This window comes from Duganella sp. sic0402, assembly GCF_019219065.1.
Lineage (GTDB): Bacteria > Pseudomonadota > Gammaproteobacteria > Burkholderiales > Burkholderiaceae_D > Rugamonas.
In genome coordinates, this window is the sequence record NZ_JAHUWK010000002.1 from 113487 (window position 1) to 343064 (window position 229578).

Genomic DNA, 229578 nt, shown 5'->3' on the forward strand with positions numbered 1-229578 from the left:
GTCACCTTCGCTTGCCCCCGCCGTTGCCGACCCGCGCAACCGCCGAAACACGCCAATTCAACCCACCAGGTTAAAGGCGATCTCCAATGAATTCCGGAAGTCTGAGTTACGCCACGCGGCGCGATGCCGCCATCTTGATCGTTGACGACGCACCCGAGAATCTCGGCGCCTTGCGCAAGCTGATGGTCGAACAGGGTTATCAGACCTTTGTCGCCACCAGCGGCGAACGGGCACTGAAAATCGCCCGCCGCGTGCACCCCGACCTGATCCTGCTCGACATCATGATGCCTGGCATGGACGGCTATGAAACCTGCCGCCAGCTCAAGAGCCACGCCGCGACACAGCGCATTCCCGTGATCTTCATGAGCGCGCGCACCGGCACCGATGACGTGGTGGCCGGCTTCGACCTGGGCGCGGTCGACTACATCAGCAAGCCCTTGCGCATGCCCGAAGTCTGCGCGCGCGTGCGCACCCAGCTGCAAATCCGCAGCAAGAGCGAAACGCATGAGGAACAGGCGGAGCGGCTGCGCACCATCGTCAACAATATGGCCGAAGGACTGATGATCATCGAAGCCGATGGCCGCATCCAGTTCACCAATCCGGCCTGCGACAAATATCTGGGCTACCAGCCGGAGGAACTGGCCGGCAAAACCATTGCCGGGCTGCTTAACCCGCTGGTGGCGCAGGAATACCTGGATTACTTCGAGCGCTACGCCGCCGCGCCCAAGACCGCGCACAACCACGGCACGCGCGAAGTCATCATCCGCCACCGCAACGGCAGCTCGGTGTGCATGGACCTGACGCTGACGCCGATGTATCTGCGCCAGCCGCTGTTCATCGGCCTGCTGCACGACATCACCCACCACAAGCAATCCGAGGACACGCTGCTGCGCGCCGCCATGGTTGATCCGCTGACCAAGATCGCCAACCGCCGCCACTTCGACAGCTTCCTGGAAAAAGAATGGCAGCGCGCCATGCGCAGCGGCCAGCCGCTGTCGCTGGTGGTGCTGGACGTGGACCACTTCAAGCTATACAACGACACGCTCGGCCACCCGGCCGGCGACGCCTGCCTGCAGCAAGTGGCGCAGGCGATTGCCGCCCACGCACTGCGGCCGACCGACCTGGCGGCGCGCTACGGCGGCGAGGAATTCGTGCTGCTGTTTGCCGAAACCGACGGCGACGCGGCCTACCAGCTGGCGGAATCGATACGCGCGCGCATCGAGGCGCTGCAGATTCCGCATCCGCGCTCGACCACCTCGGCGTGGCTGACGGTCAGCATCGGCGTAGCAACCATCCATCCGCACCAGCTGGACAACACCGAATCGCTGTTTGTCGCCGCCGACCGCGCCATGTACGTGGCCAAGGAAGGCGGCCGCAATCAGGTGCAGGCCACCCGGACCGGCGGCGCCTCGCTGGCCGCCGTCAAAGCGCTGGTGATGCGCTGACGCTGGCTTTCAGGGCTTTCAGTCCGAGCGGCACGCTGGCGGCCAGCGCCAGCAGCGCGAAAGCGATCACGCCAGCGCCGCCGGCGTCCTGGAATAATTCCCCCGCCCCCACCGTGCCCAGCGCCACGGCGGCAAACGTCACCACCACGGAGCGCGACAGCAGCGAGCCGTCGCGGTCCTGCGCCGAGATGAAGCTGTTCAGTACCGCCATGATGGTGTAGAAGGCGGCGTTCAGCATCAGCTGCCCGACGAAGTATAGCAGCGCATCCTGCGCCAGGAAGAAGCAGGCGACCGAAGCGCACATCACGGCCAGCGCAGCGGTCACGGTCAAGCCGCGCCGCGCCGCCAGCGCCGGTATCGCCGGCACCACTGCGCCAAAGAATCCCAGCAGCGACGACACCGACAGCAGCACGCCGATCTGCGGCAGCGTCAGGCCGATACGCTCGCCCTGCAACGCCGACACCGCCCACACGCCCGCCTGTACGCTGTACACCCCGACAAACACGCCCCACGCCAGCCAGATTCCGGCCCGGCCGCTGGCCCGCCCCGCCAGCACCAGCGGCGCGCGTTGCGGCGCCAGCGACGGCACGCGCACCGCCACCACACCCAGCACCGCCGCCATCAGTGCCAGCCCTTGCCACACCGCCGCGCCGCTGGCCGCATCGGGAAACAGCGTCAGCACCGTGAACACGCCCGCCACCGCCAGCCCGGACAGCAGCAGCACCAGTCCCCACAGGCGCTCCGCGTCGGGGTGGCAGGCCAGGCAGATGCCGACCATGACGATCATCTGCGCCTCGCAGACACCGGCCGCCAGCCGCAATATGCTGAACAACGGCACCGGCAGCACCAGCGCGCAGGCGGCCTGGCATACCGCCAGCAGCACCAGCGCGGCCACCGTCAGCGGCGCCGGCAAGCGCCGCGCCAGCGGCGGCAGCACGATGCAGCCGATCAGCATGCCGATCATCTCGGCGCCAACCAGCATGGTGGCCTGGCCTTCGTCCAGCTGCAGCCGCGCCATCGCATTGGTCACCAGCAGCGGCATCAAGGTAGTGCCGCCTATGCCCAGCGCCCAGGCGCAGGAAAGGATGAAGGTCCGCATGGTTAGTCCCCGTGTTGTATTTTTCACAGCTTACGACGGCGCTGTAGTGCAAGGGGTCTAAAATGGCCAAACACGGCGACAAGGCGGCCATTTCGCCACAGCGTGCTCCAGCCGCCACAAACCGTACTATGCTAGCCCCACCATCCACCCGAGGAGCGCCCATGCCGGTCAAGCCGCATCATCCCGACGCCGAAGCCGCAGCCGATGTGCCGCCGCATGTGATACGCCAGGTGCTGCAACTGGTGGCCAGCCGTGGACATTCACCGGAGCGGCTGTGCAAGGGGCTGGGCTTCACGCCGGAGAATCTGTGCGACGCCAACTTCCGCGTCTCCTACCGCCAGACCAGCCTGCTGATACGGCGCGCCATGCAGCGCTGGGGCGACCCGGCCATCGGCCTGGCCACCGGCGCGCGCCAGACGGTCGTGTGCTTCGGCCTGCCGGGACTGGGCATGCTGACCTGCGCCACGCTGGGTGAAGCCTTCCAGTACCTGATCAAATACCAGCGCGCGGCCGGTGCGCTGACCACCAACGAGATGAGCATCCTCGACGAGCACCACTTCGTCACCGAGGTGGCGACCCGCTTTCACGATCCCGAACTGGAGCCGTTCTTCATCGAAGAGATCTTCGTCAGCGGCGTGGAAGTGTCGCGCGCCATGGTCGGATCGCACTTCCGCCCGGCGCGGCTGGAGCTGCGCTATCCGCGCCCGGAATACGCGGCCGCCTACAGCGAGTACTTCCGCTGCCCGGTGGTGTTCAACGCGCCGCTGAATCGCCTGATCTGCGACATGGCCTGGTATCACTGCCCGCTGCCTACGCACGACCGCTATATGCAGGGCGGTCTGCAGGCGCAGATCGACCAGTTGCTGGAAACCGAAACGCCGCGAAATGATCTGGTGGAATCCATCATGAACGAGTTGCGCGGCTCGGTGGACGAGGTGCCCGGCCTGGCGAAAGTCGGCGCCACGCTCAATCTCAGCGAGCGCACGCTGCGCCGCCGGCTGGCGGAGCTGGACACCTCCTACCAGCGGCTGGTGGACCAGGTACGCTACGAAGCGGCGCTCGACCTGCTGAAGCGCAGCGAGATGCCGCTGGTCGATATCGCCATGGCGACCGGCTTTACCGACGCGCGCAACTTCCGCCGCGCCTTCAAGCGCTGGTCCGGCATGCTGCCGAACCAGATCCGCCACGGCGCGGCGGCACCGCGCCTAATATAGCTCCCACTGGCCGTCGCGCATCTGCACCAGGCCGCGCCGCCTTAGCGACTCCAGGTAGCGTGCGTGTCCGCGCAAGCCCTTCTTGCGGAACAGCGGAATCAAGCGGGGCAGCAGGTTCGGCACCAGCATCGCCAGCCGCACCGTCCACGATTCGCTGACGCGCGGATAGCGCTCCAGGCAGGGATGATCGAGCATGCGCAGCACCTGCCTGGCCACGTCCTCCGGCTGCTGCGGCGGGTCCATGAACTGCAGCGTGTTGCCGCCTTCAATGGCCTCGCGCATCAGCATCGGCGTCTCGGTGGCTGACGGCATCACGCTGCCGATTTTCACGCCATGCCGTTGCGCATCCATGCCCAGGCACAGCATGGCGCCGCGCAGGCCGAACTTGGTGGCCGAGTAGATGCCCGTCTCAGGCAAGGGGAAGATCCCGCCCAGCGACACGGTGTTGATTACCCGCCCATCGCCGGCACGCTGCAAGGCCGGAAAGGCCAGCCGCGTCAGCACAATCGGCGACAGCAGATTGATATTCAGCTCGCCGAGGATATTCTCGACCGAGCGTTCCTCAAAATGCCCGGTGCCGGTGATGGCCGCGTTGTTGACCAGAATATCCAGCCTGCCAAAGCGCTCCTGCACAAAGGCCAGCAGTTCCGGCAGTTTGCTGAAGTCGCGCAGATCGATCTCGACGCCGGTGGCGGCCGGCCCCAGTTCGGCCACCGCGACATCCAGCGAAGCCTGGTTGTAATCCGCCAGCACGCACTGGATGCCGCGCGCGATAAAGCCACGGCAGATGGCCCGGCCGATGCCGCCGGCGCCGCCGGTAATCAGGGCCACGCGGCCCGTTACAGTGGTCGTCATGCGCCGCCCCTCCCCAGTTGCATCCAGATGGTTTTGGTTTCGGTGTACTGGTCGTGCGCCAGCAGCGACTTCTCGCGTCCGCCGAAGCCGGATTCCTTGTAGCCGCCAAACGGCACGCCGGTGTCGCCTTCCGAGAAGCAGTTGACCGACACCGTACCGGCGCGGATCTGCTTCGCTACGCCATGCGCCGCATCCAGGCTACTGGTGTAGACCGACGACGCCAGGCCATAGCTGGTGTCGTTGGCAATCGCCACGCCTTCGGCCAGGCCGTCAAACGTCAACACCGACAGCACCGGGCCGAAAATCTCTTCGCGTGCAATCGTCATCGACGGCCGCACGCCGTCAAAGATGGTCGGCTCGACAAAGCTGCCGCCGCTGTCCTGCCGTACCTGCCGGCCGCCGTAGGCCAGCTGTGCGCCTTGCTGCTTGCCGCTGTCAATATAGCCCAGCACGCGTTGCATATGCTGCGGCTCGATCAGTGCGCCGAGGCGCGTGGCAGGATCGAGCGGATCGCCGACGCGCCAGTCGTCGAAAGCGCGTTTCACTTCCGCCAGCAGCTCCTCCTTGCGCGAGCGATGCACGATCAACCGCGAGCCGGCACTGCAATTCTCACCCTGGCAGAACAAGGCGCCCAGCGCCACTTGCTGCGCCACGCCGGCCAGGTCGTGCGCGTCCGCCAGCACCAGCGCCGGGCTCTTGCCGCCGCATTCCAGCACCACCCTTTTCATATTCGACTCGGCCGAGTATTTGAGGAACAGCCGCCCCACTTCGCCGGAGCCGGTAAAACTGACGCAATCGATATCGCGATGCCGGCCTATCGCCTGCCCCACCGTCTCGCCATAACCCGGCACGATATTCAGCACGCCTTCCGGCACGCCTGCCTCCAGCGCGAGACGGCCCAGCACCAGCGCCGTCAGCGTGGTCTGCTCGGCAGGCTTGATGACGATGGAATTGCCGCTGGCGAGCGCCGGGCCGATCTTCCAGCCAGCCAGGTAAATCGGAAAATTCCACGGCAGGACCGCGCCCACAACGCCGATGGGTTCACGCACGATCATGGCCACGATATCGGGCGCGGTTGGCGCCACCTGGTCATACAGCTTGTCGGCGGCTTCCGCGTGCCAGCGCAGGCTTTCGATCATGTCCGGCAAATCGGCCGACAGCGCATCGCGTATCGGCTTGCCGGAGTCCAGGCTCTCCATCAGCGCCAGCGTCTCCAGATTGGACTCCACCAGGTCGGCGAAGCGCAGCAACACCTTCTTGCGATGCTTGGGCGTGGCGCGCGACCAGTCGCCACGCTCGAATACGCGGCGCGCGGCGCTCACCGCCTCATCCACGTCCAGTGCGCCGCAACGGGCGATGCCGGCCAGCCGGCGGCCAGTGGCGGGATTGATGGTGTCGAATTCCTCGGCCGAGATGGCGTTAACGAAACGGCCATCGATCAGCGCACGCGTCTCGAAATCCAGGCTGGCGGCCTGGCGCTGATAGAACTCAAAGGTTTTCTCCATGCTGCGCCCCCTTACGCCGCCGCACGCAAAGCCGCAGGCCGCGCAGCGGCCGTATCGACGCGCAGCCGGTCGTAGTAATGTTCGGTCAGCTCCGGCCAGCCCATCTTGCGGCGCAAGCGCTTGAGGTAGGACTTGAGCGCGTGCGCTTCCAGATACACCTCATGCCGCTGCGACTGCACAAATTTCAGGCCGCCCGACAAATCCGGATTGTCATGCGCGATCAATGCGTCGAAGCGGCTGGCGCCTGCCGGATTATCCAGTTGATCGCGCAGGTAGGCGGCAATCATGAAGGCTTCTGTATCAAACAGCTTGTAGGCGCTGGAGTTGGTTTCCACGTAGCCGATGCCGAACAGGTTGCGGTGATCGCGGCTGAACATCGACAGATATAGCTGCGGCCTTCCGCCGCGCCATTCAAAGTACTCGGCCGCGTACTTGCAGCTCCACTTGTAGCCGGTGGCGTAGATCACCAGGTCCAGCTCCTCGCGGCTGCCATCCTTGAACACCACATCGTCGCCATCGTAGTGCGACACATCCGGCCTGACCGCGATATTCCCGTGCTGAAGATTGTGCAGCAGCTGCGAATTCAACAACGGATGGCTTTCAAACAGCTTGTGGTCCGGCTTCGGCAAACCAAAGCGCGTCAGGTCGCCGGTGAACATCTTCAGCAGCAGTCCCATGACCGGGCGCGCCATCCAGATCGGCAGCGGCGGGCCGCTCTCGCCCACCTGGTCGGCCGGGATGCCGAACAAATGCTTGGGAATGAAGTGGTAGCCGCGCCGCATGCTGATGAAGGCGCGCTGCGCGCGGCTCGCCGCATCGCAGGCGATGTCCGCGCCCGAGTTGCCGGCGCCGACGATCATTACCCGCTTGCCGGCGAATTCGTCGCTGCTTTTATACGTGACGGAATGGCGCACCTCGCCATTGAACTGTCCTTTTACTTCGGGCATATTCGGGTCCCAGTTGCAGCCGGTGGCGCAGATCACGGCCAGGTAACGACGGCGCGTGCCATCGCCCAGCGTCACCAGCCATTTGCCATCGGCTTCCTTGTGCACATGCTGCACCGGCATGTTGAAGCGGATCGCCGGCCGCAGGCCGTACGCGTCCGCATAGCTGCGCACATAGCTGAGGATCTGCTGGTTGGTCGGATAGTCGGGATAGGACTTCGGCATCGGAAAACCGATAAAGCCCGACAGGTCGCGGGATGAAATAAAATGGGCCGACTCATAAATCGGACTGCCCGGATTCTGCATGTCCCAGATGCCGCCAACGTCAGCGTGGCGCTCGAACTGTTCGTACGCCAGGTTCATCGCCTTCAGCGCGCGCGCCGCCGACAGGCCGCCCGGCCCGGCGCCCACCACGCAGACCGCGTTGCCGCAGTCGGTAATCTCATTTGTGATCATTATGTGCTCCCCCATGGTTGTAAGTCCTGGCTGCATTGTGCAAACAAAGCCACGCCGGGACGGGGGCAAAAAGGACAGGCGGGGAGCCGAAGCGGCCACGCAACATCTGGGCGCTTTGGCCGGGATGGCATCCTTGTCTGTCCGGTCCGGCCCCCGGTGCGGTGATGCGCGCGTCTACATTGAAAAAAACCAAACAACAAAGGAGAGACCGTGAAGCCACATGCATTGCAGCCGCCATCCCAATCATCCTGCCTTATGCGCGTGCTGGCGCACAGCATCGCCCTCGCCTTCGCCGGCACGCTCAGCGCGCACGCCGACGACGATATCCAGAAAGTCATCGTCACCGCGCAATCGCGTGCGCAGTCGGCGCAGGAAGTACCTATCTCCATGGAAGTGATTACCGCGCGCGATATACAGAATCTGGGTGCACGCAATCTCGGCGATGTCACCGGCTACCTGCCCGGCTTCCAGGTCGACGCCACCCAGCCCACGCAGCCGATCTTCGGCATACGCGGCGTGCAGGCGGGCGACTTCGGCATCGGCACCGACACGCCAGTCGGCATTTATGTGGACGGCGTCTACACCGGCAAGACCGGTGGCGCGCTGATGAACTTCATCGATATCCAGCGCGTGGAGGTGCTGAAAGGCCCGCAAGGCACGCTGTTCGGCCGCAATAGCGCGGCAGGCGCCATCGCGGTGGTCACCAATGAGCCGGAAGCAGAGTTTGATGCGGCCGGCCATGTGCGCGTCGGCGATTATGGGCGGGCCGATCTCGATGCCATGCTCAATGTGCCGTTGGGGGCCAGCACCGCCGCGCGTCTGGTCTTCGTCCGCGCCCGCAGCGATGGCTGGGTGCGCAACACCAGCACCGGCAACCGCACCACCGGCGATAATAGCTGGGCCACAAGGCTGTCGCTCAAGCAGAAGATCAGTGATGCCACGCTGCTGCTGTCTTGGGAGCACGAGCAGTTGCGCCAGAAAGGCTGGCCGGCGTTTGGTGTGGTCAAGGATCCAACGCTGCCGTTTGCAGGCTACACCGGCGTCTACGATGCCGCCTACGTCGCCCATTTCAGCGATCCACGCAAGGCGCGACTGGAGAACGATACCGACGGCCGCGAAACGCGCAACTTCGACGGCGTCACGCTGCGTGCCGAGATCCCGCTGGGCGGCGCCACGTTGCGCTCCACCACTGCTTTCCGTACATTCTCCTCATACAACCTGACCGACAACGACGGCACAGCACGGGTCGACTTCCGGCTCGCCACGCAGGATCAGAAGAAAGCCTACAACTGGCAACAGGAATTCAAGCTCTCCGGCACCACCGACATGCTGGACTGGATCGCCGGTGCCAGCTTCTACGACAACCGCGAGCGGCAGCGCAGTTCCGCCATTCTCAACACCGCCACGCTGGATAGTCTCAGCCTGATGCAAGGCGGCGGCGCTGATTTCGCCACGCTGTTCGGTGGACTGGGCATGGCCGGCGTGCCTGGGGTGGATGACAGCTCGGTATTCGGCTGGCAGGAAGATAACAACGCCAAGCTGCGCACACGCGCCTTCTCGGTCTACGGGGACTTGATCTGGCGACTGGCCCCTGGCACGCGCCTCACCACCGGCCTGCGCTGGAGCCGCGATCGCAAGGAGATGCAATGGCATGTACCGGGCCGCGTGTCGACAGCGCTGGATGGGCTGCTCAACACCTATGGCCCTGCGGCGGGACTGGATGCGTCGGCGCTACCATCCAACATCATCTTCGCGGCGGCCGGCCCGCTGGCCGCCACGCCGGTCAACGCCAAGCGCAGTTGGACCGACTGGAGTCCGCGCCTGGTACTCGACCATAAGCTGAACGATGACCTGCTGCTGTTTGCCTCGCTGTCGCGCGGCTACCAGGCTGGCGGCTTCAATGTCTTCACGCCGCCAAATGCCGCATCGGCCAATCCGCGCGAGCGCGACCCCAGCTTTAATCCGGAGAAGATGACCAATCTGGAACTAGGCTTCAAGCTGACCGCGCCGTCGCTGCGCGCCACCATCAATGGCGCGCTGTTCGCCTATCGTTTCAAGAATCTGCAGGATGTGAAGCTGGGCGGCACCAGCGCCATCCCGACCTATAACATCATCAACAGCGACCAGGAAGCGAAGGGCCTGGACCTGGACGCCCGCATCCGCGTCTCTCCGCGCCTGACCGCTTTTGCTGGCATCGAAGTGATCGACCAGACTTACCAACGCTATCAGACCACCGACAGCAGCGGCGCCACGCTGGACCTGTCCGGCCAGACGGTCGGCACACCGCGCTTCACTGGCATGGCCGGCGTCAGCACCAACTGGGAAGCACTGAACGGTCGTATGAGCGCCACGCTGCAAGGCAACTACCACGGCAAATCGCGCTGCAACGACGACACGCGCGCGCTGCAATGCCTGAACGCGCCCGCCTTTCGCACCGGGACGTCCGGCGGCAAGGCGGACCTGCGCGTCGGCTGGGATGCGGCCAACGGCAAGTTCGGCATCGGCCTTCTGGTGAATAACCTGTTCGACAAGCGCTACGTCTACAATCTGGATGGCCAGACCAAGGCCTTCGGCCTGCCTTACGCCAGCGTCACCGCGCCACGCACGATTGCTCTCGAACTGCGCGGCAGCCTATAGCCGTTCCGGGTAGCCGGTGATGTCGGCGATTTGCTGGTACAACGGCTGCAACTGCTTGTACATATTGAGGTAGACGCACCGGTAAAGCTGATCGTAGATTTTCTGGTTGGCGGGAATGGGGTAAAACACCCGGCCAGGCCGGGTCATGGCGCGGGTGGCGGTGTCGAAGTCTTTGTGCAGGCCGAGGCCGGCGGCGATGGCAATCGCCGCACCCAGGCCGGAGGTTTCATAGACGTGCGCGCGGGCGGCAGGCAAGCCGAAAATGTCTGCCGTGAGTTGCATCGCCGCGTCGCTTTGCGAGCCGCCCCCGGCAATGCGCAGTTGCGTCACGGCGACGCCGCTGCGTTTTTCGATACGCTCCTTGCCTTCCCTGAGCGCGTAAGCCAGTCCTTCGAGAATGGAGCGATACATATGGGCGCGCGTGTGAACATCGCCGAAGCCGATCATCGCGCCCTTGGCCTCAGGGCCGGGGATACGGATACCAGGGCTCCAGTAGGGTTGCAGCATCAGCCCCATGGAGCCCGGCGGCACCTCGTTGACCAGTTGGTCGAACATGGCTTCCGGCGCCATGCCCTGCTCCGCACCCGCCATCTTTTCCAGATGTCCGAACTGCTCCTTGAACCAGTTGACCATCCAGTAGCCACGGAAGATTTGCACTTCGGTGCTGTACGCGCCTGGCACGGCCGCCGGATATGGCGGAATGAAGGGCGTAACTTCGACATACTTTTTGCTGGTGGTGTTGATGGTGGCGGTGGTGCCGTAACTGAGGCAGGCGATGTGCGGCTCCAGACTGCCGGCGCCGATCACTTCACACGCTTTATCGGCGGCAGCGGCCACCAGTGGCGTCCCTTCCGGTATGCCGGTTGCCGCTGCGGCGCTGGCGGTGATGGCGCCGATTACCGTGCCGGGCTCCGCCAGCTCGGGCAGCATGTCCGGCCGCACCTGCAAGGCTTGCCATTTCCAGTCGCGCCGTCCAGCCCACTGGTGGCGCTTGTAGTCGAATGGCAGGTAGGCGACTTGCGAGCCGGTGGAGTCGACGTGCAATCCGCACAGCCGATAGTTGAGGAAACCGGACAGCAGCACGTATTTATAAGTCTTGGCCCAGATATCCGGTTGCTGCTCGGCGATCCAGTTAATCTCCGCCTCACGCCGGAAGTATTCGATGGTGCCTTCCACCCGTGCGGCTTTGAAGGCAGCGCGCCACCACCAGCTGAGCGGCCTTTGCTTGCCCACGCGGCGCTGGTCCAGCCACGTGATGGCAGGCCTGAGCGGATTGCCATCGCGGTCCAGGTTGATCACCGTGCCGCGCTGGGTGGTGACAGCGACGCCCTTGATGGCGCTGCGCGGGATGTCGGTGCTGCGCCACAGTTGCTGGCAGGCGGCTTTGACGGCGTCCCAGTAGCCATCGGCGTCATGCTCGGCCCAGCCTGGATGCTCGGAGAAGTAGGCTTGCAGGTGGATTTGCGATTTCGCGGCCAGATTGCCATTCAGGTCGAATAGCAGCGCGCGAACGCTTTGCGTGCCGTTGTCGATGGAAAGCAGGTATTGGTCTGCCATGGTGTCTCGTCATGTGATTTATTTTGGCACACTGTAATGCGCTTGCCAGAGTGCGAGGTAGGCGGCTTGCTGCTGTTCCCAGTGCTGATCGTCCCAGCCAAGTTCCGGCTGGCAGATGGCGCGGATGCGTGGCAGGATGGCGATGCCGCCGCCGCGCAGCTGGATGCCTATGCGCGTGCGCCGCAACAGCAGGTCTTCCAGCTTGCAGATGTCTTCATGACGCGCGGCCCAGCGCAGTTGGCCCCAGATGGTTTCTGTGCCAGGGATGATGGCCAGTTCGCCGGGCCGCGCTGCATCGACCAGTTTCTGTGCCTGTGCACCGTAGCGGCCTTGCAGGCGTTGTGCCTGGCCGGGCGGCAGGTCTGGCGTGTAGCATAGCGCTGGCGTTGCTGCGAATACTGGCTGTGGCGCCAGCTTGCCTTGCAACTCCGGCAGGCGCTTGGCGGCCAGCTTGAGTGCGTCCAGCGCGATGACGCGGAAGGTAGTCAGCTTGCCGCCTGTAACGGTCAGCAGGCCGTTTTCCAGCCACAGCGCGTGGTCGCGTGTTTCCTTGGATGGGTCGGGGTTGCCGCTGTCGATCACCGGGCGCACACCGGCGTAGGTGGCGATGATGTCGTCGTCGTTGAGGTGCAGTTGCGGGAATTGCGCTTGCAGGGCGGCCAGCAGGTAATCGCACTCGGAGCGGGTGATGGATGCTTCTCGCGACAGGTCGTCGCTGTGATCCACGTCCGTGGTGCCAACCAGCGTGACGCCCTCCCACGGATAGGCAAAGACCGGGCGGCCATCAGCCGGATGCATCAAACTGATCGCCTGCGCCAACGGCAGCCGCCACGCCGCCAATACCAGATGACTGCCACGCAAAGGCCGCAAGCGATGCCCATCCGTGCGACCATCCGCCTCGGCGGCAGGCGTTGCGCGCAGCTGGTCGGCCCAGGCCCCGGCTGCATTAATGACCATCCGTGCACGGACCTCGTGCTGCATCCCGCTCACACCGTCGCGCAGCCGCACCCCACGCACACCGTCGGCCGCTGCAGGACGATCACCCGCGTAGGCGCTGGCGTCGACGTCGGAGGCAGAGTCACCGCTGGCAGCGGTGTGCAGCAGCGCTACGACGGCCATGTAGTTCAGCGCGACGGCGCCATGTGTGCGGGCTTCCTGCAACACGCGCAGCACCAGCCGCGCATCGTCCGTCTTGGCGTCCGTATAGACCATGCCGCCCTGAAGACCGTCGGTGGCGACATTCGGCGCTAGTGCCGCAAACTCGTCGCGGCTGTAATAGTGCCGCCCGCGCTGCCCCGCCATGCGGTCGTAAATCGCCAGCCCTGCCAGAAACGCCCGCTTGCCCGGCTTGCGTCCCACATAATCGCCAAACGCAAAACTCTGCGGCTCCACCAGTCCCGCCGCCTGCCGCAGCAAATGCTCGCGCTCATGCACCGACTCGCGCGTCAGGCCAAACTGCCCCTGCTTCAAATAGCGCAAACCACCATGCACAAGTTTTGAAGACCGGCTCGACGTACCCCATGCGAAATCACGCTGCTCGACCAGCAGCACTTTCAAACCGCGCCGCGCCGCCTCCAGCAATATCCCCGCGCCAGTGATGCCGCCGCCAATCACTATCAGATCCCAATCGCGCGCGAAATCGGAGCGGTTCATGGCGCCAGTTTCCCCGGATTCATGATCTGCTGCGGATCAACATGTTCAAACATCGTACGCAGCAGCGACATGCCCAACCGCCCCTTTTCCGCCGGCAGATACGACGCATGATCAGTACCGACGCCATGCTGATGGCTGATCGTCCCGCCATGCTCCACAATCGCCAGCGAAGCGGCCTTCTTGAGGGACTTCCAGCGCGCCAGGTCCGACTCGTAATCACCCGCCAGCCGATACACAAAAGTGGTGTAGACGCTCGCCCCTTGCGCATACAGATGCGACAAATGCGTATAAACATGCGCCTGCTCGCCATACTGGCCCAGCGCCACCGCTGCCGCCTTCTCCATGGCCTGCATCATGATCTCCACGCGCGGCCAGTCCACCGCCGTCTCGACCGTATCGATGGCATAGCCATGCGACCACGCCGCATTGCGCAGATAGACATTACGAAACCGGTTCTGCTTCCACTTGTCGCCCATGAAGCGCCCCACATGCACGCCACCATGCGGCAAGGTCAGCGCCAGCGACTCACGCAAGGCCACGCGCGTCTGCGACTTGCGCCCGCTGACACCAACCATCAGCATGCACTTGCCCTCACCGCAGCCACGCAGCGACAGATACCGTTCCAGCACGCCGATCAAGCGCCGATGGCTGGCCAGCGCCAGCATGGTGCTGGTCTCCACCGCGTTCGACAGCCGCAACATGGACAGCGCCAGTCCTGCTTGCGCGATATGCCGCACCGCCGTCTCGGCCGCGCGCCAGTCGGGAAAGAACACCGCATGAAACGCCTCATACGCCGGCGCCGGCGTCACCCGCACCGTGGCCTCGGTCAGAATACCCAGCCGTCCCTCGGAGCCCAGCACCAGCTCGCGCAGATCCGGCCCGGCCGCCGACGCCGGAAAAGTCGGCAAATGCAGCGTGCCCGCCGGCGTCTCCAGTGATCCGCCACGGAACATCTGCTCGATCCGCCCATAGCGCAGCGACTGCTGCCCGGACGAACGGGTCGCCACCCAGCCGCCCAATGTCGAATACTCAAACGACTGCGGGAAGTGCCCCAGCGTGTAGCCACGCGCGCGCAGCTGCGCTTCCAGATCCGGCCCGAACACGCCCGCGCCGAAAGTCGCCAGCTGCGATTCGGTGTCCAGATACAGCAGCTGCCGCATGCGCGTCATATTGACCACCAGCGAAGGCAAGCCGGCCGGCGCGCTCAAATGCCCGGCAACGCTGGTGCCGCCGCCATGCGGGATCAGCGCCACGCCGTACTGCTGCGCGTACGCCAGCAAGTCACGCACGTCCTGCGCGCTTTCCGGATAGGCCACACCATGCGGCACATTGCCGATTACCCCATAGCGCAGCCGCAGCCAATCCGGCAGGCTCTGCCCCAGCGCATTGCGCAAGCGGACTGCCGGCGCGCTGTCGATCAGACGGTGCGGCGGCAAGCGCGGCGCGCCGATCTGCGCGCAAGCCTGCTCAAAGCCGGCGTCCGCCACCGGCTTGCCGGCGCCGATGCGCTGCGCCAGAAACGCCAGCGCATGCTCGCTCAACGCAAATTCAACCTCCTCATCGCCCCAACCATTCCAGCGTCGCATCGTTTTTTCATCTCCCTGGCGGAGCGCTTGCTATACTGGAGCGCTCCGATTATTCACCAGTTAAGATTAAGATAATGCCGTTCGCCGGTATTGCGCATTCATGACAGCCACCTTGTTCGATCATGCCAAACGCGTCGCGGGGTCCTACCTGCAACCGCTGCTGGAGGCCGCCGCCCAGCGCGGCGTGACCGCGCAAGCACTGGAGCAAGCCGCCGGCCTGGCGCCGGGAGCGCTGGAGCCGTTGCCCGAATCGCTGCCGGCCGACGACTACGTACGCCTGCTCGATGTCGGCGCCGATCTGGCGAACGATCCACATTTCGGCCTGCACGTCGGCCAATGCGTCAAGCTGGGCACCTACACTGTATATGGCCTGATCCTGCTGAGCTGCCGCGATTTCGGCCACGTATTCGAGCAGACCATGCGCTACGAGCAGTTGGCGCATGACCTGGGCCGCTCCAGCATCGACATCGAAGACGACATCGCCTACTACACCTGGCATAGCAACTACGGCAGCGCGCATCGCCACCTGGCCGACAGCGTGTTCGCCGGCATACGCGTGTTCAGCAACTGGCTGGCCGGCATCACCCTGCCGGCCAACAGCCTGAAACTGACGCACGACGGCGGCCCGCCCGAGCTGCGCGAGGAATACCAGCGGGTGCTGGGCGAGGTGCCGGTGTTTAACGCCGGCGCCAATGTGGCCAGCTTCAACGCGCTGATGTTGTCCTGGCCGGTGCCGAATGCAGACGTGAGTCTCTACCCGGTGCTGCAACAGCACGCCGAACAGCTGCTGCAACAGCGCGCCACCAGCCAGCCGGCGATCACGCACCAGGTGCATGCGGCCATCGTCGCCAGCCTGGCGCGCGGCCAGGTCAGGCTGGCCAGCATTGCGGATGAATTGAACCTGTCGCCGCGCACCTTGCAGCGCAAGCTGAGCGAAGCCGGGGCCACCTTCCAGCAGGTGCTGGACCAGGCCCGCTTCGCGCTGGCGAAGGAGTATTTAAAACGGCAGGAATTGAGCCTGGTGGATATCGCTTTCCTGCTGGGATATCAGGAGCAGAGCGCATTCAACCACGCCTTCAAGGAATGGGCCGGAATGAATCCCGGCGCCTGGCGCACCGCCTGAAGCGGCGGCGCGTATCACTTCTCGGCGGCCACCTTCATTTTGGCCAGGCCGCTTTCAAAGGCCGGGCCGAGCGCCCGGTCCATGCTGATGATCATATTCATGATCTTGCCGGTGAAGTCGGTTTCGCCGCTCATGCTCCAGCGCACCGCAGCGCCGTCGGCCTGCGGCTCAACCCAGAACTCCATCAGCGACGGCTTGGCCTGCTCGCCAGGGAAATCCAGCTTGACCTTGATGCGCGTCGCCGTCTGGCTCAGCACTTCCATGCGGCCGGCTTCGATATTCTTCCATGGCGACCATTGCGGCCACTGGCGGAAATCGCTGATCAGCGGGATGATCTTTTCCGGCGGCGCCTTGATGCTGGCCGCGCGCTCCACGGTGTAGCTGGACGGCTGGAACGCCGCGACCACGAACAGGATCAGGACCAGCGCCGAGATCCCGACGATTACTTTTTTGAACATTGCTTATCCAGTCAGGCCAGCGCTTCCCTGGCCGCTTCCTCCGGCGTCAGGCCGTCGTAGAACTGGTCGGTGAACCATTCCACCTGCTCTTCAATATGGTCCTGCGCCTCCTGCTGCGTGGCGCCGCCCTTGACCAGGAAGCCCTCCACTTCGATGCACCAGTTGATCAGTTCCAGCGTTTCCGGGTCCAGCTCTTCTTTTTTCTTTGCCATGATGATGCTCCTTACTTCTCGGGGTACAGCACTACTTGCAGATAATTGTTGGTATCGAAGTAGCGTTGCGCGGCCTGCTGCAGGTCCGCGACCGTCAGCGCGTTCACGCGCGACTCATAAGTAAGTATATCCTCTGGATTGTTATTATTGAAGAAGGCATTTTGTAACGACGCCATCCAGTAGCCATTTTCACGCATGCCTTTGCGATAACCCTTGATCCACGACGCCTTGACCTTGTTCAGGTCCGCCTCGTCCACGCCAGCCTGTTTGATCTTGTCGATTTCGGCAAAAGTGGCGGCCAGCACCTTATCAACGTTCTCCGGCGCGCACGGCAGCGTCGCGTTGATCGCGTAGTTCCCGTAAGGGATGCGGCTCATGGTGCCGCTCATGCCGCCGCTGTACATCGCGCCCATCTTCTCGCGCAGCGTTTCGATCAGCTTGATGTTCATCACCTCCACCAGCGCCTGCAAGCGCATGCGCGCGGCGCGCGAGTATTCGACCTCGCCGGTAAAGGACAGCGAAATGGTGCTTTTTGGCTCCGAGCCGGCATGCACTTCCTTCTTGACCACGCCCTTGATCGGCCGCACGCCTTCATCCTTGAAGGCGACCGGAATCTCGCCGGCCGGCAGACTGGCGATGTAAGTGGCAATCAGCGGCTTGATCTTCTCGACATCAAAACTGCCGATGATGAAGAAGTTGAAGTCGCGCGCGCTGGACATGCGGCTGTTATAAATATCCAGCACGCGGTCCAGCGCCAGCTGGTCGAAGTCGGCCGGCTTGGCGGCGCGCAGCACGCGCGGGCTATTGTTGTACAGCGTGGCGGTCACGGTGTCGTAGAACACCGACTCCGGCCGCGCCAGATTGTTCTGCGCCAGTTCGCGCTGGCGGTCAACGTAGGCGCTGTAAATGGCGGCGTCCTTGCGCGGCTGCGTCATCTGAAGGTACACCAGTTGCAGCATGGCTTCCACATCCGAGCTGCCGGAACTGCCGCCGACCGACTCGTTGAGCGAGCTGACATTGGCGCTGGAACTCACGCTTTTCCCAGCCAGTACTTTCACCAGATCGTTCGGAGTATATGTCAGCACGCCCATCTGGCCGACGATGCTGCTGGCGTAATGGGCGGCGAAAACATCGCTGTCCGGCAGCAGCGACCAGCCGCCGTAGCGCAGGCCGCCCAGTATCACCTGGTCGTTATTGAAGTCGGTCGGCTTCAGCACCACCTTGACGCCGTTGCTCAGCGTGAGTTCGGTGGTGCCGATCTTCGCGTTGATCTTTTCGCTGACAATGCTGCCAGCCTTCGGCAAGGACGGCATCAGCTGGCTGGCGTAGACCTTGTCTTCAATCGGCTTGACCGCGATCTTCTCGGCCGCCGTGGCGATGGCGACAAGTTGGTCCGCCTGCGGCGCTGCAACGCCCGGCTTGTCAACGCCGGTGTAGATCACCAGCTTGCTCTGGTTATGCGGGATCACCGCACGCACGGCGGCATTCACTTCCTGCGCGCTGATGCCCGGTATCAGCTCGGTGGCGTAGCGGTATTCGGCGGCCGTGCCAGGAATGCTCTCCTGCTCCAGGAAATTGCGGATGTATTCCGCCGCGTAGCCGGCCGAATCGGATTTTTCGCGCTCGTTATAGATGCGCTCATAATTGCGCAGCATGCCTTTCTTGGCGCGCTCCACTTCGGATTCGCTGAAACCATACTGGCGCGCGCGCTGGTCTTCCTCCACCAGCGCATTGATAGCCGGCGTGGCGCCGCCCTTGCCCAGCACAGCACCGGCACCGAAGGAACGGTAGCCGCGCACGATCTTGTTCATGCCGCTGCCGCCTTGCAGGAATGGCGGATCGGCCTGCTGCGTCAGCTCATACATGCGCTGGCTGAGAATAAAGCTGTACATGCCCTCGATCAGCTTCTGTCGATAGTCGGCGATGGTCTCGCCGGCCGGCCAGGACTGGATCGGATAGCGGATATACACGGTATTGGCGCTAACTTCCCTGTCGGTGAAGACAATGCCTTCCGAATCCTGCCGCTCGGGGATTTGCGCGTACTCGCGCGGGCGTGGATTGGCCGGATTTTTCAGCTTGGTGAAATGCTGCTCGATCAGCCGCTGCGCTTCTTGCGGCTCGATGTCGCCCACCACCACCACCGCCATCAGGTCGGGCCGATACCAATCGCGGTAAAAGCGTTTGATCGCGTCGTACTTGAAATTGCGGATGATCTCTTCTTTACCGATCGGCATGCGCTGCGCGTAGCGCGAACCGTTCAGCACTTTGGGCAGCACCACCTTGTTCATGCGGTCGTCCACGCCTTTACCCAGGCGCAGTTCCTCCAGCACGATGCCACGCTCGCTGTCGATGTCCGCATCGTTGAACGACAGGCCATGCGCCCAATCCTCCAGCACCTGGAAACCCTGTTCGACGATTTCCTTTTTATCGGTGGGGATAGGCAGAATATAAACAGTCTCATCGAAACTGGTGTAGGCGTTCAGGTCGGCGCCGAACTTGACGCCGATCGACTGCAAATAAGACACCAGCTGGTTGCGCTTGAAGTGCGTCGAACCGTTGAACGCCATGTGTTCGGTGAAGTGGGCCAGGCCTTGCTGGTCCTCGTCTTCCAGAATGGAGCCCGCTTTGACCACCAGCCGCAGTTCCAGCTTGTTTTCCGGGCGGCCGTTCTTCTGAATGTAGTAGGTCAGGCCATTGGCCAGTTTGCCAACTTTCACCTGCGGTCCAACCGGGATCTGGTCGCTCAGCTTCAGTGGCGGGAGAGTATCGGCTTGCGCCAGAAAAGACCATGCCAGAAGTGCAGCGCCGGACACGATACGCAGGGTAATCAGCTTCATTCCGAATGCAAAATATGTAAGAGAACAGCTACCTTACACTGAAATCCGCGATTTAGGCTAGAATCCTCTTGCCTGCCGTCCGGTAGGCAACAACAACGTCTTCGGGGCGGGGTGTAATTCCCCACCGGCGGTAAAGCCCGCGAGCGCGGAAACGCGCAGATCTGGTGTAACTCCAGGGCCGACGGTTAAAGTCCGGATGAAAGAAGATGTGCGCTTTACGCATCCTGCTGCCCGAGCTATCGGCGTGGTTGGCTGCGCGTATTCGCTTGCCCTGTCGCGTTCCTATCTTATCAAGGAGCGTATCACCATGCTGGACCACACCGCAGTATCCCCCTATTCCCTGGTATCCGACGATCTGGAAAGCCGCATCCACGCCGCGCTGGAAGCCATGCGCGCCGGCGTGCCGGTCATTCTGCTCGATGATTTCGACCGCGAGAACGAAGCGGACCTGATCGTCGCCGCCGAAAAAATGACCGTGCAGACCATGGCCATGATGATCCGCGAGTGCAGCGGCATTGTCTGCCTGTGCCTGAGCGCCGACCAGGTGCGCGCGCTGGAACTGCCGATGATGGCGGCCAACAACGGCAGCCGCTATGGCACGCCGTTCACGGTATCGATCGAGGCGCGCGAAGGCGTGACCACCGGCGTGTCGGCGGCCGACCGGGTCACCACCATCCGTGCTGCGACGGCGGCCAATGCCAAGCCGTCGGACCTGGTGCATCCGGGCCATGTGTTCCCCCTGCGCGCCACGCCGGGCGGCGTGCTGTCCCGCAAAGGCCACACCGAGGGTTCGGTCGATCTGGCGACCATGGCCGGCCTGAATCCATCGGCGGTGCTGTGCGAATTGATGAACCCCGACGGCACCATGATGCGCGGCGCCGACATCGAGCGCTTCGCCGAACTGCACCAGATGCCGATCCTGACCATCGCCGAGATGATCGAGTGGCGTACCCGCAACGGCATTTAAAACCAGCTTTAAACCGGTTTTGCCAGCCTGACGTAGCGATATACCAAGCATAGCGCGCCTACGTATGCCGCTGCGATCAGGCCAAACGCCAGCGGCATGCGCAGCGCCCATTCGGGCGTCAAATGCAGCACGCTGCCCATCATCGCCACGCCCACCAGCGCCCCAATCTGCCGATTCGCATTCAAGGCCGCAGCCGCACTGTTCGCGTGCGCCTTGCCCGCCACCAGCATCACCGTCGCTGTCATCCCCGGAATCGCGATCCCGATAGCCACGTTCATCAGCACCGCCGCAGTCACCAGCAACCAGTAAGGCGTATCCGGACGCAAGCCAAGCAGCATCGCCAGCGCCATCACCAGCCCAACCAGCAAGCCATACAGCATCGGCGGCCGCGTCCCCACCCGCGCGGTAATCCGCCCCGAAGTCAGGTTGCCGACAGCGAAAGCAGCCATCATCGGGATCAGCTTCAAGCCGGTTTGCAGCGCATCCGCCCCGCCCTGCTGGATGAACAGGCTAAGCAAAAACAACTGCCCAAACACCGCGAAATTAATCAAAAAGCCCACCCCATTCGCCGCTGCAAACGCCGGCGTCTCAAACAGCGCCTTCGGCAGCAGGGGATGTGCACCGGAGCGCTCACGCCACACCAGCAGCCAGGCTGTCGCCACCGCTGCAAACCCTGCCGCCAGCACCCCAGCCGAGGTCCAGCCCAGTACCGGCCCTTCAATCAGCACAAAGCTCAACGCTGCCAACGCTACGACACCCAGCAAGTGGCTCAGCATCGACAGATCACGCGCATGGCGCGGCGTAGCCGGCGCCAGCACCTGCGTCAGCACGATGCCCAGCAGTCCGATCGGCACATTCACCCAGAACACGCTGCGCCAGCCAAATTCGTGCACCAGCAGGCCGCCCACCAGCGGTCCGGCCGCCGACGAGCAGCCGACGATGGCCGACCAAGTGCCCAGCATGCGCGCCCGCGTGGCCTGATCTTCGTAAGCGTGCGTCAGCAAACTCAGTGAACTGGGCATGAACAGCGCCGCGCCCAAGCCTTGCAGCAGCCGCGCAGCGATCAGTGCATTGCCGCTCGGCGCCAGCGCACACAGCACCGAACCAAGGATAAACACACCCAAGCCGCCCTGGTAGACAGTCTTGGGACCGAAACGGTCGGCCAGTGCGCCGCCCGCCATCAGCAGCGCGGCGAAAGTCAGCGTATAGCCGTCCACCACCCACACCAGGCCGGTGAGCGGAACCGCAAGGCTGGCCGAAATATCGCTCAGCGCGGTGTTGACGGCAGTGACGTCGATCATCGCCATGACAAAGCCGGTGGCCAGCGTCATCAGCATCAACAGGGGCGGCACCTGCCGGGCCGTCTTGGTAGTAGTGGTAGTCGAAGTATGCATGCGCGCATGGTAGGCCGCTTGCGTGATGCAGTAAATACGCATAACATCGGCGCTAAGATGCAAAAATGCATCACGGAGCTCGCCATGGATTGGGACAACGCCCGCATTTTTCTCGCCATCTACCGCAAAGGCACGCTGCGCGCAGCCGCAGCGCTGCTGGATATCGATCAGGCCACCGTCGGCCGCCGCCTCAACGCGCTGGAAAAGTCGCTGGGCGCGCGCCTGTTCCTGCGCACGCCATCCGGCTACCTGGCCACGCCGGCAGGCGAACTGGCGGTCACCGCCGCGGAAAAGATGGAACAGGCGGCGCTGCAGTTCCAGCGCGAGATGCAGGGCATCGACAACCGCCTGTCCGGCAGCGTGCGCGTGACCACTTCCGACACCATGGCAGCGCACTTCGTCATCGCCGCCATGCAGCGGCTGCACGTCATGCACCCGGAAATCCGCATTGTGCTCAGCACCAGTACCAGCATCACCAGCCTGACGCGGCGCGAGGCCGATCTGGCGGTGCGCACACTCAAGCCCACCGATCCGGACCTGATTTCGCGCCACCTGACCCGCCGCAACATGGGCCTGTACGCCACTCCGGCCTATCTGGAAGCGCGCGGCATGCCGATTCCCGGCAACGGGCTGGCGGGGCACGACATCGTTATCTACCAAGCCAGCGTGGCGCCGCGCCATCAGGAGAAAATCTGCCTGGAGCCGGTGCACAATGCGCGCGTGGCGATGGAGGTCAACAGCGGACTGGCACTGATCGAGGCGGCGCGGCTGGGCATGGGCGTGACCGAACTGCCCTGCCACATGGCCGACGCCGATCCACGCCTGGTGCGCATCTGGCCGGAGCGGCTCGACCATTACGATGTCTGGCTGGCGATGCACACCGATTTGGGCCGCAGCGCCCGCGTGCGTGCGGCGGCCGACGCCATCATCGACAGCTTCCCGGAAAAGTAGCGGACACCGCCCGCCGCCGCTCCGGTGCTAATATGCCAATATGAGTACGCAAGCATCCCTTCCCAATCTCCTGCAACGGCTGCACCGTGGCGCGGTCGGCTGGCTGCAAAGCTGGTGGCGCTTGACGCAATTCGCGGTGCTGATGGTTACCGTGGCGCTGTCGCCGTCCAGCTATGGCCGTTCGCGGCGCTCGCTGCTGGCGCGGCACCTGGTGGCCGACACCGTACCCAACCTGGCCTGGTACGGCGTGCTATCGGCGCTGGTCAGCCTGGTGCTGATCCGCATCGTGGTGGTGACTTCGCAGAGTTACGGCCTGACGCGCTATGCGCTGGAAATGGTGGTGCGGGTGCTGGTGCTGGAGCTGATCCCGCTGACCGCTGCCGCTTTTGTGGCCTTGCGCACCACCCTGCCCGCCGGACTGGAATTCGCGCAGGGCCGCACTGCCGGCCATCACGTCACCGAGGCGGAACTGCACCGCGAATTCTTTCCGCGCGTGGCGGCGGGCATTTTCGCCGTGTGGATGCTGGCCGCCGTCAGCTGCGTGCTGACACTCATCCTGACCTATCTGTCGCTGTACGGCTTTACGCCGTGGGCGCTGGCCGGTTATACGCGTGTGGTCGGGCAGGTCTTCAATCCGGCCGTGACCATGATTTTGGTGCTGAAGATCGTGTTCTTCAGCTTTGCCGTCGGGCTGATACCGATGGCGTCCTCCTTCTTTTTTGGCGAAAGCTACCGCAACAAGGTATCGCACGGCCTGTCGGACATGGTGCGGCTGTTTGCTGTGATGCTGCTGATCGAAGTTGCCTCGCTCATGGGGAATTACTACTGATATGACAGAACAACATAACGAAGCCGCGCCGGTGCGCAACGCAGAATTCAAGGCTGCCCTGCTGCTGGTGCTGATGGTGGTGCTGGTGGCCGGATCGGCGCTTTACCTTTTGTATGCGCGCGGCGCGTTCGAATCCACGCAAACGCTGATACTGCAAGCCGACGATTCGGAAGGCGTGGTGGTCGGCATGGATGTGACCTTCGCCGGCTTCCCCATCGGCCGGGTACGCCGGATTGAATTGAGCAACGAGGGCAAGGCGCGGTTGGTGGTGGACGTGCAGAGCAAGGATGCGCACTGGCTGCGCAGTTCCAGCATCTTCACGCTGGAGCGTGGCCTGGTCGGTGGCGCCAAGTTGCGCGCTTTCAGCGGCATACCGACCGATCCGCCGCTGGAGGACGGCGCGGCGCGCGCACTGCTGGTCGGCGATCCGGGCGCCGAAATTCCGCGCCTGCTGGCGGCAGCGCGCGACCTGCTGCAAAACCTGAATGATCTGACGGCGGAGAATTCCGCCCTGGCAGCCAGCCTGGCCAACGTCGCGGGCGTGACCGGCAAGCTGAACGGTCCGCAAGGCGCGATGGGCCTGATCGCTGGCGACGACAAGAACGCACAGCAGTTGATGGAGCGCGCCAACAAGCTGCTGCTGACGGTGAACGCGCTGGCGGTCAAGGCGGATAGCCTGATCGGCCATGCGGATGAACAGGTGTTTGGCCAGAAAGGCGTGATGACGGATGCCCAGGCCACGGTGCAGCAGCTGAACGGGCTGCTGGCGGATGCGCGCAACTCGCTGAAGAAAATGGACGCGGTGCTGGTCGAGGCGCAAGCCGTCGCTTCCAATACCAAGGAAGCCACCGCCGACCTGGGCGCGCTGCGCGGCGAAGTGGAAAGCAGCTTGCGCCGCGTTGAGCAGTTGGTCAATGAAATCAACCGTAAATGGCCGTTCAAGCGCGACACGGAGATCAAGCTGCCATGAAGAACACCATCACCATCGCTGCCGCTGCTGCGCTGCTGGCCGGCTGCAGCAACAACCCGCCGGTGCCGGATTGGCAGATGAACGCACACAACGGCATCGACCGCGCTACCGCCGCCTACATGGAAGGCAACACGCGCATCGAAGCCGCCGAATTCAAGCGCGCCCGCAGCGCGCTGGCCAGCACCGGCAAGGTCGATCTGATCATCCGCGCAGAACTGATCCAATGCGCCGCGCGCGTCGCCGCGCTGGTGTTCGAAGACTGCGCCGGCTACACCAAGCTGGCGCAAGACGCCAGCCCCGCCGACCGCGCCTACGCCGCCTACCTCGCAGGCCGCCTTTCCGGCGCCGGCGCCCCGCTCTCCCCGTCCGACATCGCCCTGCTGCCTGCGCAGCACCAGGCGGTGGCTGCGGCGACGAGCGACGCGGCGGCGGCCGGCGCGGTGCAAGCGATCACCGATCCGCTCTCGAAACTGGTCGCCAGCGGCGTGCTGCTGCGCGCCGGCAAAGCCAGTCCACAGCTACTGGCGGACGCAGCCGAAACCGCCTCCGCCCAAGGCTGGCGCCGTCCGCTACTCGCCTGGCTGGGCGTACTAGCCATGCGCGCCGAACAAGCCGGCGACACCGCCGAAGCCCAGCGCATCAAGCGCCGCATCGACCTGGCCACCGAAAAATGAACATCACTACCACCGCGATTCCGCCGCACACACAGATCGCCGACAAACTTCGCGGCGCCGATTTCCACGACTGCTACGAAACCGACCTGCAACCGACGCCGCTCACCGCACTGGAACTTTACCTGCGCGTGGTGGCCACCACGCCCGGCTGGGTCAACGCCGCCATGGCGCTGCGCAACCGCATCGTGCAACTGGCCGGCCTGAAAAATCTCGGCCTGCTCAGCGATATCGATCAGAACAAGCCAGCCAGCGCATACAAAGTCGGCGACCGCGTCGGCATCTTCACCATCATCTACCTCAGCGAGCAGGAAGTCATCCTCGGCGACGCCGACAAACACCTCAACGTCAACCTCTCGGTCTGCAAACTGCCGGGGAAAGTCGCCATCAGCACCGTGGTGCACACCAAGAATGCGCTGGGCCGGCTGTACATGCTGTTTGTCGCCCCGGCCCACCGCCGCATCGTCCCGGCCACGCTAAGGAAAGCCAGCTTCCTGTAAAATTCCCGCTTCACCGCATCAAGGATTGTCATGGCCTACTCTCTCGCCCGCCCAGTGCGCGGGCTGCTCACCGCATTCGCGCTGTCGTGCGCCGTCGCCGCGCACGCCGCGCCACAGAAAGTCATCGTCGACATGGACATCGGCGACGATATCGACGACGCCTTTGCCCTCGGCCTGCTGCTGCAAAGCCCGGAAATCGAGATCGTCGGCATCACCACCGCCTGGGGCGACACCGCGCTGCGCGCGCAACTACTGGAGCGCATGCTGCGCGAGACAGGCCACAGCCAGATCCCGATCGCGCAAGGCCTGGTAACGAAAGACAATCCGCAGCCATTCACGCAGGCCCGCTACGCCCAGCGCGGCAAACTGCCGGCCAGGATCGAGGCGGTCAACTTCATGCTGGAGCAGGTCAAGCGCCAGCCCGGTCAAATCACCCTGCTGGCACTCGGCCCGCTGACCAACGTCGGCGCCGCCATCCAGCGTGACGCCGCCGCCTTCCGCCAGTTCAAGCAAGTCGTCATGATGGGCGGCTCGGTGCGCAGCGGTTACCGCAAGTCGCAATACGTGCCGGCGCGCCCGGCCGACAAGGAATACAACATTGTTTCCGATATCGCCAGCGCGCAAAAGCTGTTCACCTCCAGCGTGCCGATCGTGATGATGCCGACCGACTCGACGCAAATCCGCCTGGACGAAGTGGAGCGCAACGCCCTGCTAGGCCATGGTTCGCAGGTCACCGACGCGCTGGCCCTGCTCTATCACCAGTGGATTAATGCCTACCAGCCCTGGTCCAGCAATATGCCATCGCTGTTTGACGTGGTGCCGGTCACCTGGCTGCTTGATCCGGCCGTCTGCCCCGCCACACCGCTGCGCATTGTGGTCGATAACGAAGGCTACACCCGCGAACAACCGGGCAAGCCGAACGCACAAGTGTGCCTGGTCTCAGACCAAAAGCGCTTCTTCGAGCTGGTGATGCCGCGTTTGCTGAAGGACTAAGCCATGGCCCTGGTCTACTCTACTGAAACCGGCCGCATCTGCCCGGACTGCCGCAAGCCGCTGAACGACTGCGCCTGCAAAGCCGCCGCCAGGGCCAAACCAGCCGGCGACGGCAATGTGCGCGTGGCGCGCGAATCAAAAGGACGCGGCGGCAAGACAGTCACCCTGGTGCGCGGCCTGCCACTGGACGCCGAGGCACTGGCGGCGCTGGGCAAGCAGCTGCGCAGCGCCTGCGGCTCGGGCGGCACGGTCAAGGACGGCGTGCTGGAAATCCAGGGCGACCATTGCGAACGCGTGATGGCCGAGCTGACGAAACTTGGCCACAAGCCCAAACGCGTCGGCGGATAATCACACCGAAGCACCCTTGCGCGTACGCTGGACCGACAGGTAAATATTGTCGCGCTCCAGCGCCTTGCCTTCGCGTGCCGCCGCAATCCACTGCTCGGTGCTGGCCACCGCTGCAAACCCGGAATGGAACACCGTGCTGAATACCCGGTGGATCTCTTCCGCGCTGGCCTTGCCGGCCGCATTCTCATAGGACGGCGAGCCGCTGGCGTCCGACAAAAACTCCACCGCCAGCCCTTTGTGAGCGGCCTCGTAGATGGTCGACGCCTCGCAGTTATGCGTCATGTAGCCGGCGATGGTCAACGTATCGATGCCGTTATCGGCGATCCACTGTCCCAGGTCGGTGCCGGTGAACACGCTGGCATAGGTCTTGTTGATATGGTGGCTGGAGGGACGGCTGGCAATTTCATCGTGCAGCTGCCAGGCTGGTGAACCCTTGGCAAAGATCGGCGACTGCTCCGGCGCATCATGCTGCACCACCACCACCGGGATATCCGCGGCGCGCGCAGCATCCATGGCGCGGGTGATGTTGGGCAGCGTGACATCCACCGGTGGGTACTCGATCTGCATATTTCCGCTGAAGTATTCGTTTTGCACGTCGATGACGATCAGGGCGCGGCGCATGGTGATTCTCCTGTATGGGTTTGCAATGACAGCCATTCTGCGCGCCGGAGCGATCCGGCAACAGCGGCCCGAAGGCATACATACGATATAATCGGGCCATGAACGCGCCCACCGCCCAAAGCTATCGGATTGCCGTCATCGCCTTCGACGGCATCACCCCTTTTCACCTGTCGGTGCCCGGCATGGTATTCCGTGATGCCGCCTTTGACATCCGCATCTGTTCGCCGGACGCCTCGCCGCTGCACACCACCGGCGGCTTCGATATCACCATCCGCCATGGCCTGTCGGCGCTGGCGCGCGCCGACATCGTCATCCTGCCGACCTGGCACGATGACTGCCGCGACGCGCCGCCGGCGCTGCTGGAGGCGCTGAAGCGTGCCCACCGGCGTGGCGCCCGCATCGTCGGACTGTGCCTGGGCGCCTTCCCGCTGGCGCAAGCAGGCCTGCTGGCGGGCCGCCGCGCCACCACCCACTGGGCCTTTGCCGATACGCTGGCCGAGCGCTATCCCGCTGTAGAAGTCGATCGTGAAGTGCTGTATGTCGATGATGATGTGCTGACCTCGGCCGGCGTGGCAGCGGGTCTGGACTGCTGCCTGCATCTGCTGCGCCAGCTACGCGGCGCCGAAGCGGCCAACCACGTGGCGCGGCAACTGGTGGTGGCGCCGCACCGGCAAGGCGGCCAGGCGCAGTTTATCGAGCGCCCGGTGCCGGTCAGCGGCAGCGACGACCGCTTTGCGCAGGTGCTGGCCTGGGTCAACCAGCATCTCGCCGACCATCACAGCATCGATGCGCTGGCCGCACGCGCGGCCATGAGCCGCCGCAATTTCACGCGCCACTTCCGCGACGCCACCGGCACCTCGTTCAAGCAATGGCTGCTCAACCAGCGCGTGGCGCATGCGCAGCGGCTGCTGGAAAGCAGCGAGCTATCGATTGAGATAGTAGCGCAGGAAGCCGGTTTCGGCTCGGCCTTGTCGCTACGCCAGCATTTTCGCGCCGCGCTGCGCACCTCGCCGTCCGTCTACCGGCGCCATTTTCACGCCAGCGGCGGCTGACTATTCGTCGGACGCCGCGCCCGATGCGCCCAGCGCAGCCGCTTCGCGCAACTTGTCCTTCTTGCTCTTGCGCTTGCCCTTGATGCCGCCATTCACGAAGTCCGTGACGGAGCTGACCGCTTGCGCGATGTCAGTCGGTTCGAAACCGGCGATCACCTCGCGCGGCACGCGCATATTCTGGCGCTGCTCGATCAGGCGGAAATGCTGTTCGGCGTCGGCAATGACGAAACTGATCGCCGTACCGCTTTCGCCGGCGCGGCCGGTGCGGCCGATGCGGTGCGTGTAGTCGACCGCAGAACGCGGCAAATCGTAATTGACCACCGCAGGCAGACGCGCGATGTCGATGCCGCGCGCCGCCATATCGGTCGCCACCAGCACTTGCAGATGGCCGGAACGGAAATCGGTCAACGTTTGCGTGCGGGCGCCCTGACTCAGTTCGCCATGAAAGGATTCGGCATGGATGCCATTGCGGCGCAATTTATCCGCCACATGGTCGGAAGCATATTTGGTGGCGACAAACACCATCACGCCACGCCATTTGTGCTCCAGGATCAGGTGCTTGAGCAGCATGGTGCGGCGTGGCACGTCTACGCTGATGGCGCGCTGGGTGATGGCTGGCTGGCTGGCCGCCTCGGACAGCACTTCGATGCGCGCAGGCGATTTCAGCATGCTGTCGGCCAGCTTTTGCACTGCCGGCGGGAAGGTCGCGGAGAACAACAGGTTCTGGCGCTGCTGGGGCAGCAGTTCAAGAATGCGGTTCAGCTCTTCGCTGAAGCCCAGGTCCAGCAGGCGATCCGCCTCGTCCAGCACCAGCATCGAGGTCTGCTCTATCCGTACCGCGTTGTGGTCGATCAGGTCCAGCAGGCGGCCGGGCGTAGCGACCAGGATGTCGGCGCCGCCGCGCAAGGCCAGCATCTGCGGATTGATCGACACGCCGCCAAACACCACTTGCACCTTGTAAGTGGTCGGCAGCATCGACACCAGCTTGCGCACCGCCTCCCCCACCTGTGCCGCCAGCTCGCGCGTCGGCACCAGGATCAGGCCATGCAGCCGGCGCGGGCCACCGCGTTTGGCCAGCAGCGTTTGCAGCATCGGCAGCGCGAACGCGGCAGTTTTGCCGGAACCAGTTTGCGCCGCGCCCTGCACGTCGTCGCCGCGCAGGATGGCGGGGATGGCGGCACGCTGGATGGCGGTCGGCTCCTGATAACCGATTTCGGTGATCGCGTTGAGCAGGGAGGGTGCTAGGCCCAGGGTGGAGAAAGACATATCGGCCTGAATTCAATTAAACAGGCGCCAGTATAAAGCATGCTAGTTGCACACCCCTCGCAGATAGGCAATCGGGACGAACGGAAGCTTCAGGATACCCTTCAGGAAAAACGTCGGCTGACGCTTCAGTCCTTCCGAATGCAGGCAATCCGGGACCTTGGCTTCGTCAAAGGCAGCGCTCATCACATCCTGCTTGATCGGGTTGAGCGCCACCACGCCCGCCTGCACCGGAGTGGGCTCCGGCGCCGGTTCGGCAACCACTATCTCAGCCACCGCTTTTTGCACGACAGGGTCGCTGCGGCCTTGCAGCGCCTTGATATCAGCCTCCGAGACTTGCTTGTCGAGGTAGGGATCTCTTGGTGATTCTTTCGCCTGCGCGGCAGCGGCCAGCAGCGCCGAGAGCAGCAAACAGGATAAACGCATCAGAATTTCCCCGGTGGTGAATACACGCAATGCATTATCATGCAGAATAGCCGTTTTGATAAAGAAAAATACCATGATCCACTGGGACGCTCACGCCTGTCTTCCGCAACATCCGCTGGCTGATTTCACGCCGGTGCGCCGGCTGCACGCGGCCGGGGTCAATTACGTTTCGCTCAATGTCGGCGCGGACATGAATCCGCTCACGCAAGTGATGTCGGTGATCGCCGGCTACCGCGCTACCATCGCCGCCGATCCGGAACGCTACGTCCTGGTGTCCAGCGTGGACGACATCATCCAGGCCGCCGCCGACGGCCGCATGGCCATCTCCTTCGATCTGGAAGGTGCGCTGCCGCTGCTGGAGCAGCCTGAAATGGTGGAACTCTATGCGCAGCTGGGCGTGCGGCAGATGCACTTCGCCTACAACCGCAACAACAGCGTAGCGGGCGGCTGCCACGATACGCCACAGGGTTTGACGCCGCTGGGCCACCGCATGCTGCAAGCGGTCAATGACAACAGCATCCTGATGGACTGCTCGCATACCGGCCAGCTGTGCAGCCTGGAGATCATGGAAGCATCGACGCAGCCGGTGATTTTCAGCCACGCCAATCCCTACACGCTGGTGCAGCACGGCCGCAATGTCACCGATGAGCAGATACGCGCGTGCGCCGCTACTGGCGGCGTGGTGTGCGTGTCGGGCCTGTCGTTCTTCCTCGGCAGCGAGCAGCCGGATGCGCACGATGTGGCGCGCCATGTGGCCTATATCGCCGATCTGGTGGGCGTGCGCCATGCCGGCATCGGGCTGGATATCTGCTTCCAGCAGCCGGGCCTGGACGACACGCCGCCCGGCGGCTTCGACCCCGTGCACTGGTGGCCAGCTTCGGCCGGCTACAGCATGGACCGGCCGCCCAGCTTCACCCAACCGGAGGTCTGGCGCGCGCTGCCAGCCGCATTGCGCCGCGCCGGCATGAGCGAGATGGAAACGGAGCTGGTCCTGGGCCGCAATATGATGCGCGTGGCGCAGCAGGTCTGGGGCGCTCCGGCCAAACTGGCGCAAGCGGCCTAAGCAGGTGGCCGCCGGCTTGCAGCGACCGGCAGCCACTGAGCAATCCCCCAGGCCAGCTCCGGCACGATGAACAGCCATAGCAGCGGTGCGCCGGTGGCGTGCAGCGCCCAGATCATCCAGGTGGTGAACAGCAGCCGCGCGACGCCGTCATAGCGGCCATACAGGGGCTGCGGATCGCGGATGCGCAACACCGACCACACCAGCACCACGCTGCCCAGCAGGCAGGCGAATAGCACATGGAAGGGCGTGAAGGGCGGCAGCGGTGCACCGCCCAGCGTTTGATTGAGCTGGTCTAGCCGGGCGTGGACGAAGGCGAAACTCCACGGCGTGGCAAACGGCGCGGTGACCAGCAGGTCATAGATGGCGCTAGCGCTGACGATGCGGCGATAAGTGGCGATATTCAGCATGGGCTCTCCCGTTGAGTAATGGGGCCATGCTAAAGCCTGGAGTACACTCCAGGGTCAAGCGATATTCAGAGACTGAACATGCAAATTGGAGAAATCGCCAGCGCTACCGGCATCAGCCGCGACACGCTGCGCTTTTACGAGAAACGCGGCCTGCTGCGCGCGCGCCGCAGCGCCAACGGCTACCGCGACTATCCGCCGGAAGCGGTGGAATGGCTGCGCTACATCCGCCTGGCGCAGACGCTCGGATTTACACTGGCAGAAATCGAAGCCGACCTGCCGCTGCTGGCCGAGCCGGACGCCGCCGCGCCTCAGCTGCGCGCTGCGCTGCAACGCAAGCTGGCCGATATCGACCAGCGCATTAGCGGCTTGCACCTGCTGCGCGGCGAGCTGGCGCGCCGCCTCGGCGAGGATATGCAGGCCTGCCCCCTGCAAGGCGCTACTTGAGTTTGTCGCACGTCTCGCCTGCTGCCGGCTCCTGGAGAAACTCCACGCGCCTGCCACCGATTTCCAGCTCCTTGAAGCGTGGCGCGGCCAGCGTAAATTCGCCCTTGCGCAGTTTCTCGACCAGTGGCTTGCAGGCGACATCGCTATAACGCAGGCTGCCGGCCGCGCTCCATTTGCCGTCGCCGCCCTCGGCGTACAACTGGCTACGGCCGCCCTTCTTCTCCAGCAGCAGGACTTCAGGCTTGCCATCGCCGTCTGCGTCCAGCACGAAGGCGTCGCACTTGCCTTCTTTGGTGCTAAGGCAGGATGGCTTGCTATCGTCCTGCACCTCGCCCCATGGCTGCGCCAGGAAACTGGCCGGCAGTTGCGCGCCGGCTGGCCAGACGGTCAGGTTGTCCGCCACCACGGCCGGCGAGGTCGCGCGCCGCTGCGGCTTCCAGCGATCCCTGTCTTCCAGCGCCAGCATGGCAGTGGCCTGCGCTTGCAGCAGTGCCGCATCCGGGCCGCTGGCGTTCTTCAGCTGCTCCAGTGCGGCCCGCCCATAGCGGCCGCCCTCAAAACGCAGATAGTGAAAATCGAACTTGGCGGCGCTGGTCTTGCCGTTCGCCAGCCGCGCCATCTGGCTTTGCACGCCAATGCGCGCCGGATCGGCGATCGGCGTGAACAGCGCCAGCAGCACCGCCAGGATCAGCAGGGATGTGTAGACATTCACCATGGTCAGCGGCTGCAGCCAGGTGTCGTACTGATAGGCCGCCCACAGATAGCCGATGGCGTAGCACGACGCCACCAGCAAGCAGGCGGCGGCGCAGACGCGGTCCGAGGTCCAGCCGTACTGCGCCACCCGCAGTCCCAGCGCATATATGCCGACCATGACCACCGGCAGGATCAGGATCGCGGCGGTACGCGCACCCACCCGCAGCGGCAGCGCGACTATCGCTTCGCCATTCTGGAATGCGGCGTTGACCAGCACCAGCAGCAGCGCGGCGGTGCCCAGCAGCACGGCGGTGGCGTGCCGGGTTTCCCACAGTGCCGTCAGGCCGGTGAACGGCAGCGTGCACAGGAAGCCGGTCACCAGCACCACGGCCACCGGCAAAATCCACGACAGCAGCACCAGCAGCAGCGTGCGGATGCCGCGCACTATCGACGGCCGCACGTCGGTGACATGCATGGCGCACGAAAACGCCGTGCAGATGACCGGCACGTTGAACCACGACTCACGCATCAGTTCCCGCAGAAAGCGCAGCTTGACCAGCATGAACAGCTCCGCCCCCATGTACAGCACAAAGAACAGCGCGCCAACAAAGAAGGTGGAAAACAACAGTTGTATAGCCAGCTTCCAGGCCGCCTCGAAATAGCCGTTATAGCTGGCGATGCGCCGGCCCTCATGCGCGCCGGCCATCACCAGCGTGTGCGCGATAAAGAACAGCACAGCACTGAAGAACACCAGCTGGGTCGACGGCGACGCCACCGGCTTGTACTCCCAATTGCTCAGGAGGGGCATGAATTTCATGCCGCGCCACACATCATGCGTGGCCAGCGCCAGCAGGACGATCAGCGCGACCAGCAGCCAGGCGGCGGCCTTGCGCGGCGCCAGATGGCCCAGACTGGACACCAGCAGCACCGGCCAGACCAGCAGTGTCAGCATCAGCGGCACCATTAAATACGCTGCGGTGGCGGGCCAGGCCACATCGCGCGAGGCGGCGTACAGCCAATACAGCAGCAATCCCTGCACCAGCCCCACCGCCAGCCGCGCCGCCATGACCCGGCGGCTGACCTGCGCTTCCAGCACGATCTCGTTTTCCGTCATTATCTGAACCTGTGATGAACCTGCGATGGTGAATTCGTATATTTTAACAATTTAGCATGGATGACCGGCGGCGCGCTGAGGCGCTATAATCAAGGACTATGAACCCACTTCTCCACAAGCTCCACCCCTATCCGTTTGAAAAACTGCGTCTGCTGTTTGAGCAGGTGACGCCCAACCCGCAATACAAGGCCATCAGCCTGGGCATGGGCGAACCCAAGCATCCGACGCCAGCCTTCATCCAGCAGGCGCTGGTCGACAATCTCGGCGGCCTGGCCGTGTATCCGACCACCATCGGCACGCCCGAGATGCGCGCCGCCATCGCCGGCTGGCTGGAGCGCCGCTACAGCCTGCCCAAGCTGAACGCCGCCACGCAAGTGCTGCCGGTGAACGGCTCGCGCGAGGCGCTGTTTGCGCTGGCCCAGGCGGTGATCGACAAGGATGCCGGCTCGGTGGTGGTCAGCCCGAATCCGTTCTATCAGATTTATGAAGGCGCAGCCTACCTGGCCGGCGCCGAACCCTACTTCGTCAACTCCGACCCGGCGCGCAACTTCGGCTGCGACTACGACAGCATTCCGGAAGACGTGTGGAAGCGCGTGGCGCTGCTGTTCGTCTGCTCACCCGGCAACCCGACCGGCGCGGTGCTGTCGCTGACCGACTGGGAACACCTGTTCGCGCTGTCGGAACGCTACAACTTCATCATCGCCGCCGACGAGTGCTACTCGGAGATTTACCACGGCGAGCAGCCGCCGCTGGGCGCGATGGAGGCCGCTCATCAGCTGGGCCTGGCCACTATCGAGCGCCCTTACGCACGGCTGGTGGTGTTCAGCAGCCTGTCGAAGCGCTCCAACGTGCCGGGCATGCGCTCCGGTTTCGTCGCCGGCGACGCCGAAGTGCTGAAAAAATTCCTGTTGTACCGCACCTATCACGGCGGCGCCATGAGCACCGCCGTGCAGGCTGCGTCGATCGCGGCCTGGAACGACGAGACCCATGTCGAGCAAAACCGCGAACAATACCGCGCCAAGTTCAACGCCATCACGCCTTTGCTGAAGGAAGTGCTGGACGTGGAACTGCCGGACGCCAGTTTCTACCTGTGGGCGGACGTCAGCCGTACCGGCCTGTCCGACACCGAATTCGCTCAGCGCCTGTACGCCGAATATAATGTCACGGTACTGCCGGGTAGCTACCTGGCGCGCGAGGCGCATGGCGTCAATCCTGGCCACAACCGCATCCGCATGGCGCTGGTCGCCGAAACGGCGGAAGGCCTGGAAGCGGCGCAGCGCATCGTCCAATTCTGCAAGTCCCTTTAATATTATTGAGTCCATCATGAGCCAACAACTCCAGAACATCATCGAAACCGCCTGGGAAGACCGCGCGAACATCAACCCAGCCAACGGCACTGCCGAACTGCGCGACGCCGTCAACCACGTGCTCGCCGGCCTGGACGCGGGCACCATCCGCGTGGCTGACAAAGCCACCGGCAGCTGGGTGGTCAACCAGTGGGTCAAGAAAGCCGTGCTGCTGTCGTTCCGCCTGGAGAACAACGTGGTCCTGCCATCGGACGGCACCATGCAGTTCTACGACAAGGTCCCGACCAAATTCGCCAACTACACCGCCGACGATTTCGCCAAGGGCGGCTTCCGCGTGGTGCCGCCAGCTGTGGCGCGCCGTGGCTCCTTCATCGCCAAGAACGTGGTGCTGATGCCCTCCTACGTCAACATCGGCGCTTATGTCGATGAAGGCGCGATGGTTGACACCTGGGCCACCGTCGGTTCGTGCGCGCAGATCGGCAAGAACGTCCACCTGTCGGGCGGTGTGGGCATCGGCGGCGTGCTGGAGCCAATGCAGGCTAATCCGACCATCATCGAAGACAACTGCTTCATCGGTGCGCGCTCGGAAATCGTTGAAGGCGTGATCGTTGAAGAGAACTCGGTGATCTCGATGGGCGTGTACATCGGCCAGTCGACCAAGATCTACGACCGTGCTACTGGTGAAGTGACTTACGGCCGCGTGCCTTCGGGTTCGGTGGTGGTATCGGGTTCGCTGCCTTCGGATGATGGCAAGTACTCGCTGTACTGCGCGGTGATCGTCAAACGTGTGGATGCGCAGACGCGTTCCAAGACCAGCATCAATGAGCTGCTGCGCGGCGTTTAAGCTGCTGTTTTAAAAACCGGAGAGTCACATCATGGCCATGGACCGCCTGTTCCAGCTGATGAAGGAAAAAAATGCGTCGGACATGTTCTTCGCGGTGAACTCTCCGGTGCATATCAAGATCAACGGGAACCTCATCCCGATCAACCAGCAAAAGCTGGAGCCGGACAACATCCATGCCCTGCTGGCGGAAATCGCCACGCCAGCGCAGATGGATGAACTGACCACTACCAACGAATTGAATATGGGCGTGTCGGTCCCCAATCTGGGCCGCTTCCGCCTGTCCGCATTCAAGCAGCGCGGCTCGATCTCGGCCGTGTTCCGCTTTGTACCGGCCAGCATTCCCGTGCTGGCGGATTTGCAGCTACCGCCGGTCCTGTCGGAACTGATCATGGAAAAGCGCGGCTTGCTGCTGCTGGTCGGTTCGACCGGTTCCGGCAAGTCGACCACCATCGCGTCGATGCTGGATCACCGCAACGAACTGCGTTCCGGCCATATCCTGACGCTGGAAGACCCAATCGAATACCTGTTCCAGAACAAAAAATCCATCGTCAACCAGCGCGAGATCGGCAGCGATGCGACCGACTTTGCCACCGCGCTGCGCAACTCCATGCGCCAGGCGCCGGATTGCATCCTGATCGGCGAGATCCGCGACAAAGAGACGATGGCGGCGGCGCTGGCCTATGCGCAGTCGGGCCATCTGGTGCTGGCGACGCTGCACGCCAATAACAGTTACAACGCCTTAAACCGCATCATCAGTTTTTATCCGATCGAGAACCGCCCTGCCCTGCTGCAGGATTTGTCGAGCACCGTCAAGGCGATTGTGTCGCAGCGGCTGGTGCGCTCGGCCAGCGGCGGCGCGCGCTCGGCGGCGGTAGAGGTCATGGTCAACACGCGCTATATCTCGGACCTGATCGAGAAAGGCGAAATCGGCCAGATCAAGGAGGCGATAGAGAAAAGCATGTCGCCCGGCTCGCAATCGTTCGAGCAGGCCTTGCTGAAACTGGTGCAGGACGGCCAGGTCAGCCAGGACGAGGCGCTGGCCAACGCCGATTCCGCCACCAATCTGCTGTGGCTGCTCAACAATGGGCCGGACAGCAAAGCCCAGGCCGAGCCGGAAGCCAAGCCGCCCAGCAGCGAAGCCTCGTTCACCGAGTTCACTCTCAACACCTAAGCTCAGGCGATCGCCGCACCGCCGTCCACCAGCACGGTGGAGCCGCTGGCGTAAGGCGTGGTCACCAGATAGACGATGGCGTTGGCCACATCTTCCGGCTGGCCCATGCGCTGCACCGGCAGCCGCGCAGCAACGGCGTCGAACCTGGCCTTGCGCGCCTCGTCACTCACACCTGACCACAATGGCGTGGCAATCATCCCTGGCGATACGGTATTCACGCGAACAGGCGACAGCTCCAGCGCCAGGCCACGCGCCAGTGATTCCAGCGCAGCGTTGATCGCGCCTTGCAGCACCGAGGTCTTGCCGGGACGGGTGCTGAGGAAGCCAGACACCAGCGTCAGCGAGCCGCCTTCGGCAATCCGGGCCGAGCGCGCCACGCGGTAAGCGCCCCAGAACTTGCTATTCATCGCCGCGTAGGCATCCACCAGCGGCAACTGTCGCACCGGTCCGGATGAGGTTTGCGCGGCAGAGACGACAACGTGGTCGAATTCGCCCTGCGCCGCGAAGAACGCTTCCACGCCTGCATCACTGGCCGTATCGAGAACGGCGGTGCGTACACCATCGCCGAGCCGCGTTGCCGCAGCCTGTAGCTTGGCCGGATCGCGCGAGGCGATCACCACCTGCGCGCCCAGCTCCGCCAGCGCCCGCGCTGCCGCTTCGCCAATGCCAGAACTGCCACCGACCACCAGTACTTTTTTTCCTTCGAGTTTGCTCATCATGTCCTCGTACTATCAAATGGTTTCAGTTTCGCGCAGCGTGTCCGCCCTGCCTGCCGCAAAGCGCGCTATCTCATCCTTGCGCATGAAGATCACGCCTGGATGCGACTTGGCGTAGCGCAGGAACTCGTCCAGCATCCGCACCATTTGCGGCGAGCCGCTGATGCGGTCATGCGTGCTGAGCGACATCATGCGGCGGCGTGTGGCGCCTTCTTCGTACAGTTGGTCGAACTCCAGCTTGACCTGTTCAAGGAACTGGCCCGGTGAATAGTTGCGGCCTTCGATCAGCATGATGTCGTTGTTGCGCAAGGTGTATGGCACGACCATGAAATCCTTGCCGTTGACCTGTTCGATGAAGGGCTCGTCGCGGCTGAGGTCATCGATGTGGTAGGTGTAGCCCAGCTCCTGCAGCAGCGACAGCGTATTCGGGCCGCGACGCAGCCAGTTGGCGTTGTAGCCGGTCGGGCGCTGGCCGGTCACTTCTTCCACCATGCGCGTGCCGTCGATCAGAAACTGGCGCTCCTGTGCACGGCTCATCGCATATTGCGAACTCCAGCGTGGCCCGTGCGCCGCCGCCTCGTGGCCGCGCCGCACGATGTCGCGCGCCAGCTCAGGATTGCGGCGTGCCGCTTCGCCGATCATGTGCGAGGTCACTTTGACGCCGTGCTTGTCCCACAGGTCCAGCATGCGCGGGATGCCTTCGCGGTAGCCGTAGGCAAACCAGGTGTTGGCGACCAGGTCGGCCGGCACGCTGGCGGGGAAGTCCACTTTCGGAAACGGGCTGTCGGTGCCTTTCAGTGGCTGGCCGCCGGCTTCAAACTGCATCGAGATAGAAATCACCAGGCGCGCGTTGTTCGGCCAGAAGCCGCCGTTGTTGTTGGCGGCCAGCGCTGGCGCGGCTTGCGAGGTTTGCGCGCTTGCCGTATGCGCCAGCAGGCCGGCGGCCGCCAGCGTGCCGGCTTGCCCCAGGAAGTTGCGGCGCCCAGGATCAGCCGCATCAGTGTCGGTGAATAGCTTCATCATCTCTCCTTCAGCAATAGTTGGGTGGTGAATGTGTCTATAATAGAGACAGAAATCCCACGAAAATAGCCCACATCGAGGGATAGATATTCTCCATTTCGCGAAGAATCAATATGATCGACGACCTGCCCGCCCTTGCCGCCTTTGCCCGGATTGTCAGCGCAGGCAGCATGTCCGCCGCCGCGCGCGAGCTGGATCTGCCGCTGTCGGTCATCAGCAAGCGTCTGGCGCAGCTGGAGAAAAGCGTGGGCGTGCGGCTGCTGCAGCGGACCACGCGCCGCCAGGCGCTGACTGAGGAAGGTGTGCTGCTGCATGCGCGCGTGTTGCGCATTCTGGATGAGATCGAGCAGGCGGAATCGCTGCTGTCACATAGCCGCCGTGAAGTCAGCGGCTTGCTGCGCGTGACCGCGCCCGGTGAATTCGGCCGCCAGCACATCGTGCCCATCGCCGCGGACTTTCAGCGCCAGCATCCGCAGTTGGCGATACAGCTGGATCTGAGCGATGCCGTGTTGAATCTGCTGGAAAGCGGGCATGATCTGGCGATCCGTTTCGGCAGCCTGGAAGATTCAAGCCTGGTCGCGCGCAGGCTGGCGCCCAACTACCGCGTCGCTTGTGCCGCTCCGGCTTATCTGGCGCAGTACGGCACGCCCAGCCATCCGGCCGAACTGGCCCAGCATCGCTGTATTCTGATCGGCGACCAGCGGCGGGCGGAATGGCGCTTTCATGGCGAAGAGCAGGTAGCGGTGCGGGTGAGCGGCACATTCATTACCAGCGACGGTCAGGCGGCGCATGCACTGGCGCTGGAGGCGGCTGGCATCGTGATCAAATCGATCTGGGACGTGGGCGACGACATCCTCGCCGGACGCCTGCAGCGCGTGCTGCCGTCGCATTCCATGCCAACCGCGCCGCTACACGCGATCTTCCCCAACAGCCAGAACCTCGCACCGCGCGTGCGCGCCTTTATCGACTATCTTCAAGCGCGCTTGCAACAGGCGTGGCGCTGGGATGCCTGAATGGTGCAGCCAGCAAGCGCTATACGGGCGGCGTTAAGTAGATTGCAACTATCGGCCGGGGCGTCGGCCATGGTATCCTACCGGGTCCAACTTCCCCGACGAATCATGACCATTACTCTCTACGGCATCCCGAACTGCGATACCGTCAAAAAAGCGCGTACCTGGCTGGCCGACCAGCAGCAGGAGTTCACCTTCCACGATTTTAAAAAGCAGGGCCTGACGCGCGAGATCGTCGCTGGCTGGCTGAAGCACCTGTCGCGCGATGTGCTGGTGAACCGCAAGGGCACCACCTGGCGTGCGCTGTCCGATGAGCGCAAGGCATCCATCGTAGACGACGAAGCGGCCATCGCGCTGATGCTGGAGAACCCATCCGTGATCAAGCGTCCGGTGATGGACAAAGACGGCGCCTTCTCGGTCGGTTTCTCCGACGCGCAGTACCAACAAATCCTTAATAGCTGATAAATAGCTGATAAATAGCTGACATGACTCCTTCCAAGACCCTGGCGCTGACCGAAAAGCTGATCTCCCTGTCCTCCGTCACCCCGGACGACAAAGGCTGCCAGCAGCATCTGATCGACCTGCTGACGCCTCTCGGCTTCAAGTGCGAAACCATCGTCTCGAACGGTGTGACCAATCTGTGGGCCCGCCGTGGCACGCAATCGCCGCTGATGGTATTCGCCGGCCATACCGACGTGGTGCCAACCGGCCCGGTCGAGCAATGGCGCTCGCAGCCCTTCACGCCAACCCATCGCGACGGCAAGCTGTATGGACGCGGCGCGGCCGACATGAAGACCTCGATCGCCGCCTTCGTGGTGGCCTGCGAAGAATTCATTGCCAAACATGACGACCATAAAGGCTCGATCGCCTTCCTGATCACCAGCGACGAAGAAGGCCCGGCCACCGATGGCACGGTCATCGTCTGCAATATGCTGAAAGAGCGCGGCGAAACCCTGGATTACTGCATCGTCGGCGAGCCGACCTCGGACGAAACGCTGGGCGACATGATCAAGAACGGCCGCCGTGGCTCGCTGTCCGGCAAGCTGACCATCAAAGGCGTGCAAGGCCATATCGCTTATCCGCAGCTGGCCAGGAATCCGATCCACCTGGGCGCACCGGCGCTGGCCGAACTGGCGGCCGAAGTCTGGGACAACGGTAACGAATACTATCTGCCGACCTCCTGGCAGATGTCCAATATCCACGCCGGCACCGGCGCCAATAACGTGATTCCCGGCGAGATGGTGATCGACTTCAACTTCCGCTTCTCGACCGCCAGCACGCACGAAGAACTGAAGCGCCGCGTGCACGCCATCCTCGACAAGCACCATCTGCACTACGATATCAAGTGGGCGCTGAGCGGCCTGCCCTTCCTGACCCCGCGCGGTACGCTGAGCGATGCGCTGTCGTCGGCGATCAAGTCGGAAACCGGCGTTGACACCGAGCTGTCGACCACCGGCGGCACCTCGGACGGCCGTTTTATCGCGCAGATCTGCCCTCAGGTGATAGAATTCGGCCCCCCGAACGCCAGCATTCACAAGATCGACGAGCATATCGAACTGCGCTTCGTCGATCCGCTGAAGAATATCTACCGCCGCACGCTGGAAAACCTGCTTACTTAAACCGCCATGACCACGACACTTTTCACCACGCCGCGCGACCTGCTGCGCTACGCCGTCACCCGCTTCAATACCGCCCAGCTGTTCTTCGGCCATGGCAGCATGGAAGCGTTTGACGAAGCAGCCTACCTGATCCTGCACACGCTGAAGCTGCCGCTGGACCGCCTCGATCCCTTCCTGGACGCAAGGCTGCTGCCGGAAGAAGTGGCGTCGGTGCTGGCGGTGATCGACCGCCGCGTCATCGAACGCATTCCGGCGGCCTACATCACCAACGAGGCGTGGCTGGGCACCTACAAGTTCTACGTGGACGAACGCACCATCGTGCCGCGCTCCTTCATCGCCGAGCTGATCCCCGAATACTTCGCACCGTGGGTCAACGAGCCTGAGAATGTCAGCAACATCCTGGAACTGTGCACTGGCTCCGGCTGCCTGGCGATCATGATGGCGGACGCCTTCCCTGATGCTGCGGTGGACGCGGTCGACATTTCGGCCGACGCGCTGGAAGTCGCCAAGCGCAACGTCGCCACCTACGAGCTGGAAGACCGCCTGACGCTGATTCAATCCGACCTGTACGCCAATGTGCCGGCCAAGAAGTACGACCTGATCATCACCAATCCGCCGTACGTCAACTCGTCCTCTATGAGCAAGCTGCCGATGGAATATCGCGCCGAGCCTGAACTGGCGCTGGATGGCGGCAAGGATGGCATGGACCTGGTGCGCCGCATCGTGGCCGGTGCCGCCGAACGCCTGACCGACGATGGCCTGCTGATCGTCGAGATCGGCAATGAAAAAGAATTTGCCGAAGCCGCATTTGGTGAACTGGGCCTGACCTGGCTCACCACCAGCAACGGCGACGACATGGTCTTCCTGCTGACGGCCGACCAACTGAAAATTTAATGTCATTCCCGCGCAAGCGGGAATCCATGCTGAGTATGGGCTCCCGCCTGCGCGGGAGCGAAGGCGCGAGAATAAACAATGATCCGTTTTAATCAAGTTAGTTTAATGCGCGGCGTGAAGCCGCTGCTGGAACAAGTCGATGTCACCCTCAATCCCGGCGACAAGATCGGCCTGATCGGCGCCAACGGCGCCGGCAAATCCAGCCTGTTCGCAATGATGCGCGGTGAGCTGCATCCCGACCAGGGCGACATCGATTTCCCGGCCAAATGGCGCGTTGCCTACGTAGCGCAGGAAACCCCGCCGCTGGAGCGCGCCGCCCTCGATTACGCCATCGACGGCGACGTCGGCCTGCGCAAGCTGGAAGCCGAACTGGCGCGCCTGGAGTCCGAACCGGAATCCACCGAGAACGGCATCGCCATGGGCGACATCTACGGCGCGCTGGCCGACGCCGACGCCTACACCGTGCAGTCGCGCGGCGAACAGCTGCTGCTGGGCCTTGGCTTCTCGCTCGACCAGATGCAGCAACCGGTGGCCAGCTTCTCCGGCGGCTGGCGCATGCGCCTCAATCTGGCGCAAGCGCTGATGTGCCCTTCCGACCTGCTGCTGCTTGATGAACCGACCAATCACCTGGATTTGGACGCCATCATCTGGCTGGAAGACTGGCTTAAACGCTACACCGGCACGCTGCTGATCATCTCCCACGACCGCGACTTCCTCGACGAAATCGTCAACGTGGTGGTGCACATCGACGAGCGCAAGCTGAAACGCTACTCGGGCAACTACTCGGCCTTCGAACGCCAGCGCGCGGCGCAGATGATACTGGCCGCTGGCGCACTGGAAAAGCAGCAACGCAAACGCGCCCACCTGGAATCGTTCGTCAACCGCTTCAAGGCGCAAGCCTCCAAGGCCCGCCAGGCACAGAGCCGGATGAAGGCGCTGGCCAAGATGGAAGAACTGGCGCCGCTGCGCGCTGCCGCCGAATTCTCCTTCGAATTCCGCGAGCCGCTGAACGCGCCGAACCCGCTGCTGGTGATGGAAGACGTCAACGCCGGCTACCGCAGCGAAAACGAACAGACCGGCGACATTAGCGAGAAAACCATCGTTCGCGATATCAATTTCTCGCTGCAGATCGGCCAGCGTATCGGCCTGCTGGGTATCAACGGCGCCGGCAAGTCGACGCTGATCAAGACCATCGCCGGCGAGCTGGCGCCGCTGACCGGCGAATCCACCACCGGCAAAGGCCTGAACATCGGCTACTTCGCCCAGCACCAGGTGGAGATGCTGCGCCACGACGAATCGCCGCTGTGGCACCTGGCGAAGATCGCGCCGACCACGCGCGAACAGGAACTGCGCAACTTCCTGGGCGGTTTCAACTTCCCAGGCACCATGGTGACCAGCTCGATCGCGCCGTTCTCCGGCGGCGAGAAAGCCCGCCTGGCGCTGGCCTTGATCGTCTGGCAGCGCCCCAACCTGCTGCTGCTGGATGAACCAACCAATCACCTGGACCTGGAAACCCGCGAAGCGCTGACCGAAGCGCTGGCGCAGTTCGAAGGCACGCTGGTGGTGGTATCGCACGATCGCCACCTGCTGCGCGCCACCACCGACCAGTTCATCATTGTCGCCGACGGCAAGCTGCAACCGTTCGACGGCGATCTGGACGACTACAAGGACTGGCTGTTCCAGACCAAGCTGGGGAAAGGCACCGATGTGCTGCCGGCCGCCGGCAAGGACAACAAGACCGCCTTCCCGGTGCAGTCGCCAGTGGCACCGCCTAAAGCCGCCGCCGCGCCAGCCGCCGGCAAGGAACAGAAGCGCCAGAGTGCGGAAGAGCGCCAGCGCCTGTCAGGGCTGCGCAAGCCGATCGAGCAAAAGATCAAGCGCCTGGACGAGCAGATCGCCAAGCTGACCGCAAAGAAAGCTGAAGTGGACGCCCAACTGGCCGAAGAGTCGATCTACGACGCGGCCAACAAGGCCAGGCTGAAGGAGCTGCTGGCCGACCAGGCTTACTGCACCAAGGAACTGGGCGAGCTGGAAGAACAGTGGCTGGCCTTGAGCGAAGAACTGGAAGCGCTCAGCTAAAACGGCTATGCCGCCTGGCGGGCGCCGTACTGGATTTTGCGGACCGACATCAGCTTGTCGATGTCCACCACGATCAGGCGGCGCCCTTCCACCTCCCCCACCCCGGTCAGGTAATCGACCTCGGTCGCACTGGCCACCGGCTGGATCTGTTCCTGCTTCAGCGCGACGATATCCGTCACGCCATCCACCACCATCCCCATCACGCAGCTGGACAGCTTGAGTACGATCACGTCGGTACGCGGATCGTGCTGCGGCGGGCGCGGGCCGAAGGCGATGCGCATATCGACGATCGGCATGATGACGCCGCGCGACACCACCAGGCCGCTGATCACGCCACCATCGTCGCCAGCCAGGCGCTCCAGCGCCTGCAAGGGCCGCAGCTCCTGCACACGCTCAAAATCCAGCGCGTAATCGCGCCCGCCCAGCCGGAACACCAGGTACTGACGCGCCTCGGCCTGCGGCGTGTTGGAGGAAGCCATGATGATCCTTTCGTTCGGGAAGACAGCTGTAGCCATGCTAACCGCGCCCGAACCGTTCGACGTTGACAGGCGTCAACTTTACCCGACGCGCAAGCGGGTTTGCTACAATCGGCCGATGAACACCCAGATCAATCCTGACGAAGTAGAATTCACCGCCATCCGCGCCCAGGGGCCGGGCGGACAGAATGTCAACAAAGTGTCGAACGCCGTGCATGTACGCTACGACATCGCCGCCTCGTCGCTGCCCGAACACATCAAGCTGCGCCTGCAGGCCTTGCGCGACAGCCGCATCACGCGCGAGGGGGTGATCGTGATGAAGGCGCAGCAGTCGCGCAGCCTCGGCGCCAACAAGCAGGACGCCTTGCGCCGCCTGCAGGAGATGGTCGACAGCGTGGCGGTGCTGCCCACCGTGCGCCGCGCCACCAAGCCCACCTTCAGCTCGCAGCGCCGCCGCCTCGACGGCAAGGCCAGGGACGGCGAACGCAAACAGCTGCGCGGCAAGGTCGCGTTTTAGCTTCTTCTCTATTATCGCAACAGCTGATGCGCGCCCAGCGCCAGCAGCGCGAGGAAGAAGCAGCGGCGGAACAGCGCCGGCTGCATGCGGCCGCGCAGCCACTGGCCCAGCTGCATGCCGGCGATGGCCGGCAGCAGCGCCAGCACCGAATTGCCGGCGGCCGACGCGTGCCACTCGCCGTGGATCGCCAGCAGCGCCGCCAGCGCCACCGTGCCAACCGTGAACGCCATGCCCAGCGCCTGCACCAGATCGTCCTTGTCCAGATTCAGCGCCTGGAAGTATGGCGCCACCGGCATCACGAACACGCCGGTCACGCCAGCCATCATGCCGGTGGTGGCGCCTGCCAGCGGCCCGGCCCAGCGTTCATGGCGCGGTGCCACGTGCAGCCGCCAGCCGGTCAGACCGAGCAGCCCGTAAGCGAGTAGCGCGACGCCCAGCACCGCCCCGCTCCAGCCGGCCGCGCCCAGCATACCGGCGGCAGCGACGCCAGCACAGATAGCCAGCATCACCCAGCGAAAGCGCTGCCACAGCGGATACAGCGCCGGGCCGGCGGCCAACTGCCATACATTCGTCACAGCCGAAGGCACGATCAGCAGCGCGGCAGCCTCCAGCGGCGCCATGCGCAGCGACAGCAGCGCGATCGCCACCGTCGGCAGGCCCATGCCGGTGACGCCTTTCACCAGCCCAGCCACAATGAAAACCACAGCGATAAATAAGATGTCCATGCAGCGTATTGTGCCCGCCCGCAGCGCAGCTGAAAATGTGGAATATACTGAGTCAGACTTCGGATAATACTTAGGCTATGCGCTTCGACCTGACTGACTTGCAGCTCTTCATCCACATCGCCGAAAGCGGCAGCATCACCGCCGGCGCACAGCTGGCGCACCTGGCGCTGGCTTCGGCCAGCGCGCGCATCCGGGGCATGGAGGAAGCGCTCAATGTGCCGCTGCTGCAACGCGGCCGGCGCGGCACCGAGCCGACCGAGGCTGGCCGCACGCTGTTGCAGCACGCGCGCACCATCATCCGCCAGACCGAGAATATGCACGCCGACCTGGCGCAATTTGCCACCGGACTGAAAGGCCAGGTGCGGCTGCTGTGCAACACCTCGGCCATCACCGAATTCCTGCCGGAAGCGCTGGCGGCCTTCCTCAAAAGCCATCCGCAACTGAGCATCAACCTGGAAGAGCGCATGAGCCGCGAGATCGTGCAGGCGGTGGCCGACGGCGCCGCCGACATCGGCGTCATCTCGGACGCGGTGGACCACGCCGGCTTGCAGACCTTTCCCTTCCGCGACGATGCGCTGGTGCTGGCGATGGCGCGTGGCCATCCGCTGGCGCAGCAATTGAAAGGCCGGCGCCGGATCGCCTTCGCGCAGGCGCTGGATCACGATTTCATCGGTCTGGCCGGCGACAGCGCCTTCCAGCAGAACGCCACCGAACAGGCGGCTCGGCTGGGCCGCCGCTTCCGCTGCAAGATCAGGCTATTGAGTTTTGAAGCGGTCGCCCGCATGGCGGCCAGCGGCGCCGGACTGGCCATCCTGCCGGCCACCGCCGCGCGGCGCAGCCCGGAGCCATTGCGGCTGGTGGCGCTCAGCGATGCCTGGGCCGACCGCAAGCTGCTGGTCTGCGTGCGCGACGCCGAAGCCCTGCCCGGCTATGCGCGCGAATTGCTGGCGGCGCTAATCGTCGACCGGCGGCGCCCAGTTGATCGGCCCTAGCGGGCCGCTGTGCAGCAACGTCATGCCGGGAGCCGCGCCGCGCACCTTCGCCTTGACCTCCTTGGCCGGACGGTCATAAGGCGGCGGCTCGCCGGGCATGAAACTCATGGTGCGCAACAGCACCTCGCCGGTCAGCAGCTCCACCACGCAGCGAGAGCCGCGCTGCAAGGCCGACTTCTGCCGCCGCACATTGCCAACCTCCTCCTGCGCCTGCTCATGCCGCACCTGGGCCGCCTTCATTGCCAGCGAAATCTTGGCCACCTGGCGCAGCGACGGGCCGACCGCCTCCGCCATCTTCTGGAACAGCGGCAGCTGTTCCGGCGTCAGCGTCAGCTCGCGCTTGCGCACGCGGGTGGCCAGCGTCAGGTAGTTGCGCACCTCGGTCTGATTGGTGATGCTGTCCATCTCCGCCTGATGCGCCTCGGCCTCGCGCGCCGCCGACGTCACGCGCGGCAGCAGCTCGGCGATCTTCTTGTCGAATTTGCTGGTATCCGGCACCAGCGCGTACAACAGCATCTCGCTCTGCTTGCGCGGCCCGGCGTGCACGATCTCGATCTTGCGGGCGGCGATGGCGCAGCCTTCAGCCACCTTGATCACCACTTCTTCGGCAATGATCTCGCAATTGCTGGCTTCGCCAATCACCACCCGTGTGCCGGAAATGATGCAGCTCTCCGCGCGCGTCAACGCGATCTCGCCATGCCGCGTCTGCAACACCGCGCCGGACGCCACGCCGCGCACGCGGATCGCCCCGTCGGCATTGGTGATCGTGCCGCCCATCAGATTCTTGTTCAGCGAGATATCGCCACCGCGCGACGCGATATTGCCGAACACGTCGCCGTGGATGGTGATATTGCCGCCTTCGACCACGCGCTGTTCCTGCACGTCGCCGAACTCCTCATACTCGCCGGTCAGCTGCAGGTTGCCGGTGGTGCGCGCGCTGACGCCTTCGCGGCTGATGATCTTGGGCCCGATCGACAGCCGCTTGCTGGCCGGGTCGACGCTCAGAAAGCCTTCGACAGCGGACACCAGGAACTCGCCGCCGCGCAGGTTCTCGACCACCGTCCCCTCGCCGGCCACGCTGGCCAGCTCAATATCCTTGGGCACCGGCGGCTCCAGCACCAGGCCGGATAGCTCGTAGCCACGCACGCCCGCCGTGCGCGGCACCTTGCGCAGCAGCTTGACGTTGGGTTTCACCTGCGGGAAGCGATTCTGGAAAGTTTGCAGATCCAGCCGGCCATCGCCCATATCCTTGGGTGCGTTGCTGCGGTGGATGTCCTGCGACACTTCCTCGATGGCAGCATCCTTGCCCGGCACCGCATTCAGGCGCCGCGCAACGGTGATGCGCGCCAGCCGCCCGCTGCCGATCACCTCGCGCACGGCCGGCGCATCGATGCCGAACCGTATGCCCTTGATCCACATGTCGGCGACAAATTCGTCAAAGTTGAGGCGCGCCGGCTGCGGCGGCAGATCCGGCACTTCAAAGTAGACCGGCTCGAAATAGTATTCCGCTTCGCCGTTGATCACTTTGACAGTTTTGTACAAAGCGCGGCGCGCCGCGTGGAATGGCTGGATGCTGTCGGCGAAACGCAGCAAGGGCTGGCTACGGAGCGATTCCGGCAGGTCCGGGCCGACGTTGTACAGCATCTTGCTGAACACCGCGTAATCCAGCCCGGCGAAATAGGCGCTGCTCATGAACATCTGGCTGACGGCGGTCAGGCAGGCCACGGCGGCGGCATCAGCCTGAAAATAAACACCGTCCGCGCGCCGGACGATGGCTGCAGGGAGCTCGCCTTCCGCAGTTTGTTCCAGCGCCGTAGCGTCGTCTGACACAGTCTAATCCCCAGGATGATGTACGTCGGGCCGCCATGCCATGGCATGGCCCCTTCACTTTTTAATCTTAGCGCAAGGTTAGCATGTTAGCGACGGCTTGCGCCAGCCGCATCAGGGGAAAGTCACACGCAAGCGCGGATTCAAATGCCAATCCAGCGTGCCGCTGCTGTCCGCGAACAGCAGTTCACCACCACTCGGCGTGCCTCGCAGGCGCTGCTTCAAGTCCTTTGCCTGCAACTGGCGCAAGGCGGCCGTGTCGGCCGCAAACGGCATGGTGCGCACCATGGTCTCGCCGTTGGCCATATGCAGGCCGCAACGGGCGATGCCAGCCGCCGCCACTTTCTGTTCGATCACGCGCTCCAGGCGGTCGCTCAGCAGCTTGTGCTGCGTCTGGCCGACCTGCACATCCAGCTTCAGCTTCTGGATCGCTTTCATCTCTTCGGCTACGGCGCTGGCGATCTTGCGCAGGTGCTGGCCCTGCTCCGGCGTCAGCACCAGTTCCTGGGTGCGCAGCTTGGCGGCCAGCGCCAGATAGCGGCGCACATCCGGCAGCGCGGCGATGCGCTCCATCTCCAGCTGGCTGTCCTGATTGGCCTGTGCGAAGGTGGCCACGCGCAGCTCCAGATCGGCGATCTCGCGGTCGAACTGGGTCACGTCCTTGACCAGCACATAGATCACCATCTCGGTGCGGCGGCGCGGGCCGGCGCTTTCCACTTCGACGTTGCGGCCGGCGATGACGCAGCCTTCGGCCACCGACACCAGCACTTCCTCGCCGATGATTTCGCAGTTGGACGCTTCCTCGATCTTGACGCGGGTGGCGGAGATGACGCAGTTCTCGGCACGCTGCACCACGACCGCGCCATTGCTGGCGTAGATTACCGAATTCGACGCCACGCCGGCGATGCGGATATCGCCGGCGGCGTTGTGCACGCTGCCGCTGACCAGGTTCTTGTCCAGCACCACCGTGCCGCCGCGCGAATGGATATTGCCGTAGACGTTGCCGTGCACCGTGATATCGCTGCCGGTGACGTCGCGCTGTTCCTGCACATCGCCATATTCCTCATAGGCGCCAGCCAGTTGCAGATTGCCGGTGGTGCGGCCGCTGACGCCTTCCAGGCTGATGATTTTGTCGGTGATGGAAATGCGGTTGGATTTGGAGTCCACGCTGAGGAAACCCTCGCGGGTCGACACCAGGTACTCACCATCCTCGGCCATCCGCGCCTCCGTCCCCTCGCCGGCCAGGAAGCGCAGCGTCAGGTCCTTGGGCGCTTCCGGCTCGGTCTTGCGGCCGGCCAGATCGAAGCCCGGCAGGCCGGGCACCGCCTCCAGCTTTTTCAGCAGGCGCACTTGCGCCTTGATCTGCGGGAAGCGGTTCTGGAAGCTTTGCAGGTCGATGCGGCCGTCGGCGCGCGCCTTGGGCGCGTCGCTGCGATGCAGGTCGGCCGAGACTTCAACCACGCTGGCGTGCTGGCCCGGCGCCGGCTCCAGGTCGGTGGCAAAGGTGATGCGGTCGGCCTTGGGCGAAGCCATCGCCGCGCGCACTGCCGCCACGTCGATGCCGAAGCGTATGCCCTGCTGCCACATGAAGGCGATGAATTCGTCGATGTCGAGCTGCACCGGGCGCTCCGGCAGCACGCTGCCGTCAGCCAGTGTTTCCTCTTCCAGATACAGCTGCTGGAAATAATATTCGGCGTAGGACAGGCTGAGTTTGGGCGGCTTGTACAGCGACAGCCGGGCCGGATCGAAGGGCTGCAGCGCGTCGGCCAGGCGCAGGGCCTGCAGCTGGCCCATGTCTGGCCCGACGCCGTACAAGGCATTGATCAGCGCGGCGTAATCCAGGCCGGCGAAATACCAGTCCGACTGAAACACGTGCGCCACCGCCGCCGTCAGCGCCGGTTTGCTCATGCCGACATCGATATAAATTCCGTCCGCGCGCTTGACTAAACCTATCGGCAAGCCGGGTCCGGGAGCTTGTGGCTCCTGACCTGCGGCTGGCGCTGCGGATGCAACGTCTTGAACCACGATATCCTCCCAACGGCACGCATGCAGCCGAAGGGCGTTGCGTGTAATAAATTAATATTACACTTAGACAAAGCAAAAAATAGGGAAAACAATACGCGGCGAGCGCTATGTGTCAGGATATTGATACAGATCAATAATACTCAAATAACAACTATAGCGATTTTATACGTTTAATTGCTGAAAATTAACGCTTGGGCGGCACTGAATACAGGTCCTGCCCCACTTCATTGATCTGGCGACGCAGATCGCGCCGTTCGTCCGGCGTCATGCGGCCGACGCGGCGATTCATCTCGGCGTTGCGGCTGGCTTCCTGCATGGCGCGGCGCTGTTCCTCAGCACGCTCTTCGTAGCGGCGGGCATCCAGCTGGCGCGCGTCGCCGGAACGCGGCTGCTCGCCGCGCTGGCCACCCTGCTGTTGCGGTTGCGCCTCGCGGCGCTGGCCATCCTGCGCCTGCGCCTGCGCCAAGCCTGCCCCCCCCGCGCCCAGCAGGCCGCAGCATAGCAGCGCGCCAGCCAAGGAGGATCGAACGCAAAAAGATGCGCTTGCTGCCGCGGATTTTTTTTTGTGATCGATGAACATGGCGTTCCCTGGAAAGCTGAATCTATGCCCGCAGTGTATGATGCTTTGACCGAGGGGGTAAGGCGAATTGGGTAAAGTTTGTAATAATTTGTAATGGGTCGTCCCGCACGCGTTTTCGCAGGACGAATATGACGTTACCATAGCAACATGAATAAGACAAATCTGGCAGCCAAATGACTAGTACAACGACTGATTCCGGCAACACCGCAGCCGCCAACGCACAGGGCCACGCCGCCAAGATCATGGTGGTGGACGACGACGTCCGCCTGCGCGACCTGCTGCGCCGCTACCTGACCGAGCAGGGTTTCAATGTGTTCACCGCAGAAAGCGCCACCGCCATGAACAAGCTGTGGCTGCGCGAGCGCTACGACCTGCTGGTGCTGGACCTGATGCTGCCTGGCGAGGACGGCCTGTCGATCTGCCGCCGCCTGCGTGGTGCCGGCGACCAGACGCCGATCATCATGCTGACCGCCAAGGGCGAGGACGTGGACCGCATCGTCGGCCTGGAAATGGGCGCCGACGACTACCTGCCCAAGCCCTTCAATCCGCGCGAGCTGGTGGCCCGCATCGGCGCGGTGCTGCGCCGCCGCGGCCCGGACGAAATTCCCGGCGCGCCGTCGGAAACCCCGCAGACCTTCGAGTTCGGCCAGTTCGTGCTGGACCTGGGCACGCGCACGCTGAAGAAAAACGGCGAGACGGTGCCGCTGACCACCGGCGAGTTCTCGGTGCTGAAAGTGTTTGCCCGCCACGCACGCCAGCCGCTGTCGCGCGAAAAGCTGATGGAGCTGGCGCGCGGCCGCGAGTACGAAGTCTTCGACCGCAGCCTGGACGTGCAGATCTCGCGCCTGCGCAAGCTGATCGAGCCCGATCCTTCCAGCCCGCTGTACATCCAGACCGTATGGGGCCTGGGCTATGTGTTCATCCCGGAGGGACAACCGCGCTAAGGCGTGGGCGCGCGCATGAAGTTGCTATTGAGCCTGCCATTGAAGTTACCGTTTGGCCTGCGTCTCGCCAGCCTGAAAAGCGGCCTGTTCTGGCGCACCTTCTTCCTGCTTGGGGCGCTGACCACCACCAGCATGACCGCCTGGGTCGGCATGATCAGCGTGGTGCAGCACGAGCCGCAGGTGCAGCAGATTTCCTCGCAGGTGATCTCGGTGGTGACCATCACCCATGCGGCGCTGACCCACTCGGCGCCCGAGCTGCGCCGCGAGCTGCTGTTCGAGCTGGTGTCGAATGAAGGCATCCGCGTATTCCCGCTGGAAGAAGACGACAAGGTCGAGCCGCCGGCCAGCAACGCGCTGATGCCCGACATCGAAAAGCTGGTCAAGGCCAAGCTGGGCGCGGCCACCCGCTTCTCGTCCAAGGTGAATGGCGTGGCCGGTTTCTGGGTCAGCTTCAATATCGACGACGACCAGTACTGGCTGATGCTGGAGCGCGAGCGCATTCGCGGCCTGACAGGCATTCAGTGGCTGGGCTGGGCCAGCGTGGTGTCGGTGGTGTCGCTGCTGGGCGCGGCGCTGATTTCCAGCCTGGTCAACCTGCCGCTGCGCCGCCTGACCCAGGCCACGCGCGATTTCGCGCAGGGCAAGCGCCCTGCGCCACTGCCGGAAAAAGGCCCGATGGAGATTATGGAGGCCAACCGCAGCTTCAATCAGATGGTCGACGACTTGCAGCAGGTGGAGTCCGACCGCGCGGTGATCCTGGCCGGCATTTCGCACGACCTGCGCACGCCGCTGGCGCGCATGCAGCTGGAAGTGGAGATGGCCCACCTGTCCGACGAGGCGCGCGAAGGCATGCAGTCGGATATCGGCCAGATGGACGCCATCATCGGCCAGTTCCTCGACTACGCCAAGCCGACCGAGGCCTCCAGCTTCCTCGATATCGACATCAGCGAGCTGCTGCGCGACACCGCACACGAGGCGTCGCGCCTGCCCGACCTGCGCATCAGCACCGACATCGCACCCGGCGCGCACGCCATGGGCAACGCCACCGACATCAAGCGGGTGATCAACAATCTGATCGAAAACGCGCGCCGCTACGGCAAGACGCCGGGCGAGGAGTACACCGACATCGACATCAGCTGCCGCATCAAGGGTGCGCACGGGTCGAAGCGCATCGTCATCGAAGTGCAGGATCACGGCGTCGGCGTGCCGGCCGCGCAGATCGAGCAGTTGCTCAAGCCCTTCACCCGGCTCGACGAGGCGCGCGGCCAGGCCAACGGCGCCGGCCTAGGACTGGCGATCGTCGAACGCGTGATCACCCGCCACAACGCCGAACTCCAGGTACGCAACCGCGATGGCGGCGGCCTGCTGATCCAGATCGTCATGAAAGGCTTGTAATGCGCCGTCTCCTGAACTACGCGGTGCTTGCGCTGCTGGGCGCAGCCTGCGCCGCGCATGCGGCCAAACCGCAGGCGCCGCAGACCCGCGAACCGACCGAAGAAGAACGCAGCTCCTTCGACGAATACTACCGGCTGCAAGTGCCGCCGCGCGTCAGCGGCGGACCATCGCTGTTCGCGCCGGCGTTTGACATACAGCGCCGCCGTGGCGAGCCGTGGCAGGTAATCGCCCGCGTCGACTCGTCGCCGCGCCGCCACACGCCGGACCTGTGCCGGCAAATCCGCACCAGCTACATCTACAACCCCAAGGCGCCCAAGGGCGAGCGCTGGATGCCGTCGGCGGCCGCGCCGGAATGGTATGTGTGGCTGGCCACGCCGAACGTGATTTGCAGCGCCATCCAGTACACCACCCGCATGGACCCGCAGGTCAATCCCGAAGATGTCAAGGCGCTGATCTGGCAGCACCGCACGCTGCTGGCGCGGGCGCGCCTGCTGTTTGCCGGTAACTCATCCTGCGCCCGCCAGCGCTCGCTGACCTTCCGCCTGGCCGCGATCGAGCCGGCGCCGCCGTCGAACGGCGCGGCGTCGATGGTCGGCATGGTGTTTGAGAGCGACCGCGATACGCTGGTGCGGGTAGCGGTGCGCAAGAGCCGTGGCGAATACACGGCCTGGAATGTCAGCTGTGCGAATTCTGCCGGTTAATCGGGTGATCGGGCGCTTCCAGCAATTTGGTCAGCAGCAGTTCCGCCGAACCATAGCCGTATAGCGAGTCCGCCTCCAATCCTTGTGTTTCATAAGGCACGGACTCCTCGCGCTCGGAACGGCCCGGATCGGTGTCGGCGTAGGTGACGCGCCAGGCGCGCTTGAGCGCATCGGCGCGGCGCAGGAATTGCGGTACCGGCCAGCGCGCCGGCTGCCAGTCCGCAGCGTCGCCCAGCACGCGCCAGTGGCCGCTGGCCAGCGCCATATCGCCAACGCGCAGCACCTTGACCGCGTCCTGCGGCTGCAAAGTGTTCAACTCTTCCAGCGACGGGAAACGCGGCAGTTTGGGGCCAAACAGATAGACCAGCATGATCTTGCTGCCGGGCGTCAGGCGCGCCACCAGACCCCAGCCGTAGCCGCCGTCCAGCAACGGCACGGCAAACCAGCTCCCCTCTTGATACGACTGCTTCATTCAAATCCTTTCAGTGGCCGCCCTGTGGCGGCGCGATGCCGCAGTGTAGCGGCGCGGCGCAAAACATGGCGCACGCCACCGCGCTGGCTGGCGCGACATGACAACTGTGTTACACTGGCGCCTCGCTAGGGGTCCTGGAACATCGTTTCCGGGTGAGAGATACCCTTCGTACCTGATCTGGATAATGCCAGCGAAGGAAAGCGCAAAAGTCGGTCCCTCCCCTCCTTTGATGGCTCTCTTCGCCGGCATCCAGCCGAACACGTAGAGAGCAGATATGTCCACACCAAACTTTGCAGTATCCGCCATCGCCCTGGCGGTGTTACAGATGACTTCCGCCTGCGCGCACGCCGCCGAGGAAGCCGATCAGACCATGCCCGAAGTGGTCGTCAGCGGCGTCAAGCTGCGCGCTGGCTCGGCTTCGATCGCCGGCTTCTCCAATGCCCCGCTGCTGGAAACTCCGGCATCGGTCAGTGTGCTGAGCGCGCGGCAGATGCAGGATCTGCAAATCCGTTCCACCACCGACGCGGCGCGCTACGACGCCAGCCTGAGTGATGCCTACAACGCAGTCGGCTACGCCGAGCAGTTCTCGATCCGCGGCTTCAAGCTGGATAACGCGTCCAGCTACCGCAAGGACGGCATGGCCATCGCCGGCGACACCCAGATCGCGCTGGAAAACAAGGAGCAGCTGGAAGTGCTGAAAGGCCTGTCCGGCCTGCAGGCTGGCGTGGCCGCGCCGGGCGGCATCATCAACTTCGTCACCAAGCGCCCTACCGACACGCCGCTGCGCACCGTGGTGCTGGAAGCACGCGAGCGCGGCACGCTGTACGGCGCGCTGGATCTGGGCGGTCGTTTTGAGAATACCGATTTCGGCTACCGCTTCAACGTCGCCGGCGAGCGCCTGCGCTCCTACATCAAGGGCGCGGACGGCAACCGCAAATTTGTCTCGGCCGCCTTCGATTGGCGCATCTCGCCTCAGGCGCTGCTGCAAATCGACGCCGACTACCAGCGCAAATCGCAGATCACCGCGCCCGGCTACCAGCTGCTGAACAACGCCACGCTGCCCAACGTGCCGGCCGACCAGTTGCTGAACGACCAGCCATGGAGCCGCCCGGTGGAAACCACCAGCAGCAATGTGGGCGCGCGCTTCACCTACCAATTCTCGCCGGAGTGGAACGCCACCATCAGCGCCAACCAGCACCATTTCAAGCGCGACGATTACACCGCCTTCCCTTACGGCTGCGCCGCGCAGGAACTCTATCCGGGCTTCTGCGGCAATGGCGATTACGATGTCTACAACTACATCAGCCTGGGCGAAAAGAAATCGCCGCTGACGGCGCAGGCGCTGCTGCAAGGCCGCTTCGCCACCGGCGTAATCCGGCACGAGTTCACCGGCGGCGCGTCGTTCTTCAAGAACAGCGAAAAATGGGGCGACTACCTGTACGACTGGTCGGGCACCAGCAATATCTACCACCCGGTGGTGGTCGCGCCAGCGCCCGGCAGCAGCGGTCCGGTATCCGAGCGCCGCCGCGACAACGAGCGCGCGCTGTTCGCACAGGACATCGTCAGCCTGAATGAGCAACTGAAGCTGCACGCCGGCGCACGCTATGTACAGGTCAAGCGCGACGAGCTGACCGACGGCGGCGACTTTGCGCATACCGACATCGGCTTCTGGCTGCCGAACGTGGCGCTGGTGTATGCCGTGCGTCCTAACGTCTCGACCTATGTGTCGTACGCGCAGGGTCTGGAGCATGGCGGCGTGGCGCCAATGGGAACCGTCAACGAGCACCGCGCGCTGGAGCCGGGCAAATCGAAACAGGTGGAAGTGGGCATCAAGACCGATATCCGTCCGGACCTGAGCGCCAGCGTGGCGCTGTTCCAGATCCGCAAAGGCCTGGAATACACCGATGCCGCCAACTACTTCGTGCGCAACGGCGAAGCGCAGAACCGTGGCCTGGAACTGGCGCTGGCCGGCCGCGCCACGCGTGAGCTGATGGTGGGCTTCTCGGCCACCGCGCTGGATACGCGTCAAAGCGGCACCGGTTCGGCAGAGCTGGACGGCAAGCGCGTGACCGATGTGGCGGCGTTCAAGTCGTCGGTGTATGCGGACTATGCCGTGCCGGCGGTGCAAGGCTTGAAGGTCGGCGCCAACTGGCTTTACTCCGGCAAGAAAGCCTTTGATGCGGCCAACAGCGTGTTCGTGCCGAAGTACCATGTGACCAATCTGAGCGCTTCGTACGCAACCCGCATCGGCGATATCGGCACGACTTTCCGCGCCAGCGTGGACAATGTGTTCGACAAGTTCTACTGGCGCGATGTCACGCCGGACCTGGGCGGCTACCTGATGCCAGGCGCCTCGCGCACGGTGCGCGTGTCGGCGCAGTTCGACCTGTAATTACGGCAGCGCGGCCAGCGCCTCGTCCGCCTGGGCGATGCGCTGCGCCATGCTGCCGCTGATCGGCACATAGGCAATGCCGCGTGCCGCCAGTTCTGCATGCAGCATGCGGTTGATGGTGATGCTGACCGCTTCGTTTTCACGCATCAGCCCATCCGCCTGCCAGGGAATGTCGGCGGCGGTCACCAGCGTCAGGTCATAGTCGCGCGCATGCGCATCGGCCAGCGGCGCCAGTTGCGCATCGATGCCGCCAAAGTAATGGCGGCTGTACACCGCCGTCATCAGCGGCGAGGTATCACAGAACAGGTAACGCGTCGCGCCCGGTGCTGCGGCGTCTTCGTGCGCACGCTGGGTGCGGGCGATGTGGATCTGATCGCCCTCCACCGGCACCCGGCCGGCGGTATCGACGAACTCACGTAAATATTCAGGCACCCAGATAGTGCCGTGACGCGCCGCCAGCGCGGCGGCCAGCGTCGACTTGCCGGATGACGCTGTGCCCAGAATGGCAATGCGCAGCGCCGCAGTGCTCATTCCAGCGCCAGGCGACCGCCGCCGGTGTGGGTATCGCCGCGCCAGGCGCGCAGCCCGATCACCGCCATGCCGACAAACACCGCATACAGCAGCGCGGTCAGTATCAAATTCTTATGCAGGTACAGGCCGACGTACAGCACATCGACAATGATCCAGACATGCCAGTTCTCGATCTTCTTGCGCGACAGCAGCAGCTGGCCGACCAGCGAGCCGGCCGTCAGGAAACCATCCGACTTCGGCACGTCGGTATCGGTATAGGTCTTGAGGAACCAGGCCAGCAGCACAAAGCCGGCCAGCCAGGCCACACCCGCCAGCACGCGGCCGCGCGGCGACAGCGCCGTCACCGGCAGCTTGTCATGGCTATCGTCGCCATGCAGCCACTGATACCAGCCGAAGATCGACACTGTGATGAACACCAGTTGCAAGCCCATGTCGCCATACAGCCGCGAACCATAAAACACCAGGCCGTAGGTGGCCGACGAAATGATGGCGAACAGCCAGGCCCAATGGCTCTGGCGGATGTTCAGCCACACCGTCGCCACCGACAGCAGGAACGACAGCAGCTCCAGCGGGGTCGTGGCAAATACCGCCAGATGCAATGGCATATTGGCGTAACTCAGAAGGAGCTGCAGCGTCGTCATTTTTTCGGATACTTGATGGTCATTTCTTTGAGCAGATTGTCGGCATGGTCGACTTCCGCCATGACCCACAGCATATACCGGATATCCAGATGGATGGCGCGGGTAATGTCGCGGTCGAAGTACCAGTCCTTGGTGATCGACTCATAGGTCGAGTCGAAGTTCAGGCCGATCAGCTCACCGTTCTTGTTCATCACCGCCGAGCCGGAGTTGCCGCCGGTGGTGTCGGCGCTGGTCAGGAAATCAACCGGCACAGTGCCCAGCACCGGGTCCTTGAACTTGCCATAGCGCTTGGCCTTGATCGCATCCAGCAGATTTTGCGGCGCGTCGAATGGCGCTTTGCCGGTGTTCTTCTCGACGATGCCTTCAATGGTAGTGAACGGGCCCTTGGTAATGCCATCCTTCGGCGAGTACGCCGATACGGTGCCGTAGGTCACGCGCAGCGTCGAATTCGCGTCCGGGTACACCGGCTTGCCCTGCGACTTCTTCCACGCGATCACGGCCGCCATGTATTGCGGGATCACGCGTTCCAGATTGCCGTCCAGTTCCTTGCGGCGTTCGATCAGCGACTTGCTGACGCCATCGATCTTTACCGCCAGCTTGACGAAGGCGTCGTCCGAGGCAGCCACCGCAGCCGCGTCTTTGCCTACCCACGACAAACGGGTGGCGGTGTCGCCCAGCTTCGACTGCGCGTACAGCGCAGGCACCGCGTCCACCGACGGCAGCAGCGCATCCAGGCCGCTCACATGCATGGCCTTCGGCAGCTTGGCGTAGCGTTGCAGCGCGGCGATGAAGCGCGCCTGGTCGACACCGCCGACATACGACTGCTCCAGGCGGTTCAGGCGCGCCTTGATGAAGGTCAGGTCGCGCTGCTGATAGCCCAGTTCACGCTCGGCGTCCGGTTTGGCGCTTTCCTGCGCCAGCCGGTACAGCGACGACGCGGACTTCAGCAGGTCGCCGGTAGTGGCCACGCTATAGCCGAATTCCTCGCTGCTCAGGGCGATGTCGGCGGCGATCAGCGCGTCCAGTTCCGCCAGCAGCTGCTTGCTGCCCGGCTGCCTGGCGTACCAGGCGCGGAATTCGGCGTCCTGCACGTCCTTGATGGCGGCGATATCCTTGCGCGCGAAGCCGTCCATCAGGCCACGGGTTTTCTTCATCACGTTGTTGAGGCTCTTGACCACGCTGGCGTAGCGCACGGCCGAAGCCTCGCTGTCCTTGGTGGCGGCAGCAATCACGTCCAGGTCGGACTGGATCTCGCCAGCCTTGGCCGGATAGGCGTCGTCGCGCGCATAGCGGATTTCCGACGGCAGCTTGTAGCGGCTGGTGCGGCCTGGGTAGCCGGCCAGCAGCACCGGATCGCCGTTCTTCAAGCCTTCGGCCGACACCACCAGGAAGTCCCTGGACTTGTACGGCACGTTGTCCGGCGATGGATCGGCCGGCCGGCCGTCCTTGCCGACATAGGCGCGCAGGAAGGAATAGTCGCCCACATGGCGCGGCCATTCGTAGTTATCGATGTCGCCGCCAAAGTCGCCCAGCGAATTGGCTGGCGCGTACACCAGGCGCACGTCGCGTATCATCATCTGGCGGATGCGATAGTATTCCAGGCCGCGATGGAAGGCAGGTACCGAGCAGCGGTAGCTCTTGTCGCTTTCGCATTCGGCGATCAGCGACTTGATGGCCTTATCCACCGCGTCGCTGCGCTGCTTGCCGTTCATCGCGGGGGTGATGTCTTTCAGCACGCGGCTGGTGACGTTTTCCACCTTGTCGGTCACATACACCAGCGTGTTCGGGCCGCCAGGCAGTTCGGCGTCGCGGGTCTTGGCCAGGAAGCCGTTGGCGATGTAATTATGTTCAGGCGTCGAATTGCGCTGGATGGCGCCATAGGCGCAGTGGTGATTGGTGACCACCAGGCCGGCGTCCGAGACGAACGACGCCGAGCAGCCGCCCAGCGATACGATGGCGCTCATCGGGTGCTTGGACAAGTCGGCCAGCTTTTCCGCCGGGATGGCGATGCCGATGCGTTTCAGTTCAGATTTCAGTTGCGGCAGCTGGTATGGCTGCCATTGGCCTTCGTCTGCATATGCGCTTGTGGCGCACAGCACTGCGGCTGGAATGACTAAATATTTTAACAAGATATGGCCCCTGATTGTATGACGGCGCCGGTATTATAGATCGAAGCTCAGCGTCAGCCTACAGCCGCAGCCGGCCGGCGGACTGTCAATCAGCAGGCTGCCGCCCTGCGCCGCGACCCGCTGCGCCATGCTGATCAGCCCAAACGCATCGCCGCCGCGCTGGCCCTGGTCCGCCGCCATGCCGACGCCATCGTCGGCCACGCTCAGCGCCAACCGCCCCGGCGTGCGTGCCAGCACGATCTCGACCCGGCTGGCGCCAGCATGACGGCGCACATTGCTGAGAGCTTCCTGCAAGCCTCGGAACAACACGATCGCCGTCTCCGGCGCCAGGTTGGCGCAGTCCGACTCGTCCGGCAGCGTCAACGCGCACGCCAGGCCGCTGCGCTTGCGGAATTCCGCAGCCTGCCATTCCAGCGCAGCCGGCAGGCCCAGGTCCAGCACCGGCGGCCGCAATTCATTCATGATGCCGCGCACGCTGCGGATGGTCGCGTCGACATTGTCCAGCGCGGCGTTGACACGCTGGTGCAGGCGCGGATGGCGCGCGCCGGTACGCTGGCTCAGCAGCGACATATCGATGCGCAGTGCCAGCAGATTCTGCCCCAGCTCATCGTGGATATCGCGGGCGATGCGCTTGCGTTCTTCTTCCTTGATGGTTTCCAGGTGCTCGGCCAGCTTGCGCAGCTGCTCGCGCGACTCCGACAACTCGGCGGTGCGCTCGGCCACCCGCGCATCCAGCTCGCGCGACCAGCGCAGCAGCGCGGCGTCGACCGCGCGCTGCGCCGTCACGTCGGAGAACACGCCGATGAAATGGCTGATCGCGCCGTCCTCGCCGCGCATCACCGTCAGCGACATCTTGGCGGTGTAAGGCGAGCCGTCGCGCCGACGGTTGAACACATCGCCGGACCACTGACCCTGCTCACGCAGCTGGCGCATGGCCTCGGCGTGATAGCCCGCGTCATGCGCGCCCGGCCGCCCCAGGAAACGCGGATTGCGGCCCAGCGCCTCTTCGACTGGATAGCCGGTCAGCGTCACGAAGGCATGGTTGACCGAAACGATATTGCGCTCGGCGTCGCACACCAGCACCGCCTCGCCTATGCTGTCCAGCACCTGCATGGCGCGCAGCCGCGCCGCGTCGCGCAGGCCGGGGGTGCCCATATCGGTCAGGATCATGCGGCAGCGCGCCGCTTCTGCGTCCAGGTTGGCCTCGATGCGCACATGCCGCAGCGGCGACGCACCATCGCTGGCGTGGCGGTCGAACAGCGGTGCCTCCATCACATCGCGCACGCCACTGGCAAACAGCCGCGCCAGGAAGCGGCGCAAGCCCGCCTGCGCCTGCGGCGCCAGGAACTGCTCGAAGCGCTTGCCGAACAACTGGTCGCGCTGGCATTGCAGCAGCTCGGCCGCCGCCAGATTGGCGCGCGCGATGGCGCCATCCTCGTCCAGCGACAGATAGCCGGCCGGCGCCTGGTCGTACAGCGCCGCGTAGCGCAGGCGCATGCTGTCGGCTTCATCGCGCTCGCTTTGCAGCTCGGCCAGCGCCTGCTGCTGCATATCGAGTTCCAGCTGGCTGACCTGCAGCTCGTGCCAGCGCCGCAGCTCGTCGCTGTCGGCGCTGGCCGGCGGCTGTGGCAGCGCGGCCGCCCCCCGCTCCGCCAGCGCGCGCAACTGGCCGGGATCCAGCTCGGGGCGGGCGCGCTTGCTCATACGCGGCCAGCGTCCTTGGGTTGCGACAGCAGCCGTGCCTCCAGTTGCTTCAGCTCGGTGATATTGATGAAGGTGACCACCACGCCGTCGATAACATTATCCACGGTACGGTAGGGACGGATGCGCATGGTGTACCAGCCGCCGCTGTGCGTCTCGATCTGCTTTTCGCAGAACACCAGCGTGCGCAACACGTTCTGCGCGTCGGCCTCCAGGTCGGCGTATAGCAGGTCGTTGACAATGTCGCTCAGCGGGCGGTTAACGTCGCTGGGTATCAGCTTGTAAATCTGCGTGGTCTGGTCGGTGAAGCGGCGTATCCGCAGCGCGCTGTCGAGGAAGATAGTGGCCACGTCGGTGCTGTTGAGCAGATTCTTCATGTCGCCGTTGACCAGCGACAGGTCGTCCACCTTGGATTGCAGCTCGGCGTTGACGGTGTACAGCTCCTCGTTCAGCGACTGCATCTCTTCCTTGGAGGTGGTCAGTTCCTCATTGGTAGATTGCAGCTCCTCGTTGGTCGATTGCAGTTCTTCGTTGGCCGACTTGAGCTCTTCACGCGACGCCTGCATCTCGTCGCGAACCGCCTGGATCTCCAGCCGCGCCTGCGCCAGCTGCTGTTCCAGCTCCAGCACATGCGGATTGCTGGAACGGCTGCGGCGCTTCTTCGGCGGCAGCGACGCAGTGGCAAAGGTCAGCAGCACCGTGCCGGGCAGCGGGCCGGTGTCAGGCATCGCTTCCGCCGTCAGGTCCAGCGCCTGCGCCGGCTTGCCGGTTTCGTCGCGCTGGATCAGGCCCTGCACCAAGATCACGCCGGATTCCTGGGTGGCGCGCTTGAGCAGCTCCGCCATCTCGTGGCGCAAGCCATCGCGCGCCATCGCATGGATATTCCAGTTGGCCTTGCCGGCCGCCGGCTCCAGGAAAGCGCCGGTGCGGCCGTGGATGTACAGGATGTCGCCATGGGCGTTAAGCAGCACGGCGGCCGGCGCGTGCTTCTTGAGCAGCTGCTGCTCGACCTGGTTTTGGAGATTACCGTTCATGGTGGAATTGTTCGGTTCAATGAGAATGGGCGCCGAAACGCTGCTGACCCGGGTGGGGAAATAATTGGCGACGCGGTTGATCGATGCGTCCAGCCGCCGGTAGACACGGCCCGCGCCGGCCATCGGTGCAAACAGCTGGCTGAAATGGCCGGGCGTATCGGCGCTGCCCAGCATCAGCAGGCCGCCAGTGCGCAAGGCGTAATGGAACAGCGGTATTAATTGCTCCTGCAGCTTGGCGGTGAAATAAATCAGCAGGTTGCGGCAGCACAGGAGGTCCAGCTTGGTGAACGGCGGATCGGAAATCACATTCTGGCGCGCGAAGATGATGGTGTTGCGCACATCCTTGCGGATGCGGTAGCCACCCTTCTCCGCCGGCATGAAATAGCGCTGCAGCAGCCCCTCCGACACATCCGCCTCGATGTCAGCGCCAAACACGCCCTGGCGCGCCTGGTCGACCGCGTCATCATCCAGGTCGGTGGCGAAAATCTGCAAGGCGTAACGCGCCTTGGGACGCAGCTTTTCCAGCACTTCGTTGAACGCGATCGCCAGCGAGTACGCTTCCTCGCCGGTGGAACAGGCGGCCACCCAGGCCTTGAAGGTGGCGCCCTCCGGATGGGCGGCGATCAGTTGCGGCAGCGCGCTGCCCATCAGGTATTCCCACACCTTGGGATCGCGGAAGAAGTTGGTGACGCCGATCAGCAGTTCCTTGAACAGCAGCTCCACCTCGGCCGGGTGGCTGCGCATGAAACAGACATAGTCGGCCAGCGAGGCGCACTGGCGCAACTTCATGCGGCGGTCGATGCGGCGCAATACCGTGCTGAGTTTATAGTCGGAGAAGTTGGCGCCGGTCTGCTTGAGCAGCAACTGGAACAGCTGCTGCAAGCCGTCGCGCTGAAGCACCGCCTGTTCCGGCACGCCGGATTGCTGGGTGCTCCACCACGCGACGATGCGTGCCGCCATTTGCCCCGGCAGCTCGACAATATCCACCGCGCGCGCGGCGATGGCGGCGGCAGGCATCGGATCGAAGCGCGCCGTGGATGGCAATTGCGCCAGCGTCAGGCCGCCATTGTCGCGGATCGCCTTCAGGCCCAGCGCACCATCCGCTCCCATGCCCGAGAATACGACGCCGACCGCCACATCGCGGCTGTGCGCGGCCAGCGAGCGAAAAAAAATATCGATGGGAAGATGGCGTCCGCGCCGTTCGTCGGCCGGGCGCACGCTGAAATGATCGTGCTCGATGCGCATGTCGTTATGCGGCTGCACCACGTAGACCTGGTTGGCGCGCAGCGGCATGCCGTCTTCCACTTCCAGCACGTTCATGCCAGTCACCCGTTTCAGCAGCTCGGGCAGCATGCATTTGTGTACCGGGTCCAGATGCTGCACCACCACGTAGGCGAAGCCGCCGTCGGGCGGTACGCTGGCCAGGAATTCACAGATCGGGTCCAGCCCGCCCGCAGAAGCGCCGATGCCCACGATGGGCATCGGCGTTGCGGCTGCAACAGTGGCGGTGGCGCTAGTTTTGATCATCGAGGCATTTTATCAACCTTGCCAGATGATTATACAACAGAGCTATTCGGCGGCTGCGTGCCAGCCGCCGCCCAGCGACTGAATCAGGGCAATGGCGGTGGTCTGGCGGTCGGCCTGTGCCTGCACCAACGAACGGCGCGCGTTGAGCGCGGTCTGCTGCGCGGTCACCACGTCGCTGTAGCTGACCTGGCCGGCGCGGTAGCGGTTCAGCATCTGCACCTCGACCTGGTCGGCCGCTTCCGACGCCGCCTTGCGCAGATCCTGCTGCTGCGCCAGCGTACGGGTGGCGGCCAGCTGGTTCTCGACATCGGCAAACGCAGTCAGCACGGTCTGCCGATAGTTGGCGATGGCCTGGTCGCGCGCCGCCTCGGCGCCGCTGACGCGGGCCTTGATGGCACCGGCGTCAAACAGCGTCTGCGCCGCCGTCAGGCCCAGCGACCACAGATTGTTGGAGGCGTTGAACAAGCCGCCGGTGGACGAAGAGCCGTAACCATAGGAACCGGTCAGGTTCAGGCTCGGGAAGTAGGCGCTGCGCGCGATGCCGATGTTCTGGTTGGCGGCGGCGACGCGGCGCTCGGCGGCAGCGATATCCGGGCGGCGTTGCAGCAGCGTCGATGGGACGCCGGCCGGAATATCCGGCACCGTCACTTTCCAGCCGGCCGGCGCCAGCGTGAAGTCGCCGGCCGGCTTGCCCAGCAGGACCGCGATCGCGTGTTCATAGTTGGCGCGCTGGCGCACCAGCGTGATCTGGTCGATGCGCGCGCTGGCCAGCTGCGTCTGCGCTTGCAGCAGGTCTGACTTGGCAGTGATGCCGGCGTCGAAGCGGTTCTGGGTAATTTGCAGCACCCGCTCATAGCCTTCCACCGTGGCGTCCAGCAGCGCTTTCTCGGCATCGGTCTGGCGCAGCGAGAAGTAGTTGGTGGCCAGCTCGCCTTGCGCCGACAGGCGTGCGGCGGCCAGGTCGGCGGCGCTGGCCTGCAGGCTGGCATTGGCGTTGCCGACACCGGCGCGCAGCTTGCCCCACACATCCGGCTCCCAGCTGGCGCCGATATTGGTGCGGTACTGGTTGGCGGTCTGGGTGTTATCGCCGCCACCGGAGCGGGTGGCACTGCCGTTCAGCGCCACCGACGGGAACAGCGACGCGCGCTGTTCGGCCACCAGCGCCCTCGCCTGCGCATAGGATGCGACTGCGGCGGCGACGTTCTGGTTATTCACCTCGATGCTGTCGGCCATCTGGTTCAGCAGCGGATCGCCGAACAGCTGCCACCAAGGGCCGCGTTCCAGCGTGTCGGCCGGCGCGGCGGCAGTCCAGCCGGCGGCCACCTTGTCAGCGTCGCTCGGGGTTTCCTTGTAGGCCGATGGCGCCGCCGTTTCCGGCACTTTGTAGGCAGGCGCGACCGAGCAGCCGGCCAGCAGCGCCGACGCCACGGCCAGCGCGATCAGGGAGTAACGGGGAGAGAATGCGTGTTTGCTCATGATGTAATGGGCGATTCGTCGCCATGGATGCGGCTTAGTTGTTGTTCGGACGGGCCGCGGCGGCGCAGCTTGTCCATCAGGATGTAGACCACCGGCGTGGTTAACAGCGTCAGCATCTGGCTGGCGATCAGCCCGCCGATGATGGCCACGCCCAGCGGCTGGCGCAGCTCCGAGCCTTCGCCGAAACCGATCGCCAGCGGCAGCGCGCCCAGCGCCGCAGCCAGGGTGGTCATCAAAATCGGGCGGAAGCGCAGCAGACAGGCTTCGCGCACCGCTTCCAGCGGCGACAGGCCGCGCGAGCGCTCGGCTTCCAGCGCGAAGTCGATGATCATGATGGCGTTTTTCTTGACGATGCCGATCAGCAGGAAGATGCCGATCAGCGCAATGGTCGAGAACTCCATCTTGAACACCAGCAGCGCCAGCACCGCGCCGACGCCGGCCGACGGCAGCGTGGTCAGTACCGTCACCGGGTGCACCAGGCTTTCGTACAGGATGCCGAGCACGATGTAGATCACCACAATCGCGGCCAGGATCAGCAGCGGCAAGGACTTGTTGCTGTCCTGCGCCTGCTTGGCCGAACCGGCGAAACTGCCGCGCACATTGTTCGGCATGGCGATTTCCGCCTCGGCCTCGGCGATGGCCGCCGCCGCGTCGGAAAGGCTGTGGCCTTCCGCCAGATTGAAGGCGATGGTGGTGGCCAGCTCGCCATCCTGGTGGTTGATCGAGGTCGCCGCCGAGCTTTCGGCAAAGCGCGCCACTGTCGACAAGGGCACCATGGTGGTGGTGCTGGTGCTCAGCGCCGAACCGGACGACGCATCCTTGACCGCCGGCGCGGCCACATTGGCCGCCGTGGCGGTGGTCGTGGTCGCGCCGCTGGACGAGGTGGTCGTGGTGGTAACCGTCGGCGCACCGCTTGGATTGGCGGCGCTAGGCGACGGCAAGCCCTTGGACGGCACGTACACGTCGTTCAGCGCGTTCGGGCTGCGGGCATATTCGCGTGGCACTTCCATGATGACGTGATACTGGTTCAGCTCATCGTAAATGGTCGCCACCTGGCGCTGGCCAAAGCTGTTGTACAAGGCGCTATCGATGTCCTTGGTCGAGATGCCGAGGCGCGAGGCGCTGTCCTTATCGATGGTGACAAAGGTTTCGACGCCATTGTCGGCCTGGTCGGAATCCACGTCGATCAGCGCTTTCTGCGTTTTCATCGCGTCAGCCAGCCGCGCCGCCCACTTCTTCAGGTCCGCCTGGCTGTCGGACTTCAGCGTGTACTGATAGTTGGCGTTGGCCGAACGGCCGCCCGAACGCAAGTCCTGCACCGGGTTGAGGAACAGGCTGACGCCCGTCACCTTGGCCAGCTTGGGCCGCAGCCGCGCGATCACCGCCTGGCCAGCCACGTCGCGCTGGCCGGCCGGCTTCAGGTTGATGAACATGAAGCCGCCGCCGGCGCGACGGCCGCCGGTAAAGCCAACCACCGTGTCCACCGCCGGATCGTCCTTGATGATGTTCACCAGCTGGCGCAGCTTGCCCTGCATGGCCTGGAAGGAGATGCTCTGATCGGCGCGGATACCGCCGCTGATCTGGCCCGTGTCCTGCTGCGGGAAGCCGCCTTTGGGAATGGCCGCGAACAGGTAGAAATTCAGGCCGATGACAAACACCAGGCTGACCATCACCAGCCACACGCTGTGCAGCGCCCAGTCCAGCGCATGCTCGTAACCCTTGAGAATGGCGTCGAAGCCACGCTCGAAGAAACGCGCCACGCGGCCCGGCGGCTTGGCCTGGTGGCCGCCCGGCGTCAGCAGCCAGGCGCACATCATCGGCGTCGTGGTCAGCGAGATCACCAGCGAAATCATCACCGCCGCCGACAGCGTAATTGCAAACTCTTTGAACAGCGCGCCGAACTGGCCGCCCATGAACAGCAGCGGAATGAACACCGCGATCAGCGACAAGCTGATCGACAGCACGGTGAAGCCAACTTCGCGCGCGCCCAGCAGCGCCGCCTCGAAGCGGTCCATGCCGGCCTCGATGTGGCGGGTGGTGTTTTCCAGCACCACGATGGCGTCATCGACCACGAAGCCGGTGGCCACGGTCAGCGCCATCAGCGACAGGTTGTTCAGGCTGAAGCCCAGCAAATACATGACGCCGAAGGTGCCCAGCAGCGATACCACCGTTGCCACGGTTGGCACGATGGTGGCGCGCACGTTGCGCAGGAAGACGCTGACCACCAGCACCACCAGCAGGATGGAGATAATCAGTGTGACTTCGATTTCATGCAGCGACGAGCGGATCGAGTTGGTGCTGTCGCTGGCCACCTGGATTTTCACGTCCGGCGGCAGCTGCGCCTGCAGCATCGGCAATTGCGCGCGCACGCTGTCCACCGTCTCGATGACATTGGCGCCGGCCTGGGAGCGCAGCAGCACAATAATCGCCGGCTCGCCGTTGAACAGGCCCAGATTGTTCTGGTCCTCGACGCCATCCACCACCTCGGCCACGTCCTTCAGCCGGATCGGCGTGTCGTTGCGCACACCGACAATCAGGTTTTGATAGTCAGCGGCGCTGCGGCCGCCCACGGCGTTGGCCGATTCGGTATAAATCTGCAAGCGGCGGCCATTGCCCTGAATCGCGCCGCGCGGCCGGTTGGCGTTGGCAGCCTGGATGGCGGCGCGCACGTCCTCCATCGACAGGCCCTGCTGGTTCAGTGCATACGGATTCAATTCCACCCGCACCGCCGGCAGCGAACTGCCGCCCAGCTCCACGTCGCCGACGCCGGTCACCTGTGACAGGCGTTGCAGCACGATGTTGGACACCGAATCATAGATCTGGCCCGGCGTGCGGGTCTTGGACGTCAGCGCCAGAATGATGGCCGGCGAGCCGGAGGTATTGGCCTTGCGGTAGGTCGGATTGCTGCGCAGCGTGGCCGGCAAGTCGACGCGGCTGGCGTTGATCGCCGCCTGCACTTCGCGCGCCACCGAATCCACATTGCGGTTCAGGTCAAACTGCAGCGTGACGTTGGCGGTGCTGGTGCTCGACTGCGAGGTCATCTCGTTGACACCTGCGATGGTGCCCAGGTGGCGCTCCAGCGGCGTGGCCACGCTGGTGGCCATGGTAGATGGGCTGGCGCCCGGCACGGTGGCGTTCACCGAAATGATCGGGAAATCTACCTGCGGCAGCGGCGCCACCGGCAGCACGAAGAACGCGCCGATGCCGGCCAGCGCCACGCCCACCGTCAGCAGGACGGTGGCAATCGGGCGCTTGACGAATGGCGAAGACAGGTTCACGCGACACCGCCTTCAGCTTGCGGCCGGCGCTCGCCGCGCAGGCGGCGCGCCAGACTGTCGAAGCCCAGATAAATCACCGGCGTGGTGTACAGCGTCAGCAACTGGCTGACAATCAGGCCGCCAAAGATGGCCAGGCCCAATGGGCGGCGCAGCTCCGAACCCTCGCCCCAGCCGAGCATCAGCGGCACGGCGGCAAACAGCGCCGCCAGCGTCGTCATCAGGATCGGGCGGAAACGCAGCAGCGCCGCCTGGTGGATCGCCTCGCGCGGCGGCTTGCCCTCGTCGCGCTCCGCCTCGATGGCGAAATCGATCATCATGATGGCGTTCTTCTTGACGATGCCGATCAGCAGAATGATGCCGATAATGCCGATTACGCCCAGGTCCTGGCCGGAGATCCACAGCGCCAGCAAGGCGCCGACGCCGGCCGAAGGCAGCGTCGACAAAATGGTCAGCGGGTGGATATAGCTTTCATACAGCACGCCCAGCACGATGTAGACGCAGACCACGGCGGCCAGGATCAGCCACAGCTGGTTGTCCAGCGACTTCTGGTAAGCGCCGGAGGCGCCGAGGAAGGTCAGCGTGACTGCGGCCGGCACATGGATCTCGGCGGCGGCCTGCTTGATGCTGTCCACAGCGGTGCCGAGCGAGACGCCAGGCGCAGTGTCGAAGCCCAGCGTGGTGGCCGGATACTGCGCGACGTGGGTGATCTGCAATGGCGCCTGGCGTTCGGTCACGCTGGCCACCGCCGACAGCGGCGTGGCCTTGCCGGAGCCGGTCTTCAGTTGCAGGTTGCCCAGGTCGGCAGGCGTGGTAATGTCGTCGCGGCGCGCTTCCAGGATCACGCGGTACTGGTTGGTTTCGGTGAAGATGGTCGACACGATGCGCTGACCGAAGGCGCTGTACAGCGCATCGTCAATCGAGGCGGCGGTGACCGACAGGCGCGAGGCAGTGTCGCGGTCAACGCTGACATAGGCCGCAGCGGCGCTGGCGCCCACGTCCGACACCACGTTGCGCAGCTGGTTCTTGGTACGCATCTGGGTGGCCAGCTTGGACGCCCATTCGTTGACGGTGGCGTTGTCTGCTCCCTCCACCGATACGCGGAACTGGGTCGGGCCGGTTTCCGCGTCGATGGTCAAGTCCTGGGTCGGTTGCAAATACAGCGTCAGACCGGCGATATCGGCCACACGGCTGCGCAGGCGGTCCATGGTTTCCTGCTGGTTGCTGCGCCCTTCCTGCTTCAGGTTAATCAGCATGCTACCGGTATGCAGCATGGTGTTGTTGGCCGCGTCCACGCCCACCACGGAGCTGAGGTTTTCCACGCCAGGATCATCCAGAATGACCTTGGCCGCCTGCTGCTGCAACTCCGCCATCTTCTGATAGGAGACGGCCTTGCCGGTTTCCAGGCGCGCTTGCAGCTGCCCAGTGTTCTGGGTCGGGAACAGGCCTTTCGGTATCACCACATACAGCAGCGCCGTCAACAGCAAGGTGCCCAGCGCCACCAGCAGCGTCAGGCCGCTATGCCGGATTACCCAGGTCAGCGACTTGTCGTAATGGCTGATAACCCAGTCAAAAAACTGCTGGAAGCGCAGAGCGAAGCGGCTAGGCTGTTCCTCGCCGTGCGGCTTCAGCCAGCGCGCCGACATCATCGGCACCAGCGTCAGCGACACCACGGCGGAGATCAGGATGGTGATCGCCAGCGAGATCGCGAATTCGCGAAACAAGCGCCCCACAACGTCGCCCATGAACAGCAGCGGTATCAGCACTGCGATCAGCGACACGGTCAGCGAGATGATGGTGAAGCCGATCTGCTTGGCGCCCTTCAGCGCCGCGGCCATTGGCGTTTCGCCCTCTTCGATGTAGCGCGCGATATTTTCGATCATGACGATGGCGTCATCGACCACAAAACCGGTGGCGATGGTCAGCGCCATCAGCGATAGATTGTTCAGGCTATAGCCGAGCAAATACATCACGCCGCAAGTACCGATCAGCGAAATCGGCACCGACAGGCTGGCAATCACGGTCGCGCGCAGGCTGTGCAGGAAGGCGAAAATCACCAGCACCACCAGCACCACCGCCAGCACCAGTTCCATCTCGACGTGTTCCACCGAGGCGCGGATGCCCTTGGTGCGGTCGCTCAGCACTTCGACATGCATGGCGCCCGGCAGGCCGGCTTGCAGCTCCGGCAGGCGCGCCTTGATCGCATCTACCGTGGCGATGACGTTGGCGCCCGGCTGGCGCTGCACATTGAGGATGATCGCCTGCTTGGTATTGGCCCAGGCGCCCAGCTCCACGTTCTCGGCGCTGTCCACCACCTGCGCCACGTCGTTCAGGCGTACCGGCGCACCGTTCTTGTAGGTCAGGATCAGTTCCTTGTAATCCTTGGCGGTCACCAGCTGGTCATTGGCGTTGATGGTGTAGGCACGGCTCGGACCGTCGAAACTGCCCTTGGCGCCGTTGGAATTGGCGGCGGTGATCGCAGTGCGCAGCGTGTCCAGCCCCAGGCCATACGATGCCAGCGCGTTGGTGTCGGCCTGTATCCGCACCGCCGGCCGCTGGCCACCGCTGAGCGTGACCAGGCCGACGCCGGACACCTGGCTGATCTTCAAGGCCAGGCGGGTGTTGACGATGTTCTGCACTTCGGTCAGCGGCATGGTGTCGGAGGTGATCGCCAGCGTCAGCACCGGCGCGTCGGCCGGATTGACCTTGGCGTACACCGGCGGTGCCGGCAGGTCGGTCGGCAACAGCGAGGAGCCGGCGTTGATCGCGGCCTGCACTTCCTGCTCGGCCACGTCCAGCGACTGGCCCAGGCCGAATTGCAGCGTGATGATGGAGACGCCGGACGCGCTGGTGGAGCTCATGCGCGACAGGCCGGCCATCGCGCCGAACTGGCGCTCCAGCGGCGCGGTCACGGTCTGCGCCATCACTTCAGGACTACCGCCCGGGTACAGCGTCTGCACCTGGATGGTCGGGAAGTCCACCTGCGGCAGCGCCGACAGCGGCAGGAACCGGAAACCTACGATACCCGCCAGGACGATCGCCAGCATCAGCAGCGAAGTCGCTACCGGACGCTGGATGAAGGGTGCGGATGGACTCATTGTTTTGCGGCGCCTTCCTTGTTACGGCGATGGTGTTCGCCGTTTGGCGATGCAGCGCCTGCACCAGCGCCGGCCGGCTTGGCGCCAGGCAGCGTGACTTTGGCGCCTTCCTTCAGGCGGTCCGCGCCTTCGGTGATGACTTGCTCGCCCAGTTTCAGGCCTTCGGTGATCTGCACCTTGTCGACAGTCGCGGCGCCGCGCTTGATCTGGCGCACGGTAACGGTCTTGTCTTCCTTCAGCACGTAGACGAAGTCGCCCTTGGTGCCATGGCGAACGGCGGTCACCGGCACCATGATGGCGTCCTTGATGGTGTTCAGCTCAAGGCGCACATTGACGAACTGGCTCGGGAACAGCGCCGACTTGGTGTTGGCAAAGCGCGCCTTGGCCTTGACCGTGCCGGTCGAGGTATCGATCTGATTGTCCATCGCGTAGAACTTGCCGTTATCCAGCGGATTGGTGCGGGTGCGGTCCAGCGCCAGCGCCGGCAGCGCCGCGCCTTCGTTGACGCGCTGCGCCACGGACGGCACGCTGTCCTGCGGAATCGAGAACTCGACATCAATCGGCGACAGCTGGGTGATCACGGCGATGCCGCTGGTGTCGCTGGAACCGACCAGGTTGCCGATATCGACCGTGCGCAAGCCCACGCGGCCGGAGATCGGCGCCACCACCTTGGTGTAGCCCAGGTTCAGCTTGGCCGTGCCTTCGGCCGCCTTGTCGGTCATGACCGTGCCTTCCAGCTGCTTGACCAGCGCCGCCTGCGTGTCCACGTCCTGACGCGCGATCGAATCCTGGGTCAGCAGCGTGCGGTAGCGGTTCAGCGTCAGCCTGGCGTTTTCCAGCTGGGCTTCGTCGCGCTGGCGCGTGCCGGTGGCCTGCATCAGCGCCATTTCAAACTGGCGCGGGTCGATCTGCGCCAGCACCTGGCCTGCCTTGACCATCTGCCCTTCCTTGTACAACACGCTTTGCAGGATGCCGGATACTTGCGGACGCACCGTGGTGGTGGCTGCCGCCGTCACGGTGCCCAGCGCTTCCAGCGTGACCGGGATGTCAGCCTTTTCCGCAGTCGCCACGCCTACCGTGGTGGCCGGCGAACGGCGTCCGCCACCGCCAGGGCCACCGGGACCGCCTGGGCCAGGACCGCCGGGACCTTGGGCGCTCGGCCCACCGGCGGGCGTGGCCGGCTGGTGGGTCAAGTACCACGCCAGGCCGCCCAGGCCGGCCATGGCGGCGACGGCGATCACGCTGCCGAGAAGCTTGCGGCTGCGTTTGGGCGGGTTGGCATTCAAAGTCGGCTTGGCTTGCGAATCCATCGTTATCCTTTTTGTAGGCGTGCGTGTCCATGGCAAACGCGCCATGGCCTCAATGCCGGGACTCTAGCACAAGGCATACGCGGTGTCTGTGGGTGAAACACCGACGATACAATCTCGCTACAAATCAAGGACTTTGCGTGGATATCATTCATCTAGCTTTACATTTCTTTACCGAGGTGACATCGGCCCGCCAAACCGCTGTCGTAGAATGGCTGACATGAACCCTGTAGACCGCATATTGTTAGTTGAAGACGATCCCCGCCTGGCCGAGATGCTGACCGAATACCTGGGCCAATCGGGCTTTCGCGTGACCCACGCGCCCACTGGCCGCGCCGCGATGGACCACATCGCCGGCGCCGGCATCGACGCCGTTATCCTGGACCTGATGCTGCCCGATATGGACGGGCTGGATGTCTGCCGCCAGCTGCGCGCCACTTCCGATGTGCCGGTGCTGATGCTGACCGCGCGCGGCGACGCCATCGACCGCATCGTCGGGCTGGAAATCGGCGCCGACGATTACCTGCCCAAGCCCTTCGAGCCGCGCGAGCTGCTGGCGCGGCTGCGTGCCATCCTGCGCCGCCGCGTCGATCTGCGCCACCTGGAGACGCCGCGTTCTGGCGCCGCCAGCGAGGAATTCCTGCGCTTCGGCCGGCTGGAAATCGACCCGGCCGCACATTCAGCCAAACTGGATAACCAGCCGTGCGAGCTGACCGCCTACCAATTCGACCTGCTGCTGGTGCTGGCCAAACACGCCGGCCGCGTGCTGTCGCGCGACGCGCTGATGGATCTGCTGAAAGGCGAGCCGCTGGAAGCCTTCGACCGCTCGATCGACGTGCACATGTCGCGCATCCGCGCGGCGGTCGAGGATGATCCGAAAAAGCCCCGCCGCATCATCACCGTGCGCGGCGCCGGCTACCTCTTCGCCAAGGTACAGGACTGATGAAACGCTTCAGCATGGGCCTGCCGCGCCTGTACTTCCGCTTTTACGTGGCGCTGCTGTTCATCCTGGCGCTGTTCGCGGTCGCCACCACGATGATCTGGAGCCGCACCGGCGGCCCGCTGGAACGCTCCAACGTCACGCTGTCAAAGCTGATGCAGAATATGCTGGCGCCGGCGGACGCACCACCCGAAGCACAGCAGGCCGCGCTGGCCCGCCTGGCGCAAGGCATGAACGCCCATATGACGCTGTACACGCGCGACTGGCGCCCGCTGGCGGTGGTCGGCGAGATGATCCCTGCCCGCCACTGGCGCAAGCAAGGCGTGACCGGTCCGCCGCCGGAATCCTTTGTGCGTCTGCCCGACGGCCGCAAGCTGCTGTCCAGCGAACCGCTGGGCTTCAACCGGCCCAAGGCCATGCTGCACAATGCGATGCTGCTGCTGGCGCTCGGCATTGGCATCGCCGCCTTCCCGCTGGTGCGGCACCTGACCAAGCGACTGGAGCGGCTGCAGGCCGGTGTGGAAAAACTGGGCGCCGGCGACCTGACCACGCGCGTGCCGGTCGAAGGCAAGGACGAGGTGGCGCGGCTGGCGCAAAGCTTCAACCGCGCCGCCGACCAGATCGAACAGCTGGTGGGCGCGCACAAGACGCTGCTGGCCAATGCCTCGCACGAATTGCGCACTCCGCTGGCGCGCATCCGCCTGGCGCTGGAACTGATCCCGGAAGGCATCGACGCCAGGCGCCGCAAGGGACTGGAGCAGGACATCGCCGAGCTGAATCATCTGCTGGATGAGATCCTGCTGGCCAGCCGGCTGGGCGCGATCCAGGAAAACACCGATACGGAAGAACTGGACCTGCTGGCCCTGGCGGCCGAGGAATGCGCGCGCTACGACGAGGCCACGCTGGATGGCGAGTCAGCCGTCATGCATGGCGATCCGCGCCTGCTGCGCCGCTTGCTGCGCAATCTGCTGGAGAATGCGCACCGGCACGGCGTGCCGCCGGCCAGCGTGCAGATTAGCTGTGCCAACGGGATGGCGACTTTGCGTGTGTGGGATAAGGGGCCGGGCGTGCCCGATCCGGAATTTGAGCGCGTGTTCGAGCCCTTCTTCCGCCGTCGCGGCACGCTGGATAATACTGGCGCCGGTCTGGGCCTGGCGCTGGTGCGGCAGATCGCCCGCCGCCATGGTGGCGAAGCGCGCTGCGTCCTGATGAAAGATGGACGCAGCTGCTTCGAGGTTGAACTGCCGCTGGCTTAAGCGTCACTCCCGCCTTCGCGGGAACGGCGGTTAAGGTGATTCACACAGGCAGTGGGTGATCGCGGTGAACGGCTTGTGCTGCGTGCTCAGATCTGACAGCCAGCCGAAATCGCTGGCGATACCACTGGCCGCAGTCGGCGGCAGACCGGTAGTCGCCGCAGCGCCCAGCTTCAGCTCCGCCGCAACCGCCTGCGCCACCGCTTTCGCCGTGCCACCGCCAATCATTTCCACGAAACGGTCAAACTTGCTGATATCGCGCTCGACATATACCACGCGGTAATCCGCCGCCAGCTTGGCCCGGCCAGCAGCCGATTTCAGCGCATCGCCATAGCTGCCCAGGCGATCCACCAGACCGCGCTCCTTGGCCTGCACGCCAGTCCACACGCGGCCCTGCGCCACTTCATCAATCTTGGCTGGCGTGGTCTTGCGCGCCTTGGCCGCCTTGGTGGTGAACTCTTCGTAGATGTGGTTGATGCTGCCCTGGATGACCTGGCCGAAGCGCGGGTCCAGTGGGCGCAGCGGATTGCCTGCATCGCCCAGCCAGGTGGTCGGCTGGCCGGCGGTGTGGATGCCCAGCTTGTCGACTACCTTGTCGGCGCGCGGCAGGATTGCGAACACGCCGATCGAACCGGTGATGGTGTTCGGTTCGGCGATCACTTCATCGGCCGACATGGAAATCCAGTAGCCGCCCGACGCCGCCAGATTGCTCATCGAAACCACCACCGGCTTGCCGGCAGCGCGCGTCAATTCCAGCTCGCGGCGAATCAGCTCCGAAGCGAACGCACTGCCGCCAGGCGAATCAACGCGCAGCACCAGCGCCTTGATGCTGGCGTCTTCACGCGCCATGCGGATCAATTTGGAAGTCGAGTCACCACCAATCGAGCCAGGACCAGCCGAACCATCGGCAATCTCGCCCTGCGCCACGATCACGCCGACGGCGTCGCCGGTCAGCTTGCGCGGCACCCGCGCCAGGTACTCATCGAAGCTGACCTGGCGGAAGCTCTTGCCTTCCGCATCCGGCGCGCCGCGCTTGACCATCAGCTCGCGCACTTCGTCGCGGGTTTTCAGGCCATCGACAAACTTGGCCGACAGCGACAGCTTGGCCAGGTCGCCGTTGACCGCAGCCACCTGCGCCGGTAGTTCATTGATGGTCTTCATGATCTGACCTTGCGGCAGCTTGCGCGCCTTCTCGACGTTGTCGGTGTACGAAGCCCACAGCGCGTTGTACAGATAGGCGTCCGCCTCGGCCGCAGCCTGCGACGGTCCATTGGCCACATACGGCTCGCCGGCGGCCTTGTAGGTGCCGACGCGCAGCAGGTTGACCGTCACGCCGAGCTTGTCCAGCGCATCGCGGTAGTAATTGCGATAGCGGCCAAAGCCTTCCAGCATCACCATGCCCATCGGGTGCATATACACCTCGCTGGCGTGCGCGGCCAGCAGGTACTGGCGCTGGTCATAGCTGGCGCCCCAGGCCACCACCGGCTTGCCGGCAGCCTTGAAGCGGTCGATGGCGCTGGCGACTTCGCGCAGCGTGGCCTGGCCAGCGCTTTGCAGGTCGTCGACCAGCAGCACCGCGCCGCCGATATCAGGGTCCTTGGCGGCGTTGTCCAGCACCGCCAGCACATCGCGCAGCTGTATCATCTTGTGCACTTCGGCGCCGCGCGCGTTGGCCAGCACGGCCTCGGTGGTGCTGACGCTGGATTGTTCAACCAGCTGGCCCTTCAGGTCCAGCACCAGCGTGGTCTTCGGCTGCAATGGCTTGGCGCCGCCGCCAAAGATGGCATACAGCAGGATCAGCACAATGGCCAGGAAAATCAGGTTAAGCACCGTGCGGCGGCTGGCGTCCAGCGCCCGCCAGAAAAAGGCGAAGCCACGGCGAATATAGGATAACGGGGATTGACTCATCAACACTCCAATGGTTGCGGAATTTGCAATGATGATACTGCTACGCGTGCTTTTTGGAAATAAGCATCAGACCAGTAAACACCAGCAAGCCATTCAGGATCAGCAATTCCAGCCCGATGCGATAGCTGCCGAATAGCACATCCTGATTCAAATCAATAACATAGCACAGCAGCGGCCCGGCCAGCGCCACAGCAGGCACCCAGCGGTCGCGCAAGGCGCGGCGGGTCAGGATGCCGAAAGCGAACAGGCCCAGCAGCGGGCCATAGGTATAGCCGGTCAGCTTCAGCACCAGCCCGACCATGCTGGCGTTGTCCACCCATTTGAACACCAGCACCAGCAGCAGGAAAATCCCGCAGAAGGCGAGGTGCACGCGGTGGCGCAAGCGTACTTTGGCCGCTTCCGTCATGTCGGTGCGGCGCTGCACGCCAAGGATGTCGATGCTGAACGACGAAGTCAGCGCGGTCATGGCGCCGTCCGCGCTGGGGAACAGCGCCGAAATCAGGCCGATGAAGAAGATCAGTTGCAGCGCTGCCGGCATCTGCCCCATCACCACCGCCGGGAAGATTTTATCGCCGCTGGCAGTGATGCCGGCGCTTGGCGCATACAGGTACAGCAAGCCACCCAGGTACATGAACAATACCAGTACGGCGGTCAATACAATCGTCATCAGCGCCATATTCTTCTGCGAATCGCGCAGCGTTTTGACGGAGATATTCTTCTGCATGGTTTCCTGGTCCATGCCGGTCATCGCCAGCACAATGAAGAAACCGGCGCCGACCTGCTTCCAGAAATTGGCCGGGCTGTCGATCGAGGTGGTGACCACGCGCGTCAGTCCCTGCTCATGCATCCGCGCCAGGCTGTCCAGCGGTCCGAGGTCCAGCGCGTGCAGCAGCCAGCCGGCGCAGATCAGCAGGCCCAGCACCATGCCGGCGGTTTGCAGCATATCGGTCCAGACGATGGTCTTGACCCCGCCCTCGTAGGTGTACAGCAGGATCATGCCGAGGATGACCACGGTGGTCAGCCAGAACGGCACGCCCATGCTGTCGAGGATGGTGATTTGCAGGATGTTCACCACCAGGTATAGCCGCGCCGACGCGCTCATGGTGCGCGACAGGATGAAGAAGGCCGCGCCGCTCTGGTAGGAACGCGGGCCGAGGCGCTGTTCCAGGTAGGTGTAGATGGAGGTGAGCTTGAGGCGGTAGTACAGCGGCAGCAGGATGGCGATGACGGCGATGTAGCCCAGCACATAGCCGATGATGACTTGCAGGTAGCCGAAACCGTCCCGGCCAACCGCGCCCGGCACGCTGATGAAGGTGACACCGCTCATGGTGGTGCCGACCATGCCAAACGCCACCAGCAGCCAGTTGCTGCTCTTGTTACCGATGAAGAAGCTGTCGTTGTTGGCGTTGCGCGAGGTGCGCCAGGCGACGATCAACAACAGCGCGAAATACGCAGAGATAAGGCTGAACAGGGAGACTGCGGACATGGTGTGGCGGTGAAGTTCGAATCGCCGCCACTATACACCGGCCGCGCCTAGTGGGCTGCGGCGCGGATAGATTGACCACCGCCGGCGCTGGCCGGGCGTGGATTCAGCCGATCCAGCCGGCCGCTCAGCGCAGTCAGGCCGAACGCGCCCAGCACCACCAGCCCGCCGATCCAGCCAGTGTGCACCAGCCCCACATGCTCGACGATCAAACCACCACCCCACGCACCACCAGCAATGCCAAGGTTGAAGGCGGCGATGTTGAGGCCCGACGCCACATCCACAGCGCGCGGGGTGTAGTGTTCCGCCTGCTGTACAACATACACTTGCAGACCCGCCACATTACCAAACGCCACCGCGCCCCATACCAGTACAGTAGCAATCACCAGCCATTTATACGGCGCAGCGAAGGTCAACACCACCAGTACAGCCGCCAGGCCGAGGAAGATGATCTTCAGCGCGCTAACCGGGCCGCGCCGGTCGGCCAGCTTGCCGCCCCAGATATTCCCGACCGCCACCGATACGCCATACACCAGCATCACCAGCCCGACCGCATTGGCGCTGAAGCCGGTGATTTCAGTCAGGATCGGCGCCAGGAAGGTGAAGGCGATAAACGAGCCGCCGTAGCCAACCGCCGTCATGGCGTACACCAGCAGCAAACGCGGTTCGGCCAGCACCTTCATCTGCTCCAGCAGCGAGGCCGGTTGCTTGTGCTCGATCGACGACGGCACATACACCGCACTGCCGATGATGGCAATCACGCCCAGCGCCGCCACGGCCAGGAAAGTCTCGCGCCAGCCGAAGTGCTGGCCGATGAACGTTCCCAGCGGCACGCCGGTCACCAGCGCCACCGTCAGGCCGGTGAACATGATGGCGATCGCGCTGGCCGCCTTCTGCTTCGGCACCAGCGAGGTGGCGATGGTCGAGCCGATCGAGAAGAACACACCGTGCGCCAGCCCGGTCAGGATGCGGGCGATCACCAGCGATTCATAGCTGGGCGCTTTCCATGCCAGCAGGTTGCCGAGCGTGAACAGCACCATCAGCGACACCAGCAGCAGCTTGCGCGGCACTTTGCCGCTCAGCGCGGTCAGCACCGGCGCGCCGACCGCAACGCCCATGGCATACAGGCTGACCAGCAGCCCGGCCGAAGGCAGATTCACGCCCAGGTCGGCGGCGATAGTCGGCAACAAGCCGACGATGACGAACTCCGTGGTTCCGATGGCGAACGCGCTGATGGTCAGCGCCAGTAGTGCAATAGGCATGGCAAAACTCCTTGAAAGATGATGCCATGCAGTATCGGGACTTTCATTCACGAGAAAAAGTCACCAAAATCCAAAACATATTTGCACCCAACGCAATAATTGACACAACGACTATTTCTTCCGGATATAGTCATACGACATCATATGAGTATAATGAGAATGATTCTCACTTAATAATTATATTCATGACCACGACACATCAATTATTTTTGGCGATAAGCGCGCTTTCCTCGCTCTCCCTGGCCCACGCGGACGATGCCGCCACCACTGATCCCGCACCGCAAGTGGTGGAAATCGCCGGCCAGCGCGCCGACGGCGCCGGCTATGCCGCCCGCAACACGGCCAGCACCAAGTCCGAGCTGTCTTTGCTGGAAACCCCGCAATCGATCAGCGTGCTGACCCGCGACCTGCTGGACGCACGCGCCGTCACCACGCTCAACGAAGCGCTGCAAACCAGTGCCGGCGTCACCTCCGGCAACTGGGGGCGCCGTGGCTGGGACGATTTCATCATCCGCGGCCAGCGCGCTTCGGAATCGCTGTACATCGACAGCCTGAAGCGCGGCCAGAATCAGTGGGTAGGCCAGGACGTATTCGGTGCCGAGCGCATCGAAATCCTCAAAGGCCCTGCTTCGATCAACTTCGGCATGGTACAGCCGGGTGGTCTGGTGAATATGGTCAGCAAGCGCCCGCGCGCCGACGCCTTCGCCGAAATCGGCGCTACTTACGGCAGCAAGGACTTCAAGCAGCTGGACTTCGATCTCGGCCGCCCATTGTCGGATAACGGCAAGACCGCAGTGCGCATCAACGGCATGTGGTCGGACCAGGACGATCCGCTGGATTACGTCTACTTCAAGAAGCGCTACATCGCGCCATCGCTATCGCTCGACCTGGGGCCGGATACCGACTTCACCCTCCTGTCCTCCTACGCCGAACGCGAATACCTGCGCAGCCAGGGCGCTCCGCTGAAAGGCACACTGCTGCCCAACAAGAATGGCGCCTTCAACCGCGGCCAATTCACCGGCGAACCAGGCTTCGGTCCGTACAACTCGCGCCAGGCCGCCATTGGCTACAGCCTGACACACCGCTTCGGCAACGGCTGGAAATTGGCGCAGAACTTCCGCTTCCAGCAATTCGACATGGACGGCCGCTTCGTCTCGCTGGGCGCATTGGCGGCGGATGAAGCCACGCAGGCGCGCAGCGGTTCGATCCAGGACGTGCAAGGCGTCAACCGTGCCCTGGATACGTACGTGGAACGCGCCTTCGACCTGGGCGGCCAACGCCACACCGTCATGGCTGGTCTCGACCTGAACGGCGACCAGGTACGCAACGGCGCAACCAGTTGCCGCATCCCGTCGCTGAACCTGTACGCGCCGGTGTACTACCAGCCTTACACCTGCAACACCACGCGTAACAGCCAGAACACCACCACGGTCAGCTATGCCGCTCTCTACCTGCGCGACCAGATCGCACTCAATGAGCAGCTCAACCTGAGCCTGTCGGCACGCCACGACCGCAGCAAGAACAAGCTGTACAACGAGCTGACCAACCGTACCACCGAGCAGCGCAACAACGCCACCACCGGCAGCGCCGCGCTGCTGTATCGCCTGACGCCGCATGTCTCACCCTACATCAGCTACGCCAGTTCCTTCCTGCCGGTCAGCGGCGCCGATTTCTTCGGCGCGCAGTTCAAGCCGGAAGAAGGCAAGCAGGCCGAAATCGGCGCCAAGTTCGAATACGACAACGGCCGCATCACCGGCGCCGTCGCCCTGTATGACCTGAAGCGCAAAAACGTCACCACCGCCGATCCGGACCCGGCCCACATCGCCATCCTGCCCAGTGCGCAAGTGCAAACCGGCGAGGAGCGTACCAAGGGCTTCGAGGCCGAGCTGAACGCTGACCTGCGCAACGGCTGGGACCTGCAGGCCGCCCTGTCGCTGATCAATGGCCGGGTCACCGAAGACAACGCGGGCAACCTCGGCAAGCGCCTGCTGAACGTGCCGCGCCAGAGCGCCAGCCTGTCAAGCCGCTATCGCTTCCGTGGCGGCGCCCTGCATGGCCTGAGCGCCGGCGCCGGCGTCCGCTACGAAGCGCAAAAGACCGGGCCGGCCGTGTCGTACACGGTGCCGGGCTATACCGCTGTTGATGCCAACCTCGGCTACGACGCCGGCCGCTACCGCGTCACGCTGACCGTCAAGAACCTGTTCGACCGCGACTACTACGCAGGCGTGCTCAGTAACAACGTGCTGCCGCTCGGCGATCCACGCACGGTGATGCTGCGCGTCGTCACCAGTTTCTAAGGTGCAGGGATCGCGTTAGAATCAGGGCATGAATGCTGAAAAACTCACCCTGCTGCTCACGCGTGAAATGCCCTATGGTAAGTACAAAGGCCGTAAAATCGCCGACCTGCCCGGCCATTATCTGGGCTGGTTCGCGCGTGAAGGTTTTCCGTCCGGCGAACTGGGCGGGCTGATCGCGCTGATGTACGAACTCGACCACAACAACCTGCGCATGCTGCTCGATCCGCTACGGCAGAGCATGCGTCAAGCGTGACATCCCGGCCATGCAAATCCGTGTATAAATACGTTATTGCATTGTTTAGGAGAACGTAATGGCTGAGCATCCGCATGGCTGTACTTGCTTCATTATTCCGCCCAAGATGTTGCGCAAGCTGGCGGAGCAAACATCCGACGCCAGCGAGCGCCATTGCCTGCTGGATGCGGCGGAAATGTCCGCCCACCTGCGCGGCCAGCGTTCGATCGCGCCGGTGGTGATGGGCATCGCCGCCAGCGCCACCGGAGAAAAACGCCGCACCGTCTACGATGCCCAGACCAAGTCCACGCTGCCCGGCAAGCTGGTGCGCGGCGAGGACAGCAAGCCTTCCACCGATATCGCCGTCAACCAGGCTTACGACGGCGCCGGCGCGACCTACGATTTCTTCCGCGAAATCCTGAAACGCAATTCCATCGATGGCAAAGGCATGCGCCTCGATTCCACCGTCCACTACCAGAAAAAATTCAACAACGCCTTCTGGAACGGCCAGCAAATGGTCTACGGCGATGGCGACGGCAAGCTATTCCTCGGCTTCACTGGCGCGCTGGATGTGATCGCCCACGAGCTGACCCACGGCGTCACGCAATTCGCCGTGCCGGGCGGACTGGTGTATGAGGACCAGAGCGGCGCATTGAACGAATCGCTGTCCGATGTGTTCGGCAGCGTGGTCAAGCAATGGACGCTGAAGCAGAACGTCGAACAGGCCGACTGGCTGATCGGCGCAGGTATCATGGCGCCCAGCGTCGGCAAGGCGCTGCGCTCGATGGCCGATCCGGGCAACCAGGCGCTGACCTGGTCCGGCGACGACCAGCCCAAGCATATGTCCGGCTATATCGAGGACGGCGACGTGCACACCAACTCCGGCATCCCGAATCACGCTTTCTACGCGGCCGCCCTGGCGCTCAAGGGCAACTCCTGGGAAAAGGCCGCGCCGATCTGGTACAAGGCGATGGCGCTGCTGACACCCAACGCCAGCTTCGCCGACATGGCCAAGGCGACTACCGAGTCAGCCACACTGCTGTATGGCGCAGACTCGGCCGAACAGCACGCCGTGCAAGCGGCGTGGAAAGTGGTCGGCGTGGCCTGAGGAAAGCATATGCGCTTGATCTTAAAATGCACCGGCGGCTTTGCCGGACCCGCAGGTGCGCAAACCCGCACCGTCGACCTGGCGCAGCTGCCGCAGGAACAGGCCAGCCAGCTGCGCCAGCTGCTCAGCGCCAGCGACTTCTTCGCGCTGCCGCCCAAGCTGGTCAAGAGCGCGCCGCAGTCATGGGACTTCCGCTACGACCTGGAGGTGGACGATGGCGGCCAGGCGCATTGCGTCAGCTATCACCTGGAACAGGCCTCGCCCCCGCTGAAGGAGCTGACCGAAAAACTCAATGACGAAGTCGACCCGGACTAGCCCAGCATGCGCGCCAGCTCGCCGCCGGCGATCAGCTTTTGCAGATCATTGGCGCCGCCGATCAGCGTGCCCTTGACGAATACCAGCGGGAACGTCGACCAGCCGCTCCATAGCTTCAGCGCCAGCCGTGGCCGCCATTGCGAGAAATAATTACCGTAGCTGAGATAGAGATATGGCGTGCCATTGCGGTCCAGCAGCTTGCGCGCCTTGGCCGGGAAAGGATTCAGGCCCATGCCGACCACCACCACAGGATGAGCGGCAATCGCCGCCTCCACCTCCGCCACCAGGTCGCGGTGGTAATTGCTGATCTGCGCCAGGGCGGCGGGATGGATGCGGGACTGGTCCAGGATGTTACGGCTCATTATTGCCTTATAAATTGAGTTTGGAAATCTTCGTGCCTTCCAGATTCAGGTTGGCCATCAGGCCGGCATTGGTCAGCACGAAGCCCTGAATCGGATTGTTGGCGGTGGCGGTGTCGATTTCGCCGTTGGCGCCGACCTTGATCAGCGCCACCGAACCATCGACGCCGGCGGTCCAGCCTTTGCCGTTGCGGAATTTGTCCAGCGCCTCGCGGCTCATGAACAGCAGCACCACCGCCTTCGACTGCGCGCCGGCCTGGAAGCCGACCGACAGCGAAGCGACGCTGTAGTAATCCGCCACCTGGCCGCCGGTGCGCAACACGCCCTTGCCGTACTCGCCGCCGACCACCAGGCCAGCCGCGACCACATTCGGGAACACCAGCACGCCGTTGGCCTTGCGCACCAGCTCGCGCGAGCCCGGTACTTCTTTATACAGGCGCTCCAGCGTGCTGTAGGCGCCCTGTTCGATTTCCGTCTTGACGGCGGCCGCGCTTGGTTTGGCTTCGCCGGTGGTGGTGGTGCAGCCGCTCAGCGCCAGGCCGGCGCACGCCAGTGTCATTGCTGCAAAAATACGTTTTAGCATGGAAGTCTCCGTAGGTGGTTGAAAACAGACCATTCTGTTCACCTGTAACATAGCACGCCATGCTCTTGCGTAGCACACTGCTCAGCGGTTGGGAAAGGCCAGCCGTTTGCCTTCGCGCAACATACCTGCAAATTCTTCCGCCGGCACCGGTTGGCTGAACAGATAGCCCTGCAACTGGTCGCAGCCCAGCTCGCGCAGGAAGCTCATCTGCTCGGCGGTTTCCACGCCTTCGGCCACGATTTCCTGGCGCAGCTGCTGCGCCATGGTGACGATGGCGCGCGCGATGGCGCAGTCGTTCTCCTCGTAAGGCAGGCCGATGACAAAGGAGCGGTCGATCTTCAGCGTGCTGATCGGGAACTTCTTCAGGTAAGCCAGGCTGGAATAGCCGGTGCCGAAGTCATCCAGCGCCAGCGCCATGCCCATCGCCACCAGCTCGTTCATGATGGCGATGATTTTATCGGTGCCGCGCACCAGCAGGCTTTCGGTAATTTCCAGGTTGATCTGCTCCGGCTGCACCTGGTGCTTCTGCAATACCGCCGCGATGCGCTTCGGCAGCTCGCTGTCGAACTGGCGCGCCGACAGGTTGACGGCGATCGGCGGCATGCTTAGATTGGCCCCACGCCATTCGCTGACCTGGCGGCACGCTTCCTCCAGCACCCAGGCGCCAAGGTCGTGGATCAGGCCCGTCTCCTCCGCTACCGGGATGAACACACCGGGCGACACCATGCCGCGCAGCGGATGCCGCCAGCGCAGCAGCGCTTCCGCGCCGACAATGCGGCCGCTGCGCAAGCTGACCTTGGGCTGGTAGTACAGTTGCAGCTCGTGGTTTTGCAGCGCCTGGCGCAATTCGCTTTCGATGCGCAAATGCTCCTTGGCGCGCTGGTTCATCTCTTCGCTGTAGAACAGGAAGTTGGATTCAAGGCTTTGCGCTGCACGCGCCACCGCCACGTCGGCATAGCGTATCAGGGTCGGCACATCGGCGCCATCCTCGTTGTAGACCGTGATGCCGACATGCGCGCCCACCTGCAGACTGTGTGCGGCGATCATGATCGGCGAGGTGAGCGCGGCCAGCAGCTTCTCGGCGACGATGCCGGCATGCTCGCGCTTTTCCACATGCAGCAGCGCGACGGCGAAACGGTAGCCATCCAGCCGCGCCAGCACATCGCCCTCGCGCAGCGTGGCGCGGAACAAACGGCCGATCTCGCACAGCAGTTCGTTGCCGATCTCGTGGCCCAGCGTGTCGCTGATCGCGCCGATGCGGCTGATCTCCACCACCAGCAAGGCGCCATGCTCGCCAGAGCGTTTGGTTTCGGTCAGCGCCTGTCCCACCAGCGTGGTCAGCAGGCACAGATTCGGCAGGCCGGTCAGCGGATCGTAATTGGCCATGCGCTGCATGCGCGCCTCGGCGTCCTTGTGCACGCTGATGTCGGAGAACAGCGAGAAAGTATGGCTGATCTTGCCGCTCTGGTCGCGCACCGCGCTGATGGTCACCGACTGCGGGAACAGCTCGCCATTCTTGCGCTTGCCGACAATCTCGCCGCGCCACGGCCCGCCGCCCTGCATGGCGGTGCGCACCTTGGCGCGGAACTCGGCGTCATGCACGCCGGAGCGCAGCAGGTCGGGCGTCTTGCCGATCGATTCGGCCGGGGTGTAGCCGGTGATGCGGGTGAACGAGGAATTGATCGAGACGATGCGTTCATGCGCATCGGTGACCAGCACGCCCTGCTCGCTGTCCTCGATGATGCGCGCGTGCAGATTGATCTTATCCTGGTCCGACAAGGCCTGCTGCGCCTCCGACACGCGCACCAGCATGCCGGACGGATCGCCGCCCTCGTCGAGACGCAGATTGATGTCCAGGTGCACCCAGATGATGTCGCCACTCTTCTTGCGGCGCCGCACCTCGGTGCGCGCGGCCGCTTCACCGGGGCTGTGGTCGAAGAACAGCTCGGCGATATTGCCATCGTCATCGTCTTCGGCATACAGGAACAGCACATGCTGGCCGATCACCTCGGCGGCGGCGTAGCCGAACATGGCTTGCGCGCCAGCGCTCCAGCCAGTGACATAGCCGGTCAGGTCGAGTTCAAGGGTGGCGCCGGGATCCGGCATGGCCGGCATGTCGGCCGGCTTGATCGCCGAGCGCGCCAGTTGCAGCACCGCGTCGAGCTCCGCCAGTGTTTGCGCCAGCGCCTCGCCCTGCTGGCCGCGCGCCTGCCGGCTCAGCTCAAGGCAACGCTCGATCGCGTTAACCATGGGCGCTGCCGGCCTTGCCGGCGCTGACATCCTGCATCCACAGGTAAGCGTCGGCGATGATGCGGTTGAAGCTGGCGCTATCGATTTGCAGCGCCGCCAGGCAGCCGCTCAGCGCGGCATAATCCTCGCGCTCGGCCGATTCCACCACGCACAGCAGCTGGCCCAGCTCGCCCTCATGCGACAGCAAGGCTTGCTGCACTGATTCGCTGATGGTCAGTGGCTTCAGCACCTCCTCCAGCGACATGCCGAACAACACGCCCAGCAGCGAGAACATGCCGGCCATAAAGGCCTGCTCCTGATGCGGCTTGTCGGCGCCAATGGCCTTGGCCAGCAATTCCATCGAACGCGCCCGCACCGCCACGCGCGACAGCAGCATGGCGGAACGCTGGTCGCCTTCGCGCGACGAGAACAGCATCAGGTTCAGCCAGCGGCGCAGTTGCGAACGGCCAAGTATCAGAATGGCTTGCGAAAAACTGGTGACGCGGCGGCCGCTGCCCATGCCCAGCGAATTCACCAGCCGCAGCAGATGATAAGACAGCGTCGGGTCCTTGCGCAGCAGCGCTTCGATGGCGTGGGTGTCGGCATCAGCAGACACCAGCTGCACCAGTTGCAGCGCCAGTGTACGCGACGCGGCTTGCGCGCCGACCGGCTTGGGCGGCGCGGCCAGGAACCAGTCGCCTTCGATCCAGCTGACGCCGGATGGCAGCTCTTTCGGCAGCACATCGTCTGCGCGTTGCAGCTTATCGGCCGGCAGCGGCTTCCAGCCGGCTTGCTGCAAAGCTTTGTTGAGGCTCTCGTCGGCGCCGCCGCGATAAAAGCAGTGCATGCTGCCGCTGGCCAGTTCTTCAAGTACTTTCATTGGCGCCTCGCCTGCGTCGGCCAGCAGGTGCGCGGCGTCCAGCAACAGCGCTGCCGGACTACCGTTACGGTCAGCCAGAGGATGCAAAAACACAGGCGGCGTGGCAGTCAATGCGGTCATGGAAATGTTCCAGCACAAGGCGTTCAATGATCCTGCTATGTTGCACGAAACTATTGGCCTTGGTCAACATTATGATGGGGCAGTTGACTGATCAGCCGCTCAAAAAGCCCCGGTTGTCGCATGCGGTCTATCCACCAGTTCAGCGCCGCGCCGTTTTCGCCGCTGCGCCAGGCCAGGTAAAAAGTCTCGGCAGGCTTGGGTTCGTCCACTTCCTTTTCCACCAGCAAACCGGCTGCAATCGCCGCGCGGGCGCAGGGTTCAGGCAAAAAGCCAAAGCCCATGCCGGCCACCTGGTACTGGAATTTGGTCTTCATATCGGGCACGGTCAGCGTGTCCTGTCCCAGCAGCAGCCCTACCGTGCGCGGCGCCATCTGGCGCGCCGAATCGGCCACGCTGACGGCACGGTAATGTTGCAAATGCGTGCGGCTAAGCTTGTCCTGGACAGCTGCCAGCGGATGCGATGGCGCCACTGCGAACACAAAGTTCAGCTTGCCCAGTGGCTCGGACACATAGCCGCCGCCCGCCGGGCCGTCGCCAGCGGCGCCAACCAGGATATCGGCACGGCGCTGCAACAGCGCTTCCCAGGTGCCGGACAAGGCTTCCTGCACGATGCGCAGCCGGGTCTGCTTGGCCACCTCGTAGAACGCCGGCACGTCGTCATGGAACAAACAGGCCGAAAACATCGAATCCATGCCGACCGCCAGCTCCGTCTCCCAGCCGGACGCCACACGGCGCACGCGGTGCTCCAGGTCCTGCGCCGCCTTCAGCAGGTAGCGCCCCTCTTTCAGCAGTTCGGCGCCGGCGGCGGTCAGCTCGACGCGCGGGCCGTTGCGTTCGAACACCTGCACGCCGAGGTCATCCTCCAGCTTGCTGACGGTGTAGGAAATTGTCGATGGCACGCGGTGCAATTCCTTGCCGGCGGCAGAGAAGGAACCGCGCCGGTCGATGGCGTCCACGATTTGCAGGGCTTCCAGGCTTAATCTGAGCATTCGATTTTTTCGATAGTACGACGGTAATTTTTCCGTTTTTTTATTTGGAATCAGGGGTCTACAATGTGATTCATGGATGCAGCGATACGAAAGCAATCACCAGGAAACACTTTCAAAATTATCGCACATTAACCCCAACAAGAAACGGAGCACATCATGTTACAAGTACGTCATTCTGATTCCCGCGGTAAAGCTAACCACGGCTGGCTGGATTCCAAACACAGCTTCTCGTTCGGTCACTACCACGATCCTGAGCATGTCGGTTTCGGTCCGCTGCTGGTGATCAACGAAGACAAAGTGCAAGGCAGCCAGGGATTCGGCACCCACGGACACCGCGACATGGAAATCATCTCGTATGTGCTGAGCGGCGCGCTGGAACACAAGGACAGCATGGGCACCGGTTCGGTACTGCACTACGGCGATGTGCAGCGCATGAGCGCCGGCACCGGTGTGCGTCACAGCGAGTTCAATCATAACCGTGATGAGGTCGTGCACTTCCTGCAAATCTGGATACAGCCTAACCAGATCGGCATTCCTCCAAGCTACGAGGAAAAGAACTTTGCGCCAGAGAGCAAACAAGGCAAGCTGGCCCTGATTGCCTCGAACGATGGCCGCAAAGGTTCGGTGCTGATCCACCAGAATGCAGAGATCTACGCCTCCATCATGGCCGAGGGCGACAGCCTGAAGCATGAGTTGAAAGAAGGCCGGATCGGTTATGTGCACCTGATCCGTGGCGCGGTGACCGTCAACGGCGTGCACCTGAAAGCCGGCGATGCGCTGAAACTGAGCGACGAGCCACTGGTCACGCTGGATCAGGCGGAAGATGCGGAACTGCTGTTGTTCGACCTGCCTAAACAATAAGCAGGCTTGAGGGCCCGATGGGCCTTCAAAACATTTCCGCCAGTTTTGGTATCATGAAGGGCGCGCCGGGTCTGTTGGAACAGCCCGGCGCGCCTTTTTTACCTGTCTATGAACCGAATAAAGAGCAAAACCATGTCGCAGAGCGCAGAAATCCCGTCCCAAGACGAACTGAACTACGTCACGTCCTGCGCCCTGCCCACTCCCTGGGCCCAGTTCACCCTGCACGCCTTCGTCGAAAAAGCCACCGGCAAGGAGCACCTGGCCATGGTGCTGGGCGATATCGGCAACGGCGAACCGGTACTGGCGCGCGTGCACTCGGAATGCCTGACCGGCGACGTGCTGTTCTCGCAACGTTGCGACTGCGGCGCCCAGCTGGAAGGCGCGCTGAAGAAAATTGCCGATGAAGGCCGCGGCGTGCTGCTGTACCTGCGCCAGGAAGGCCGCGGTATCGGCCTGGTCAACAAGATCCGCGCCTACCGCCTGCAAGAGGCTGGCGCCGACACGGTGCAGGCCAACGAGCAGCTGGGCTTCAAGCCGGACCAGCGCACCTATGGCCTGGTCAAGCCGATGCTGGAACAGTTCAACGTGAAAAGCCTGCGCCTGATGACCAATAATCCGCGTAAGATCAATGCCATGACCAATCTGGGCGTGGAAGTGGCAGAGCGCGTACCGCTGCTGGTCAACCGCAACGCTTTTAACCAGTATTATCTGGATACCAAGGCCGCCAAGCTGGGCCACATGATGACGCCGCTGACGCCGGCGCCGGTGGAGGATGGCGCGCTGTAACGTTGTCGCTGTAATGTTGTTTTAAGGACTGCATGAAAGTCACCAAGCTCGCTAGCACTCTTGTTCTGACCTGGGCCTGCGCCGGCGCTAGCATCGCACAGGCCGCGCCCGAATCCGCCACCGCCCAGCAGTCCGCCAATCCGGCAACGCGCGGGGCGGCAACCGCAACGCGGCCGGCATCACCGGCGCCGAGCCACGCCCAAAGCGCCGAAGGCGCGAACGGCCAAGCCGGCGCAGAAGCTGGCGACGCCGACAGCGCCGCACTGCCGCCGCCTTCCAGCGCGGCGCAACACCTGTACGCCTCCGCCAAGAACGACATCCTGCAAGTGCGCTCGCTGCTGAAAAGCGGCCGCACCCAGTCCTCGGTCGGTTCCGGCTTCCTGATCGGCACCAGCAACCTGGTGCTGACCAACTACCACGTCGTCTCCCAGTTCGCGCTCGATCCCGACACGTATGTCGGCGAATGGGTGGACACCAGCGGCCAGCGCGGCAATGTCGAACTGCTGGCAGTCGACGTGCTGCATGACCTGGCCGTATTGCGCGTCAACCGCAACGGCACCGGCTTCTTCAAGATGCCGGAAAAACTCGCGCGCCTGACCCAAGGCCAGTACCTGTACTCGATGGGCAATCCGCTCGACCTCGGCTTTGCCATTTCCGAGGGCGCCTACAACGGCGTCATCACGCGCAGCTTCTACGACCAGCTGATGTTTACAGGCCCGATCAACTCCGGCATGAGCGGCGGCCCCAGCGTGACCGTCGACGGCTCGGTGGCAGGTGTCAATGTCTCCAAGCGCCTGGACGGCGAGCTGGTCAGCTTCCTGGTCCCAGCCCGCTACGCGCAAGACCTGTTGAAAAAAGTCGAAGCCCAGCAAAAAACACCGACCGACTTCACCGCCATAGTGGCCAGCCAGTTGCTGGCGCACCAGACCGCGATGGTCAACCAGCTGCTATCCAGCCCGCTGAGCCTGAAGCCGATGGGCCCCTATCAGGTGCCGGTGCGCGAGTCGGAACAAATGCGCTGCTGGGGCCGCTCCAACGTCAAGGCCGACAAGCCATTTTCGGTCGATGACGCCAGCTGCGCGATGGAGTCGGCGATCTTCGTCAGCGGCTCGCTGCAGACCGGACAGATCGCCATCCGCCACCAATTCCTGCGTAGCACCGGCCTCGACAAGCTGCGCTTCGCGCAACTGTCCAGCGCCTCGTTCAAGAACGAACATTTCGGCAGCAACAAGGACGCGCGCCTGACCGGCCCCAATTGCACCGAAAGCTTCGTCAAGAACAAGACCCTGCCGCTACGCGCCGTGCTGTGCGTGCGCGCCTACCGCAAGTTCACCGGCTTGTACGACTTTGCACTGCTGACCGCCAGCACCGATCAAGGCCTGATGAGCCTGCAAAGCCGGCTCGACGCGCGCGGCGTTTCGTATGACAACGGCATGCGCCTGTCGCGCGTGTTCCTCGATTCGCTGTCGCTCGCGCCCAAAGCCGCGCCGGCCAAGAAAGGGGCGGCGAAATGAAGGCGCCCTACTTCGTCGAAATCCTCGCCCGTAACGGCGACGTGCTGCACCGTCACAAGGTAGCAGGCCTGCCGATCCGCATCGGCCGCAGCTACGACAACGACATCATCCTCGACGACGCGCACAGCGCAGCCAGCCACGCCATCATCGAAACGGACGACCACAATCAGGTGGTACTACGCGACCTCGGCAGCAAGAACGGCACGGTCTACAAGGGCCGCCGCCAGACCAGCCTGACGCTGGACGGCGATGCCGTGGTACGCCTCGGCCACACCCGGCTGCGCGTGCGCGGCGCCGACTTCCCGGTCGCGCCGGAAATTGCCGACACCACCATGCATGGCTGGGAAGGCACGACGCCGGCCACCATCGGCCTGCTGCTGATTGCCCTGTTCAGCTGCTTTGAGACCTGGCTGTCGGATGTGGAACCGTTCGCGCTGATCCGCTACCTGCTGGTACTGGCCTCCAGCCTGGCCGCTGGCCTGTTGTGGGCGGGTGTGTGGGCGCTGGCCAACCGCCTGTTCGGCAGCCATGCGCGCATGGGGCGGCATCTGTTCATCCTCGGCGGCGCACTGGCGGTGGTCGGCCTGTGGCGCGCCGGCAGCGCGGTGCTGGCCTACGCCTGGTCGGCGGAATCGCTGACGCGCTATGGCAACCTGGTCACACTGGGCATCGCCTGCGCGATGATCTTCTTCCACCTGCTGACCATCAAGCCGCACCACCCGCGCCGCTTCCTGATCAGCGCGACGGTGATGCTGCTGGCGGGTTCGGGACTGATGGTGATGACCAACCTGCAAAGCACCGGCCGCGCGGCGGACGAGCTGTACATGTCGGTGCTGCTGCCGCCGCAAGTACGCCAGAGCGAAGACCGCAGCCTCGATCAGTTCCTGGCCAACGCCGCTAAACTGAAAACCGGTGCCGACGCGGCCCGCGCGCACGAAGTCAAGGATGGCGCGGTCGAGAGTGATGAGGACGACGCCAGCGGCGATTAAGCTGTCACTTCTTCGGCCAGCCGTACAGTACCTGGTCCACCACCTGCTGCAAGTGCTCGCGGGTGGCGCCGGCTGCCGATTGCACCGCCATGCCGTTGGACACGGTCATCACGTATCGCGCCATCTGGCCGGCGCAGAAATTCGGCGGTAAATCACCTTCCTGGCTGGCACGGATGAAACGCTGCTTGAGCCTGTCCTCGGCCGCAGCGCGGCGTTCGATCAGGGTATTGCGGATCGGCAGCGCGTCGTCGCTGCACGCCAGCGCGCCGTTGATGACCAGGCAGCCGTGCGGGTTCTCTTCCTCGGTCTGTGCATCAGCGTTACCGCGCAGGAAATGCTCGACCACTTCGCGCGCGGTTGGCTGTTGCAAGGCCGCCTCGAACAAAGGATCGTGGCTGGCGCCATAGCGCTCCAGCGCCAGCTTGAACAGGTTCTCCTTGTTGCCGAACACGGCGTACATGCTGGGTCGATTCATGCCCATGGCCTCGGTCAACTCGGGCAGCGAACTGCCTTCATAGCCCTTCTCCCAGAACACCTTCATGGCTTTTTCCAGCGCCGTATCTGCGTCGAAGGTACGCGGACGGCCTAATTTTCGCTCTTTCATACCGATCGGTTAAAAATTCATTGACAAAGTGCTTTGCTGCGCACATTATGAACCGACCAGTAAAAAACTCAAGCACTTTTCAGGAATTCCCATGCAAAATCCCCAAACCCAGGCTGCCGTCGCCGACGAGCAGCTGTCGCCCCGCCCTCACCACTCGCCGTGGCCGGGCGTAGTTTCCATCGCCATCGGCGCGTTTGCGCTGGTGACTACCGAATTCCTGCCGGTTGGCCTGTTGCCAGCGATTGCCGCCGAACTGGGCGTGACTGAGGGCGTGGCCGGCATGATGGTCACCGTGCCGGGCTTGGTTGCCGCCGTGGCAGCGATCCTGGTCACGGTGGGCATCGGCAAGACTGACCGGCGTTTTGTGCTGTGGGGCCTGACCAGCACCATGCTGCTATCGAATCTGATCGTCGCCTTCTCGCATTCCTTCCCGCTGATACTGATTGGCCGCGCGCTGCTGGGTGTCGGTGTGGGCGGCTTCTGGGCGCTGGGTCCGGCACTCAGCACACGGCTGGTGCCGCCCGGCATGGAGCCGAAAGCGCTGTCGATGATTTTCGCCGGCGTCTCGATCGGCACCGTGGCCGGCGTGCCGGCCGGTGCGCTGATTGGTGAACTGTTCGGCTGGCGTACCGCCTTTCACGCCGGCAGCGTGGTCGCCGTGCTGGTGTTGCTGACGCAGATGCGCCTGCTGCCCCCGCTGCCGGCCAAGACCTCGGTCAGTTTCAGCCAGTTGCCGGAACTGCTGCGCGTGCCGAAGGCGCGGCTCGGCATCTTCATCACCATGCTGATTTTCATCGGCCAGTTTGCGGCGTACACCTACATCACGCCTTTCCTCAGCCAGGCGACCAGGCTGGACGCCAAGACCATCAGCATCCTGTTGCTGGTCTACGGCGCGGCTGGCCTGGCGGGCAATGTCATTGGCGGCAAGATCCTGGCGCGCAGCGTGCGTGCCGGCCTGATTACCACTGGTGTGGTGCTCGGCTTGTCGACGGTGGCGCTGCCGCTGCTGGGCACCAGCCTGATTGGCGCCGGCGTGCTGGTGGTGATCTGGGGGATTGCGTTCGGCATGATGCCGATGTCGGTACAGACCTGGATCTTCCAGGCGGCGCCGCATGCGATGGAAAGCGGCGGCGCGGTATTCGTCACCACCGCGCAGATTGCGCTATCCAGCGGTGCGCTGGTGGGTGGTCTGGCGGTCGATCATCTGGGCGTGTCCAGCGCGATGGTGGTTGGCGGCGTGCTGGCGCTGGCCATGGCAGCGATTGCGCTGTTGTGGGCGCGCGATGGCGAGAAGCCCGCCACCAAGCTGCACGCGGTGCATTAAAGTCGATTAAAACCGATTACAGCCGGACACGGCGATAGGCGCCGAGGAACACTTCGGCCTCCTTGTCTGACAGTACCTTGATCGCATCGCCATGCCAGACATACAGGTACTGCGGACCGCCCATGCGGTCGGTCAGCTTGGCGTCCACCAGGAAGCAGGTGCCGACCGGATAGACGCTGGTGTCGCTCAGGCGGCGCGAACACTGCACAGGAAGGTCAGTGGAATACGCCTGTCCCGGCAGAGGGTAAATCGCCACCTGCCCGTTCCACTCCACCGATTGCACCGCCATCTGGCGGTACGCAGTCATATCCCGCGCCATCTTCACTTCCTCCAAAAGCCGCCATGGTAGCAGAGCGGACGTCCGCACGGACAGCTTTGCAGCGCGCGGACAGGCCTGTATGCTGCATATTCAACCGATTTGCTTTGGCATGCATATTGCAATGTACATGGCATGAAAAAACTTCTGCTATCCCTGCTTCTCATTCTGCCTTGCGCCCCGATGGCGCAGCCGATTCCCGCGCCGCGCGACTTGCCCTTCCAAGGCCAGATCCAGCTAAAGGTCGACGCCACCGACACCGCGCACAAGATTTTCCGCGTGCGCCAAACCATCCCGGTACAGAAGTCGGGCGCCATGGTGCTGCTGTATCCCGAATGGGAAACCGGCAGCCATTCAGCCACCCAGCAAGTAGCGCCGCTGGCCGGCCTGATCATCCACGCGGATGGACGCCGGCTGGATTGGCGCCGCGACGAAGTTCAACCGCACGCCTTCCACATCACCGTGCCGGCCGGGGCACGCGAGCTTGCGCTGGAGTTCCAGCACTTGCCCGCCGCGACCGGCCCGAAGCTGATGTCGCGAGATATGCTGATCCTGCCCTGGCAAAAGGTGGTGCTCTATCCTGCCGGCTGGTTCATCCACAACATCGGCGTGCAGGCGGAGCTGGCCATGCCCGAAGGCTTCCAGTTTGCGACCTCGCTGGAAACAGCGCAGGCCAGCGCCAACCATGTCAGCTTCAAGCCAGCCAACCTGGAGGAATTGGTCGATGCGCCAGTCTACGCGGGCCGCTATTACAAGCGCATCGAACTGGATGCCACACCGGTAAGGCTGAATATATTCGGCGATAACGCGGCGGCACTGGAGCTGCCGCTGGAGTTGATCGCGAAGTTCAAGACCTTGGCCACCGCTGTGCCGCAGCTATTCCGCTCGCGGCACTACCGCCATTTCGATTTCCTGATGTCGCTGTCGGATGTGCTGCCTTCCGGCGGTGGCGTTGAACATCAGGAGTCGACCGAGATCAATGTCTCCGCCAACTACGCGCATGACGTAGGCGAACAGGTGCTAATGGCCAACCTGCTGGCGCATGAATTCATCCACTCCTGGAACGGCCGTACGCGCCAGCCGGCGGACCTGTGGACGCCGAACCTGAACCTGCCGATGCGCGGCAGCCTGTTGTGGGTGTATGAAGGCCAGACCGAATTCTGGGCGCATGTCATCAGCACACGCCAGGGCCTGCGTAGCTTGCAGCAAAGCCTGGACGCCCTGGCGGTGGATGCGTCGCTGATGTCCAATCGCCCCGGCCGTGCTTGGAAGTCGCTACAGGACAGCACCATCGACGCAGTCTACATGCCGGCCAAACCAGTCAACTGGCGCGACTGGCAGCGCCGTGAAGATTACTATGCTGAAGGTGTGCTGCTTTGGCTGGATGTCGATATGCTGTTGCGCGAATTGAGCAGCGGCCGCAAGAGCATGCTGGATTTTGCCGCCGTCTTCTTCGGTGCGGAACAGAATACGCGTACTATCAGCACCTACACGTTTGATGATGTTTGCAAAACGCTGAACCGCATCGCGCCGTACGACTGGGCCACGTATTTCAAGCAACGCTTGCAGGCGCATGACGACCGATATCTGCTGGATGGACTAAAACGCGGCGGGTATCGCCTGATCTACACCGATGCGCCGAGCGCCTACTTTACGCTGCATGAGGCCGACCTGGGTGGCATGGACCTTTCGACCTCCCTCGGTCTGGTCGTGGGCAAAAAAGGTGCGATCAAAAGCGTGGCGTGGGAAAGCCCGGCGTTTAAAGCCGGCATCAGCCTGGGCGCGCGGCTGGTGGCTGTCGCCGGCCAGCCCTATACCGATGATCTGCTCAAGCAGGCGCTGCGCGAGGCGGCAGTCAGCAAGCAGCCAATCGCGCTATCCTTCGAGGCAGATGGCGACACGCACGAAGCCAGCATCCCCTACTTCGGCTCACTGCGCTATCCGCGCCTGGAACGCATCCCCGGCACACACGACCGTCTGCGCGATCTGCTGCTGCCTGCCAGCAGCACGCAGTAATGCCATCTTTGGATAGAATAGGATATCTCCAAGGCGAAAGAGCAGCCCATGCATGACATTGCGTCGCAGTATCCCAAATCCAGTTCCACGGTGATCAATCTTGAGCATGGCTATTTCGGCGCCATGGCGTTGCCGGTGCAGGCGGCGTTTGAGGACGCTGTACGCTATGCGAACGCGCATCTGAGTCCATTTGTGCGCGGCGATTTCACCGCGCGGCATGTCGATATTCTGCGCGGCCGGCTGGCGGCGCTGATCAACGCCGAGCAGCACGAGATACTGCTCACGCGCAGCGCCAGCGAGTCGATGCAGGTGCTGATTGGGCAGTATCACCAGCTTCAGCCGGGTGATGTGGTCTTGTGGAGCAATCTCGATTATCCGGCCATGCGCAACAGCATGGCGTGGCTGGAACAGCGGCGCGGCGTGACGCCATTGACGCTGCAATTTGAGTTACCGATCAGCCAGGCGGCGCTGCTGGAAAAGTACCAGGACGCCATCCGCAATACGCCTGGGTTGAAGCTGATGCTGCTGTCGCAGGTCTATCCCTGCAACGGTCAGCAAGTGCCGGTGCGCGAGATCGTCGCGTTTGCACGTGAGCATGGCGTCGATGTGCTGGTCGATAGCGCACATGCGCTGGGCCAGTTGCCGGTAGATGTACAGGAGATGAATCTGGACTTTGCTGGCTTCAACCTGCACAAGTGGATGGGTGCGCCGCCGGGACTGGGCTTTGTGTTTATCCGCGCTTCGCAACTCCACAAAATTGAGCCGCACATGGGCGACAAGGATTATCCGATTACTGACATCCGCTGCCGCCTTCACGTCGGCATGCCTGCGTTGGGCGCCATCCTTGCCACGCCGGCCGCGCTCGACTTTCACGCCAGCCTGGGCGGCACCACCGCCAAAACCGCACGCATTGCCGAACTGCGCGATTACTGGGTCAGCCGTGTCGCCCGCCTGCCCGGCCTGCGGCTACTGTCGCCCCGCGAAGCGGAACACGGCACGGCGCTGGTGGCCTTCGCCATTGACGGCATGCATGCGCGCGAACTACAGCAGGCACTGCTGAACCGCTTCAACATCTTCACCGTCGAGCGCAATATCGGCTACACCGACATTGTTCGTGCCACTGTCGCACTCACCACGACGACTGAGGAACTGGATCAACTGGTAGCGGCGCTCACCGTATTGACGCAGGGATCTCATGTTCTCTGAACAGTTTGTCTCGCAAGTACGATTGAAGACGGATGCCATCCCCGACTTTGAGCGCTATCCGTTTTGCTTGCCCGCAGTGCGTTTTATCTGAACGTGCTGAATCTGCATGAGTATGAGCATCCAACCAGCCACCGTTTAGCATGCCATAGCAACCACCGATTAGCCTCCGCCCCCCCCAGCGATTCGCATGCGAATCCACCACTTGATGGCCCGGTGAATAGCGTGTGCTGTACTACCACTGTGGGACGCGCGGTGACCGGCGGCTTACGCCCCAAAGCAGAAGTTCAGCTTGGCGGCGGAAGTCTCCCAAAACGCCCCCCCACTACACCATATTCATTTTAGAAATCTTGATTGAAAATACGTAGGTTAGCGATTCTCGCAAGAGCTTGTATGCCAGGATGAGGAATTCTATGCAATACCCAGAGATCGGGAGAAGGCAGCGTAGGCAACGGGAGCGATTCGCAAAACTTATATGCGGTTTACTTGCGCACAGCACACAGATATAGTCTAGGCAATAAATTAGTGCAACCTGATTGGAGCGTTTAGGCATGAACCCATCTTCTACCCGTCCCATCAGGCCTGTAATCCTTGTCGTGGACGACACGCCAGATAATCTTCTGTTGATGGCCAACTTGCTCAAGGATAGCTATACGGTCAAAGCAGCAAATAACGGCGAGAAGGCGCTGCGCATCGCGCGGGATGCACCGCCTCCTGACCTCATCCTGCTTGACATCATGATGCCTGTGATGACCGGCCACGAAGTGGCGCAGGTACTGCAGAGCGACCCGGCCACACGCGACATCCCCATCATCTTCTTGACCGCTATGGCCTCCAGCGCGGACGAGACGCACGGTCTGGAGTTGGGGGCGGCCGACTACATCACCAAGCCGATCAGCCCGCCAGTGGTGCTGGCGCGCGTACGCACCCAGCTCAAGGTCAAAGATGCGGCCGACTTCCTGCGCGACAAGAACGACTACCTCGAACAAGAGGTGCAGCGCCGCACGCGCGAACTGAGCGCGATCCAGGATGTCACGATCCACGCCATGGCCTCGCTGGCCGAGACGCGCGACAACGAGACCGGCAACCACATCCGCCGCACCCAGCACTACGTCAAGGTGCTGGCCGAACACCTGCGCGAGCATCCGCGCTTCCGCGCTTTCCTCGACCCCGACACCATCAAGCTGTTGTTCAAGTCGGCGCCATTGCACGACATTGGCAAGATCGGCATCCCCGACCGCATCTTGCTCAAGCCTGGCCGCTTCGAGCCTGAGGAATTCGAAATCATGAAAACCCACACCACGCTCGGGCGCGACGCCATCGCCCACGCCGAGCAACAACTGGGCATGGACGTCGACTTCCTTCGCTTGGCCAAGGAGATCGCTTACTCACACCAGGAAAAATGGGACGGCAGCGGCTATCCTGAAGGCCTGGCCGGCGACGCCATCCCAATCTCGGCTCGCCTGATGGCAGTGGCCGACGTCTACGATGCCCTGATCAGCCGCCGCGTCTACAAGGAAGGCATGCCGCATGAAAAGGCGGTGCAGATCATCGCGGAAGGACGCGGCTCGCACTTCGATCCTGACGTCTGCGACGCCTTCCTGGCCAACTTGCCCGCCTTCCAGCAGGTCGCCGCACGCTACGCCGACAGCGATCACGACATGGCTAAGCAGGCCGCCGCCATCGCGCATACCCTGCCTGTACAGTGAGCGCCCGCATGCGTTCGCCACTGGCCTATCTCGAACGGCTGCGCCTGCGCCAGAAGCTGGCGGCCGGTTTCTGCGCGGTGCTGCTGCTGGCCCTTGCGCTGGGCGTGCAAAGCCTGCGCACCCAGGATCAGCTAAGCGGCGACATGCAGCGCCTGCTCAGCGAGGGCATGATCGGCATCGTGCAGGTCAAGGAGGCCCGCATCCAACTCACCCGCTTCGAGCTGATGCTGCACAAGCTGACCAACGCCCCGGACCCGGTAGCCGCCGACGAGGCGCTGGAACAGCTCGACAAGGCGCGCGAGCAGTTGCACTTCGCCGTCGACGAGGCGCGCGCCACGTTGCTGCGCACCGACAACCAGCAACGCCATGCGGTCTTCGAAACCATGCTGGCGCGCGCCGAGCGTATCGCCGACGAGACCGTGGAGCTCACGCGCCTGAACCGCAACGGCGAGGCCAACGCCTTGCTCAACAGCGAACGCTTCCAGCAGGCCTTGCGCACGGCCGACCTGCAGATGGCCGAGATCGCCGCCGTCAAGGACTCCAACGCTCGCAGCACCATCTACAACATTCGCCAGTTCGCGCTCACCAGCAGCACCCTAACATACGCCCTGCTGATCGGCGGCTTGGCGGTGGCGCTGCTGTGCGCTTGGTGGATCAGCATCTCGATACGGCGCCCGGTCAACCGCCTGCGCGAGGCGGTCGATGCGCTGGCCGCTGGCCAGCTCGACAGCGTGATTCCCCACACCGACTACCAGAACGAAACGGGCGACCTGGCTCGCGCCGTCGCCAAGCTGCAAGTCGAATCGCGCCAGCTCGACATGCAACGCTGGATCAAGTCGCAGGAAGCCTCGATCCAGTCCGAGCTGCAGCAGGCTGCCAGCCTCGACCAGGCCGCGCAGCGCCTGTTGACGCTGCTTGCGCCGCTGGTACAGGCCGGTCAGGGCGCGCTCTACCTGCTTGACGAAGATGCTGCCGCACTGCGCCTAGCCGCCAGCTATGCGGCCGACCCTGACCATCCACCGGCGCCGCAACTGGCGCTGGGCAGCGGCCTGCTGGGCCAATGCGCGCAGGATCGCCAGCCGCGGCGGCTCGACACGCTGCCGGATGACTACGCGCAAATCCACTCGCAACTGGGACAGTCGCACCCGCGCCACCTGCAGGTGCTGCCGCTGCTGCACGGCGAGCGCTTGATGGGCGTTCTGGAGCTGGCCGGCTTCGATGCTCCCGGCGAATCGGGCCGAGTGCTGATGGACGAGCTGCTGCCCAAACTGGCGATGTCGCTGGAGATCAAGGCGCGTAGCCACGCTGTGCAGACCATGGCCGCCGAACTCGAAGCGCAGCAGGTGGTGCTGAAAGCCACCGAGGCCTGGTATCGCGGCATCATCGAGGCGGCGCCGGACGGCATGCTGGTGATCGATGCGCACGGCCTGATCATGATGACCAACCCCCAGCTCGACCAGCTGTTCGGCTACGAGGCCGGCGAGTTAGCCGGTTTGCCGATTGAAACGCTGGTGCCACCGGAGGCGCACGGGCGCCACGTCGGCTCGCGCAATGGTTTCATCGAGCAAGGCACGGCGCGCCAGATGGGCATGACAGGCGCCGATCTGCACGGTATGCGCAAGGATGGCAGCCGCTTCTCGGTCGAGATCGGCCTGTCGCGGCTGCCGGCCATCGCCGAGCGCGGCGTTTGCGTGTGCGCCTCGGTGCGCGACATCAGCGACCGCAAGCTGGCGGAGGCCGAGGTTCTGCGCGCCAAGGAGATCGCCGAGGACGCTACGCGCGCCAAGAGCGACTTCCTAGCCAATATGAGTCACGAAATCCGCACGCCGATGAACGCCATTATCGGCATGAGCCACCTGGCGCTGCGCACCGAACTCGATAAGAAACAACGCAACTACATAGAGAAGGTGCACCGCTCGGCCGAGAACCTACTTGGCATCATCAACGATATCCTCGATTTTTCTAAGATCGAGGCCGGCAAGATGAGCATCGAGCAGGCACCGTTCCGGCTGGAGGACGTGCTGGAAAACTTCGCCAACATGATCGGCCTGAAGGCCGAGGACAAGGGTCTGGAACTGTTGTTCGCCACTTCGGCCGACCTGCCCACGGCGCTGGTGGGCGATTCGCTAAGGCTGGGCCAAGTGTTGGTCAATCTCGGCAACAACGCTGCCAAGTTTACCGAGCGCGGCGAGATCGTCGTCGGGGTCGAGCTGGCGGCCGAAGCGGGGGAGCAGGTCGAGCTGCACTTCTGGGTGCGCGACAGCGGCATCGGAATGACGGCCGAGCAGTGCGAGCGATTGTTCCAGTCGTTCAGCCAGGCGGACAGCTCGACCACGCGCAAATACGGCGGCACAGGGCTGGGCCTGGCCATCTCCAAGAAGCTGGTGGAGCTGATGGAAGGCCAGGTCTGGGTCGAAAGCACACCGGGCCAAGGCTCGACTTTCCACTTCAGCGCTCGCTTCGGGCGCCAGACAGAGGTGCAGCCTCGACGCATGTTCCATGCCGACGAGCTGCTCGGCCTGCGCGTTCTGGTGGTCGACGACAACGCCAGCGCACGCGAGATCCTATCGACCATGGCGCGCAGCTTTGGCTTGGAGGTGGACCTGGCCGACAGCGGCCACAGCGCGCTGCACACCATGATCGACGCCGAGCGCAAAGGACTGCCCTACGACCTGGTGCTGCTGGACTGGCGCATGCCAGTCATGGACGGCGTCGAGACGTTGCAGCGCATGCAGAGCGGTGCCGTGAATCGCATCCCGTCGGTCATCATGGTGACGGCCTTTGGCCGCGACGACGCCCAGGAAGCGGCGGCGCGCCAGCAGGTCGCGCTGCCGGCGGTGCTGACCAAGCCGGTAACGCCATCAACCCTACTCGAAGCCATCGGCGAGGTGCTGGGCAAGGGCGTAGTGGCAGAAACCCGCCAAGCCGAGCGGCAGGACCGCAGCGCGGCCGATCAGGCCCGCTTGGCCGGCGCGCGCTTGCTGCTGGCCGAGGACAACGACATGAACCAGGAACTAGCGCGCGAGCTGCTTGAAAGTGCTGGCATTGTGCTCACCATCGTAGGTGACGGGCAACAGGCGCTGGACCTACTGGCTCAAGCCGGGACCGTCGCCTTCGACGGCGTGTTGATGGACTGCCAGATGCCAGTGATGGATGGCTACGAAGCCACCCGCCGCCTGCGCGCCCAGCCCCGCTACGCTCAGCTGCCGATCATCGCCATGACCGCCAACGCTATGGCCGGCGACCGCGAAATGGCGCTGGCGGCCGGCATGAACGACCACATCTCCAAACCGCTGAACGTCACCACCATGTTCGCCACCATGAGCAAGTGGATTCGCCCGGCACAGCCGGCTGTAGCAGCGCCCCCAGCGGCGCAGCCCGATGCCGCAGATAAAATGGCCGCCGCCCTGCCTGCCCAACTGCCGGGTATCGACCAGCGCGCCGGCTTGGCGACCAGCATGGGCCGGCAGGACCTTTACCTGCGCATGCTGATGCGCTTCCGCGACGGCCACGCCAGACTGCGGGAAGACTTCGAGGCGGCGCGGCAAAGCGATGACCCCACAGCGGCGGCGCGGGTAGCCCACACCTTGCGCGGCACCGCCGGCAACGTCGGCGCCAAAGGCGTGGCCGCGACAGCCACCGCACTAGAACTGGCATGCAAAGCCGGTGTAGCCGAAGCCGAACTGGCCACGTTGCTGACGGCGGTCGAAAACGAACTGACGCCGGTGCTGTCTGGTCTGGCCGCGCTGGTCAACTACACTGCAGCGGCAGAGCATACTCCGGCCGGGGCCATCGGAGCGGCTTCCGCCCTGCCGCCGGACGCGGCCTCCACACTTGCCCACCTGCGCAAGCTGCTGGCCGACAGCGACACCGCCGCGCTGGACGTGTTGGAGACATTGGAATCGCAAGCTGCCGGCCACCCGCTGGCGCGACAGCTGCGCAAAGTCAGCCAGGCAATTGAACGCTTCGACTTCGACGCCGCGCTGGAAGCGCTTGACGCCGTGGTGCAGGCAGCCTGACAAGCAAGGCCGCCGCGCGACTCGCCTCAGGCGGGGGCCGGCGCCGACGGCAGGCTGACGATCAGGGTGGTGGTCTGGAGTTCGTCATCGACGGCGAAGGCCACCTCGCCATATTGTGCGCGCGCCAGCAGACGTGCCGAATACGTGCCCAGGCCGGTGCCGCCGGACTTACCGTCGGTGACGAACTTGTCGAAGAAGCGTTCGCGTATCGGTTCCGGGATAGCACCCTTGTTGACGATCTCGATGCGCAGCGGGCTTCCGGCGTACAGAGTGGCGATGACGCGGGTGCGCTCGGGCGCTGCCTCGCAGGCGTTCTTGATCAGATTATTCAGCAGCGAATAGGTCAGCATGGCATCGCCCAGCGCTAGCGGAGCGTCGGTGCCTACATCGAAATCAGTGTCGACCGCCAGGACCAGCTGCTTGCCCGCGTAAGTGGCGCGTGCCGTCTCAACCACCCGCCGCAGCATGTCGCTGATGGGCAGCGGCGCTGCATGGAGCACGTATTTTCCGGTCTCGATCTTGTACAGCTCGGTCGACAGGTTGACCATGTCGGTCACCTGCAGCATGGCCTGCTCGGCCAGCCGCAAATTCTCAAGCTGTCGGCGGTCCAGGTCGCCGGCGTCCATCAGCGACTGCACGATGCCGATGGCACCGGCCAGCGGGCCCTTGAGGTCGTGCCGAGTCATGGCCTCGACGTCATCGCGCAGGCGGGCGATGGCGAGCATATTGTCGTAATCGGCTTGCAGGTGGCGGCGCAGCTCGACATAGCGCATGAAGTTGTCAACCCGCAGTGTGAGCTGGACCGGGTCGATTGGCTTGGTAATGAAGTCCACCGCCCCCAACTCCATGCCTTGCAGGCGCGCGGCGTCGTCGGTAAGTGCGGTGACGAAGATTATGGGTACATTTTCCGCGCCGGGATGCTCGCGCATGCGTCGCGCCACTTCAAAACCGTCCATGCCGGGCATCATGACGTCCAACAGCACTAGGTCGGGCGGCGTGTCGCCACAGCATAAGGCCAGCGCTTTCTCGCCGTTGTGCGCTGCCTTGATGCGGTAGCGGCCCTTGAACACATTGGCCAGCACGTACAAGTTGTCGGCAGTGTCGTCGACCAAGAGCAAGGTCGGCGGCAAAGGTTGCAGTGGTGGCAAATGAACCACAGCTGGTGGCATGACAACCACCTCGTCTACGGTTACGGCAACGAGCGGCGCATCGATGTTCGTGTCCGGCACTGGTGGTGCAACCTGGTGCGCCATCGCGCGCTTGATGCTGGTGGCCAGCCGTCCCGCCGTGTAGGGTTTGACCAGCAGGTCGCTGACACCGCTGCTGATAGCCGTTTCGATGCGGCTGCGCTCGGCCTCGGCGGTGATCATGATGAACGGCATGTGCATATGGCGCGGACTGGAGCGAATCATCTGCAGTAGGGCGATGCCGGTCAAGGCCGGCATATTCCAGTCGGAGATCACCAAGTCATAACGCTTGCGCTCAATCATGCGCCAAGCTTCGGCTCCATCGGATGCGAGCTCCACCGGCCCATAGCCAAGCGAGGCCAGTTGGCCAGCCGTGACCTTGCGCATTGTTTCGACATCATCGACCACCAGTATCCTCAGCACTTGCGCCATGTCTCCCCCATGTGCGTCCTGCTACGTGGGGTAGCAGACCGTTTCACTTATTATGCGGCATTTTTTTGTCGATTTGAAACGAAGCATTTCAAGCCGTGAAGGTCGGCTTCTGGCCGAACTCGGCCGGTGACCATAGAGGATAGCATCTTGCTCATCTGAAAAATACGCGAAATCTCACAAGTCCGAGTGGCGGTGTTCAATGCTATGGTGTGGCGGTGGCGAGTGGGAACAGGGGACGGCAACTTATGTGTGTCGCTCGCGGTAGTGATGAGAATACCGCCATAGGCAAACTGAGGCGCCAAGCCAAGTGGCGGTTCACGATGCTAACCGCTGGTGGTTTCGCGACGCTAATCAATGCGGTTTTGGCATGCTAAATGGTGGCGGTTTGACTACTCAATCTGCACTCGAAAGTCACTTTTCTGGTGTTTTCTGCGCGCGAAAGCTTCTTCAACCTGGCTACCGAAATTGAAGAACGTTACCGTCGCCCAAGTGGGCCGATCATTAATTCATATGGCGGAAATTCGCTGCATGATGGCATCCCAGATGCGGCCGTCTACATGTGCTCGGCGTCCTGCTCGAACGCCCCGCGCCTAATTGATCTGGCTTCATGCCCGCCCAGCAGAACGGTCCAGGATAACAGAATGATGTCCTGGGCTGATTGTCTTGTTCAGTTTGCTTGAAGGATATCTTCCAGCGGCTAGACTGAGATGACAATCTATTTTTGGGACGAGGCTAAGCGCAAAAGCAATCTTCGTAGTCACGGGCTGGATTTCGCGGACTGTCGAGCAATCATCGAAGATAGTCGCTCGGTCACGATTGAGGACAAACGCTATCTCTATAACGAGCGTCGCTTTCTGACGCTAGGCTCCTTGCGAGGGCAAGAGCTTGCCGTCATTTACACGGAGCGAAACGATGGAATACGAATCATCTCTTTCAGAAAAACCACACGAAAAGAACGCCGAACCCTATTTGGGCGAAGTTAGTGAATGGTCAGATGTCATACCAGGGCCAGATGATGAAATCGCATTTGACGACGATTGCCCCCCACTGGAATCGGGATTTTATTTTAACCCGGTTGTCCGCTTTAAAGGGCGCGTAATTGAACCTAGAAAATCACCGCTCGACCCTGTTGATCCGGAACTACTGGCGCATGCGCTGTCGCTAACGCCGGAGGTGCAGATGGACCCGGCTATTCTGGGTGGCACGCCGGTGTTTGCCAACACGCTAGTGCCGATCAAGCGTATGTTTGATTATCTGTTGGCCGGCAAGAGCGTGAACGACTTCTTGCAGGATTACCCAGCGGTGCCGCGCGGCATTGCCATCAGCGCCAGCGAGAATGAGGCGATCCTGTTTTACGAGGAAATCAGCAAGGCGATGGATTCGGCGGCGATGCCTTCTTCGCGGCCCAGGTAGCCCAGCTTTTCGTTGGTCTTGGCTTTGACGTTGACTTGGCTGATATCCACGCCCAGATCGTCGGCGATGTTGGCGCGCATCGATGGAATATGCGGCGCCATCTTCGGACGTTGGGCGATGATGGTGCAATCGATGTTGCCGATGCTATAGCCGGTGGCCACCACCCGCTTGGCCGCTTCCTTCAGCAGCTTGCGCGAATCAGCGCCCTTGAATTCCGGATCGGTATCCGGAAAATGCTTGCCGATGTCGCCCAGCGCAGCCGCGCCCAGGATCGAGTCGGTAATGGCGTGCAGCAGCACGTCGGCATCCGAATGGCCCAGCAAACCGACGTGGTGCGGGATGTCGACACCGCCGATAATCAGCTTGCGGCCTTCCACCAGCGCGTGGCAATCATAGCCTTGGCCGATACGGAACGGGAGTTTGCTCATATTCAGTCTTCCTTGTGAGCCAGGTACATCTCGGCGATGCGGATGTCTGCTGGCAGCGTTACTTTGAGATTGCGGGGATGGCCTTCGATCAGGCGTGGCGCGTAGCCGAGTATTTCGACGGCGCTGGCGTCGTCGGTGATGGCGTTGGCATCGGGCGCGCTGCCCAGTGCGCGCAGCAGCAGCGCATAGCTGAACATCTGCGGCGTTTGCGCGGACCACAGACCATTGCGCGGCACGGTAGCAGCGCTAACGCTGGCGCCTTCCGCGCCGGGCGCGCTGCGCTTCATGGTATCGACCACCGGCAGCGCCAGCAGACCGCCGGCCGGGTCGTCGCCGACGCCTGCTATCAGCCGCGCGATCAATGCCGGCGTCAGGCCGGGGCGAGCGGCGTCGTGGACCATGACCAGATCATCCGAGGCGAGTACGCCACCCAGCGCACGCAGGCCGTTCAGCACCGAGTCCATGCGGGTGGCGCCGCCGGCGCGCAGCACGGTCACGCCGTCCAGGCCGGGCGGCAGCACGGAGTCAATCACCCCATCATCGGGGCTGACGACCACGTAGGTGTGTGCTACCAGCGGCGAAGCGCGGAAGGCGTCCACCGCGTGGCGCAGCATCGGCTGGCCGCCGACCGTCAGGTATTGTTTGGGGCCGTTCGCCGCCATGCGCGCGCCGACGCCGGCGGCCGGCAGCAGCGCGAAATAACGCGGGCGGGCCGGCGCGGATTGCGTCGCCGCTGCGGACGGCTGCGGGATTGCTTGATGCTGTTCAGTCATAACTCTCTTCACTTGCTGCGACGCGCCAGGATCTGCGCGATCTCGCCATTACATGCCTTGCCAAGCCGGGCGTATTCCGCCGGCGTGTCGATCTTTTCCTGCTCCACCTTGCCCTTGTCGAATTCGTCGCGGATGAAGTTGAACCAGGTGCTGCCCACTTCATGCTGCAGCGCCGACATCGCGGTGCCGGACGGCGCGTACATCGGCTGCCCGGCGAAGCGCTTGTTTAACGCGTCGCCCACCACTTTCTGCACGCGCGCCAGGTTATCCATATGCGCCTTCAGGTGGCGCATTTCGTGCGCCAGGATTTCCTTGTAAGCGCAGGTGCCAGGCGCGAATTCGTTGCCGACATAAATCCGCACCGACGAATAATACAGCTGGATGTCCACCTTGGGCGCGATGCATTCATAGCCGCTTTCACGGTCCTGCAAGATCGGCCCGCCCACGGATGCCTTGTGCATGCCCTGCGTCACCGTCAGCCCCAGCGTCTGCATGCCACGATTGCTGCTGCCGGTGCGCGCCGTCAGCGCGCGGTATGGCAGCTGGTTGTTGATGGTGTAGCCGTCCTGCTGCGCTTTCAGCACCGACACCGATTTGCTGATCGTGTCCTCACAGCGTATCTGAAACGGCGTGCGCGGCGCGGCGGCCTGCGCAGCGCCAACAGCGGCGCCGGCAAGCAGGCAAGCCAACGCCAGCCAGCATTTCATAGCTTCCAGTCGCCAGCGCGCAGCTTCTCCAGCCAGAAGATGCCAATGATGGTCTTGACGTCGCTGATCTTGCCTTCGCGTACCCATTGCAGCAGCTCGTCGATGGTGGCGGTGAAGGTTTCCAGGAATTCGCCCTCGTCCAGCTTTTGCGCGCCCGCCTTCAGGCCGCGCGCCAGGTACAGGTCGAGGTATTCGTCGGAATAAGCGATGGCGTTGTGGATTTTGGTGACGTACTGCCATTCGCCGCCGGTGTAGCCGGTTTCCTCTTCCAGCTCGCGCTTGGCGGCGATCAGCGGGTTCTCGCCCGGATCGATTTTCCCGGCCGGGAATTCGATGAACACATCATGCAGCGGATAGCGGAACTGGCGCTCCATCAGCACCGTGCCGTCGTCCAGCAGTGGCAGAATCACCACCGCACCGGGATGCAGGATGTATTCGCGCTTGGTGTGCTTGCCGTTGGGGAGTTGTATGGTGTCGCGCTGAACTTTGAGGAAATGGCCGTCATAAGCCAGTTCGCCGTCCACACGCGTTTCTTTGAGGTTGTCCATCCCTGCTCCACTATCGTCGAATAGACGACAGTGTATCAGCCGTGGGGCTTGCGCAGGTAGCGGACGATGAATCCGGGGAATCCGAGAACCAGGAACAGGCAGGCGGAGATCGCGTAGAACTCCCAGGTTTGCGGGAAACGCGCACCGATTTGGGTTTCCAGAGCGAAACCCACCGCGCCAACGACAAAGTACAGCACCGTCATTTCCAGCAGACGCACGAACAGCGGCTTGCCGCTCCACTTGGTCCCCAGTACGGCGAATACCTTGTCGTTGAAGAATGGCAGGTTGGCGGCCGCGATAGCCATCGCGATCACCAGCCAGCCAGCGGTGGAAATATCCATCAGGCAGCCAGGGTTGCCTTGATGGCTTTGAGCGACACGTCCAGCAGCGGGCCAGGCAGCACGCCCAGCGCCACGATGGCCAGGCCGTTCAGGCTCAGCACCAGCTTCATGTCGCCTGGCGCGGCCAGCGGCGCGTTGTCGACCGGCTCATCAAACCAGATGTGCTTGATGACGCGCAGGTAGTAGAACGCGCCAATCAGCGAGAACATCACGGCAAACACGGTCAGCCAGATCTGGCCGGTCGCCAGCACCGAGTTCAGCACGGCGAATTTGGCGGCGAAGCCCATCATCGGCGGCACACCGGCCAGCGAGAACAGCAGGATGGTCATCACGGTGGCGAACCAGCCGCTGCGCTTGCTCAGGCCTTTGAAGTCGGCGATGTTGTCGGCGTCGAAACCGGCGCGCGACAGCAGCATCAACGTGCCGAAGGTGCCGACCGTGGTCAGCACATAGGTGATCACGTAGTACATGGCCGAGCTGTAGGCGGCGTCCATGCCGGTGCGGTTGGTGGTGCCTGCCACGCCAGCCAGCAGGCCCAGCAGCACGAAACCGATTTGCGCGATGGTCGAATAAGCCAGCATACGCTTGATGTTGGTTTGCGCGATCGCGGTGACGTTACCCACCACCAGCGACATCACAGCCAACACCATCAGCATTTGCTGCCAGTCGAACGCCATCGGCAACAGGCCTTCCACCAGCAGGCGGATGCAGATGGCGAAGGTGGCGATCTTAGGCGCGCCACCCAGCAGCAGGGTCACGGCCGTAGGCGCACCATCGTAAACGTCTGGCACCCACATATGGAATGGCACGGCGCCCAGTTTGAAGGCCAGGCCGGCAACCAGGAACACCAGGCCGAACACCAAGATGGTCGGTTTGATGGTGCCAGCAGAAACAGCGGTAGCGATTTCGCGGATGTCCAGCGTGCCGGTCGCACCGTACAGCATCGACATGCCGTACAGCAGGAAGCCCGACGCCAGTGCGCCCAGGACGAAATACTTCATCGCTGCTTCAGTTGCGCGGACGTTGTCGCGGCGCATGGCCACCAGCGCGTACAGCGACAGCGACATCAGTTCCACGCCCAGGTAGATCGACAGCAGGCTGGAAGCCGAGATCATGATCATCTGGCCCAGCATGGCGAACAGCGCCAGCACGTAGAACTCGCCGCCCAGGTTGCCGCTCAGCATATCGCGGTCAGTCGCGTACTGGCGCGAATAGATCAGCGTCATGCCCACGGTCAGGTAGGTGAATAGTTTCAGCAGGTTGGCCATCGGGTCGGCGACGAACATACCGTGGAAGGTATAGGTCGTGGTGCCGGCGGCGAAGTCCGAATAGCTGATGCCAGCCAGGACCACCAGCATCAGCAGGGACAGCACGTAGGTGAACGAACGCTGCGCCTTGGACAGGAACATGTCGATCAGCAGGATGGCCGAAGCGCCGATCAGCAACGCGATCTCGGCATAGGCCGGGACCAGGTTGATGGCGTCTTGTGCAATAGGTGTAGTCATTTATGCGTTTCCGTTTTTTCTTAAGGCAGCTTGCTGTGTGCTACGTGTGCCAGCAGGTCAGCGACCGAGGTTTGCATCGTGTCGGTGAATGGTGCTGGGTACAGGCCCATGTACAGCGTGGCGACCGCCAGAATGCCCAGCATGAAGAACTCGCGGCCATTCAGGTCAACCAGCTCCGCCACGTGGTGGTTGGTCACTTTGCCGAAGATGACGCGCTTGGCCATCCACAGCGAGTACGCTGCGCCAAAGATCAGTGCCGTTGCTGCCAGCAGGCCGATCCAGAAGTTGTACTGGGTAGCGCCCAGGATCACCATGAACTCGCCAACGAAACCGGAGGTTGCTGGCAGGCCGCAGTTGGCCATCGAGAACAGGATGAAGAAGGCGGCAAACTTAGGCATCTTGTTGACCACACCACCGTAGTCGGCGATCTGGCGCGAGTGCGCCTGGTCGTACAGCACGCCGATGCACAGGAACATCGCGCCCGACACGAAGCCGTGCGAGATCATCTGCATGATGGCGCCCTGCACTGCCATGTTGTTGAACACGAAGAAGCCCAGCGTGACGAAGCCCATGTGCGCGATCGACGAGTAGGCGACCAGCTTTTTCATGTCTTTCTGTACCAGCGCCACCAGGCCGATGTAGATCACGGCGATCAGCGACAGGGTAATCACGAAGCCCGACAGGTAGTGCGAAGCGTCCGGGGTGATCGGCAGCGAGAAACGGATGAAGCCGTATGCGCCCAGTTTCAGCATGATTGCGGCCAGCACGGCGGAACCGCCGGTCGGCGCTTCCACGTGGACGTCCGGCAGCCAGGTGTGGACCGGGAACATTGGCACTTTCACGGCAAATGCCATGAAGAAGGCCAGGAAGATCAGGATCTGCTCAGTCATCGTCAGCGGCGCTTTGTGCCACAGCAGGATGTCCCAGCTACCGGTCACGTTGTACAGGTAGACGATGGCAACCAGCGTCAGCAGCGAACCGAAGAAGGTGTACAGGAAGAACTTGAACGACGCATACACGCGGTTGTCGCCGCCCCAGATACCGATGATGATGTACATCGGGATCAGGGTCGCTTCAAAGAAGAAGTAGAACAGCAGGCCGTCCATGGCGGTGAATACGCCGATCATCAGGCCGGACAGGATCAGGAACGCGCCCATGTATTGCGCGACGCGTTTCTGGATCACTTGCCAGGCCGAGATCACCACGATGATGGTGATGAAGGCGGTCAGCGGCACGAACCACAGCGACAGGCCATCGATACCCAGCGAGTACCAGATGTTGAAGCGCTCGATCCAAGGCGCTTTCTCGACGAACTGCATGCCGTGGGCGGCATTGTCAAAGTGGGTGATCAGCGGGATCGTCGCGGCGAAGCTGACGATCGAGCCGATCAGGGTCAGCACGCGCGTGAATGGCGCGTTGCTGTCACGCCCTACTGCCAGCACGATCAGGCCGAAAAGAATCGGGAGCCAGATCGAGAGGCTCAGGTACGGAGGTAATGAAGATATTGTTGACATCATGGTTATCGTTATCTCTATGCGTATCAGCTAATTAAGCGTGCCAAAACGGCAGGAAGTAGACCAGGAACCCCAGAATGCCGAGGATCATCACGAAGGCGTAGTGGTAGATATAACCAGTCTGCGCCAGGCGGGTGATCGAGGAGAACCAGCCAACCAGCTTGGCGCTGCCGTTGACCAGCAGACCGTCGATCAGTTTCTTGTCGCCGAAATTCCACAGGCCCTCGCCCAGCAGACGCGCGCCACCGGCGAAGACGGTCTGGTTGAACTTGTCCATGTAGTACTTATTGTCCAGCAGCGTGTGCACGGCCGTGAACTTGGCAAAGAACCATGCCGGTACGCGTGGATTGATCATGTAGCAGTAGTACGACGATGCGACACCGGCAATGGCCAGCCACAGCGGCAGCGTGGTCAGCGAGTGCAGCGCCATGGCAACCGCACCGTGGAACTCTTCACCCAGGATTTCCATCGCCTTGTGGTTTTCACCGATGAAGATGACGTCCTTGAAGAAGTCGCCATGCAGCATAGGCTGGATGGTGAAGAAGCCGATCAGCACCGACGGGATGGCCAGTGCCACCAGCGGGAACCAGACCACGAATGGCGATTCGTGCGGTTTCTGGCCTGGGGCCAGACCGTGGTGTGCGTGGTCGTCATGGTCGTCGTGACCGTGCTCATCGTGTGCATCATGGCCGTGGTCATCATGCGCAGCGGCGGCCGCCGGTGCGTGATGGTCGTCATGGCCGTGGGCATGCGCCTGGCCGAAACGCTCTTTACCGTGGAACACCAGGAAGTACATACGGAACGAGTAGAACGCGGTCACGAACACGCCAGCCAGCACGGCGAAGTTGGCGAAGCCGGCGCCCCAGATATGCGTCTCGTGCACGGCTTCGATGATCGAGTCTTTCGAGTAGAAGCCCGAGAAGAACGGCGTACCGATCAGGGCCAGCGAACCCAGCAGCGAGGTGATCCAGGTGATCGGCATGTATTTACGCAGGCCGCCCATATTGCGGATGTCCTGATCGTGGTGCATGCCGATGATGACCGAACCAGCGCCCAGGAACAGCAGTGCCTTGAAGAATGCGTGGGTCATCAGGTGGAACACCGCCACCGAGTAAGCCGACGAACCCAGTGCCACAGTCATGTAGCCCAGCTGCGACAGCGTCGAGTAAGCCACCACGCGCTTGATGTCGTTCTGGATGATGCCCAGGAAGCCCATGAACAGCGCGGTAATCGAACCGATCACCAGGATGAAGGACAGCGCGGTGTCCGACAGCTCGAACAGCGGCGACATGCGCGACACCATGAAGATGCCGGCGGTAACCATGGTTGCCGCGTGAATCAGTGCGGAAATCGGGGTTGGACCTTCCATCGAATCTGGCAGCCAGACGTGCAGCGGGAACTGCGCCGACTTGCCCATCGCGCCGATGAACAGGCAGATGCAGGCCACGGTCAGCAGCGCCCAGTCGGTGCCCGGCAGGGTCAGCGCCGACAGCGCTTCCTTCTTGGCGAACACTTCCTGGTAGTTCATCGAACCGGCGTAAGCCAGCAGCAGGCCGATGCCCAGGATGAAGCCGAAGTCACCCACACGGTTGACCAGGAAGGCCTTCATGTTGGCGAAGATGGCGGTTGGACGGGTGTACCAGAAACCGATCAGCAGGTAGGACACCAGGCCCACGGCTTCCCAGCCGAAGAACAGTTGCAGGAAGTTGTTCGACATCACCAGCATCAGCATGGAGAAGGTGAACAGCGAGATGTACGAGAAGAAGCGGTTATAGCCCTCGTCTTCCGCCATGTAGCCGATGGTGTAGATGTGCACCATCAGCGACACAAAGGTCACCACGCACATCATCATCGCCGACAGCGAATCGATCTGGAAGCCGACTTCCAGCTTCATGCCGGCCACGGTCATCCAGGTGTAGATGGTTTCATTGAAACGCGCGCCGTCGAGCACCGCATTCAGCGTCATCGCTGAAATAATGAATGCCACCAGCACGCCCAGGATGGTCGCCGCGGTCACGGTCTTGCGACCCACCACGTTGCCGAAGAATTTAGTTCCCAGCAAGCCCGCTACCGCTGCGCCCGCGAGGGGCGCCAGTGGTACGGCTAGCAAGAGATTAGCGTTAAGTGTACCCGCCATGATGAACCTTAATCGTTATTTTTCGGAGGTTAAAACTTAGCCCTTCAGGCTATCCAGGTCTTCTACGTTGATGGTGTCCAGATTACGGAACAGCACCACCAGGATCGCGAGGCCGATTGCCGATTCGGCAGCAGCGACGGTCAGGATAAAGAAGACAAAGATTTGGCCTGCCGCATCACCGAGGTAATGCGAGAACGCGATGAAGTTCATGTTCACTGCCAGCAGCATCAGTTCGATGGCCATCAGAATGACAATGACGTTCTTGCGGTTCAGGAAAATACCCACGATCGAGATCGCGAACAGGATCGCGCCCAGAACCAGGTAGTGAGCCAGGGATAAAGTCATGGTGCCTCCTTAACTTCAGTTTCGGCCTGGCCACGGGTGGTGACCGGGTCGATCTTGACGATCTTCAGGCGGTCATTACGCTTGACGCGGACAGCGTCGGCTGGGTCGAAGAATTTGGTGTCTTTGCGCTTGCGCAGGGTCAGCGCCACGGCTGCGATGATCGCAACCAGCAGGACCACGGCGGCAATCTCAAAGCCATAGATGTATTTGGTGTAGATCAGCAGGCCCAGTTCCTTGGTGCCGCCGATGTTGTTTGGATTGGCCACTTCCTGATCAAAGGTCAGGAACGAGCGCCACAGCACGGCAGCCATTTCCAGCACGATGACCACGCCGACAAACGAAGCAACTGGCAGATAGCCCCAGAAGTTTTCGCGCAGCTTTTCGGTGTCGATGTCCAGCATCATGACCACGAACAGGAACAGCACCATCACGGCGCCAACGTAGACCAGCACCAGCACGATGGCCAGGAACTCGGCTTCCAGCAGCATCCAGATGCCGGCGGCGTTGAAGAACGCCAGCACCAGGAACAGTGCCGCGTGCACCGGATTGCGGGCCGTAATAACGCGCAGCGAGGCCAATATCATGATGGCCGCGAAGACGTAGAACAAAGCAGTTTTAAATTCCATAACTAACCCAAGAGACGTACAGTTTTATTGATCGAATCCCTGATTAACAGGTGCCTGCCTGTGGCCTCGCCTTGGCGAGGTCAGGACAGGCGCCGTCTCAGCGATAAGGAGCGTCCGCTGCGCGGGCTGCGGCGATATCGTTTTCGTAACGGTCGCCTACGGCCAGCAGCATCTCTTTCGTGTAGTACAGATCGCCGCGTTTTTCGCCGTGGTATTCCAGCACATGCGTTTCCACGATCGAATCAACCGGGCACGACTCTTCGCAGAAACCGCAGAAGATGCACTTGGTCAGGTCGATATCGTAACGGGTGGTACGGCGCGAGCCGTCCGCACGCTGCTCGGATTCGATGCTGATCGCCATCGCCGGGCACACTGCTTCGCACAGTTTGCAGGCGATGCAGCGCTCTTCCCCGTTCGGATAGCGGCGCAGCGCGTGCAGGCCACGGAAGCGCGGCGACATTGGCGTCTTCTCTTCCGGGTACTGCACGGTGATCTTGCGCGAGAACATATACTTGCCCGTCAGCGCCATCCCTTTGATTAGTTCGGTCAGCATGAAGCTGCCGATAAAGTCTTTTAAACGTTCCATTTTCTTTAATCCCTTACTTCCAGATATTCCAGGAGGTCTGCATCCAGCCAGCGATGAACACCAGATACACCAGCGTCAGCGGAATGAATACTTTCCAGCCCAAACGCATGATCTGGTCATAACGGTAGCGTGGGAAAGTACCGCGCACCCAGATGAAGACCGATACCAGGAAGAACGCTTTCGCGAACAACCAGAAGAAGCCGCCGAAACCGCCCCAGAATTCAAGGAAGGCAAACGGTGCGGACCAGCCGCCCAGGAACATGATCGAACCCAGCGTGGCGATCAGGATCATGTTGGCGTATTCAGCCAGCATGAACATGGCGTAGGCCATGCCCGAGTATTCCACCATGTGACCGGCAACGATTTCCGACTCGCCTTCGACCACGTCGAACGGGTGACGGTTGCACTCGGCCAGGCCGGAAGTCAGGTAGACCACGAACAATGGCAGCAGCGGCAGCCAGTTCCACGACAGGAAGTTCAGGCCCTGCTCGACCATCATGCCTTTTTGCTGGCCGGCGACGATGTCGCCGAAGTTCAGCGAACCGGACACCATCAGTACCACCACCAGCACGAAGCCCATCGGGATTTCGTAGGAAATCATCTGTGCCGAAGCGCGCATCGCGCCCATGAACGAGTACTTCGAGTTCGACGCCCAGCCGGCGATGATGATGCCGTAGACTTCCATCGACGTAATTGCCATCAGCAGCAGCAAGCCGGCGTTGACGTTGGCGATCACGGCTTCCGGACCAAACGGCACCACTGCCCAGCATGCCAGTGCCGGCATGATGGTCATGATCGGGCCGATCACGAACAGGCCTGGGTTGGCCTTGGCCGGGGTGATGATCTCTTTGAACAGCAGTTTCAGCGCGTCAGCGATCGGTTGCAGCAGACCCAGTGGACCGACGCGGTTGGGACCGACGCGGATCTGAATCCAGCCGATGAACTTACGTTCCCACAGCGTGGCGTAAGCAACCAGGCCCATCAGCGGCAGCAGCACGCACAGGACTTTGATCAGCGACCAGACGACTGGCCAGACTGGCGCCAGTACGCTGTTCGCGCCCAGCGTATGAAGTGTAGTGACGAATTCAGGCAGAGCCATTATTTCACCTCTCCTGCTTTTTCAACGGTGATGGAACCAAACATGCTGCCCAGGGCGGCGGTCGATGCGTGAGCAGCGGCCACGCGCACGGCGTTGGCTGGCAGTTTGGCGTCGACAGTGGCGACCAGGATCGCGCTGCCGGAACCTTGGGTAACTTTGACGTTGTCGCCTTCGGCAACACCCAGTTGTTGCGCCAGCGCGCTCGACAGGTGCGCTTTTGGCGCAGCCGCGTCGGCCATTTTCTGCAGCGACTCGGCGCGGCGGACCACGGCGTCGGCGAAGTAGATCGGCACGTCGGCGACGCGCTCAGTACCGGCCGAAGTGGCGGTAGCGGCGGTCAGCGGCAGCTTGGACACGTTGTTCAGCTTGGCCGATACATCGGTCACGCCGGCGCCCAGCACTTCGTCGCGGATCGCTTCCGAGGTCTCGTAGTCGAAGCCGTCCAGGCCGAGGATGTTACCCAGCACGCGCAGCACTTTCCACGCAGGACGGGTTTCCAGCAGCGGCTTGACGGTGCCATTGAAGCTTTGCGCGCGGCCTTCGGCATTGACGAAGGTGCCCGAGGTTTCGCTGAATGGCGAAATCGGCAGCAGCACGTCGGCGTAGTCCATGCCGTGCTTGTAGGCGGACAGGGCCACGACCATGTCGGCTTTCTTCAGCGCGGCGACGGCAGCTTGCGGGTTGTGCGCGTCCAGTTCAGGCTCAACGTTCAGCAGCACGTAGGCAGCTTTCGGCTCGGAGAACACTGGCGCTTTGCCGGCATTGGCGTTGGCGATGTAGGCGCCGACGGTGTTGGCGGCTTCGGTCAGGTAGCCCAGCTTGGCGCCGGTCTGCTCAGCGATCCATTGTGCGGCGGCGTGCAGGGCGGCAGCTTGCGGGTGCTGTACTGCGGCGTTACCCAGGAATACGCCTTTGTTCTCTCCCGACAGCAGCGAAGCAGCGATCGCGGCAGCGGCGTCCGAGGCGGTAACGCCTTCGTAGCCTGCTGGTGCGGCAACTTCCTTGGCTTTAGCAACAGCCACCACCACTTGCGACAGCGCCGACAGCCACTCGGAAGGAGCAACGATCAGTTTGTTGGCGATGGTCATCAGCTGGTCGTCGTCGGTCGCGTGCAGGATCGACAGCTTGGCGCCGCCCTTCACCGAGGTACGCAGACGGGTAGCCAGCAGCGGGTGATCCTTGCGCAGGAACGAACCGATTACGAAGGCGCGGTTGAGCGCGCCGAATTCGCTGATCGACATGCCCAGCCATGGCGTCACGTCCGACGCGAAGTCGGTCTGGCGCAGGCGGGTGTCGACGCTGTCCGAGCCCATGGCGCGGGTCAGCTTTTGCAGCAGGTGCAGTTCTTCCAGCGTTGAGTGCGGCGTGGCCAGCGAGGCCAGCGCATTGGCGCCGTGTTCGTGACGGATGTTTTTCAGGCCGTGCGCGACGTATTCCAGCGCGGTCTGCCAATCCACTTCCTTCCACTCGCCGCCCTGCTTCAGCATCGGCTGGGTCAGGCGGTCGTCGGTGTTCAGGCCTTCGTACGAGAAGCGGTCCTTGTCGGAAATCCAGCACTCGTTGACCGCGTCGTTTTCCAGCGGCAGCACGCGCATGACTTTGCCCGCTTTGACCTGAACGATCAGGTTGGCGCCGAGGCCGTCGTGCGGCGAGACCGATTTGCGGCGCGACAGTTCCCAGGTACGGGCGCTGTAGCGGAACGGCTTGGAAGTCAGTGCGCCGACCGGGCACAGGTCGATCATATTGCCGGACATTTCCGAGTTGACGGTCTGGCCGACAAACGCGGTGATTTCCGAATGTTCGCCGCGGCCGATCATGCCCAGTTCCATGACGCCGGCCACTTCCTGGCCGAAACGTACGCAACGGGTGCACTGGATGCAACGCGCCATTTCCTGCATCGACACCAGCGGGCCGGCGTCTTTCGGGGTGACAACGCGCTTGTCTTCTTCGTAGCGCGATTCGCCCTTGCCGTAGCCGACTGCCAAGTCTTGCAGCTGGCACTCGCCGCCCTGATCGCAGATCGGGCAATCCAGCGGGTGGTTAATCAGCAGGAATTCCATCACCGACTTCTGTGCCTGCGTGGCCTTGTCGGAGTTGGAGCGCACAATCATGCCCGCCGAGACCGGCGTTGCGCATGCTGGCAAAGGCTTAGGCGCCTTCTCCACTTCGACGAGGCACATGCGGCAGTTTGCTGCGATCGACAATTTCTTGTGATAGCAGAAGTGCGGAATGTAGGTTCCCAATTTGTTGGCGGCGTCCATCACCATGCTACCAGCAGGGACTTCGACTTTTTTGCCGTCTATTTCGATTTCAACCATGGTGATCGTTACCTGTGACGCTTAGATGTAAGCGGGCACGCAGCATTGCTTGTGCTCGATGTGGTGTTCAAATTCTTCGCGGAATTGCTTGATGAACGCACGCATAGGCATTGCTGCCGCGTCGCCCAGCGCGCAAATCGTGCGGCCCTGGATGTTGTCGCATACCGAGTTCAACACGTCCAGGTCCGATGCGCGGCCCTGACCGTTTTCGATGCGGTGGATCATGCGGTACATCCAGCCCGTGCCTTCACGGCATGGCGTGCACTGGCCGCACGACTCTTCAAAGTAGAAGTACGCCAGGCGCTCCATGGCCTTGACCATGCAGCGGGTCTCGTCCAGCACGATGACCGCGCCCGAACCCAGCATCGAACCGGCCTTGGCGATCGAATCGTAATCCAGGTCGGTTTGCATCATGATCTCGCCGCGAATGACTGGCGACGAGGAACCGCCAGGAATCACTGCTTTGATCTTTTTGCCGCCGCGCATGCCGCCTGCCAGTTCCAGCAGTTTGGCAAACGGCGTACCCAGTGGTACTTCGTAGTTGCCCGGACGCTCAACGTCGCCCGAGATCGAGAAGATCTTCGAGCCGCCGTTGTTCGGACGGCCGATCGCCAGGTACTTTTCAGGGCCCATGTTCAGGATGAACGGCACCGCGGCGAAGGTTTCAGTGTTGTTGATGGTGGTCGGCTTGCCATACAGGCCGAACGAGGCCGGGAATGGCGGCTTGAAGCGCGGCTGGCCTTTTTTGCCTTCCAGCGATTCCAGCAGCGCGGTTTCCTCGCCGCAGATGTAGGCGCCATAGCCATGGTGCGCGTGCAGCTGGAAGCTGAACTCGCTGCCCAGGATCTTGTCGCCCAGGAAGCCGGCCGCGCGCGCCTCTTCCAGCGCTTCTTCAAAGCGGGTGTACACCTCGAAGATTTCGCCGTGGATGTAGTTGTAGCCCACCGTGATGCCCATCGCGTAGGCGCCAATGGCCATGCCTTCGATCAGCGAATGCGGATTGTAGCGCAGGATGTCGCGGTCCTTGAAAGTGCCCGGTTCGCCCTCATCTGAGTTGCATACCAGATACTTCTGGCCCGGGAACTGGCGTGGCATGAAGCTCCACTTCAGGCCGGTAGGAAAACCTGCACCGCCACGGCCACGCAGCGACGACGCTTTCAGGTCGGCGATGATCTGTTCCGGGGTGATTTTTTCTTCGATGATACGGCGCAGGGCGCTGTAGCCGCCGCGTTTTACGTAATCTTCCAGATGCCAGTTGTCGCCGTTCAGGCCGGCGAGAATGACTGGATCGATATGTCGGTCGTGGAGTGACGTCATTTCTTGAGTTCCTCCACGAGGGAGTCGATTTTATCGTTGGACATGAAGCTGCACATGCGGTGATTGTTCACCAGCAGCACCGGCGCGTCGCCGCAGGCGCCCATGCACTCGCCTTCCATCAGCGTGAACTCGCCGTCTTCCGTGGTGTCACGGTAGTCGATGCCCAGCTTTTGTTTCAGGTGGTGCGCCGCGCGCTCGCCGCCCGACAGGGCGCAAGGCAGGTTGGTGCACACGGTGATCTTGTGCTTACCAACTGGCTTCAGGTTGTACATATTGTAGAAAGTCGCGACTTCCTGCACGGCGATGGCCGGCATGCGGATGTAGTCGGCCAGTTCCTGCATGGTTTCAGGCGAGATCCAGCCCAGTTCAACCTGGGCGTGCGCCAGCGCGGCCATCACGGCCGATTGGCGCTGATCGTCTGGATACTTGGCCAGCTCGCGATCGATTTTTTTGTAGCACTGCTCGGATAACAACATACTTTTTGCCTCTCGCACTTAGCGGTCAATACTGCCGAACACGATGTCCTGCGTACCAATAATGGTGACGGCGTCGGCAATCATGTGGCCACGCGCCATTTCATCCAGCGACTGCAGGTGTGCATAGTCTGGAGCGCGCAGTTTCACGCGGTATGGCTTGTTGGCGCCGTCCGACACAATGTAGACACCGAACTCGCCTTTCGGGTGTTCCACAGCGCTGTACGCTTCGCCTGGCGGCACGTGGAAACCTTCGGTGAACAGCTTGAAGTGGTGGATCAGCGATTCCATATTGGTCTTCATGTCCACGCGGCCTGGTGGCGCAACTTTACGGTTGCTGGTCATGACGGGACCTGGGTTGTTGCGCAGCCATTCAACGCACTGCTTGATGATCTTGTTCGACTGGCGCAGTTCTTCCACGCGTACCAGGTAGCGGTCATAGCAGTCGCCGTTGGTGCCGATCGGCACGTCGAAGTCCATCAGGTCATACACTTCGTACGGCTGATGCTTGCGCAGATCCCACTGCACGCCCGAGCCGCGCAGCATGGCGCCGGTGAAGCCCATGGCTTTTGCGTCTTCCGGCGAGACCACGCCGATGCCGACGGTACGCTGTTTCCAGATACGGTTATCGGTCAGCAGGGTTTCGTATTCGTCGACATAGGTCGGGAAGCGCGCGGTGAAGGCTTCGATGAAGTCCAGCATCGAGCCCTGACGGTCCTTGTTCAGGTTGTCGATGGCTTTTGCCGAACGGATGATCGATGGCTTGTGCTGCGGCATGGCATCCGGCAGGTCGCGGTACACGCCGCCCGGACGGTAGTAAGCCGCGTGCATGCGCGCGCCCGATACCGCTTCGTAGCAGTCGAACAGGTCTTCGCGGTCGCGGAAGCAGTACAGGAACGGGCCCATGGCGCCAACGTCCAGCGCGTGCGCGCCCAGCCACATCAGGTGATTCAGGATGCGGGTGATCTCGTCGAACATCACGCGGATGTATTGCGCGCGCAGCGGCACTTCCAGGCCCAGCATCTTTTCGATGGCCATGACGTAGGCGTGCTCGTTGCACATCATCGACACGTAGTCCAGGCGGTCCATATACGGAACCGACTGCAGATAGGTCTTCTGCTCGGCCAGCTTCTCGGTGCCGCGGTGCAGCAGGCCGATGTGCGGGTCGGCGCGCTGGATCACTTCGCCGTCCAGTTCCAGCACCAGGCGCAGCACGCCGTGCGCGGCCGGGTGTTGCGGGCCAAAGTTCAGGGTGTAGTTCTTAATTTCTGCCATGTTCTTACTTCCCGTAGGTTTCTTCGCGGATCACGCGCGGCACGTTTTCACGCGGCTCGATGGTGACCGGCTGGTAGACCACGCGCTTCTGTGCGGCGTCGTAGGTCATCTCCACGTAACCCGAGACCGGGAAGTCCTTGCGGAACGGGTGGCCGATGAAGCCGTAGTCGGTCAGGATGCGGCGCAGGTCGTTGTGGTTCTCGAACAGGATGCCGAACATGTCGAAGGCTTCGCGTTCGTACCAGTTCAGCGAACGCCACAGCGGGGTCAGCGACGGCAGCAGCGGCATCTCGTCGTCAGCGCAGAAAGCGCGTACACGGACGCGCCAGTTGTGCTTGACCGACAGCAGATGGATGACAGCGGCGAAACGCAGGCCGTCCCAGGCGCCGTCGCCATAGTTCAGGTAATCGACGCCGCACAGGTCGATGGCGGTGTCGAAGCCCAGCGTGGCGTCGTCGCGCAGCGTCTGCATCACGGCGTAGTAATCAGCGGCCTTGACGGTCAGCGTGATCTCGCCCAGCGCAACGACCGTAGAAACGCGGTCGCCCAGGGCAGTGCCGAGGGCGGTTTGGAGTTTTTCCAGATGAGTAGTCATATTGTGTAGCGCCCCCGTTAGCGTGCGATCGTGTTGGTGCGCTTGATCTTGTTCTGCAACTGCATGATGCCGTACAGCAGGGCCTCAGCAGTGGGCGGACAGCCCGGCACGTACACGTCGACCGGCACGATGCGATCGCAGCCGCGCACGACGGAGTAAGAGTAGTGATAGTAGCCGCCGCCGTTGGCGCAGGAACCCATCGAGATGACCCAGCGTGGCTCCGGCATCTGGTCGTAGACCTTGCGCAGTGCCGGGGCCATCTTGTTGCACAGCGTGCCGGCCACGATCATCACGTCGGATTGACGCGGCGATGGACGGAACACCACGCCGAAGCGGTCCATGTCGTAACGGGCCGCGCCCACGTGCATCATTTCGACCGCGCAGCAGGCCAGACCGAACGTCATCGGGAACATCGAACCCGTACGCGCCCAGTTGATCAGCTTGTCGGCCGAGGTGGTGATGAAACCTTCGTTTAATACGCCTTCAATAGCCATGGCTTATTCCCAATCAAGGGCACCTTTCTTCCAGATATACCAAAAACCGACCACGAATTCAGCGATGAAGACCATCATCGTGATGAAGCCTTGCCAGCCCAGTTCGCGCATGGATACGCCCCATGGGAAGAAGAATGCCGTTTCCAGATCGAACAAAATAAAGAGAATCGCGACGAGGTAGTAACGCACGTCGAATTTCATGCGCGCGTCTTCGAAAGCTTCGAAGCCGCATTCATACGGGGACAGCTTGGCTGCATCAGGGCGTTTCGGACCCAGCAGATGGCCCAGCACTTGGGGAGCAATACCTACGCCGAGACCGACGAGGATGAACAACAGGACGGGGAGATAATTTTCGAGGTTCACGATTGAAGAGCTTATGTTGAACGATCAGTTTAAAGGACACATCGCGGTATTCTGCGGTGCGCTTAACGTTCGCCCCAATCGTAAAACTGCTCAGACCAGGATCGAACGACACATCCTCGTAAAAAAAGCCAGCTTGGTACCACCCTTGCTGGCCTATATTCTGGTGCCGACGACGAGACTCGAACTCGTACAGCTTGCGCCACTACCCCCTCAAGATAGCGTGTCTACCAATTTCACCACGTCGGCATAAGGCCGTTATTTTACTTCGTTTTCACGCGGTTGTTAATCCCGTATTGCGTCAAAACAAGGAAAAATCAATAAATCTTTAACTATTTTTTCTGCTCACAAAGATACTGCTAAAACTATGAGCAAACAACTTAAAAAATTATCAACGACACTAAATTACTACGGAGATTATATTACTTTGGAATCGAGTTTGCAGGCGCTGGGGCAACTGGGGCCGAAGCGGCTGGTGCAGCCGGTGCGCTTGCAGGTGCGGCTGCCGGGGCAGCAGGCGTTGCAGGCACGGTGGCTTGCACGCGATCCATCACACCGCCGCTGACGTTGTTCGCCTGGTGGGTGGTGATATAGGACAGCGCCAGCGTGGCGACAAAGAAGATCAGCGCCGCAACGCCGGTCGATTTCGACATGAAGTTGGAGGAACCGGTTGCGCCGAACAGGCTGCCGGAAGCGCCGGAGCCGAAGGCTGCGCCCATGTCGGCGCCCTTACCGTGCTGCAGCAACACCAGGCCGATAATGGCGATGGCCGAAATCACCTGCACTACGATAACCAGATTGAAAAAGCTGCTCATGTTATTCCATTCCAAATTAAAAGTTTTGTATCGTTTTGTTTCTACTACTTAAACAGCCTGGATAATCCCGAGAAAATCACTCGACTTTAAAGCAGCGCCGCCAATCAGGCCGCCGTCAATATCCGGCTGCGCCATCAATTCTTTTGCATTCTCCGGCTTCATACTGCCACCGTAGAGTATCTTCACCCCTGCCGCCGCTTCGGCGTGCCGTTGCGCCAGGCAGGCGCGCAGCAGGCGATGCGCATCCTGCGCAATCTGCGGCGTGGCAGTCTTGCCAGTACCTATCGCCCACACCGGCTCGTAGGCCAGCACCAGGTCCGCAATCTGCTGCGGCGCTATTGCCTCCAGCACTGCTTGCAACTGGGCGCAAATCACCTGCTCAGTCTGCCCTGCTTCGCGCTGCTCCAGCGACTCACCTACACATACTACAGGAGTCAGGCCCGCCGCCAACGCTACCGCGGTTTTTTGCGCCACCAATTCGTTGCTTTCGTGGTGATAAGCGCGGCGCTCGGAGTGCCCGCACAGCACGTAAGTCGAACCGAAGTCCTGCAGCATCGCCGCCGACACCTCGCCGGTATAAGCGCCGCCGGCGTGGATCGATACATCCTGCGCGCCCCAGCGCACCGGGGTGCCTGCCAGCTCGGCCTGGCACTGAGCCAGGTAAGGCGCGGGCACGCACACCGCGCAATCGGCGCCAAAGTCGTTCAAGCCGGCGACTATCCCCGACAACAGTGCCGTATTGCTGGCGCGGTTGCCATTCATTTTCCAGTTGCCGATCACGAGTTTCTGACGCATAGCAAGCCCAAAGGTTAATAACCCGCCATTGTACCGCGCCCAAAAAGGCACGGTCAAACAGGCAAAGCGATTCCCCGGCTGTCCAAAACCGTAAATTTACTACGCATTTTACAACGAAATGCCGCTCAAATCACCTGCAACATGATTTTTCCCACATGGCTGCTGCTTTCCATCAGCGCATGCGCGGCGGCGGCCTGCTCCAGCGGGAAGACGGTATGGATCACCGGCTTGAGTTTGCGCTCGGCCATCATCGGCCAGACTTTTTCCTTGAGTTTTTTGGCGATCGCTCCCTTGAATTCGGCCGAACGGGGACGCAGCGTGGAGCCGGTCACGGTCAGGCGGCGGCGCAGCACCTGGCCCATGTCCAGCGTCGATTTGCCGCCGCCCAGCGTGGCGATGATGGCGATGCGGCCATCGTCGGCCAGGCAGGAAACCTCGCGTGGCAGGTAGTCTCCGGCCACCATGTCCAGAATCACGTCGACGCCCCGGTCGTTGGTCAGCGACTTGACCACCGCCGCGAAGTCCTCGGTTTTGTAGTTGATGCCGCGCTCGGCGCCGAGCTGAACGCAGGCCGCGACCTTGTCGTCCGAACCGGCGGTGGCGAACACCCGGTGGCCCATCGCCGAGGCCAATTGGATCGCCGTCACGCCGATGCCGGAGCTGCCGCCCTGCACCAATAACGTCTCGCCAGCGCTCAGATTGGCGCGGTCAAAAACGTTGCTCCAGACTGTGAAGTAATTTTCCGGAATGGTCGCCGCTTCGAGCATCGACCAGCCTTTCGGCACCGGTAAAACCTGCTGTATCGGAGCAACAACATACTCGGCATAGCCGCCGCCCTGCACCAAAGCGCAAACGTGATCGCCGATATCGAGGGTGGTGTAGTCGAGGTCGCCATCAACGATTTCGCCTGCCACTTCCAGGCCGGGGATGTCGGAGGCGCCCGGCGGCGGCGCGTAATTGCCGGTGCGCTGGAACACGTCCGGGCGGTTGACGCCGGCCGCGTGCACCTTGATCAGCACCTCGCCGGACTTCACCACCGGCATCGGGCGTTCACACAGTTTCAGGACATCGGCCGGGCCGGGTTGGGTGATTTCGATCGCGCGCATAGGGTGCCTTTCAGGGAAAGCACGATTTTACCCCGCGCGGCGCCAAGCTGCGGTGGCTGCCCCGTTGCCGCCTTGGGGGTCAGCCACCGCCAGTCCGCGACTTCTGCGGCAGCGGCGTGTTGGGCCGCCAGGCCGACGACAGCGCCTGCCCTTCCTCAACCTGCTCCTGGGTCATGATCTTGACCACCGCCGACCGCTGCTCGGCCGCATTCACCGAGCCGTTCGCTGCCGCCAGATTCCATAACATATAGGCAATCACATTATCCTGCGGCACGCCGCCCATGTGATAGCGGTACATCAGCCCGAGCACCTGCTGTGCCTGGCCATGCCCCTGCTCGGCCGCCTTGCGGAACCACGACACCGCCTGCTTGTGGTCCTGTATCACCGCATTGCCCGTGTAATACATCGCGCCCACCACATACTGCGCGTCCGCCTTGCCCTTCAGCGCCGCCTTGCGGTGCCACTCCAGCGCCGTCTTGTAATCCTGCGGCACGCCACGGCCCATGTAATACATCAGTCCCAGCAAGTGCTGTGCATCCGCATTGCCGGCTTGCGCCAGCGGCCGTATCTCTTTCAACGCCACCGCGTAATTCTTGCTGTTGTACGCGGTCGCCCCTTCGGCGAATCCTGCCATCGCGGCTTGCTGCCAGCCGAGTGCGATGACGATCGCTAGTATGAATTTTTTCATATCGCGTTATATGTATAGATGTGTTTACTTCCAGCTGACCTTGCCCAGGCCGTCCACCGAGACGTTGCGGTTCAACGGTTTGCCATAGACAATGACCGATCCCAGGCCGCTGAGGTTCAGCGTCGCATTGGTTTTGGCGGTGACGGTGGCGTTGCCCAGGCCGCTCAGGTCGACATTGACCGACTCCGCCTGGAACTGCTGCGCGTTCAGCCCGCCTACCCCGCCCAGATTCGCCTTGAGCAGCTTGCTGCGCCCGCCCAGCGTGATGTAGCCGGCGCCGCGCAGGTCCAGGTCCGCCTCGTCGTTTTCGCTCAGCCACAGATTCATGCTGCCGACGCCGCCCAGATTGGCTTTCAGCACCTTGTAGTCGCACACGACCTTCATGCTGCCGGCGCCATCCATGGTTAGCTCCAGCTGGTCGCCGCTAAAGCCGTTGATTTCGGTCTGGCCGACGCCCTCGGCCACCACTTCCCGCAACTTCGGCAGGATCAGCTCGGCGCGGGTGCGCCCGACCTTGATGCCGCGCCCTTCGGTATCCAGATGCAGGGTGTCGCCCGACTGCGACGCGGTCAGCTTGTCCAGGTAGCGCTTTTCGCCGATGATTTTCAGCGTCGGGGTATCGCCCTGGCGCAGCTTGAGGTCGATAACGCCGTCGATCTTGACCCGCACCACCCGCGCATCAATCGGAATCACGCGCGTTTCGCTGCTGTCGTCGGCGGCGTCGGCACGGCCAAACAGGGCGCAAAACGCGGCAAACAGCAAGCCGAACTGGAAAAGCTTCTTCATATCATATCCTCTGATGTTGATATGGCCATCATATCCCGCGCGCGCGGGCAGGCATCCCCGAATTGCGACAAACTGCACAAAACGGGGATTGGACGGTGAAAACCGCAGGAACTAGCGGTTGACGATGCGCGCCACCAGCCCGGCGCGGCCTGTGCGGTCGAAGGCGGCGGCAGAAATGCTGCCCTTGGCGGCGATCGGCCCGGTGACCGGCTTGCTGCGCGCGGTCGGCGTGCTGCCGTCGGTGGTGTAGCGCAGCGTCAGTCCGGGCAGCACATGGTTGACCAGCACCTTGCCGCCCTCCAGCAGCAGGCCTGGCGGGGCGATCCGGTATGCCACGTCGCCGCGCTCCAGGTCGAGGCGCGGCAGCACCCGCTGGCCCAGCGTGTTGACGAAGCCCGACCAGGCGCTGCGCTGCAGGGCGGCCGCCTGGGTAGAGTCGACCGCCTGCGCCCAGGCCGGGTCCGGCGCCCAGGCGCGTTCAGCCAGCGCCAGCAGGCGCGGCATCATCAGGTAATCGAGCTGGGCGCTGTTGCGGATGGTTTCAGAAAACAGCGTCGCCTCCAGCCCACGGATATGCTGGCGCCCTGCCTCTGTCAGCTGCGCGCCCAAGGGCTTGAAGCCGTACACCGTATCCAGCTCCAGGTAAGCGCCCCAGTTGACACCCGGCTCCTCCGGATTGCCGTTGGCGGCCATGTCCAGGTACATATTGGTCACCGGCGCCAGCACGATGTCATAGCCGGCATTGGCCAGACGGTAGGCAAAGTCCTCGTTGCCCGGCGTGTTATTCCACACATACAGGCTGAAACCACGCTGCGTGAAGCGCGGATTCGGCAGCTGCTGTGCGCCCTCCTGCGTTGAGCGGCGCGCGCCCAGCTCCTCCCAGCCCGAGGCATACATGCCGTGCTTGCGCACGATGCCATCCACGCGGTGGTAGAAGTAGTCCCACAGGTCGGCCACGCCGGCCAGCTTCTCGCGCTGCATCAGCGCCTGCGCCAGCGGCGACTTTTCCCACGCGCCATGCGGCAGCTCGTCGCCACCGACGTGCATGGTCTTCAGCGGTGCGCCAGCCTCGCGGTGCAGCGCGGCGATCTCCCCGACCACGTGGTCGATGAAGGCGTAGCTGGATTCCAGGCCGGGGTTGATGACGTGGTCGTTGTACTCCTGCGGCGAGCGATACACCGAACGGTCGTTGAAATCGCTGAGCAGGTATTGTGCCGCGCCGGATTCGCCGGCCGCCTGCATGCGGTGATAGCGCGCCTCCATGGCCTTGACGGCGGCGCGCGCATGGCCCGGCATCTCGATCTCCGGGATCACCTCGATATGGCGCGCGGCCGCGTAGCGCAGGATTTCGATATAGTCGGCGCGGGTGTAGTAGCCACTGCCGTGCGGGTCATCCGCACGCGGGCCGGAACCATAGGCCGGCGGCAGGCGCACGCCCGCTTTCGCGCTATGCCCGCGCACCGCGCCGATGCTGGTCAGCTCCGGCAGGCCGGGGATTTCCAGCCGCCAGCCCTCGTCGTCGGTGATGTGGAAGTGCAGCTTGTTCAATTTGTAGGTGGCCATCAGGTCCAGCGTCTTCAGCACCACTTCCTTGGGCTGGAAGTTGCGCGCCACGTCCAGCTGGAAGCCTCGGTAGGCAAAGCGCGGCGCATCGATCACCTCCAGCTCCTGCAGTTCGATCTGCGTTGCGCCTGGCGATGGCAGCGGCAGCAGGTCGTGCAGCGATTGCAGGCCGCGCGCCACGCCGGCCGCCGTGTTGCCGGTGATATTGATGCCGTCGTCGCCGCTGATGCTCAGCTCATACGCTTCCGGCGACTGCTGCGCGTCCACGGCGCCGATGCGCAAGCGCAGCGGCAGCGGCGCGTGCGATGTATCGCCCTGCGGCAGATAGCGCGCGAACAGCGCACGGGCAAACGCAGTTTCGTATTTCAGGCCGGGGCCGGAAATCACCTGCGGCGCGCGCACCAGCTGCACCCTGCCCGCGCCCATCTTCAATGCCAGCGGCGTCGGGAACACCGGCGGCAGCGCGGCGGCCGGCAGCAGCGCCGCCTGCGCGTTGCGGCGATAGGTGTCCTGCGGCGTGACCAAGGCGTGCCGGTCTTGCGGACGTTGCAGCTGAGTCGCGCGGGTCGGCAGCACGATCTGGTAGTCGCTGACGGCGTGCCCCACGTCCGGGGTGGCGTCGTAGACCAGGTAAGGCCCGGCCGGCGCCCGCTCCATCTTGATCAGCAGGCCTGTGTAATCGTAATCGACATGTAGCGTGCTACCCGCTTTCAGCCCCTTGAAGCCTGTGGTGGGCCGCACGCGGTACATGCCGCCGCCGACCTGTTCGATCATCAGGTTTCCGTCCAGCGGGCCGGTGACCACGCCGTAAGCGATATTGAAGTAGAGCGACCACCCCTGCGCCGGCAGCGCATGGCCGCGCAGCGCCGTCACGCTCAGCCGTGCCCTGGTGTGGGCTTCAGGCTTGCTCACATCATTGTTCAGCACTTCCCAGCGCATCTTCAATGCTTCCTGCTGTGCTGCGTGGGCGGAAGAAATCAGCGCGCTCAGGGCCAGTATGCACGCAGCAAGGTGGTGGTATCTCTTCATGTTTTAGTCAGCATGCTTAAAGATGATCAGATTGCCACATCCTGGGCTTTACCGCATCAAGATTTGAAGATTGCGCACGCTAGGCGGCCTTGCTGCGCACCAGATCCAGCCAGGCACGGGCAGCAAAGGACAGATGTCCGCCACGCCGCCAGGCCAGCATCAGCTTCCAGTCCAGCGCCGGCTCCTGCAAGCGGACCACGGTGAATCTCCCCTTCTCCAGCGTATCGCAGAACACCTTTGGCAGCAGCGTTATGCCCACGCCCAGCCGTACCAGCGAAGCGACGAAATCCCATTGGCCGCTACGGCTGCTGATGCGCGGCGTAAAGCCGGCGCGCAGGCAGGCGTCGGCGATCACCTCATTCAACGCAAAACCCTCGCCATAGAAAATGAAGGCGCAATCAGCCAGTTCGCGCAGCGCGACACCGCGCCGGCCGCGCCAGGGCGAGTCGGCCGGCGCCAACAGACACATCGGCGATGTCAGCAACGGCAAAGAATCGAAGTCCCGCCATGCGGCCGCGTTGGAGGGGTAGTGCAGCATCGTGCCCAGCTCCAGCGCGCCGCTGCGCAGGTCCGCTTCTATGCCCTGCGAGCCGCCTTCAAACAGCTTGAGTTCGATCTGCGGATAGCGCTTGTGATAGGCCGCCAGCAGCGGCGCCAGCGGCGCGTGCGCCTGCTGGGTCACGCCGATGCGCAAGTCGCCGCGCCGCAGTTGCTGCAAGTCCGCCAGTTCCACACTCATCTCCGCATGCATTGCCAGCAGCGCGCGGCCGCGTTGCAGCACCACGTTGCCGGCGTCGGTCAGCGTGAAGCGTTTGCCGACGCGTTCCAGCAGTGTCAGGTCGAGCGACTGCTCCAGCTGCTGCACCATCTTGCTGACCGTGGGCTGGGTGACGTGCAGCGCCTCGGCCGCGCGGCTGAAGCTCTGCTGATCGACGACCGCGACGAAATAGCGCAGCGCGCGGATATCCATACACTATTCCAATATAGAATGATTTTTATAATTTTAATTCATTTTATCTTTTATTCCGCGCCACCTAGAATGGCACGATGAAACGCATTCTCTACACATTGGCGCAGGTGCTTGGCCTGATCGCGGCGTGGTATGCCGCTGACCGCCTGTCAGCCTGGGCCGGACTGCCCTTCTCCGGCGGCGTGGTCGGCCTGATCATCATGGTCGCGCTGCTGCAAAGCGGCCTGCTGCGGCCTAGCGCCATCGAGCATGGCGCGGACTGGCTACTGTCCAATATGCTGCTGTTCTTTATCCCGCTGGTGGTGTCGGTGGTGCAGTTCACCGGCTTGCTGAAACAGGATGGCTTGCGGCTGTTCGCCGCCATCGGCATCGGCTTCACCTGCGTGATGCTGGCGACCGCGTTCACCGTCGAATGGGTGTGCCGCTTTGAGCGCGGCCGCAAGCTGCGCCGTCTGCGCGCGGAGCGCGCCGCATGAAACCGCTGCTGTTTCTACTGCTGACACTGGGCCTGTTCTACGCGAATCAGGCTTTGCACAAGCGCTATCCGCGCCTGTGGCTGACGCCCGCCATCGCCACCTCGGCGGTACTGATCGCGGTGGTGCAGCTGTCGTCCACGCCGTTCCCAGTCTACTTTGGCGATACGCGCTGGCTGTCATGGCTGCTCGGCCCCGCCACGGTGGCGTTTGCGCTGCCGATCTATCAATATCGCGATTTGGTGAAACAGCACTGGCTGGCGCTGACGCTGGGCAGCGTGGCCGGCATCGCCGCCTCGCTGGGCAGCACGCTGCTGCTGGACCGTTTGCTGGACCTGCACGGCAGCGTGGCGCAAAGCCTGCTGGCGCGCTCGGTGTCCACGCCATTCGCACTGGAAGCCACGCGCCACCTGGGCGGCTCTGCACAGTTAACCGGCGTTTTCGTCATCATCACCGGCCTGTTCGGCATCCTGCTTGGCCAGGTGCTATTGGCGCGGCTGCCGCTGCGCATGCGCATTGCGCGCGGCGCACCCTATGGAGCGGCGGCACACGGTTTCGGCTTGAGCAAGGCGCGCTCGATTGGTCCGCAGGAAGGCGCAGTCGCCAGCCTCACCATGATCTTCAGCGGCGTGCTGATGGTGCTGCTGGCGCCCATGCTGGGCCACCTGATTACCAGCGCATAAGCTTGCGCACCTGCGGCAGCAGGTCGCTGGCGATGCTGACGTTCTGCGCGCGGGTCGGATGCCCGTTGGCGGCGTCGCCCGGATAGCCGGTGGACGCAATGGCGTGCACGCGCGCATCGCCCACGCGGCGTATCGTCTCCTGAATGTAGCTTGTCAGCGCAGCCTGTTTTTCGCCGGTGAGTATGCCGCCCTCGGTCAGCATCAGCTGCGCCTGCGGGTGATCCCGCAGCAGCGTGCGCACCAGCGACACGTAAGCAGCGACATATTGCTCGCGCTCCGGTATGCCGGTGGTCATATCGTTGGTGCCGATGGCAACCAGGATCGCATCCGGCCGGTAATCGCGCTGATCCCATGGCACGGCTACCGGCTGGATCGGCAGCGCCATGCCGTAGTAGCCGGCCAGGTTCAGCTCATTGGTCTTGCCTTCCCAGGTGCGGATCAAGCCACGACCGCCATAGCACACCAGTTGCACCTGCGCGTTGAGCTGCCGCGCCAGCAGCATGCCGTAGGATGCGCGCGGATTGGCCGATGCGGCGCCGTTCTCCTCACCCGGCACGCGGTCTATCGCCGCGCCGCAGGTGACGGAATCCCCCAGCAACAGCAGCTTGCGTTCCGCTAGCGCCGGCGCCGCGCGCCATGCGCCGTCGGTGTCCAGGTCCAGCAAGGCTGCGCTGCCCTGCCAGGTTTCGGAACGGTTGACGATTTCGGCGCTGTGCACACCGCGCGCCAGGCCGGCGGCCAGCACCAGCGTCTGGCGGCCTTCCTGCAAGCGCAGCTTGCGCGCGGTGCCATCCACAATCACGTCCACATAGCTTTGCTTGCCGCTGGCGTACATGGTGGCGATCAGGCGCGTACCTTCAAAGCTGACCTGGAAGCTTACGCCGGGATAGCTAAAACGCACACCGCCATCCGCCTGCGTCTGTGTGCGCCCCATGCGGGCAACGTGCGGATCGGCGGCTGGAATGGTGACCGCGCCGGCTTGGCCTGCGGCGGCCAGCCAGCCGGCCATGCCCGCCGCCGCGAGTGCGGCTGGCATGCGGCGTTGCAGGCGAAGACGGCGCACGCTCACTCCATCAGCTTGCGGATATCCGGCAGCATGGCGTCGGCCCACAACTGGTAGCCCCACGGCGTCGGATGCAGGAAGTCCGGCATCACATCAGCCGACATCACGCCGTCCTGCTGCAGGAAAGCCTGGCCATAATCGTGGAAGAACACATGCTTGCCATCGTTCAGCTTGGCGACCATGCGGTTCAGTTCCAGCACGCGCTTGCGCTCCACGCTTTGCGGCGATTCGCCGTGCGGCAGGATGGCGTTGAGCAGGATGCGCGCATCCGGATACAGCTTGCGCAACTGTGCCACCACCAGCTTGACGCCATCGAAGGCCTGCGCCGGCGTCGCATTGCAGAAGCTGAAGTTGTTGACGCCGATGGTCAGCACCACCGCTTTAGGGTGCAGCTTTTCAGCGTGCCCATTCTGCAAGCGCCACAGCACGTTGCCGGTGTGGTCGCCACCGATGCCGAAGTTGGCCGTGCGCCATTGGCCGAAGGAGCGCTTCCAGACATCCGCATTCCAGCCCTCGGTGATCGAGTCGCCAACAAACAGCAGATCGACGCCACCCTTGTCGGCGACTTCGACATCCTCTTCAAACATCTGCTGCCAGCGGGCGCGCGACATCCAGTGGTAACTCAGCTTGCGCGGAGCCGGCGTAGTGCTGCATGCGGCGCCGTCCAGCGGCTGCGGCTTGAGGCGCAACAGCAGCACGCTGTGCGGCGCCACCTTGGCCTCCAGCTTCTTGCTGGTGTCGCCGGACTTGCCGCCCCAGATGTCGCGCCAGTCGTAGGTCGCCAGCTTGAAGTCGATTTCGCGCTTGCTCAGCTCATCGCTGACAAAGTGTGCTTTCCAGTCGTAGTTGACGCTGGCCGCCTGTTCGCCGCGATTCAGCACCATCAGCGCCCATTCATTATTGGCCAGCGGCTTGGCCCAGTATTCCAGCTTGCCATCGTCGAAGAACTTCCACGCCTGGATGCCGGCCTTGTCCTGATTGATCGCAATCACGTCCTTGTTTTCCAGGATGCGCAGCGTGGACTGCGGAATCTTGCGCAGGTCGTTGCCGAGGATGAGCGGCGACGCCATCATCGCCCACATCGCAAAGTGCGCGCGGTCTTCGTCTTCCGTCATGCCCATGCCGACTTCCAGCATGTCCATATCGTTCCAGTGGCCTGGTCCCGCGTACTTGCGCAAGCCCGCCTGGCGGTCGAAGATGCGCAGCACACCGAGGCGCGAGAAGGCGTCGTGATTCAGCTCGCAGTTCCAGCACGGATAAATATCCGGGCTGGTGCGCCAGGAGTGGCCGACGTCCTTTGCCCATTCCCACGGCTTGTTGTCGCCCCACTCGCACATGCTGAACAACATCGGCCGGCCAGCGGCGCGGATGGCATCGCGCATGGTGGTGTAGGCGCCGACGGCGCTCAGGCCTTTGGTGTCGCACCAGTCGTACTTGATGTAGTCGATGCCCCAGTCGGCGTAGGTCTTGGCGTCCTGGTACTCATGGCCACGGCTGCCCGGCTTGCCGCCGCAGGTGGTGGCGCCGGCGTCCGAATAGATGCCCAGCTTGAGGCCTTTGCTGTGGACATAATCCGCCAGCGCCTTGATGCCCGACGGGAAGCGCCCGGGATCGGCGTGAATGAAGCCATCCTTGTCACGCTTGCCATGCCAGCAATCGTCGATATTGACGTACTGGTAGCCGGCGTCCTTGAGGCCTAGCTTGACCATGGCGTCCGCCGTGTCGCGGATCAGCTTTTCGTTGATGTCGCAGCCGAAGGAGTTCCAGCTGTTCCAGCCCATCTGCGGCGTATCGGCCAGCCCGGCAAATTTCTGGGCGTGGGCTTGGGCGCTGATCAACAGCGCCAGCAACAGAAGCAGGCGCTTCATCATTTGATACCGTGCAGTTTGTCGGCATACTCCTTGATCAGCAGCAGCGAGCTGACGTCGGAATCAAACACCGAATACAGACCCTGCTCTTCCTGCGGCGGATCGCCGACAAAGTCGTTACCCGGCTTCCACCAGTAGTCCGCATTCGCCGCGCGGCCCATGCCGCCCCATGCCCAGAAATTGAAGCCGGCAATCGGATCGCCCTTCTGTGCGCGGGTGGTGATGATGTCGAACACTTCACGATAGAAGCGGTCGCGGATAGTGGTGCTGGCCTTGATGCTGAACGACGGGCCGTCACGATCCAGTCCGAATTCTTCCAGCACGATAGGCTTGCCCAGCTTTTTGGCCAGCTCGATGTGGGAGTTCAGATAGTCGCGGCTCTTGCCGATGGCGTTATCCCAGCTGCCGGCCGGGTTGCTGGAGTCGAACCAGCCCCAGTTCTTGGGCCACAGGTGATAGGTCAGATAATCGACATGCTTGCTGCGGTGCGCGTCCTGGAACAGTTGCGCATCGTGCGCCGAACCGGCCAGGCCTTCGCTGCCGGTGCTGACCAGGTGGTTCTTGTCCAGGCTATGGATGTACGCCGCCGCCTCGTCGATCCACTTGACGTAGACCGCCTTTTCTTCCGGCGTGGCCTTGCCGTTGCCTGGGCGTGGTTCATTTGCCAGCTGCCAGGACAGGATGTGCGTGTCCTCGCTGTACGGCTTGCCGGTGATGGTGTTGACGCGCTTGACGATCCTGGCGATGACATTGCGGTACTCGGCCTGCGCGGCGGCGTTGCGATAGAAGCCCGCCGTCTTTTGCATATAGGTGTCGTAGTCCTTGGTCACGTTCGGGTCCAGTGCCGGCGTGCCTTCAAACCAGTTCAGGTACTGCGTCATCCCGCCCGACCACTGCCAGAAGTTATTCAGGTAGATCACCACGGTCATGTCGCGCTTGGCCACTTCCGCCATCAGGAAGTCCAGGCCGGCCAGCAGGTTTTCGTCGTACTGGCCTGGCGCGCTGGTGGTGGCCGGGCTGACGGCGCTTTTCATCTCGGTCTTTTCCGAGACAGCCAGCACGCGCAGGTTGTTGATGCCGATGGCCTTCATATTATCCAGCTCTTTCAGCAGGCGCGCGCGATCGCCCACGCCGCTGGGAGCGCCCAGGTAGCCGCCGTACCAGAAGTTGGCGCCGGCGATATAGTAGGCCTGGCCTTTGCGTGCAAAATGGGTTTTCTTGACAGTGACGAAGTCGCTCTTGGCGGCGGGCGCCGCTTCGACCATGCTGCACGCGCCGATCATCATGGCGGCGGCGCAGAATTTGTATAGTTGTTTCAAGTCTCGCTCCTCTATTTATTTTCCGTTGACGTTCAGCGTGCGTTGCTGAAGCTGGACGGTGATGCTCGCTGCCTTGGTGTCCGCCGCGTCGTGCGCCAGCAGTACTTTATAACCGCCTTTGGCGATGCGCCAGGTTTTGCTCTTGCTGTCGAAGACGCCCAGCAGGCGCGGATCGACGCTGACGCTGACTTGCTTGCTCTCACCCGGCGCCAGCTCTACTTTATCCCAGCCGGCCAGTCGCTTCGGCGCTTCCCATTGGGCGTTCAGCGGCGCCACGTATAGCTGCGGCACGTCCTTGCCCTTGACTGCACCGGTGTTGGTCACCTTGAAGCTCAGCGACAGTTTGCCGTCCTTCTGGGTGGCTGCCAGGCCGGAATAGGCAAACTGCGTGTACGACAGGCCGTGGCCAAACGGGAATAGCGGCTTCAGTCCCTTGAGGTCAAACCACTTGTAGCCGACCGCCGCGCCTTCATGATAATTCACCGTGAAGCGCGCGGTGTCGTTTTTAGGATCGCCATCCAGCTTGGGGCGTGGCAGCTGGCTTTCCGACGCCGGGAAGGTCGCCGGCAAATGGCCGGATGGATTGACTTCGCCAAACAGCACGCGCGCAATCGCCTCGCCGCCGCTGGTGCCCGGATACCAGGCTTGCAGAATGCCGGCCGCCTGATCGACCCACGGCATCAGTACCGGACCGGAAGTCTCCAGCACCACCACCGTTTTAGGATTGGCCTTGGCGACAGCGGCCACCAGCGCATCCTGATTGTCCGGCAGCGACAGCGACACCGCATCCAGCGCCTCGCCTACCCACTGCTGGGCAAACACCAGCACCACGTCCGCATCGGCCGCTGCCCGCGCAGCGGCGGCCGGGTCCTTGCCATCGTGGTAGCTGACCGAAGCGCCCGGCGCGAGCGCCTGGATCGCCTTCAGCGGCGAGGAAGGGTGATACATCACCGGTCCGGGCCACGAGGTTGGCGCAATGCCCGGCACCGCGTTGCCGCCCACCGGATACACCAGCGACGAACCGCCACCAGCCAGCACGCCCACATCGGCATGCGCGCCGATGACCACGATTTTCTTCGCGCCGGCTTTCAGCGGCAGCACATTACCGGCATTCTTCAGCAGCACCATGCCCTCTTCCGCGCCGGCGCGGCTGGCCTGGCCATGGACGGCGTAGTCGATATTGCCGCCCTCCGCGACCGGATTGTCCACCACGCCCTTGTCAAACATGGCGCGCAATACGCGGAACACCATATTATCCAGCCGCGCTTGCGGCACATGGCCATTGGCGACCGCCTCTTCCAGCGCGCCGCCGAAATACTGAGACTTGTCGAACTCCCAGCCGGATTGCTGGTCAAGGCCGGCATTGGCCGATTCCACCGTACTGTGGGTCGCGCCCCAGTCGGTCATCACATAGCCTTTGTAGCCCCAGTCGTTCTTCAGCACCTGGTTGAGCAGGTAGTCGTTTTCGCAGGCGTAGACGCCGTTCAGGCGATTATAGGAACACATGACCGAACCGGGATCGGCCTGCTCCATCAGCAACTGGAAGGCCAGCAAGTCCGACATGCGGTTGCTGGCGTCGTCGATGCGCGCATCAAGCACAAAGCGGCCAGTCTCCTGATTGTTGACCGCAAAGTGCTTCATGGTGGCGATGATGTGATTCGACTGGATGCCCTTGACCTGCTCGGCCACCATCACGCCAGCCAGCAGCGGATCTTCTCCCGCATACTCGAAATTGCGGCCGTTGCGCGGCTCGCGCAGCAGGTTGACGCCGCCGGCCAGCATGACATTGAAGCCGGAAGCGCGCGCCTCGGCGCCGATCATGGCGCCGCCTTTGTAAGCCAGCGCACGGTCCCAGCTGGCGGTCGTGGCCAGGCCGGATGGCAGCGAAGTACGCTCGCGCGGCGTCTTCGATGCCTGGGTGGCGACGCCCAGGCCGGCGTCCGTCTCAAACAGCGCCGGCAAGCCCAGACGCGGCACGCCTTCGATATAGCCAGCGGAAAATGGCAGCGCCGCCGGGTGCTTCCTGGTCTTGTTGCCGAAGTCCGAGCCGAAGTGGCCCAGCACCCAGCGCAGCTTTTCCTGCTGCGTCATCGCGTTCAGCGCCAGCTCGGCGCGCTTGTCGGCGCTGAGCGATTTATCCAGCCATGCCTGTTCCGCCGCCTGCGCCGACATCGCAGCCAGCGCCAGCGCGAGCGCCAGTTTCAACTTCATACAGCCTCCTTGCCGCTATACATGCCGGCGTACTTAAGGCCGAAATACAGGATGAACAGGTAGCAGGCGGCCGGCACGAAGAACGACCATTGCAGGCCGATGGTGTCCGCCAGCAGGCCTTGCGCAAACGGCACCAGCGCGCCGCCGACAATGGCCATGCACAGGATGCCGGAGCCCTGGCCGGTCTGCCGGCCCAGCTTGTGCAGCGCCATGCTGAAGATGGTCGGGAACATGATGGAGTTGAACAGGCCAACGGCGATGATGGACCACATGGCCAGCTGGCCATGACCGAAAATCGCCACCAGGATCAGGATGATGGAAGCGGCCGAGTTGAACGCCAGCGCCTTGCCTGGACTGACGTAGCGCATCACGGCAAAGCCGATGAAGCGGCCGATCATCGCGCCGCCCCAGTAATAGCTGACGTAGTGCGCCGCCTCGCCATGCGGCAGGCTGGCGATATTCGCTTCGCCGAGGAAGTTGATCAGGAAGCTGCCGATGCTGACCTCACCGCCCACGTACAGGAAGATGCCGATCGCGCCCAGCAGCAGGTGGCGGTGCGCCAGCACGCCCGTCTCCACACTGGTTGCCAGTTCGTCATCGGCGTGGCTGATCTTCGGCAGACGCACCAGCGCGAACAGCACCGCCAGCGCCAGCAGCGCGGCGGCCAGCGCGATGTAAGGACCTTGCACGGCGGCCGCCTCCTCCGCCTTGGAGCGCACCACGCTGGCCACGCCCTCGGACAGAATCAGCATGCCGCCCAGCGCCGGCGCGATGGTGGTGCCCAGCGAATTGAACGCCTGGGTCAGCGTCAGCCGGCTGGATGCGGTGGCTGGTGCGCCCAGCACTGTCACATAGGGATTAGCCGCCACCTGGAGAATGGTGATGCCGCTCGCGAGCACGAAGAAGGCCAGCAGGAACAGCGCGTAGCCGCTCGTCGACGCCGGGAAGAACATGGCGCAACCGGCGGCCGCCAGCACCAGGCCACTGACCGCGCCGCGCTGGTAGCCGATCTTCTTGATCAGCATCCCGGCCGGCAGCGAGACGATGAAGTAGGCGCCGAAGAAGCAGAACTGCACCAGCATGGCCTGCACATAGGTCAGCGTATAGATCGACTTCAGGTGCGGGATCAGCACGTCGTTGAGCGACGTGAGCAGCCCCCACATGAAAAACAGCAGTGTAATGATGACCAGCGGGACGGTGTTCCCACCTTCCGCATGGGCGTGCGGGCGCGTAGTTGCGGATGCAACGTGTTCCATTGACAGTCTCCTCGTATGGATGGTTTTTATATTAATAAAAAGATTCTGCATAGTTGCCGCCAGCCGGTCAAACAACAAACGAATTTTGGCCCTAGTTTAGCCATCTTCACTAAATGAAGCGTGTTTAGTAAATTGCGCTAAACTCAAAGGCCAACTTGATATCGCGGTTGACCATCAATAGACGCTAATGCAAGACTTCCATCACACCGAGGAGACACAAAAATAATGGGGACGAACATCACGATCAGGGACATCGCCCGTGTCGCAGGCGTATCGGCGGGGACGATTTCCCGCGCCTTGAAAAATGAACCCGGCCTGACCGAAGCAACCCGCCAGATGGTGCTGGAGACTGCGCGCGGTCTGGGCTACGATTTTTGCAAGCTGCGCCCGAAGCGCCTGCGCCGCCTGACCTTCCTGCTGCACCGCCAGCACAACACGGCGGCCAGCAGCCCGTTCTATTCGCCGGTGCTGCACGGCGCCGAAGAAGCCTGCCGCAAACAGGGCATCGTGCTGTCGTTCATGGCGGTGGGGCCAGCCGATGGCCTGATCGACCAGATCCGCATGCACGCGCCGGACGGCATCGTCTGCGCCGGTTTCTTTGAGCCGGAAACGCTGAGCGCCCTGCGCTCGACCGGCAAGCAGCTGGTGCTGATCGATATGCAGCTGCGCGGTTACAGCTCGGTCAATCCGGACAATATGATGGGCGGCTACCTGGCGACCAAGCACCTGATCGATACCGGCCGCACCCGCGTCGGTTTCATTTCCGGCCCGCTGTCGCACTACTCGATCCGCGAACGCGAGCGCGGCTACCGCCAGGCGCTGTTCGAGGAAGGCATCCTCGCCAACCCGAAGCTGGAAGCCTATCTGCCGGACGGCGTGGATCTGGAAACCGGCGCCTGGGAGGCGATGGAACAGCTGCTGTCGCTGCCGCATCCGCCGGATGCGGTGTTCTGCTACAACGACAGCGCGGCGCTGGTCGCCATGCGCTGCTGTTTAGCGAAGGGACTGAAAGTCCCGCACGATATTGCCATCGTCGGCTTCGACGATATCTCGACCGCAGTGCTGGGCCACCGCCCGCTGACCACGCTGCGCATCGACAAAAAAGCACTCGGCGCGTTGGGCGTGGAAATGCTGCTCAACGGCCAGCAAGAAGAACCGGTGGAGAAGATCTCACCGGTTGAGTTAATCATACGCGCCAGCACCGTCATGGACGGCTGGCGACCGAAGAACCTAGTCAATTTCAAACGGACCTGATAATGGCCCCTGATTTCCGATCCCGCACCACCCTGCTGAACCACATCCGCCACACCAAGCAATTCTACGACGCGCGCTGCGTTGATCCCAGCGGCGGCCTGTATCACTTCTACAAGGATGATGGCGCGATCTACGATGCGCACACGCGTCACCTGGTGAGCAGCACGCGTTTCGTCTTCAACTATGCGATGGCGTGGCGGCAGTTCGGCGATGTGGCGGATCGCCAGCGCCTGCGCCACGCGCTGTCCTTCCTGCGCGATGCGCACCGCGATCCCGCCACCGGCGGCTACGCGTGGCAACTGGATTGGAATAACGGCCAGCGCCAGGTCACCGACGGCACCAACCATTGCTATGGCCTGGCCTTCGTGCTGCTGGCCTACAGCCACGCGCTGATGGCCGGCGAAACGCAAGCCGCGCCGTGGATCACCGAAACGTTTGAACTGATGGAGCAGCGTTTCTGGGAACCGCAGCACGGCCTGTACGCCGACGAGGCAAGCGCCGACTGGTCGCACCTGGACGGCTATCGCGGCCAGAACGCCAATATGCACACCTGCGAAGCGCTGATCGCCGCCTTTGAAGCCACCGGCGAACGCGCTTACCTGCTGCGCGCGGAACAGCTGGCACACAACATCACCGTGCGGCAGGCAGCGCTGGCCGACAATATGGTGTGGGAGCACTACCACGCCGACTGGTCGGTGGACAGCGAATACAACCGCCACGACAAGACCAATATCTTCCGTCCATGGGGCTACCAGCCGGGCCACCTGACCGAGTGGGCCAAGCTGCTGCTGCTGCTGGAACGCCATGCGCCGCACCTGTCGCAGAATCCGAACTGGCTGCTGCCGCGCGCGGCGGAGCTGTTTGACGCGGCCCTGGCCAAGGCCTGGGACCATGAACACGGCGGCATCTACTACGGCTTCGCGCCGGACGGCAGCATCTGCGACGACATCAAGTATTTCTGGGTGCAGGCGGAGAGCCTGGCCACCGCTGCCCTGCTGGCGGCGCGTACCGGCGAACAACGCTACTGGACCTGGTATGACAAAATCTGGGGCTACAGCTGGGAACATTTCGTCGACCATCAGCATGGCGCGTGGTATCGCATACTGTCGCCCGACAACAGCAAGCTGACCGACGAGAAAAGCCCGGCCGGCAAGGTGGATTACCACACCATGGGCGCCTGCTATGAAGTGCTCAACGTATTGAAGAAGGATTGAGATGTTTCCTACATTTGTGGCGGCGGGCGAGGCGCTGACCGACATGGTGGTACAGGACGGCGCGCAGCAGCACTGGCGCAGCCTCACCGGCGGCTCGACCTGGAATGTGGCGCGCGCGATGGCCAGGCTGGATGTGACAACCGCCTTCGCGGGCGCGATCAGCCAGGACGTGTTCGGCGACGCCTTGTGGCAGGCCAGCGAGCAAGCCAAGCTGGACTTGCGCTTCCTGCAGCGCTATCAGAAATCGCCGCTGCTGGCCATCGTGCACCGCACTGACCCGCCGGCCTATTTCTTTGTCGGCGATGACGCCGCCGACCTGCACTTCGATGCAGCCCAACTGCCGCAAGGCTGGCGCGCGCACTGCCAGTGGGCGCACTTCGGCGGCATCAGCCTGGCGCGCGAGCCGCTGGCCGGCAAGCTGGTAGCGCTGGCCGAACAGCTCAAACAGGATGGTGTGCGCATCAGCTACGACCCCAACTACCGGCTACTGATGGACGAGCGCTACGACGCCACGCTGCGCCGCATGACGGGGCTGGCCGATGTGGTCAAGGTGTCGGAGGAAGACCTGGCTGGCCTGTTCCGCACCGGCGATATCGCCGCCGCGTTCGACACGCTGCGCAGCTGGAATCCCGCCGCCACCTACCTCTACACCAAGGGTGGCGACGGCGCCTCGCTGCACATTGGCGACAATAGCTGGTCGCTGCCGGCGCCGCGCATCGAGGTGATCGATACGGTGGGTGCGGGCGATGCCAGCATCGCCGCGCTGGCCTGGAGCATGATGCATCGCGCTGAGGCGACGCCCTTGCAGCACTTGCAGTTCTCGGTCGCCGCCGGCGCGGCCGCCTGCCTGGGCGCGGGCGCATCGCCGCCATCGCTGCGCGACATCGAGAACATTACGAATATGTAATCTGTTTCGTCACAGAGTTGTCACATGCGGCCAATACGATGGCGGGCTTCTTAGTCCAACTTCGTCAGGCCCTTCATGTCCGCTCCCTTCGCCCCATCCCGTCTGCAACTGGCGCTTGCCGCCGCCGGTCTGTGCGCCTTCCATTTCTCCGCCCTGGCGGAGGATGTGGGCGGCGCGCTGTCCACGGTGGAAGTCAAGGCCACCGCCGAAAAGAAAAAACTCGGCGACAACGTCAGCAGCGGCGCGCTGGGGCGCAAGTCGGAACTCGATACGCCCTTCTCCACCAAGGCGGTTTCCAGCGATGAGATCGAAGACCGCCTGGCCACCAGCATTTCCGAAGTGCTGAAGTACGACGCTTCGGTGACGGCCATCTCGCCACCGATCTCCACCCACCCGGCCACCATCCAGATGCGCGGCCTGCGCCTGGACGACCTGAACGGCTACAAGGTCAACGGCCTGGCCAATATCAACCGCGGCACCGAAATGCCGCTGGAGATGTTTGAAAGCGTGGAAGCGCTGAAAGGCCTCACCGGCTATATGTACGGCTTCGGTTCGCCGGGCGGCATCGTCAACTACGTCAGCAAGCGCCCGACCACCGACAAGAGCTTCAGCGCGGCGCTGGGCTATCAGGAAGGCGGCGCGATCAAGGAACACGTCGATATCGGCGGCCGTCTTGGCGAAGAAGGCGATTTTGGCTATCGCCTGAATCTGCTGCATGAAGACGGCGACGTCAAACAGGAAAGCGGCTCGATCAACCGCAACGCCGCCGGCCTGAATCTGGAGTGGCGCATCACCAAGGACCTGGCACTGACCTACGACGCAATCTACCAGCGCCGCGCCACGGTGGGCGGCACCGACATCATCATTGCGCCGGCCTACAAAGTGCCATCGCCGCTGGATGGCGAAACCAGGCTGAATAGCATCGGCGCCGGCAGCGATGTGGAATACAACCTGGCCACCACCGGTATCGAGTACCGCCTGGCGCCGGAATGGATGGTGAACGCCTCGTACCGTACCTCCGACTCCACCCGCGTGTACAAGAAGGACCAATACTACATCGCCAGCAACGCCGGCGATTACAAGGACCGCGTCACCTCCGAGCTGCATGGCTATCAGTTCGATCAGCTACAGGCTACGCTCAGCGGCAAGCTGGGCGCGCATGAACTGGTGCTGGGCCTGATGTCGCAGAATCTGAAATCCACCTCGTCGGTGGTCACGCCGAAGACTTACCTCGGCATCGGCAATCTGTACGCGCCGAACATCATCAACGTCTGGGGCATCAATTACAGCGGCGGCACCTACCAGGACGAAACCACCCGCCAGGAAGCCGTCTTCGCCAGCGACACGGTCACGCTGAACGACAACTGGTCGGTGCTGGCCGGCGTGCGCCACACGCAGTTCATCGACAAAGCCTATTCCACCAAGGGTGTGCTGACCGCCAGCTATCCGGCCGACAAGACCACGCCAACCGTGGCGCTGATGTTCAAGCCGGCCGCCGACACCACGCTGTACGCCAGCTATGTCGAAGCGCTGGAGCAAGCCGCCAACGCTCCAACTTCCACCGCCAACGCCAACCAGACCTTTGCACCAATCAAGAGCAAGCAGACCGAAGTCGGTGTGAAAACGGAGCGCAGCTGGTGGAACGCCACCGCCTCGCTATTCCGCATCGAGCGTGGCGCGCAGTACACCAACGCCGCCAATGTCTACGTGATGGATGGCGAAACCCGTTATCAGGGCATGGAATTCAACACCGTGGTGCAGGCTGCAAAAAACCTGTCGATCGAAGGCGGCATCATGCTGCTGGACGCCAAGCTGGAAGACGCCGCACCAGGCTATAGCGGCAAGCACGCGGTCGGCGCACCGCGCCGCCAGGCTTCGGTGCAAGCCACCTGGCGCGAAGTGCTGCCAGGCCTGGCGCTGCATGTAGGCAGCCAGTATCTCGGCGACCTGCCGATGGACGCGGCCAACGTCAACACGCTGCCAGCCTACACGCTGTTTGACGCCGGCTTCAATTATCGCCACCGCTACTTCGGCAAGATGATCAGCGTGCGCGCCAATATTTCGAATCTGTCCAACCGCAAGTACTGGACCTATTATCAGGAGAACTACCTGAACCTGGGCGCACCGCGCACCGCCAGCGTCAATGTTCGCGTAGACTTCTGAGCATGAAACCATTCCCGCTTGCGGCCGGCGCCGCGCTGTCCCTGCTGCTGTCGCCCGCGCATGGCGAACCGTTTTATCAAACCAAGACGCCCTACGCACCGCAACAGGACAGCGCCAGCTATGAGGCGCCGCCGCAAGGCTACCATGCAGTCTACACACAGATGCTGGCGCGCCACGGATCGCGTGGCCTGAGCAGCTTCAAGACGGAGCTGGCCTTGTACAATATGTGGCTGACGGCCAGGCAGCAGGACGCGCTGTCGCCGTTGGCCGAACAACTCGGGCCGGACCTGGAAGAGATGATGAAGGCCAACGCGCTGCTGGGCTATGGCGTGGATGGCATCACCAAGCCGGGATACGGCAACGAAACCATGCAGGGCATTGAGGAACACAGCGGCCTGGCGCAGCGGCTGTACGCGCGCCTGCCGGAACTGTTCCGCGCGGCGCCCGGCGCACCGGCGCGCCGCATCGCTGTGGTCAGCTCGGGCAAGGACCGCGCGGCCGACAGCGGCTATTTCTTCAGCCACGCGCTGGTGCTGCGCCAGCCTGATCTGGCGGCGCTGATCGACACCAGCATCGACCGCAGCACACTGTACTTCCACAAGCTGAACGCGCATCAGGACGGGCAAGTGCCGGAAGCCAGCCTGGCCTACCAGCGCTGGGCCGCCAGCGACGCCTTGAAGGCGCGCGTAAGCGCCGTCCACCAGCGTCCGCAGCTGCAAGCAGCCGCACTGATGTCGTTGACAGCACTGTTCAAGTCCTCCTTCCTGGCCGACTTGGGCGAAGGCCGCATCAGCTTCGCCAGCAGCGGCACGCGCACCTATACCAGCGCCGACGGCAAATTCACCACCACCCTCAGCGGCGATGGCGAAACCAGAATCAGCACCGCCGCCGATGCGGCGCTCGCGCTCTACGACCTGTACGCCGCGGCCGCCGACATGCGCCACGAACTGAAGGCCGACTTCAGCCAGTACCTGCGTCCAAACGACCTGCGCGCATTCGCCGAAACCGAGGACGCTATCGCATTCTACGAAAAAGGTCCCGGCAGCATCGACAACAGCGATGTCAGCTGGCGCATGGCCGCGCCGCTGCTGGCCGACTTTTTCAGCGAAGCGGACGCCATCGACCACGGCAACCGCAGCCGCGTCGCCAAGCTGCGCTTCGCCCATGCCGAGATCGTGATCCCCATGGCCAGTGCCCTGGGCCTGCCCGGCATGTCCGAACAGTTGCCGCACGCAGCGACCTATAGTTACCAACATAGCAGCTGGCGCGGTGCGCAGGTGGCGCCGATGGCAGCCAATATCCAATGGGACCTGTACCAGAATGCGTCCGGCCACACGCTGGTGCGCATACTGTACAACGAGCGCGAAACCGACTTCAAGCCGGCCTGCAATGCCGCCCGGATTACCCCATCCAGCCATTTTTACGACTACAAGCAGTTGAAATATTGTTACAACCAGCATAAAAATTAGCAATTCACTCATACCAACAGGCGTTTCTGGCGCGTTAGCAACAATTAATACAAATCAGTACTCACGATAGGGTTAATGCGGGTGATAAACTTGGGAGGTCACTAGACAAACAAGAGAGGTATTCCCATGAACCAGATGTCGAGACGCCAGTTCCTTCGGGTAACCGGCGCGACCATCGCGGGTTCGAGCATTGCGCTCCTCGGCTTTGCACCGGCTACGGCTTTGGCCGAAGTCCGGCAGTACAAGCTGGCGCGCAGCACCGAAACCCGCAACACTTGCCCATACTGCTCCGTCGGTTGCGGCATTCTGATGTACGGCCTGGGTGATGGCGCCAAAAACGCCAAGTCCAGCATCATCCACATTGAAGGCGACGCCGACCACCCGGTCAACCGCGGCACGCTGTGCCCGAAAGGCGCTTCGCTGATCGACTTCATCCACTCGCCTAACCGCTTGCTGGCGCCGCAATACCGCGCCCCAGGTGCAACGGACTGGAGCCCGATCTCCTGGGATGACGCGCTGAACCGCATCGCCAAGCTGATGAAAGAGGACCGTGACGCCAATTTCGTCGAAAAAACCGAAGACGGCAAAACCGTCAACCGATGGACCACCACTGGCATGCTATGTGCATCCGCAGCCAGCAACGAAGTCGGCTACTTAACCCATAAAACGATGCGTGCCACTGGCATGCTCCCATTCGACAACCAAGCACGTGTTTGACACGGTCCAACGGTGGCAGGTCTTGCCTCGACATTTGGACGTGGTGCGATGACGAATCACTGGGTAGACATCAAGAACGCTGATGTTATCCTGGTCATGGGCGGCAACGCAGCAGAAGCACACCCTTGCGGGTTTAAATGGGTCACGGAAGCGAAAGCGCATCGCGGCGCGAAGCTGATCGTGGTCGATCCACGCTTTACCCGAACGGCCTCGGTGGCGGACCATTACGTCCCTACCCGTACCGGCGCGGATATCGTGTTCCTGGGCGGTATCATCAACTACCTGCTCACCAACGACAAAATTCAACACGAGTACGTCCGCAATTACACGGACATGCCTTTCATCGTGCGCGAAGATTTTGCCTTCAACGACGGCCTGTATTCCGGCTGGGACGATAGCAAGAACAAGTACACCGACAAGAGCAGCTGGAACTACGAGATGGGCGAAGATGGCTATGCCAAGATCGACCCGACTCTGGAACACCCGCGCTGCGTGTACCAGCTGATGAAGAAGCACTACTCGCGCTACACGCCTGAGATGGTGGAACGCGCCTGCGGCGTGCCGCCGGAGAAATTCCATCTGGTGGCGGAAGCACTGGCGTCGACCGCTGTACCGGGCCGCGCCGCAACCATCCTGTACGCACTGGGCTGGACCCAGCACTCGACCGGCGCGGAAACCCTGCGTACCGGGGCCATGATCCAGCTACTGCTGGGGAATATGGGTATCGCCGGCGGCGGCATGAACGCGCTGCGTGGCCACTCCAACATCCAGGGGCTGACCGACCTGGGTCTGCTGACCAATATGCTGCCGGGCTATCTGAGCCTGCCTGGCGAGGCCGAGCAGGATTGGGATGCCTATGTGGCCAAGCGCGCGCTGAAACCGCTGCGTCCGAACCAGCTGAGCTACTACAGCAACTCGAAGAAGTTCCTGGTGTCCTTCATGAAAGCCTGGTGGGGCGATCACGCCACCGAGGAAAACAACTACGCCTTCGACTACCTGCCGAAGCTGGATAAACCTTACGACATGATGCAGGCTTTCGAGCTGATGACTCAGGGTAAGATGACCGGCTACATCTGCCAGGGCTTCAACATCCTGGCTTCCGGCCCGGACAAGCAGAAGATCACCGACGGCCTGTCCAAGCTGAAGTGGCTGGTCATCATGGATCCGCTGCAGACCGAAACATCGGAGTTCTGGAAACCGCACGGCGACTTCCACAAGGTCGATTCGGCCGCGATCCAGACCGAGGTATTCAGCCTGCCGACCTCCTGCTTCGCCGAAGAACGTGGCTCGCTGGTGTCGTCCTCGCGCGTGCTGCAATGGCACTGGCAAGGCGCCGAACCGCCGGGCCAGGCGCGCAGCGACCTGGAAATCATGTCGGCGCTGTTCCTGCGTCTGAAGAAAGCGTATCAGACCGAAGGCGGCAAGTTCCCCGATCCGATCCTGAATCTGACCTGGAACTACGCGCAGCCGCACTCGCCGCAGCCGGAAGAAATCGCGATGGAATTCAACGGTAAAGCGCTGAAGGAAATCACCGATCCGAAAGATCCGACCAAGGTGATCCTGAAGAAGAACGAGCAGCTGGCAGGCTTCGCGCAACTCAAGGACGACGGCAGCACCGCTTGCGGTTGCTGGATCTTTGCCGGTTCGTGGACAGCACAAGGCAACCAGATGGGCCGCCGCGACAACAGCGACCCGACCGGCATCGGCAATACGCTGAACTGGGCCTGGGCCTGGCCGGCCAACCGCCGCGTGCTGTACAACCGTGCATCGTGCGATGTCAAGGGCAAGCCTTTCGATCCGACCCGCAAGCTGATTTCGTGGAACGGCACCAACTGGGGCGGCGCCGACGTGCCGGACTTCAAGGCGGATGAACCACCGGAAAACGGCATGGGTCCCTTCATCATGCTGGCGGAAGGTGTGGCACGCTTCTTCGCGCGTGACGCAATGGCCGAAGGTCCGTTCCCGGAACACTACGAGCCGTTCGAGTCGCCGATCGGGCACAATCCGATGCATCCGAACAATCCCAAGGCCTTCAACAACCCGGCCGGCCGGATGTTCGCCAACGACCGCAAGAAGTTGGGCAAGAAGGACGAGTATCCCCATGCGGCGACCAGCTACCGCCTGACGGAACACTTCCACTACTGGACCAAGCACGCGCGCCTGAATTCGATTATTCAGCCGGAGCAGTTCGTCGAAATCGGCGAAGCGCTGGCCAAAGAAGTTGGTGTGGTGCATGGCGATCGCGTGAAGGTATCGTCCAAGCGCGGCTACATCATTGCGAAGGCAGTGGTGACCAAGCGTATCAAGCAGTTGACCATCGACGGCAAACCGATGCATCACGTCGGCCTGCCGATCAACTTTGGCTTCAAGGGGCTCACCAAACCGGGCTACTTGGTTAACACGCTGACGCCTACTGTAGGCGATGGCAATTCACAGACACCGGAATCGAAATCGTTCCTGGTGAAAGTGGAAAAAGCTTAACGCCGAAGGAGATAAAACATGGCATTACAATCACTTGATATCAAGCGCATGTCGGCAACGACGGTGCAGACACCGGTGGCGCGCACGCCGGTGACCGGCACTGTCGCCAAGCTGATCGACGTCTCCAAATGCATCGGCTGCAAGGCTTGCCAGACCGCCTGCATGGAATGGAACGATCTGCGCGACGAAGTGGGTGAAACCACCGGCGTCTACGACAACCCGCTGGACATGACGGCGCAATCCTGGACCGTCATGCGCTTCTCGGAATACGAGAACACCAAGGGCGACCTCGAATGGCTGATCCGCAAGGACGGCTGCATGCACTGCGAAGATCCGGGCTGCCTGAAAGCCTGTCCTTCGCCGGGCGCGATCGTGCAGTACACCAATGGCATTGTGGATTTCCATCAGGAGAACTGCATCGGCTGCGGCTACTGCGTAGCGGGCTGCCCGTTCGACGTTCCACGCATCTCCAAGCAGGACAACCGCGCCTACAAGTGCACCCTGTGCTCGGACCGCGTGGCTGTCGGCCAGGAACCTGCCTGCGTGAAGACCTGCCCTACCGGTGCCATCGTCTTCGGCACCAAGGAGGACATGCACCAGCACGCCGAGGAACGCATCGAGGATCTGAAGTCGCGCGGTTACCAGAACGCCGGCCTGTACGATCCTGCCGGTGTGGGCGGCACGCACGTCATGTACGTGCTGCACCACGCCGACCAGCCGACGCTGTATCACGGATTGAAGAAAGATCCGAGCATCAGCGCCACGGTCGGTTTGTGGAAGGGCCTGACCAAGCCACTGGCATTGGCCGGCATGGCAGTGACCGCGCTGGCGGGCTGGTTCCATTACTCGCGCGTGGGGCCTAACGAAGTGTCGAAGGAAGAAGAAGCCGAAGCAGTCGCCGAGGCCCAACGTATCAGGGAGGAAGCAAAATGAGTGCACCTGACCACGATAAAGATGGCAACCCGCTGATCCAGCGTTATACGGCCAACGACCGTAGCAACCACTGGATCACGGCGATCTGCTTCATTCTGCTGGCTGTCTCCGGCCTCGCCATGTTCCATCCGGCGATGTCGTGGATGGCGGTGTTCCTTGGCGGCGGCCAGTGGACGCGTATTCTTCACCCGTTCATCGGGCTGGTGATGTTTGCGTCCTTCGCTGGCCTGGTGTTCCGTTTCTGGCACCACAACCATATCGACACCAGCGACAAGCAGTGGCTCAAGCAGATGGACGATGTGCTGAACAACCGCGAAGAAAAGCTTCCGAAGATCGGCATGTACAACGCCGGCCAGAAGATCCTGTTCTTCGTGCTGGTGGCCAGCATGCTTGGCCTGCTGCTGTCGGGCATCGTGATCTGGCGCGCATACTTCGCGTTCTACTTCCCGATCGAGATCGTGCGTCTCGGCGCCCTGCTGCACGCGTTCTGCGCGACGGTGCTGATCATGTCGATCATCGTGCACATCTACGCGGCCTTCTGGGTCAAGGGTTCGATCGGCGCCATGGTGCGCGGCACGGTCACCTATGGGTGGGCGCGCAAGCACCATCCGCGCTGGTTCGAAGAAGTCATCCGCAAAGGCCGCACCAAGCTGGACTAAGCCTGCGGTGATCCCGTTTTGGGATTAAAATACTCCCTGAGCCGGCAGCGATTCTGCTGCCGGCAATACGGGAGATTTTTTTGGTACAACGCTTGCTAGAACCTGGCGAAATCGAGGCACTCGATCACACCGCCATACCACGCCTGCTGCTCCCGGAAGCACGCAGTCTGTTCACCGCGCGCGCGACGCGCCTTCGCCAGTTGGCAGATAATCAAATCAAGGGCATTCCGGTCGGCGAGACCATGAGCGGCTACCTGAAGATGATGGCTGCGCTGGTTGACGCACAAGCTGCCGTGATCCGTTCACTGCCGCCTGAGACTTTCGCCTTGCCAGATGCCGCCGGCATCGAACTGGCGATCGATCATCACATGCCGCCGTTGCCGGTCAGCGGCCAGCGCCCGGCCACCTGGCGCCGCGTGTTCGACGCCATCCTGAATGAACTGGACCCGCTTGCAGCAAGCCAGCCACAGTTGGCGGCCGTGCTGGAAGAGCTGCGCTCGCTCGACAGTGCGCAACTGGAGGGCTGCGCCGACGCAGTGCTGGCCGAGCTGACCGAAGGCGTGCATCCGCTGCATGCGCCGTTTGTGGCTGCGGCCTTGCAAGTCATGTGGACCATGCGCGCCAGCCAGCTGGACGCGCCGCGCGTGCAGCCGCTGGTGACCAACACCCTGTGCCCGGTGTGCGGTGCGCATCCGGTGGCCAGCGTGATCCGCATCGGTGGACAGTCGCAAGGCTATCGCTACCTGCAATGCTCGTGCTGCGCCAGCGAATGGCATATGGTGCGCGTGAAATGCTCGTGCTGCGAAAGCACCTCCAATATTGCTTACCAGAGCATCGAACCGGAAGGCGGCATGCCTGCGCCGACCGAGCCAGTCAACAAGGCCAACGATCCAAGCAAGGTGGCGCGCGCCGAAACCTGCGAGGACTGTCATACCTATCGCAAGGTCTTCAACCAGGAGCACGACCTGTTCGTCGAGCCACTAGCCGACGACCTGGCCAGCCTGGCGCTGGACCTGCTGGTCGGCGAAGCCGGCTACTCGCGCGCCAGCGGCAATCCCCTGCTGTGGTTCAACGCGGAATGAGCAAACCGGCATCCCCCGCGACGCCCGCCACTGCGGCAAACGAGCGCAGCGTCGCCGCGGATAAGGCGCCGGGCGCGATCCGCCTGCCTGCAGTGCACCTGATCCTGTCCGACGCCGGCTGCGAGCTGCTGATCGCGCAGTATGGCCGCGTGCAGACGCTGGAAGCCGCGCGCGCCTTGCTGGCCGAGCTGCGCGCCATGTTGCTGGCCGCCCGCGAAGGCGGCGACGTCGCCACCGCCACGCCAGCGCCGGACACCAGCATCCCATCGCTGCTGACCATGCTGGCCGCCCGCCTGCAAGAACAGAATGCCTCGCCACTGCGCCCCGTCTTCAACCTGACCGGCACCGTCCTGCACACCAATCTTGGCCGCGCCCTGCTCCCGGACGCCGCCGTCCAAGCCGTAGTGGACGCGATGCGCTGGCCGATGAACCTGGAATGGGATATCGACACCGGCAAACGCGGCGACCGCGACAAGCTGATTGAAGAATTGCTGCTGGAGCTGACAGGCGCCGAAGCCGCCACCATCGTCAATAACAACGCCGCCGCCGTGCTGCTGATGCTGAACACCGTGGCGCTGAACAAGGAAGTCATCGTCTCGCGCGGCGAACTGGTGGAAATCGGCGGCGCCTTCCGCATTCCCGACGTGATGACCCGCGCCGGCGCCGTCCTGCGCGAAGTGGGCGCCACCAACCGCACTCACCTCAAAGACTACGATGAAGCAGCCGGCCCGAACACCGCGCTGATGATGAAGGTCCACACCAGCAACTACGCCATCACCGGCTTCACCAAGAGCATCGAGCTGGATGAACTGGCGCCGCTGGCGAAGAAGCACAACATCCCGGTCGCGGTAGACCTCGGCAGCGGCACGCTGGTGGACCTTGAACAGTATGGACTGCCACACGAAACCACCGTGCGCGAAACCATCGAAGGCGGTGCCGACCTGGTCACCTTCAGCGGCGACAAGCTGCTGGGCGGCCCGCAATGCGGCATCATCGTTGGCCGCAAAGACCTGATCGCGCAGATCAAAAAGAATCCGCTGAAGCGCGCGCTGCGCGTCGGTAAACTGACGCTGGCTGCGCTGGAACCCGTGCTCGCGCTATACCGCGCGCCCGACCTGCTGCCCGAACGCCTGACCACGCTCAAACTGCTGACTCGCCCCGCCGCCGGCATGCGCACACAGGCGCAAACCCTGCTGCCGCTGCTGCAAGCCGCGCTGGGAGAAGGCTACGATGTCACCGACGAAGCGATGACCAGCCAGATCGGCAGCGGCGCACTGCCTGTCGATCAGCTGCCGAGCCACGGCCTGGTGGTGCGTCCCGCAGCCGCAGGCCGCGTCAGCAACGCGCTGGGCGTGCTGGAGCAGCGCTTGCGCGCGCTGCCGCTGCCAGTCATCGGCCGCGTGGCGCAGGACGCGCTGTGGCTCGACCTGCGCTGCCTGCAGGACCATCAGCAGCAGCGCTTCATCGAACAACTGTCGCTGCTTCAAGCATGATCGTCGGCACCGCAGGCCACATCGACCATGGCAAGACCACGCTGACGCGCGCCCTCACCGGCGTCGATACCGATCGTCTGAAGGAAGAGAAAGCGCGCGGCATCTCGATTGAACTCGGCTACGCCTACACGCCGCTGGGTGACGACGTACTCGGCGTAATCGACGTGCCCGGCCACGAAAAATTCATCCGCACCATGGCCGCCGGCGTCACCGGCATCGACGCCGCGCTGCTGGTGATCGCGGCGGATGACGGCATCATGCCGCAAACGCTGGAACACCTGGCCATCCTGCGCCTGCTGGGCGTCAGACGCGGCGCGGTGGCGATGACCAAGATCGACCGTGTCGACGCCGCGCGCATGGACCAGCTGGAGCAGGAAATCCACTCCTTGCTGGCATCCACCGACTTCGCCGGCGCACCGGTGTTCCGCACCAACGCAACGGTAGAAGGCGACGCTGGCGTCAAAGCGCTGCTGCATCACCTGTCGCAAGTCGCCGCTACCTTGCCAGCCAATGACGAACGCCGCCTGTTACGGCTTGGTGTTGACCGCGTGTTCACGCTATCGGGACAGGGCACCATCGTCACCGGCACCGCGCTGGCGGGCAGCGTGCGCGTCGGCGATACGCTGCAACTGGCGCCGGGCGGACAGCAGGTGCGGGTGCGCAGCATCCACGCGCAAAACCGCGCCGCCGATGCGGGACGCGCCGGACAGCGTCTGGCACTGAACCTGAGCGGCGCATCCAGGGACGATATCGCGCGCGGCAGCTGGGTGGTCGCGCCAGCACTGGGCGAGTGCTCGGAGCGCGTCGATGTTCGATTGACGCTGACGCCGGATTGCGGCCTGACGCTGAAACCGTGGTCGCCGGTGCATGTGCACCTGGGCGCCGCACACCACACCGCCAACGTGGTCATGCTGGACGATGACGTGCTGGCGCCAGGCCACACCGGCCGCGTGCAACTGGTGCTGGATGCGCCGGTGCATGCCGTACCGGGCGACCGCTTCGTGATCCGCAATGCGCAGGCTACCGCCACTATTGGTGGCGGCGTGGTGCTCGATCCTTTCGGGCCAGCGCGCAAGCGGCGTAGCGCCGTGCGCATCGCGTGGCTGGATGCGCTTGAAGGCTTTATCGGCAACGGCGACATCGCCGCCCTGCTCGCACGCGGGCCTCTCGGATTGCGCGCATCCACGCTGGTGCGCTTGTCGCAACTGCCGGCGGAGCAGATCAAGGCGCCATCCGGCACGGTGGAAGTCCCGCTGCAAGGCGGCGACACGCTGCTGATCGCCGCCGCAGAAGTGCAGACGCTGCAAGCGCGCATCCTGGCGGCGCTGGCCGAATTCCACGCGCGCGCGCCGGATGATGCCGGACCGGAGCTATGGCGCCTGAAACGCATCGTCTCGACCGACATGGAAGACCGTTTGTGGAGTCGTTTGATCGATACACTGCTGCAAGATGGCACCATCAGGCAACGCGGCCGCAGCCTGCGCCTGCCCGAGCACAGCGTCGAGCTGAGTGCCGAGGAACAGGCATTGGCGGCACCGTTGATGGCGTCCCTGCTGGCTGGCCGCTACGACCCGCCATGGGTGCGCGACCTGATGCGCGAACATCAGATGTCCGAAGCAGAGGTTCGCCGACTGCTACTCAAGCTAGCCAAGACCGGCCAGCTGAATCAGGTGGTGAAAGATTTGTTTTACCATCCGCAGCGGCTGGACGAGCTGGCGCAACTGCTTGCCACCCTGCCCGAAGTGCAAGCCGCGTCGTTCCGCGACGCCACCGGCCTCGGACGCAAGCGGGCTATACAGGTGTTGGAGTTCTTTGACCGTGTCGGCTATACTCGCCGCATTGGCAACGTCCATCTGATACGTCCCAACGCAAGCTGGTCGTACAGCACGTAGCAATCAAAAGGAAGGCATACTCATCCGGTGATGGGGCCGGGCTTCAAACCCGGTGGGGGGCGTCAGCCGCTCCCTCGTAAGTTCGACTCCTACTGCCTTCCGCCATTCACAACCTCCACCACCATATCCAGCGCAGCGTCGAAGTCGGCTGGGGTTTCTTTTAGCAGCGCCCACAGCCGATTGTGTTCGGCGCCTTGCACGATGCATAGCTGGCGTGATTGCGCGCGTGTCGCTGCGCCGAACAGGCGGTCGGAGATTTCCAGCGGGATGGTGGCGTCGTGCTCGGCATGGAGGACCAGCAACCTTCCTTCAAAGCGCGACAGGATGTGCCAGGCGTCGCTATCGGCCCAGCTGCGCTCGCGGCGGATCACGGTTGAAAAGCCGGGACCGAACGGCACTTCGTAAGCCGATGGCGTGTACACGCCGGGCACGATCAGCACCAGCGCATCAACCTTGTGGTGCTCCGTCAGACGGATCGCGTTGTAGGCGCCCATGCTGGACCCGACGATCGCCAACGGCTCCGGCATCGCACGCGCCGCCAGCACAGCCTGCGCCTGCCGCGTGCGACTGGCGATTGATGATTCCGATAGCGTGCCGCCCGTGTCGCCGTGGCCGATCGCATCAAAACATATACTGCCCAGCCCGCACTGCTGCAAGGCCGAACGCAGCATATGGTGCCCACGGCGCGTGCTGGCGCCAGCCCCGTGCAGGTACAGGATACGATTGCTGTCGCGGCCGACATAGTGGTCGGCCTTGAGCGTATGGCCGTCGAACGGCACATCGAAATCAATAATGGAAGTCATCCCTCCAGCCTACCCAAGCCACGTCACTTTGTAAATAAAAGTAAATCTGAACGACGCCATCTCACCGCCAATATTCTCTAACTTCGCTTATCTTACAAAGACTTATACCGCGCACCATAGGTATTTCCACGAAGCACATTTTTTCAAATCAGTGCTAAAATTGCCCAATCACAATACATATTGTTATTGAGATAATTTTTATCCACCGCATTTGACTATCAAGGAAACCTATGAATTTTGCCAAAATGAGAGTGGGTAACCGCCTGGCCATCGGCTTTGGCGCGTGCCTGGTACTGCTAATGGTGATCGCCATCGGCAGCTCGGTCACGATGCGCAGCATCACCGAAGACACCGATAACCTGCTGGAACAGCAACTGCAAACCGAACGCCTGGTAACCGAATGGCAAGCCAGCATCCAGAGCAATATCCAACGCGCCCAAGCGTCTGCGCGCCTGAGCAATCCAGAAGACCGCAAGTATTTTGATGACGGGCTGTCCAGCGCCATCCAGCGCAACGCCGAAGTGCAAAAACTGCTGAACGAGCGCCTGGTTGATCCGCGCGCCAAGGAACTGTACGCCAAGGCTCTGAACGAGCGCGACACCTATCAGGCCGCCCGCAAGAGCGTGCTGGAAGCGCGCGATAGCGGCAACGCCGAACTGACCAACCAGCGCATCCGCGATCTGTTCGTGCCCGCCTGCGACCGCTATCTCGCCGCCATCGGCGCCGTCGCTGAACGCCAGCGCGCCGCCATCGATGAAACCGGCAAGGCCGTGCATGACCGCAGCGTGGCCGGCATTTCCTTGTCGGCAGTGCTGGCCGTCGTATCGGTTGCCGTGGCCGTACTGCTGGGCTGGCTAATCACCCGCTCCGTGCTCAAACAACTGGGCGGCGAGCCGAGCTACGCCGCAGGCATCACCGACCGCATCGCCGCCGGCGACCTGACCGTGCGCGTGGACCTCGCAGCCAACGACAACTCCAGCCTGCTGTACAGCATCGCCGCCATGCGCGACCGCCTGGCCTCCATCGTTGGCGAAGTGCGCACCACCACCGAAGCCGTCGCCACCGCCTCGGACGAAATCGCCAGCGGCAATATGGACCTGTCGTCGCGCACCGAGCAGCAAGCCAGCTCGCTGGAAGAAACCGCGTCGTCGATGGAAGAACTGACCTCGACCGTCAAACAGAACACCGACTACGCACGCCAGGCCAACAAGCTGGCAGCCACCGCCTCCGACGTGGCCGTGCGCGGCGGCGGCGTGGTGGCGGAAGTGGTGACCACCATGGAATCGATCAGCACCTCGTCCAAGCGCGTGGTGGACATCATCGGCGTCATTGATGGCATCGCCTTCCAGACCAATATCCTGGCGCTGAATGCAGCGGTGGAGGCAGCCCGCGCCGGCGAACAAGGCCGCGGCTTTGCCGTGGTGGCGTCGGAAGTCCGCAACCTGGCGCAGCGCTCGGCCAGCGCCGCCAAGGACATCAAGGAGCTGATCAGCGACTCGGTGGAGAAAATCGAAAGCGGTGCAGCCTTGGTGGACCAGGCCGGCAATACCATGACGGAAATCGTCAACAGCGTGCGCAGCGTCAGCGACATCATGGAACAGATTGCCAGCGCCAGCCAGGAACAGGAAGCCGGCATCGAGCAGATCAACCAGGCCATCGGCGAGATGGATGGCGTGACGCAGCAGAACGCCGCATTGGTGGAGGAAGCTGCGGCAGCGGCAGAATCGCTGCAAGGCCAGTCGACACATCTGGCGCAGTTGGTTAGCGTATTCAAGCTGGACGGCGCCACTTCGTCTGCCAGCGTGTCCTCGCTGGCCAAGGCGCGCGCGCCGCAAGCCGCAGCACGCGTCCCGGCCCTGCCACGCCTGCGCAACAGCGCCGCCGGCTGATGCTTTTGAGGCGGCCACAGCACCGCCTCACTCCCCTGCGCTGACTGTACAATGGCGCCATCATTCACCAGGGGACACCTCACAATGTACAAGACCGCTCTGCAAGCCGCCGCCATCGGCATGGCGTTCGCTTCCTTTGCCGCCACCGCCGCGCCGGCCCTCAACGCCCAGCAACTCTATCAAGCCAATTGCGCCGTCTGCCATGGCGCCAAAATGGAAGGCGCAATCGGCCCGACACTGGGCCAGCACGCCTGGCTGCACGGTGAGCCGACCAAGGCCAATCTGATCAAAGTCATCAGCAAGGGTGTGCCGGAAAAGAATATGCCGGCGTGGTCGCCTGCCCTGAGCACGTCACAGATTGCGCTGCTGGCCGACTACATCGCCGCCAACGCCAACAAGAAGCTGGCGGCGGCTCCGGCTTCTGCCGCTGCGCCAGTCAAACCTGTAGCATCTGACCTGCTGAGCGGCTTCACGCTGCCGAAAGGCTTCCGCATCAGCGTCTACGCCGAAGGCGCGAACACAGCGCGCAGCATGGCGGTGTCGGACAGCGGCATCGTCTACGTCGGCTCACGCAAGGCCGGCAAGGTGTACGCACTGGTGCCGCGCGCGGATAAGCAGACTGCCGAGGTGGTGACGGTTGCCGAAGGCCTGGAAAATCCCATCGGCGTAACGCTGCTGAATGGGGCGCTGTACGTCGGCGAAATCAGCCGCGTGATCCGCTTTGACAATATCGACAAGCGCTACGCGCAGAAGCCATCGTATGAAGTGGTGAAAGTCAGCCTGCCCAACGACAAATGGCACGGCGAAAAAGTCATCAAGGCCAGCCCGGACGGCAAGCTGATCATCCCAGTCGGCGCGCCATGCAATATCTGCGACACCGATGATACCAAGAGCGCCAAAATCTACCGCATGAATGCCGACGGCAGCCAGCTGGAAGAAATCGCGCGCGGCGTGCGCAACACCGTGGGCTTCGCTTTCCATCCAACCACCAAGCAGCTGTGGTTCACCGACAATGGCCGCGACGAGATGGGCGACAACACCCCATCGTGCGAGCTGAACGTGCTGACCAAGTTCGGCCAGCACTTCGGCTTCCCCTACTGCCATGGCGGCGTGGTGCCGGACCCGAAATTCGGCCAGGGCCGCACTTGTGAAGAGTTTGTCGAGCCAGTCGCCAAGCTGGGGCCGCACGTCGCGCCGCTGGGCTTGAGCTTCTACACCGGCAAACAATTCCCTGAAGCGTATCGCAACAACATCTTCGTCGCCGAACACGGCTCGTGGAACCGCTCGACCAAGATCGGCTACAACGTTCGCCTGATCACACTGTACGGCAACAAGATGGTCAGCGACACCAGCTTCATCGACGGCTTCCTGCGCGGTGACGAAGTGGTTGGCCGTCCGGTGGATGTGGTGACGCTGGCCGACGGCTCGCTGCTGATCTCCGACGACTACGCCGGCCGCATCTTCCGCGTCACCTACGACGGCAAGTAATCGGGATAAAAATCCGACGCCAGTGCCTGGACCAAGGTCCACGGGCTGGTGTCGGATAAAGTGAAACAGCCATTCTTCAACATCGCTTCAGGCGAGCAAAGTCATTGCAGAGCGTCGGCCAAGGTAGTTGACGAAAGGGGCGAAATCTTTGTCGCTGTATGTAAGGCGCGGAAATTCTGAGCTGCCGGCAACCCGACAGCTTGGCCGCCGAGGTCGACCCATGCTAGACCTGTCAAGCCGCCGTCACAATGAAATTTCAATTGAAGCTGGGGGTACATCAAAGAACAATAAAAAAGCCGCCGGGGCTTGCGCGCCCGGCGGCTCTTGGTGAGGCTAGCTCAGCTTACTGCGCGTTGGCGGCAGCGGCGGCAGCTTCTTCCGCAGCGGCTTTCATCGACAGTTTCAGGCGGCCGCGGTCGTCGGTTTCCAGAACCTTGACGCGTACTGCCTGGCCTTCTTTCAGGTAGTCGGCAACGGCGTTGACGCGCTCGTTGGCGATCTGCGAGATGTGCAGCAGGCCGTCTTTGCCTGGCATGACCTGAACGATGGCGCCGAAGTCCAGCAGCTTCAGCACAACGCCGTCGTAGGACTTGCCTACTTCAACCGATGCGGTCAGCTCTTCGATGCGGCGCTTGGCTTCCTGGCCGGCAGCAGCGTCAACCGAAGCGATGGTGACCACGCCTTCGTCGCTGATGTCGATCTGGGTGCCGGTCTCTTCGGTCAGCGCGCGAATCACGGCGCCGCCTTTGCCGATCACGTCACGGATCTTCTCTGGGTTGATCTTGATGGTGATCAGGCGTGGTGCGAAGTCCGACAGCTCGGTCTTCACGGTTGGCACGGCCTTTTGCATTTCGCCCAGGATGTGCTCGCGGCCTTCTTTGGCTTGCGCCAGCGCCACTTGCATGATTTCCTTGGTGATGCCCTGGATCTTGATGTCCATCTGCAGCGCGGTGATACCGTTGCGGGTGCCGGCTACTTTGAAGTCCATGTCGCCCAGGTGATCTTCGTCACCCAGAATGTCGGACAGCACGGCGAAACGGCCGCCTTCCTTGATCAGGCCCATGGCGATACCTGCCACGTGCTCTTTCATCGGCACGCCGGCATCCATCAGCGCCAGGCAGCCGCCGCAGACCGAAGCCATCGACGACGAACCGTTCGATTCGGTGATTTCCGATACCAGACGCACCGAGTAGCTGAACTCTTCCTGCGATGGCAGCGCAGCGATCAGCGCGCGCTTGGCCAGACGGCCGTGGCCGATTTCGCGGCGCTTAGGCGTGCCGACGCGGCCGGTTTCGCCGGTAGCGAACGGAGGCATATTGTAGTGCAGCATGAACGGGTCGGTGAACTCGCCCATCAGCGCGTCGATCTTCTGCGAATCACGGGCGGTGCCCAGGGTCGCTACGACCAGTGCCTGGGTTTCACCACGGGTGAACAGTGCCGAACCGTGGGTACGTGGCAGCACCGAGGTACGGATCGAGATTGGACGCACGGTGCGGGTGTCGCGGCCGTCGATGCGTGGTTCGCCTTCCAGGATCTGCGAACGGACGATCTTGGCTTCGATGTCGAACAGGATGTTGCCGACTTCAGCGGCGTCGATTGGCGCGGCGCCAGCTGCAGCAGCTTCGGCCGACAGGTCAGCCAGCACTTCGCTGAAAGCCGATTTCAGCTTGCCGGTGCGTTCCTGCTTGTCTTTGGTCTGGTAGGCAGCAGCGATTTTCTCGCCGGCGAAATGCGCCACGCGTGCGATCAGCGCTTCGTTCTTGGCTGGAGCGACCCATTCGATTTCCGGCTTGCCGCCGTCACGCACCAGGTCGTGAATCGCATCGATCACAGCCTTCATCTGGGTGTGGCCATAGACCACGGCGCCCAGCATGATTTCTTCCGACAGTTGCTGCGCTTCCGATTCCACCATCAGCACGGCGGTTTCGGTACCGGCAACCACCAGATCCATCTGCGAGGTCTTCAGTTGTTCAACGGTAGGATTCAGGATGTACTGGCCGTTGGCGTAACCCACGCGGGCGGCGCCGATCGGACCATTGAACGGCACGCCCGACACGCACAGCGCAGCCGAAGCACCGATCATCGAGGCGATGTCTGGATCGATTTCTGGGTTGACCGACAGAACGTGAATGACCACTTGCACTTCATTCAGGTAGCCTTCCGGGAACAGCGGACGGATAGGACGGTCGATCAGGCGGGATGTCAGCGTTTCTTTTTCCGAAGGACGACCTTCGCGCTTGAAGAAACCGCCAGGGATTTTACCCGCAGCATAGGTTTTCTCCAGATAGTCGACGGTCAGCGGGAAGAAGTCCTGGCCTGGTTTCGCGTCTTTACGCGCCACCACGGTAGCCAGAATGACGGTGTCTTCAATCGACACCATCACCGCGCCGGAAGCCTGGCGAGCGATTTCGCCGGTTTCCAGCGTGACGGTATGTTGACCGTACTGGAAGGTTTTCGTAACTTTATTAAACATGGGTAATCCCTTTCTATTTGCCGACAGATTTTCAGGGGCTGTCGTTCACCTCACCACAGGCAGCCCATGCTACAAGCCACCTTTGCTACAACTTTACAACTACGTTCTACTTGGCAATTTTTTAATACCTAGAAAGACAAAATGCCCGCGACAGCAAACTGACGCAGGCATTTCGACTTAAGCCAGACGGCGCAAAAATTACTTACGCAGACCCAGTTTAGCGATCAGATCGCGGTAACGGGTAGCGTCTTTGTCCTTCAGGTAGGACAGCAGGCTCTTACGACGGTTAACCATCTTGATCAGGCCACGACGCGAGTGGTGATCCTTGCTGTGCTCTTTGAAGTGGCCGTTCAGTTCGTTGATACGGGCGGTCAGCAGTGCAACTTGCACTTCTGGGGAGCCGGTGTCTTTTTGGCCACGGGCGTTGTCAGCGATGATCGCTGCTTTGTTGATGTTTTCTACGGTCATGATATTTACCTTTAACATGCGGTGCGCGGAGTCGTAACCCTGCCCACCGTGAAGTTACAATAAAGCCTGGTCGGAAAGACCAGACCCGCGAGTATAACGGAAAATGTCAGCCGTGTATGCTCTTTTTCAGGAAATCCGCGATGAAACGCCTGGGCATTTTTGCAATATTCTCCTTCACGCTGGCCGGCTGCGCCCATTTCGGCGCCCCGCCACCGCAGCCGGGCGACAGCGCCGAGGCAGTCCGCACCCGCCTCGGCCAGCCGACCAATATCTACCACAGCGGCGACGCCACGCTGCTGGAATACGCCACCGGCCCGATGGGCCAGTACACCTGGATGGCGCGCCTGGGCGCCGACGGCCGGCTGATTTCCTACGAACAGGTGCTGAGCGGCGAGAAATTCGCCACCATCAAGCCCGGCCGCGACAACCAGCAAACCGTGCTGACCATCCTTGGCCGGCCGACGCAGGTGACCCACTATGCCAGCGTCGATGGCGATGTGTGGCTGTACCGCTACAAGGAACAGGATGTGTGGAACTCGATGATGTCGGTGGAATTCAACCGGCAAGGCGTGGTAACGGCTCTGGTCAACGGTCCGGACGAGGAACGCGAAAACCGTCGCCGCTAGAGTAGGATGATTCCCACGCGCACTATGGGCGTGCGCCGACGTGTTTGGCTGGCCGTGGTTGCTATTATTTTCCCATCAACATTGCAACCTATGGAGAACCCATGTCTTTACGTACGCCCCCAGCCCGCCACGCCATTTACGCCGCTTCCCTGCTGGCCCTGACCACCGCCAGCGCCTTGTGCTGGGCCGAACCTTCGCCAGCGCTGGACCGCGCCAGCCTGTCGGTCGGCGCTTTCTATACCGAGCCAAAAATCGACTACCAGGGCGACACCAACTACGGCCGCATCGACACCGGCAGCTACGAGCTGGACCACGTCACCCTGCCACGCGTGAAAGCCTCGCTGTTGATCGGCGATTCGCAGGGCCTGGACTTCGACTACTACCGCTATGACAAGAACTACAATCCGTCGCTGAGCGGCGCGACCAATATCAACGGCCTGCCGCTGACTGGCAATGGCCAGCTGAACGCCAAGCTGAAGCTGGATCTGGCCAATCTGGCCTATAAATGGTGGATCGGCAGCGGCAACAGCGTCTTCGGCGTGGGCGTCGGCGCCGCCTACTACTCGGCTAGCATCAAGGGCACCGCCAGCGGCGTGCTGAACGGCGTGGCCGGCAGCGGCGACTACAAGGAAAAAGAACACGCCTACGCGCCGCTGCTGGAACTGGGCTGGCGCCAACAAGTGTCGGACAATGTGCGCCTCTACGCGGACGCTTCCGGCATCAAGAAAAACGGCGGCAGCATCGAAGGCCACATCTACGGCGGCGCGCTGGGCGTTGAGTGGTATCCGACCAAGGCCGTTGGCGTAGTGGCAGAATACACCGCCCACAAAATCAGCCTGAACCGCAACCGCGACAATAGCGACCTGAACGTGCGTCTGCACGGCCCGGCCGCCTATGTCAAAGTTCGCTTCTAAATCGGCAAGCATGTTAAATTGGCACATTCCTTGTTGAATGTGCCGATATGAACAAATACCTTGCCGCGCTGGCGGCGCTCATCGCCGCCACCCACCTTTACGCCAGCGCCGCCGACCAGCCACGCATCGGTCTCAACGACTGCGTCAAGCCGGTGCTGCCGCCCGGAGCGCAAGGCGCGCTGACGGTCAAGCTAAGACTGGGCAAGGACGGCAAGGTGCGCGAAACCCTCATCCACAAGTCCAGCGGCAATCCACAGCTGGATGCCGCCTCGATGAACCACATTGCCAGTTGCACCTTCGCCCCGCAGGAGCAAGAGGTCTGGGCCTTGATCTCCTACGCATGGGAGCCGCAGACATCGTTGCAGCGAAACGCCGAACAAGGCCATGCCAACGCGCAGGAAAAGCTGGCCTTGAGCCTGATCCCCGAAGGCGACAATCCGGGCAATCCCGAACAGGCGCTATACTGGTTCCGCAAGGCGGCCGAACAAGGCAAGCCTCGCAGCCAGTATTACCTGGCCAGGGTGCTGCTGGAGCAAGGAAGCAAAGATACCAACGACGAGGCGCGCGACTGGCTGGCCAAGTCGGCGCAGCAGAACTATCCTGCGGCGCTGGCCCTGCTCAAGCGTCTGCATGATCCCTCGCGGGACGGCTTGCTCAAATAAACAAGTCAGCCAGGGCCCTCGCGCCGCAGGCAGAGACTTGCAGCGCACGGCTGTCGTCGTTGCGGCGCAGCCAGCCGCGCTCGATGAAGTTGTCCAATAGCGCCACCGCCAGCGGGCCGGCGAAGTGGTCGCGGCGTTCGGACCAGTCGACGCAGCCGTACAGCTGGCGTGGGCCTTCGTTCAGCACGATGCCGAGGCCGCGCAGGCGCGCGGCGCCATCTGCGGTTAGCGCGTAGTCGTTGACATCACCTTCCACCCAGCCGTTTTCAACAAAGCAGTTGCACAAGTCTACGCCCAGCACACCGGCCAGATGGCCGTAGCAGCTGCGCGCGTGGCGCAGGCCGCGCATGGCCGGCGCTTTCCAGCGCGTGGTTTCGGGCAGCGCGCCGTCCGCCACACGCAGCAGCGCTTCCAGCGCGTGCGCCACGTTGCCATCGGCGAGCATGTAGTAGCGATGGCGACCTTGCGCACGCACCCGGGCCAAGCCTTCATCCACCAGCAGCTTCAGGTGCTGCGAGGCCGTAGGCGCGGCCACGCCGGCGTGCTGCGCCAGTTCGGTGGCGGTGTAGAAACGGCCATCCAGAAGTCGCGACAGCATCAACGCCCGCGTCGGGTCGCCGATGGCTGCGGCCACGCGCGCGAAGCGCGGCTGCGCGGTGTTCATGCCAGCGCGCCAGCCGGCGCTTGCGCCCGGTCACTCATGCCATAGTCGCGGATGACGGAAGCGACCCGCAGCCGATAGTCGTCGAACACGCCATCACGCCCTGCCCGCTGCGCAGCGCGATGTTCCTGCTGCTGCCGCCACACCTGCAGCGAAGCTTCGTCACGCCAGAAGGACAGCGACAGCATCTTGCCCGGCGTGCTGATGCTGGTGAAGCGCTCGACCGAGATAAAGCCGTCCACCCCGGCCAGCAAGGGCGCCAGTTGCGCCGCGCGCTCCAGGTATTCGGCGCGGCCATCGGCGCTGGGCGTCACTTCAAAAATTACCGCGATCATGTGACGCCTCTCGATAAAAACGTGTTGACGGTATTGTAAAGCAGGCCTCGCGCAGCTTCCAGATGCATCAGGTGCGTCGCGCCGGGAATGGTGGACTGCCTGGCGTTTGCCAGCAAGGCCTGTAAGCGGTCCATATCCGCCGCATCGCAGGCGCTGTCCCATTCGCCGCGCACCAGCAGGGTTGGCGTGGCGATGGCAGCAGCATCGTACAGCGGCTGGCCGCTGCGCAGTGCGCGCACATCGGATTGCGGCCCTGCTGGCGACAGCACGGCTGGCGGCAAGCGCGTGCTGGCATCGGGATCGGTGGCGAGAAAGGCTGTGCTCCATGCCTGGAAGTGCGCCTCTGACAGCGGCTGCGCTGCACCTGCCGGCACGTCTTCAGTAAAGCGGCGGTATTGCGCCCATGCGGACAGCAGCAGATGCGATGCCGCCGGCGCCGGTGGCGCTGCGCCGGCGTCACGGGAGAGTATCGGCGCGAACAATGTGAGCGATGCCAGGTCGTGCGGATGCTCAGAGGCATAACGCAGCGCCACCGTGCCGCCCCACGAATGCGCCAGCAAGCTGACGCGGCGGCCGTGGTTGCGGGCGCGGATGGCGGCAACCACGCGCTGCAACTGCGGCAGCACTTGCGCCAGGTCGCCCACCGGCTGTGCCGCATCGTGCGGATAGCGGTCGGACGCACCGTAGCCGGCGAAGTCGAAAGCCCATACGTTGAAGCCCGCCTCGCACAGGGCGTCCGCCCATGAGCGGCCATCCAGCGGATACAGCACCGACAGCTCAGCACCAAACGTCGAACCGTGCACGTAGATGACATCGCCCACGTCGGCCGATGCGGGACGGTGGTACAAGGCCAGCGTTGGTGCGCCGGCAGCCTCCAGCCGGATCACAGCGCCACCTGTGCCAGGAAGGTGCGTTCTTCACGCAGGATGAAACGCTCGCGCTGCGCGTAGGCAAAGTTCTCCACCGCATCCGCATCCGCGCGCAAGCGGGCGCGATAGGCTTCGTACTCGGCCAGCGAGCCGAAGCCGACCAGTCCCCACGCTTCGTAATTGCTGCCTTCGAGCGGCAGGAAGTAGCCGAGCAGGCGTCCGCCCAGGCGCGGAATGATGCGGTGCCAGTTTTCGGCGTACTGCTTGAACGCCTCGCGCTGGAATGGATCGATCTCGTAACGGATAAAGCAAGTGACAGCCATTGAAGCCTCCTGTTGAAAACATCAGGATAGCCATCAGGCTGCGCGTATGCTTCGGCCTGGAACGAAGTATCAGCCCAGCGCGGCGCGTACCTGCGCCGCCGTGGGAATCGGCGCGACCGCGCCGTGGCCCAAGGTGGACAGACCAGCGGCTGCATTCGCATAGCGCACTGCGTCTGCCAGCGCGTCACCTGCCGCCAAGCGCGCCAGCAGCGAGCCATCGAAGCAGTCGCCGGCGCCGGTGGCGTCCACCGCCTGCACCACGCGCGACGCCGCCAGTTGCGGCTCCGTGCCCGGCTCGGCGTACCAGGCGCCGGATGGTCCGGCTTTCAGCACCACCGTATCGGCGCCATGCGCGCGCGCCCAGGCAAAGATCGCCGGCACGTCGTCGGTGCCGGCCAGCGCCACTGCCTCGTCCAGGCTGGGCAGGAACAGATCGGTCATGGCGATGGTTGCGGCGATGGTCGCGCGGGCCCGCGCCAATGGCCACAAGGACAGGCGCAGATTCGGATCGAAGCTTACTTTGCCGCCGGCCGCGCGCGTGGTGTCAATCGCGGCGAACACGGTGTCGCAGGCGCCGGCCGAAATGGCCTGCGAGATGCCCGACACATGCAGCCAGCGCGTGCGCGCCGTCGCGCTCAAGTCCATGGTCTGCGGCTGCATGCGGCTGGCTGCCGAGCCGGCACGCAAATAGCTGAAGGCATGCCCGTTCGGGCCGTGATTCACAAAGTACAAACCGGTTGGCGCTTGCGGATCGCGCGCCACCGCGCTGACATCCACGCCCTCCGACTGCCACAGGTCCAGCAGCATGCGGCCAAAATGGTCTTCGCCGACGCGGCTCAGGTAGGCCACGCGCGCACCCTGGCGGCTGGCGGCAATCACCGCGTTGGAGGTATCGCCGCCAAAGCCCCGGCGGTACAGCGGTTCGCTGGATTCGGCCTGGTTAAACTCGACCATCGCCTCACCCAGCGCTACAACATCAAAATGCTCACTCATGGTTGCGGATTCACTCGCTCAATTTTTGAATGCAGCTTGTTCAGCGCAGACAGATACGCCTTCGCTGACGCCACGATAATATCCGGGTCCGCACCGACGCCATTGACGATGCGGCCCTCCTTCGACAAGCGCATCGTCACCTCGCCTTGCGACTGGGTGCCGGTGCTGATGGCGTTCACCGAGAACAGCACCAGCTCCGCGCCGCTGCCCACCTCTCCCTCGATGGCGTTGACGGTGGCGTCAACCGGGCCATCGCCCCGCCCTTCGCTGACATGCTCCTCGCCTTCGATGCTGAACACGATCTTCGCGCTTGGCGTCTCGCCGCTGGCGGAACGCTGCTCCAGCGACACAAAGCGATAGAACTCGCTCTCCTGCGACTGCTGCTCGTCCGACACCAGCGCCAGGATATCTTCGTCAAAGATATCCGCCTTGCGGTCAGCCAGCTCCTTGAAGCGTGCGAATGCCGCGTTGACCTCTGCTTCGGATTCCAGCTCGATGCCCAGCTCCTGCAAGCGCTGCTTGAAGGCGTTGCGGCCGGACAGCTTGCCCAGCACGATCTTGGTCGCGGTCCAGCCGACATCCTCGGCGCGCATGATCTCGTAGGTTTCGCGCGACTTCAGCATGCCATCCTGGTGGATGCCGGAAGCATGGGCAAACGCATTCGCGCCCACCACCGCTTTATTCGGCTGCACCGCAAAGCCGGTAATCTGCGACACCATCTTGGACGCCGCCACAATCTGCGTCGTGTCGATGCCGCACTCCAGCTGGTAGTAGCCGGCGCGCGTACGCAGCGCCATCACCACTTCCTCCAGCGCGGTATTGCCGGCACGCTCGCCGAGGCCATTGATGGTGCACTCGATCTGCCGCGCACCGCCGATCACCACACCGGCCAGCGAATTGGCCACCGCCAGTCCCAGGTCGTTATGGCAGTGCACCGACCATACGGCCTTGTCGGAATTCGGAATGCGTTCGCGCAGGCGGCGAATGGTTGCGCCAAACATCTCAGGCACCGCATAGCCTACCGTGTCGGGGAAATTGATGGTGGTCGCGCCCTCCTCGATCACGCCTTCCAGCACGCGGCACAGGAAGTCCTCGTCCGAGCGGCTGCCGTCTTCCGGGCTGAATTCGATATCGTCGGTATGCTGGCGGGCGAAGCGCACCGCGTTGCGCGCCTGCGTCAGCACCTGCTCCGGCAGCATGCGCAGCTTGGCCTCCATATGCAGCTTGGAGGTGGCGATAAACGTGTGGATGCGTTTGCGCTCGGCCGGCGCCAGCGCTTCGGCGGCGCGGGCGATGTCGCGCTCATTGGCGCGCGACAGCGAGCAGATAGTGGATTCGCGCACCGCCGTGGCGATGGCCTTGATAGACTCGAAGTCGCCCGGCGAGGCGGCCGCGAAGCCGGCTTCGATGACATCAACGCGCAAGCGTTCCAGCTGCCTGGCGATGCGGACTTTCTCGTCCTTGGTCATCGACGCGCCCGGCGATTGCTCGCCGTCGCGCAAGGTGGTGTCGAAGATGATCAGGCGGTTGGATGAGTTGCTCATGATAGCTCCGTGGCTGCGTTGCGCTTCGTTGCTTGAATCTCAGGGCCGACCGCCCCAGGTTTAGTGCCGTTCGCTCGGGTCGTCGCTGTCCATCTCGGTCTGGATCAGGCTGACCTTCTTGCCCTTGGCCGCACGCCAGGCAGCGACCGCGTAGCCCGATACGCCGTAAATCGCAAACAGCGGCCACAGCGTCGCCGCCGGTTTGATGGCGATCACCGCCAAGCCCAGCGCGATCAGGAACACGCCGATAAATGGCACCGGCTTGCGGAAGTTCACGTCCTTGAAGCTGTAGAACGGCACATTGCTGACCATGGTCAGGCCGGCAAACACGGCGATACCCCACGATACCCAGCCCATGTCCAGGCCAGACACTTCCAGGTCCAGCATCATCAGGATGAAGCCGGCTATCAGCGCGGCGGCCGATGGCGAGGGCATGCCCTGGAAGTAGCGCTTGTCGACCACTTCGATATTGGTGTTGAAGCGTGCCAGGCGCAGTGCGGCGCCGGCGCAGTACACGAAGGCGGCAATCCAGCCCAGCTTGCCCAGGCCGCGCAGCGACCATTCATACATCACCAGCGCCGGCGCGGCGCCGAACGACACCATGTCCGACAGCGAATCGTACTGCGCGCCGAATTCGCTCTGCGTATTGGTCAGGCGCGCGACGCGGCCATCCAGACCGTCCAGGATCATGGCGACAAAAATCGCCCAGGCTGCATGCTCGAACTTCTGGTTCATCGCCATGACGATGGCGTAGAAACCGCAGAACAGCGCGGCGGTGGTGAAGGCGTTCGGCAGCAGGTAAATGCCGCGGTGGCGCGGCCGGTCGAGGTCCTCGCCGCGGGCGCGACGCGCAAAACGGCTGAAACGCGACGTTTTGGGCAGTTTGGCTACGGCCGCATTCTTGGCGCGGCGGCGGGGAAAATTGGGCATGGCGATCCGTTCTCTTATCAGGTAGTGTTGCTCCGTCATTATAGAGGAGGAGACAATAAAAAAGGACTTGTTACCATGCATCATCAAAAAAGCCTGTAACAAACTGAGCAGTGGACCGACTTAACGTTATCTCAACCTCTTTGGAGAACAACGTGAAACCAGCCATCCTTGCCGCTAGCCTGCTGCTGCTCAACCAACAAATTTCCGCCACCGCCCAGGAGACACCCGGCCCGGCCGCGCTGATTGACGCGCTGAATGGCACTTTCGGCAAGCATGCCGGCAAGCGCGCCTCGCACGCCAAGGGCTTCTGCGCCAGCGGCGACTTTACCCCGGCGCGCGATGCGGCGAAATTCGCCAACAGCCCGCTGTTCTCCCAGTCCAAAGTGGACGCGGCCATCCGTTTTTCCATCGGCGGCGGCAATCCGGGCGTGTCCGACAAAAGCCGCTCGGTGCGCGGGCTGTCGATGCGGCTGACCGGCGGCAATGAAACTTACGACCTGCTGCTGATCTCCGAACCAGTGTTCTTTGCTGCCACGCCAGCCTCCTTCGTCAGCTTCCTGGAAGCCCGCGTGCCCGATCCGGCCACCAAAAAGCCGGACCCCGCCAAGCTTGCGGCGCATAATACCAAATACCCGGACGGCAAGAATCAGCCGGCCCTGCTGGCCGCGCACGCCGCGCCGGCCTCGTATGCCGCCACGCCCTACTTCTCCACCAATGCCTTTGTATTTGAAGGCACTGGCGGCGCCAGGCAGCACGCGCGCATCGTGGTCGAACCCGCCGCCGGCACACGCTACCTGACCGAAGAGGAGGAAAAAACCATGCCAGACAACTTCCTGGAGGCGGAACTGACGCAGCGCCTGGCAGCCAAGCCGGTCGAGTTCACCATCTACGCGCAATTGCCGGCGCCGGCCGACTCGCTGATCGACTCGTCGCAGCCGTGGCAGGGCAATGGCCGCATTGCCCTGGGTACGCTGCGGGTGAACACGCTGGCCGCGCAAAGCTGCGACGGCATCGTCTTCATGCCGGTGACGCTGCCGGCCGCGATTAGCCCATCGGCCGACCCGATCCTGGCGGCGCGCGCGCCAGCCTACGCGATTTCGCTGGGACGCCGCTCGCAATGAGTGCGAGCGATCCGTGGCGCCAGCTGGCGCAGGAGCGGCCCTTCCTGCTGCGCCTGGCGCGGCTGCAACTGGCCTCGGCCGCCGACGCCGAGGACGCTGTACAGGAAACGCTGCTGGGCGCGATCAAGGCTTGGGCCAGCTACGAGGGCCGCGCCGGCCTGCGCAGCTGGCTTACCGCCATCCTGCGCCACAAGATTGTCGACGCCATCCGCGCCCGCCGTTTCACGGCGCCGGCTGCGGATGCGCTGGCAGCCGAGGACGAGCGCGAGTTCGATCAGCTGTTCACCAGCGACGACGCCTGGCACCCGGAGGTGTTTGTCGATACCGTCTGCGGCGAAACCAAGGCGGCCGAAAAGCAGCTGCTCGATATCATCGAAATCTGCATGAACCGCCTGCCCGAAGAAACTTCGCGCCTGTTCCTGATGCGCGAATACCTGGGCATGGAATTGAAGGAAATTGAAGAAAGCTGCACCATCAGTGCCGGCAATCTACGTGTGACGTTGTACCGTGCCCGCATGCGCTTGCGCGAATGCGCCGTGCGCGGATGGGGAGAACTCGAATGAACAAACCACTGACCTGCCGCGAGACGACCTATCTGGTCATCGGCGCGCGCGACCAGCCGCTGGACCGCGCGCAGCAGGATGCGCTGGCGGCACATTTGCAGACCTGTCGCTACTGCCGCACCGCCAACGCGCAATTCACCACGCTGTTCGCGCAGCTGGACACCCTGCTGGCGCGCGGCGTCCAGCCCTAGTCCTTACTTGAAGCGCACCTTGGCGACCAGGCGCATCGACAGCACGGTTTCGCCCGGCTCGAAGCTCGGCTCGGTTACCGGTGGTGGCGCTGCCGGGGCAATATTGCTGGCATAGGCCATGACGCGCGAACCGCTCACCTCAACGCGGTTGGCGTAATTGCCCGAGCCCTCGAAGTCGGCAGTGTCCAGCACCGCGTCGCTGACCTTGCGGCCCATGGCCTTGGCGATCGCGTTGACGCGTTCATTCAGATTCTGGTAGATGGCGGCGATACGCTGGTCTTCCAGCTGGCGCGTGGTTTCCGGCGTCAGGCCGAAGCGCAGGCTATTCAGGCCCAGCACATTTTGTGCGGCCGCCACGGTCTTCGGCAGTGCTTCCAGATTGGACGTGACCACTTGCACCGACTGGCCGACGCGCCAGGAGGTTGGCACGCGCGGCTTGCGCGGCTGCTGCACCTGCCCCGGCATTGGCGGCGCTTCTTCCGGATACACCGGATACGTGTAATAGCCCTGGGTTTTCAGGCTGGCCTGTGGATCGGCCTTCTTGAGGATTTCCAGCCCCTGCTTCATCTTCTGATTGACGCGCGAGGCGGCAACGGCTTTGTCCTTGTCGATTTCCTCGACCGACAAGGTGGCGGTGGCCTGATCGTTGACGTGCTTTACTTCGCCGAAGGCAGGCACCACCACCAGCGCGCCATTGGTCGGCAAAGTATCGGCGTGCGCCACAGCGCACGCCAGCAATGCGGCAGCAACAGCAAGGTATTTCATCGCAGTCTCCAGTTAGGAAAACTGCAACTCTACCTCAACTCGCTTATTTGAAGCGTACTTTGCCCACGACCTGCATTTGCAGCGTGGTTTCGCCCGGCTCGAAGCTAGGCTCGGCCACTTCGGCCATGTCGGCGGCCTTGGCGCGCATCATGATCATCGGCGCTGCGGCGGGACGCGACTCGGTATAGTTGCCCGAACCTTCAAAGTCGATGGTGTCGATCACCGCGTCGCCGACCTTGCGGCCCATGGCGTTGGCGATCGAGCCGATGCGCTCGTTCAGGTTCTTGTAGGTGGCGGCGATACGCTGGTCATCCAGTTTGCGCGTGGTTTCCGGCGTCAGGCCGAAGTTGATGTTGTTCAGCGTCAGAATCTTCTGCGCAGCGGCCACGGTTTTCGGCAGCTTGTCCAGATTGGTGGTGGTGACTTCCAGATACTGACCCACGCGCCATGCGGTCGGCACACGCTGCTTGACCGGCTGGCCGTTCGGCAGCACGCGTTCTTCCGGATACACCGGATAGGTGTAATAGCCCTGGGTTTTCAGGCTGGCGCTCGGGTCTTCTTTCTTGACGATCTCCAGGCCCTGCTTCATCTTCTGGTTGACGCGCGACGCGGCGGCGGCCTTGTCTTTATCCTGTTCTTCCACCGCCAGCGTGACCACAGCCTGGTCGTTGGCGTGCTTGACTTCGCCGTAGGCTGGCACCACGACCAGCGTGCCGGTAGTCGGCAGCGATTCCGTTGGAGCGGCGTGCGCACCCAGCGCGAAGGACACAGCGGCGGCGGCGGCGAGTTTTTTCATAATATGCATTACGGGCTCCAGGTTAAGTTTACGACAAGCCGAACTCTACATGAATTTACCGCGCGCACCTGTAAGACATAGTGTCTGTTTGTAACATTTCGATTTTTAAGGATATTCTAATAACAGGCCAGTTATGATGCGGCATCCACAAGGGAGCCGTCATGATGATCGTCGCGGAGTTCGCGTTCTACCTGTTTATGGAAGTGCTGATGTACAGCCTGGGACGGTTCGTCATCTTCATCATCTCGTTCGGCCGGGCGCGCGCCGTGCGCACCAGGGAAATCTTCAGCAACAAAATGCTGCCGCCGTACGCTGACGACGGCAAAATGCTGGTGCCTGAGTGGGGCGTCGTCATGGTCGGCGTGCTCACGCTGACGGCAGCATTCTCTATCTTCTTCGCCTTGCGCTGATTTCAGCGGCGTCGCCCTGGGGCGCTGATGCGCTCCCAGGGCTGACTTACATCAGTTTTTCAGCCCAGCCGGTACCTGCGGCAAGTCGCGGCCGCGTGTGCCCCAGCCTGCGGTATCCGCTTGCGGCGTCAGGCGGTAGCCGAGGATGCCGCCGGCCTGCAACTGCTCCCAGTCCAGCCACACGCGCGATACCGGCTGGTTGCCCCAGCTGACCGATTTCACGAAGCGGCGCTCGCCCGGCTTGGCGTCCGGCGCTTCGATGCGCAGCAGGCGGCCTTGCGGCAAATCGATTTCGGCACGCGCGAAGCGCGGCGCGTGCAGCAGGAATCGGCCGCTGCCCGGCGTGTCCGGATACAGGCCCAGCGCGCTGAACAGATACCAGGCCGACATCGTGCCCAGGTCGTCGTTGCCGGTCACGCCGCTCGGACCGTTGCCGAACAAGGTTTCGGCCGCGCGCAGCACGGTAGTGGTTTTCCAAGGCTGGCCCATCAGCGTGTACACCCATGGCGCATGCAGGTCCGGCTCGTTGTTCGGGTTGTAGCGGAACTGGCTGTAGTAGCTGTACGGACCGACCACCCACGATTTGCGCACCACTTGCGGGTCGGCCTGCAAGGCGTCGTAATCGAAGAACAGGTCCAGGCGTTGCAGCGCCTTGGCTGGCCCGCCCATCGCTTCGGCCAGGCCGGGGATATCCTGCCGCACCAGCCACTGATACTGCCAACCGGTGCCTTCGTGGAAGCCGCGCTCGCTGCGTGGATCGTAGCTGCCATCGACGTCGGCGAACCAGTCGCCGCCCGCCAGGCGTGGACGCGGGAAGCCGCTCAAGCCGGTCGCCTTGTCCTGGGCTTTCGGGTCCCAGACCTTGCGCCAGTTCAGCCCGCGCTGGGCCAGCAATTTGGCGTCGTCGTTGTGGCCAAGCGCCTTGGCCATCGTAGCCAAGGCGGCGTCGCCAACCGCGTATTCCAGCGTGGAAGACGCGCCGTGGTGCGGATCGACGTCCATGCCTTTCGATGGGAAGCTGCGGTCGTACTGCACAAATCCCTGGCTCAGATAGCTCTGGTTGCCGGCGCGGCCTTGCGCGCGGATGCCATGCGGCGGCACGCCGAAGGCGTTTTCGCGCAGTGCGGTGTAAGCTTCGGCCTCACGGCCCTTGAGCGCGCCATAGCGCCACAGGTCCACCAGGAACGGCGTAACCGGATCGCCGGTCATGATATTGGTCTCGAAGTTGGCATAGCCCCAGCGCGGCAGCCAGCCGCCCTGCTCGCGGATCTTCAGCACCGAATTAGCGATGTCGCGCGCACGTTCCGGACGCAGCAGCGCCAGCAGCTGGTTCTGCGCGCGGTAGGTATCCCACAGCGAGAAGAACTCGTAGTAGGTCCAGTCCTTGGCGCTATGGATGGCATTGTCGTAACCGCGATAGCGGCCGTCGGCATCGTTGCCGGTCAGCGGTTGCAGCAAGGCGTGGTACAAGGCGGTGTAGAACACCGTGCGGTCGTCGGTGCTGCCGCCCTCGATGCGTACACTGCTCAACTCGCGCTGCCAGGCGGCTTGTGCCTGTTGACGCATGGCGTCAAAGCTCAGCGGCTGGCCGTTCGCCATGCCTTCAGACTTGAGGTTGGTGCGTGCGCCTTCGATGTCGACGTGCGAGATCGCGCTCACTGCGGTCACGGCCTTGCCTTGCTTGAGGTCGAAGCTCAGCCAGACACCGTGCGGACGGGCTTCGCCTTGCTGGCTCGGGCCTTTCGCGCCAAGCTGTCCGCCCCGGTCATCCCAGATGCCGTGCGCTGTGAACGGTTGATCAAAGTGCATGCGGAACCAGGTGGTGTATTGCGCACCGCCGCAGAAGCTCTTGGTGGTGATCTGGCCCTCGACGGTGCGGTCGTCCACCACGGTGACTTCGCTGCCGGTCACCGAATGGCGTTCATTCGCCTGGCCGACGTTGAGCAGCACGTTGCCGCTGGCCGCATTGGCGGCAAAGGTGTAGCGCTCGGCGGCGGCGCGGGTCAGCGCGGTCGCCTCGGCGGTGATGCCGCCGTAGCTGGTCAATTTCACCTTGTAATAGCCGGCCTGGCCAACTTCGCCTTCGTGCGTGTACTCGGCCGCGTATTTCTTGTAATCGAAGCCGCCCGGCTTGGCGGTGTCGAAATCGCCGCCGGGGCCGATCTTGCCGGTGACCGGCAGCACCTGCAGCTGCCCGCCCTGCTCCCAGCAGCCGGCGCCGGACAGATAAGAGTGTCCGAAGCCACGGATGCGGCTGTCGCTGTAGCGCCAGCCGGCGTAGTGCTCGCCGGTCGGGCTGACCTGGATCATCCCGAACGGGGCGGACGCGCCGGGGAAGGTGTTGCCCTCATCCTGGGTGCCGATGAAGGTATTGACCGGGGTGGTGTTGGGCGGCGCGGCGGTCACGGCCATCGTGACGCCCATCGGCAGCGTCAGCACGGCCAGCAGCGTGCAGGCTGCCACGCGCGACGGGAGGGGGAATACGGACATGAAAACGATCTCCTTTTTAATAATACTCGGCCAGTGAGCGCACATGCAATGACTTGCGCAGCGTCGCCAGGCTGGCCCTGGATGAAACATGCAGCGACACGCTTTCACCCGGCAGCAGTGTCAGTGCATTATCAGAAACATCGGCGTCGGCAGCGCCGAAATCGATCCAGACGGCACGGGCGAATTGGGCGGCGCCCAGATCCAGCGTGTAGCCTTTGCCATTGGCGCGCAGTTGCGCATGCAGGCCGGCGTCCGGCCAGCGCATGGCTTTGGCCGGCTGGAAATACACCACGCCGCGCGAAGCGGGCTCGCCTTCGGCTTGCAGGTCGAACACGGCGACGGTGGATGCCGGATCGGCGCCGCTCAGCAAAGCCGCGTCGGTATAGTCGGCCAGTTTGGCGGACGACAGCGGCGCCAGTTCAACAGGCTTGCGCTGATCGCGCAGCAGCTTGCCGTCGAGGCTCAGCAGCCGCAGGCGCAGTTCGCCGCGTACCGCGTGCGTGCGGTCGTTCAGCAGGCTGATTGAGGTAGCGCCTTGCGGCGTACGCAAGGCGGCCACCGCCACCGGTGCGTAGAAGCGGCGCGCATGGAAGTGCAAAGCCTTCCAGCGGCCATACCAGTCCACGCTGGACCACGAGGCGCCCGGCCACACATCGTTCAGCTGCCAATACAGGGAACCCATGGTGAACGGCCGGCTGGCGCGATGGTGCAGCGCAGCCAGTTCGATGCCCTCGGCCTGCGCAGCCTGGCTCAGATAAACGAAGGCAGAAAAATCCTTGGTGGCGCCGAATTCGTAGTCCACGTATTGCATCAGCCGTTGGTTGCCTTTACCGGCGAGGAACTTCTGGTGCGCCTCGATCACCGGCGTGGCGATGCCCTGCTCGCCGCGCCTGGCGAAAGCGTCTATCGTGCGCTGCACCGGCCAGGCCTGCAAGCCGTATTCGGACATGAAGCGCGGCGTGATCTCCAGGTACTTCGATGGCGGATGCGCCGGGTTGCCCCACACTTCCCAGTAATGCATGTCGCCGCTGGCCGGGGTGTTGGCCACCTCGGCCAGATCGTCGCCCGGCGAGCTGGCCCAGTAGGCAATGCCGCCGCCCTCTTCCGCCACCACCTTGCGCAGGTCGGCGCCGAACAGCTGGACGTAGCCTTTCCAGACTTTGTCGGCGAAGGCCGGATCGGCCTTGCTCAGCTCCTGGCCCGGTCCCCAATACTTCCAGGCGATCTCTTCCTCGTTGTTGCCGCACCAGAGCACCACGCTCGGGTGGTTGCGCAGGCGGCGCACATTGTCGCGCGCTTCGGCGATGACGCTGGCGCGGAAAGCGTCGTCATACGCCGGCTGCATGCCGCCGCCGAACATGAAGTCCTGCCACACCAGCAAACCCAGTTCATCGGCCAGGTCGAAGAAATCGTCGCTCTCGTAATAGCCGCCCCCCCAGCTGCGCAGGAAATTCATATTGGCGTCGCGCGCGGATTGCAGCACACCGCGCAACTGCGCCTTGCTCACCCGTGGCTGGAACATATCGAACGGAATCGTGTTGGCGCCCTTGGCAAACACCGGAATGCCGTTGACGGCAAAGTAGAAGCTACGGCCCTTGTCGTCCGGCTCGCGGCGCAGTTCGACGCTGCGCAAGCCGGTGCGCGCGCTGGCCTTGGCGACCACGGTCTTGCCGTCGGCGAATTCCAGTTCATAGCGGTAGAGCGGCTGCGCACCGTAGCCGTTCGGGAACCAGCGTTGCGGACGGTCGATGTGCAGCGGGAGTGCGATGCGGTTGCCGCCGGCACGCAAGCCAGCGCGCTGCTGCGCGGCCAGCGAACGCTTGCCGTCCGGCGCAGTCTGCCACAGGCGCAGCGCGAATTCGCCATCGCGCACGGCGTCGGCCGAGACGATGGCGACGATGTCGGCGCGCGCCTCATCCACATGATCCTGGCGCAGCTGCAGATTGTCGATGCGCAGCGCGTCCCAGCTTTGCAGCATCACCGGCTTCCAGATGCCGGCAGTGACGTAGCGCGGCCCCCAGTCCCAGCCGTAGTGATAACCAGGCTTGCGCACGAAGTTGGCGGTCATCGCATCTTTCGGCTCATCGCCGTAGGGCGACGGATAGTTGCCGGCCAATTTGTGCGGCATCGCCTGCACCTGCGGCAGCAGCTTGCTGATCGGTGAACGCAGCACAATGCGTAGCTCGTTGCCCTTGGCGCGCAGCTTGCCCTGCACCGGCACGCGCCAGGTGCGGAAGGCGTTATCAGCGCTCAGCACCTGTGCGCCGTTGAGCCAGACTTCGGCGTAGGTGTCCAGGCCGTCGAACACCAGATCGCTGCGGCTGTTTTTCAGCACCGAGGCAGGTGCATCGAAATGGGTGCGGTATTCCCAGTCGGCCAGGCCGATCCATTGCAGGCCCGCTTCGGGCGCGCCAACGTAAGGATCTGGGATCAGCTTGTTGGCCAGCAGGTCGGTATGCACGGTGCCCGGCACCTGGGCAGCGCGCCACGACGCCGCTTGCGGGTGTGCGCCCAGTTGCGCATTGCCTGGCAGTGCACGGAAGGTCCAGCCTTGGTTAATGACCAGCTGCTCCGGCGCCGCCGTGGCGAAGCCGGTCAGGCTCGCCATGCAGAGCGCCGCCAGCAGCAGGCGCAGTCGCAGCAGCGCGCTCATGGCGCGGCCTTCCAGTAGCGGTTGATCCATTCCTGGTGCGTCGGCATGGCGGCGACGGCATGCGCCAGCATGCGCTCCATGCCTTCCACTTGCTCGATGATTTTGGACTCAGGCATTTCATCAACAATGGGATGGTAGCTTTGCGGCACGATGCCCTGCCCCAGCATCACCTGCACCCAGCTTGGCAGCGCGAAGAAATCGTCGCCGTTGCGGAAGTAGCAGCCGTTGCTGCGGAACAGGTCGATCGCATCGCGCAGGCTGTCCGGTATCGCCATCGTGCGGCAATAGTCCCAGAACGGCGTGTCGTTGCGTTCGGTGGCCTTGTAATGCAAGATCAGGAAATCGCGCACCCGCTCGTACTCAAACGCGGATTCCTGGTTGTATCGTTCCACCAGCAAGGGATTGAAGTCGCGTTGCGGGAACATGCTCAGCAAGCGGGTGATGCCCGATTGCGCCAGATAGATGCTGGTCGATTCCAGCGGTTCGAGAAAGCCACTGGCCAGGCCCAGCGCCACCACATTCTTGTTCCAGAACTTGCGGCGCATGCCGGTGGTGAAACGCAATTGGCGCGGCTCAGCCAGCGCCTCGCTGTCGAGATTGGCCAGCAGCGTCGTTGCGGCTTCATCGTCGCTGATGTGCTTGCTGGAATACACATAGCCGTTGCCGGTGCGGTGCTGCAGCGGAATGCGCCACTGCCAGCCCGCCTTCTGCGCGCTGGCGCGGGTGTACGGCGTGATCGGATCGACACTCGCGCTGGGCACCGCCAGCGCGCTGTCGCACGGCAGCCAGTGCGACCAGTCGACATAACCGGTCTTCAGCGTCTGCTCGATCAGCAGGCCGCGAAAGCCGGAGCAATCGATGAACAGTTCACCATCGACTACCTGGCCGCTGTCCAGCGTTACCGATGCGATATGGCCATCATCGGGGCGCTGCTGGACGCTGGTGATCTTGCCCTCGATGCGCTGCACGCCGCGCTGCTCGGCCAGTTCGCGCAGATAGCGCGCGTACAGCGTGGCGTCGAAATGGTAGGCGTAGGCGATGTCGGCCAGCGGCGAACCGGGCGCCGCATTGTGGTCGCGCGGCGCGAATTTCCCCTGCGGCGCCATCACCGTTTGCGGCGTATAGGCGCCAATCGGCGCGGCGCGGCCGGACTGGAACAGCTTGAGCCAGAACTGGTGGAACGGCAGCGGCCCCATCGAGCGGCCGATGGCGCCGAAACCGTGGATATAACTGTCGCCGATACGGCCCCAGTCCTTGAATTGAATGCCGAGCTTGATCGTGCCCTGCGTACGCTTGACGAATTCGGCCTCGTCGATGCCCAGCCACTGGCCGTTGAACAGCCGGATGTGCGGAACGCTGGCTTCGCCGACGCCGACAATACCGATTTCTTCGGATTCAATCAGGCGGATGCTGGCGCCTTTACCCAGGTATGTGGCCAGAGCCGTGGCGGCCATCCAGCCGGCACTGCCGCCACCGACGACGGTAATGCTGTTGATGTGGTTTTGTTGATGCATACGGGCATCCAAAGAAGAAGACACTACCCCGTCCGGTTGGACGGGGCAGGACCGGAACTCAGAACTTAGAACTTGTAGTTCGCGCCAAAGTACGCGATGCGGCCGGCGTAGCTATTGGAATAGAAACGGTTCTTGGTATCGTTGCCCAGATGCGAGCTCGATTCTTCTTTGGTCACGTTCAGCACCGAAGCGGTAAAGCTCAGCTGCTTGCTGTAGTTGTAGGCGACGTTCAGGTCGACCTGGCTGTATGGATCGCGATAGATATTCAGGCCGTTCATCAACCCGTCCACCACCACACCGCGACGGTTGTACGACGCACGCGCCAGGAAGCTGTCGGTTTCATAGAACACGGTCACGTTGGCCTGGTTCTTGGCGCTGCCGACCAGCGGCGACTTGCCCAGTTCGGTCCCATCGCCCAGCGTGATCGCCGCCTGGTTGGTCTTGTTGTAGGTGTAGTTGACCTGGAAGCCAACGCCCATGGCCAGGGTGTGCTGCGCAAACAATTCGACACCTTGCGAGACGCCGTTGCGGCCGCCGGCAGTGGTCGAATAGTTTTGCACCGTCACGCTCTGGCCGCCGACCGTCTGCGGCACGTTCAGCACCACCGGCACCGAGAAGTTGCTGACGTTTTTGCGGAACACGTTGGCGCCAAGGACCGAGCCGCGCTGGAAGTACCACTCCAGGCCCAGGTCGAACTGGTTGGCCTTGTACGGCTCCAGTTCCTTGTTGCTGCCCGAACCGTACCAGCCCTGCTGGTCGCCGCCGCCGATCAGACGGCGGTCGTTGACGTATTCCTGGCTGTAGTTGCGCAGGCCGCCTGGGTAGGCGATATCGTTGTAGCTAGGACGCGCCACCACCTTGGAGGCTGCCGCGCGCAGCAGCAGCGTGTCGCTCAGGTCGTAGGCCAGGTTGATGCTTGGCAGGACATCGGTGTAAGTGCGGTCCAGCGAGCTGACAGCGAACGACTTGGTGTGCGCGATGCTGTCGGGCAGCGTGGTGAAGCCGCTGATGCAGCCGGAGCCGGCAGGCGCACCGGCCGCTGGTGCACCGCCTGCCAGGCAAGGCGCAGGATTGCCGTCGGCACCATCGAAGAAGTAGTCGCTGTAGTTGTCGACCTGGTCGGTCGAATCGGCATGCTGGCGGGTGCGCACCACGCGCACGCCGACGTTGCCGCGCAGGCGTTCCGCCTTGATATTGGCTTGCACATAGGCCGAAGCGATCTTCTCGCTGACGTTGTAGACGAAGTTGTCTTCGTTACGGGTCTGCATCGCGCCGTAGGTCTGGTTCAGGTAGCTGACATAGGCCGGGAAATTAATCGCCGGGAAGGCGCTGGCGTTGATGCCGCCGACGATATTGTCCAGCGACTGGCTGTACAGGAACTGCGGCTGGAATTTGTTGGCGGTCGGGTCGCAACCAGCCTGGTAGCGGTTGTCGTAGTTGCTGACGTCGGTGCCCTTGCACGCCCAGTAGCTGTTGCCGGTGCTGCGGTGGGTGCCGCCATCACGGTATTTGGCGCCGAACATCACCGAGTCCAGCCAGCCGCGGTCGGTGTGCCAGGTGGCGTCTGCCTGTGCGTACTTCTGCTCGGTGCTATTGCGGGTCCACGACGATTGGGTCGAACCAAGGTCGATCTCGCCGATGCCTTTTTGCAGATTGGCCATCAGTTCCGGCGAGAAGGTCATGGTCGGCGTGCCGTTCAGGCTCCACGCACTGGCGTAATTGCCCAGCGTCCAGCTGCCGTCGGCATTTTGCATGCGTGGCTTGATCGGCATCGAGAATTGCACTTCCGGGCCGCCGGTGGCCCAGGTACGGCCAAGCTTAAAGCTGGCGTCCACCGACTCGCCGCGCCATTCGGCTTCGATGTCGGCGGTCTGCGACAGCGCTTTTTCGCGGTTGTAGCTGCCGGTGATTTGCGGCGTCGGGATGGTGCAATCGTCCGGCCCCCAGCCGCCAGGTTTCTGGCCGCCTGCGGCCGCTTGCGCTTCGCTGCAATAGTAGGTCTTGCCTGGGTGGACGCTGTATTGCGCGCCGGTGACGATGGTCTTGCTCGGGTCGAAGCTCAGACCATCGAGCAGGCGGCCGCCGGCCCAGTTGCCGTCGCCGTTGTAGCGCGCCAGGTTCCACTCGGGGATTTTCAGCGTGTTGGTCTGCGAGTTCTGCGACAGGTCGAAGCGGAAATAATTACCGGTCAGGACCAGGTTGCGCACTGGCTTGAATTGCAGCGTCAGCTGGCCGCCCTTGCGCTCGCGCTCTTCGGTCTTGACGTCGAAGTTGACCGAGGTCGGCATCATGAAATTGCTGTAGTACTTGCCGCTCTGGTCATAGAAGCCCGACTCGCCCCACCAGTAGCTGTTCATCTTCGACGGTTTGCCATTGACGTCGGTGGCCGGGTGCGCGGTGTTATCGTCGCTATACCACTTCCAGTCTTCGGTGCTGGCGCCCATGGTGCGCGTGGTGCGCTTCTGCTGGGTGTAGCCAACCAGCACGCCGAAGCGGTTTTGCTCGTCGTGCCAGGCGTACTGGCCGGAGAACTGGCCGTCGGTTTTCTTGGTGGTGTCGGCCCAGGTGCCTTCGGCCGAGACGAAGCCGCTGCCGGACTTCACGTCCAGCGGACGGCGCGTGCGCAGGATCACGGTGCCGCCGATGCCGCCTTCGTCGATGCGCGCTTCCGGCGTTTTAAACAGCTCGGCGCTGGACAGCATATTGGACGGCATCAGCGTGTAGTTGAACGAGCGCGTCGGGTCGCCGTTGGACTCGGCGGTGGCGACGTAGTTGCCGTTCAATTCGGTCAGCGTCAGTTCCGAGGACAGGCCGCGCACGCTGACGTTCTTGCCCTCGCCGCCGCTGCGGTCGATGATCACGCCCGGCACGCGCTGCAGCGCATCGGCCACGTTCTTGTCAGGGAATTTGCCGATGTCTTCGGCGGTCACTACCTCGACGATGGAATTGGCGTCGCGCTTCTGGTCCAGGCTTTTCTCGATCGCGTAGCGGTAGCCGGTAACGACAACGACGGTATCGTCGGCGGGCTTGGCGTCTGCTGCTGGCGCTGCGGTCTGCGCCTGCGCGCTCAGCGACAGCAATGCGGCGCCGACCGCCATGGCGATCGGCGTGGCGCGGCAGCGTAACTGCCGTGTAGTGTGATGCAAGGTAGTCATGTGGTCATCTCCAGGTTGTGCCCGATTTCGGGCTTGTTATAAGTAGGGTGGCCGCCGGATGTTTTACTAAACGCCGGAGATGCCTGCATATTATTGAACATCGCATTCGCCCGTTGAAATTTATACAAAGTAACTTCGGCTGCCTCAACCGTTTTCCAAACTTGGGGCGAAGTTTAGTTTGATTTACTAAACCGGAACGAGGCCGTTTTACCACACTGGCCTGGTGCGAAAATGCAGAAAACCCCAGCGTTCCGGCACGTGCATATCGATCACGCCTTGCGGCGACCACACCCAGTTGTCTTCCTTTGCCTTGCCAGCGGTCCATTCCACGCGGCTGAAATTGATGCGCCAGGTGGTGCCATCGCGCGGCTGCGGCACCGCCTGGCGGGAGGCGAAGGCGCTCAGGGGATAGGCGATTTCCACGCTCCAGCCGTGGTCCGTGTCTTTTGAATTGTTCAGCGTGCCCTGTACGGCAATGGCGGTCTTCAGGCCCTGGATATCCCAGCTGTTGTCCGGTTGGCCGTCCTGGTTATACGGTTTGGGCAAAAACAGATCCCAGCCGGTGTTGAGCGCATTGATCTCGAATTCGTAATAACTGTCGGAGTCCGGCAAGGGCTTGATGAAGACTTCAAAGTCGTTGTCCTTGAAGATGACGGAGTCGCGCTGGGTCAGCGTGGCTTTCACGTCCGGCTCCTCCATCTCGGCAGCGATGTAGAGGTAGTGGTCGTCCCACAGCATCTTGACGCGGGTGCGGTATTTGGGGCGCGGCTGGCTGTCGCCTTCGATATCGACGAAGTCCTCAGTCCACGGCGCGTTGCGCCATGCGGCGTCATCAAGCTTGCCGTCGATGTGGATCGGGGCGGTGGCGCGCAGACATGAATAGGACAGCGGCGCCGGCACGGCTGCCGTGGCAGGCACGGCGCCGCACACTCCGGCGGCCAGCAGCACAGCACACGTTTTCATTGTCATTACACCACTCCTTGCATATAACTAATAACGTTATAACAAAGGAGCATCGTTTCCACTCAACAAACATTCAATTTCAAGCTGAATTTAGTGATTTTTACTAAACATGCTTATCTTGAACTAAAAAAAAGCCGGCATCTGCCGGCTTTTCGTTTGAGGAAGAAACTGCTTAATTCTTCGACTGGTCAACCATTTTGTTTTTAGCAATCCAAGGCATCATGGCGCGCAGTTTAGCGCCGACTTCTTCGATCTGGTGCTCGGCGGTCAGGCGGCGGCGCGAGATCAGGGTTGGTGCGCCTGCTTTGTTTTCCAGGATGAAGGACTTGGCGTATTCACCGGTCTGGATGTCTTTCAGGCACTGGCGCATGGCTTCCTTGGTCTGCGCGGTGACAACCTTAGGACCGGTCACGTACTCGCCGTACTCGGCATTGTTCGAGATCGAGTAGTTCATATTGGCGATGCCGCCTTCGTAGATCAGGTCAACGATCAGTTTCAGTTCGTGCAGGCATTCGAAGTATGCCATTTCCGGTGCGTAGCCCGCTTCGGTCAGGGTTTCGAAGCCGGCCTTGATCAGCTCAACCGCGCCACCGCACAGAACCGCTTGTTCGCCGAACAGGTCAGTCTCGGTTTCTTCGCGGAAGTTGGTTTCGATGATGCCGGCCTTGCCGCCACCATTGGCCGATGCGTACGACAGGGCGATGTCACGGGCGACGCCGGACTTGTCCTGGTACACAGCGATCAGGTGCGGCACGCCGCCACCCTGGGTGTAGGTGGCGCGCACGGTGTGGCCTGGGGCTTTCGGCGCAACCATGATCACGTCCAGGTCGGCGCGTGGCACGACTTGGCCGTAGTGCACGTTGAAGCCGTGGGCGAAGGCCAGCACCGCGCCTTGCTTGGCGTTAGGCGCGACGTTTTCGTTGTAGACCTGGGCGATGTTCTCGTCCGGCAGCAGGATCATGATGACGTCGGCGGCTTTGACAGCGTCGTTGACTTCAGCGACTTTCAGGCCGGCTTTCTCCACCTTCTGCCACGAAGCGCCGCCTTTGCGCAGGCCAACGGTCACGTTGACGCCGGAATCGCTCAGGTTTTGCGCGTGGGCGTGGCCCTGCGAACCGTAGCCGATGATGGCCACGTTTTTGCCTTTGATCAGGGAGAGGTCAGCGTCTTTGTCGTAGAAAACTTTCATGTTCATTCCTAAGTAAATTCGTTATGTATGGGTTGCGTGCTGCTTAAACTTTGAGGATGCGTTCGCCGCGTCCAATGCCGGAACCGCCGGTGCGTACCGTTTCGAGTATCGAAGCACGGTCGATCGAGTCGATAAACGCATCGAGCTTGCTCTTGGCGCCGGTCAGTTCAATCGTGTAGCTCTTTTCGGTGACGTCGATGATGCGGCCGCGGAAGATGTCGGCGGTACGCTTCATCTCTTCACGCTCCTTGCCCACCGCGCGCACCTTGATCAGCATCAGTTCGCGTTCGATGTGCTGGCCTTCGGTCAAGTCCACCACCTTGACCACCTCGATCAGGCGATTCAGGTGCTTGGTGATCTGCTCGATGATGTCGTCCGAACCGGTGGTGACGATGGTCATCCGCGACAGGGTCGCGTCTTCGGTCGGCGCCACGGTCAGCGTTTCGATGTTGTAGCCGCGTGCCGAGAACAGGCCCACCACGCGGGACAAGGCGCCGGCTTCGTTTTCCAGCAATACAGAAATAATGTGTCGCATGTTAGAGATCCTCCGAACCCAGCAGCATTTCGGACAGACCCTTGCCTGCTTTAACCATCGGCCAGACGTTTTCCGATTGATCGGTGATGAAATTCATGAACACCAGCTTGTCCTTCATCGCAAACGCATCGCGCAGTGCGCCATCGACGTCGCCCGGTTTTTCGATACGCATGCCAACGTGCCCATAAGCCTCGGCCAGCTTCTCGAAGTTCGGCAGCGAATCCATATAGGACTCGGAGTAGCGCGAACCGTAGTCGATCTGCTGCCACTGGCGGACCATGCCCAGGAAGCGGTTGTTCAGCATGATGATCTTCGGCGTCAGGTGATACTGCTTGCAGGTCGCCAGCTCCTGGATGCACATCTGGATCGAACCTTCGCCGGTGATGCAGGCCACGGTCGCATCCGGATTCGCCATCTGTACGCCCATGGCGTACGGCAGGCCGACGCCCATGGTGCCCAGGCCGCCCGAGTTGACCCAGCGCTTAGGCTTGTCGAACGGGTAGTACTGCGCTGCCCACATCTGGTGCTGGCCGACGTCGGAGGTGATAAAGGCGTCGCCCTTGGTTACTTCCCACAGCTTCTGCACCACTGATTGCGGCTTGATGACCAGATCGGAGCTCGCAAACTTCAGGCAGTCGCGGCCGCGCCATTCGTTGATCTGCTTCCACCAGTCTTTCAGCGCCGGCTGGTTAGGCTTGGCATCCGACGCGTCCAGCTGCGCCAGGAATTCGATCAGCACGTCCTTGACGTTGCCGACGATCGGAATGTCCACTTTCACGCGCTTGGAAATCGACGATGGATCGATGTCCACGTGAATGATCTTGCGCGGGTTGGAAGCGAAGTGTTTCGGGTTGCCGATCACGCGGTCATCGAAACGCGCGCCGATGGCGATCAGCACGTCGCAGTTCTGCATCGCCATATTGGCTTCGTAGGTCCCGTGCATGCCTGGCATGCCGACGAAATTCTCGCTCGACGCCTTATAGGCGCCCAGGCCCATCAGCGTGTTGGTGACCGGGAAGCCCAGCTTGTCGACCAGTTTATTCAGTTCCGGTGCAGCACTGGCCAGAATCACGCCGCCGCCGGTATAAATCATCGGGCGTTCGGCTTGCAGCAGCAGTTGGACTGCTTTGCGGATCTGGCCGGAATGGCCTTTGTCTACCGGTTTGTACGAACGCATCTCGACCTCTTTCGGGTACGAGTAATGCGTTTTGTGCATCGAGATATCCTTCGGAATATCGACCAGCACAGGGCCTGGACGGCCGGTGCGGGCGATGAAGAAGGCTTTCTTGACGGTCTCGGCCAAGTCCTTGACGTCCTTGACGAGGAAATTGTGCTTGACCACCGGACGGGTAATGCCGACCGTGTCGCATTCCTGGAACGCATCCTGGCCGATGGCGTGGCTAGGCACCTGGCCCGAGATCACGACCATGGGGATGGAATCCATGTAAGCGGTGGACAGGCCAGTCACGGCATTGGTAACGCCCGGACCGGACGTGACCAGCGCGACACCGACCTTGTTCGACGAACGCGAGTATGCATCGGCAGCGTGGACCGCAGCCTGCTCGTGGCGTACCAGAACGTGTTGGAATTTGTCTTGCTTGAAGATGGCGTCGTAGATATACAGTACGGCTCCGCCTGGGTAGCCAAAGACGTGTTCAACGCCCTCTTCGGCCAGGCAGCGCACCAGTATTTCTGCGCCAGTTAACTGCGATGATGAAGATGCTTCGGTATTCATGAAACATTCCTTTCAAGGTCCATAGGAGATTGATCGGATGCTCTGTCCTTACGAAGTACGAATACCGCTACAGCTCTGCCTGGCTTCCCTTTACTTATGCGGTCGCACTGCCTCTTCCGTCAACCGTAGTGACGTGCAAAGCGGTGCTAGCGCAAACTCTCGTTTGGCCGGGTTTTCCGTAGTGGTGTTGCATACCTCTCACGCTTGTGGCGTGGGCGAGAGCAAACTGCCTACTAAATGAAAGCGCGTCGTGTCGTTTGCGGCGTTGTGTGCCTGCTGCGACCAGACCATAGAGCTTCGGGGTTGTTCAAAGCGTCCCATACGGTACACCGGCCTCTCCTTTTCAGCAAGAGCTAATTTGGAAATTGATGGGTTTTGAGCTAAAACCATGCAAAATGTGAGGTTTTTTGCTAGGATGCGGCTCAGTTCAAAACACCCGGCAGCCGCATGGCCACAGACAAAGAATTATCCGACTTCCTCGAAAACGTCGAACGCCGGGCCTTCAAGCAAGCCGTCTATGCAGTACGCAAGGACGAATCCGCGCTGGACATCGTCCAGGACGCGATGATCAAGCTCGCCGAGAAATATGGCGATAAGCCGGCCGCCGAGCTGCCGGCGCTGTTCCAGCGGATCTTGCAGACCACCATCCTCGACTATTTCCGCAGGGAGAAGGTCCGCAACACCTGGGTCAGCCTGTTTTCCGGCATGGGCCCGTCTGGCGACGAGCATGAAGACTTCGACATGCTGGAATCCTACGCGGCCGAAGCCGGCTCCGAAGCGGCCGAATCCGGTGCCGACAAGTTCGAGCGCCAGCAGACGCTGGACATCATCGATGCCGAAGTACAAAAGCTTCCGGCACGTCAACGAGAAGCCTTCCTGATGCGTTATTGGCAGGATATGGATGTAGCTGAAACTGCCGAAGCCATGGGCTGCTCGGAAGGCAGCGTCAAAACGCATTGCTCTCGTGCAACACATGCGCTGGCCGAAGCGCTGGCAGCCAAGGGAATTAAATTATGAACACCGACGATCTGAATTTCGCTTACAAAGTGCGCCACGCGCTCAATGAAAAGCTGGACGAGCTGCCTGCTTCGACCTCAGACCGCCTGGCGCAGGCGCGCAAACTGGCGCTCGCCCGCAAGAAAGCCCATGTGGAAGTGCCACTGGCGGTGCGGGTTGTCAAAACTGAACTGGCGGCTGTCGGCGGCGGCTTCATGTCGCAATTTAACTGGCTGGGCCGCTGGGGCATGCTGGTGCCGGCGCTGGCCCTGGTGGTCGGCATGGTCGGCATCTATCAGTACGAACAGCAGGAACGCATCGCCGACCTGGCGGAAATCGACGCCGCCGTGCTGTCGGATGAGCTGCCGCTGGACGCCTACCTCGACCATGGCTTTAACGCCTACCTGACGCGAAGCGAGTAAGCGATGGCATGGAGCAGTCGCGCCAAGTGGGGCGCAGCAGCGGCGGTGTTAGCGGTAGCAGGTGGCGGCGCGTGGATCGCTGCCCAGCCGGATGCGGCCGACCTGGTCGCGGCGCCGGTCGCAGCGGTCACCGGCCAGAGCGCCGCCAAGCTGGCCGACAAAACCATGTGGAAAGATCTGACGCCCGCCCAGCAGAAAGCGCTGGAGCCGCTGGCCAGCGAGTGGGACGAGATCGAGCCGATCCGCAAGCAGAAATGGCTGGCCATCGCCAAGCGCTATGCGCGCATGAAGGAAGATGAGCAGGCGCGTGTGCAAGAGCGCATGCGCGAGTGGGTGCGCCTGTCGCCGGAAGAGCGGCGCCAGATCCGCCAGAATTACGCGCGCGCGCAAAAGCTGAATCCGACGCAGAAAGCGGTGTCATGGGAGGAGTACCAGACGCTGTCCGACGAACAGAAGAAAGAACTTGCCGCCAAGGCCGCGACCAAAAAGCAGGTGGTCAATCTGCCGACGCCAACGCAAGCCAAGATGCCAACGCCGGCGCCGGTCAAGCCGGCCGTGCCAGCTGCCGCCGCATCGCTCGCACCGCCGGTGGCCGCACCGCCGGTCGATCCGAACGCCCTGCTGCCGAACGCCTCCAACGTGACGCCGATTCCTCCCACATCCACGCCGCCTACGCAGGCGGCGCCTCCTGCCGATGTCAAATAATCCGCTCACCAGCAAGCCCACCGTCAAGCGCCGTCTGATTTCGATGGTGTACGAAGCCCTGCTCGGTTTTGCCGTGCTGTTCCTGCCCTTCCTGATTTTCGAAGTCGCCAGCGGCGGCAGCCACACGCCGCTGGTCGAGCACATGCGGCAGGCGCTGGCCTTCCTGGTGCTGGGCGTTTACTTCATCCATCAATGGACCCGCGAAGGCCAGACGCTGGCCATGCGCACCTGGCGCCTGAAGCTGGTCACCGTCAACGGCGGCCCGGTGACGCCACGCGTGGCGGCCGTGCGCTACCTGCTGAGCTGGATGTGGATTTTGCCGGCGCTGGTGATCTCGCTGGCCGCAGACCTGCACCGCTGGCATGCGCTGGGCGCGATTTTGATAGGTATCGTGGCATGGTCGCTGACGGCCTTCTTCGACAAAGACCGCCAGTTCCTGCACGATAAACTGGCGGGCACCCGCCTGGTGCAACTGCCGCCGCTGGAAAAGAAAAAGAAAACGGCGAGCGCCGCTTAAAATCGCTCGTAGTTCTGCAAATAGCGCCACTCGCCTGACGGCAGGCTGGCCATGGAGATGCGTCCGACGCGGATGCGCTTCATGGAGACGACCTTCAGGCCGACTTCCTTGCACAGCTTCTCAATCGTGCCCAGCTTAAGGCCTTTGACGGCCCAGCGCAGGCGCGTTTCGTTCTGCCAGCTGACTTTGCCGTTGATCTGGTTCAGCTGCTGCAAGCCGCCTTCGATGATGGCGCCAGCGACTTCGACGATGATCTCCTGCTCCAGCGCCTCGTCGCTCAGTTTGCGGTTGACGCGGAAGTCCTGCGTGAACACTACCAAGCCACTGGCCTTGGTATCCAGCGGCACCATCTCCTGTTGACCGGTGAGATGGCGCTTGAGGAAGCGCTGGCCTGGCGCGGAGCGTGTCAGCGTATCGGCGTTCAGTAGGTGCAGCGGCTGTGCCGCGCCGGCCGGCTTGTGCAGCAGGATGGTGACGGGCGTGATTTCCAGCAGCGTGGCGTCATCCGCCAGCGTGACCTGCTGCTCCGGTGCGACGCGCGCGCCCACCTCCTCCACGACTTCGCCATCGACGCTGACAAAGCCGCCTTCGATATACAGTTCGGCTTCGCGGCGCGAGCATTGACGCTCGTCGGCAACCCGCTTGGAGAGACGTATCGTGTTATCCAAAGAAGTCTCCAAAAACGGTGATGGCGCGGTCGATGTCTTCACGCGATGCGTCCATGTGGGTGACGATACGCGTGCGCGTGCCCAAGGACATGCGGATGCGCGTTAGTTCCAGCACATCGCCCAGGCCTTTCAGCACGAACTGCGGAATGTCGACGTAGAAGATGTTGGTCTGTGGCGTGGTGACTTTAAGGCCGCGCATCTTCGCCAGTTCACCAGCGAAGTAAGCGGCGTTGTCGTGGTCTTCCGCCAGACGTGAGATGTTGCGCTCCAGCGCGTACAGGCCACCCGCAGCGATGACGCCAGCCTGGCGCATCCCGCCGCCCAGCATCTTGCGCCAGCGCTTGGCTTCCTTGATCAGCGGACGGCTGCCCAGCAGCACCGAGCCAACCGGTGCACCCAGGCCTTTGGACAAACATACCGATACGGAATCGAAGCCTTGCACGACTTCGCGCGGCGTGACGCCCAGCTTGACCATCGCGTTGCAAACGCGCGCGCCATCGAGGTGCGTGGCCAGGCTCTTGTCGTGCGCCAGTTTCGTGGCCTGCTGCACGTAGTCCATCGGCAGCACGCGGCCATTGATGGTGTTCTCCAGCGCCAGCAGCTTGGTGCGGGCGAAATGGAAATCATCCGGCTTGATATAGGATACGATGTCGGCCAGCGCAATGCTGCCGTCGGCCTGATTGATGATCGGCTGCGGCTGGATACTGCCCAGCACCGCAGCACCGCCGCCTTCGTAGCGATAGGTGTGCGCTTCCTGTCCAACCAGGTATTCGTCGCCACGGCCGCAGTGCGCCAGCAGCGCGAGCAGATTGCTCTGCGTGCCGGACGGCGCGAACAGCGCATCTTCAAAGCCGAACAGGTCGGCGGCGTATTCCTGCAGGCGGTTGACGGTCGGGTCGTCGCCGTAGACATCATCGCCCACTTCGGCGACGTTCATGGCCTCGCGCATGGCAGCGCTTGGGCGCGTGACGGTGTCACTACGCAGGTCGAGCCAGTTCTCCATTACGCCACCTCTTCTTCAGCGAAGAAACGGGTATTCATCTCTTGCAGGCCGACAGTTTCCAGCACCTCTTTCAGGCGCTCGGACGGACGCTTGCGCGGCAGGTTCTTGTAGGTGGCGATGATGAGTTCATTCTTCATCGAGTGTTCCCAGCCCACCAGTTCCGTCACGGTGACGCTGTAGCCGTGCGCTTCCAGTTGCAGGCAACGCAGCACGTTGGTGATCTGGCTGCCGAATTCACGCGTGTGGATCGGGTGGCGCCAGATTTCGGTCAGCGCGGATTTGCCCAGCGACTGGCCTTTGTTTTTCTTGAGGACCGAGGCCACTTCGGCCTGGCAGCATGGCACCAGCACGATGTGCTTGGCCTTCTTCTTCAGCGCGAACTGGATGGCGTCATCGGTGGCCGTATTGCAGGCGTGGAGCGCGGTGACAACGTCGATCTGCGCCGGCAGCAGCTTCGATTCAGTGGACTCCGCCACCGACAGCGGCAGGAAGGACATGCCGGGGAAGTTGAACTGGCTGGCCAGTTCCTGCGAACGCGCGACCAGTTCTTCGCGGGTTTCAATGCCGTAGATATGCGAGTCGTTCTGTAACGCCTTGAAGAACAGGTCGTAGATGATAAAGCCCAGGTAGGACTTGCCTGCGCCGTGATCGACCAGCGAGACATTGTCTTTCTCGGCCAGCACTTCTTTCAGCAGCGGCTCGATGAACTGGTACAGGTGGTAGACCTGTTTCAGCTTGCGGCGGCTGTCCTGGTTCATCTTGCCGTCGCGCGTGAGGATGTGCAGCTCCTGCAGCAGCGCCACAGTCTGGCCTTCACGGATTTCCGGCATATTGTCGGCGCTGGTGACGGTGGCGCCGATCTTCTGGACTGGTTTCTTAGGCTGCTTCATCGATCCACGCCTGTTGCACTGCTTCGAGGACTTTTTCACCACCGCGCGTCGTGTCATCATCGAACTCTTCAAGCTCGATGATCTTGTTGTGCAGATCGGTGAAGCGGATGGTGGACGGATCGACGTCCGGGTACTTGTCGTACAGCGCTTCCGCAATCGCGGTGATGTCAGTCCACTTCATATCAGTGACCGCCTTCGCTGGCGTGGTTGATGGTGTACTTCGGAATCTCGACCACCAGATCTTGGTCCGCCACTACAGCCTGGCAAGACAGGCGCGATACGGCTTCCAGGCCCCAGGCTTTGTCCAGCAGGTCTTCTTCGGTTTCGCTGGCTTCGTTCAGCGAGTTGATGCCCTCGCGCACCAGCACGTGACAAGTGGTGCAAGCGCAGGATTTCTCGCAGGCGTGCTCAATGTGGATGTCATTCTCCAGCATGATGTCGCACAGCGTCTTGCCGGCTTCGGCTTCAACGACAGCGCCATCCGGGCACAGTTTTGCGTGGGGCAGGAATACGATTTGTGGCATGGTTAAACTCTTTATATATTTAAACGACTTGATCCAGCGCTTTGCCGGCGAGCGCGCTGCGCACGCTACGGTCCATGCGGCGGGACGCAAATTCTTCGGTGCCGTGGGCCAGCGCCTCGACTGCGGCTTTCACGGCCTGATGGTCTACAGCCCCAGTCTGCGATTGCGCGACGATCTCGCGCGTTTTTGCCATCAATGCATCAACCGCCACACGCTCCTCGTCCGACAGCAAGGCTGCATCTTCATCCAGCGCCGCTTGCGTCGCCAGCAGAATGCGTTCCGCCTCAACCTGCTCTTCACGCAGCGCACGCGCCTTCATGTCGACATCCGCCGAAGTATGCGATTCCTGCAGCATGCGCGCCACATCATCATCCCCCAGGCCATACGATGGCTTGACGCTGATCGACGCTTCCACGCCCGAACGCAACTCGCGCGCCGACACCGACAGCAAGCCATCAGCATCCACCTGATAGGTGATGCGGATACGCGCCGCACCGGCCGCCATCGGCGGAATGCCGCGCAGCTCAAAGCGCGCCAGCGAACGGCAATCGGCCACCAGCTCACGCTCGCCTTGCAGCACATGCACCGCCAGTGCGGTCTGGCCGTCCTTGAAGGTGGTGAATTCCTGCGCGCGCGCGCAAGGAATGGTGGAATTGCGCGGAATGATCTTCTCCACCAGCCCGCCCATGGTTTCAATGCCCAGCGACAGCGGAATCACATCCAGCAGCAGCCAGTCATCGCCAGCGGCGCGGTTGCCGGCCAGCAGATTGGCCTGCACGGCGGCGCCCAGCGCCACTACCTTGTCCGGGTCAATATTTGCATGTGGCGTGGTATGGAAATACTCGCTGACCGCGCGGTGCACATGCGGCATACGCGTCGCACCGCCGACCATGACCACGCCATCGACATCGTCCGCATCGACATTGGCGTCGCGCAGCGCTTTCTTGATGGCCTTCATGGTCTTCTCGATCAGGTGCCTGGTGATCTCCTGGAACTTCTCTGCGGTGATGGTGATGTGCACCTGCTCGCCAGACTTCAGGGTTGCATCGACGACGACTTCCGCCTTGGCCGACAGCAGTTCCTTGGCTTCGCGCGATTTGACCATCAGCACGGCGGTGTCTTCATCCGACAGCGGCGCCAGTTTCTCTTCCTGGTGGATGTGGCAGAACAGGCGGTGATCGAAGTCATCGCCGCCCAGCGCGGAGTCGCCGCCGGTGGCCAGCACTTCAAACACGCCCTTGCTCAGTTTCAGGATCGAGATATCAAAGGTACCGCCACCCAGATCGTAGACGGCGTAGATGCCTTCCGAAGCGTTATCCAGCCCGTAGGCGATGGCGGCCGCAGTCGGCTCGCTCAGCAGACGCAGGACGTTCAGGCCGGCCAGTTGCGCCGCATCCTTGGTTGCCTGGCGCTGCGCGTCGTCAAAGTACGCCGGCACGGTGATCACCGCACCCACCAGATCATCGCCCAGCGAGTCTTCAGCGCGCTGGCGCAGTGTGGCCAGAATTTGCGCCGACACTTCGACCGGGCTCTTGACGCCGGCGACCGTTTTCAGCTGCACCATGCCTGGCGTATCCTGGAAATCGTATGGCAGGTTTTCAGCATAGGCGATATCCGCCAGGCCACGGCCCATGAAACGCTTGACCGACACAATGGTGTTCTTCGGATCGGTGGTCTGTGCGACCTGCGCCTTGTAGCCGATGTTGGCGTGCCCGTTGGGCAGATAGCGCACCACCGACGGCAACAGCGCGCGGCCATCTTCATCGTTCAGCACTTCTGGAATGCTGTTGCGCACAGTCGCCACCAGCGAATTGGTGGTGCCCAAATCGATGCCCACCGCCAGCCGATGCTGGTGCGGCGCGGTCGACATGCCTGGTTCGGAAATTTGCAGAAGTGCCATGGGTGAGACCTGTATTCTTATGTGGTCAGCTGAGGCGGGGCGCCGGCCAGCGGCGCCAGGCATCAAGCTTCGATTGCTTCAAAGGCGAAGCGGACTTCTTCGCCGAATTTTTCGAGAAACATCAGCGCGCGCACGCCTTGTGCGGCGGCGGCGTAATCGCCGGCGTTGATCTGCTGTTCGATCTGCGCCAACTGCTCCTTGCGGGCGTTGCGCAGTTGTTTGTCGAGCGACTCCAGCGCGTCGCTGTCCTTGCCGGCGCGGGCGTCGCCCAGTTCTTCGCGCCACTCCATCTGCTGCATCAGGAAAGCCATCGGCATTGCCGTATTCGACTCGGTCTGCAAATCGACGCCGTGCAGCTCGCACATATACTGCGCGCGCTTCTGCGGATTTTTCAGGGTCTGATAGGCTTCGTTGGCGCGGGTGGCCCACTGCATGGCGACGCGCTTTTCGGCGTCGGTGGCGTTGACGAATTTGTCGGGATGGACGCGGCTTTGCACGTCGCGGTAGGCGCTGTCCAGCGCGCCCGCGTCTACGGCAAACTGCTGCGGCAGATTGAATAGCTCAAAGTGATTCTGCATGACGGCTTAGACGCGGAAGCTTTCACCGCAACCGCAAGCGTCTTTCTCGTTCGGGTTGTTGAACTTGAAGCCCTCGTTCAGGCCTTCGCGCGCGAAGTCCAGCTCCGTGCCGTCGATGTACGGCAGGCTTTTCGGATCGACGAACACTTTCACGCCGTGCGATTCGAACACGCTGTCCTCATCGGTCACTTCGTCCACGTATTCCAGCTTGTAGGCCATGCCCGAGCAGCCGGTGGTGCGCACGCCAAAACGCAGACCGAGGCCCTTGCCGCGGCGCTCGATATAGCGGTTGATGTGTTTCGCTGCTTTTTCGGTCAGGGTGATTGCCATGTGATTCTCCCGCGCCCCAGGATGACTGGGGCGACGTGTCGTAAATTACGCTTCTACGGTAGCGTGCTTGTTCTGATAGTCCAGCACCGCAGCCTTGATGGCGTCTTCCGCCAGGATCGAGCAGTGAATCTTCACTGGCGGCAGCGCCAGTTCTTCTGCGATCTGGGTGTTCTTGATGGCCAGCGCCTGGTCCAGGGTCTTGCCCTTGACCCATTCGGTCACCAGCGAGCTCGATGCGATCGCCGAACCGCAGCCGTAGGTCTTGAATTTCGCATCTTCGATCAGGCCATCGGCACCGACCTTGATTTGCAGTTTCATCACGTCGCCGCAGGCTGGCGCGCCGACCATGCCGGTACCGACGCTGTCATCGCCCTTGTCGAAGGCGCCAACGTTGCGTGGGTTTTCGTAGTGGTCCAGTACTTGTTCCGAGTAAGCCATTTTAATGCTCCTGTATCTGTAAAATTAGTGGGCTGCCCATTGGATCGAGCTGATGTCGACGCCGTCTTTGAACATATCCCACAGCGGCGACAGTTCACGCAGTTTGTGTACCTTGGACTTCATCAGTTCGATCGCGAAGTCAATATCGGCTTCGGTGGTAAAGCGGCCGATGGTGAAACGGATCGAGCTGTGCGCCAGTTCGTCGCTACGGCCCAGCGCGCGCAATACATAAGATGGTTCCAGCGAGGCCGAAGTGCAAGCGGAGCCCGACGATACCGCCAGGTCTTTCACCGCCATGATCAGCGACTCGCCCTCAACGTAGTTGAAGCTGACGTTCAGGTTGTGCGGCACACGGTGTTCCATGTCGCCGTTGATGTAGGTTTCTTCGATCTCTTGCAGGCCTTTGGCCAGACGGTCGCGCAGCGCCTTGATGCGGGCGATTTCGCTGTCCATTTCCACTTTCGCCAGGCGGAAGGCTTCGCCCATGCCGACGATCTGGTGGGTAGGCAGCGTGCCCGAACGCAGACCGCGCTCGTGGCCACCGCCGTGCATCTGTGCTTCGATACGCACGCGCGGCTTGCGGCATACGTACAGCGCGCCCACGCCTTTCGGGCCGTAGGTTTTGTGCGCGGTGAAGGTCATCAGGTCGACCTTGGTTTTTTGCAGGTCGATCACCACCTTGCCGGTCGCTTGCGCGGCGTCGCAGTGGAAGATGATGCCTTTCGAGCGGCACAGTTCACCGATCTGGTCGATAGGCTGGATCACGCCGATCTCGTTATTGACCAGCATGACCGAGATCAGGATGGTGTCCGGACGGATGGCGGCGGTCAGCTGCTCGATGGTGATCAGGCCATTGTCCTGTGGCTCCAGGTAGGTCGCTTCAAAGCCTTGGCGCTCCAGTTCACGCACGGTGTCCAGCACGGCTTTGTGCTCGGTTTTCACGGTGATGATGTGCTTGCCCTTGGTTTTGTAGAACTGCGCCGCGCCCTTGATGGCCAGGTTGTTCGATTCGGTGGCGCCCGAGGTCCAGATAATTTCACGCGGGTCGGCATTGACCAGCGCCGCCACGTTGGCGCGTGCCTCTTCCACCGCTTTTTCAGCGGTCCAGCCATACATGTGGCTGCGCGAGGCCGGATTGCCGAACTGTTCGCGCAGGTATGGAATCATTGCATCGGCGACGCGCGGATCGATCGGCGTGGTCGCCGAGTAATCCATATAGATCGGGAAATGCGGCGCGGTCTGGAACTTCACGTCAGCGATGTTTTTTTCTGGGGCGTTCATCTGTTACTCCGTTAACTTTTATAGCGCGGCGTGGTTGCCGGTGCGGTGCAGGTGCACCACGTTTTGCGCCGCGTCTTTCTGCTTTTGTTGATCGACCAGATCCTGCAACGAGACGGAATCCAGGTAATCAACCATTTTTTCGTTCAGCGTGGCCCACAGCTCGTGGGTCATGCAACGCACGCCACTGGCAGCATCGGCGCCATGGCAGTTTTCCTTGCCGCCGCACTGCGTCGCATCAAGCGGCTCGTCGACAGCGATGATGATGTCGGCGACGGTGACTTTGTCGGCACGGCGCGCCAGACTGTAGCCGCCGCCCGGACCGCGAATGGATTCAACGATCTCGTGGCGGCGCAGCTTGCCGAACAGTTGCTCCAGGTAGGACAGGGAAATCGCCTGACGCTGGCTGATGCCCGACAGCGTGACTGGTCCCTTGCCCTGGCGCAACGCCAAGTCAATCATCGCAGTCACAGCAAAACGGCCTTTGGTGGTCAGACGCATCACTACCTCGGTTGGGTTAAAATATCGACCTCAATACTATTCAAAGCCTGAGTAGTTGATCGAATTAGTCAAGTATACCAAACTTTAATAAAGCTTGCTGGTCGCCCCTTCGTTTTACCCCTTCAGCAATTGCATCGGCTGAAACAGCTGATGCATTTCCTTATTGCCAATAAAACTCAGGTTGTACGGGTGTTCTGCGGTGACCTGCGGAAAGTCTTTCATTACAGGCAACTTGGCCAGCAGCTCAGCGATTTTTCCCCACAGCACCATGGTCGGCACACTGGCAGCCTGCGCGGCCAGGCCAGCCATCACCGTTTCGAAGAACGGCAGCCAGGCTTTCGCGTCCTTGGCCGGGGCGACGTGGCTGCGGAACACCAGCGTAGCGTTCAGCAACAGAAAGCCCTGCTGGGTGAGCTTGTGCTGCATGTCCGCCAAAGTCAGGATATGGCTGCCCGCGCCGCTGCGCGCCTGGGCCGATACCGCCGCCATTGCGTCGCCAGCAGTGTTCGCCAGTTGAAGCTGGCCATCCGCCACCAGCAGCATTTTCATGAAGTTGCGCAAGGAAGTCGCCTTGTTGACCGGCTTGGATAGGCCGCCACCGGGTTCCGCCGACCACAGGCTGCCAACCGCCCCATCCATGAAACAGACGCCGGTGGCGCTCTCTGCTCGCGGATATGGTCCTTCGCCAACCAGTACATACTTCACCTTATTGAGCGGCAATGCGAAAGCGGCAAACAGTCGCTGTTCGGTCGGCAGGTACTGATCCTGCGCCAGCTGCGGCAGATAATCCGGCGTGGCCGCCATCATGGCTTCCAGCCCCTTGATCAACAATGGGCGCCAGGAAACATCGGCGCGATCAAGCGCCTCCAGGATGGAGCTTGGTATGGTCATGAAGGAATTGCCATTGGGGAAAGGTGAGATTGTAACGCGCCGGCGCCCCCAGCGGCATTTTCTGATGGGAAAGTGTTAATATAATTTTTGAATAAATGTCTGATTTTGGGGAATAAATGGGTCGCACACCTTGGATAGCCGCTGCCGTGCTGATGTTGTCACTGGGCGCCGGCGCGCAAACATCCGGCCCGCCGGTGCTGGACGAAGCGCTGGATGCGCCGACCCGCGCCCACATCATCAACGAGTTTGCCCACCGGCTGACGGAATTGCACGTCGACGGCCCGCGCGCCAAGGCGGCGGCGGACGATTTGCGTCAGCGCCTGGCGCGTGGCGAGTACAACGACCAGCTGACGGCGCGCGCGCTGGCCATCCGCGTCACCCGCGACGTGGCGGCAATCGCGCCGGACCGCCACACCTATCTGGAGTTTGTGCCGTATGACCTGGGCGACGAGCGCCAGCGCCCTCCACCGCCGTCACCTGCCACCGACAACTACGGCATGCGCAAGTTTGAACTGATGGACGACAATATCGGCTACCTGAAGATCACCCGCTTTGCGCCGCTGGACCGTGGCGCGCTGGACATGGCCAGCCGCTTCATGAATCAGGCGGCGGACTGCCCCGCCCTGATCATCGACCTGCGCGATGCTGGCGGCGACAGCCAGGAGATGGCGGCGCTGCTATCCAGCTACCTGTTGGTCGACCGCCGCAGCTGGTTCTTCCGCGACAAACAGATACACCTGCATGACCAGATCGACCGCGCCGGCAGGGTGACGCAGGAATACTGGACCTGGGCCGACGTGCCGGGCAAACGCTTTGGCGGCCGCAAGCCGCTGTACCTGCTGGTGAACGAACGCACCAGCGGCGCGGCCGAAGCTTTCGCTTACGACTTGCAGCAATATGTCAATCGCGCCGTGCTGATTGGCGCACCGACGATGGGCGACGCGCGCGTCGGCGCCAAACAGCGCATCTCGCGCCAGCTGCAAACCTCTATCGCGATCACCCGCGCCAGCAATGTCATCACCCGCTACAACTGGGAAGGCGGCGGCGTCCAGCCCAACCGCATGGTGGCGCCATCCGCCGCGCTGGATACCGCGCTGCAGATGGCGCAAGCGGCTATCCGCCAGCCAAGCCAGCGCTGATCACTCGGCGTCCGGCTGCTGCGATGGGTGGGCTTGCTGGAAGGCTGGCAGCTCTGCGCAGGCGGCGTGGATGCGCATGATGGTCGGATAGGACGACATATCGACGCCGAAGCGCTGTGCACCGAACACTTGCGGAATCAGGCAGCAATCGGCCAGCGTTGGCGTGTCACCATGGCTGTAGCGGCCGGTGCGCGGGTCATTGGCCAGCAGTTGTTCCAGCGCGGTCAGGCCGGTGCGTAGCCAGTGCTGTTGCCAGGCGAGTTTGACTTCTTCTGTCAGCCCCAGTTGGCCCGTCAGATATTTCAGCACGCGCAGATTGCCCAGTGGGTGCGTGTCCGCCGCAACCGTCAGCGCCAATGCGCGTACGCGTGCGCGGCTCATCGGATCGGCGGGCAACAACGGCGCTTGCGGCTGCGTCTCTTCCAGGTATTCGATGATTGCCAACGACTGGCCGATAACTTCGCCATCGTCCTCCAGTGCTGGCAGCAGCGCGGCAGGATTGATGGCGCGATACGCGTCGCTGAGTTGTTCGCCGCCGTTGCGCAGCAAGTGCACAGGCACGGCATCGTAGGCGATGCCTTTAAGGTTGAGCGCAATGCGTACGCGGTAAGCCGCCGAGCTACGGAAATAGGTGTAGAGCTTCATCAGCGCCGCTCCCGATAGTGGGTGACGGTCTGCTCGATGGCGCCGAAAATACTGCCTCGCTCATCTTTCATTTCAATGCGCACGCTATCGCCGAATTTGAGGAAAGGCGTTTGCGGCTTGCCGCTTTCGATGGTTTCATACATCCTCACTTCGGCCAGGCAGCAGTAGCCCACGCCGCCATTGGCGATGCTCGAACCATGCAGGCTGCCCTGCTTGTTGGAGACGGTGCCGGAACCGATGATGGTCCCCGCCGCCAGCTCGCGCGTTGCCGCCGCGTGCGCGACCAACTGGGCAAAGTTGAACGTCATGTCCTCGCCCGCATTCGGCTTGCCGAACGGCTGCTGATTCAGATCGACCAGCAAGGGCAGGCGCAGCTTGTTGTCTGCCCAGTGCGCCCCCAGCTCGTCGGGCGTGACCGCCACCGGCGAGAAGGCGCTGGCCGGCTTGGACTGGAAGAAGCCGAAACCTTTCGCCAGTTCGTTCGGGATCAGATTGCGCAGCGAGACGTCATTGACCAGCATGAGCAGGCGAATCGACTTGGCCGCATCGTCCGGCGTGGCGCCCATGCGCACGTCACCAGTGATGACCGCCACCTCGGCCTCCAGGTCGATGCCCCACGCTTCCGACAGCGCATAGATAGGATCGCGCGGACCGGCAAAGCTGTCCGAGCCGCCCTGATACATCAGCGGATCGGTATAGAAGGACGCCGGCACCTCGGCATTGCGCGCCTTGCGCACCAGCTCAACGTGGTTGATATAAGCCGAGCCGTCCGCCCATTGGTAGGCGCGCGGCAGCGGCGAGTGGCAATCGTGCTGATTGAACGGTTTGGCATCCACCGCTTCGCCCGCGTTCAGCGTGGCGTAGACTTGTTGCAGGCGCGGCGCCACCAGTTCCCAGTTATCCAGCGCATGCTGCATGGTGGCCGATATCTTTGGCACATGCTGGTAGTGCGACAGGTCGCGGCTAACGATCACCAGGCGGCCATCGCGGCTGCCGTCTTTCAGCGTGGCGAGCTTCAAGCTTCACCTCCGTGCATCCAGGCTGCGTGCTTGGGCGCTTTTTTGGTTTGCGACCATTCTTCCAGCATGTCCCATTTGACCTGGTCCAGCTTCTGCATCATCTCCGGCGTGCCGGTGTTGCACGCCAGCTCGAGGCGATGTCCGTTCGGATCGAAGAAATAAATCGACTTGAAGATGGTGTGATTGACCGGGCCGATCACATCGATGCCAGCGGCCACCAGGCGCTCTTTGGCGGCCAGCAGTTCGTCCATGCTGGCGACTTCCATCGCGAGGTGCTGCACCCAGGCCGGCGTGTTGCGGTCGCGGTCCATATCCGGCTGCGTCGGCAATTCAAAAAACGCCAGCACATTGCCGTTGCCGGCATCCAGGAACACGTGCATGTACGGGTCCGGCGCCTTGGTCGATGGGACTTCGTTTTCGGCGATGGCCAGCACGAAATCCATGTTCAGGTGCTTGACGTACCACTCGACGGTTTCTTTGGCGTCTTTGCAGCGGTAGGCAACGTGATGTATTTGCTTGATTTTCATAGGAGTCTCCATCTTCATGCCCGCATTAAATGACAGTTTCAGATATCATACAAATCGTATTTATCTCGCCATTTATCAGAATTCTCAATGAATCCCAGCCTGCGGCAAATGCGCGCCCTGGTGGCGCTGGCCAAAACCGGCAGCTTCACGCTGGCCGCCGATCACCTGAATGTGACGCAATCGGCGCTTAGCGGCCAGATCAAAGAACTGGAGCAACTGCTAGGCATGCGTGTGGTCGAGCGTACCACGCGCAAGACGCAGTTGTCGGAGCTGGGACGCGAGCTGACGCCGCTGTTCGACAAGATGCTGCACGATCTCGATCGCGCCATGGCCGACATCGCCAGCCGCAAGGCCTTGAAGCAAGGCTCAGTGCGGCTGGCCGCGCCGCAAATGCTCTCCTGCACGATGGTGCCGGAAGTGATCGCCGCGTATCGCGAACGCCATCCGGAGGTGCGGGTCAGACTGACTGATTGTCCGCTGGAGCAGGTATCGGCACGCGTATTCAGCGGCGAGGTCGACTTCGGCATCGGCCCGGAGCGCGACGCTACTGCCGAAATCGAAGCCCAGCCGCTGTTTGAAATGCCGTTTGTCGTGGTCTATCCACCGGGCCATGCGCTGGACCAGCGCAAGCGCATCACCTGGAGCGACGTCAACCGTTACCCTTTTATTTCCCTGCAAGGCCAGTTCACGGAACGGCTACTGCGCGATGTACATATTTCCTTTAGGGAACTCTCCCTCAGCCCGCACAACGAGGTCACCTTCATGACCACCGCGCTTGCCATGGTGCACGCCCGACAAGGCATTACCGTCTGCTTGCCCTATGCGGAGAAGATGGTGCAGCTGTACGGCCTGAAGATGCGCCCATTGGAAGCGCCGGCCTTGACGCGGCGTTTCTTCGTCTACACCCGTGGCGCCCGCGCACTGTCGCCGGCCGCCGAGAGTTTTGTTGCTTTCCTACATGAGTTCATTGCCACGCATGAATGGAATATGCCATCGACGGTGTGAGCTATATCAAAAATCCGGAATTTATTTCACACGAACAAAATTAATTGCCACAAATCCATTGTGGAAGCGGTTTCCATTTGTGTATGCTTCATTGATGAACATTTTGCACATAGATTCCTGCGCTTTAGGCGATCATTCGACTTCCCGCCAGATTACTTCGGCGGCTATTGCGGCACTGACTACCAATTATGATCAGGCGACCGTGCTGTACCGCGATCTCGCGGCCTCCCCTTTGTCCCACGCCAGCGGTCCGCTGCTGCAAGTCATTAGCCAACGCTGGGACGCCGATATCCCGATGAATGCAGAATTGCGCGCCGAAGCACTGCAAAGCGCCTCCCTGCTCAAGGAATTTCAGGATGCCAACGTGGTTGTGCTCGGCGCCCCCATGCATAACTTCTCGATTCCATCGACGTTGAAAGCCTGGATGGACCGCCTGCTGGAACTGCAAACCGTTACAGCCAGCGAGGGCAGCGCGCACCTGCATCTGCTGCTGATCACCTCTGGTTGCGACGTCATGGGCCGCGACTGCCAGGAAAAGCTGATGCACAACCACGAGTCCCAGTTGAAAGCCGCCTTCGAATCGATGGGCATTCGTCATCTGCATGTGGTACGCAAGCTGGCCGATTTGCAACAAGCACTGGAGTTACAAAGAGCCGCCTGATGGTAGCGCTATCGCTGTCTTATAATGAGGCATGACTGCTGACACCATCGCCATCAATCAATTGATGGACAAGTTCGACGGCCATCACAGCGTTTGGCTGTTTGGCTACGGCTCCTTGATCTACAAGGCGGACTTCCCCTACCTGCAACGCCGCCCGGCCAGCATTGGCGGCTGGACGCGGCGCTTCTGGCAAGGCTCACACGACCATCGCGGCACGCCGGAAGCACCGGGCCGCGTGGTCACACTGATCGCCGAAGCAGACGCCATTTGCCACGGCATGGCTTACCTGATCACGCCGGAAGTCTTCGCCCACCTCGACCACCGCGAAAAAAACGGCTATCTGCGGCTGGCCACGTCGATGACGTTTGAGGATGGCGATCAGACCGAAGGCCTGGTCTATATCGCCACGGCGGACAACACGGCCTTCCTCGGCGCCGCCAGCGAACAGGAAATCGCCGCACACATCGCCCGCTCCACCGGTCCCAGCGGCCCGAATAGCGACTACCTCAACCATCTGGCAAGCGCGCTGCGCGAACTGGGCCGCCATGACCAGCACGTTTTCGACATCGAGCGCCACCTGGCGGCATTGCGCTCAGAATAAATCCAGCTGCCCCGCATCGGCAGCCGCTTTGGCGCGCGCGCCCAGCGGAGGCACCACCAGCGGCCGCGTGAACCGGGACGCATCCATGCGGTGAAAACGGCTGCCCTGGCCCGTCAGCCCCAGCCGCTCGGAAGCGATCTTGAAACGCTGGCGTATCAGTTCCGCCCACACACCCTCGCCTTTCATGCGGGTGTCGAAATTGCTGTCATAGTCTTTGCCGCCACGCATTTCACGCACCCGGTTCATTACCCGCTGCGCGCGTTCCGGAAAGTGCGCTTGCAGCCATTCCTTGAACAAGGGCGCCACTTCCCACGGCAGCCGCAACACCGTGTAGTGCGCGCTGACCGCGCCGGCCTGCTTGACCGCTTCCAGTATCCGCTCGATGTCCGGCTCGGTAATGAAGGGAATGATGGGTGCAATGCTGACCGCGACCGGAATGCCGGCGTCGGTCAGCGTACGAATGGTACGCAGGCGGCGCGCGGGAGAAGCCGCGCGTGGCTCCAGCGTACGGGCGATGGCCGGGTCCAGCGTGGTCAGCGTGATGGCAACACCCGCCTGCTGCCTGGCCGCCATCGGCGCCAGGATGTCGATGTCGCGTTCGATCAGCGAGTTCTTGGTGATTAGCCCGACCGGGTGCTGGCATTCCTGCAGTACCTCCAGAATGCGGCGGGTCAATTTGTATTCGCGCTCGCAGGGCTGGTAGGCGTCGGTATTGACGCCCAACGCGATCGATTGCGGCTCGTAGCCAGGCTTGGCCAGCTCGCGCCGCAGCACTTCCGGCGCGTTGACCTTGGCGAAAATCTTGCTCTCGAACTCCATGCCCGGCGACAGCCCCAGATAGCTGTGCGTGGGCCGCGCGAAACAGTAAATGCAGCCATGCTCGCAGCCACGATAGGGATTGAGCGAGACACTGAACGGCAAGTCCGGCGATGCATTGCGGCTGAGAATGGACTTGCAGATTTCGTCGGTAACCTGGGTTTTCCATGGCTTCACCTCCTCTTCCTCGCGTTCCCAGCCATCGTCATAGGCTACGCGGGCGTTCAATTCGTAACGGCCTTGCATATTCGACACCGCGCCACGCCCCTTCTGCGCCTTCAGCGAAGGCGGAGGCAACATCACGTGTTCCTGCTTGTTTTCGTCGTGGGACATGGCGGCACAATAAATACTGTATACATATACAGTATTCTAGGCGCGACAGGCCGGTATATCAAGCGAAATCCGCTTGTGCCCTTTGGGTGTGCCGGGGCAAGCTGGTATCATGCCGGGCTTCGCCCCAACGCGCGCCCGGCGCGACGTTCGGCAACCTTACTGTGAGTCATGACATGAATAATTCGAGCCAACCTCTGCCGTCTTTCTTCAGCCGGATTTCGATCGCGATCGGCGCCTTTTTCCGCGCCCTGTCCGACGCTGAATACGCAGCCCGCCTGACGCGCATCGATGACGCGCCACAAACGGCCGCCGCGCCAGTCGCGCCGCCAGCACCAGCGCCGGCCCCTGCACCCGTGCCTGCCCCGGCGCCAGTCACGCTGCGCGTCGCCACGCCGGACGCCGCGCTGCAACTGCTGTCGCTGCTCCAACGCGAAGCACGCCTGATCGACTTCACCCAGGAAAACCTGAGCGCCTACTCCGATGCCGACATCGGCGCCGCCGCGCGCGTGGTACACGAAGGTTGCGCCAAGGTGCTGAAAGAGCACTTCACCATTCAGCCTGTCCGCAGCGAAGCGGAAGGCAGCCGCATCGAACTGCCGGAAGGCTTCGACGCCGCCGCCGTGCGCCTGACCGGCAACGTGGTCGGCAAGGCGCCGTTCCGCGGCACGCTGAGCCATCGCGGCTGGCGTTCGGCCGAGGTACGCCTGCCGAAACTGGCGGAAGCGCATGACGCAGCCATCATCGCGCCGGCGGAGGTGGAGCTGTGAGCGATCCCCGTTACGCCATCGGTATCGACCTGGGCACCACGCACAGCGCGCTGTCATATGTGAACCTGCAAGCCAGCGATGGCGAGAAAACCCAGCACGGTGTGCTGGCCATTCCGCAGCTGACCGCGCCGGGCGCCGTCGAAGAACTGCCGCTGCTGCCGTCCTTCCTGTACCTGCCGCACGCCGACGAACTGGCGCCAGGCGAGAACAATCTGCCATGGCAGCAAAGCGCTGAAGAACAAAACAGCGTCGCCGGCGACATGGCGCGCAGCCGTGGCGCCACCACGCCGATCCGCCTGGTGTCGAGCGCAAAGAGCTGGTTGAGCCATCCCGGCGTGGACCGCCGCTCCGCCCTGCTGCCGCACGACGCGCCGGAAGAAGTCACCCGCGTCTCGCCGCTGGAAGCGTCGACGCGCTACCTGAGCCATCTGCGCAAGGCGTGGGAGCAGGCGCATCCCGATGCGCCATTTGGCGAACAGGCGGTCACGGTGACCATCCCCGCATCCTTCGACCCGGGCGCGCGCGAACTGACCGCCGAAGCGGCGCGCGCCGCCGGCTACACCAATCTGACGCTGCTGGAAGAACCACAGGCCGCGCTGTATAGCTGGATTCAGGGTAGCGAAGGCCGCTGGCGCAAGGAAGTCAAGCCGGGCGACGTGATCCTGGTGGTGGACGTGGGTGGCGGCACCAGCGACTTTTCGCTGATCGCCGTGCTGGAACGCGATGGCGTGCTGGAACCGCACCGCATCGCTGTCGGCGATCATATTCTGCTGGGCGGCGACAATATGGATCTGGCGCTGGCGCACCTGGTTGCGCGCAAGCTGGCCGCCAACGGCACGCAGCTGGACGCCTGGCAGATGCGCGCCCTGACCTACGGCTGCCGCGCCGCAAAAGAGAAACTGCTGGCCGACGCCACCGTGGCCAACTGGCCTATCGTGGTGCCGAGCCGTGGCTCCAAACTGATCGGCGGCTCGATCCGCACAGAGCTGACGCGCGATGAAGTCAGCACCTTCATCCTCGACGGCTTCTTCCCGAAAGTGGAAGCATCGGCGCGTCCCGCCGTGCGCACCCGCGCCGGCCTGACGCAGCTTGGCCTGCCGTATGCGCAGGACGCCGGCATCACCCGCCACCTGGCCGCATTCCTGGCGCGTCAGCTGGGCGCGACGGCGGAGCTGGAAGGCTACGCCGGCAAGCAAAGCGCTGACGCGACCTTCCTGCATCCAACGGCAGTGCTGTTCAACGGCGGCGTGTTCAAGTCGGAGCTGCTGGCGCAACGCGTCATGGGCGCCATCAATGACTGGCTGTACATGGAAGGCGCGGAACCAGCGCGCATGCTGGGCGGCGCAGACCTGGATCTGGCGGTGGCACGTGGCGCGGCTTATTACAGCTACGTGCGTCGCGGCAGCGGCGTGCGCATTCGCGGCGGCACGGCGCGTTCTTACTACGTGGCGATTGAATCCGCGATGCCCGCCATTCCAGGCATGGAGCCGCCGATTCAGGCGCTGTGCGTGGCGCCGTTCGGCATGGAGGAAGGCAGCGAGATCGAATTGCCGAACCAGGAGTTTGGCCTGGTGGTTGGCGAGCCGGTGCAGTTCCGCTTCTTCGGCTCCTCAGTACGCCGCCAGGACCAGATCGGCGACCTGCTCGATTTCTGGGGACCGGATGAACTAATCGAGATGAACGAGATCCAGGCCAACCTGTCGCCGGAAGGCCGCCAGGCCGGCGATGTGGTGCAAGTGCGCCTGCACGCGATGGCGACCGAGTCCGGCACGCTGGAACTGGCCGCCGTTGCCAATGACGGCCAGCGCTGGAAAGTGGAGTTCGACGTTCGTTCCGCTAACTAAGCCGCTAACTAAGCACGCATGAGCCAATACGTCGTCAGCATCGACCTGGGCACCACCAACACGGTGATGGCCTTTGCCAAAGCCGGTAGCGCGCAGATTCAGCTGTTCAATATCGAGCAGCTGACGGCGCCCGGCGAGGTTGGTGCTGCGGCGCTGCTGCCATCGCTGCGCTACCATCCAGCTGACGGCGAAATGGCGCCGGGCGATGTGCAGCTGCCCTGGCCGCAGCAGGACGCGGCGCAGGCGGTGATCGGCCAACTGGCCCGCAAGCTCGGCGCGCAAGTTCCCGGACGGCTGGTTGCCAGTGCAAAGAGCTGGCTGTCGCACCCGCAGGTGGACCGCATGGCGCCCATCCTGCCATGGGGCGCCGAAGCCGATGTGGCCAAGGTGTCGCCGGTGGCGGCCAGCGCGTCGTATCTGGCGCATTTGCGCAGCGCCTGGGATGCACGTTTTCCCCAGCATCCCTTGCACGCGCAGCAGATTGTCCTGACCATCCCCGCATCGTTTGACGAAGGCGCGCGCGCCTTGACGCTGGAGGCGGCGCGCATGGCCGGCTTGCCTTCCTTGCGGCTGCTGGAGGAACCGCAAGCGGCCTTCTACGACTGGCTGTTCCGCCAACGCGCTTCGCTTGCCGAAGATCTGGCCGACACACGGATGGTGCTGGTGTGCGACGTCGGTGGCGGCACCACCGACTTCAGCCTGATGCAAGTGGCGCTGGCCGACGGCAAGCCACAGATCAGCCGCATCGGCGTGGGCAACCACCTGATCCTCGGCGGCGACAATATGGACCTGGCGCTGGCGCACCTGGCCGAAACGCGCATGGCCGGCGGTGAACCGCAGGCGCGCCTGTCTGCCAGCCGCCTGTCGCAATTGGCTGAGCGCTGCCGCGCCGCGAAAGAACAACTGCTGGCGGCCGATGCGCCGGAGCGCACCACCGTCACGCTGCTGGGCGCCGGCTCAAAACTGATCGGCGGTTCGCGCTCCGCCGAGTTGACACGCGCCGAAGTCGCGGCGCTGGTGGTTGACGGCTTCTTCCCGCTCAACGAACAACAGGAAGCGGCCAAGCGTGGTCGGGGCGCGATTGTCGAATTCGGCCTGCCCTACGCCAGCGACGCCGCCATCACACGCCACCTCGCCGGCTTCCTGCGCCAGCACGCCGGCGCCATGCGCGAGGCCCTCGGCCTGCCGGCGCACAGCAACACGATTCCCATTCCCGACACGCTGCTGCTCAACGGCGGCGTATTCCGCGCGGACGCACTGGCGCGTCGCCTGGAAGCCGTGCTGGCGCGCTGGCGCCAGCAGCCATTGCGCGTACTGCACAACGACAATCCGGATGTCGCCGTCGCGCGCGGCGGCGTGGCTTATGCGCTGGGACAGGCCGGCCAGGCACCAGTCATCGGCGGCGGCTCGGCGCGCAGCTACTTCCTGCTGCTGGACGACGCCGGCCAGGCCGACAAGCCGCGTCGCGCCATCTGCATACTGCCGCGCGGCGCTGCTGAAAATCGCGAGCTGCTGCTGGCCGATCGCACCTTCGCGCTGCGCCTTGGACGGCCGGTCCGCTTTCACCTGGCTTCCTCCACCGCAGATGCGCCGCAAGCCGGCGACGTAGTGGAACTGCGGCCAGATGAATACGTCCAGCTGCCGCCTATCGCCACCGTGCTGCGCGACCACAGCGCCGCCGATGCGCGCAAGGAGATACCAGTCCAGCTGGCGGCGATGCTGAGCGAAGTCGGCACGCTGGAAGTCCATTGCGTCGCCACCGAAGACAAACAACGCTGGCTGCTGGAATTCCAGTTGCGCGGCGATGCGGTGCCGGAAGCTGCCCTTCCAGGTGAAACACCGATGCCGGCCGGCTTGGGCGCAGCCATCGACAAGATTGACCGCATCTTCGGCAGCCGCGCGCAGCAGGTCGATATCAAGGAAGTCAAACAACTGCGCGCCCAGCTTGAACAGCTGCTGGGCAGCCGCGAGGCCTGGACTACGCCACTGCTGCGCCGCCTGTTCGACGCGCTGATGGAGCGCGCCAAAGGCCGCCGCCGTTCCTCGGAACACGAGCGCGCATGGCTCAACCTGAGCGGCTACTGCTTGCGGCCGGGCTTTGGCCATACGCTCGACGCGTGGCGTATCGATCAGCTGTGGACAATGTTCGAGTCCGGCGTGCAAAACCACAAGGACAGCCAGGTCTGCGCCGAATGGTGGACCTTGTGGCGCCGCGTGTCCGGTGGACTCAGCGTCGAAGCGCAGCTGCGCGTGCTGGACGATTTCGCCTTCAACGTTCAGGCCGATGCGGCGGAACGCGGCCGCCGTCCGGCCGCGCTGGTCAACGGCAGCGAAGAGGACATGCTGCGGCTGGGCGCCTCGCTGGAGCGCATTCCCGGCAACTACAAGGCGGAAATCGGCGCATGGATGCTGGGCCAATTACAAAAAGCCACCAGGTCAGCCGGCAAAGCCGCCGCCAACAAAACCCGTACCGGTGCAGCCGACCTGTCAAAAGCCGAGGCCACGCAAGGCCGCTTCCTGTGGGGCCTCAGCCGCGTAGGTGCGCGCCAGCCTTTCCACGGCAGCGCCCATGATGTGGTGGAGACGACCATCGTGGAGTCATGGCTGGCCGAAGTGATGACGCTGGACTGGAAGAAGGTTGAACCAGCCGGCTTTGCCGCATCCCATCTGGCGCGCATGACCGGCGACCGCTCGCGCGACATCAATGCAACGCTGCGCGCCGAGGTGTTGCGCCGCCTGGCCGGCGTTGGTGCACCGGCCAGCTGGAGCGCCATGGTGCGCGAGCTGGTCCAACTCGACCAGGCCGACGAAAAACGCATGCTGGGCGATGCGCTGCCGCCGGGCCTCAAGCTGATCGCTTGATGTAGCTGGCCTGCTGCGCGACAAAGCCATCAAAGGCATCGATCAGCGGCTTATATTGGGTGGCGTCATTTTCCAGCTGCGCTAGCGCATACACACTAGCCTCCAGAGTCGACAGTTGATCCGGCAGATGCGCCTTGCGTATCAAATAGTGTGACGGCGGCGTTTCGCGCAGCGGCATGCGCGGCAAGGATTGCAGCAGCGGATTCAGATACAGCATCTTGCGGCTCTTGCGCCAGGTGCCGTCCAACACCACCAGCCGCAATGGCGTTCGCAGCCATGCTGGATCAAACGGCTCCGGCTTGGCCAGGCCTAGCGCGGCGTCTTCGGTATCAGGATAGAGCAGCACATTGCGCCGCTCCGGCGACAGCATCGCTTGCAACCGCGCCGGATCGAAACGCTCCCCGACTTCCAGCCTGCTGTTGGCCAGGCTCAAATGCAGCAGCCGCGCGCTGCCCTTGGCATTGCTGACTTCCATGGGATGCTGAAGGATCAGGACTTCCACCTGATTGGATAGCGCTGTCACCCAGTGGCAGATGCAGGTCTGCCGTGGGCGCAGACACGCGGCGCAGAGGGCGCGCCGCGTTTCAGATGACGAGGTACTGGCGGTATTCATAGACCGCCATTGTACAGTGGCTTAAAACTCTTCCCAGTCGCCTTCGCTGGCGGTGACCGGCTTGCGCTTTTCCTGCGCGGCAGGCGCGGCAGCGGTTGCCGGCTTGGGCGCGGCCACTGCGACCGGACGGCGCGGCAGCGCTGGCCTGGCCGGCGCGCGCGGCAGGGCTGGCGATGTAAATGAGGCGTCCAGCTTGAACACGCTGACCACATCCGCCAGCTTGGCGGACTGCTCCTGCATCGACTCGGCCGCCGCCGCCGCCTCCTCGACCAGCGCCGCATTCTGCTGCGTCACCTGATCCATCTGCGTGATGGCGTCATTGACCTGCGCGATGCCCTGGCTTTGCTCTTCGCTGGCATTGCTGATCTGCGTCATGATCTGCGTGACGCGGCTGATGCTCTGGACGATTTCTTCCATCGTCTGGCCAGCCTTGTCCACCAGCTCGGAACCGATCTGCACCTTCTGCACCGAATCATCGATCAAGCCTTTGATGTCCTTGGCGGCCGACGCGGAACGCTGCGCCAGATTGCGCACCTCAGACGCCACCACCGCGAAGCCGCGGCCCTGCTCACCAGCCCGCGCAGCTTCTACCGCTGCGTTCAGCGCCAGGATATTGGTCTGGAAGGCGATGCCGTCGATGACCGAAATAATATCTACAATCTTGCGCGACGAATCGTTGATCGAGCCCATGGTGTTGACCACCTCGCCCACCACCGAACCGCCACGGCTGGCGATCTCCGATGCGCTAATCGCCAGTTCATTGGCCTGGCGCGCGTTCTCCGCATTGAAGCGCACCGTCGATGTCAATTCTTCCATCGACGATGCGGTTTCTTCCAGCGAGCTGGCTTGTTCCTCGGTGCGCGAGGACAGATCCTGATTGCCGGCGGCGATCTGCGTCGAGGCTGTGGCGATCAGCTCCGTGCCGTTGCGCACCTGGCCGACGATGCTCACCAGATTACTGTTCATCGTCTTCAGTGCGTTCATCAGTTGGCCGGTTTCGTCGTTGCTGTTGACTTGAATGTCACTGGTCAGGTCGCCCGACGATACGGTTTCCGCCACCCGCACCGCCGCGTTGATCGGCTGCGTGATGGTGCGAGTGATCCACCATGCGGCGACCACGCCCAGCACAATTGCCGCGAGGCCCAGCATAATCAGCAAGGTGCGGCCACTCTGGTATTGTTCATGGATCTCGACGGCGGCGGCGTCCAGCAAGGCGGCCTGGCGGTCGGCAAAGGTTTTGAGCGCGCCCAGGTAGGCGATGCGGCTCTGGGTCATCTCGCCTTCATAAATTTTGCCGGCGGCTTCCAGATTGCCCGCGTTCTTGGCGGCGAAGACAGACTTGCGAAAATCCGTGTAGGCCTTGCGGGTATCCAGCACTTTCTTGAACAGTGGCTTGAGTTCTTCTTCATCCAGGTTGGCGCCGATCTGGTCCTGGATCTGGGTTGCGCGGCCGGAGGATTCGGCCATCAGCGCTTCCAGTTTTTTCTGGTCAGCCGGATTGGCCACCATGAAAGCGCCGGTAGTGCGCGCGGCGTTAACTTCAATGATCTTGCCCCATTCGGCGGTCAGGCGCTCATCGCGCACCTTCACGTTAATCATCTCGTCAGTCTTGCTGCTGGCACTGCTCAAACGCAGAATGCCGATGGCAGTCATCGCAACCAACAGTAACAAGATAAGCGAAAAGCCAAAGCCGAGACGCGTACCGATCTTAAGATTGTTCATAGCTAACTCCCTACCTAAAAGTCTGGATTGTCCAGTTCATCCTAGCACTAATTTCTTTAGTTTATGTAGCATAAAAGAAACTTTCAGCATTGCAGTGCAGCATTATTCGCCTACGGATGGGTTCCCGAGCAGCTCTTCCATCATAGCGATGGAGGCAGGGTCCTTGATCACGGCGCGCAACCAGACATGCAAAGGCATTTCGCCCCAGCTCGCCGCGCGTTCGGCCAGGTAGGCAACCGGACTATGCGGCTCGGTGCGATGGAAATATTCAGCAACCATGCGCAGCTGATGAAGGGCTTGCGTGCGATTCTGCAAGCCACTCGTGGCGGCATTGGCAACGTTACCAACAGTGGATGGCTCGCTTTCTGCAAGCATCACGGAACTCCCATACGGCGCCAGATTCCTGAGCACGGCCTGCAGCACGTCGCGTGCGTTACTGAAGCCCGGACCGTCCGCGCCCAGTTGCGTATCTACCACGCGTTCCAGCGCAGTCAGCGTGGAGAAGCAGTACTCGGCATCGGCCAATGCTGCTGTTTGGGCAGCGCATTCCTGCACCAGAAACGGCGTGCGCGCCAGTAGCCAGAACAGATTGCCGATGCGCTGATCGCAGTCGCCGTTATCGACTAACGGATACAAATCTGTCCAATACAACTCACATAATCCGGTTAGCACGGCGTAGCCATCGCCGAGGCCACGCAGGCCTTGCGTCTTGGCCAAGGCCTCGGTCAGCCACACGGCCAGCCGTAGATCCTTGCTGCGCGTGGTGATCAAGTCCGCACAGCGAGTGGCGACCAACGGCCAATCAGCCTCCTTCAACGTGCTTGTCCATTCGCCCTGGTCAAGCGTGGGGTCGTCATGCTGCCGCGCCTGGGCGATCAGGTCCACTTCGCTGCTGAACGTCAGGTCTTCGCCGCAGCGCTGTGCATCGCTGATGGGGCGCAGCAGTTGCGCTACGTTGAACATGGACGCCTCCTATTTGACGATGTACTTGAACCGGCCCTTGCTATTAACGCTCACTTTGATGCACGCAATCCCCTGTTCCTGCGCCATCTTCTCCAGCACCGTCTGGGCAATTTCCGGCAACAGTGTGCCGTTCAGGATGTGATCGACATTGCGCGCGCCGGAGTCAACTTCGGTGCAGCGCGCCAGCACCGCGTCCAGCAGTGCGGCGTCATAGCTGAACTCCGCATGGTACTGCTCGCGAATACGCTGTCCAATGCGCGCCAGTTTGAGGCCGATGATCTGCTTCAGCAGCGCATCCGGTATCGGGTAATACGGCACCACCTTTACGCGGCCGAGAAAGGCGGGCTTGAAGTGCTTGACCATCTGGGGGCGAAGCAGTAGTTCCAGTTCTTCCGGATCCGGCGGCGCTTCCTTGTTAAGACATGCCTGCATGATGGTCGCGGAACCTGCATTGGCGGTCGCGATAATGATGGTGTTGCGGAAGTCGATCTCGCATCCCTCGGCGTCATCCATCACGCCCTTGTCGAAGATCTGGTAGAACAATTCCAGCACGTCCGGATGCGCTTTTTCGATTTCATCCAGCAGCACCACGCTGTAAGGCTGGCGACGCACGGCTTCAGTCAGGACGCCCCCCCTGCCATATCCGACATAGCCAGGCGGCGAGCCTTTAAGACCTGAGACGCTATGCGCCTCCTGGTATTCGCTCATATTGATGGTGATGAGTTTATGCTCGCCACCGTACAGCAAGTCCGCCAATACCAGCGCGGTTTCAGTCTTGCCCACGCCCGAAGGACCGACGAACAGAAACACGCCTTTCGGCTTGTTGGGATCATCCAGATTGGCACGCGCGGTACGCACGCGCTGCGTAACGGCGGCGATTGCATGTGTCTGCCCCAGAATGCGGGCTTGCAGCAGATCCGGCAGCGAGAGCACAGTACGGATTGCATCCTTGACCATCCTGCCCAGCGGGATGCCGGTCCAGCCGGAGACGATGGCTGCGACGATGGCGCCATCCACCTCCAGCGGCACCATCGGCGTCTCCCCTTGCAGTGTGGTCAATTCCTCCTTTAACGCCTGGACTTCCGATTCCCTTTCTGGCTGACGCTTGATAGCGGCGACAATCGCCTGTTCCCGCTGCCAGCGTCTGGCGTGCAGCGCATGCTCCTCCTCAAATACCGCATGGCTGGCCTGCAAATGCTGCAAGCGCTGATGCAGCGCGGCACCGCCCTCCTCGCGCTGCAATGCCACGATTTCCGCAGTGATGCGCGCCATTTGCATGGCGGTGTCCTCGAGCAGCGCCGGCGTGCCGCTTTGCGCCAGCGCCACGCGCGCGCAAGCGGTATCGAGCACGCTGACCGCCTTGTCCGGCAATTGGCGTCCGCTGATGTAGCGATGCGACAGGCGCACCGCTTCGGTCACCGCCTCGTCGCGGATACGTACGCCGAAGTGTCGCTCCATCAACGGCGCCATTGCGCGCAGCATGGCGGCGGCGATATCTTCACTGGGTTCTTCCACCTTGACGACCTGGAAACGCCGCGCCAGTGCCGCATCTTTTTCAAAGTATTGTTTATATTCGCTCCAGGTAGTCGCGGCGATGGTGCGCAGTTCGCCGCGCGCCAATGCCGGCTTGAGCAAGTTGGCTGCGTCGCCCTGCCCTGCCGGACCGCCGGCACCGATGATGGTGTGCGCTTCGTCGATGAACAGAATGATGGGATCAAGGCTTTGCTTCACTTCGTTGATGACATTTTTCAGGCGCTCCTCAAACTCGCCTTTGACGCTTGCTCCCGCTTGTAGCAAGGCCATGTCCAGCGTGCGTATCTCCACGTTTTTCAGTGTGGCTGGCAGGTCGCCGGCGGCTATGCGCAAAGCCAGCCCTTCCACCACGGCAGTCTTACCGACGCCCGCCTCGCCAGTCAGCATGGGATTGTTCTGACGGCGGCGCAGCAGAATATCGATCACCTGGCGGATCTCCGCCTCGCGGCCAATCACCGGATCGAGCTTGCCTTCACGCGCCTGCCGCGTCAGGCTGGTGGTGTACAGATCCAGCGCCGGCGTGCCGGCCTTGGTGGCATTGGTGATTTGTTCTTGCGAACCTTGCGTGCGCTTTTCCAGTTGATGCTTCACCTCGTCGATGGGGATTTTTGCGAACTGTGGCGAGGCGCGCAACGCCAGTTGCTCAAGTTCCGGCTCGGTAAGCAAGGCGACCAACAAGTGGCCGCTGCGGATCAAGCCGGGCATCGCGTCTAATGAGGCAATCAGCCACGCCTGCTCCAGTAGCAGCGGCACATGGCGCGCGAAAACCGGCGTGCGCGTGCTGCCGGTTTTGAATTGGCCGATTTCCTGGTGCAGGTCCGCCTCCAGCATGTCCAGGTTCACACCATAGCTGCGCGCAATCAGCGCGACATCGCACCGTTCCTGTTCCAGCAAGGCCAAAAACAGATGCTCCACTTCCACCTCGTGCTGGCCCAGCGCCACGCAGATGCTGGCAGCGCGTGTGGTGGCCAGGCGGGTCGTGTCATTCAGTTTTCCGATCAGCGTTTTCAGGTTCATGACAGCCTCCGGGCGCCGCGGTTGATCGAATAATGCAGCGATGACGGTTGCAGCACCGCGTCAAAGCTGACGGCTTCGGTAAAAGGCAGTCCTGCCAGCGTGCCGTAGATGGAGAAGCTGATGTGGTTAATGGCGCCAGCATCGCGCTCCAGCCGCGCCTGCACATTGCGCAAGCGTGGCTCGTGACGTTCAATTGCTGCTTTCAATGCCGCGCAGACGCGGTTGCGGTCCTCAGCACTGCTCAGGCAAAGACCAGCGAAGTCCATCAATCCGTAATTGGCGATGGAGCGTGTACACTCAGGGTAGGCGCGCATCAGCTCTTCACTTAATGCGCAGCGGGTGTTGAGCAGGTCTTCAAGGTCCCGCGCCACGCTGTCCTTGTACTGTTCCAGCGACATCGGGCGATCGTGCTCGCCCAGCAGACGGTCCAGCAGGCCGGGAGTAAAGCCTTTCATCGCGTGCTTTCGAAAGAAAGCCAGGCCGAACGGCCTGGCAGGAGGACCATCAGACGATCCGGTTGGCGGAGAGGTCCCAGCCGCCGGAGGTATTGCCACCGGCACCGCCACTGATTTTCTGCTGCGTGTACTTCCACTTGATCCTGGAGAATTTGAAGGCCACGTCCTCGGTCAGGATATCGCCTTCATCAACGGCTGGCGATACGGCGCCGATCAGCACATTCTCGATTTCGATTTCGTAGTACTTCACCCGCTCGCCCTGCGCGTCCGCGCGCATGAATTCGAACTTGGCCTTGGGGATAGTACGGCCGGCGGCGCAGTTTTGCAGCAGGATCGGCGAGGAAATGTCGGCCAGTTTGGAAATGACGATATCACGGTGCTCGCAGCGTTCGGCCGTGTGGCCGCCGCCGGTAGACGCCGTGGCGGACCTCGGCTGCTCCACGCCGAAGCTGACCGATTTGCATTCGATCCAGTCCTTGTGGCGGTCATCATTGGATTCGCCCTTGATGCCATCAATGTACAGATAAACGTCGATTGCCATTGGATGCTCCTCTGGTTGGGTTGGTGTTAGTAGTTGGTCGATTGCGGCAGCTCCGCGACCAGACGGAGTGAAACGGACAGCTCATCCAGCTGAAAGTGCGGCCGCAGGAAGGACACTGCACGGAATACGCCCGGCCGTCCGGCCACCTCATGGACCTGCACCGACGCTTCGCGCAGCGGGAACTGGGCTTTCTGTTCCTGGCTGGCGTTATCGTCCAGCAGCACGTATTTCATCAGCCAGCGATTCAGGAAGTCTTCGACATTCGATGCGGCGGCAAAGCTGCCGACTTTGTCGCGCATCATGGCCTTCATGTAGTGGGCGATGCGCGACACCGCAAAGATGTATTGCAGCTGCGACGACAACACGGCATTCGCGTTGGCCGCGTCACTGGTGTATTTCTTGGCCTTCTGCGCCGACTGCGCGCCGAAGAATACGGCATAGGCCGTATTCTTGCAGTGAACCAGCGAAATGAAGCCAAGATCGCTGAGTTCTTTCTCGCGGCGGTCGGTGATCGCCACTTCGGTTGGGCATTTGAGCGCGATCTCGCCTTCGCCGGTTTTAAAGGTGTGGGTCGGCAGGTCGTCCACCAGACCGCCGCCTTCCACGCCGCGTATCGCTGCGCACCAGCCGAAATCATCGAAGGCTTTCGTCAGCTTGGCGCCGAAGGCGTAGGCAGCATTGCACCACAAATATTTCTGATGATCGCTGCCGTCCACTTCCTCGACAAAATTGAAGCCTTCCACCGTGGTACCGTCCACCGGATTGAAAGGCAGCCGGCCCAGGAAGCGCGGCAACGTCAGCCCGACGTAGCGCGCGTCCTCGGATTCGCGAAAAGCCTTCCACTTGGCGTATTCCACCGTATCGAAGATCTTGGAGAGGTCGCGTGGTTTAGCCAGGTCCCCATGCGTTTCCAGTCCGAACAGCTCGGGCGACGCGGCGGCGATGAAAGGCGCATGCGATGCCGCAGCCACATGCGACATCTGCTCAATGAAGTACATATCTTCCGGCTGGCGTGAGATTTCAAAATCTCCGATCAGCGCGGCGTAAGGCGCGCCACCGAAGGTTCCGAATTCTTCCTCGTAGACTTTCTTGAACATTGTGCTCTGATCGAATTCCAGCGCAGACTGGAAGTCTTTCACCAGTTCCCGCTTGGTGGCGTTGAGCATACGGATTTTCAGGCCGCTTCCGGTAGCGGAATTCTTCACCAGGTAGTGCAAGCCGGTCCAGCTTTGTTCCAGTTTCTGGAAGGCCGGCGCGTGCATGATGGCGCTCAATTGCGAAGAAATCAGCCGGTCGAGTTCCGCCACGCGGACGTCCAGCATCGCGGACAAATTATTCGACACGGTCACCGTTCCCGCCAGCACCTGTCTCACTAGTTCGGTGATGATGTCCTTGGCGCGATCATGCTCCACGGTGGACTTGGCGACCTTGCTTTGCTCAACGATCTGGTCCAGCAGACTCTCGCCTTCCAGCACCGTCACCACCGGTGCGGACTGATTGATCTGTGCCGACATATCAGTCTCCTTTGGCCGATGTGAGGCTGGCCAGCTTGTCGGTACTCTGCAATACCTCGCTCAGGATATCTTCCAGCTTGTCGTTCCCGGCCAGCTTGTTGCGCAGATCGGCAAGCTTGCCGCGCGCTTCCAGCAGCTTGGCCAGTGGCTCCACCTGCTTCACCACCGACTCCGGCCGAAAATCGGCCATCGACTTGAACCGCAGTTCGACATTGAAGCTGCTATCGTCGTCTTTCAGCTGATTCTGCACCTGAAAACGTGCCACCGGCGCCACGCCTTCCAGCACCTCATCGAAGTTGCCGCTATCGATGCTGACGAACTTGCGTTCCTTCAGGCGTCTCTTCTCGACATCCGAGTTACCGCCAAAATCGCCGACAACGCCGACGACAAAGGGAAGCTCCTTGTTTTCCATTGCGTCGCCGATCTCCACGTCATACGTCATTTGCACGCGTGCCGGACGCACCTTGGTCAAGCGTTTTTGAACACTGTCGCCGTTAGCCATGGAAGCTCCTTATTTCAATCCGCCAAAGGGATCATTGGTTTGGTTGTTGTTCTTTACCGCAGCGCCCTTCCTGGCTGGCGCGGGCGTGACCTGCTTGCGCGCGGCGGTGTTCGTGGCGGGCACCAGCACGTCCTCACCCAGACTGGTGCGCAGCAGCCTGGCCAGGTCCTGCGCTTCGGAGCGCAGCGAGCCGTTCAGATTGTTTTGCTGGCTCAGGTCCGCCAGCGCTTTGGTCGACAGACGCAAGCCGCTAACGGCGATGATGCTGTTACCCAGCCTGTCGCCGGGATCGCGCTGCAACGCTTCCTGCGCATTGACGATTGCTTCGCCATAGCTGGCACGATCAAATTTGATCTGTGCCATTTGCAGCCACGGCGCCTTGTCCGACGGGTGGTTTGCGGCCGCGCTTTTCAGGATGCCATGTGCCTTGTCGGCCTGCCCTGTGGCCAAGGCTGCGTCGGCCTCCGCCAGCGAGCGCTCCAGCGTTGCGACTGGTGGTTTTTCGATACGTACGCTGGCGCCATCCGTCGCGCATGCCGTCAGTAACAGTAGACTGGCGACGCAGGGCAGCCATGATTTTGATGTACCCATCGTTTTCTCCTTTGCATAACCGGGTGAGAAGATGGCCAGTATTCATGAAATACATATGACACCAATTGCGCTTACTCAAGCAGCATCCTCTTTTCTAATTGCTTGAGCCGTCGCAAACAGCGGCATTGCGGCTTTCGTTCTAATGGATGGATATCAACGAGGAGGAAGCATGACCATTCCATCCAAAGTACTGTGGGGCGAAGGTCTGTTCCTGCGTCCACAGCACTTCCAGCAACAAGACCAGTACCACGAATCGCGCCTGCATCAGATGGTGAGGACACTGTCGCCGTATGCATGGGGCGTGCGCGACATCACATGGGATCTCGACGCGCTCAAGGCCGGCAAGCTGCGGCTGGAAACGCTGTCGCTGATCTTTACCGATGGCGAGCTTGTTGACGCGCCATCCAGTACGCCGCTGCCGGTCGCAGTTGATCTGACGCGCATACCGGCCAGTGTGATGGATATGACGTGGTACGCGGTACTGCCTTCGCTATCTCCTGCTGGCGGCAATGCCGGCGCCATCGGCGAGCAGCACAGCGGTGCGCGCTACGGCCAGTCCAGCCGCGAAACGGCAGACCTGTACACGCAAGCCGTCGGCACAGACGTCCTTTTCCTCAAGAACGCGGTCAGATTGCTTTCAGACCTGGAGCCGCTGGGCGCCTTCGAGTGCGTGCCGGTGATACGCCTGCGGCGAACCGTGACCGGAGGCTTTGAGCCAGATCCCTCATTCATTCCGCCCAGCGTGTCGATCACCAGCGCGCCCGCGCTCAAGGCCATGCTGGATCGCCTGCTGGACGCATTGCAGGCCAAGATACAGTCGCTACAAGGCCATATGCGTGAGCCCAGCCGCAATGTGATCGAATTCCGCTCCGGTGATGTGTCGTCCTTCTGGTTGGTACACACCGTCAGCACCTCAGCCGCAACGCTGATGCACTATGCGCGCCATCCCGAGCTGCATCCTGAACGCCTTTTTGAAGCGCTGCTTGCGCTGGCGGGCGCCATGATGACCTACTCCAAGCAGTATGCGTTGATTGACCTGCCCTGCTACCGCCATGACGATCCTGCGCAATGCTTCACCGCCTTGGACGACATCATCCGCGACCTTCTTGATACCGTCATCTCAACCAAATATTTTTCCATCGCGCTGGTCGAAGAAAAGCCCAGCTATCACCTGGGCAAACTCGATTCGGGAAAAATCGACGCACGCACTATGCTTTACCTGTCCGTCAGCGCCGCCTTGCCCGCGCTGGAACTGGTGGAAGTGGTTCCGCTGCGTGTCAAGGTTGGCGCACCGGACGATGTGGAGAAATGCGTCCTGTCCGCCATGCCTGGCGTGAAGCTCACCCATGCGCCGCAAGTGCCGGCATCCATTCCGATTCAGCCGGAGACTTACTACTTTGCCCTGGAAGGAAAAGGCATGTTATACGAACAAATGCTCAAAGCGCAGTCGATTTCGATCTACGTCCCGTCGGGAATCCGCGAGCTGCGTCTTAACCTGATCGCGGTGACAGCATGAGCGCCGCTGTAGAACGCCGCGCGAACCCCACGCAGATGGGTGGCCAGCGCAAACAGATCCAGCATGGCTATGGTCATGTACAAACGCTGCTCGATCTGATGCAGGAAGGCTTTTACCTGCTGTTTATGCTGAAGAATGGCAGCGTGCCGCCGGATGAGGCACCGTTCCTCGACACTGTCACTGCCTACCTGGCGGAATTTGACCGCGAAGCACGTAAGCTGCGGGCACAAGGCGAAGACATCGACGCCGCGAAATACGCTTTCTGCGCGGCGCTTGACGAAATCATCCTGTCATCGCGGTTTTCCGTGCGCCTGGCGTGGGAACGCCGCCCGCTGCAGCTGGTGATCTTTGGCGATCAGCTGGCCGGCGAACACTTCTTTGACCGGCTGGAGACGTTGCGTAGCGCCGGCGGTTCACGACTGGCCGCGCTACAGGTATTTCATATGTGCCTATTGATTGGCTTTCGCGGCAAGTACGCGCTCGACGCCAGCGATAAACTGGCATTCCTGACGGCGCGCCTTGGCGATGAGATCGCGCACATGCAAGGCAAGAGCAAGGGCTTTGCGCCGCAGGCCGAACGGCCGGACCAGATCATCCACAAGCTGCGCTCCAATACGCCGATATGGGCAGTCTCGGCCATATTCGGCGTGATGGCGCTGAGCGCATACATCGGCATGGAAGCGTCGCTGTCACGCTCGACGGAGGAATCGTTAGCTGCATATTCGGATCTGGTCAGGCTGGCGCCGCGACCTGCTTTTGTGACCATTACCCTGCCCTGACTACTGCGCCACGCGAAACTCGATACGGCGGTTGCGCGCGCGGCCTTCCGCCGTGCTGTTCTCCGCCACCGGACGATCCGGACCTTGGCCGGACACCATCACCATATCCTGATCGACACCTTTGCCAGACAAGTACCAGCGCACGGCTTCGGCGCGCTGCTGGCTGAGCATCAGATTACTGTCGCGCAGGCCGACATTATCTGTATGGCCGATGACTTCAACTTTCTTCCCTTTGACTTTATGCAGCGCTACGGACATCTCATCCAGAATGACTTGGCCGGCTGGCGTCAGGGTCGCCTTTCCGCTATCGAACTCGATGATGCGCTTCGCCAGTGCTTCATCCAGCAGGTTTTGTTCCGCAGCACTGACACGCAGGCCGTTGTTAACCGTGTAGCTCGGATTGAGGCTGGTGGCGATGTCGCTGGCGATCTGCTGCCGCTGCGCCTCGTTCGCCACTTCACCGCGCACGGTAACGCTGGTGCCGTCGATCTTTAACTCACCTTTGCTGATCAACTTCAGATTGGGCGCTATCAGTTTTTGTACATAGCCGTTCCAATTGGGCGGCAGCGACACCTGCGCTATCGTCACCTGGTCAACGACACGCTCCGCGCCATACAGCGCACGCACGCTAGCCAGCAACGAAGCTTTGCTGGCCTCATCCGGCACGCCGCCGCTGACGACGACCTGTCCCGGTGTTTGAGCGGCAGCGCAGGCGCACACCAGCAGCAAAAAACTCATCTTCTTCAGCATCACGACATTCCTTTCAATCGAAGGTTTCATGGAATAGTGCGCACACCGAGCGCAGCGAAAGCCGCTCCTGCTCCAGATAAGCAGACAGCTTTTGCACCCTTGAGTCGCAGGCGATTAATTCATCGACCCACCCTGCGTATTCGAAGTTGATCTGCTGTTCAGTAGCGCTGTGCGGATCAATGATGGCCGCCAGCGTTTCTGGTGCTGCGCCGCCAAAGCCGATAACCAGCGCTGGCCGCCGGCGCTGCTCGGCAAAGAACAAGCTCAGTTCAAAATCTGCCTGACGCAGGAAGGGAGCGATCAGATTCAGCCAGAATGCGGCAATCTGATAGCGCTGGCTTATCACCATCGGCAATGGCAGCACCAGGCTTTTATCCAGCCGTTCGGCATCGCTCCTGCGAACTGGTTGCAATAACAAGCCAATGGCCAGTATCGTGCGGCGCACCGTGGCTTGCGATAGCATCGCTTCCAAGGTGCGGATATCATGCTGATCGAGAAAATCAAGAAAGCACTGTTCGTGCCGACTGTCGGATGGATCGACTTCGACTGGCGTAGCTGATAGCGCCCGCAATGCAGCTTCCGGCGCGGCCGCGCTCATCACGTCGGCGGTGCGCAGCTCCAAGGCATCCCACAGCGGCGCGAGTACCAGCGGGCTTTGAGGAATGAAAACCGGGGGCGCATCCACCTCGAAAGTGCTCATGGCGAGAAAAGGATAGCGGCGCTGTGAGCTATCGCTACTGGCGATCAGGCGCCCCGCTATCGCACGCCGACTTCGCGTTCCGGTGAAAGCA

At 62.6% G+C, this 229578-nt stretch carries 203 protein-coding genes, 2 tRNA genes and 2 riboswitches (1 of these 207 cut by a window edge); of the genes, 82 read left to right on the top strand and 123 right to left on the bottom strand.

All coding sequences use genetic code 11. The annotated features are described in order from the left end of the window. The first annotated feature begins 86 nt into the window (after nt 1–86). A complete protein-coding gene (locus tag KW842_RS06115; protein WP_218303216.1) occupies nt 87–1445 on the top strand; it encodes a diguanylate cyclase domain-containing protein in 1359 nt (452 codons plus the stop codon). On the opposite strand, the gene KW842_RS06120 is transcribed toward KW842_RS06115, so the two are convergent. Continuing rightward, nucleotides 1423–2544 (bottom strand): hypothetical protein, encoded by a 1122-nt coding sequence (locus tag KW842_RS06120; protein ID WP_218303217.1) that lies wholly within the window; start codon nt 2542–2544, stop codon nt 1423–1425. The genes KW842_RS06115 and KW842_RS06120 overlap by 23 nt on opposite strands. 161 nt (nt 2545–2705) lie before the next feature. On the opposite strand from KW842_RS06120, the gene KW842_RS06125 reads away from it, so the two are divergent. Then, a complete protein-coding gene (locus KW842_RS06125) occupies nt 2706–3758 on the top strand; it encodes an AraC family transcriptional regulator (RefSeq protein WP_218303218.1) in 1053 nt (350 codons plus the stop codon). On the opposite strand, the gene KW842_RS06130 is transcribed toward KW842_RS06125, so the two are convergent. Genes KW842_RS06130 through KW842_RS06140 form a run of 3 tightly spaced genes read right to left on the bottom strand, consistent with a single transcriptional unit; the run spans nt 3750 to nt 7518 of the window. Beyond that, nucleotides 3750–4613 (bottom strand): SDR family oxidoreductase, encoded by an 864-nt coding sequence (locus KW842_RS06130; RefSeq protein ID WP_218303219.1) that lies wholly within the window; start codon nt 4611–4613, stop codon nt 3750–3752. The two genes, KW842_RS06125 and KW842_RS06130, sit on opposite strands and share 9 nt — an antisense overlap. Further along, complete coding sequence (locus KW842_RS06135) at nt 4610–6118, bottom strand: aldehyde dehydrogenase (RefSeq protein WP_218303220.1); 1509 nt, start codon at nt 6116–6118, stop codon at nt 4610–4612. The genes KW842_RS06130 and KW842_RS06135 overlap by 4 nt, the downstream gene beginning before the upstream one ends. 11 nt (nt 6119–6129) lie before the next feature. Beyond that, nucleotides 6130–7518 carry an NAD(P)/FAD-dependent oxidoreductase gene (locus KW842_RS06140; RefSeq protein WP_218303221.1) on the bottom strand — a complete coding sequence of 463 codons (1389 nt, stop codon included), beginning with the start codon at nt 7516–7518 and terminating at the stop codon, nt 6130–6132. Nucleotides 7519–7728: 210 nt separating this feature from the next. Between KW842_RS06140 and KW842_RS06145 the strand changes: the two genes are divergently transcribed. Continuing rightward, complete coding sequence (locus KW842_RS06145; protein ID WP_373925142.1) at nt 7729–10155, top strand: TonB-dependent receptor; 2427 nt, start codon at nt 7729–7731, stop codon at nt 10153–10155. On the opposite strand, the gene KW842_RS06150 is transcribed toward KW842_RS06145, so the two are convergent. From KW842_RS06150 to KW842_RS06160, 3 genes are read right to left on the bottom strand one after another with little or no spacing between them, the layout of a single operon-like run. Continuing rightward, complete coding sequence (locus KW842_RS06150; protein ID WP_218303222.1) at nt 10150–11712, bottom strand: FGGY-family carbohydrate kinase; 1563 nt, start codon at nt 11710–11712, stop codon at nt 10150–10152. The two genes, KW842_RS06145 and KW842_RS06150, sit on opposite strands and share 6 nt — an antisense overlap. Nucleotides 11713–11730: 18 nt before the next feature. Continuing rightward, complete coding sequence (locus KW842_RS06155) at nt 11731–13365, bottom strand: glycerol-3-phosphate dehydrogenase/oxidase (RefSeq protein WP_218303223.1); 1635 nt, start codon at nt 13363–13365, stop codon at nt 11731–11733. Then, nucleotides 13362–14951: an FAD-binding oxidoreductase gene (locus KW842_RS06160; protein WP_218303224.1), complete on the bottom strand. Its 1590-nt coding sequence runs from the start codon at nt 14949–14951 to the stop codon at nt 13362–13364. Before KW842_RS06160 ends, KW842_RS06155 begins: the two co-directional genes overlap by 4 nt. A gap of 100 nt (nt 14952–15051) precedes the next feature. On the opposite strand from KW842_RS06160, the gene KW842_RS06165 reads away from it, so the two are divergent. Next, entirely contained in the window at nt 15052–16074 is a 1023-nt protein-coding gene (locus KW842_RS06165; RefSeq protein ID WP_218303225.1) for an AraC family transcriptional regulator, read from the top strand. 14 nt (nt 16075–16088) lie between these two features. Here KW842_RS06165 and KW842_RS06170 read toward each other — a convergent pair whose 3' ends face one another. The 3 genes from KW842_RS06170 to KW842_RS06180 are packed head-to-tail and all read right to left on the bottom strand — an operon-like array spanning nt 16089 to nt 19581. Then, the gene (locus KW842_RS06170) at nt 16089–16532 is read right to left on the bottom strand and encodes an SRPBCC family protein (protein WP_218303226.1); all 444 of its coding nucleotides are present in this window, start codon (nt 16530–16532) and stop codon (nt 16089–16091) included. Nucleotides 16533–16543: 11 nt separating this feature from the next. After that, entirely contained in the window at nt 16544–16744 is a 201-nt protein-coding gene (locus tag KW842_RS06175; RefSeq protein ID WP_218303227.1) for a hypothetical protein, read from the bottom strand. A gap of 11 nt (nt 16745–16755) precedes the next feature. Next, a complete protein-coding gene (locus tag KW842_RS06180; protein WP_218303228.1) occupies nt 16756–19581 on the bottom strand; it encodes a pitrilysin family protein in 2826 nt (941 codons plus the stop codon). 93 nt (nt 19582–19674) lie between these two features. Beyond that, nucleotides 19675–19793: riboswitch (FMN riboswitch) on the top strand. A gap of 95 nt (nt 19794–19888) precedes the next feature. On the opposite strand from KW842_RS06180, the gene ribB reads away from it, so the two are divergent. Next, the gene (gene ribB / locus KW842_RS06185) at nt 19889–20548 is read left to right on the top strand and encodes a 3,4-dihydroxy-2-butanone-4-phosphate synthase (protein ID WP_218303737.1); all 660 of its coding nucleotides are present in this window, start codon (nt 19889–19891) and stop codon (nt 20546–20548) included. 8 nt (nt 20549–20556) lie between these two features. On the opposite strand, the gene KW842_RS06190 is transcribed toward ribB, so the two are convergent. Continuing rightward, complete coding sequence (locus tag KW842_RS06190; RefSeq protein ID WP_229223534.1) at nt 20557–21942, bottom strand: MFS transporter; 1386 nt, start codon at nt 21940–21942, stop codon at nt 20557–20559. A gap of 84 nt (nt 21943–22026) precedes the next feature. Between KW842_RS06190 and KW842_RS06195 the strand changes: the two genes are divergently transcribed. Genes KW842_RS06195 through KW842_RS06225 form a run of 7 tightly spaced genes read left to right on the top strand, consistent with a single transcriptional unit; the run spans nt 22027 to nt 27204 of the window. Next, nucleotides 22027–22893 carry a LysR family transcriptional regulator gene (locus KW842_RS06195; protein WP_218303230.1) on the top strand — a complete coding sequence of 289 codons (867 nt, stop codon included), beginning with the start codon at nt 22027–22029 and terminating at the stop codon, nt 22891–22893. 40 nt (nt 22894–22933) lie between these two features. Further along, a complete protein-coding gene (locus KW842_RS06200; protein WP_218303231.1) occupies nt 22934–23722 on the top strand; it encodes an ABC transporter permease in 789 nt (262 codons plus the stop codon). A gap of 1 nt (nt 23723) precedes the next feature. After that, the gene (locus tag KW842_RS06205) at nt 23724–24692 is read left to right on the top strand and encodes an MlaD family protein (RefSeq protein ID WP_218303232.1); all 969 of its coding nucleotides are present in this window, start codon (nt 23724–23726) and stop codon (nt 24690–24692) included. Then, nucleotides 24689–25366, top strand: coding sequence for a hypothetical protein (locus KW842_RS06210; protein WP_218303233.1), 678 nt, complete (start codon nt 24689–24691; stop codon nt 25364–25366). Before KW842_RS06205 ends, KW842_RS06210 begins: the two co-directional genes overlap by 4 nt. Beyond that, entirely contained in the window at nt 25363–25863 is a 501-nt protein-coding gene (locus KW842_RS06215; protein WP_218303234.1) for a DUF2867 domain-containing protein, read from the top strand. The genes KW842_RS06210 and KW842_RS06215 overlap by 4 nt, the downstream gene beginning before the upstream one ends. A gap of 30 nt (nt 25864–25893) precedes the next feature. Continuing rightward, on the top strand, nt 25894–26856 hold the full coding sequence (locus tag KW842_RS06220; protein WP_218303235.1) for a nucleoside hydrolase: 963 nt from the start codon (nt 25894–25896) through the stop codon (nt 26854–26856). A 3-nt stretch (nt 26857–26859) separates the two neighbouring features. Beyond that, nucleotides 26860–27204: a translation initiation factor Sui1 gene (locus KW842_RS06225; RefSeq protein WP_218303236.1), complete on the top strand. Its 345-nt coding sequence runs from the start codon at nt 26860–26862 to the stop codon at nt 27202–27204. Here KW842_RS06225 and KW842_RS06230 read toward each other — a convergent pair whose 3' ends face one another. Next, complete coding sequence (locus KW842_RS06230) at nt 27205–27825, bottom strand: isochorismatase family protein (RefSeq protein ID WP_307729797.1); 621 nt, start codon at nt 27823–27825, stop codon at nt 27205–27207. A gap of 98 nt (nt 27826–27923) precedes the next feature. Between KW842_RS06230 and KW842_RS06235 the strand changes: the two genes are divergently transcribed. After that, a complete protein-coding gene (locus tag KW842_RS06235) occupies nt 27924–28877 on the top strand; it encodes a GlxA family transcriptional regulator (RefSeq protein WP_218303238.1) in 954 nt (317 codons plus the stop codon). Here the strand turns inward: KW842_RS06235 and KW842_RS06240 are convergent, their stop codons facing one another. Together KW842_RS06240 and KW842_RS06245 are read right to left on the bottom strand one after the other, a co-directional pair. Then, entirely contained in the window at nt 28878–30143 is a 1266-nt protein-coding gene (locus KW842_RS06240) for a DEAD/DEAH box helicase (RefSeq protein ID WP_218303239.1), read from the bottom strand. It abuts the gene before it with no gap. Nucleotides 30144–30185: 42 nt separating this feature from the next. Beyond that, nucleotides 30186–30641, bottom strand: a complete 456-nt coding sequence (locus tag KW842_RS06245; RefSeq protein ID WP_218303240.1) for a hypothetical protein — start codon at nt 30639–30641, stop codon at nt 30186–30188. On the opposite strand from KW842_RS06245, the gene KW842_RS06250 reads away from it, so the two are divergent. Next, nucleotides 30640–31629, top strand: coding sequence for a dipeptidase (locus KW842_RS06250; RefSeq protein WP_218303241.1), 990 nt, complete (start codon nt 30640–30642; stop codon nt 31627–31629). The two genes, KW842_RS06245 and KW842_RS06250, sit on opposite strands and share 2 nt — an antisense overlap. Here KW842_RS06250 and KW842_RS06255 read toward each other — a convergent pair. Continuing rightward, nucleotides 31626–32036: a hypothetical protein gene (locus KW842_RS06255; protein ID WP_218303242.1), complete on the bottom strand. Its 411-nt coding sequence runs from the start codon at nt 32034–32036 to the stop codon at nt 31626–31628. The genes KW842_RS06250 and KW842_RS06255 overlap by 4 nt on opposite strands. Before the next feature lie 78 nt (nt 32037–32114). Here KW842_RS06255 and KW842_RS06260 point away from each other — a divergent pair, with 78 nt between their 5' ends. Then, nucleotides 32115–32480 (top strand): MerR family transcriptional regulator, encoded by a 366-nt coding sequence (locus KW842_RS06260; protein WP_218303243.1) that lies wholly within the window; start codon nt 32115–32117, stop codon nt 32478–32480. On the opposite strand, the gene KW842_RS06265 is transcribed toward KW842_RS06260, so the two are convergent. Continuing rightward, nucleotides 32473–34287 (bottom strand): DUF4153 domain-containing protein, encoded by a 1815-nt coding sequence (locus KW842_RS06265; RefSeq protein WP_218303244.1) that lies wholly within the window; start codon nt 34285–34287, stop codon nt 32473–32475. The two genes, KW842_RS06260 and KW842_RS06265, sit on opposite strands and share 8 nt — an antisense overlap. Nucleotides 34288–34385: 98 nt before the next feature. On the opposite strand from KW842_RS06265, the gene dapC reads away from it, so the two are divergent. From dapC to KW842_RS06280, 3 genes are read left to right on the top strand one after another with little or no spacing between them, the layout of a single operon-like run. Next, nucleotides 34386–35594 carry a succinyldiaminopimelate transaminase gene (dapC, locus tag KW842_RS06270; RefSeq protein WP_218303245.1) on the top strand — a complete coding sequence of 403 codons (1209 nt, stop codon included), beginning with the start codon at nt 34386–34388 and terminating at the stop codon, nt 35592–35594. Nucleotides 35595–35610: 16 nt separating this feature from the next. Continuing rightward, nucleotides 35611–36438, top strand: a complete 828-nt coding sequence (dapD, locus tag KW842_RS06275) for a 2,3,4,5-tetrahydropyridine-2,6-dicarboxylate N-succinyltransferase (protein WP_218303246.1) — start codon at nt 35611–35613, stop codon at nt 36436–36438. Between the two features lie 31 nt (nt 36439–36469). Next, the gene (locus KW842_RS06280) at nt 36470–37609 is read left to right on the top strand and encodes a PilT/PilU family type 4a pilus ATPase (protein ID WP_218303247.1); all 1140 of its coding nucleotides are present in this window, start codon (nt 36470–36472) and stop codon (nt 37607–37609) included. Nucleotides 37610–37611: 2 nt separating this feature from the next. Here KW842_RS06280 and KW842_RS06285 read toward each other — a convergent pair whose 3' ends face one another. Further along, nucleotides 37612–38328, bottom strand: a complete 717-nt coding sequence (locus tag KW842_RS06285; RefSeq protein WP_218303248.1) for an SDR family oxidoreductase — start codon at nt 38326–38328, stop codon at nt 37612–37614. A 12-nt stretch (nt 38329–38340) separates the two neighbouring features. Beyond that, nucleotides 38341–39345, bottom strand: coding sequence for a polysaccharide deacetylase family protein (locus KW842_RS06290; RefSeq protein ID WP_218303738.1), 1005 nt, complete (start codon nt 39343–39345; stop codon nt 38341–38343). 113 nt (nt 39346–39458) lie between these two features. On the opposite strand from KW842_RS06290, the gene KW842_RS06295 reads away from it, so the two are divergent. From KW842_RS06295 to KW842_RS06315, 5 genes are all read left to right on the top strand, one after another. Beyond that, nucleotides 39459–40358, top strand: a complete 900-nt coding sequence (locus KW842_RS06295; RefSeq protein ID WP_218303249.1) for a LysR family transcriptional regulator — start codon at nt 39459–39461, stop codon at nt 40356–40358. 105 nt (nt 40359–40463) lie between these two features. Next, nucleotides 40464–40817, top strand: coding sequence for an ArsC family reductase (locus KW842_RS06300; protein ID WP_218303250.1), 354 nt, complete (start codon nt 40464–40466; stop codon nt 40815–40817). 23 nt (nt 40818–40840) lie between these two features. Then, nucleotides 40841–41974 carry a succinyl-diaminopimelate desuccinylase gene (gene dapE, locus KW842_RS06305; protein ID WP_218303251.1) on the top strand — a complete coding sequence of 378 codons (1134 nt, stop codon included), beginning with the start codon at nt 40841–40843 and terminating at the stop codon, nt 41972–41974. A 6-nt stretch (nt 41975–41980) separates the two neighbouring features. Continuing rightward, complete coding sequence (gene prmB / locus KW842_RS06310) at nt 41981–42868, top strand: 50S ribosomal protein L3 N(5)-glutamine methyltransferase (protein ID WP_218303252.1); 888 nt, start codon at nt 41981–41983, stop codon at nt 42866–42868. A 78-nt stretch (nt 42869–42946) separates the two neighbouring features. Beyond that, entirely contained in the window at nt 42947–44947 is a 2001-nt protein-coding gene (locus KW842_RS06315) for an ATP-binding cassette domain-containing protein (RefSeq protein WP_218303253.1), read from the top strand. Between the two features lie 5 nt (nt 44948–44952). Here KW842_RS06315 and KW842_RS06320 read toward each other — a convergent pair whose 3' ends face one another. Continuing rightward, the gene (locus KW842_RS06320) at nt 44953–45426 is read right to left on the bottom strand and encodes a chemotaxis protein CheW (RefSeq protein WP_229223535.1); all 474 of its coding nucleotides are present in this window, start codon (nt 45424–45426) and stop codon (nt 44953–44955) included. Between the two features lie 115 nt (nt 45427–45541). On the opposite strand from KW842_RS06320, the gene arfB reads away from it, so the two are divergent. After that, nucleotides 45542–45940: an alternative ribosome rescue aminoacyl-tRNA hydrolase ArfB gene (gene arfB / locus KW842_RS06325; protein WP_218303255.1), complete on the top strand. Its 399-nt coding sequence runs from the start codon at nt 45542–45544 to the stop codon at nt 45938–45940. Between the two features lie 11 nt (nt 45941–45951). Here the strand turns inward: arfB and KW842_RS06330 are convergent, their stop codons facing one another. Further along, complete coding sequence (locus KW842_RS06330) at nt 45952–46665, bottom strand: sulfite exporter TauE/SafE family protein (protein WP_218303256.1); 714 nt, start codon at nt 46663–46665, stop codon at nt 45952–45954. A gap of 77 nt (nt 46666–46742) precedes the next feature. Between KW842_RS06330 and KW842_RS06335 the strand changes: the two genes are divergently transcribed. Beyond that, nucleotides 46743–47657 carry a LysR substrate-binding domain-containing protein gene (locus KW842_RS06335; RefSeq protein ID WP_218303257.1) on the top strand — a complete coding sequence of 305 codons (915 nt, stop codon included), beginning with the start codon at nt 46743–46745 and terminating at the stop codon, nt 47655–47657. Here the strand turns inward: KW842_RS06335 and KW842_RS06340 are convergent. From KW842_RS06340 to KW842_RS06350, 3 genes are all read right to left on the bottom strand, one after another. Continuing rightward, the gene (locus tag KW842_RS06340; RefSeq protein WP_373925143.1) at nt 47619–49487 is read right to left on the bottom strand and encodes a flagellar assembly protein A; all 1869 of its coding nucleotides are present in this window, start codon (nt 49485–49487) and stop codon (nt 47619–47621) included. The two genes, KW842_RS06335 and KW842_RS06340, sit on opposite strands and share 39 nt — an antisense overlap. Nucleotides 49488–49598: 111 nt before the next feature. Continuing rightward, nucleotides 49599–51443: a flagellar assembly protein A gene (locus tag KW842_RS06345; RefSeq protein WP_229223536.1), complete on the bottom strand. Its 1845-nt coding sequence runs from the start codon at nt 51441–51443 to the stop codon at nt 49599–49601. 250 nt (nt 51444–51693) lie between these two features. Continuing rightward, nucleotides 51694–52026 (bottom strand): hypothetical protein, encoded by a 333-nt coding sequence (locus KW842_RS06350; RefSeq protein WP_229223537.1) that lies wholly within the window; start codon nt 52024–52026, stop codon nt 51694–51696. Between the two features lie 305 nt (nt 52027–52331). On the opposite strand from KW842_RS06350, the gene ompR reads away from it, so the two are divergent. The 3 genes from ompR to KW842_RS06365 are packed head-to-tail and all read left to right on the top strand — an operon-like array spanning nt 52332 to nt 55129. After that, on the top strand, nt 52332–53033 hold the full coding sequence (gene ompR, locus KW842_RS06355) for a two-component system response regulator OmpR (RefSeq protein WP_304514953.1): 702 nt from the start codon (nt 52332–52334) through the stop codon (nt 53031–53033). Nucleotides 53034–53048: 15 nt separating this feature from the next. Continuing rightward, nucleotides 53049–54428, top strand: a complete 1380-nt coding sequence (locus tag KW842_RS06360) for an ATP-binding protein (RefSeq protein ID WP_218303260.1) — start codon at nt 53049–53051, stop codon at nt 54426–54428. After that, entirely contained in the window at nt 54428–55129 is a 702-nt protein-coding gene (locus tag KW842_RS06365) for a hypothetical protein (RefSeq protein WP_218303261.1), read from the top strand. The genes KW842_RS06360 and KW842_RS06365 overlap by 1 nt, the downstream gene beginning before the upstream one ends. Here KW842_RS06365 and KW842_RS06370 read toward each other — a convergent pair. Beyond that, a complete protein-coding gene (locus KW842_RS06370) occupies nt 55104–55601 on the bottom strand; it encodes an Imm26 family immunity protein (protein WP_218303262.1) in 498 nt (165 codons plus the stop codon). The two genes, KW842_RS06365 and KW842_RS06370, sit on opposite strands and share 26 nt — an antisense overlap. 117 nt (nt 55602–55718) lie before the next feature. Further along, nucleotides 55719–55817, top strand: a riboswitch (TPP riboswitch). A 58-nt stretch (nt 55818–55875) separates the two neighbouring features. On the opposite strand from KW842_RS06370, the gene KW842_RS06375 reads away from it, so the two are divergent. Next, nucleotides 55876–57993 carry a TonB-dependent siderophore receptor gene (locus KW842_RS06375; RefSeq protein WP_218303263.1) on the top strand — a complete coding sequence of 706 codons (2118 nt, stop codon included), beginning with the start codon at nt 55876–55878 and terminating at the stop codon, nt 57991–57993. Here the strand turns inward: KW842_RS06375 and KW842_RS06380 are convergent, their stop codons facing one another. Genes KW842_RS06380 through KW842_RS06420 form a run of 9 tightly spaced genes read right to left on the bottom strand, consistent with a single transcriptional unit; the run spans nt 57994 to nt 74715 of the window. Further along, nucleotides 57994–58524: an AAA family ATPase gene (locus tag KW842_RS06380; RefSeq protein ID WP_218303264.1), complete on the bottom strand. Its 531-nt coding sequence runs from the start codon at nt 58522–58524 to the stop codon at nt 57994–57996. Continuing rightward, a complete protein-coding gene (gene pnuC / locus KW842_RS06385) occupies nt 58521–59129 on the bottom strand; it encodes a nicotinamide riboside transporter PnuC (protein ID WP_218303265.1) in 609 nt (202 codons plus the stop codon). The genes KW842_RS06380 and pnuC overlap by 4 nt, the downstream gene beginning before the upstream one ends. Nucleotides 59130–59161: 32 nt before the next feature. Beyond that, entirely contained in the window at nt 59162–61294 is a 2133-nt protein-coding gene (locus tag KW842_RS06390; protein ID WP_218303266.1) for a S46 family peptidase, read from the bottom strand. A 33-nt stretch (nt 61295–61327) separates the two neighbouring features. Beyond that, complete coding sequence (locus KW842_RS06395) at nt 61328–62998, bottom strand: PAS domain-containing protein (protein WP_218303267.1); 1671 nt, start codon at nt 62996–62998, stop codon at nt 61328–61330. Next, on the bottom strand, nt 62995–65556 hold the full coding sequence (locus KW842_RS06400; RefSeq protein WP_229223538.1) for a chemotaxis protein CheB: 2562 nt from the start codon (nt 65554–65556) through the stop codon (nt 62995–62997). The genes KW842_RS06395 and KW842_RS06400 overlap by 4 nt, the downstream gene beginning before the upstream one ends. A 42-nt stretch (nt 65557–65598) precedes the next feature. Beyond that, nucleotides 65599–67032, bottom strand: coding sequence for an efflux transporter outer membrane subunit (locus KW842_RS06405; protein WP_218303268.1), 1434 nt, complete (start codon nt 67030–67032; stop codon nt 65599–65601). Beyond that, on the bottom strand, nt 67029–70310 hold the full coding sequence (locus KW842_RS06410) for an efflux RND transporter permease subunit (RefSeq protein WP_218303269.1): 3282 nt from the start codon (nt 70308–70310) through the stop codon (nt 67029–67031). Before KW842_RS06410 ends, KW842_RS06405 begins: the two co-directional genes overlap by 4 nt. Continuing rightward, nucleotides 70307–73405, bottom strand: coding sequence for an efflux RND transporter permease subunit (locus tag KW842_RS06415; RefSeq protein ID WP_218303270.1), 3099 nt, complete (start codon nt 73403–73405; stop codon nt 70307–70309). Before KW842_RS06415 ends, KW842_RS06410 begins: the two co-directional genes overlap by 4 nt. Next, nucleotides 73402–74715 carry an efflux RND transporter periplasmic adaptor subunit gene (locus KW842_RS06420; RefSeq protein ID WP_218303271.1) on the bottom strand — a complete coding sequence of 438 codons (1314 nt, stop codon included), beginning with the start codon at nt 74713–74715 and terminating at the stop codon, nt 73402–73404. The genes KW842_RS06415 and KW842_RS06420 overlap by 4 nt, the downstream gene beginning before the upstream one ends. A gap of 217 nt (nt 74716–74932) precedes the next feature. Here KW842_RS06420 and KW842_RS06425 point away from each other — a divergent pair, with 217 nt between their 5' ends. Together KW842_RS06425 and KW842_RS06430 are read left to right on the top strand one after the other, a co-directional pair. After that, nucleotides 74933–75655 carry a response regulator gene (locus KW842_RS06425; protein WP_218303272.1) on the top strand — a complete coding sequence of 241 codons (723 nt, stop codon included), beginning with the start codon at nt 74933–74935 and terminating at the stop codon, nt 75653–75655. Then, complete coding sequence (locus KW842_RS06430; protein WP_218303273.1) at nt 75655–76908, top strand: HAMP domain-containing sensor histidine kinase; 1254 nt, start codon at nt 75655–75657, stop codon at nt 76906–76908. The genes KW842_RS06425 and KW842_RS06430 overlap by 1 nt, the downstream gene beginning before the upstream one ends. 30 nt (nt 76909–76938) lie before the next feature. On the opposite strand, the gene sppA is transcribed toward KW842_RS06430, so the two are convergent. Genes sppA through KW842_RS06445 form a run of 3 tightly spaced genes read right to left on the bottom strand, consistent with a single transcriptional unit; the run spans nt 76939 to nt 81558 of the window. Continuing rightward, entirely contained in the window at nt 76939–78813 is a 1875-nt protein-coding gene (sppA, locus tag KW842_RS06435; RefSeq protein WP_218303274.1) for a signal peptide peptidase SppA, read from the bottom strand. A 40-nt stretch (nt 78814–78853) separates the two neighbouring features. Continuing rightward, on the bottom strand, nt 78854–80299 hold the full coding sequence (locus KW842_RS06440) for a sodium:solute symporter (protein ID WP_218303275.1): 1446 nt from the start codon (nt 80297–80299) through the stop codon (nt 78854–78856). A gap of 47 nt (nt 80300–80346) precedes the next feature. After that, nucleotides 80347–81558 carry an MFS transporter gene (locus tag KW842_RS06445; protein WP_218303276.1) on the bottom strand — a complete coding sequence of 404 codons (1212 nt, stop codon included), beginning with the start codon at nt 81556–81558 and terminating at the stop codon, nt 80347–80349. Nucleotides 81559–81743: 185 nt separating this feature from the next. Here KW842_RS06445 and KW842_RS06450 point away from each other — a divergent pair, with 185 nt between their 5' ends. Genes KW842_RS06450 through KW842_RS06465 form a run of 4 tightly spaced genes read left to right on the top strand, consistent with a single transcriptional unit; the run spans nt 81744 to nt 85510 of the window. Continuing rightward, nucleotides 81744–83855: a TonB-dependent siderophore receptor gene (locus KW842_RS06450; RefSeq protein ID WP_218303277.1), complete on the top strand. Its 2112-nt coding sequence runs from the start codon at nt 81744–81746 to the stop codon at nt 83853–83855. 28 nt (nt 83856–83883) lie between these two features. Next, nucleotides 83884–84108 (top strand): DUF3820 family protein, encoded by a 225-nt coding sequence (locus KW842_RS06455; RefSeq protein ID WP_218303278.1) that lies wholly within the window; start codon nt 83884–83886, stop codon nt 84106–84108. 58 nt (nt 84109–84166) lie between these two features. Further along, the gene (locus tag KW842_RS06460; protein WP_218303279.1) at nt 84167–85195 is read left to right on the top strand and encodes a M4 family metallopeptidase; all 1029 of its coding nucleotides are present in this window, start codon (nt 84167–84169) and stop codon (nt 85193–85195) included. Between the two features lie 9 nt (nt 85196–85204). After that, on the top strand, nt 85205–85510 hold the full coding sequence (locus KW842_RS06465) for a protealysin inhibitor emfourin (protein WP_218303280.1): 306 nt from the start codon (nt 85205–85207) through the stop codon (nt 85508–85510). Here KW842_RS06465 and KW842_RS06470 read toward each other — a convergent pair. From KW842_RS06470 to KW842_RS06490, 5 genes are all read right to left on the bottom strand, one after another. After that, nucleotides 85507–85872 (bottom strand): glutaredoxin, encoded by a 366-nt coding sequence (locus KW842_RS06470; protein WP_218303281.1) that lies wholly within the window; start codon nt 85870–85872, stop codon nt 85507–85509. The genes KW842_RS06465 and KW842_RS06470 overlap by 4 nt on opposite strands. Before the next feature lie 7 nt (nt 85873–85879). Then, the gene (locus KW842_RS06475; RefSeq protein ID WP_218303282.1) at nt 85880–86452 is read right to left on the bottom strand and encodes a YSC84-related protein; all 573 of its coding nucleotides are present in this window, start codon (nt 86450–86452) and stop codon (nt 85880–85882) included. 81 nt (nt 86453–86533) lie between these two features. Next, nucleotides 86534–88702, bottom strand: coding sequence for a bifunctional diguanylate cyclase/phosphodiesterase (locus KW842_RS06480; protein WP_218303283.1), 2169 nt, complete (start codon nt 88700–88702; stop codon nt 86534–86536). Further along, on the bottom strand, nt 88695–89681 hold the full coding sequence (locus tag KW842_RS06485) for an EAL and HDOD domain-containing protein (protein WP_218303284.1): 987 nt from the start codon (nt 89679–89681) through the stop codon (nt 88695–88697). The genes KW842_RS06480 and KW842_RS06485 overlap by 8 nt, the downstream gene beginning before the upstream one ends. 50 nt (nt 89682–89731) lie before the next feature. Further along, nucleotides 89732–90670, bottom strand: coding sequence for a LysR family transcriptional regulator (locus tag KW842_RS06490; protein WP_218303285.1), 939 nt, complete (start codon nt 90668–90670; stop codon nt 89732–89734). 156 nt (nt 90671–90826) lie between these two features. On the opposite strand from KW842_RS06490, the gene KW842_RS06495 reads away from it, so the two are divergent. From KW842_RS06495 to KW842_RS06510, 4 genes are all read left to right on the top strand, one after another. Further along, nucleotides 90827–91531 carry a pirin family protein gene (locus tag KW842_RS06495; protein ID WP_218303286.1) on the top strand — a complete coding sequence of 235 codons (705 nt, stop codon included), beginning with the start codon at nt 90827–90829 and terminating at the stop codon, nt 91529–91531. A gap of 132 nt (nt 91532–91663) precedes the next feature. Then, complete coding sequence (ribA, locus tag KW842_RS06500; protein WP_218303287.1) at nt 91664–92317, top strand: GTP cyclohydrolase II; 654 nt, start codon at nt 91664–91666, stop codon at nt 92315–92317. Between the two features lie 32 nt (nt 92318–92349). Continuing rightward, complete coding sequence (locus KW842_RS06505) at nt 92350–93831, top strand: serine protease (protein WP_218303288.1); 1482 nt, start codon at nt 92350–92352, stop codon at nt 93829–93831. Continuing rightward, nucleotides 93828–94820 carry an FHA domain-containing protein gene (locus KW842_RS06510; protein WP_218303289.1) on the top strand — a complete coding sequence of 331 codons (993 nt, stop codon included), beginning with the start codon at nt 93828–93830 and terminating at the stop codon, nt 94818–94820. The genes KW842_RS06505 and KW842_RS06510 overlap by 4 nt, the downstream gene beginning before the upstream one ends. Nucleotides 94821–94824: 4 nt before the next feature. Here the strand turns inward: KW842_RS06510 and KW842_RS06515 are convergent, their stop codons facing one another. Beyond that, nucleotides 94825–95424, bottom strand: coding sequence for a TetR/AcrR family transcriptional regulator (locus KW842_RS06515; protein WP_218303290.1), 600 nt, complete (start codon nt 95422–95424; stop codon nt 94825–94827). Nucleotides 95425–95515: 91 nt separating this feature from the next. Between KW842_RS06515 and KW842_RS06520 the strand changes: the two genes are divergently transcribed. Then, complete coding sequence (locus KW842_RS06520; RefSeq protein WP_218303291.1) at nt 95516–96748, top strand: MFS transporter; 1233 nt, start codon at nt 95516–95518, stop codon at nt 96746–96748. Nucleotides 96749–96764: 16 nt separating this feature from the next. Here the strand turns inward: KW842_RS06520 and KW842_RS06525 are convergent, their stop codons facing one another. After that, nucleotides 96765–97055 (bottom strand): hypothetical protein, encoded by a 291-nt coding sequence (locus KW842_RS06525; RefSeq protein ID WP_229223539.1) that lies wholly within the window; start codon nt 97053–97055, stop codon nt 96765–96767. A gap of 144 nt (nt 97056–97199) precedes the next feature. Between KW842_RS06525 and KW842_RS06530 the strand changes: the two genes are divergently transcribed. From KW842_RS06530 to KW842_RS06545, 4 genes are all read left to right on the top strand, one after another. Further along, a complete protein-coding gene (locus tag KW842_RS06530; protein WP_218303293.1) occupies nt 97200–99080 on the top strand; it encodes a M61 family metallopeptidase in 1881 nt (626 codons plus the stop codon). Between the two features lie 48 nt (nt 99081–99128). Continuing rightward, a complete protein-coding gene (locus KW842_RS06535; RefSeq protein WP_218303294.1) occupies nt 99129–100286 on the top strand; it encodes an aminotransferase class V-fold PLP-dependent enzyme in 1158 nt (385 codons plus the stop codon). Between the two features lie 548 nt (nt 100287–100834). Next, nucleotides 100835–101992 (top strand): two-component system response regulator, encoded by a 1158-nt coding sequence (locus KW842_RS06540; RefSeq protein WP_218303295.1) that lies wholly within the window; start codon nt 100835–100837, stop codon nt 101990–101992. Nucleotides 101993–102000: 8 nt separating this feature from the next. Then, a complete protein-coding gene (locus KW842_RS06545) occupies nt 102001–106011 on the top strand; it encodes a response regulator (protein ID WP_218303296.1) in 4011 nt (1336 codons plus the stop codon). A 26-nt stretch (nt 106012–106037) separates the two neighbouring features. On the opposite strand, the gene KW842_RS06550 is transcribed toward KW842_RS06545, so the two are convergent. After that, entirely contained in the window at nt 106038–107630 is a 1593-nt protein-coding gene (locus KW842_RS06550) for a response regulator (RefSeq protein WP_218303297.1), read from the bottom strand. A 707-nt stretch (nt 107631–108337) separates the two neighbouring features. On the opposite strand from KW842_RS06550, the gene KW842_RS27860 reads away from it, so the two are divergent. Together KW842_RS27860 and KW842_RS27435 are read left to right on the top strand one after the other, a co-directional pair. Then, a complete protein-coding gene (locus KW842_RS27860) occupies nt 108338–108613 on the top strand; it encodes a BrnT family toxin (RefSeq protein ID WP_218303298.1) in 276 nt (91 codons plus the stop codon). Continuing rightward, nucleotides 108543–109043 (top strand): DUF433 domain-containing protein, encoded by a 501-nt coding sequence (locus KW842_RS27435; RefSeq protein WP_229223540.1) that lies wholly within the window; start codon nt 108543–108545, stop codon nt 109041–109043. The genes KW842_RS27860 and KW842_RS27435 overlap by 71 nt, the downstream gene beginning before the upstream one ends. Here KW842_RS27435 and ispF read toward each other — a convergent pair. From ispF to KW842_RS06695, 27 genes are all read right to left on the bottom strand, one after another. Beyond that, a complete protein-coding gene (gene ispF / locus KW842_RS06565; protein ID WP_218303299.1) occupies nt 108983–109471 on the bottom strand; it encodes a 2-C-methyl-D-erythritol 2,4-cyclodiphosphate synthase in 489 nt (162 codons plus the stop codon). The two genes, KW842_RS27435 and ispF, sit on opposite strands and share 61 nt — an antisense overlap. A gap of 2 nt (nt 109472–109473) precedes the next feature. Further along, nucleotides 109474–110244 (bottom strand): 2-C-methyl-D-erythritol 4-phosphate cytidylyltransferase, encoded by a 771-nt coding sequence (gene ispD, locus KW842_RS06570; protein WP_218303300.1) that lies wholly within the window; start codon nt 110242–110244, stop codon nt 109474–109476. Between the two features lie 8 nt (nt 110245–110252). After that, the gene (locus tag KW842_RS06575; RefSeq protein WP_218303301.1) at nt 110253–110951 is read right to left on the bottom strand and encodes a hypothetical protein; all 699 of its coding nucleotides are present in this window, start codon (nt 110949–110951) and stop codon (nt 110253–110255) included. Next, nucleotides 110948–111499 carry an NUDIX domain-containing protein gene (locus KW842_RS06580; protein ID WP_218303302.1) on the bottom strand — a complete coding sequence of 184 codons (552 nt, stop codon included), beginning with the start codon at nt 111497–111499 and terminating at the stop codon, nt 110948–110950. The genes KW842_RS06575 and KW842_RS06580 overlap by 4 nt, the downstream gene beginning before the upstream one ends. A 35-nt stretch (nt 111500–111534) precedes the next feature. Beyond that, entirely contained in the window at nt 111535–111840 is a 306-nt protein-coding gene (locus KW842_RS06585; protein WP_218303303.1) for a DUF2818 family protein, read from the bottom strand. Next, nucleotides 111840–113345 carry an NADH-quinone oxidoreductase subunit NuoN gene (gene nuoN / locus KW842_RS06590; RefSeq protein ID WP_218303304.1) on the bottom strand — a complete coding sequence of 502 codons (1506 nt, stop codon included), beginning with the start codon at nt 113343–113345 and terminating at the stop codon, nt 111840–111842. The genes KW842_RS06585 and nuoN overlap by 1 nt, the downstream gene beginning before the upstream one ends. A gap of 20 nt (nt 113346–113365) precedes the next feature. After that, on the bottom strand, nt 113366–114862 hold the full coding sequence (locus tag KW842_RS06595; RefSeq protein ID WP_218303305.1) for an NADH-quinone oxidoreductase subunit M: 1497 nt from the start codon (nt 114860–114862) through the stop codon (nt 113366–113368). A 31-nt stretch (nt 114863–114893) separates the two neighbouring features. After that, complete coding sequence (gene nuoL, locus KW842_RS06600; protein ID WP_218303306.1) at nt 114894–116996, bottom strand: NADH-quinone oxidoreductase subunit L; 2103 nt, start codon at nt 116994–116996, stop codon at nt 114894–114896. Between the two features lie 36 nt (nt 116997–117032). Continuing rightward, nucleotides 117033–117341, bottom strand: a complete 309-nt coding sequence (gene nuoK / locus KW842_RS06605) for an NADH-quinone oxidoreductase subunit NuoK (protein WP_090177157.1) — start codon at nt 117339–117341, stop codon at nt 117033–117035. Continuing rightward, a complete protein-coding gene (locus KW842_RS06610; protein WP_218303307.1) occupies nt 117338–117967 on the bottom strand; it encodes an NADH-quinone oxidoreductase subunit J in 630 nt (209 codons plus the stop codon). The genes nuoK and KW842_RS06610 overlap by 4 nt, the downstream gene beginning before the upstream one ends. A 97-nt stretch (nt 117968–118064) precedes the next feature. Further along, nucleotides 118065–118553: an NADH-quinone oxidoreductase subunit NuoI gene (gene nuoI, locus KW842_RS06615; protein WP_160991427.1), complete on the bottom strand. Its 489-nt coding sequence runs from the start codon at nt 118551–118553 to the stop codon at nt 118065–118067. 13 nt (nt 118554–118566) lie between these two features. Continuing rightward, nucleotides 118567–119652: an NADH-quinone oxidoreductase subunit NuoH gene (gene nuoH / locus KW842_RS06620; protein ID WP_090177143.1), complete on the bottom strand. Its 1086-nt coding sequence runs from the start codon at nt 119650–119652 to the stop codon at nt 118567–118569. Continuing rightward, nucleotides 119652–121970: an NADH-quinone oxidoreductase subunit NuoG gene (gene nuoG, locus KW842_RS06625; protein ID WP_218303308.1), complete on the bottom strand. Its 2319-nt coding sequence runs from the start codon at nt 121968–121970 to the stop codon at nt 119652–119654. Before nuoG ends, nuoH begins: the two co-directional genes overlap by 1 nt. A gap of 21 nt (nt 121971–121991) precedes the next feature. Continuing rightward, a complete protein-coding gene (gene nuoF / locus KW842_RS06630; RefSeq protein WP_218303309.1) occupies nt 121992–123287 on the bottom strand; it encodes an NADH-quinone oxidoreductase subunit NuoF in 1296 nt (431 codons plus the stop codon). Then, complete coding sequence (nuoE, locus tag KW842_RS06635) at nt 123284–123763, bottom strand: NADH-quinone oxidoreductase subunit NuoE (RefSeq protein WP_218303310.1); 480 nt, start codon at nt 123761–123763, stop codon at nt 123284–123286. The genes nuoF and nuoE overlap by 4 nt, the downstream gene beginning before the upstream one ends. An 18-nt stretch (nt 123764–123781) precedes the next feature. Continuing rightward, nucleotides 123782–125035, bottom strand: coding sequence for an NADH-quinone oxidoreductase subunit D (locus tag KW842_RS06640; protein ID WP_218303311.1), 1254 nt, complete (start codon nt 125033–125035; stop codon nt 123782–123784). A gap of 4 nt (nt 125036–125039) precedes the next feature. Continuing rightward, complete coding sequence (locus KW842_RS06645; RefSeq protein ID WP_218303312.1) at nt 125040–125630, bottom strand: NADH-quinone oxidoreductase subunit C; 591 nt, start codon at nt 125628–125630, stop codon at nt 125040–125042. Between the two features lie 17 nt (nt 125631–125647). Then, nucleotides 125648–126124, bottom strand: coding sequence for an NADH-quinone oxidoreductase subunit B family protein (locus tag KW842_RS06650; protein ID WP_008450353.1), 477 nt, complete (start codon nt 126122–126124; stop codon nt 125648–125650). Between the two features lie 3 nt (nt 126125–126127). Next, the gene (locus KW842_RS06655; RefSeq protein WP_218303313.1) at nt 126128–126487 is read right to left on the bottom strand and encodes an NADH-quinone oxidoreductase subunit A; all 360 of its coding nucleotides are present in this window, start codon (nt 126485–126487) and stop codon (nt 126128–126130) included. A 161-nt stretch (nt 126488–126648) separates the two neighbouring features. Continuing rightward, nucleotides 126649–126733 (bottom strand) — tRNA-Leu (locus KW842_RS06660). 173 nt (nt 126734–126906) lie between these two features. Then, on the bottom strand, nt 126907–127299 hold the full coding sequence (secG, locus tag KW842_RS06665; RefSeq protein ID WP_218303314.1) for a preprotein translocase subunit SecG: 393 nt from the start codon (nt 127297–127299) through the stop codon (nt 126907–126909). Between the two features lie 48 nt (nt 127300–127347). Then, on the bottom strand, nt 127348–128094 hold the full coding sequence (tpiA, locus tag KW842_RS06670; protein WP_218303315.1) for a triose-phosphate isomerase: 747 nt from the start codon (nt 128092–128094) through the stop codon (nt 127348–127350). Nucleotides 128095–128219: 125 nt separating this feature from the next. Beyond that, on the bottom strand, nt 128220–129200 hold the full coding sequence (locus tag KW842_RS06675) for an NAD(P)H-quinone oxidoreductase (RefSeq protein ID WP_090177109.1): 981 nt from the start codon (nt 129198–129200) through the stop codon (nt 128220–128222). Between the two features lie 79 nt (nt 129201–129279). After that, nucleotides 129280–129888 carry a tetratricopeptide repeat protein gene (locus KW842_RS06680; protein WP_218303316.1) on the bottom strand — a complete coding sequence of 203 codons (609 nt, stop codon included), beginning with the start codon at nt 129886–129888 and terminating at the stop codon, nt 129280–129282. A gap of 24 nt (nt 129889–129912) precedes the next feature. After that, nucleotides 129913–130674 (bottom strand): GIN domain-containing protein, encoded by a 762-nt coding sequence (locus KW842_RS06685; protein WP_218303317.1) that lies wholly within the window; start codon nt 130672–130674, stop codon nt 129913–129915. 111 nt (nt 130675–130785) lie between these two features. After that, complete coding sequence (locus KW842_RS06690; RefSeq protein ID WP_218303318.1) at nt 130786–133266, bottom strand: family 20 glycosylhydrolase; 2481 nt, start codon at nt 133264–133266, stop codon at nt 130786–130788. 79 nt (nt 133267–133345) lie between these two features. Next, a complete protein-coding gene (locus tag KW842_RS06695) occupies nt 133346–134236 on the bottom strand; it encodes a LysR substrate-binding domain-containing protein (RefSeq protein ID WP_218303319.1) in 891 nt (296 codons plus the stop codon). 77 nt (nt 134237–134313) lie between these two features. Here KW842_RS06695 and KW842_RS06700 point away from each other — a divergent pair, with 77 nt between their 5' ends. Together KW842_RS06700 and KW842_RS06705 are read left to right on the top strand one after the other, a co-directional pair. After that, the gene (locus KW842_RS06700; protein ID WP_218303320.1) at nt 134314–134712 is read left to right on the top strand and encodes a CidA/LrgA family protein; all 399 of its coding nucleotides are present in this window, start codon (nt 134314–134316) and stop codon (nt 134710–134712) included. Then, nucleotides 134709–135392 (top strand): LrgB family protein, encoded by a 684-nt coding sequence (locus tag KW842_RS06705; RefSeq protein WP_218303321.1) that lies wholly within the window; start codon nt 134709–134711, stop codon nt 135390–135392. Before KW842_RS06700 ends, KW842_RS06705 begins: the two co-directional genes overlap by 4 nt. Here KW842_RS06705 and axe2C read toward each other — a convergent pair. The 5 genes from axe2C to KW842_RS06730 are packed head-to-tail and all read right to left on the bottom strand — an operon-like array spanning nt 135379 to nt 143109. Then, nucleotides 135379–136455: a bifunctional acetylxylan esterase/glucomannan deacetylase AxeC2 gene (gene axe2C / locus KW842_RS06710; RefSeq protein ID WP_218303322.1), complete on the bottom strand. Its 1077-nt coding sequence runs from the start codon at nt 136453–136455 to the stop codon at nt 135379–135381. The genes KW842_RS06705 and axe2C overlap by 14 nt on opposite strands. Nucleotides 136456–136457: 2 nt before the next feature. Continuing rightward, entirely contained in the window at nt 136458–138326 is a 1869-nt protein-coding gene (locus KW842_RS06715) for a GDSL-type esterase/lipase family protein (protein ID WP_218303323.1), read from the bottom strand. Beyond that, nucleotides 138323–139642 carry a cellulase family glycosylhydrolase gene (locus KW842_RS06720; RefSeq protein WP_229223541.1) on the bottom strand — a complete coding sequence of 440 codons (1320 nt, stop codon included), beginning with the start codon at nt 139640–139642 and terminating at the stop codon, nt 138323–138325. The genes KW842_RS06715 and KW842_RS06720 overlap by 4 nt, the downstream gene beginning before the upstream one ends. 15 nt (nt 139643–139657) lie before the next feature. Beyond that, nucleotides 139658–141853 (bottom strand): beta-glucosidase, encoded by a 2196-nt coding sequence (locus KW842_RS06725; RefSeq protein WP_218303324.1) that lies wholly within the window; start codon nt 141851–141853, stop codon nt 139658–139660. After that, nucleotides 141850–143109, bottom strand: coding sequence for a sugar MFS transporter (locus KW842_RS06730; RefSeq protein WP_218303325.1), 1260 nt, complete (start codon nt 143107–143109; stop codon nt 141850–141852). Before KW842_RS06730 ends, KW842_RS06725 begins: the two co-directional genes overlap by 4 nt. A gap of 225 nt (nt 143110–143334) precedes the next feature. Here KW842_RS06730 and KW842_RS06735 point away from each other — a divergent pair, with 225 nt between their 5' ends. From KW842_RS06735 to KW842_RS06790, 12 genes are all read left to right on the top strand, one after another. Then, on the top strand, nt 143335–144363 hold the full coding sequence (locus tag KW842_RS06735; protein ID WP_218303326.1) for a LacI family DNA-binding transcriptional regulator: 1029 nt from the start codon (nt 143335–143337) through the stop codon (nt 144361–144363). Nucleotides 144364–144365: 2 nt separating this feature from the next. Then, nucleotides 144366–145577, top strand: a complete 1212-nt coding sequence (locus KW842_RS06740; protein WP_218303327.1) for an AGE family epimerase/isomerase — start codon at nt 144366–144368, stop codon at nt 145575–145577. 1 nt (nt 145578) lies between these two features. Continuing rightward, nucleotides 145579–146484: a carbohydrate kinase gene (locus KW842_RS06745; protein WP_229223542.1), complete on the top strand. Its 906-nt coding sequence runs from the start codon at nt 145579–145581 to the stop codon at nt 146482–146484. Nucleotides 146485–146559: 75 nt separating this feature from the next. Next, nucleotides 146560–148647 (top strand): TonB-dependent siderophore receptor, encoded by a 2088-nt coding sequence (locus KW842_RS06750; RefSeq protein WP_218303328.1) that lies wholly within the window; start codon nt 146560–146562, stop codon nt 148645–148647. A gap of 2 nt (nt 148648–148649) precedes the next feature. Then, nucleotides 148650–150116, top strand: a complete 1467-nt coding sequence (locus tag KW842_RS06755; RefSeq protein ID WP_218303329.1) for a histidine-type phosphatase — start codon at nt 148650–148652, stop codon at nt 150114–150116. A 126-nt stretch (nt 150117–150242) separates the two neighbouring features. After that, nucleotides 150243–153314, top strand: coding sequence for a formate dehydrogenase-N subunit alpha (fdnG, locus tag KW842_RS06760; RefSeq protein WP_218303330.1), 3072 nt, complete (start codon nt 150243–150245; stop codon nt 153312–153314). 18 nt (nt 153315–153332) lie between these two features. After that, nucleotides 153333–154247: a formate dehydrogenase subunit beta gene (gene fdxH / locus KW842_RS06765; protein WP_218303331.1), complete on the top strand. Its 915-nt coding sequence runs from the start codon at nt 153333–153335 to the stop codon at nt 154245–154247. Next, entirely contained in the window at nt 154244–154906 is a 663-nt protein-coding gene (locus tag KW842_RS06770) for a formate dehydrogenase subunit gamma (RefSeq protein ID WP_218303332.1), read from the top strand. The genes fdxH and KW842_RS06770 overlap by 4 nt, the downstream gene beginning before the upstream one ends. 80 nt (nt 154907–154986) lie before the next feature. Continuing rightward, on the top strand, nt 154987–155988 hold the full coding sequence (fdhE, locus tag KW842_RS06775) for a formate dehydrogenase accessory protein FdhE (RefSeq protein ID WP_218303333.1): 1002 nt from the start codon (nt 154987–154989) through the stop codon (nt 155986–155988). Then, nucleotides 155985–157481 carry an L-seryl-tRNA(Sec) selenium transferase gene (gene selA / locus KW842_RS06780; protein WP_218303334.1) on the top strand — a complete coding sequence of 499 codons (1497 nt, stop codon included), beginning with the start codon at nt 155985–155987 and terminating at the stop codon, nt 157479–157481. The genes fdhE and selA overlap by 4 nt, the downstream gene beginning before the upstream one ends. Next, complete coding sequence (selB, locus tag KW842_RS06785; RefSeq protein WP_218303335.1) at nt 157478–159373, top strand: selenocysteine-specific translation elongation factor; 1896 nt, start codon at nt 157478–157480, stop codon at nt 159371–159373. The genes selA and selB overlap by 4 nt, the downstream gene beginning before the upstream one ends. Before the next feature lie 9 nt (nt 159374–159382). Then, nucleotides 159383–159478: transfer RNA gene (locus tag KW842_RS06790), tRNA-Sec, on the top strand. Here the strand turns inward: KW842_RS06790 and KW842_RS06795 are convergent. Then, nucleotides 159463–160176 carry an alpha/beta hydrolase gene (locus tag KW842_RS06795; protein ID WP_218303336.1) on the bottom strand — a complete coding sequence of 238 codons (714 nt, stop codon included), beginning with the start codon at nt 160174–160176 and terminating at the stop codon, nt 159463–159465. The genes KW842_RS06790 and KW842_RS06795 overlap by 16 nt on opposite strands. Before the next feature lie 230 nt (nt 160177–160406). Here KW842_RS06795 and KW842_RS27705 point away from each other — a divergent pair, with 230 nt between their 5' ends. Together KW842_RS27705 and KW842_RS06805 are read left to right on the top strand one after the other, a co-directional pair. Continuing rightward, nucleotides 160407–162065 carry a methyl-accepting chemotaxis protein gene (locus KW842_RS27705; RefSeq protein ID WP_218303337.1) on the top strand — a complete coding sequence of 553 codons (1659 nt, stop codon included), beginning with the start codon at nt 160407–160409 and terminating at the stop codon, nt 162063–162065. An 84-nt stretch (nt 162066–162149) separates the two neighbouring features. Then, nucleotides 162150–163553, top strand: a complete 1404-nt coding sequence (locus KW842_RS06805; protein WP_229223543.1) for a PQQ-dependent sugar dehydrogenase — start codon at nt 162150–162152, stop codon at nt 163551–163553. A 343-nt stretch (nt 163554–163896) separates the two neighbouring features. On the opposite strand, the gene pnp is transcribed toward KW842_RS06805, so the two are convergent. Both pnp and rpsO read right to left on the bottom strand, forming a co-directional pair. Then, entirely contained in the window at nt 163897–166026 is a 2130-nt protein-coding gene (gene pnp, locus KW842_RS06810) for a polyribonucleotide nucleotidyltransferase (RefSeq protein WP_218303338.1), read from the bottom strand. A 198-nt stretch (nt 166027–166224) separates the two neighbouring features. Then, nucleotides 166225–166494 carry a 30S ribosomal protein S15 gene (gene rpsO, locus KW842_RS06815; protein WP_218303339.1) on the bottom strand — a complete coding sequence of 90 codons (270 nt, stop codon included), beginning with the start codon at nt 166492–166494 and terminating at the stop codon, nt 166225–166227. Between the two features lie 140 nt (nt 166495–166634). Here rpsO and bamE point away from each other — a divergent pair, with 140 nt between their 5' ends. The 3 genes from bamE to KW842_RS06830 all read left to right on the top strand — a co-directional run bounded on the left by bamE (nt 166635) and on the right by KW842_RS06830 (nt 168696). After that, a complete protein-coding gene (gene bamE / locus KW842_RS06820; protein ID WP_218303340.1) occupies nt 166635–167120 on the top strand; it encodes an outer membrane protein assembly factor BamE in 486 nt (161 codons plus the stop codon). A gap of 101 nt (nt 167121–167221) precedes the next feature. Further along, nucleotides 167222–168034: a hypothetical protein gene (locus KW842_RS06825; protein ID WP_218303341.1), complete on the top strand. Its 813-nt coding sequence runs from the start codon at nt 167222–167224 to the stop codon at nt 168032–168034. Nucleotides 168035–168081: 47 nt separating this feature from the next. Continuing rightward, nucleotides 168082–168696, top strand: a complete 615-nt coding sequence (locus KW842_RS06830) for an energy transducer TonB (protein ID WP_218303342.1) — start codon at nt 168082–168084, stop codon at nt 168694–168696. Here the strand turns inward: KW842_RS06830 and KW842_RS06835 are convergent. The 7 genes from KW842_RS06835 to pssA all read right to left on the bottom strand — a co-directional run bounded on the left by KW842_RS06835 (nt 168689) and on the right by pssA (nt 174351). After that, nucleotides 168689–169360 carry a helix-turn-helix transcriptional regulator gene (locus KW842_RS06835; RefSeq protein ID WP_218303343.1) on the bottom strand — a complete coding sequence of 224 codons (672 nt, stop codon included), beginning with the start codon at nt 169358–169360 and terminating at the stop codon, nt 168689–168691. The genes KW842_RS06830 and KW842_RS06835 overlap by 8 nt on opposite strands. Further along, nucleotides 169357–169692, bottom strand: coding sequence for an antibiotic biosynthesis monooxygenase (locus tag KW842_RS06840; RefSeq protein ID WP_218303344.1), 336 nt, complete (start codon nt 169690–169692; stop codon nt 169357–169359). Before KW842_RS06840 ends, KW842_RS06835 begins: the two co-directional genes overlap by 4 nt. Beyond that, nucleotides 169689–170579 carry an alpha/beta hydrolase gene (locus tag KW842_RS06845; protein WP_218303345.1) on the bottom strand — a complete coding sequence of 297 codons (891 nt, stop codon included), beginning with the start codon at nt 170577–170579 and terminating at the stop codon, nt 169689–169691. The genes KW842_RS06840 and KW842_RS06845 overlap by 4 nt, the downstream gene beginning before the upstream one ends. Further along, entirely contained in the window at nt 170576–170884 is a 309-nt protein-coding gene (locus tag KW842_RS06850) for an NIPSNAP family protein (protein WP_218303346.1), read from the bottom strand. The genes KW842_RS06845 and KW842_RS06850 overlap by 4 nt, the downstream gene beginning before the upstream one ends. Nucleotides 170885–170953: 69 nt before the next feature. Next, entirely contained in the window at nt 170954–171877 is a 924-nt protein-coding gene (locus KW842_RS06855; RefSeq protein ID WP_218303347.1) for a sugar kinase, read from the bottom strand. Beyond that, nucleotides 171874–173421, bottom strand: coding sequence for a 2-isopropylmalate synthase (locus KW842_RS06860; RefSeq protein ID WP_218303348.1), 1548 nt, complete (start codon nt 173419–173421; stop codon nt 171874–171876). The genes KW842_RS06855 and KW842_RS06860 overlap by 4 nt, the downstream gene beginning before the upstream one ends. Before the next feature lie 60 nt (nt 173422–173481). Further along, the gene (gene pssA / locus KW842_RS06865; RefSeq protein WP_218303349.1) at nt 173482–174351 is read right to left on the bottom strand and encodes a CDP-diacylglycerol--serine O-phosphatidyltransferase; all 870 of its coding nucleotides are present in this window, start codon (nt 174349–174351) and stop codon (nt 173482–173484) included. A gap of 152 nt (nt 174352–174503) precedes the next feature. Between pssA and KW842_RS06870 the strand changes: the two genes are divergently transcribed. From KW842_RS06870 to KW842_RS06880, 3 genes are read left to right on the top strand one after another with little or no spacing between them, the layout of a single operon-like run. Continuing rightward, a complete protein-coding gene (locus KW842_RS06870) occupies nt 174504–175472 on the top strand; it encodes a catalase (RefSeq protein ID WP_218303350.1) in 969 nt (322 codons plus the stop codon). Further along, nucleotides 175469–176035, top strand: a complete 567-nt coding sequence (locus tag KW842_RS06875; protein ID WP_218303351.1) for a sigma-70 family RNA polymerase sigma factor — start codon at nt 175469–175471, stop codon at nt 176033–176035. Before KW842_RS06870 ends, KW842_RS06875 begins: the two co-directional genes overlap by 4 nt. Continuing rightward, the gene (locus KW842_RS06880) at nt 176032–176226 is read left to right on the top strand and encodes a zf-HC2 domain-containing protein (protein ID WP_218303352.1); all 195 of its coding nucleotides are present in this window, start codon (nt 176032–176034) and stop codon (nt 176224–176226) included. Before KW842_RS06875 ends, KW842_RS06880 begins: the two co-directional genes overlap by 4 nt. A gap of 3 nt (nt 176227–176229) precedes the next feature. On the opposite strand, the gene KW842_RS06885 is transcribed toward KW842_RS06880, so the two are convergent. Together KW842_RS06885 and KW842_RS06890 are read right to left on the bottom strand one after the other, a co-directional pair. Beyond that, nucleotides 176230–176991, bottom strand: coding sequence for an SIMPL domain-containing protein (locus KW842_RS06885; RefSeq protein WP_218303353.1), 762 nt, complete (start codon nt 176989–176991; stop codon nt 176230–176232). 43 nt (nt 176992–177034) lie between these two features. After that, entirely contained in the window at nt 177035–177796 is a 762-nt protein-coding gene (locus KW842_RS06890; RefSeq protein ID WP_218303354.1) for an SIMPL domain-containing protein, read from the bottom strand. A gap of 152 nt (nt 177797–177948) precedes the next feature. On the opposite strand from KW842_RS06890, the gene KW842_RS06895 reads away from it, so the two are divergent. After that, a complete protein-coding gene (locus tag KW842_RS06895; RefSeq protein WP_218303355.1) occupies nt 177949–178197 on the top strand; it encodes a hypothetical protein in 249 nt (82 codons plus the stop codon). A 51-nt stretch (nt 178198–178248) separates the two neighbouring features. On the opposite strand, the gene KW842_RS06900 is transcribed toward KW842_RS06895, so the two are convergent. The 8 genes from KW842_RS06900 to KW842_RS06935 all read right to left on the bottom strand — a co-directional run bounded on the left by KW842_RS06900 (nt 178249) and on the right by KW842_RS06935 (nt 192431). Then, nucleotides 178249–180687: a GH92 family glycosyl hydrolase gene (locus tag KW842_RS06900; RefSeq protein WP_218303356.1), complete on the bottom strand. Its 2439-nt coding sequence runs from the start codon at nt 180685–180687 to the stop codon at nt 178249–178251. A gap of 16 nt (nt 180688–180703) precedes the next feature. Next, the gene (locus KW842_RS06905) at nt 180704–183370 is read right to left on the bottom strand and encodes a glycoside hydrolase family 2 protein (protein WP_218303357.1); all 2667 of its coding nucleotides are present in this window, start codon (nt 183368–183370) and stop codon (nt 180704–180706) included. Then, nucleotides 183337–184854, bottom strand: a complete 1518-nt coding sequence (locus tag KW842_RS06910) for a tryptophan halogenase family protein (protein ID WP_218303358.1) — start codon at nt 184852–184854, stop codon at nt 183337–183339. The genes KW842_RS06905 and KW842_RS06910 overlap by 34 nt, the downstream gene beginning before the upstream one ends. Before the next feature lie 65 nt (nt 184855–184919). Next, entirely contained in the window at nt 184920–188009 is a 3090-nt protein-coding gene (locus KW842_RS06915; protein WP_229223545.1) for a TonB-dependent receptor, read from the bottom strand. Nucleotides 188010–188216: 207 nt separating this feature from the next. After that, the gene (locus KW842_RS06920; RefSeq protein ID WP_218303359.1) at nt 188217–188978 is read right to left on the bottom strand and encodes a carbohydrate-binding family 9-like protein; all 762 of its coding nucleotides are present in this window, start codon (nt 188976–188978) and stop codon (nt 188217–188219) included. 166 nt (nt 188979–189144) lie between these two features. Then, entirely contained in the window at nt 189145–190161 is a 1017-nt protein-coding gene (ilvC, locus tag KW842_RS06925) for a ketol-acid reductoisomerase (protein ID WP_090176962.1), read from the bottom strand. Between the two features lie 43 nt (nt 190162–190204). Beyond that, nucleotides 190205–190696, bottom strand: coding sequence for an acetolactate synthase small subunit (gene ilvN, locus KW842_RS06930; RefSeq protein ID WP_092273446.1), 492 nt, complete (start codon nt 190694–190696; stop codon nt 190205–190207). Nucleotide 190697: 1 nt separating this feature from the next. Continuing rightward, nucleotides 190698–192431 (bottom strand): acetolactate synthase 3 catalytic subunit, encoded by a 1734-nt coding sequence (locus KW842_RS06935; RefSeq protein ID WP_218303360.1) that lies wholly within the window; start codon nt 192429–192431, stop codon nt 190698–190700. Between the two features lie 447 nt (nt 192432–192878). On the opposite strand from KW842_RS06935, the gene KW842_RS06940 reads away from it, so the two are divergent. Genes KW842_RS06940 through KW842_RS06955 form a run of 4 tightly spaced genes read left to right on the top strand, consistent with a single transcriptional unit; the run spans nt 192879 to nt 195071 of the window. Further along, nucleotides 192879–193448, top strand: coding sequence for an RNA polymerase sigma factor (locus KW842_RS06940; protein ID WP_218303361.1), 570 nt, complete (start codon nt 192879–192881; stop codon nt 193446–193448). Then, nucleotides 193445–193849, top strand: coding sequence for a DUF3619 family protein (locus tag KW842_RS06945; protein ID WP_218303362.1), 405 nt, complete (start codon nt 193445–193447; stop codon nt 193847–193849). Before KW842_RS06940 ends, KW842_RS06945 begins: the two co-directional genes overlap by 4 nt. Before the next feature lie 3 nt (nt 193850–193852). Further along, nucleotides 193853–194554, top strand: coding sequence for a DUF3106 domain-containing protein (locus tag KW842_RS06950; RefSeq protein WP_218303363.1), 702 nt, complete (start codon nt 193853–193855; stop codon nt 194552–194554). After that, nucleotides 194544–195071 carry an RDD family protein gene (locus KW842_RS06955; protein WP_218303364.1) on the top strand — a complete coding sequence of 176 codons (528 nt, stop codon included), beginning with the start codon at nt 194544–194546 and terminating at the stop codon, nt 195069–195071. Before KW842_RS06950 ends, KW842_RS06955 begins: the two co-directional genes overlap by 11 nt. Here the strand turns inward: KW842_RS06955 and KW842_RS06960 are convergent. The 12 genes from KW842_RS06960 to KW842_RS07015 form a co-directional block, all read right to left on the bottom strand. Continuing rightward, nucleotides 195068–195739, bottom strand: coding sequence for an RNA pseudouridine synthase (locus KW842_RS06960; RefSeq protein ID WP_218303365.1), 672 nt, complete (start codon nt 195737–195739; stop codon nt 195068–195070). The genes KW842_RS06955 and KW842_RS06960 overlap by 4 nt on opposite strands. Continuing rightward, nucleotides 195732–196742, bottom strand: a complete 1011-nt coding sequence (gene ltaE / locus KW842_RS06965; RefSeq protein ID WP_218303366.1) for a low-specificity L-threonine aldolase — start codon at nt 196740–196742, stop codon at nt 195732–195734. Before ltaE ends, KW842_RS06960 begins: the two co-directional genes overlap by 8 nt. Next, nucleotides 196742–197632: an SAM-dependent methyltransferase gene (locus KW842_RS06970; protein WP_218303367.1), complete on the bottom strand. Its 891-nt coding sequence runs from the start codon at nt 197630–197632 to the stop codon at nt 196742–196744. The genes ltaE and KW842_RS06970 overlap by 1 nt, the downstream gene beginning before the upstream one ends. Then, entirely contained in the window at nt 197619–197813 is a 195-nt protein-coding gene (iscX, locus tag KW842_RS06975) for a Fe-S cluster assembly protein IscX (protein ID WP_218303368.1), read from the bottom strand. The genes KW842_RS06970 and iscX overlap by 14 nt, the downstream gene beginning before the upstream one ends. 1 nt (nt 197814) lies before the next feature. Beyond that, on the bottom strand, nt 197815–198156 hold the full coding sequence (fdx, locus tag KW842_RS06980; protein WP_218303369.1) for an ISC system 2Fe-2S type ferredoxin: 342 nt from the start codon (nt 198154–198156) through the stop codon (nt 197815–197817). Nucleotides 198157–198175: 19 nt separating this feature from the next. After that, nucleotides 198176–200056 (bottom strand): Fe-S protein assembly chaperone HscA, encoded by a 1881-nt coding sequence (gene hscA, locus KW842_RS06985; RefSeq protein WP_218303370.1) that lies wholly within the window; start codon nt 200054–200056, stop codon nt 198176–198178. Nucleotides 200057–200118: 62 nt separating this feature from the next. Further along, nucleotides 200119–200634 (bottom strand): Fe-S protein assembly co-chaperone HscB, encoded by a 516-nt coding sequence (hscB, locus tag KW842_RS06990; RefSeq protein ID WP_218303371.1) that lies wholly within the window; start codon nt 200632–200634, stop codon nt 200119–200121. Nucleotides 200635–200640: 6 nt separating this feature from the next. Continuing rightward, nucleotides 200641–200964 (bottom strand): iron-sulfur cluster assembly protein IscA, encoded by a 324-nt coding sequence (gene iscA, locus KW842_RS06995; protein ID WP_090176915.1) that lies wholly within the window; start codon nt 200962–200964, stop codon nt 200641–200643. Between the two features lie 45 nt (nt 200965–201009). Then, entirely contained in the window at nt 201010–201402 is a 393-nt protein-coding gene (iscU, locus tag KW842_RS07000) for a Fe-S cluster assembly scaffold IscU (RefSeq protein ID WP_218303372.1), read from the bottom strand. A gap of 24 nt (nt 201403–201426) precedes the next feature. Further along, nucleotides 201427–202683, bottom strand: coding sequence for an IscS subfamily cysteine desulfurase (locus KW842_RS07005; RefSeq protein ID WP_090176911.1), 1257 nt, complete (start codon nt 202681–202683; stop codon nt 201427–201429). 18 nt (nt 202684–202701) lie between these two features. Then, nucleotides 202702–203181, bottom strand: coding sequence for a Fe-S cluster assembly transcriptional regulator IscR (gene iscR / locus KW842_RS07010; RefSeq protein WP_218303373.1), 480 nt, complete (start codon nt 203179–203181; stop codon nt 202702–202704). A gap of 114 nt (nt 203182–203295) precedes the next feature. Continuing rightward, nucleotides 203296–204072 carry a uracil-DNA glycosylase gene (locus KW842_RS07015; protein ID WP_218303374.1) on the bottom strand — a complete coding sequence of 259 codons (777 nt, stop codon included), beginning with the start codon at nt 204070–204072 and terminating at the stop codon, nt 203296–203298. A gap of 116 nt (nt 204073–204188) precedes the next feature. On the opposite strand from KW842_RS07015, the gene KW842_RS07020 reads away from it, so the two are divergent. Continuing rightward, nucleotides 204189–205211: a S41 family peptidase gene (locus tag KW842_RS07020; RefSeq protein WP_218303375.1), complete on the top strand. Its 1023-nt coding sequence runs from the start codon at nt 204189–204191 to the stop codon at nt 205209–205211. Here the strand turns inward: KW842_RS07020 and maiA are convergent, their stop codons facing one another. Genes maiA through KW842_RS07035 form a run of 3 tightly spaced genes read right to left on the bottom strand, consistent with a single transcriptional unit; the run spans nt 205212 to nt 207402 of the window. Continuing rightward, a complete protein-coding gene (maiA, locus tag KW842_RS07025) occupies nt 205212–205856 on the bottom strand; it encodes a maleylacetoacetate isomerase (protein ID WP_218303376.1) in 645 nt (214 codons plus the stop codon). It abuts the gene before it with no gap. After that, complete coding sequence (locus KW842_RS07030) at nt 205856–206875, bottom strand: fumarylacetoacetate hydrolase family protein (protein ID WP_218303377.1); 1020 nt, start codon at nt 206873–206875, stop codon at nt 205856–205858. The genes maiA and KW842_RS07030 overlap by 1 nt, the downstream gene beginning before the upstream one ends. Continuing rightward, nucleotides 206872–207402 carry a VOC family protein gene (locus tag KW842_RS07035; RefSeq protein WP_218303378.1) on the bottom strand — a complete coding sequence of 177 codons (531 nt, stop codon included), beginning with the start codon at nt 207400–207402 and terminating at the stop codon, nt 206872–206874. The genes KW842_RS07030 and KW842_RS07035 overlap by 4 nt, the downstream gene beginning before the upstream one ends. Nucleotides 207403–207489: 87 nt before the next feature. Between KW842_RS07035 and KW842_RS07040 the strand changes: the two genes are divergently transcribed. From KW842_RS07040 to KW842_RS07050, 3 genes are all read left to right on the top strand, one after another. After that, nucleotides 207490–208407 carry a LysR family transcriptional regulator gene (locus tag KW842_RS07040; RefSeq protein ID WP_218303379.1) on the top strand — a complete coding sequence of 306 codons (918 nt, stop codon included), beginning with the start codon at nt 207490–207492 and terminating at the stop codon, nt 208405–208407. A gap of 94 nt (nt 208408–208501) precedes the next feature. Beyond that, entirely contained in the window at nt 208502–209068 is a 567-nt protein-coding gene (locus KW842_RS07045) for an NAD(P)H-dependent oxidoreductase (RefSeq protein WP_229223578.1), read from the top strand. A gap of 31 nt (nt 209069–209099) precedes the next feature. Continuing rightward, nucleotides 209100–209669: a gamma-glutamylcyclotransferase gene (locus KW842_RS07050; protein ID WP_218303381.1), complete on the top strand. Its 570-nt coding sequence runs from the start codon at nt 209100–209102 to the stop codon at nt 209667–209669. Here KW842_RS07050 and KW842_RS07055 read toward each other — a convergent pair. Beyond that, entirely contained in the window at nt 209661–210818 is a 1158-nt protein-coding gene (locus KW842_RS07055; RefSeq protein WP_218303382.1) for a PA0069 family radical SAM protein, read from the bottom strand. The two genes, KW842_RS07050 and KW842_RS07055, sit on opposite strands and share 9 nt — an antisense overlap. A 173-nt stretch (nt 210819–210991) precedes the next feature. Here KW842_RS07055 and KW842_RS07060 point away from each other — a divergent pair, with 173 nt between their 5' ends. From KW842_RS07060 to KW842_RS07070, 3 genes are read left to right on the top strand one after another with little or no spacing between them, the layout of a single operon-like run. Then, nucleotides 210992–211585, top strand: a complete 594-nt coding sequence (locus tag KW842_RS07060; RefSeq protein ID WP_218303383.1) for a DUF2760 domain-containing protein — start codon at nt 210992–210994, stop codon at nt 211583–211585. Further along, complete coding sequence (locus KW842_RS07065) at nt 211582–213429, top strand: Hsp70 family protein (protein ID WP_218303384.1); 1848 nt, start codon at nt 211582–211584, stop codon at nt 213427–213429. The genes KW842_RS07060 and KW842_RS07065 overlap by 4 nt, the downstream gene beginning before the upstream one ends. An 18-nt stretch (nt 213430–213447) precedes the next feature. After that, entirely contained in the window at nt 213448–216291 is a 2844-nt protein-coding gene (locus tag KW842_RS07070) for an Hsp70 family protein (RefSeq protein WP_218303385.1), read from the top strand. Here KW842_RS07070 and KW842_RS07075 read toward each other — a convergent pair. The 9 genes from KW842_RS07075 to KW842_RS07115 all read right to left on the bottom strand — a co-directional run bounded on the left by KW842_RS07075 (nt 216275) and on the right by KW842_RS07115 (nt 225742). Beyond that, a complete protein-coding gene (locus KW842_RS07075; RefSeq protein WP_218303386.1) occupies nt 216275–216904 on the bottom strand; it encodes a tRNA-uridine aminocarboxypropyltransferase in 630 nt (209 codons plus the stop codon). The genes KW842_RS07070 and KW842_RS07075 overlap by 17 nt on opposite strands. A gap of 21 nt (nt 216905–216925) precedes the next feature. Continuing rightward, nucleotides 216926–218626 (bottom strand): methyl-accepting chemotaxis protein, encoded by a 1701-nt coding sequence (locus KW842_RS07080; RefSeq protein WP_218303387.1) that lies wholly within the window; start codon nt 218624–218626, stop codon nt 216926–216928. A gap of 102 nt (nt 218627–218728) precedes the next feature. Continuing rightward, nucleotides 218729–219589 (bottom strand): type VI secretion system protein TssA, encoded by an 861-nt coding sequence (gene tssA, locus KW842_RS07085; protein ID WP_218303388.1) that lies wholly within the window; start codon nt 219587–219589, stop codon nt 218729–218731. Nucleotides 219590–219598: 9 nt separating this feature from the next. Further along, on the bottom strand, nt 219599–222139 hold the full coding sequence (tssH, locus tag KW842_RS07090) for a type VI secretion system ATPase TssH (protein WP_218303389.1): 2541 nt from the start codon (nt 222137–222139) through the stop codon (nt 219599–219601). After that, entirely contained in the window at nt 222136–222594 is a 459-nt protein-coding gene (tssE, locus tag KW842_RS07095) for a type VI secretion system baseplate subunit TssE (protein WP_218303390.1), read from the bottom strand. The genes tssH and tssE overlap by 4 nt, the downstream gene beginning before the upstream one ends. A gap of 49 nt (nt 222595–222643) precedes the next feature. Further along, nucleotides 222644–223135: a type VI secretion system tube protein Hcp gene (locus KW842_RS07100; RefSeq protein WP_218303391.1), complete on the bottom strand. Its 492-nt coding sequence runs from the start codon at nt 223133–223135 to the stop codon at nt 222644–222646. A 26-nt stretch (nt 223136–223161) separates the two neighbouring features. Then, complete coding sequence (gene tssC, locus KW842_RS07105; protein ID WP_218303392.1) at nt 223162–224649, bottom strand: type VI secretion system contractile sheath large subunit; 1488 nt, start codon at nt 224647–224649, stop codon at nt 223162–223164. Nucleotide 224650: 1 nt separating this feature from the next. Beyond that, nucleotides 224651–225151, bottom strand: a complete 501-nt coding sequence (tssB, locus tag KW842_RS07110; protein ID WP_218303393.1) for a type VI secretion system contractile sheath small subunit — start codon at nt 225149–225151, stop codon at nt 224651–224653. A gap of 9 nt (nt 225152–225160) precedes the next feature. Next, on the bottom strand, nt 225161–225742 hold the full coding sequence (locus tag KW842_RS07115) for a M48 family metallopeptidase (RefSeq protein ID WP_218303394.1): 582 nt from the start codon (nt 225740–225742) through the stop codon (nt 225161–225163). 169 nt (nt 225743–225911) lie between these two features. Here KW842_RS07115 and tssK point away from each other — a divergent pair, with 169 nt between their 5' ends. Further along, nucleotides 225912–227258, top strand: coding sequence for a type VI secretion system baseplate subunit TssK (tssK, locus tag KW842_RS07120; protein WP_218303395.1), 1347 nt, complete (start codon nt 225912–225914; stop codon nt 227256–227258). Beyond that, nucleotides 227255–228037 carry a type IVB secretion system protein IcmH/DotU gene (gene icmH / locus KW842_RS07125; protein WP_218303396.1) on the top strand — a complete coding sequence of 261 codons (783 nt, stop codon included), beginning with the start codon at nt 227255–227257 and terminating at the stop codon, nt 228035–228037. Before tssK ends, icmH begins: the two co-directional genes overlap by 4 nt. Here icmH and KW842_RS07130 read toward each other — a convergent pair whose 3' ends face one another. Together KW842_RS07130 and tagF are read right to left on the bottom strand one after the other, a co-directional pair. Continuing rightward, nucleotides 228038–228787: an OmpA family protein gene (locus KW842_RS07130; RefSeq protein WP_229223546.1), complete on the bottom strand. Its 750-nt coding sequence runs from the start codon at nt 228785–228787 to the stop codon at nt 228038–228040. It abuts the gene before it with no gap. A 13-nt stretch (nt 228788–228800) separates the two neighbouring features. Next, on the bottom strand, nt 228801–229578 hold the 3' portion of the coding sequence (tagF, locus tag KW842_RS07135; RefSeq protein WP_218303398.1) for a type VI secretion system-associated protein TagF. The gene runs 191 nt beyond the window's last position; only the last 778 of its 969 coding nucleotides appear in the window; the start codon falls outside the window, past its right edge; the stop codon is at nt 228801–228803.

What these genes read in the sequence shown, in the direction of transcription:
- KW842_RS06115 (WP_218303216.1), top strand. Translation starts at nt 87, where the DNA reads ATGAATTCCGGAAGTCTGAGTTACGCCACGCGGCGCGATGCCGCCATC.
- KW842_RS06120 (WP_218303217.1), bottom strand. Translation starts at nt 2,544, where the DNA reads ATGCGGACCTTCATCCTTTCCTGCGCCTGGGCGCTGGGCATAGGCGGC.
- KW842_RS06125 (WP_218303218.1), top strand. Translation starts at nt 2,706, where the DNA reads ATGCCGGTCAAGCCGCATCATCCCGACGCCGAAGCCGCAGCCGATGTG.
- KW842_RS06130 (WP_218303219.1), bottom strand. Translation starts at nt 4,613, where the DNA reads ATGACGACCACTGTAACGGGCCGCGTGGCCCTGATTACCGGCGGCGCC.
- KW842_RS06135 (WP_218303220.1), bottom strand. Translation starts at nt 6,118, where the DNA reads ATGGAGAAAACCTTTGAGTTCTATCAGCGCCAGGCCGCCAGCCTGGAT.
- KW842_RS06140 (WP_218303221.1), bottom strand. Translation starts at nt 7,518, where the DNA reads ATGATCACAAATGAGATTACCGACTGCGGCAACGCGGTCTGCGTGGTG.
- KW842_RS06150 (WP_218303222.1), bottom strand. Translation starts at nt 11,712, where the DNA reads ATGGCAGACCAATACCTGCTTTCCATCGACAACGGCACGCAAAGCGTT.
- KW842_RS06155 (WP_218303223.1), bottom strand. Translation starts at nt 13,365, where the DNA reads ATGAACCGCTCCGATTTCGCGCGCGATTGGGATCTGATAGTGATTGGC.
- KW842_RS06160 (WP_218303224.1), bottom strand. Translation starts at nt 14,951, where the DNA reads ATGCGACGCTGGAATGGTTGGGGCGATGAGGAGGTTGAATTTGCGTTG.
- KW842_RS06165 (WP_218303225.1), top strand. Translation starts at nt 15,052, where the DNA reads ATGACAGCCACCTTGTTCGATCATGCCAAACGCGTCGCGGGGTCCTAC.
- KW842_RS06170 (WP_218303226.1), bottom strand. Translation starts at nt 16,532, where the DNA reads ATGTTCAAAAAAGTAATCGTCGGGATCTCGGCGCTGGTCCTGATCCTG.
- KW842_RS06175 (WP_218303227.1), bottom strand. Translation starts at nt 16,744, where the DNA reads ATGGCAAAGAAAAAAGAAGAGCTGGACCCGGAAACGCTGGAACTGATC.
- KW842_RS06180 (WP_218303228.1), bottom strand. Translation starts at nt 19,581, where the DNA reads ATGAAGCTGATTACCCTGCGTATCGTGTCCGGCGCTGCACTTCTGGCA.
- ribB (WP_218303737.1), top strand. Translation starts at nt 19,889, where the DNA reads ATGCTGGACCACACCGCAGTATCCCCCTATTCCCTGGTATCCGACGAT.
- KW842_RS06190 (WP_229223534.1), bottom strand. Translation starts at nt 21,942, where the DNA reads ATGCATACTTCGACTACCACTACTACCAAGACGGCCCGGCAGGTGCCG.
- KW842_RS06195 (WP_218303230.1), top strand. Translation starts at nt 22,027, where the DNA reads ATGGATTGGGACAACGCCCGCATTTTTCTCGCCATCTACCGCAAAGGC.
- KW842_RS06200 (WP_218303231.1), top strand. Translation starts at nt 22,934, where the DNA reads ATGAGTACGCAAGCATCCCTTCCCAATCTCCTGCAACGGCTGCACCGT.
- KW842_RS06205 (WP_218303232.1), top strand. Translation starts at nt 23,724, where the DNA reads ATGACAGAACAACATAACGAAGCCGCGCCGGTGCGCAACGCAGAATTC.
- KW842_RS06210 (WP_218303233.1), top strand. Translation starts at nt 24,689, where the DNA reads ATGAAGAACACCATCACCATCGCTGCCGCTGCTGCGCTGCTGGCCGGC.
- KW842_RS06215 (WP_218303234.1), top strand. Translation starts at nt 25,363, where the DNA reads ATGAACATCACTACCACCGCGATTCCGCCGCACACACAGATCGCCGAC.
- KW842_RS06220 (WP_218303235.1), top strand. Translation starts at nt 25,894, where the DNA reads ATGGCCTACTCTCTCGCCCGCCCAGTGCGCGGGCTGCTCACCGCATTC.
- KW842_RS06225 (WP_218303236.1), top strand. Translation starts at nt 26,860, where the DNA reads ATGGCCCTGGTCTACTCTACTGAAACCGGCCGCATCTGCCCGGACTGC.
- KW842_RS06230 (WP_307729797.1), bottom strand. Translation starts at nt 27,825, where the DNA reads ATGCGCCGCGCCCTGATCGTCATCGACGTGCAAAACGAATACTTCAGC.
- KW842_RS06235 (WP_218303238.1), top strand. Translation starts at nt 27,924, where the DNA reads ATGAACGCGCCCACCGCCCAAAGCTATCGGATTGCCGTCATCGCCTTC.
- KW842_RS06240 (WP_218303239.1), bottom strand. Translation starts at nt 30,143, where the DNA reads ATGTCTTTCTCCACCCTGGGCCTAGCACCCTCCCTGCTCAACGCGATC.
- KW842_RS06250 (WP_218303241.1), top strand. Translation starts at nt 30,640, where the DNA reads ATGATCCACTGGGACGCTCACGCCTGTCTTCCGCAACATCCGCTGGCT.
- KW842_RS06245 (WP_218303240.1), bottom strand. Translation starts at nt 30,641, where the DNA reads ATGGTATTTTTCTTTATCAAAACGGCTATTCTGCATGATAATGCATTG.
- KW842_RS06255 (WP_218303242.1), bottom strand. Translation starts at nt 32,036, where the DNA reads ATGCTGAATATCGCCACTTATCGCCGCATCGTCAGCGCTAGCGCCATC.
- KW842_RS06260 (WP_218303243.1), top strand. Translation starts at nt 32,115, where the DNA reads ATGCAAATTGGAGAAATCGCCAGCGCTACCGGCATCAGCCGCGACACG.
- KW842_RS06265 (WP_218303244.1), bottom strand. Translation starts at nt 34,287, where the DNA reads ATGACGGAAAACGAGATCGTGCTGGAAGCGCAGGTCAGCCGCCGGGTC.
- dapC (WP_218303245.1), top strand. Translation starts at nt 34,386, where the DNA reads ATGAACCCACTTCTCCACAAGCTCCACCCCTATCCGTTTGAAAAACTG.
- dapD (WP_218303246.1), top strand. Translation starts at nt 35,611, where the DNA reads ATGAGCCAACAACTCCAGAACATCATCGAAACCGCCTGGGAAGACCGC.
- KW842_RS06280 (WP_218303247.1), top strand. Translation starts at nt 36,470, where the DNA reads ATGGCCATGGACCGCCTGTTCCAGCTGATGAAGGAAAAAAATGCGTCG.
- KW842_RS06285 (WP_218303248.1), bottom strand. Translation starts at nt 38,328, where the DNA reads ATGATGAGCAAACTCGAAGGAAAAAAAGTACTGGTGGTCGGTGGCAGT.
- KW842_RS06290 (WP_218303738.1), bottom strand. Translation starts at nt 39,345, where the DNA reads ATGAAGCTATTCACCGACACTGATGCGGCTGATCCTGGGCGCCGCAAC.
- KW842_RS06295 (WP_218303249.1), top strand. Translation starts at nt 39,459, where the DNA reads ATGATCGACGACCTGCCCGCCCTTGCCGCCTTTGCCCGGATTGTCAGC.
- KW842_RS06300 (WP_218303250.1), top strand. Translation starts at nt 40,464, where the DNA reads ATGACCATTACTCTCTACGGCATCCCGAACTGCGATACCGTCAAAAAA.
- dapE (WP_218303251.1), top strand. Translation starts at nt 40,841, where the DNA reads ATGACTCCTTCCAAGACCCTGGCGCTGACCGAAAAGCTGATCTCCCTG.
- prmB (WP_218303252.1), top strand. Translation starts at nt 41,981, where the DNA reads ATGACCACGACACTTTTCACCACGCCGCGCGACCTGCTGCGCTACGCC.
- KW842_RS06315 (WP_218303253.1), top strand. Translation starts at nt 42,947, where the DNA reads ATGATCCGTTTTAATCAAGTTAGTTTAATGCGCGGCGTGAAGCCGCTG.
- KW842_RS06320 (WP_229223535.1), bottom strand. Translation starts at nt 45,426, where the DNA reads ATGGCTTCCTCCAACACGCCGCAGGCCGAGGCGCGTCAGTACCTGGTG.
- arfB (WP_218303255.1), top strand. Translation starts at nt 45,542, where the DNA reads ATGAACACCCAGATCAATCCTGACGAAGTAGAATTCACCGCCATCCGC.
- KW842_RS06330 (WP_218303256.1), bottom strand. Translation starts at nt 46,665, where the DNA reads ATGGACATCTTATTTATCGCTGTGGTTTTCATTGTGGCTGGGCTGGTG.
- KW842_RS06335 (WP_218303257.1), top strand. Translation starts at nt 46,743, where the DNA reads ATGCGCTTCGACCTGACTGACTTGCAGCTCTTCATCCACATCGCCGAA.
- ompR (WP_304514953.1), top strand. Translation starts at nt 52,332, where the DNA reads ATGGTGGTGGACGACGACGTCCGCCTGCGCGACCTGCTGCGCCGCTAC.
- KW842_RS06360 (WP_218303260.1), top strand. Translation starts at nt 53,049, where the DNA reads ATGAAGTTGCTATTGAGCCTGCCATTGAAGTTACCGTTTGGCCTGCGT.
- KW842_RS06365 (WP_218303261.1), top strand. Translation starts at nt 54,428, where the DNA reads ATGCGCCGTCTCCTGAACTACGCGGTGCTTGCGCTGCTGGGCGCAGCC.
- KW842_RS06370 (WP_218303262.1), bottom strand. Translation starts at nt 55,601, where the DNA reads ATGAAGCAGTCGTATCAAGAGGGGAGCTGGTTTGCCGTGCCGTTGCTG.
- KW842_RS06375 (WP_218303263.1), top strand. Translation starts at nt 55,876, where the DNA reads ATGTCCACACCAAACTTTGCAGTATCCGCCATCGCCCTGGCGGTGTTA.
- KW842_RS06380 (WP_218303264.1), bottom strand. Translation starts at nt 58,524, where the DNA reads ATGAGCACTGCGGCGCTGCGCATTGCCATTCTGGGCACAGCGTCATCC.
- pnuC (WP_218303265.1), bottom strand. Translation starts at nt 59,129, where the DNA reads ATGCCATTGCATCTGGCGGTATTTGCCACGACCCCGCTGGAGCTGCTG.
- KW842_RS06395 (WP_218303267.1), bottom strand. Translation starts at nt 62,998, where the DNA reads ATGAGCAAGCGCGCCCGCCCCGAGCTGGATCCCGGCCAGTTGCGCGCG.
- KW842_RS06400 (WP_229223538.1), bottom strand. Translation starts at nt 65,556, where the DNA reads ATGATCAAAACTAGCGCCACCGCCACTGTTGCAGCCGCAACGCCGATG.
- KW842_RS06405 (WP_218303268.1), bottom strand. Translation starts at nt 67,032, where the DNA reads ATGAGCAAACACGCATTCTCTCCCCGTTACTCCCTGATCGCGCTGGCC.
- KW842_RS06415 (WP_218303270.1), bottom strand. Translation starts at nt 73,405, where the DNA reads ATGAGTCCATCCGCACCCTTCATCCAGCGTCCGGTAGCGACTTCGCTG.
- KW842_RS06420 (WP_218303271.1), bottom strand. Translation starts at nt 74,715, where the DNA reads ATGGATTCGCAAGCCAAGCCGACTTTGAATGCCAACCCGCCCAAACGC.
- KW842_RS06425 (WP_218303272.1), top strand. Translation starts at nt 74,933, where the DNA reads ATGAACCCTGTAGACCGCATATTGTTAGTTGAAGACGATCCCCGCCTG.
- KW842_RS06430 (WP_218303273.1), top strand. Translation starts at nt 75,655, where the DNA reads ATGAAACGCTTCAGCATGGGCCTGCCGCGCCTGTACTTCCGCTTTTAC.
- sppA (WP_218303274.1), bottom strand. Translation starts at nt 78,813, where the DNA reads ATGAGTCAATCCCCGTTATCCTATATTCGCCGTGGCTTCGCCTTTTTC.
- KW842_RS06440 (WP_218303275.1), bottom strand. Translation starts at nt 80,299, where the DNA reads ATGTCCGCAGTCTCCCTGTTCAGCCTTATCTCTGCGTATTTCGCGCTG.
- KW842_RS06445 (WP_218303276.1), bottom strand. Translation starts at nt 81,558, where the DNA reads ATGCCTATTGCACTACTGGCGCTGACCATCAGCGCGTTCGCCATCGGA.
- KW842_RS06450 (WP_218303277.1), top strand. Translation starts at nt 81,744, where the DNA reads ATGACCACGACACATCAATTATTTTTGGCGATAAGCGCGCTTTCCTCG.
- KW842_RS06455 (WP_218303278.1), top strand. Translation starts at nt 83,884, where the DNA reads ATGAATGCTGAAAAACTCACCCTGCTGCTCACGCGTGAAATGCCCTAT.
- KW842_RS06460 (WP_218303279.1), top strand. Translation starts at nt 84,167, where the DNA reads ATGGCTGAGCATCCGCATGGCTGTACTTGCTTCATTATTCCGCCCAAG.
- KW842_RS06465 (WP_218303280.1), top strand. Translation starts at nt 85,205, where the DNA reads ATGCGCTTGATCTTAAAATGCACCGGCGGCTTTGCCGGACCCGCAGGT.
- KW842_RS06470 (WP_218303281.1), bottom strand. Translation starts at nt 85,872, where the DNA reads ATGAGCCGTAACATCCTGGACCAGTCCCGCATCCATCCCGCCGCCCTG.
- KW842_RS06475 (WP_218303282.1), bottom strand. Translation starts at nt 86,452, where the DNA reads ATGCTAAAACGTATTTTTGCAGCAATGACACTGGCGTGCGCCGGCCTG.
- KW842_RS06480 (WP_218303283.1), bottom strand. Translation starts at nt 88,702, where the DNA reads ATGGTTAACGCGATCGAGCGTTGCCTTGAGCTGAGCCGGCAGGCGCGC.
- KW842_RS06485 (WP_218303284.1), bottom strand. Translation starts at nt 89,681, where the DNA reads ATGACCGCATTGACTGCCACGCCGCCTGTGTTTTTGCATCCTCTGGCT.
- KW842_RS06490 (WP_218303285.1), bottom strand. Translation starts at nt 90,670, where the DNA reads ATGCTCAGATTAAGCCTGGAAGCCCTGCAAATCGTGGACGCCATCGAC.
- KW842_RS06495 (WP_218303286.1), top strand. Translation starts at nt 90,827, where the DNA reads ATGTTACAAGTACGTCATTCTGATTCCCGCGGTAAAGCTAACCACGGC.
- ribA (WP_218303287.1), top strand. Translation starts at nt 91,664, where the DNA reads ATGTCGCAGAGCGCAGAAATCCCGTCCCAAGACGAACTGAACTACGTC.
- KW842_RS06505 (WP_218303288.1), top strand. Translation starts at nt 92,350, where the DNA reads ATGAAAGTCACCAAGCTCGCTAGCACTCTTGTTCTGACCTGGGCCTGC.
- KW842_RS06510 (WP_218303289.1), top strand. Translation starts at nt 93,828, where the DNA reads ATGAAGGCGCCCTACTTCGTCGAAATCCTCGCCCGTAACGGCGACGTG.
- KW842_RS06515 (WP_218303290.1), bottom strand. Translation starts at nt 95,424, where the DNA reads ATGAAAGAGCGAAAATTAGGCCGTCCGCGTACCTTCGACGCAGATACG.
- KW842_RS06520 (WP_218303291.1), top strand. Translation starts at nt 95,516, where the DNA reads ATGCAAAATCCCCAAACCCAGGCTGCCGTCGCCGACGAGCAGCTGTCG.
- KW842_RS06525 (WP_229223539.1), bottom strand. Translation starts at nt 97,055, where the DNA reads ATGACTGCGTACCGCCAGATGGCGGTGCAATCGGTGGAGTGGAACGGG.
- KW842_RS06530 (WP_218303293.1), top strand. Translation starts at nt 97,200, where the DNA reads ATGAAAAAACTTCTGCTATCCCTGCTTCTCATTCTGCCTTGCGCCCCG.
- KW842_RS06535 (WP_218303294.1), top strand. Translation starts at nt 99,129, where the DNA reads ATGCATGACATTGCGTCGCAGTATCCCAAATCCAGTTCCACGGTGATC.
- KW842_RS06540 (WP_218303295.1), top strand. Translation starts at nt 100,835, where the DNA reads ATGAACCCATCTTCTACCCGTCCCATCAGGCCTGTAATCCTTGTCGTG.
- KW842_RS06545 (WP_218303296.1), top strand. Translation starts at nt 102,001, where the DNA reads ATGCGTTCGCCACTGGCCTATCTCGAACGGCTGCGCCTGCGCCAGAAG.
- KW842_RS06550 (WP_218303297.1), bottom strand. Translation starts at nt 107,630, where the DNA reads ATGGCGCAAGTGCTGAGGATACTGGTGGTCGATGATGTCGAAACAATG.
- KW842_RS27860 (WP_218303298.1), top strand. Translation starts at nt 108,338, where the DNA reads ATGACAATCTATTTTTGGGACGAGGCTAAGCGCAAAAGCAATCTTCGT.
- KW842_RS27435 (WP_229223540.1), top strand. Translation starts at nt 108,543, where the DNA reads ATGGAATACGAATCATCTCTTTCAGAAAAACCACACGAAAAGAACGCC.
- ispF (WP_218303299.1), bottom strand. Translation starts at nt 109,471, where the DNA reads ATGAGCAAACTCCCGTTCCGTATCGGCCAAGGCTATGATTGCCACGCG.
- ispD (WP_218303300.1), bottom strand. Translation starts at nt 110,244, where the DNA reads ATGACTGAACAGCATCAAGCAATCCCGCAGCCGTCCGCAGCGGCGACG.
- KW842_RS06575 (WP_218303301.1), bottom strand. Translation starts at nt 110,951, where the DNA reads ATGAAATGCTGGCTGGCGTTGGCTTGCCTGCTTGCCGGCGCCGCTGTT.
- KW842_RS06580 (WP_218303302.1), bottom strand. Translation starts at nt 111,499, where the DNA reads ATGGACAACCTCAAAGAAACGCGTGTGGACGGCGAACTGGCTTATGAC.
- KW842_RS06585 (WP_218303303.1), bottom strand. Translation starts at nt 111,840, where the DNA reads ATGGATATTTCCACCGCTGGCTGGCTGGTGATCGCGATGGCTATCGCG.
- nuoN (WP_218303304.1), bottom strand. Translation starts at nt 113,345, where the DNA reads ATGACTACACCTATTGCACAAGACGCCATCAACCTGGTCCCGGCCTAT.
- KW842_RS06595 (WP_218303305.1), bottom strand. Translation starts at nt 114,862, where the DNA reads ATGATGTCAACAATATCTTCATTACCTCCGTACCTGAGCCTCTCGATC.
- nuoL (WP_218303306.1), bottom strand. Translation starts at nt 116,996, where the DNA reads ATGGCGGGTACACTTAACGCTAATCTCTTGCTAGCCGTACCACTGGCG.
- nuoK (WP_090177157.1), bottom strand. Translation starts at nt 117,341, where the DNA reads ATGACTTTATCCCTGGCTCACTACCTGGTTCTGGGCGCGATCCTGTTC.
- KW842_RS06610 (WP_218303307.1), bottom strand. Translation starts at nt 117,967, where the DNA reads ATGGAATTTAAAACTGCTTTGTTCTACGTCTTCGCGGCCATCATGATA.
- nuoI (WP_160991427.1), bottom strand. Translation starts at nt 118,553, where the DNA reads ATGGAACGTTTAAAAGACTTTATCGGCAGCTTCATGCTGACCGAACTA.
- nuoH (WP_090177143.1), bottom strand. Translation starts at nt 119,652, where the DNA reads ATGGCTCTGCCTGAATTCGTCACTACACTTCATACGCTGGGCGCGAAC.
- nuoG (WP_218303308.1), bottom strand. Translation starts at nt 121,970, where the DNA reads ATGGTTGAAATCGAAATAGACGGCAAAAAAGTCGAAGTCCCTGCTGGT.
- nuoF (WP_218303309.1), bottom strand. Translation starts at nt 123,287, where the DNA reads ATGACGTCACTCCACGACCGACATATCGATCCAGTCATTCTCGCCGGC.
- nuoE (WP_218303310.1), bottom strand. Translation starts at nt 123,763, where the DNA reads ATGTTGTTATCCGAGCAGTGCTACAAAAAAATCGATCGCGAGCTGGCC.
- KW842_RS06640 (WP_218303311.1), bottom strand. Translation starts at nt 125,035, where the DNA reads ATGGCAGAAATTAAGAACTACACCCTGAACTTTGGCCCGCAACACCCG.
- KW842_RS06645 (WP_218303312.1), bottom strand. Translation starts at nt 125,630, where the DNA reads ATGACTACTCATCTGGAAAAACTCCAAACCGCCCTCGGCACTGCCCTG.
- KW842_RS06650 (WP_008450353.1), bottom strand. Translation starts at nt 126,124, where the DNA reads ATGGCTATTGAAGGCGTATTAAACGAAGGTTTCATCACCACCTCGGCC.
- secG (WP_218303314.1), bottom strand. Translation starts at nt 127,299, where the DNA reads ATGAGCAGCTTTTTCAATCTGGTTATCGTAGTGCAGGTGATTTCGGCC.
- tpiA (WP_218303315.1), bottom strand. Translation starts at nt 128,094, where the DNA reads ATGCGTCAGAAACTCGTGATCGGCAACTGGAAAATGAATGGCAACCGC.
- KW842_RS06675 (WP_090177109.1), bottom strand. Translation starts at nt 129,200, where the DNA reads ATGCGCGCGATCGAAATCACCCAACCCGGCCCGGCCGATGTCCTGAAA.
- KW842_RS06680 (WP_218303316.1), bottom strand. Translation starts at nt 129,888, where the DNA reads ATGAAAAAATTCATACTAGCGATCGTCATCGCACTCGGCTGGCAGCAA.
- KW842_RS06685 (WP_218303317.1), bottom strand. Translation starts at nt 130,674, where the DNA reads ATGAAGAAGCTTTTCCAGTTCGGCTTGCTGTTTGCCGCGTTTTGCGCC.
- KW842_RS06690 (WP_218303318.1), bottom strand. Translation starts at nt 133,266, where the DNA reads ATGAAGAGATACCACCACCTTGCTGCGTGCATACTGGCCCTGAGCGCG.
- KW842_RS06695 (WP_218303319.1), bottom strand. Translation starts at nt 134,236, where the DNA reads ATGGATATCCGCGCGCTGCGCTATTTCGTCGCGGTCGTCGATCAGCAG.
- KW842_RS06700 (WP_218303320.1), top strand. Translation starts at nt 134,314, where the DNA reads ATGAAACGCATTCTCTACACATTGGCGCAGGTGCTTGGCCTGATCGCG.
- KW842_RS06705 (WP_218303321.1), top strand. Translation starts at nt 134,709, where the DNA reads ATGAAACCGCTGCTGTTTCTACTGCTGACACTGGGCCTGTTCTACGCG.
- KW842_RS06715 (WP_218303323.1), bottom strand. Translation starts at nt 138,326, where the DNA reads ATGATGAAGCGCCTGCTTCTGTTGCTGGCGCTGTTGATCAGCGCCCAA.
- KW842_RS06725 (WP_218303324.1), bottom strand. Translation starts at nt 141,853, where the DNA reads ATGAAGTTGAAACTGGCGCTCGCGCTGGCGCTGGCTGCGATGTCGGCG.
- KW842_RS06730 (WP_218303325.1), bottom strand. Translation starts at nt 143,109, where the DNA reads ATGGAACACGTTGCATCCGCAACTACGCGCCCGCACGCCCATGCGGAA.
- KW842_RS06735 (WP_218303326.1), top strand. Translation starts at nt 143,335, where the DNA reads ATGGGGACGAACATCACGATCAGGGACATCGCCCGTGTCGCAGGCGTA.
- KW842_RS06740 (WP_218303327.1), top strand. Translation starts at nt 144,366, where the DNA reads ATGGCCCCTGATTTCCGATCCCGCACCACCCTGCTGAACCACATCCGC.
- KW842_RS06745 (WP_229223542.1), top strand. Translation starts at nt 145,579, where the DNA reads ATGTTTCCTACATTTGTGGCGGCGGGCGAGGCGCTGACCGACATGGTG.
- KW842_RS06750 (WP_218303328.1), top strand. Translation starts at nt 146,560, where the DNA reads ATGTCCGCTCCCTTCGCCCCATCCCGTCTGCAACTGGCGCTTGCCGCC.
- KW842_RS06755 (WP_218303329.1), top strand. Translation starts at nt 148,650, where the DNA reads ATGAAACCATTCCCGCTTGCGGCCGGCGCCGCGCTGTCCCTGCTGCTG.
- fdxH (WP_218303331.1), top strand. Translation starts at nt 153,333, where the DNA reads ATGGCATTACAATCACTTGATATCAAGCGCATGTCGGCAACGACGGTG.
- KW842_RS06770 (WP_218303332.1), top strand. Translation starts at nt 154,244, where the DNA reads ATGAGTGCACCTGACCACGATAAAGATGGCAACCCGCTGATCCAGCGT.
- selA (WP_218303334.1), top strand. Translation starts at nt 155,985, where the DNA reads ATGAGCAAACCGGCATCCCCCGCGACGCCCGCCACTGCGGCAAACGAG.
- selB (WP_218303335.1), top strand. Translation starts at nt 157,478, where the DNA reads ATGATCGTCGGCACCGCAGGCCACATCGACCATGGCAAGACCACGCTG.
- KW842_RS06795 (WP_218303336.1), bottom strand. Translation starts at nt 160,176, where the DNA reads ATGACTTCCATTATTGATTTCGATGTGCCGTTCGACGGCCATACGCTC.
- KW842_RS27705 (WP_218303337.1), top strand. Translation starts at nt 160,407, where the DNA reads ATGAATTTTGCCAAAATGAGAGTGGGTAACCGCCTGGCCATCGGCTTT.
- KW842_RS06805 (WP_229223543.1), top strand. Translation starts at nt 162,150, where the DNA reads ATGTACAAGACCGCTCTGCAAGCCGCCGCCATCGGCATGGCGTTCGCT.
- pnp (WP_218303338.1), bottom strand. Translation starts at nt 166,026, where the DNA reads ATGTTTAATAAAGTTACGAAAACCTTCCAGTACGGTCAACATACCGTC.
- rpsO (WP_218303339.1), bottom strand. Translation starts at nt 166,494, where the DNA reads ATGACCGTAGAAAACATCAACAAAGCAGCGATCATCGCTGACAACGCC.
- bamE (WP_218303340.1), top strand. Translation starts at nt 166,635, where the DNA reads ATGAAACGCCTGGGCATTTTTGCAATATTCTCCTTCACGCTGGCCGGC.
- KW842_RS06825 (WP_218303341.1), top strand. Translation starts at nt 167,222, where the DNA reads ATGTCTTTACGTACGCCCCCAGCCCGCCACGCCATTTACGCCGCTTCC.
- KW842_RS06830 (WP_218303342.1), top strand. Translation starts at nt 168,082, where the DNA reads ATGAACAAATACCTTGCCGCGCTGGCGGCGCTCATCGCCGCCACCCAC.
- KW842_RS06835 (WP_218303343.1), bottom strand. Translation starts at nt 169,360, where the DNA reads ATGAACACCGCGCAGCCGCGCTTCGCGCGCGTGGCCGCAGCCATCGGC.
- KW842_RS06840 (WP_218303344.1), bottom strand. Translation starts at nt 169,692, where the DNA reads ATGATCGCGGTAATTTTTGAAGTGACGCCCAGCGCCGATGGCCGCGCC.
- KW842_RS06850 (WP_218303346.1), bottom strand. Translation starts at nt 170,884, where the DNA reads ATGGCTGTCACTTGCTTTATCCGTTACGAGATCGATCCATTCCAGCGC.
- KW842_RS06855 (WP_218303347.1), bottom strand. Translation starts at nt 171,877, where the DNA reads ATGAGTGAGCATTTTGATGTTGTAGCGCTGGGTGAGGCGATGGTCGAG.
- KW842_RS06860 (WP_218303348.1), bottom strand. Translation starts at nt 173,421, where the DNA reads ATGAGCAACTCATCCAACCGCCTGATCATCTTCGACACCACCTTGCGC.
- pssA (WP_218303349.1), bottom strand. Translation starts at nt 174,351, where the DNA reads ATGCCCAATTTTCCCCGCCGCCGCGCCAAGAATGCGGCCGTAGCCAAA.
- KW842_RS06875 (WP_218303351.1), top strand. Translation starts at nt 175,469, where the DNA reads ATGAGTGCGAGCGATCCGTGGCGCCAGCTGGCGCAGGAGCGGCCCTTC.
- KW842_RS06880 (WP_218303352.1), top strand. Translation starts at nt 176,032, where the DNA reads ATGAACAAACCACTGACCTGCCGCGAGACGACCTATCTGGTCATCGGC.
- KW842_RS06885 (WP_218303353.1), bottom strand. Translation starts at nt 176,991, where the DNA reads ATGAAATACCTTGCTGTTGCTGCCGCATTGCTGGCGTGCGCTGTGGCG.
- KW842_RS06890 (WP_218303354.1), bottom strand. Translation starts at nt 177,796, where the DNA reads ATGCATATTATGAAAAAACTCGCCGCCGCCGCCGCTGTGTCCTTCGCG.
- KW842_RS06895 (WP_218303355.1), top strand. Translation starts at nt 177,949, where the DNA reads ATGATGATCGTCGCGGAGTTCGCGTTCTACCTGTTTATGGAAGTGCTG.
- KW842_RS06900 (WP_218303356.1), bottom strand. Translation starts at nt 180,687, where the DNA reads ATGTCCGTATTCCCCCTCCCGTCGCGCGTGGCAGCCTGCACGCTGCTG.
- KW842_RS06905 (WP_218303357.1), bottom strand. Translation starts at nt 183,370, where the DNA reads ATGGATCAACCGCTACTGGAAGGCCGCGCCATGAGCGCGCTGCTGCGA.
- KW842_RS06910 (WP_218303358.1), bottom strand. Translation starts at nt 184,854, where the DNA reads ATGCATCAACAAAACCACATCAACAGCATTACCGTCGTCGGTGGCGGC.
- KW842_RS06915 (WP_229223545.1), bottom strand. Translation starts at nt 188,009, where the DNA reads ATGACTACCTTGCATCACACTACACGGCAGTTACGCTGCCGCGCCACG.
- KW842_RS06920 (WP_218303359.1), bottom strand. Translation starts at nt 188,978, where the DNA reads ATGACAATGAAAACGTGTGCTGTGCTGCTGGCCGCCGGAGTGTGCGGC.
- ilvC (WP_090176962.1), bottom strand. Translation starts at nt 190,161, where the DNA reads ATGAAAGTTTTCTACGACAAAGACGCTGACCTCTCCCTGATCAAAGGC.
- ilvN (WP_092273446.1), bottom strand. Translation starts at nt 190,696, where the DNA reads ATGCGACACATTATTTCTGTATTGCTGGAAAACGAAGCCGGCGCCTTG.
- KW842_RS06935 (WP_218303360.1), bottom strand. Translation starts at nt 192,431, where the DNA reads ATGAATACCGAAGCATCTTCATCATCGCAGTTAACTGGCGCAGAAATA.
- KW842_RS06940 (WP_218303361.1), top strand. Translation starts at nt 192,879, where the DNA reads ATGGCCACAGACAAAGAATTATCCGACTTCCTCGAAAACGTCGAACGC.
- KW842_RS06945 (WP_218303362.1), top strand. Translation starts at nt 193,445, where the DNA reads ATGAACACCGACGATCTGAATTTCGCTTACAAAGTGCGCCACGCGCTC.
- KW842_RS06950 (WP_218303363.1), top strand. Translation starts at nt 193,853, where the DNA reads ATGGCATGGAGCAGTCGCGCCAAGTGGGGCGCAGCAGCGGCGGTGTTA.
- KW842_RS06955 (WP_218303364.1), top strand. Translation starts at nt 194,544, where the DNA reads ATGTCAAATAATCCGCTCACCAGCAAGCCCACCGTCAAGCGCCGTCTG.
- ltaE (WP_218303366.1), bottom strand. Translation starts at nt 196,742, where the DNA reads ATGGAGAACTGGCTCGACCTGCGTAGTGACACCGTCACGCGCCCAAGC.
- KW842_RS06970 (WP_218303367.1), bottom strand. Translation starts at nt 197,632, where the DNA reads ATGAAGCAGCCTAAGAAACCAGTCCAGAAGATCGGCGCCACCGTCACC.
- iscX (WP_218303368.1), bottom strand. Translation starts at nt 197,813, where the DNA reads ATGAAGTGGACTGACATCACCGCGATTGCGGAAGCGCTGTACGACAAG.
- fdx (WP_218303369.1), bottom strand. Translation starts at nt 198,156, where the DNA reads ATGCCACAAATCGTATTCCTGCCCCACGCAAAACTGTGCCCGGATGGC.
- hscA (WP_218303370.1), bottom strand. Translation starts at nt 200,056, where the DNA reads ATGGCACTTCTGCAAATTTCCGAACCAGGCATGTCGACCGCGCCGCAC.
- hscB (WP_218303371.1), bottom strand. Translation starts at nt 200,634, where the DNA reads ATGCAGAATCACTTTGAGCTATTCAATCTGCCGCAGCAGTTTGCCGTA.
- iscA (WP_090176915.1), bottom strand. Translation starts at nt 200,964, where the DNA reads ATGGCAATCACCCTGACCGAAAAAGCAGCGAAACACATCAACCGCTAT.
- iscU (WP_218303372.1), bottom strand. Translation starts at nt 201,402, where the DNA reads ATGGCTTACTCGGAACAAGTACTGGACCACTACGAAAACCCACGCAAC.
- KW842_RS07005 (WP_090176911.1), bottom strand. Translation starts at nt 202,683, where the DNA reads ATGAACGCCCCAGAAAAAAACATCGCTGACGTGAAGTTCCAGACCGCG.
- iscR (WP_218303373.1), bottom strand. Translation starts at nt 203,181, where the DNA reads ATGCGTCTGACCACCAAAGGCCGTTTTGCTGTGACTGCGATGATTGAC.
- KW842_RS07015 (WP_218303374.1), bottom strand. Translation starts at nt 204,072, where the DNA reads ATGACCATACCAAGCTCCATCCTGGAGGCGCTTGATCGCGCCGATGTT.
- KW842_RS07020 (WP_218303375.1), top strand. Translation starts at nt 204,189, where the DNA reads ATGGGTCGCACACCTTGGATAGCCGCTGCCGTGCTGATGTTGTCACTG.
- maiA (WP_218303376.1), bottom strand. Translation starts at nt 205,856, where the DNA reads ATGAAGCTCTACACCTATTTCCGTAGCTCGGCGGCTTACCGCGTACGC.
- KW842_RS07035 (WP_218303378.1), bottom strand. Translation starts at nt 207,402, where the DNA reads ATGAAAATCAAGCAAATACATCACGTTGCCTACCGCTGCAAAGACGCC.
- KW842_RS07040 (WP_218303379.1), top strand. Translation starts at nt 207,490, where the DNA reads ATGAATCCCAGCCTGCGGCAAATGCGCGCCCTGGTGGCGCTGGCCAAA.
- KW842_RS07045 (WP_229223578.1), top strand. Translation starts at nt 208,502, where the DNA reads ATGAACATTTTGCACATAGATTCCTGCGCTTTAGGCGATCATTCGACT.
- KW842_RS07050 (WP_218303381.1), top strand. Translation starts at nt 209,100, where the DNA reads ATGACTGCTGACACCATCGCCATCAATCAATTGATGGACAAGTTCGAC.
- KW842_RS07055 (WP_218303382.1), bottom strand. Translation starts at nt 210,818, where the DNA reads ATGTCCCACGACGAAAACAAGCAGGAACACGTGATGTTGCCTCCGCCT.
- KW842_RS07060 (WP_218303383.1), top strand. Translation starts at nt 210,992, where the DNA reads ATGAATAATTCGAGCCAACCTCTGCCGTCTTTCTTCAGCCGGATTTCG.
- KW842_RS07070 (WP_218303385.1), top strand. Translation starts at nt 213,448, where the DNA reads ATGAGCCAATACGTCGTCAGCATCGACCTGGGCACCACCAACACGGTG.
- KW842_RS07075 (WP_218303386.1), bottom strand. Translation starts at nt 216,904, where the DNA reads ATGAATACCGCCAGTACCTCGTCATCTGAAACGCGGCGCGCCCTCTGC.
- KW842_RS07080 (WP_218303387.1), bottom strand. Translation starts at nt 218,626, where the DNA reads ATGAACAATCTTAAGATCGGTACGCGTCTCGGCTTTGGCTTTTCGCTT.
- tssA (WP_218303388.1), bottom strand. Translation starts at nt 219,589, where the DNA reads ATGTTCAACGTAGCGCAACTGCTGCGCCCCATCAGCGATGCACAGCGC.
- tssH (WP_218303389.1), bottom strand. Translation starts at nt 222,139, where the DNA reads ATGAACCTGAAAACGCTGATCGGAAAACTGAATGACACGACCCGCCTG.
- tssE (WP_218303390.1), bottom strand. Translation starts at nt 222,594, where the DNA reads ATGAAAGGCTTTACTCCCGGCCTGCTGGACCGTCTGCTGGGCGAGCAC.
- KW842_RS07100 (WP_218303391.1), bottom strand. Translation starts at nt 223,135, where the DNA reads ATGGCAATCGACGTTTATCTGTACATTGATGGCATCAAGGGCGAATCC.
- tssC (WP_218303392.1), bottom strand. Translation starts at nt 224,649, where the DNA reads ATGTCGGCACAGATCAATCAGTCCGCACCGGTGGTGACGGTGCTGGAA.
- tssB (WP_218303393.1), bottom strand. Translation starts at nt 225,151, where the DNA reads ATGGCTAACGGCGACAGTGTTCAAAAACGCTTGACCAAGGTGCGTCCG.
- KW842_RS07115 (WP_218303394.1), bottom strand. Translation starts at nt 225,742, where the DNA reads ATGGGTACATCAAAATCATGGCTGCCCTGCGTCGCCAGTCTACTGTTA.
- tssK (WP_218303395.1), top strand. Translation starts at nt 225,912, where the DNA reads ATGACCATTCCATCCAAAGTACTGTGGGGCGAAGGTCTGTTCCTGCGT.
- icmH (WP_218303396.1), top strand. Translation starts at nt 227,255, where the DNA reads ATGAGCGCCGCTGTAGAACGCCGCGCGAACCCCACGCAGATGGGTGGC.
- KW842_RS07130 (WP_229223546.1), bottom strand. Translation starts at nt 228,787, where the DNA reads ATGCTGAAGAAGATGAGTTTTTTGCTGCTGGTGTGCGCCTGCGCTGCC.